This window comes from Roseobacter sp. HKCCD6576-2 (assembly GCF_013179285.1).
Taxonomy (GTDB): domain Bacteria; phylum Pseudomonadota; class Alphaproteobacteria; order Rhodobacterales; family Rhodobacteraceae; genus Rhodophyticola; species Rhodophyticola oceani.
In genome coordinates this window covers 337469-568154 of record NZ_WVNW01000001.1, presented here as the reverse complement: position 1 = coordinate 568154, position 230686 = coordinate 337469, and the positions used below count along the sequence as shown (strand labels likewise).

Below are 230686 nucleotides of genomic sequence, written 5' to 3'. Positions count from 1 at the left end.
GTGTGACCCGGGCGAGCATCGCATCCACATCGACAACACGGTCGGTTTCCGGTGCCACAACCGGTGTCGCCCCGGCAGAGAGAGCAAAAATCCGATAGAGCGAGAAGCCATGTTCAGGATAGAGCACCTCATCACCCGGCCCCGCGAAGGCCATCGCCAAAAGCGTCAACACCTCATCCGAGCCCACACCGATAATGATCCGCTCGGCCTCAAGACCATGCATCTCGGCAATCGCCGCGCGCAGCGGCGCATGATCGGTGGAGGGATAGCGATGCAGCCCGGCCACGACCGCTTGCGTCGCCTCAACCGCCTTGGGCGAGGGGCCAAACGGGTTCTCGTTCGAGCTGAGCTTGAGCGGGTTTTCGATACCCGCAATAGCACTCGCCCCGCCCTGATAGAGCGCGATCTCCATAATGCCGGGTTGCGGGCGGATAGCGGCGGACATGGGCAACTGTCCCTTCTCGTTGGATCGTTCGGGGTTAATAGCGGGGCAAATCAGGCAAGGGAACCGATTTTAATAGAAGCTCTGCGGGTCGATATCGACTGCAAGGCGCAGCCCGCCTTTGAGCTTCAATCCTTGAGTCCACTCCGCAATCGCAGGCTGCAGCGCCACACCCTTGGGCGCTTTGACCAAAAGGCGCACGCGGTGCCGCCCCCGGATACGCGCGATCGCCGCAGGGGCGGGGCCATAAACCGTCGCCCCAAGCGCGCGGAGCGGTGCGTCTGTGCGGGCCAGATGCGTTCCCAGATCAAAGACTTGCGCCGCATCGGGGCCGGACAGGATGATCCCCGCCATCCGGCCATAAGGCGGCATGCCAGCCTGTTGCCGCTCCTCCGCCTCGGCCCGCCAGAACCCCTCTTCATCACCTGACAGGATCGCGCGGATCACCGGATGATCGGGCTGAAAGGTCTGCATCAGGGCGACACCGGGTTTATCCACGCGACCCGCCCGGCCCGACACCTGTCGCATCAACTGAAACGTGCGTTCGGCCGCGCGCAAGTCGGAGCCTTGCAGACCCAGATCAGCGTCGATGACACCGACCAGTGTCAAACGCGGGAAATTATGGCCCTTGGCCACCAGTTGCGTGCCAATGATGATATCGGTCTCACCTTGCGCGATCTCTTCGATTTGCGTTTTCAGCGCTCGGGTAGAGCCGAACAGATCGGAGGACAGAACCGCCAGTTTCGCATCGGGAAAGAGCGTCGCAGCCTCTTCGGCCAGCCGCTCCACGCCCGGACCAACGGCGGCCATCTTGCCCTCGATCTTGCACTCTGGGCAGGCCAGCGGCATCGGCTTCGTCTCCCCGCATTGGTGGCACATCAAACGTTTCTGAAACCGATGCTCGACCATCCGCGCATCGCAATTGTCACAGCCAACCTGATGCCCGCAGGCCCGGCAAATCGTGACTGGCGCATAACCGCGACGGTTCAGAAACAGCAGCGATTGCTCGCCATCGGCCAGCCGCCGTTTCACCGCCGCTTGCAGGCTGGGCGAGACCCAGGCATCGCCCGGCAAATCCTCCGTCCGCATGTCGATCGCCCGCATTTCGGGCAAAACCGCCTCGCCAAACCGCGCGGTCAGATCAAGGCGCGCGTATTTCCCCGCCTCGGCATTGGCCCAGCTTTCCAAGGACGGCGTGGCCGAGGCCAACACCACCTGAGCAGAGTTGATCGAGGCGCGTAACACCGCCATGTCGCGCGCGTTATAAAGAACGCCATCCTCTTGTTTATACGAGGTATCGTGCTCTTCATCGACGACGATCAAACCCAGATCGCGGAACGGCAGAAACAGCGCAGACCGCGCGCCCACCACAAGCTGCGCCGCGCCCTGCCCCAACATCCGCCAACAGCGGCGACGTTCGGTCATCGTCACCCCGGAATGCCATTCCGCCGGTTTCGCGCCAAAGCGCTGCTCGACCCGGGTTAGAAACTCTGAGGTCAGCGCAATCTCCGGCAAAAGCACCAGCGCCTGCCGCCCCGCTTTCAAACAGGCCGCGACGGCCTCCAGATACACCTCGGTCTTGCCCGACCCGGTGACGCCCTTCAAAAGCGTCGTGCCATAGGTGCCGGAGCCGACCGCCTCGCGCAAAACCTTGGCTGCCACCGCCTGATCCTCGGTCAGGTCTTTGCCCGAGCGGTCTGGGTCAAGCGGCAGATAGGGTGCATCACGCGGCGTATCGGCTTCCTCCACCGCGGCCTGCGTCGCCAGACCTTTCACCACCGAGGAGGTCACACCAGCCATCTCGCTGAGTTCCTTCAGCGTGAAGGCCAAGCCGCCATACTCCTCCAACACCGCCAAAACCCGCCGTCGTGCATCGGTCATCCGATCCGGCGCAGACGCACCCAAGCGATAGACCTTCCGCATAGAGGGCGGGTCCGACAGACCCGGCGCGCGGGTTGCTAGGCGCAGCATCGCTGGCATGGAGGTCAGCGTATATGCCCCGGCTTTCTCCAAAAACCCGCGCAACTCGCCGCGCATCGGGGCCACATCCAAGACCCGGTTCACCGCGCGCACCTTGGCAATATCCCAATCGCCCCGCCCCGGCCCCCAGACCACACCCAAAACCTTGCGCGGCCCCAACGGCACCTCGACAAACGCACCCAGCCAGCAGCCACCTTCGGGCGCTTTGTAGTCCAGCACCCGATCCAGCGGCTCGGTGGTCAACACGCCCACCAGCTCTCCTTCTGCGAAATAGTCTTGGCTCATCTCTTTCCGCATCCCGCCCCTTGCGCTAGAAGACCGGCAAATGATCCCGGCTGCCACCCGAAAGGACACCGTACGATGAAATTCTTCGTAGATACCGCAGATATCGATGCCATCGCAGAACTCAATGACCTGGGCATGGTCGATGGCGTGACGACGAACCCCTCGCTGATCCTGAAATCGGGGCGTGACATCCTGGAAGTGACCAAAGAGATCTGTGATCTGGTTGATGGGCCGGTTTCCGCCGAAGTGGTCGCGCTTGAGGCCGAGGCAATGATTGCCGAGGGCCGGAAGCTGGCCAAGATCGCCGAGAACATCACCGTGAAAGTGCCGCTCACCTGGGACGGGCTGAAAGCCTGCAAGGTGCTGTCGGGCGAAGGGAAAATGGTCAACGTGACCCTCTGCTTCTCCGCCAATCAGGCGCTTTTGGCGGCCAAAGCGGGCGCAACCTTTATCTCGCCCTTCATCGGTCGGCTCGACGATCTGAACCTCGACGGGATGGATTTGATCGCCGATATCCGCACGATCTATGACAATTACGGGTTCGAGACGGAAATCCTTGCCGCGTCGATCCGCTCGGCAAACCACATGAAAGACGCCGCTCTGATCGGCGCGGATGTGGCAACCGCGCCTCCGGGCGTGATCAAGGCCATGGCCAATCACGCCCTGACCGACAAGGGCTTGGCCGCGTTTCTGGCGGATTGGGAAAAAACAGGGCAGAAAATCCTGTAAACATCGTGTAAGGTCTGCGCCAACCAATAAAAATACTGAGGCGCAGGCGGAAAATGGGCGAAAGAGCAGACATGTTGGACGATTGGCGGGAACGGGTCTTGAGTGACCCGGAGCTTATTCTCGAAGACCGTGACCTGATGCGGGCGCTGATTGCGGCGAATGACCGGCAGATGGGCGGCAATATCGTCGATATGCGTGGCATCGCCATGGAACGGTTGGAAAATCGGCTGGATCGGTTGGAGGATACCCACCGATCCGTCATCGCCGCGGCCTATGAGAACCTCTCGGGCACCAATCAAATCCATCGCGCAATCATCGCCCTTCTGGACCAACCGGATTTCGAGAGCTTTCTGAAAATCCTCGGCACCGATGTGGCGGGGATTTTGCGGGTCGATCGCGTCCGCCTGGTGCTTGAAAGCGCCGAAGCGACCGAGACCTCTGCGCCGAAAGTGCAAAAGCTTGAGGATGTGCTGACCATCGTCGCGCCCGGCTTTGTCGATCAGTATCTGACCGGCGGTCGCGACGTGCCGCAGCGCTCGGTGACGCTCCGCCAAGTCGGGGACAGCTCCGATGTGATCTATGGCGAGGCGGCCGATTGGATCAAATCCGAAGCGCTGTTGCGGCTTGACCTCGGCGAAGGCCGCCTTCCTGGATTGCTGGTTATGGGCGCCGAAGACCCGCATCAGTTCCGCCCCAGCCAAGGAACGGATCTGTTGAGCTTTTTCAACGGTGCTTTTGAGCGGTTGATGCGCAAATACTTGGCCTGAGTCCATGACGCTCGCGCTCAGCCCGGCGGCCCGCGACCTTCTGCAACACTGGCTTGCCCATATCACCGCATTGGATGGCGCGGCAGATGCCACAGTCGAGGCCTATCGCCGTGATGTGGCCGGGTTTTTGGGCTTCCAAACCGTCTATCATGGCGACAGCCTCGGCCTTGCCCCGCTTCGGGGTCTCACAATCCGCGACATGCGCGCTTGGATGGCCGATGAGCGCGCCCGTGAGGTGAGCGCCCGCTCGCTGGCGCGCAAGCTCTCCGCCGTCAAAGGCTTCTTCCGATGGTGGGCCGAGCGGGACGGGTTCGACGCCACCGCCGTGCTGGCCGCCCGCGCGCCGAAGTTCCAACGGCCCCTGCCCCGCCCTCTGGCCGCCCCGGCGGCCCGCGACCTGCTCGACACGGTCGAGATGCAGCACCAAACCGATTGGGTCAGCGCCCGGGATTTGGCTGTCGTGACACTGCTCTATGGCTGCGGCTTGCGGATATCCGAGGCGCTTGGCCTGACCGCAAGCACCCTCCCCTTGGGCGAGGTGCTGCGCATTCGCGGCAAAGGCGGCAAGGAGCGCGAGGTACCGGTTCTGCCCGCCGCACGGGCGGCCGTGGCGCAGTATGTCGACCTCTGCCCGCATCGGCTTGATCCCAATACGCCGCTGTTCCGCGGCATCCGTGGCGGCGCGCTCAACCCGCGGCAAATCCAAAAGACCGTGGAACAGGCGCGGATGCAGCTTGGCCTACCCGCCACCGCCACGCCGCATGCGATGCGGCACAGCTTCGCGACGCATCTGCTGAGCGCGGGCGGCGATCTCCGCGCGATCCAAGAACTGCTTGGCCATGCCTCGCTCTCGACCACGCAAGCCTATACCGCCGTCGACACCGCGCGCCTCCTTGAAGTCTATCAAAGCGCCCATCCCAAAGCATAGGCCCATAACTTGCCCATTGAAGCCAGGGCCCTCTTCGGTCATGACAGTTTGATGAACGCGCGCCTTTCCGCCTTTTTCGTCCACGGCTTCACCGCAATCGGTGCGGCATTGGCCATGCTCGCCCTTCTGGCTGCGATGGAGCAGCGATGGGATGTCATGGCGCTTTGGCTCGCCCTCGCCTTCGTGGTCGACGGCATCGACGGCCCATTGGCGCGGCATTTTGAGGTCAAGACCCACGCGCCCGAAATCGATGGGGTGCTCTTGGACCTGATCATCGATTTCATGACCTATGTGGTGATCCCGGCCTATGCGCTCTACGCCTCAGGGCTCTTGCCGGGATGGACCGGCTGGCTGACCGTGTTGCTGGTACCCTTTGCCAGCGCGCTCTACTTCGCCGACACCCGGATGAAGACCGCCGATGACAGTTTTTCGGGGTTCCCGGGCTGCTGGAATATGCTGATCCTGGGCTGCCTGGTGATGACGCCGGGGGTTTGGATAACGCTGGCGCTTGTCATCATCCTCAGCGTCGCGATGTTCCTGCCGCTGAAATTCGTCCACCCCGTGCGCACCAAACGCTGGCGATGGATCACGCTGCCGGTGGCCCTGGTCTGGACCGGGGCGATCGGCTGGGCCGCTTGGACGGGGTTCGCCTCCAATCCGGCCCTGACTCTGGTCGTGGCGATAACGTCAATCTATCTGCTCGTCGCCGGGATCGCGCAGCAGGTTTTGAACGGCGATTAAGCGTCGGACCGTTCGCGGATCACCTTGGCAAAAGCCTCGAACATCCCGCCATTGGCTGCGATCAAACTGCCCGCCGTGAGCAAATCTTGCCCCTCGCGCAGCGGCTCCACCATCGCGCCAGCTTCCCGCGCAATGATCACGCCCGCGGCGATATCCCAAGCGTTCAGACCGCGTTCCCAATAGCCTTCGTAACGTCCAGCCGCGACATAGGCGAGGTCAAGCGAGGCCGCGCCCCACCGACGCACGCCCGCACATTGCGGCATCAGGCGTGCCAAGTCTTGCAACGCCGCTGGCAGGTATTTGCGCCCACCAAAGGGGACCCCGGTCGCAAAGATGCTCTCGATCATCCGGGTGCGTCCAGAAACCCTAAGCCGCTGCTTGTCATTCAACCATGCGCCTTGGCCCTTCTCGGCATAGAACATCTCGTCCTTGGCCGGGTCGAACACGACGCCCGCGACGATCTCACCCTTATGTTCCAAGGCAATCGAGACGGCAAAATGCGGCATCCCATGAAGGAAATTCGTGGTGCCGTCCAGCGGATCAACAATCCAGCGACGGGTTGGGTCATTGCCCTCGGTCTCGGTACTCTCTTCGCCGAGAAAGCCGTAGTTTGGGCGCGCCTCCATCAACTCGTCGCGGATGATCTGCTCGGCGGCCATATCGGCCTTGGACACGAAATCACCCGGCCCCTTGGCACTGACCTGCAGGTTTTCGACTTCGCGGAAATCCTTGACCAGCGAGCGCCCCGCCAGACGAGCGGCTTTGATCATGACGTTGAGATTTGCGCTGCCTTGCATGGCCTTGCCCCTTTGACTACCAGGCCGCGCGTATAGACCTGCACGCGCGGCCTGCCAAGGGCTCAATCGGCGCTAGGGGTCAGCCTGCCGCCAATTGATCGGCAAAACGGTGATTGGCATCGCGATGCCCGGCCTCATCGGCCCGGACCGCGATGATCACATCGCGCAGCCGCGCATCGGACGGCAAATGCCAGTAATCAATCGCAATCTGCGGCGCAGGCACATCCTCTTGCCGCCCGGCATCCACCTGCTCAAGATACTGGGTATAGCTGACCACGGCTTCCTCTTCCAAATAGGCCACGACGCGATGCGCGGTGCGTGGCGCAAACAGGTAGAGAAAGAAGTAGAAATTGAAGAACACCGCCTGACCGATCATGATCAAGCCGCGTTCCAGAAGCGTCGGTTGGGCGATTTTGATGAAGGTCATCAAATGCATCCGCTCATTATCCGCCTCTTCCAAAAGCTCACGGATCCAGCCTTGATCGTCTCGGATATGGCGCAGCGCCTTGAGATGCTGCAACAACCCGCCGACCATGCCGGGCACCGCCGCGACGGTTTCCAGCACGACGGCGCGGTGGCCATAGCGCTTGGCGAAAAACGCATCGGCAAAGACGCGCATGAATTTCACCGTCTTCAGAGCGATCCGGTCATGGATGTCCGCAGGCGGCTTGTGAAGGGTCAGGTCAGGGTCGGGGTTGTAAGGGTGATCATACATATCGCGTGCCTCCTGCCCCAGAATCTGAGGGTAAAGCCCGGCGGATCAATGCAACTGCGACACCTTGCGCGCGGCTTACCCTGCGACAAGTCGATGCAGATTTAAGCCATTGGGATGAAACGATTACTTGCGTTGCAATTTCAATGGCTCGGTCCGGGCCAGCTTCAGCACATGGGACATAAACGGCTTGGTGGTCTCATCACTCCGCGTGGCGCCGTAAAGCCGCCGGGTCAGGCCGGTCTTGGTCAAAGGTCGGGTGACATAGCTCGCATTCTGCCGCTGCTCGCGCACAACCCAATCCGGCAGGACCGAGACCCCCCGGTTTGAGGCGACCAGAAGCAAGATCACTGCGGAGAGCTCCACTTGCCGGATGCCGCGCGGCTCCACGCCCGCAGGGGTCAACAACTGGTTGAACACATCGAGCCGCGCCCGCTCCACCGGATAGGTGATCAGCATCTCACCCTCGAAATCCTTGGCTTCGATGAAATCCTTCGCCGCCAGCGGATGCTCGGCGGACGCGACAAACACCGGTTCATAGTCAAAGAGCGGTGTGAAATCGACGCCCGGCAGTTCTTCGGGGTCAGACGAGATCACCAGATCGACCTCTTCCCGCACGAGGGCGGGCAGAGCTTCGAATTGCAGGCCCGGGCGGATATCCACATCCACATCCGGCCAAGCTTGGCGGAACTTCTCCAAGACCGGCAGGAGCCAGTCAAAACAGGCATGGCATTCGATCGCGATGTGCAACCGGCCGGATTTGCCCGCGCGCAGGCCGGTGAATTCCTCTTCCAGCGCCGCAATGCGCGGCAGGATGTCTTCGGCCAACCGCAGAAGCTTCATCCCCGCCGAAGACAGCCGCATCGGCTTCGAACGTCGCACAAACAGCTCCACACCGGCCTGCGCCTCCAGCCCCTTTATCTGATGGCTGAGCGCGCTTTGCGTGATGTGCAGCGTATCCGCCGCCTTGGCCAGTCCGCCCTCTTCGTGGATGGCGCGGATGGTGCGGAGGTGGCGAAATTCGATATGCATGTCCGGCTCATATTGATGATGAGTTTTATGAGTTTGTCTTGAGCTTGCCCTCTATGCGACATCCAGTGGCGTCTTTTCAAGGATCAGAATCGCTATGCCTGTGCCCGCCGTCTCGTTTGAGTTCTTCCCGCCGCAATCATTGGAGGCGTCGTTTCGGCTGTGGGACACGCTTGGTGTTTTGGCGCCTTTGGACCCGAAATTCGTTTCGGTCACCTATGGTGCGGGCGGCACAACCCGAAAGCTGACCCATGACGCGGTGACCGCGATTGACAGCAATTTCGGCGTGCCGGTGGCGGCGCATTTGACCTGCGTTGACGCCACACGTGAAGAGACCCTCGCCATTGCAGAGAGTTACGCCGAAGCAGGTATCTCGCAACTCGTTGCGCTGCGCGGCGACCCGCCAAAAGGTGCGGGCAAATTCACGCCGCACCCGGATGGGTTTGCAAGCTCTGTCGAGTTGATCGAGGCGCTCGCCAAAACCGGTAAGTTTTCGCTGCGGGTCGGCGCATATCCAGACTCGCATCCAGATGCGCCTGATCTGTCGGCCTGCGTGGAGTTCCTAAAGCGCAAGATTGACGCGGGCGCGACCTCCGCCATCACGCAGTTCTTTTTCGAGGCCGACACCTTCTTCCGGTTCCGCGATGCTTGCGTGAAGGCGGGTATCGACGCGCCGATCATCCCCGGCATCCTGCCGATCAACAACTGGACCCGTATCCGCCGCTTTGCCACCGCCTGTGGTGCCGTGATCCCGGCTTGGTTGGACGAGGCCTACACCGCCGCAATCCGCGATGGGCGCGAATCCCTACTCTCGACGGCGGTCTGTAGCGAGCTTTGCTCCGACCTGATTGAGGGCGGGGTCACCGATCTGCATTTCTACACATTGAACACCCCGGAACTGACACGGGAGGTCTGCGCCGCCCTGGGCGTGACCCCGAAACTGGCCCTGGCCGAAGTGGCTTGAGCCCGGAGATAGGTTACAAAATTCCCGTATTTCGCGATTTTTCGTAACCTATCTCCGTTCTTTTTCCGACGCTGCGTCACCTTTTCCACCGCTTGCGGAACCCCCGCGCGCGCGCTTGGGTATCGCTCAGACGGATAGGAGGACGATATGGCAAACCGGGTCTACGCAAAGTCGATGGATGAGCTTCTGGATCAGGAGGCGCTTTTGTCGATGTCGGGCCTGGACTTCATGGAGGGCATAAGGGATGGCCATTTGCCCGCGCCGCCGATCTCCCAAGGGCTGAACTACGCGCTCGACACTGTCGAAGACGGGCGCGTGGTGTTTCGCGGCGCCCCGAGCTTTGACCATACCAACCCGATGGGGACGGTGCATGGCGGCTGGTACGGGACGCTTCTCGACAGTTGCATGGCCTGCGCGGTGATGACGAAAGTGCCCAAGGGTTCGATCTATACCACCTTGGAATACAAGATAAATATCACCCGTTCGATCCCAGTCGGCATGGAGATCACCGCCGAGGGTATCGTCAGTCATGCGGGGCGGTCCACCGGCGTGGCAGAAGGCACTATTCGCGGCGTCCAGGACGGCAAACTTTATGCCACCGGCTCAACCACCTGCATCATCATGAAGATGACTGATGGAGCATAACGGCTGTTGAATTGACTTAATGATACCTTTCGGGCAAGCCCGGGGCTTCTTGCAACACCGATCTCGGAGATGGTTATGATCAGCCCGGTCCTTCCCAGCTATTCCCGCGCGCCGCTGTCCTTTGTCAAAGGCGAAGGCGCTTGGTTGGTGGAAGCCGATGGCCGACGTTTCCTGGATTTCGCCAGCGGTATCGCGGTGATGGCACTTGGGCACGGGCATCCGGCCCTGGTCAACACGCTGAAATCACAGGCGGAAAAGCTCTGGCACACATCCAATCTCTATACCGTGCCTGAACAGCAGGAGCTGGCCGAGAAACTGGTCGAACACACTTTCGCCGACACGATGTTCTTCTGCAACTCCGGCACGGAGGCGGGGGAGCTTGCTGTGAAAATGGCCCGGAAATACTGGCATGAGAAAGGTCAGCCGGACCGCACCACGATCATCACCTTCGAGGGGGCGTTTCATGGCCGGTCCATGGGCATGATCTCCGCCGCCGGGGCCGAAAAGCTGACCGTAGGGTTTGGGCCGCTTCTGCCCGGCTTCATCCACTTGTCGTTTGGCGATCACGACGCACTGCGCGAAGCGGCGGCGCGCACGGATGTGGGCGCGATTATGCTGGAGCCGATCCAGGGCGAAAGCGGCATCCGCCCGGTGCCGGATCAATGCCTAAAGGGCTTGCGTGACTTGTGTTACGAACACGGGCTGTTGCTGATTTTCGATGAAATTCAATGCGGTATGGGCCGGACGGGCAAACTCTTCGCGCATGAATGGGCCGGCATTAGCCCGGATATCATGATGGTGGCCAAAGGCATCGGCGGCGGCTTCCCAATCGGTGCACTGCTGGCCACAGAGGAAGCCGCGATTGGCATGACGCCCGGCACCCATGGCTCCACCTATGGCGGCAACCCCCTTGGCTGCGCAGTGGCCGCGACGGTGATGGATGTGATCACCGAGGATGGCTTTCTTGAGGATGTGAGCCGCAGGGCGGGCCTCTTGCGGCAAAAGGCCGAAGGGTTGGTCGCCTCACACCCGGAGGTGTTTGAAGAGGTGCGCGGCGCGGGCTTCATGCTTGGCCTGGTTTGCAAATTGCCCAATCTCGACGTGATTAACGCCGCGTTTGAGCAAGAGATGCTGACGGTTCCGGCAGGCGACAATGTGGTGCGTCTGTTGCCCTCTCTCACGCTGAGCGAGGCGGAGATTGCCGAGGGGATCGACCGGCTTGATCGGGCGGCAACCGCGCTGAAGGCGCAGACCCATGATGCCGCCGAATAGAGCCTATCGCTTCGTCAAGCTGACCCGGGACCATTACCCGTTGATCGAGAGCTGGCTTGACCAACCTCATATCGGTGGCTGGTGGGGCAATTCCGCTGTGGAAATCGCGCTGATGGAAGAAGATTTTGATCGCGGCCCCACGGATATGCGGATCGTGGAACTCGAGGGCCGCCCCTTTGCCTTTGTGCAGGATTATCCGGCGCATCACTGGCCCGCGCCGCATTTCGCCGACCTGCCAGCGGACACGCGCGCGATGGACACGTTTTTGGGGGATCCCGATTTCCTCGGCAAAGGCCATGCGCAGGCCTATATCCGCCAACGCGCCATTGAGTTGATGGATCAAGGGGCCTCCACCATCGCCATCGATCCAGACCCGGCCAATACCCGCGCTATCGCCACCTACACCGCCGCCGGTTTCGCCCCGCTGGAAGAACGCGAGTGTGGCGATGGCGACCGTGTGCTGGTGATGCTGTTTCAACGGCAGATGGCCGAAACACCCGATATCGCCCAGCCATCTTCTGGCTAGACACTTCCCCGGGAAGCATGGGGTGAAGGACCGCCCGCCACGCCCGACAGATACGATAAGTGACCGACATGACACATTTTCTCGACATCAACAAAACCGCACCGTCCGATCTGAGGCAGATGATTGATACGGCCCGCGCGATGAAAGACGCCCGCGCCGGGCGGCCCAAAGGCATGGCCGATGATGCGCAGCCGCTGGCCGGCCACATGGTGGCACTGATCTTCGAAAAGCCGTCAACCCGAACCCGGGTCAGCTTCGATGTTGGCGTGCGGCAGATGGGCGGGCAGACCATGGTCCTCTCGGGCACCGATCTGCAGCTTGGCCATGGCGAGACCATCGCGGACACCGCCAAAGTGCTCAGCCGTTATGTCGATCTGATCATGATCCGGACCTTTGAGGAGGATGTGCTGCTGGAATTGGCCGATCACGCGACGGTGCCGGTGATCAACGGGCTGACCAACCGGTCGCATCCGTGTCAGATCATGGCCGATGTGATGACCTATGAGGAACATCGCGGGCCGATCAAAGGCAAGAAAGTTGTCTGGACCGGCGACGGCAACAATGTCTGCGCCAGCTTTCTGCATGCGGCGGGTCAGTTTGGCTTCGATATGGTCTTCACCGGGCCGGAGACGCTCGACCCCGAACGGGTGTTTGTCGAAGAGGCCCGCGCCAAGGGGGTCAATGTCGAGATCATCCGCGACCCCGCCCGGGCGGTGGACGGCGCGGATCTGGTGGTCACCGACACATGGGTTTCGATGCATGACAGCCAGTCGACTAAAGAACGCCGTCACAACCAGTTGCGCGGCTATCAAGTCAATGAAGAGTTGATGCGCCACGCCAAGGATGACGCACTGTTCATGCATTGCCTGCCCGCCCATCGGGAGGAGGAGGCGACCAGCGCGGTGATGGACGGGCCGCATTCGGTGATTTTCGATGAGGCCGAAAACCGGTTGCATGCGCAGAAAGCCGTTCTGCGCTGGTGTCTGGGCGTGTGAGCCGCCGCCCGCCGCCCTCCAGCAATATCGCGCAGAACCCTGCGCTGGCGGTCCTGTTCATTTTGGCCGCGACGGTTTTCATCGCCGCCACCACGCTTTTGGCGAAAGCGCTTGGCACCGATGCCCTTGGGCCGGCGCTGCATCCGCTGCAGGTCAGCCACGGGCGGTTTCTGTTTGCTTGGATCGCGATCGTCGCCACAGTCGCGGCGCTCCGCCCGCGCCTAACGCGGCCGGATTGGTCGAACCATATCGCCCGCACGGTCTGCGGTTGGGGCGGGGTGACGTTGATGTTCGGGGCCGCCGCGCTGATCCCGCTGAGCGATGCCACCGCAATCAGCTTTCTGAACCCGGTCTTCGGCATGATCCTGGCGATCCCGCTTTTGGGCGAACGGGTCGGCCCTTGGCGCTGGCTGGCCGCCGCCATTGCCTTTGCGGGCGCGCTTCTGCTGATCCGGCCCGGGGCGGAGGCGATCCAACTGGGCGCGATTCTGGCGCTTGGGGCCGCGATGCTGATGGGGTTGGAACTGATCTTCATCAAGCGGCTGGCCGGGCGTGAGCGCCCGCTTCAGGTGCTGTTTGTCAACAACTCCCTTGGCCTGGTGATCGCAAGTCTGGCGGTGATCGCCGTCTGGCACCCGCCGACGCCTGCGCAATGGGCGGGGCTGGCCGGGCTTGGGGTTGCGATGGCCTGCGCGCAGTTCTGTTTCGTCAATGGCATGGCGCGCGCGGATGCGAGTTTCGTCACGCCCTTCACCTATATGACGCTGGTCCTCGCGGCGCTTTATGACCTCATCATTTTCGACGTGATGCCGGACGCGATCAGCATCGGCGGCGCGGCGATCATCGTCACCGGCGCGGCGCTTCTGGCCTGGCGTGAGGCTGTCCACCGACGATAAAGCCTCAGGCAAATCTCGTGCTCTCTTCGGCAGTGCTCTGCGCCGCATGAAACGCGGCAAGCTGCGTCTCAACCCGCTTTAGGCTGCCCGGCCGGTAAGGTTTGAACCCCGTCGCCTTTGCCTCCTTGGACCACCGTTGATAAACCGCCGGATGCAGCTCCTCCATCCGCTCCGGCCCCTCCCGATCTTCCAACCGCATCCGCATGATCCGCTCCACGAGGCTCTGCCGCCGCTCGGAATGATTATGCAGCGGCCCCATTGGGTTCTCTTTCCGCGCGATCGCGGCAAGAGCCTTCGGATCAAGCGCCAACCCTGCTTCTGCCGCCCCTTCTGCGACCCAACGCAGCGTGATGCTCGACAAGTCAAGAATGTCGCCACCTCCGCCGACCGAGCCGTGATCGCCTGCAAAGAACCGCTCCTGATACGGCGCATCATCGGTCATCGGTCCGCCGTTTAGCCGCTCCAAATTGTCCCATCGGGTTGGGCAGAACGACGGGCGGCGTTCATCCAACGCAATCGCATGGCGGGCCATGCGGACAAGCCGGGTCAGATCCGCGTCATGGAAGCGGAACTTGTCGCGATTGAGTACCGGGGCCAGCGCGAGATGCTTGGGCACCCCCAAAGCGCCGACAGTGTCCCAAACCCCGAGATAGGCCAGCCGCAGAAGCGGTGCCTCGGGCATGCCGGCGTCGCGGCGATGTGCCGCCTCGGCCGCGCTTGTCACCACCCGCAGGGACGCGTTGGACCGAAAATCGAAACTTTCCGGCGTCGAGGGGTGTGTGGTCGGGTCCCCCTTGCGCCGATAGCGTTCAACCGCCTCCGGTATCTTGTGCAGCCGATCGCGATCAACAATTCCGGTACACCGGATAAACCCGGCAAGCGACCGTGCGGTATAGGCACCGCGGGAGAAGCCAAAAATGAAGATTTCATCGCCAGGTTGATAAAGGAACACGAGATGGCGATACGCCTCAACGATATTGGCCATCAGGCCCCAACCAAAGGCCCCGCCAAGCACCTTATCCGCCCACCGAGACAACCGGGTGACGCCCTGTCCCGTCCCGACACCCTGAATATAGATCGGCACCTGAACCACCCCGTCAGGTCCAAGCGGGGCCATTGCCGCGGCCAGCCGCACCACATTGGTTGGGGTCTGACTGTCCGACCGGTTCCAGGTCCCGTCGCAGAACACGGCGATCCGTTTCATGGCTATCCCTCCGTTCGGCGGTGCGCCGTTGAGGATAAGATAGCCTGTTTACACCAGAAAATCGGCAGGAAATCCCGCACCCCTCATGGGAGAGCAAAGGCGGCCTCGCCCGCCTCGGCCAAAAGCGGTCCGATCTCGTCAAGCGGGCCGGAGTTGACCGCAACAAAAACCGCCCGCCCGGTTTCAAAATCAAGACCCATGACAGCGAGCCAGAAGGTGTTGGAGCCATCATGCGCTAGACGCCCCGAGGCCATGCGGCTCCATCCCATGGCATAATCCGTCCCGTCTGGTGGGGTCTGCAAGACGTGCCAACTCTCCGCACTGAGATAGCGGTCCTCCCGCATCAAATGCGCCCGGAGATAGGTCAGCATATCCTCAGCATTCATATGCACCGTGCCCGCCGGGCCGAAAACAGGCGGGTTGTCGGGGCCGGTCACCGGATCGGCGGCCCTTAGACGGCCCCAAAGCCCCGTGCGGTGACCCCAAGGCTGGCTCTCCGAGGTGAGGTAACCCGGTGGGCCAAATCCGGGGCTGTTCAGACCAAGCGGTCGAAACAGTTCCGCCGCGATCAACGCCTCCCAAGATGTCTCCGCAGATACGGCCAGCATCTGACCCGCCAGCATGTACCCCATATTGGAATAGAGGAAATCGCCTGGGTTCTCGGCCAGAGGCCAGCTCAACACATCGTCGGCCAAGGCCTGCCGGTCGGCGTGATGACTCTCCGCCGACCAATCGCGCGGCAGATTTATCATCCGCCACATACCCGGATTGGCCGCGATGCCCGCCCGATGGGTTAGGAGCGCCTCCAATGTGGCGTCAGCGCCGGGCGCGTCGGGCAGGCCCAGAACCACACCGGCGGTATCGTCCCAAGCGATCACGCCGCGTTCGACCAAGCGGGCCGCAACAGTCGCGGTCATGGATTTGGTGAGCGAGCCCAGATGCCAAAGATTATCCCGCTCAATCGGGTCGTCCCGACCGTTGATCCGAACACCGGCCACGGCCCAATCCAACCGGTCGGCCTCCACCAAGCCCACGACCGCGCCCGGGATCAGAGCATCAGCCACCAGCCCGTCGGCCAGGCTTTGCAGATCATCGGCAAGGGTCGCGCTTGTCATCATGCTTCCCATCACCAGACCTGCCAAAGCCGTTTTCATGATTTCAGTCGATATCCCGTCTTGAACCACCGCCAGCCCAACGCAATCACCGCCAGACTCGCGCCCGAGGCCACGGCCAAACCCAGCCAGGGCGAGCTGTCCGAGGTGCCCAGGACCCCATATCGGACGCCGTCGATCAGATAAAACACCGGGTTCCAATGGGTCAGCGTGTTGAGCCAACCGGGCAATGCCTCAATCGAATAAAAGGTGCCGGAGAGGAAACTCAAGGGCACGACGATGAAGTTGGTGATCGCGGCGATCTGGTCGAATTTCTGCGCAATGATGCCCGCGACGATGCCGACCCCGCCGAGGAAGATGCCGCCCAGGACAACGAAGGTGAACGCCCAAAGCGGATGCGCGACGCTCAGCCCGATGATCGGGAACATCACCAGGGTCACGGCCAGCGCCACCAAGACACCGCGCACAACGCCGCCGATGATATAGCCTGCGACCAGTTCCAGAGGGCTGAGCGGTGGCATCAAAGTGTCGACGATATTGCCCTGCACCTTGCCAATGACGATCGAGGATGAGGTGTTGGCAAACGCGTTCTGGATCACCGTCATCATCAAGATACCCGGTGCGATGAAATGCAGGAAGCTGACCCCCATCACGTCGCCGCGCTGCCCACCAATCGCCAGGCTGAAGATCAGGATAAAGAGCCCGGCGGTGACCAGCGGCGCCAGAAGCGTCTGCGTCCAGACCACCACAAACCGCATCACCTCGCGCATCGCCAATGTGTAGAGGCCAAGCCAATTGACCCGGCCGAAACGGCGCACGCCCATGCCGGTTTGCATCGCTTTGGGTGGGCTGTCCATCATTCCGCGTTTCCCCGCCTTGTGTCCGCCCGCAAGGGCACGATAGGATAGGGCTTCCAATTCGCTGGTCCCGGGCCCATATGCAAGGGCCGTGGCGCACCGAGCCATGTGCAAAAACGAGCAGGAGGGGCAAGGATGTCCTGGACCGACGAGCGCGTCGAGATACTCAAGAAGATGTGGGGCGAGGGCCAGTCGGCCTCGCAGATCGCCAAGGAATTGGGCGGCGTGACCCGCAATGCGGTGATCGGCAAGGTGCATCGCTTGGGCCTGTCGAACCGGACCAACAGTGGTGCTGCGAAGCCCGCCCCCGCGAAGGAGGCCGCGAAACCGGCGGCCAAGGCCGAACCGGCCGCGCCGAAGCCTGCGCCCAAACCCGCCGCGACCGCGGCCGAACCGGCCTCGCGCCCCTCGAACGTGACCCCGCTTCGCAAACCGATTGTGCCCGCGGGCCAACCACTGCCGCCGCAGCCTTCGGCCAATGAGATCAGCCCGGAGGCCTTGGCCAAGGTCAATGAAGTTGAAAAACATGCTAAGCGCATCAGCCTGATGGAACTGACCGAGCGGACCTGCAAATGGCCCATCGGCGACCCGGCGACCGATGATTTCTATTTCTGCGGCCTGCCGGTGCAGCAGGGCAAACCCTATTGTGAGGCCCATGTGGGCGTAGCGTTTCAACCGATGTCGTCCCGCCGCGACCGGCGCCGCTAGTTCCGACGCCCAACAAGGCCGGTCAGCACGGCGGCACCAATCGCTGTGATGATCCAGCCCGCCACCTGGAAGACCGATCGCGCATAAAAGGCGACATCGCCAAGCGCACCTCGGCCCCGTGGTCGGGCGCCAAGCTTGGTCCATAACGTCAATCCTCCTGAGTTCTGGCCAATTCTCAAGGATTTCCGTCCAGCGCCCGCGAGGTTTGGGGGCATCCGGACGCCGCAGGCATCAGTCAAGCAGTTGTGATTGGGCGCGCGCCTCTGCCCGCGCTTAGGGTCGCGCAAGCAGAGGCGCGGGGAGAGACCGATGAAAAAGCAACGCAAACGGCCCCAGGGCAAGGCGAAACGGACACCGCAGGCGACGGCGTCGGAGGCCAAACCAATCGACCGGCGCGCTGTGCTTCGGTTGCTGCGCAATGGCGCGATCGCGCTGCCGGTTCTCGGCGTGGCCGGGTATTTCTCCATCGGCTATGTGCAGGCCTCGATCTGCGAGTTGGACCTGAGCAAAATTGGCAATGGCACGCCCGCGATTGTGCAAATCCATGATCAGAGTTGCAGCCTTTGCCGAACGCTCCAGCGGCAATCGCGCCAGGCGCTGCGCGCGTTCGAGGACGAGCGGTTCGAATATCTCGTCGCCAATATCAACACTGCCGAAGGCGCCGCGCTGGCCGCGCAACATGGCGTGCAGCATGTGACGCTGCTGCTGTTCGATGGGGCGGGCGACATGATGCAGATCGTGCGCGGCCCAACCACAGCCGAGGATTTGGGCGCGATCTTTGCAGCGCATCTGGATCGTTTCAGCTAGCGCCGTTTAGCAATCCCGCCTGATCTCACGGTCCAACAGGCCTGTTTCGACCAACATGCAGCGGTTGCGCGCCTCGTAGTAATAGCCGCGCGCATACCAGCCGACCGCCGTGTCGTAATCGCCATCCGAGAGCAGCCAAGCGCCACGCAGGTAGCGCACGGCGTAACGCAGATTGGTTTCCGCATCGAGCAGTTCGGAGGCCGGGCCGCGATGACCCATGGTGCGCGCCGTCTGCGGCAGGATTTGCATCATCCCATAATAGGGGCCGTTCCGCGCCGCAGGGCGATAGTCGCTTTCGCGCTGGATGACGCGGTGAACCAAGGCCGCGGGCACGTCGTTGCGGGCCGCATATTCATTGACCAAGGCGCGGATTTCCGGGGTCTCATTGGGGTAAAGCGGCGGCTCCTGCACAGTGCTGGGGGCCGGGCCACGGCCACAGGCGGCGGCGAGAGACAGAAGCGCGAGAGCGAGGATAACACGGGTCATGCCCCGCGCCTTAGCCGAGTGCCATCGTTCTGGCCAGAAACAATCTTGTGGGGCGGCGGCGGCCCGCCGATCAATCGAAGAGGCGGCGCAATTGCTCCTCGGCTTGCTCCCGCAGCCGTTGCTCCAAGGCGTCCTCAACCTCCTCCTGGCTTTGACCCTCTTGGATGTCGAGGCCCAAAGCATCGCTGGCCTGATCACGGATGCTTTGCTCCAACCGCTCTTGTTCCTCGGCCAGACGCGCCCGGGCCTCTGCCTCCAGGCGTTCGCGCTCTTCGGCCAGTTCCTGTTCGGCGATAAACGCCAGATCGGGGCGGAAGCTGAGATCGGCCCAGGGCCCGGTGATCAGAATCGGCACGGAAATCCCGCCACTGCCATCGGCCCCCTGCATCACCCCGGGGATGACACGATAATTGAGGGTCTGTGCGCCGATATCGGCCTCCCCTGCCCCGGTGACCTGCCCCCAGGGTGCCGCCAGCACCAGGTCGTCGTTCTGGAGCACGCCCGAGGTGATCGCAAAGCTGGCATTGAGACTGTCGAACACCGTCCGCTGCCCCTCGCCCTGGAAGGAGGGGTCGAAATTGCGGATCATACCCGCCAAATCGAAGCCCAGGATTGCACCTTGGCCAAATTGCACCTGGCCGGTGCCCTCAAGGCTTTGCATCAAGCTGGCGACATCATTGCCAACGCCGAGGACATTGATTGCCAAATCGCCACGCCCTTCCAGCCGGTCATATCCCGCCAGTTCTTCCATCAAGGGGCGCAGCGACACATCGCGAAACGCCAGATCGGCGCGCGTCGAGAGGCCACCGCGGCCATTGACCACAACCGTCCCGCTCATCGCGCCATCATAAGCACCAACCCGGCGAAACTCCAAGACCAGTCGGCCTTGGTCGAGCCGGGCGAGAAGATCCACGCCATCCAAATTGGCCAAGCCCAGATCGAGGCGCGCAAGCGCCAGCGTGATCTCGGCATCCAGGGCAAAGAGCCCGCTCACATCAATCGGGTCACGGGGCCAGCCGCCGGTTGTGGAGCCGTCGCTGGACCCGCCCTCTGTTTGCTCACCTTGCGCGCCGCCGGTCAGTGCACTCAGATCCCACTCCTCCCCCTGGACTGCCCCGCGCAAGCTGGGGCGATCCTCACCGGAAAGGAGATCGAGATTGGCGGTCAGCACATGATCATCGAGTGTGAGGCGACCCTGCCGGAGATGCATTGAGCCCTCGCTGGCGAGGGTCACATCACCCGCCACGGCAATTCGATCCCGGCCAAGCCCCTGGGGCAAGTCAGGCGCGGGCTGGCCGATCACCGCCAGAAGTGGCCCGAGATCCTGCGCCTCGAAGCTCAGTTGCCCGTCCATTGCCGGGCTGAGCCCTGCGCGCCCGTCAAACGCGGCGCCGCCGCCGTCCCACTCCAAAGAGAGCGTCAACGGGCGCACTTCACCTTCCAAAAGCGCAGCAATGCCATCGACGCTGGCCTGAAGGGCAATCTCGCTGCCATTCACCACGCTGCTGGCCTCGAGGCTGCCCCGGCCACCGGCCTCGGGCAGGCGCAAAGTCAGGTCCAAGTCTTCTGCGCGCAGGTCTTGGCCGCTGGCTTGGTCGAGATAACGCAGATTGGCGTTCCGGATTTCGGCGGCGTCAAAACCGAGTGTGCTGAGGAGCCCGCCACCGCTTGACGGCTCTTCGGACGCGGAGTCCGTGGAGGCCGGCTCGGCAACGCGACCATCGCCGAAATCCCAGTTCGCCCGGCCATCTGCGGCACGGATAAGAGTGATCTCGGGGGCGTCGAGCATGGCCTCTTCAAGGCGGATTTCCCCGGACAGGAGCGCAGACCAACTGACCCCCACTGTCACCGACTCCGCTGAGAGCAAGTTGCCCTCGTCAAGCCAGTCCGGGTTGCCGATCTCCAAGCCTTCTACCCGCGCACCCAAATACGGGATCAACGTGGGTCGGATGCGCCCGGTGACCACGACGCGTCGGTCGGTGGCCTGCTCCAACCGGTCGGTGACCAGCGCCGCAATCCGCTCCGTCGGGATCGCCAAAAGCGACCCCATGGCGATCAGGCCGAGCACCACAAGCGCGAAAACCGTCCGAATGACCCACCGCATAAAACGCCGCCTCCTGTTTTGCCCGAAGATTAGCCCGATGTGGCGCAGCCGAACAGTCCTTGCCCCAAGTTTGCAGGGGAAAATTCCGGCGGAACCGCCCCGACCGCTCAGTGCGCCGCTTGTCTGTGGCGCACTCGCCCATTGGACGATAGTTTCGGCGGAGACACGGAGGCGCGGATGCTGACATTGGACCATATCGCGATTGCTTGCACCGATTTGACGGTGGGGGCGGCCTGGGCTGAGACGGCATTTGGCGTGCCCCTTGCACCCGGCGGCGTGCATCAGGAGATGGGCACGCATAATCGGCTGCTGTCACTTGGCCCCGAGGAATATCTCGAGGTCATCGCGATCAACCCCGATGCGCCCGGACCGGCGCAGCCCCGATGGTTCGATCTGGACGATTTCGCGGGCCCCACACGCCCGCAGGCCTGGATCGCCCGGGTGCCTGACCTCGACGCTGCACGCGCTGCCGCGCCAGACGGGGTCGGGGTGCCTTGGTCGCTTGCGCGCGCTGATCTGCGCTGGCGGATGGCTGTACCGAAAGACGGCAAACTGCCCTTCGACACCCTGTTCCCCGCCTTGATCGAATGGGAGGGAGAGGCGCATCCGGCCCCGCGCCTGCCCGATCACGGTGTGCGGCTGACCAAACTGATCCTGGCCCATCCAGACGCCGAGGCACTGCGCGCGGCGCTTACCCCGCTCTGTGACGACCCCAGGCTAGAGGTGATCGCCGCCGAAACGCCGTATCTGAGCGTCGTGTTTGATACCCCAAACGGCCCTCTCACCCTATGATCCGCTCGGCCTCGCCCACCGACGCACCCGCGATTGCGGAGATCTGGAACCGCATCATCCGCGACACGGTGATGACCTTCACAACAGCGGAGAAAACTGCCAGCGGCCTTGCGACCGCAATGGAAACGCAGCCGTTCTTCGTTAGCGAGGCCGAGGGCGTCGTCACCGGGTTTGCCACCTATGCGCAGTTCCGCCCGGGGCCGGGCTATGTCTTCACCGTCGAGCACTCGATCCATATCGCCGATCACGCCCGCGGGCAGGGTCTGGGCAGGGCGCTGATGGAGGTTCTGGAGGATCACGCGCGGGTCCAAGGCATGCATTCGATGATCGCCGGGATCTCGGGCGAGAACCCATTCGGCGTGTCGTTTCATACGGCTCTTGGCTATGCCGAAGTCGCGCGCCTGCCGCAGGTTGGGCAGAAATTCGGACGCTGGCACGATCTTGTGCTGATGCAGAAATTTCTCTGACATCTCGGGCGGTTCCGCGCTAAGAGTCCTGCATGTCGATTTGGAGCCGCATATCTGACGCGCTATCGGCGCTGGCCTCCGGCGAGGGTCTGGGCGCGGTGTTCGACAAACTGCGCACGCCGCCGGAACGCTCGGTGGCCTTCACAATCGCGGTCATTGCGCTTTCGGCCAAGATGGCCAAGGCCGACGGGCTGGTCACGCGCGACGAGGTGACCGCGTTTCGGGACGTCTTCCACGTGCCGCCAGAAGAGGAAGCCGCCGCCGCCCGGGTTTTCAACCTCGCGCGCGAAGATGTGGCCGGGTTTGAGGACTACGCCGCCCGGATCGCCCGGATGTTTGCCGACGATCCGGCGGTTCTGTCGGATTTGATGGAGGGGCTGTTCCACATCGCCTGCGCGGACGGGCAGTACCACCCAAACGAAGATCAGTTTTTGGAGCGCGTGGCGGAGATTTTCAACATGGCGCCGCGCGATTTCACCTCGCTGCGCGCCCGCCATGTGCCCGATGCCGCACCTGACCCCTACGTGGTACTGGGCGTGGACACGTCGATGTCGCTCGATGAGATCCGCGCCATCTGGCGGCAACAGGTGCGCGAGACCCATCCCGACCAAATGCTCGGCCGCGGCGTGCCCGAAGAGGCCATTCGCCTGGCGGAACGGCGGATGCAGGCGATCAACGAGGCTTGGGAAGAGATCTCCGCCCATCACGGGAGCTGAGCGCAATGCGGATCGCCACCTATAACGTGGAATGGTTCGCCAATCTCTTCGATGATGAGGGACGCCTGCTGGAGGATGATGGCTGGTCTGGCCGCCAAGATGTGACCCGCAACGCCCAAATCGCCGCCCTGGGCTATGTGTTCCAAGCGCTGGATGCCGATGCCGTGATGGTGGTGGAAGCACCCGATATCTCGCGTCACCGCAATGGCGCCAACGCATTGGAAGGGTTTGCCAAGCGGTTTGGGCTGCGCGCGCGCAAAGCGTTGGCGGGATTTTCCAATGAGACCCAGCAAGAGCTGATCTTACTCCACGACCCCGATGTGATCGGCGCGCGGCATGATCCGCTTGGGCCCGAGACGGGTAAGAAAGGCGGTCGCGATGCGCCGCGTTTCGACAGCACCTTTCGGATCGATTTGGATATCGACGCCACCGAAGACCTTGTCCGGTTTTCAAAACCGCCTTTGGAAGCCGCGCTGGAAACACCGCTTGGACCGATCCGGCTGATCGGCGTCCATATCAAATCGAAAGCGCCGCATGGGGCGCGAGATGATGACGAGTTGATGCGCGTCGCGATTGCCAATCGGCGCAAGCAATTGGCGCAGTGCATCTGGCTCCGTGCCCGGGTGGAACAGCATTTGGCAGCGAACGATCCGTTGATTGTCTTGGGCGATTTCAATGATGGTCCGGGCCTGGACGAATATAAGAAGCTCTTTGGCCGCTCCGGGGTCGAGATCGTCTTGGGCAAAGATTTGCCCGCCGAGGCGCAGCTTTATGATCCCCATGCCGCCGAGGCGCTGCAAAGCCGGATTGCGGCGCAGCCGACCACCGCGCGGTTCTATATCGACGACGAAAACCGCTATCTCTCAGCGCTTTTGGACTATGTCATGGTCAGCCCGGGCCTACGGTCTCAGGCCAAGCGCTGGCGCATTTGGCACCCGTTTGATGACCCGGTTTGCTGGCACGATGACGCGCTTTGCCGGGCGCTGCTGACCGCGTCGGATCACTTCCCGGTTGTGCTGGAGTTGGCCGAGGCCGCCCCGGTTTCCCCTTAAAACAGAGCTGCAAATCGCTTATATTGGCGGCATGAAACAGCTTGCCACAGCCCTGATCGCCCTGTCTTTGCTCAGCGCGCCAGCCGCCGCAGATGACACGCCCACGCCTGAAAGTGAGTTCAGCGAAGGTCTGGATCTGTTCGCCGAAGGCGCGCGTCTGATCATGGAGGGGCTCCGCGAAGAGATGGAGCCGATGTTGGAGGAAATCCAACCGTTCCTAGAGGATGAGATGCTGCCGTTCATGCAAGGCATGGCGGACATGATGGATGACATCACCGCCTATCACCCGCCTGAACGGCTGCCCAATGGCGATATCATCATCCGTCGCCGGGATGACGCGCCGGACCTCCCCGAGATTGGCGAAGGCGGCGAGGTCGAACTCTAGGCTGGCCCCCCGATGCGTCTACCGTTGCGGCATGGGGCGCGGGCTCGGTGCATGCTTTCTACACCATCCGGGGTTGAGACGCCGCACATCGTGGCTCATATCAAGGGAACCGTGAATTTCACCCTTGAGGATGTTTGATGCAACTGCCCTTCCCCGCCCCGACCCGCGATGCCGCAACTGAAACCGGGGGCGCGCCGTTGGGCGATCTGCCGGAATGGGATTTGAGCGATCTTTATGCGGGCGAGGATGCGCCGGAACTGGCGCGCGACCTGAGTTGGCTGGAGGGCGAATGCGCCGATTTCGCGGCGACCTATCAAGGGAAGCTGGCAAGCCTGTCGGCTTCGGACCTGTTGGACTGTGTGCTGCGCTATGAAAAGATCGATGTGATCGGCGGGCGGATCATGTCTTTCGCGGGTTTGCGCTATTACCAGCACACGACCGACCCCGAGCGGGCGAAATTCATGTCCGATTGCCAGGACAAGATCACGGCCATCACCACGCCGCTGGTGTTCTTCTCACTCGAGTTCAACCGGATCGAGGACGCGGCACTCGAGGCGCTTCTGGCGGAAAATGCCGATCTGGCACGCTACAAACCGGTGTTTGACCGGATGCGGGCCATGAAACCGCATCAGCTCTCCGATGAGTTGGAGCAATTTCTGCATGACCAATCCACCGTTGGCGCCGCCGCCTGGAACAAGCTTTTTGACGAGACCATCGCCGGGCTCACATTTGAGATCGATGGCGAGCGTCTGGGTATCGAGGCGACGCTGAACCTTCTGACCGAGCAAGATCGCAGCAAACGCGAGGCAGGTGCGCGGGCCCTAGCCGCGACCTTCCAAGGGCAGCTTGGGCTGTTCTCGCGGGTCCATAATACACTGGCGAAAGAGAAGGAGATCGAAGATCGCTGGCGCAAGCTGCCTACACCGCAAGCGGGCCGGCATTTGGCCAATCATGTGGAACCCGAGGTGGTCGAGGCGCTCCGAAACGCCGTGGTTGCCGCCTATCCCCGCCTGTCGCACCGGTATTATGCGTTGAAAGCCAAATGGTTGGGCTTCGATACGTTAGAGGTTTGGGATCGGAACGCGCCTTTGCCGATGGAAGATACCAAGCTGGTCGGTTGGGAGGAGGCGCGCGCCACAGTGACGGACGCGTATGCCGCCTTTGATCCGCGCATGGCGGAGCTGGCGGAACCATTTTTCACCGATGGCTGGATTGATGCGGGCGTGAAAGAGGGCAAAGCGCCGGGTGCGTTTGCGCATCCGACCGTGGTCGATGTGCACCCCTATGTGATGCTGAACTATCTCGGAAAACCCCGCGATGTCATGACCTTGGCCCATGAATTGGGGCATGGCGTGCATCAACGCCTGGCCGCCGGGCAAGGCGAGTTGCTTTCTTCGACCCCGCTAACTCTGGCCGAAACCGCCTCCGTTTTTGGCGAGATGCTCACCTTCCGCAAATTGCTCGACGCGGCGGAGACGCCGGAGCAGAAGAAAGTACTGCTCGCGGGCAAGGTCGAGGACATGATCAACACGGTCATCCGCCAGATCGCGTTTTACGATTTCGAATGCAAACTGCATGACGCCCGCCGTGAGGGCGAGTTGACCCCCGACGACATCAACGCGCTTTGGATGAGCGTGCAGGCCGAAAGCCTGGGCCCGGTGTTCAATTTCATGGAGGGGTATGAGAGCTTCTGGGCCTATATCCCGCATTTCGTGCATTCGCCATTTTACGTCTATGCTTATGCCTTCGGCGACGGGCTGGTGAACGCGCTTTACGCGGTCTATGCCGAGGGCGAAGAAGGCTTCGAAGAGAAGTATTTCGAGATGCTGAAAGCGGGCGGATCGAAGCACCACAAGGAGCTTCTGGCCCCCTTTGGGTTGGATGCCTCCGACCCGGCGTTCTGGGACAAGGGTCTCAGCATGATCGAAGGCTTCATCGACGAGTTGGAGTCGATGGAGGGGTGACTCATGCCCGATCAGCCCGCAAAACGCACGTTTAAGGGACGTTTGAAGCGCGGGCTGGTTCGGGTCCGAACCCACGTCCCACCGGGCCTGCGCCTGCTGCTCGGCCTTATCCTGATTGTGGGCGGCGTGTTTGGGTTCTTACCTGTGTTGGGCTTCTGGATGATCCCACTTGGCATCGCCGTCGCCGCGCTTGATATCCTCCCAATCTGGCGTTGGCTGCGTGGACAGCACAGGCGATGAGTCAAATCCTCTTTAGAGATCGGGGAGTTACCGGCGCCCTTCGCGCAGCCAAGCCCCCACCATCAGCGCCGCTGCAAGCAGCAGGAATAGCCACGACGCAATGAGCGGTGTAACGGTGACATCTGTCGTCAGATAGGCCGCGCGCGGGGTCAGGCCGATCCACCCCCTGCCCGCCGCATTCCGCCCTTCCGACACGCGGCGCAGGTCGGGCAAGCCATCTTCGAGGCGCAAAATGCCACCTCGCATCGGATTGATCGCAGGCGCTAGGCGATCTCCGCTGGCGATGGTTTCCTCAAACTCGCGTGGCGCGGCAGGGCCTAGCGCGACCACGGCTTCCATATCGCCCTCGCGCAACCGATAAAGCCCCTGTTCGACGCCGTCATATGTCGCCACGAACTGCCCCGGTGCCGTCTCTTCCAACTCCAACACCATCTGGGATCCGTCTGGCGCGGTGACGGTGACGTCACCAACCTCTTCGGCCAAGCTCTGCCGGGTGATCTGGATGCTTTGCCCATCGGCCAAGGCGCGCAGCGCCTCTTCCTCCAGGTCCGGTTCGCCCATCATCCAATGCGCCAGGCGGCGCAGCATCTCCAATTGCGGCCCGCCTCCCTCATAGCCGCGATCCCAGAGCCAGGCATGATCTGAGGCCAAAAGCGCCACACGCCCCTCGCCAACCCGGTCAAGCATCAGCAGGGGCGCATCTTCGGCCCCGGTCATCACGGTTTGCCCCGCCCGCTCGATCAGTTCGATCTGCCGGAACCAACGCCCCCAGGGCACATCGCCCTCGTCCAGCGCACCCGGGGCTTGATCAAGCCCGGTGGTCACCGGATGCCGTGCGCCGAGGTCGGAGATTTGCGGCAGGAACGGCGCCTCGACCACGCGCGCCGTCGGTTGGCCCGGCAGAATCTCCGAAAGGGGGGTGCGATAAAGCGAATCCGCGCTGGCGAAATCAGGACCGGTCGCCATCAAAAGCGCGCCGCCGTCTTCCACATATCGCCGCACATTGTCGAGATAGAGCATCGGCAGAATACCGCGCCGTTGATAGCGGTCGAAAATGATCAGGTCGAACTCGTCAATCGCCTCCATGAACAGTTCCCGCGTGGGGAACGCGATGAGGCTCAGCTCGGTCACCGGCACGCCGTCTTGCCGATCCGGCGGGCGCAGAATGGTGAAATGCACCAGGTCGACGGCCGGGTCGGACTTCAGAAGGTTGCGCCAGGTGCGTTGCCCCGGATGCGGCTGCCCCGAGACCAGCAACACGCGGAGCCGGTCGCGGACGCCGTTGATCTGCACAACGGCGGCGTTGTTCCGGTCTGTTAACTCGCCCGGCGCGGCGGGCACGATGAACTGGATCACATTCATCCCTGCATGCGGCAGGGTCAGCGGCAAGGTGATGTCTTCGCCAACAGGCACCTGGAAACTGCGTGGGGCATCGCCGTCGATGGAAATCAGCAGTTCAGACCGCCCGGCGACCCCTTCGGGCACCGCGCCCTGATCTTCGATTCGCAGGGTCAGCGTTACCTCTTCGTCCAGGATCGCGAAGGCGGGTGCGTTCTGGACCAACAAGCGCCGGTCCCAATCGCCCGCCCGGCCGGTCAAAAGCGCATGGATCGGTGCGGGCATGTCGGGCACCAGGCCCGCATCGTGTAACTGCCCATCGGTCAGCAAAATCGCGCCAGCGACCCGAGCCCGCGGCAGATCGGCCATCAGCCCGGTCAGCGCTTGCATCAACAAAGTGCCGGAATTGTCATCCCCATCGCCAACGCGGGTTTGACGCAGTTCCATGCCCAAGCCCGCGACTTCGGCCTCAAGCCCTGTGATCGCCTCGGCAATCTGTTCGGGGCGGTCAGAGAGATTTTGGCTCGCGCTTTCGTCGATCACCAATAGGACGATATCACTGAGCGGCTCCCGCTCTTCGTTTTGCAGCGACGGGTTGGCCAGCGCCAGGAGCAGGGCCGCCGCCGCCAGAGCCCGGAACGGCCAGCCAGACAATCCGCGCCAAAGCGCCAAGGCGGTGATCAAAAGGGCGACGCCGGTCAGGCCCCAAATCAGGGGCCAAGGCAAAAGCGGATCGAAGAGGAGATCACTGGCCATCGCGCTACTGCCCCAACCGGTCAAGCAGAGCGGGCACATGCACCTGATCGGACTTATAATTCCCGCTCAAGACATGCATCACCAGATTGACCCCAAACCGATGCGCGATCTCGCGTTGCCGTTCGCCCGTGAACCCGCGCCCGACAGGGAAAAGAGGGCGCCCACTCGCGTCCACCGCCCAGGCCGCCGCCCAATCATTGCCACCGATCACAACCGGCGTGACCCCATCATTGAGATTCCGAAACGGCATGCCGTCGATCTGCTCCGCATCCGGAGGTGACGCCTCAACCCAAACATCGCGGTTCAGGTGGCGGCCCGGGAAATCTTGCAGAAGATAGAAGGTACGGGTCAGCACGTGATCCGAGGGGATCGGCTCTAACGGGGGGATGTCGAGCGGGGCCGCCAATTGCCGAAGCCGTCGGCCTGTCGGCGTGGCCGCGCCGAAGCCACCCAAATCCGCATCGCGTGTGTCGAACACGATCATCCCGCCCGAGCGCAGATAGGTGTTGAGCCGGGCATAAGCTTCCGCTGAAGGCAGCGGCTGATCCGGCGAGATCGGCCAATACAGCATCGGGAAGAACGCCAGTTCATCGGTTTCCAGATTCACGCCGATAGGTGGCGCGGGCTCGACGGAGGTCCGCTGCCAAAGCGTGTTGGAAAGGCCCTGAAGGCCGGCGCGGCTGACATCGTCCATCCGCGCGTTGCCGGTTTCTACATAGGCCAAGGTGATCTCGGAAGTGGCGAGGAGCGCCAGCTCATCCTCGACGCTCTGCTGCGCCTCCGCCATCGGCGCGAGACCAAATGCCAAGGCCAGAACAGCCGCACTGCGCGCCAAGCCGGACAAACGGCCCGACAACCAAAGCGCCGCGAGCACATCCAGCATCAACAGCGCCAGCGCCGCCGTCAGAAATGCCGCCATCAAATCGGTTGGCGCAACGACAGAGAGCCCCTCAACCGGCACATCCCGGGGCCAGACCGCTGGCGCCAAGACCGTCTCTGGCCCAATTACGTTCCGCGCGACGCGCCGTTCCGATCCGGCATAGAGACCCGGCAAAATCTCGGCGGAGAGAGGCGCTTCGGCAAGGTCGGCCCCTGACACACCTGGCCGTGCGCCCGCGTCGCGCAACACGCCGAACCCGTCCAAGACTTGTTCCGGCACCCAAGTAACACCCTCCAAATCGGCAGCCGCCGGGTTTACGGGGCGGGTCGAGATCGCCAACCGCTCCAACATCTGCACGAAGAGGCCCGAGAGCGGCAGGCTCGACCATTCCGCATTGGCCGTCACATGGAACAGCACGACACCGCCCTGACCCAGAGTTGTGCGCGTCACGAGCGGTGTGCCATCGGCCAAGGCCGCAATCGTCCGCTCCGACAGCATCGGGTCCGGCTGCGCCAAAACTTGGCTGGTGACATTCACATCCTCGGGGATCGGCAAGCCATAAAACGGCGAGTCTTCGGCGAAGGGCCGGAGCGCTTTCGGCTCGCCCCAGCTCATCGCGCCGCCGACCGTGCGCCCGCCTTCGCGGAGGCGCACGGGCAAAAGTGGGTCCATCTCAGCCCGGGCAATGTCGGAAGCCGCCAAGCGCGGACCGGCGAAACGAACCAGCAAGCCACCGTCCTGCACCCAGGCGGTCACGCCCTCCTGCTCATCTGGGCTCAACTGCGCCACATCGGCCAGGATGATCACGTCGGGGCTGGCGAGAAGCAGATCGGAAAGCGCCCCTTCCAGCAAATCCGCCGTTGGTTCCAGAGCCTCGCGCAGGAAATGCAGCGGCGAGAGCAAGACCTGCCCCTCGCGCTCGGGTGCCCCAGAGATCAAGGCGATCTCACGGCGTTGCAAGCTGTCATCGGTCAATGACACGGCGCCAGCGCTGCGCGCGCCCGTCATTTCAAACCGGGTGATCCTGTTGCGCAACTCCGGCGGCAGGCTCAGCGCCAGTTCCGCCGCCATCTCCCCACCGTCGAAACGCAGTGTGTCGCGCGCCAATTCGCGCGGGGTGCCAGCCGGGTCCAAGCCGAAGGCGGCCACAGGCATGTCGCGCGGTTCTGTCGTGCCCAAGCGCATTGCTGGAATGACGATCAGCCCATCTTCGAACCGGGGCGGTGCCAGAGCCACCACGTCGCGCGCGCCTTGGAACACGCTGAGCGGGCCCAAATCCTGAAACGCATCAATCAGATCGCCGCGCCCCGCGCGATCGACGCCATCGGAGATCCACGCAACCTCAAGCGGGCCTTCCAAACCGTCGACCCAATCGACAGCCGCCGTCATGTCGGGCGCATAGGGGCGCGGCGCCAGGTTCGGCACCCGCTGCGCCCAGGCATTTGCGGCCTGTAGCGGCAACGCGCCGTCAGCGTGCTCCCCCAATCGCACCAACGCGACGGGACGGCCCGCCCGGCCCGCTTCGTCCAAAAGCAAGCCCACCCGATCAAGCCGCGCTTGCCAGTCGCCCGCGCTGGCCCAGGAGGCATCCATCGCGATCAGGAGCGGCCCTTCGCCCGGGCGGTCCTCTTCGGGGTTCAAAACCGGCCCCGCGAAACCAATGATCGCAGCGGCCACCGCCAACATCCGCAACAGCAACAGCCACCACGGCGTTTTGTCCGACTGGCTGTCATCATCCCTTAGCCCCAAAAGCAGGGCGACCCCAGGGAAGCGCCGCCGGATCGGCGCGGGTGGCACAGCGCGGAGCAACCACCACAAGATCGGCAGCACGATCAGCGTGATCAGCAAAAGCGGTGTGGTGAAGGCCAAAGAGGACAGCATTACCGGGCCCGATCCAACATATTGTAGAGCCAAAGCAAAGTCGGTTCGCCGGATTTGTCGGTATGGTGGCAGTGATAGCGCCAGCCGGTGCGCCGGGTGATCTCTTTCAGCCGCGCCTTCCGCTCGGCCAGCCGCTCCAAATAGGCTTCGCGGAGGCTTTTGGCTTTCAACGTCTCAAACCGGATCGTCCCGGACATGCTTTCAAACAGCGTCCGCCCATCAAAAGGAAAAAGCTCTTCCTGCGGATCCAACACCTGCACCAAAGCGCCCTTTACACCCCGATCTGCGGCCTGGCCCAAGACGGTCTCAATCGCCGACGGGTCGCCCAAGAAGTCCGAGAAGAACACCGCCCGACTGCCCACGGGCAAAACGCGCGGCTTCGGCGCGCCATAATCGCCCAGCTCATGACTGTCCATCAAGGCGGAGGCCATGCGGATCAACTGCGCCTCGCCGCCCCGTGGCGGATCGACCAGATGCGTCAGGCCCACCCGTTCGCCACCGCGCACCGCCAGGATGCTCAAGGCCATCGCCAAGGTCTGCGCCCGCCGCAGTTTCGACGGTCGAGATTTGTCGCCCGTGAAAGTCATCGAGGCGGCATCATCCACCCCGATCATCAACGATTGCGCCGCCTGCCACTCGGTTTGCCGCACGAAATGGCCATCCGCTCGGGCCGAGCGGCGCCAATCGATGCTGCGATAGGCATCGCCGGCCTCGGCGGCGCGGTATTGCCAGAATTCGTCGCCCGTTCCGGCCCGTTTGCGACCATGCTCGCCCAATAGGATCGTCGCCGCCAAATGCTGCGCCTCCACCAGAAGCGGCGGCAGGCTGCGCGCAACGGATTCCGATCTGGAGCGAAGCGTCTCGGGCGTATGAAGCGCGGTGTCGCTCAAGCGGCTGCCTCAACCCGGGTGACCCGTGCCGTCACCTCATCAATCACCTGGTCCAGCTCTGCCCCTTCGGCCCGCGCCGCGAAGCTGAGCGCCATCCGGTGGCCAAGCACCGGTTTGGCAAGCGCGGCGACATCCTCCGCCGAGGGCGCCAAGCGGCCATCCAGCAAGGCGCGCGCCCGCACGGTGAGCATCAGCGCCTGCGCCGCCCGTGGGCCCGGCCCCCAAGCCACAGTATCGCGCACAACTTGCGGTGCTTCTTCGGCCTCGGGCCGACACGCGCGGACCAGATCGAGGATCAACTCGACAACCGCCTCTCCCACCGGCATCTGACGAACAACCTGTTGTGCTGCCATCAACGCCTCGGGCGTGAAGACCTGTGTCGCTTTGGCCTCTTCCAGACCGGTCGTGGCCAGAAGGATCCCGCGTTCGGTCTCGCGGTCGGGATAATCCACATCGATCTTCACCAAGAAACGGTCAAGCTGCGCCTCGGGGAGCGGGTAGGTCCCTTCCTGCTCAATCGGGTTCTGCGTGGCGAGAACGTGGAACGGACGTGGCAGGGGATGATGCACCCCGGCAATGGTCACTTCCATCTCTTGCATCGCTTGGAGCAGTGCCGATTGGGTCCGCGGCGACGCGCGGTTGATCTCATCGGCCATCAGCAACTGACAGAACACTGGCCCCTCGATGAAACGAAACGACCGCGCGCCATCGGCGGCGGTTTCCAACACTTCGGAACCCAGGATATCGGCAGGCATCAAATCGGGCGTGAACTGAATTCGGTTCGCAGAGAGCCCCATCACCGTCGAAAGCGTATCCACCAACAGCGTCTTTCCGAGCCCCGGCAACCCCATCAGAAGCGCATGCCCACCTGACAGCATCGCCGCCAAAGACAGGTCCACAACCTCGCGCTGCCCGATGATCTTTGTGGCGATGCTCTCTTTGGCCTCGGCCAGTTGAGCGCCGAGGTTTTCGATCTCCGCCACAAGGTTTTCGGGATCAGACATGGCAATGCTCCACAAGGTGAATATGTTGTGTGTAAGTAAACCGAACTATTGCCCCGACCACAAACGGCAAAAGACATGTCTGGACAAAACATTGTGACCCCTGATGCCGAAAGCCTGATGGCGTCGGCGAAAGCTGCCCAAAAAGACGGCAAACTCCCGCCTGTGCACCTCTGGAACCCGCCATTCTGCGGCGATCTGGATATGGAGATCAAACGCGACGGGACCTGGTTCTACAACGGCACGCCGATTGGTCGCGCGCCGTTGGTCCGGCTTTTCTCGTCGATCTTGAAGCTCGAAGAGGGCAAATACTTCCTGGTCACGCCGGTGGAGAAGGTCGGCATTCGGGTCGAAGACGCACCCTTTGTCGCCCAGGATTTCGAGGCGGCGGGGGATGGACCCGCGCAGGTGATCACCTTCACCACCCATGTGGGCGATACGGTGACCGCCGGGGCCGAGAACCCGATCCGCGTGATCCGTGACGCAAGCGGCGAACCCTCGCCCTATGTTATGGTCCGCGCCGGCATGGAGGCGCTGATCGACCGCAAAAGCTTCTATCGGCTGGTCGATTTGGGCGATGCCTATTGCCATGAGGACGTAAACTGGTTCGGCGTCTGGTCTGGCGGTGTGTTCTTTCCAATTATCCCGGTGTCAGAGCTAAATATCTGACCCGAGGTGACAGGCTCCTGACAGAACGTTGTCAGGAGGGGTATGCGATAGAGGTTGGGTAAATCCCGAAACATGGAGCCCAAACATGCCTGTCCATCCCCAACATACCGTCTGCTGGTTTGAGATCCCGGTCAGCGATCTTGAGAAATCCATCGCTTTCTACGACGCTGTGCTCGATACCAACCTGACCTTCGACAACAATGGTCCGAATCCTATGGCGATGTTCCCCACCTCAGACACCACCAATGGTATCTCTGGCCATCTCTACCCGGGCACACCTTCAGAGCATGGCTCGACGATTCATCTGGTCGCTCCCGATGATCTGGCCGCGACGCGCAAACGGGTTGAAGCGGCGGGCGGGAAGGTGGAAAGCCCTGACATTCCGCTGCCATCAGGGGCATTTTTCTATGCCCGCGACCTTGATGGGAACTCCATCGGCTTCTTCCAGTTCAACAGCTGAGAGGAACGCGCTGGCCCCCACCCCGGGGGCCGCGCTACCCTATTTCTCATGCGACGCGCTGACCGACTGTTTCAAATCGTCCAGCTTCTGCGTTCCGGCAAGCTGACCACCGCCCGGTATCTGGCCGAGGCGCTGGAAGTTTCCGAGCGCACGATCTATCGCGATATCGCCCATTTGATCGGCTCGGGCCTGCCCATAGATGGCGAGGCCGGTTTGGGTTATCTGATGCGGGCGGGGTATGACCTCCCGCCCTTGATGTTCACCACCGAAGAGATCGTGGCTTTGACCGCAGGTGCCCGGATGATCCGGGCCTGGGGTGGCGCCGCCATGGTGCGCGGGGCGGATCAAGCGCTCGACAAGATCACCAGTGTTCTTCCAGATGACGCCCGCGCCCGTGCCGAGGCCGTTGCGATCCACGCCATGCCGCGCGCGAATATGACCGAAGCCCTGCGCGAAACCATCGATCAGCTTGAGGCCGCTGTGACCAAACGCGAGCGGATTGCCATCGCCTATACCGATGAGGCGGGCAACAACACCAACCGGATCGTCCGCCCGGTCGGGCTTTGGTATTGGGGGCCGGTCTGGACCCTTGTCGCCTGGTGTGAGTTGCGCGCAGATTTCCGCATGTTCCGACTGGATCGGATCGGCACGGCCGAAAGCGCCGGGGCCTTCAACCCGGAACCGGGTCAAGGTTTGCAAGACTTCTACGCCCAACAATTGGCGCGCTACGGCTGCGATCCGCACTAGTCGGTTTGTGACTTGCCGCATCAGCGGGGATGTTTATTGTCACCGTCAATTACTATGCCCACCGTGCCGGAGGCCCGAATGATCCCTGCCCGCTTCGCCCATATTCTTTTTGGCCTGCTTTTGTCAGGTATGATGTCGTTTCTCGTCTCCGGTATCGCCACCTTTCGCGCCGCCGGATTGGCAGACGGATTTGTTGGGCTTTGGATGACGTCATGGGTGAATTCCTGGGCCGTGGCCTTCCCGGCGGTCCTGATCGTCGCCCCGATCACCCGCCGTTTGGTGGCGCGTTTGGTGCGCGCAGACACTTAATCTGAGATTTCTTTGAACCGCTTCGACCGGCTGCCCGACACATGAGCGGACGTGGCACCGTTTGGCTGCCTATCGCGCATCTTTGCGCGACAGGATCACAGCCTTGCTACGGTGACACGCTCCGGTTTTGAGCAGCAACGTCCTTTTAGCCACGGCCCCGCTTCGGCGGGGCCGTCTTTTACCAACCGAGACCAAATCCTGGCCTTTCCGCTCAGACCTGATCCAAATCAGCCATCCGCGCCAACATCCGGCGCAAAACAGCGACATCTTCCTCACTGAACGGCGCCGTCAAAGCCTCATCAAACCGCCGCGCCTCCTCATAAAGGGCGCGAAACACCCGGTCTCCACTCGCCGTCAGGTTCAGCAATTCCTGGCGACGGTCCGCATCCATCACGGACCGCGACAGATAGCGTTTTTTCTCTAGCGCGGCGACCGCGCGGCTCACCTTGGTCTTGTGGATATGCGACCGGCGACAGATCTCTTTCGCGGTCATCGCGCCATATCGGCCCAAATGCAAAAGCACCCGCCATTCGGTGCGCAACATGCCATAGCGCTCTTTGTAATGCCGTTGAAACGCCAGGCTCGACCGCTCCGCCGCTTGGGTCAGCAGATAGGGCAGAAAATCGCGCAGATCGAAGTCGTCATTTTTGACCATTTGCACAGACTAGGCCTTGTTAGTTACAAAACCAACTAATATTCCAACCACGTGGGGGAGGGAGGCCCCCGCACCTCGCGCCCCTTGCTCGAAGGGCCGAAGCGCGTCACGATCCCCCTTCCTTGTCCGATCGCCCGAGGGTGCCCCCCGACCGGCCCAAGCGAAAGCCGTTCCATGCCGCTAATGAAAAGCTGGGTGACCTCCGCCAATTCGGCCGAGAGCCCCTTTCCACTGAACAACCTGCCCTATGGTGTGTTTTCAACCGGCGATGAGCCGCCCCGGTGTGGTGTCGCAATTGGCGATATGATCCTCGACATGGCCGCCGCCGAAGACGTCGGGCTGGTCGACATGGGCGAGGCGGATGTCTTCTTCCTGCCGTTTTGGAATGATGTGATGGATCTGGGTCCGGAGGCTTGGGCAGCCCTCCGCGCGCGCCTGATCGCCATCCTCTCCGAGGGTGCGGCAGAGCAGGCCGAGGTGGAGCCGCTTTTGGTGCCGATGGCGGAGGCCACGCTGCACCTGCCGATCGCGGTTTCCGAATATACCGATTTCTATGCAGGTCGGCATCACGCCACGAATGTCGGCACCATGTTCCGGGGGGCCGAGAACGCCCTGCCGCCGAACTGGCTGCACATCCCCATCGGCTATAACGGTCGCGCCAGCACGGTCGTGGTCAGCGGCACGGATATCGTCCGGCCCAATGGCCAGACGAAAGCCCCCGATGCCGATGCGCCGAGTTTCGGCCCCTGCAAACGGCTTGATATTGAGCTGGAAATGGGCGCGATTGTCGGCGGCATGACCGCGATGGGCGACACGCTCAGCGTTGCCGAGGCCGATGAAATGATCTTCGGCTATGTGCTGTTGAATGACTGGTCCGCGCGCGACATCCAAGCCTGGGAATACCAACCGCTTGGGCCGTTCCAGGCCAAAGCCTTCGCCACCTCGATCAGCCCCTGGATCGTGACCACCGCTGCGCTGGACCCGTTCCGCGCGCCCACCCCGCCGCGCGAGGTGCCGCTTCTGCCGCATCTCGAAGAACCCGGCCCGATGCTTTTCGACATCTCGCTTAGCGTGGGGTTGCAGCCGGCCGGCAGCAGCATAGAAACCGTGATCTGCCGCACCAATTACAACGAGATGTATTACTCCGCCGCGCAGCAATTGGCGCATCACGCCTCCTCCGGCTGCGCCATGACCACCGGCGATCTTTTAGGCTCCGGCACGATTTCGGGGCCGGAGCGGGACAATCGCGGCTCGCTGCTTGAGATCAGTTGGGGGGGCAAAGACCCGATCCAATTGCCCGGCGACGTTACGCGCAGCTTCCTGGAGGACGGCGACACCGTCACGCTCTATGGCGCGGCCTTGGGGGACGGTTACAAGATCGGCTTTGGCAGTTGCACCGGCACCATTCTGCCCGCACGGTCGCTTTAGACCTCCACGGATGCGGTCGGCACAGATATATCCCGGCTCAAAGCCCGCTTTGCCAGTCGCGCACCGCCTCGATCGGGGCCAAGAGCATCAGCACGTTCAACGCCAAACCATCGCGGATCAGAAAGATCGTCAGCGCCTCGAAGCCGATGATGATCGCCACGCTGGCCCAAATCGGCAGCTTCCGTGCCAGCCAGAAGCCAATAAGCATCGCGGCCAGATCGGCCATCGAATTGACGACGCTGTCGCCGTAGTAATCCAGCGAGATCGTCACGGCGCGGTAATGCTCGATCACCGCATCCGTATTCTCGGAAATCTCCCAAACCACCTCGATCAGCGTCGCAATCACCAACCGCCAACCGACCGACAGCTTGCGCGCCACGACCCACAGCGCCCCGTAAAACAAGATGCCGTGGATCAAATGGCTAGGCGAATACCAGTCAAACAGATGCTGCGAGCTTTCCGAGCTGAAGGTCTGCCCGTGCCAGATTTTGATGTAGCCGCATTCGCAATACGGCACGCGACCCATTTGCAGCAAGATGATGGCACAAGCCGCGATCACCGCTGCAGTGACCCAATAGGGCACCGTATTTCGACGCAATATCATCCCTCTACCCGATCACACGCCGGATCAGGCGTCTAGCAAGGAAATCCTTACCATGGCTAAAGCTTTTGCCTCCCAAGGCGACATGACGGAAAAGACCATCTCCTTCACCGAAGTTGGTGACGGACTTTGGGCCTTCACCGCCGAGGGGGACCCGAACTCTGGCGTCATCATCGGCGACGACAGCGTCATGATCGTCGAGGCGCAAGCGACCCCGCGCCTGGCTGCAAAAGTGATCGAAAAGGTGCGTGAGGTGACGGACAAACCGATCTCACACCTGGTGCTGACCCATTATCACGCGGTGCGCGTGCTTGGTGCCTCGGCCTATAACGCCGATCAGATCATTATGGGCGAAGCGGCCCGCGCTATGGTCGTCGAACGCGGTCAAGAGGATTGGGATAGCGAGTTTCAACGCTTCCCCCGCTTGTTCGAAGGGCATGAAAGCATCCCTGGCCTCACCTATCCGACGACAACCTTTAGCGAGGATATGAGTGTTTATCTCGGCAACCGCCGGGTCGATCTGATGCATCTGGGCCGGGCGCATACGGCGGGGGATATCGTGATCCATGTGCCGGACCAAAACGTGATGTTCACCGGGGATATCGTGGAAGACCACTCCGCCTGCTATTGCGGTGACGGGCATTTCCGGGAATGGGGTCCAACGCTCGATAATATCGCGAGCTTCGATGTGGACGCGATTGCGCCGGGTCGCGGCGATGCGCTGGTTGGTAAAGACGCCGTTGAGCGCGCCATCGAAAGCACCCGCGATTTCGTGGCCAGCACCTATGCGCCCGCCGCGAAGGTTGCCGCTCGCGGCGGCAGCCTGAAAGAAGCCTGGGATGCGGTCCGCGCCGCCTGTGACCCGAAATTCGCCGATTACGCGATTTATGAGCATTGCCTGCCGTTTAATGTCGCTCGCGCCTATGACGAGGCGCGCGGCATCGACACACCGCGCATCTGGACGGCACAACGCGACATAGAAATGTGGGAGGCGTTACAAGGATGAGCCTGGAGCCATTCATTCGCCAAGCTCAGAACAACGCCTGGGCCAATGCCACGCTCTATGCGGCGGTGACAGCGATGCCAGCGGACGGCTATACCGCCGCGTACCCGAGCTTCTTCGGCTCGATCCCGCGGACGTTGAACCACATCTATGAGGTCGATCTCTTCTATATCGACGCGCTGACGAATGGCGGGGCAGGCCGCGCGGTTTTCGATCGGGACGATATCATGGACCCGGCGGAGCTTGCCGCGGCTCAGGCCAAATCGGACGCGCAGCTCATCCGTCATTGCGCGGGCCTCGACGAGGCGCGCCTGCATGACGACGTAACCGTTGAACGCCTGAACGGACCGACGGTCGAGCGCCGCGATTATCTGCTCCTGCATCTCTTCCAGCACCAGGTTCACCACCGCGGCCAGGTCCATAGCCTGCTCAGCCAGGCCGGGATCGATCCGCCGCAGCTGGATGATTTCTTTCTGGAGTTCGGCCGGGTCGAGACCGCGACGCCTTATTGGGAGGGTCAATGATGAATATGGAACCCCGCTATCGCCTCGCCTTCGAGCTTTATCCTTACGAGAAACACGCTGACCAGGATGCAAGCGTGCCCGTTCGCCACCCGATCATCATCGTCGGCGCGGGTCCAATCGGCGTCGCCACCGCCCTTGATCTTGGCCAACGCGGGCAACACGTTCTGGTGCTCGACGATCATGAGGGCATCGGCGAGGGCTCCCGCGCCATCTGTTTTTCGCAGCGTTGTCTAGAGATTGCCGACCGGCTCGGCTGTGGCGAGGCCATGGTGGAGAAAGGCGTCGTCTGGAACCTCGGCAAGGTGTTCCATGGCGCGGACCGGGTGTTCGAATTCAATCTCCAGCCGGAGGACGGCCACAAGAACCCGGCTTTCATCAACCTGCAACAACCGTATTTCGAGCGCTTCCTGGTCGATCATGTCCGCGCCGAGCAGGCCAAAGGCACGCCGATCGAGATCAGAGGCCGGAACCGGGTGACGGCGTTGGAGGAGAAGGACGACCACATCCTGCTCTCCATCGAAACGCCCGACGGTCCCTACCAAATCGAAACCGATTGGCTGATCGCTTGCGACGGTGCGCGGTCGCCGCTCCGCGATATGATGGGGTTCGGGTTTGAGGGGCGGGTGTTTGAGGATAATTTCCTCATCGCCGATGTGAAAATGACCGCCGATTTTCCGACCGAACGCTGGTTCTGGTTTGAGCCCCCTTTCAAAGACTCCGGCCAATCCGCCCTGCTCCACAAACAGCCCGATGATGTCTGGCGGATCGACTTCCAACTGGGCTGGGATATCGACCGCGAGAAAGAATTGGATGAGGCCAATATCCGCGCCCGGGTCGATGCGATGTTGGGGCCGGATGCAGAGTATGAGTTGGAATGGACCTCAATCTACACCTTCCAATGCCGCCGGATGGAGGCGTTTCGTCATGGCCGGGTGATGTTCGCCGGCGACGCCGCGCATCAGGTCTCGCCCTTCGGGGCGCGTGGGGCCAATTCTGGCATGCAGGACGCCGAAAATCTCGCTTGGAAGCTCGATCTGGTGATCCGTGGCCTGGCCCCCGACAGTCTGCTCGACACCTATTCCGAAGAGCGGGTCCATGGCGCAGATGAAAACATCCTGAACTCCACCCGTGCGACCGATTTCATCACGCCCAAAACCGAGATCAGCGCGCTGTTCCGCAATGCCGTCCTGCATCTCGCCCATGACCATCCCTTCGCACGCCCGTTGGTCAATTCCGGGCGGCTTTCGGTGCCCTGCACCTATGATGGCCTCTCGCTCACCGGCGACGACAACCTGCCGGGTGGCCCCGGGCGCACCCGCCCCGGCGCACCTTGCGTGGACGCGCCTTTGGGCAGTCAATTCCTGCTCAACATGCTTGGGCAAGGGTTCAGCCTTCTCACGATAGATGCTGAGGCCCCGGATGACCTTACCGAGGCGCAGATTCCGATCACCCGCCTCGCCCTCGGTGCAGAAGACGACGCAACTGGCGCCCTCGCAGAACGTTATCTGGGCGACACGCAAAGCGCGGTCTATCTGATCCGCCCCGATCACCACGTCGTCGCGCGTTGGGCCGCGTTCGATGAGGGTGCAACCCGCACCGCCCTTCGCCGCGCGATTGGACAGGAGTGAGCCTATGAGCTTGAACACCGCCGCCAACATCCCGGATCAAGACGGGTTCTATCAGGAGCTTTTGAGCGCCCATGACGGGCTCAGCAAAGCGGAAAGCGATGCGCTGAACGCCCGGCTGATCTTGATCCTCTGCAATCATATCGGGGATCGCGCCGTGATCTCGGCCGCGCTTAAAGCCGCCAAATGAGGGAGACCGTCCTCTACGATTATCCCAATTCTTCGGCCAGCTACCGGGTGCGGATCGCGCTAAACCTCGCGGGCATCCCTTACCGCGCGGTTCAGGTCAATCTTCTAGAAAAAGATCATAAGGCGACTGACCATCTGGCGCGAAACCCGCAAGGCTTGGTTCCCGTGCTTGAGATCGATGGGCAGAGCTTCACCCAGTCCCTCGCCATTATCGACTATCTCGACACGACGCGTGAGCTGGGGTTTCTGCCGAAAGACCCCGCGATACGGGCCAAGGTCCAAGCCCTCGCCTATGTCATCGCGGTCGATTTGCACCCGGTCTGCAACCTCTCCGTCGTGACCCATGCCACGGGCGGCGAAGAGCCTGCGCGCACCAACTGGATGCAGCATTTCATCCGCCCAGGGCTGCGCGCTTTTGAAACTCTCCTGGCGGAGTTTGAGCAAACACCCTTCGCGATTGGCGATCATCCGAGCCTGCCCGATCTCTGCCTGATCCCGCAGCTTTACAACGCCAATCGGTGGGGCGCGGATTACAGCGATTGCACGCGCATCAAAAGCATTGAGGCTGCTTGCGCCACACATCCCGCGTTTGCCGCCGCGACGCCCGAAGCGGTCACAGCCAGCTAACACTCAAGCATCGCTTGCCGCCGATCGCGCGCATGGGTCCGGAACAGGTTGTGCGGATCAACGCAGCCTCGATGCATGTCCTCGGAAACGTTGGCGCGCAGTTTCGCGATGACATTGCGCAACAGGATTGGGGTAAAACCAGGGCCAAGGCGAGATGCTCTGTGCCAGGATTCCTGAGATGCCCGAGGTGTTTGGCCTCGGCGCTGAGGCCTTCAACCCCTGCGGCAAAACCAACACGGCAGCGACCGATAAGAGCCATCAACACAATCTCGAAGGCACCGCTCAACTAAGCACAATGAGCCAGGCGCACAAACATTTGGATATCGCCCAAATGCGCGTTGGTAGCGGGCCTGCGCTGATCAGAATCCCGGGCCGGGGCGGAGCTCTAACCGCCGGGGGCTTTACGCAGCGAAAGCCTGTCTGCATACTCTTTGGGGCCAAACACCGGCAAAGATCGGTTTGGCCCAAAGGGAGGACCCCCGATGCTCCGGGAGACACCATTCGATCAATGGTATGAAGATTTGCACGCGATTTGCGGCGCCTATGACGGTGTCCCGCAACGCGGACAACGGGCCGTCAAAGGCCAGATCGGGGTACATGGATTCGACCATCTGGATGTGGCCGATGTCTGGGGCAATGTCGCCAAGATTGAGCGGGATCGTGCGGGCATTCGGCGCGACGAGAACGAATATATCTTCTTTGTGATCGAGATGACCGGCACGCTGGCCGTCGATCACAATGAGAGCCAATCGCGCCTGACGCCTGGCGATTGCCTGCTGCTCGACAGCACCAAAGAGGGCGTCTTGCACATGGCCGAAGACAGTAGCCGCTTGATGTCCGTCCACTTGCCGCGCCAAAGCTTTCTGAGCGAGCGCCGCCCGGGTGTGCGGATCGGAGAACGGCTGGACGCGGGCAATCCGGTCAACGCGATGCTGACCAAACATTTCTTCCGCTTCTTTAATGAAAACGGCGCGGGCGACCGGCAGGGCAACGCCACATTGCTCTTCGATATGATCCACTTGGCTTTCTCGCGCCCCGAAGATGGGTTGGCGGGGATCGAGTTGAGCAATGCCGCCGATCGCTATGAACTGGCGCTGGATCTGATCGACACCCATCTGACCGCCGATTACCTCTCCCTGCCCTGGCTCGCGGCGCAGCTTGGTCAGTCCGAACGCCAGATCCAACGCCTGTTCCAGGCCCAAGGCACCAGCTTCATCGATTTGGTCCGATCCAAACGTTACCGATTTGTCACCGAGCATCTGAACCATTTGCCCCATGTGCATGGCCGGATCTCCGACATCGCCTATCGCGCCGGGTTTCAGGACCTGTCGAATTTCAACCGTGGCTTTCGCGCCCGCTTTGGCATGAGCCCGCGCGACTACCACCGCCGCCACCATGAGGCGCCGCCGCATATGGCGTAAAATGCCGAGACTCCGGATTTTCCGCGCGGCACGATAGGTGCCCAAGCGGAGGTCTGTCTCGCACATGCTCGCGATCACCAGACCTAAGGGAGGACAGAATGACAGAAGGCATCGCGCCTGCTGAAAAGGCGGCTTTGGGCATCACGCCCCAGGGAGTCGCTCATGTGGCCGGACCCACGGACGAACCGTTGATCGAGTTGACCATCCCGGCGCTTCTGGCCGACACCGTGGCACGCTTTGGCGCGCAAGAAGCGGTTGTGTTTCGTGCCCAGGGCATCCGCTGGACCTGGGCGGAGTTCGCGGCCCGAGTCGACGCGCTGGCCGGCGGGCTAATGCGGTTGGGCCTGGCAAAAGGCGACCGTTGCGGTGTCTGGGCCCCCAACCGCTATGAATGGCTGCTGGCGCAATTCGCCACCGCCCGGATCGGGGTGATCTTGGTGAATATCAACCCGGCCTATCGCCTGCACGAACTGGAGTTCGCGCTGGCGAAAACCGGATGCACCGCGCTGATCCTGCCTGAGCGGTTTAAGTCGTCGGAATACCTCGCCATGCTGCGCGTCGTTGCACCAGAGCTGAACGAAGACGCGCCCGGTGATCTACACTCCGCCAGCTTGCCCGACCTCCGGCACGTCATTGTCATGGGCGACGCGCCGCATCCGGGGTGCTTCAGCTTTCCTGAGATTGAAGCGAAAGGTGTAGATGTCCCGACGGCCGATCTCGACGCCATCACGGCGACGCTCGACCGCCATGACCCGGTGAATATTCAGTTCACCTCTGGCACGACCGGCATGCCGAAAGGCGCGACGCTGACGCATCGCAACATCGTCAACAACGCCCATTTCGTGACCGCGGCAATGAAGTTCTCAGAGGTGGACCGGCTCTGTATTCCGGTCCCGTTCTACCACTGTTTCGGCATGGTGATGGGCACGCTTGGCTGTGTCACCAAAGGCGCGGCCATGATCGTCCCCGGCGAGGGGTTCGACCCGATCGATACGCTCGAAACCGTCGCGGAAGAGCGCTGCACCGCGCTTTATGCCGTCCCGACGATGTTTGTCGGGATGTTGGAGCATGACCGCTTTGGGGAGTTCGACCTCTCAAGCCTGCGCACCGGTATCATGGCCGGCGCGCCCTGCCCCATCGAGGTGATGAAACAGGTCCAACGGGACATGCATATGTCTGAGGTGACTATCGCCTATGGCATGACCGAGACCTCGCCCGTCTCCTTCCAATCCGACACCGATACGCCGCTCGACAAACGGGTCGGCTCAGTCGGGCGGATACAGCCACATCTGGAGGTGAAGATCGCGCGTGAAGATGGCTCCATCGCCGATGTGACGGAGCAAGGCGAGTTGATGACCCGCGGCTATTCCGTGATGCGAGGGTATTGGGATGAGCCGAAACGCACAGCCGAGGCCATTGATCCCGAAGGTTGGATGCATACTGGCGATCTCGCCACAATTGACGCCGAGGGGTATTGCAACATCACCGGACGGGTGAAAGACATGATCGTGCGTGGCGGTGAGAACGTCTATCCGCGCGAGATTGAGGAATTCCTCTACACCCACCCTGATGTCAGCCAAGTTCAGGTTTTTGGCGTTCCCGACCACAAATACGGCGAGATCGTCGCCGCCTGGATCGTGCCGAAACCCGGCGCCACACCGACCGAAGACGCCATCCGACAATTCTGCCGCGATCAGATCGCGCATTTCAAAGTGCCCGCCCTGGTGCGTTTCAAATCCGAACTGCCGATGACCGTGACCGGCAAACCGCAGAAATTCGTCATGCGAGACGCCATGGTCGAGGAACTGGGCATCGATATCGAAAAGACCGCGTGAAGCGGCGACACAGACGAAGGGACTGACGGCACAGAAGATCAAGAAGGACCTAAGGGAGGACCAAGATGAGACATCTGTTAGGGGCGGCCTGCGCTGCCTTGGTGGCGGGGGCCGTCCAGGCACAGACCATCACCCAAGATGAGATCCGCGCGGCGGTCGGCGCAATTGATACAGACGCGATCATTGCCAATGACGCTCATGACCGGAACTGGCTGAACTACGGCCTGAACTACGCCGAAACCCGCTATTCGCAACTCGACGCGATCACCACCGATAACGTTGGTGAGCTCGGCTTGGAATGGTCCTACAACCTCAACTCCGACCGGGGTGTGCAATCGACACCTATCGTCGTGGATGGCGTGATGTATGTCACCGCGTCCTGGTCCATCGTCCACGCGCTCGACGCGGTCACCGGCGAGCAGCTCTGGGTCTATGACCCCGAAGTGCCCGGCGATTTCGGGGAACGCGGTTGTTGCGACGTGGTGAACCGCGGCGTTGCGGTTTATGACGGCATGGTCTTTGTCGGCGCCTTTGACGGCTATCTGCACGCGATTGATGCTGCGACCGGGGAACGGGTCTGGGTCACCGATACAATCGAAAACCGCGAAATGTCGTACACGATCACCGGTGCGCCCCGGGTGATCAACGGCAATGTCTTGATCGGCAATGGTGGGGCGGAGTTTGGCGTGCGCGGCTATATCTCGGCCTTCGATGCGGCGACCGGCGAGATGAGTTGGCGCTGGTACGTCGTCCCTGGCGACCCCACCCTTCCTTACGAAAACGCTGCGATGGAGATGGCCGCGGAGACCTGGGACCCCTCGGCCGAGTATTGGCTTGCGGGCGGCGGCGGCACGATTTGGGATGCGATGGCTTATGACCCGGATCTGAACTTGCTCTATGTCGGCACCGGCAATGGCAGCCCGTGGAACCAGCATCTGCGCAGCCCCGCCGGCGGCGACAACCTGTTCCTGGCTTCCATCGTCGCGCTGAACCCGGATACGGGTGAATATGTCTGGCATTATCAGAACACGCCGGGCGACACGTGGGATTACACCTCGACGCAGCATATCATCTTGGCCGATCTGGAGATCGACGGCGAGATGCGGCAAATCCTCATGCAGGCGCCGAAGAATGGGTTCTTCTATGTGATCGACCGAGCAAATGGAGAGTTCATCTCCGCCGAGCCGTTTGTGGAGACCACTTGGGCCACCGCCTATGATGAGAACGGCCGCCCGATTGAAAACCCGGCCGCACGGTCGCGCGACGAGCCGTTTGAGACCGTCCCGTCGGCCTATGGCGCCCATAACTGGCATCCGATGAGCTACAACCCAGACACCGGGCTGGTCTATATCCCGGCCCAAGGTGTGCCGCTGGTGCAATCGACCGACCCGAATTGGGCGCTCAACAGCCATCAACCGATGTCCACCATGTCGGGTGTCGGCTGGAACCTCGGCTATCTCTTCAATGTCGTGGCGCCGGAGGCGACCCCGTTCGGCCATCTCCTGGCCTGGGATCCGGTTGCACAACACGAGGTCTGGCGCGCGGAATATGTCAGCCCCTGGAATGGCGGCACGCTGACCACGGCGGGCAATCTGGTCTTCCAAGGCACCGCCGATGGCCGCTTCATCGCCTATGATGCCACAACCGGCGAGGCGCTTTGGCAAGTGCCCGTCACCTCCGGCGTGGTCGCGGCCCCCAACACCTGGGAACATGACGGGCAGCAGTATGTCACCATCGCCGTTGGTTGGGGCGGGGTCTATGGCCTGATGCAGCGTGCCACAGATCGGGTCGGCGCGGGGCGCGTCTTCACCTTCCGAGTCGGGGCCAATCAACCGATGCCCGAGGCGGAACTGTCCTCCCGGCTCGAATTGGTCTCTGGCGTGCCCTATGACCCGGATCATGTGGGCGAAGGGTTGGCGATCTATGTCTCCAATTGCCTATTCTGCCACGGCGTGCCCGGCGTCAACAATGGCGGCGCAATTCCCAATCTGGGCTATTCCACGCCGGATGTGCTGATGAATGCTAATGCCTGGATCTTGGATGGGATCGGCGTGGACAACGGCATGCCGAGCTTCGCGGAGCGTCTGAGCGAGGAGGATGTCACCCGCCTGGTCGCCTTTATCCAAGGCACGGCGGACGCGGTCCGCCCGCAGTAAGCTGCAATAGGCCCCTCCCAGCAAACGCGGGTGGGGCCGCACCAAGGCACCGAAACCTGACGGCGAGCCGACCAAACATATCTGCATTCATGGCTCGATCTCGACGCCTACGGCAAACGCCCAAGTGGCCCAAAGGCCACGCCCGCAGCGGCGATGGCTCCCGATAGGGGGCTTGAGCTGATGCGGCCCGCTCTACCGGCTCAAGGTCCGCGCCACCGCGTCTTTCCATCCGGCATAGCGCGCCTCTCGCACCTCCGTCGACATCGCCGGTTCAAACTGACGATCCAGCGCCCAGGTCGCCGCGAACCCCTGTTGATCGGGATAAATCCCGGCCCGCATCCCCGCGACCCAAGCCGCGCCCAACGCGGTTGTCTCCAGCACTTTCGGTCGGTCCACCGGCGCGCCCAAAATGTCGGCCAGAAACTGCATCGTCCAATCCGACGCGCTCATCCCGCCATCAACGCGCAGCACATTCTCGCCGCCAGCGCCCTGCCAATCGGCGCGCATCGCCTCCCACAGGTCCCGCGTCTGAAACCCAACACTCTCCAGGGCCGCGCGGGCAAACTCCGCCGGGCCGGATCCACGCGTCAGGCCGTAAATCGCCCCCCGGCATTCAGGGTCCCAATAGGGCGCGCCCAACCCCACAAAGGCGGGCACAAGATACAGTTCCTGCTCCGCATCGGCGGCTTCCGCCAAGCCCTGGCTCTCCGAAGCGTCGCGGATGATCTTCAGCCCATCGCGCAGCCATTGCACCACAGCCCCAGCAATGAAGATCGAACCTTCCAACGCATAAGTTGGCTTGCCATCAAACTGATAGGCGATCGTGCCCAGCATCCGGTTCTGGCTTTCGACCAACGTCTCACCCGTATTCAGAAGCGCGAAACACCCGGTTCCATAGGTGGATTTCAACATCCCCGGCTGGAAGCAAGCCTGCCCCAACGTCGCGGCCTGTTGATCCCCCGCGACGCCCAAAATCGGCAGCGGCTTTCCAAAAAGATCGGCGCGCGTCATCCCAAATTCTGCGCCGCTATCCTTCACCTCCGGCAACATCGACATCGGGATGCGCAAGAGTTCGCAAATCTCCGCATCCCATGCCCCGTCGCGAATGTTATATAAGAGTGTTCGCGCCGCATTGGTCGCATCGGTGACATGGGCGGCACCACCGGTCAGCTTCCAGATCAGGAAGCTGTCCACCGTCCCAAAGGCCAGTTTTCCAGCCTCGGCCTTCTCCCGGACACCATCGACGTTCTCCAAGAGCCAGGCCAACTTGGTGCCCGAAAAATAGGGGTCCAGCAGCAACCCGGTCTTATGCTGCACCATCGCCTCATGCCCCTCGGCCTTCAGCCGCGCGCACATCTCAGAGGTCCGTCGATCCTGCCAAACAATCGCGTTGTGAACCGGCTGCCCGGTCTCGCGGTCCCAAACCACAACGGTTTCGCGCTGATTTGTGATGCCGATCGCGGCGATATCCTCGGGTCCAAGACCCGCGCGTTCAATCGCTTCGCGACAGGTCCTTGCCGTGGTCACCCAAATGTCCGCCGGATCATGTTCGACCCAACCCGAGGTGGGGAAGTGCTGGGTGAATTCCTCCTGGGCGCTGGCGATCGGCCGCAAAGCCCCGTCGAAAATGATCGCCCGGCTGGATGTGGTCCCCTGATCAATGGCCAGAACATGGGTCATTGCGCCCTCCCTTATCTTTCATGATCGTATCGCGGCCGCCCGGCCCCGCAAGTCATTCGGCCGCCATGAAGGCCTCCAGCGCCCCGATCTCTTCGGCGCTCATCCTGAGGCCCAGTTTCGAGCGGCGCCAGATCACATCCGCCGCCTCTACCGCATATTCGCGGGTCATCAACCAGCGCACTTCCGCTTCGCTCAGATCGGCACCAAACATCTGCCCCAGATCCTCGATCTTGGTGGCATCCCCCAGCATCTCCGCCGCTTCGGTCCCGTAGGCCCGCGCCAGGCGGCGCGCCCATTGCGGCGTCAGAAACGAAAATTGGGTCCGCAAATCTTCTACAAGATCATTAAACCCATCAACCGGGAAATCCCCGCCGGGCAGGGCCACCCCCGCCGTCCAGTTCCCTGTCGCTTTCGGGAAATGCGGTGCCAGTTTCGCCAAAGCCGCCTCGGCCAATTTTCGATAGGTCGTGATCTTGCCGCCAAACACGTTCAGCATCGGTGCGCCCGCGTCATCCAGCGAGAGCACATAATCCCGCGTTGCCGCCGTGGCCGATTTCGCGCCATCATCATAAAGCGGGCGCACGCCGGAATACGTCCAAACCACATCCTCGACCCGCACCGGCTGCCGGAAATACTCCGACGCGGATCGGCAGAGATAGGCGGTTTCTTCCGGAGTGCAGACCGGCGCGGTCGGGTCGCCATCATGCTCCGCATCCGTGGTCCCGATAAGCGTGAAATCCGTCTCATACGGGATCGCGAAAATGATCCGCCCATCGGTTCCCTGAAAGAAATAGCATTTGTCATGATCGAAAAGCCGCCGGGTCACGATATGACTGCCGCGGACCAGCCGCACCCCTTCGGAGCTGTTCACTCGCGCCACATTCTGCACGATATCGGCCACCCAGGGCCCGCCCGCATTCACCAAACCGCGGGCCGTGATCACCTCGGTCTCGTCGCCGCGCTTGACGGTCACCTGCCAGAGGCCGTCCACCCGCTCGGCGCTCACCACCTCGGTGCGAGTCATGATCCGCGCGCCGCGCGCTTCGGCATCGCGGGCGTTCAACACGACAAGGCGCGCGTCTTCGACCCAACAGTCGGAATACTCGAAGGCCTTGTGGAACCGGTCCTGCAGCGGCGCACCTTCCGGGCTGCCGACCAAGTCCAACGTGCTGGTCCCAGGCAAGATCTTCCGCCCCCCCAGATGGTCATAGAGGAACAGCCCCATCCGGATCAGCCAATCGGGTCGCCGCCCTTTCATCCAGGGCATCGTGATCGACAAAAGCCGCGAGGTCGGCGTGTCAGTGTCAAACCGCATGTCTTTTGAGAGCGGCAACACAAAGCGCATCGGCCAAGAGATATGCGGCATCGCGCGGAGCAGGGTTTCCCGCTCGATCAGCGCTTTGCGCACTAACCCAACTTCGAAATACTCCAGATAGCGCAACCCACCGTGAAACAGCTTGGTCGAGGCGCTGGAGGTTGCGCCCGCCAAATCAAACTTCTCGGCCAAGCAAACGCTCAAGCCACGGCCCGCCGCATCCCGCGCAATGCCGCAGCCGTTGATGCCGCCGCCGATGATAAACAGGTCATAGGGCTGGGTCACGACTCGCTCCTGTCTGAGATCATCTCGTGATCTCATCCGATGTTCGTTTTGTCAATTTTCATGTTCGTTTTTATTCGCTATACGGAGAAAAACGAAAGTTCACGCATGCCGCTCAGCCCCCGCCAAGCCGACATTCTCTCTCTCGCCCGCGCGCAGGGGCGCGTGATGGTCGACGGCCTTGCCGATGATTTCGCGGTGACGGTGCAGACGATCCGTCGCGATCTGACCGAGATGTGTGAGGCTGGTGTGCTTGACCGGATCCATGGTGGCGCGGTCCTGCCCTCGGGCGTGACCAATATCGGCTATGAGGATCGCCGTCGCCTGAATGCCGAGGCCAAGGAAGCGATTGGTCAAGCTGCGGCAGCGCTGATCCCGAATGGGGCCTCGCTTTTCCTCAATATCGGCACCACCACAGAGGCGGTCGCCCGCGCCTTACGCGACCATGCGAACCTCATGATTGTCACCAACAATATGAATGTGGCGCAAATCCTTGCTCCGAACCCGACCGCCGAGGTCATCCTGACCGGCGGCACGCTCCGGCGCGCGGATGGCGGCTTGGTCGGCGATCTGGCGGTGCAGACCATCCGGCAGTTCAAGGTCGACTTGGCGGTCATTGGCGGCTCAGCCCTCGATGCCTCAGGCGATTTGCTCGATTTCGACCTGTCGGAAGTTCGTGTCGCGCGCGCGATCCTTGATCAGGCCCGCAGCGCGATGCTGGTGGCCGATCACGGCAAGCTCGCCCGAAAAGCCCCGGTGCGCATCGCCTCGCTCACCGAGTTGGACCATTGGGTGACAGATACGCCGCCGCCTACGGCTCTCACCCGACTCTGCCGCGACGCGGAGACGGAAATCACACTCGCGATGTGAAGAGCCGAAAACGCACGTTTCGCGCCCGGACGTCCATGAATTCCGAAGACTACTCTGCCTCCACGCGGGCGATCAGCCGCTCTACCGCCGGCCCGAGAGCCGCCACGATCAGCGCCACGCCCTCAGCGTTCGGATGGATGCCATCATCTTGCATATACCGGCCCAATGCGCCCGTATCGCCGTCCACAACGGTCGCCTCCAAGCCGCCGAGAAAACTCTCCACATGCAGCGCGCCATAGGTCTCCGCGAGCTCTGGATACATCGCATCGAAGGCCGCTTGATACTCCGGCCCGTAATTCCCCGGCGCCTGGAGACCGACCAACAAAACCTCCAGCGACTGCGCCTCTGCCTCGCGCAAAATCCCATCCAGATTGGCCCGCGACACCGCAGGGTCGATCCCGCGCAGCAGGTCATTTCCGCCCAATGCCACGATCATCGCATCGACTTCGGGCGTCAGCGTCCAGGCCACACGGGCCAACCCACCCGCCGTTGTATCGCCCGACACGCCCGCATTGATCACCCGCACGTCATGCCCCTGCGCGATCAGCCACGCCTCAAGCTGCGGCACAAATCCGTCCGCCTCGACCAGGCCGAAGCCTTGGGTCAGACTGTCGCCCAAAGCCACCAAAGTGACCTCTTCGGCCATCGCGCCCGAGGCCAGGCCTGCTAAAAACCCGGCAAAAACAACCTTGCTCAACCGCATCCGCGCCCCATATGCCAGGGAGCGAATTGAACTAAGGCGTTTAGACATGGCAGAGCCGATCCTCTCCCTCACCGCGACCAAATTGGCGCTGGACGGCAATGCCGGGCGGGTCGAGATCCTGCACGGGATCACGCTCGATATCGCCAGGGGCGAAACCGTGGGGTTGGTGGGGCCGTCAGGCTCAGGCAAATCGTCTCTCCTCATGCTCATGGGCGGACTGGAACAGGCCACCGGCGGATCGGTCACAGCGCTTGGCCATGACCTGACGGTGATGAACGAAGACGCGCTCGCCCGTTTCCGCCGGGAACATATGGGCGTGGTCTTCCAATCCTTCCACCTCATTCCGACCATGACAGCGTTGGAAAATGTGGCAACCCCGCTCGAACTGGCCGGTCACCGCGATGCGTTTGAGCGCGCCGAAGCCGAGCTGGCCGCTGTCGGCCTGGCTGATCGCCTCCATCACTACCCAAGCCAGATGTCTGGAGGCGAGCAGCAACGCGTGGCGCTGGCTCGCGCCGCCGCGCCGCGGCCCGACATCCTTCTGGCCGACGAGCCCACCGGCAATCTCGACGAGACCAATGGGGCCGCGATCATGGATCTGCTCTTTGGCCTGCGTGATCGCCATGGCGCGACATTGATCCTTGTGACCCATGCGCCTGATCTGGCCGCGCGTTGCGATCGGGTGATCCGCCTCCGGGATGGTCGGATCGAGCCCGAAACCGCGCAGGACGCCGCCGAATGAGCGTCGCCATCCGCATTGCCCGGCGTGAGCTCCGGGGCGGGTTGCGGGGCTTCCGTATTTTCCTGGCGTGTTTGGCATTGGGCGTGGCCGCGATTGCCGCCGTCGGCTCTGTCCGGGTCTCGATCCAAGACGGGCTTGCCCGTGAGGGCGCGGTCATCTTGGGCGGCGACGCCGAGATGTCTTTCACCTACCGTTTCGCGACCGAAGCCGAACGGGCTTGGATGGAAGCCAATGCAACCGCCATCTCCGAGACGGTCGATTTCCGCTCCATGGCCGTTGTCGAGGGTGAAACGGGGCCCGAACGTGGCCTGACCCAGGTGCGCGGTGTCGACGATCTCTACCCGCTCTACGGCGCGGTGGAACTGACCCCGGACATCCCGATCACAGAGGCGCTGGCCCTGCACGACGGCTTGCCCGGAGGCGTCATGCAGCAGGTGCTCGCTGACCGCTTGGGTCTTAGCCCAGGCGATACCTTCCGGCTTGGCACGCAAGATTTCCGCCTGACCGCAATCTTGGAAGTCGAACCCGATGGCGCGTCCGGCGGCTTTGGCCTGGGCCCGCGCAGCATTGTCGGCCTTGACGGCTTGGCCAGTTCCGGCCTGCTGCAACCCGGCACGCTCTATGACAGCCAATATCGGCTCCGTCTGCCCGAAGCTGCCAATTTGCAGGCGCTGGAAGACAATGCGCTGGCCGCGTTCCGCGATACCGGCCTGCGCTGGCGTGACAGCCGCAATGGCGCGCCGGGCATTCAGCAGTTCATCGCCCGGATGGGGGCGTTTTTGGTCCTCGTGGGTCTGGCCGGGTTGGCCGTCGGCGGGGTCGGCGTTTCCGCCGCGATCCGCGCCTATCTCGATGGCAAAATCGCCACCATCGCAACGTTGAAGACGCTTGGGGCCGAGGGGCGCACGATCTTTGCCGCGTATTTCCTGCAAATCGGCCTTCTGACCGCGCTCGGTATCGTGCTCGGCCTGGCGCTCGGCGCGCTGGCACCGCTGGCGTTTGCCCCATTGATCGAGGCACAACTCCCGATCCCGGCTGCTTTTGGCATCCATCCCGCCCCGCTGGCCGAGGCTGCGATTTACGGCCTGCTCACCGCGCTGATCTTCACGCTCTGGCCTCTCGCGCGGACCGAACAAGTCCGCGCCGCCGCCCTGTTCCGCGACGTGACCGGCAAATCCCGCACCCTGCCCCGCCCGATCTTTCTGATCCTTACCGGCGGTCTTGTCGCCGCGCTCGTCGGCCTGGCCGCTTGGCTCTCCGGCATCCCTATCCTGGCCTTCTACACCGTTGGCGGTATCCTGGCCGCCCTGCTCCTCCTGGCTCTCGCGGCTCTGGCTGTCCGCGCCCTGTCCCGCCGCCTTGCCCGATCTCGTGGCATGCGCGGCAGGACCGCCCTCCGCCTGGCGCTTGGCTCGGTCGGTGGACCTGGATCGGAGGCGACGTCCGTCGTCCTCTCCCTCGGCCTCGGCCTCACCGTGCTCGCCGCCGTTGGCCAAATCGACAGCAATCTCAGGAACGCCATCGAACGCGATCTACCAGATGTGGCCCCGTCTTACTTCTTCGTCGACATCCAGAACGATCAGTTGCCTGGCTTCCTTGAGCGCGTCGAAAATGACCCCGAGGTCAGCCGTGTTGACACAGCGCCCATGCTGCGCGGCCTCATCACCCGGATCAATGGCGTGCCCGCGCAAGAGGTCGCGGCCGATCACTGGGTCCTACAAGGCGACCGCGGTGTGACCTATCTGACCACCGCGCCGCCCGCCTCCGAGGTCGTGGCGGGGTCCTGGTGGCCCGACGATTACGCGGGCCCGCCACTTGTGGCCTTCGCCGCCGAGGAAGCGCAAGAAATCGGCCTGACAGTTGGCGATGAGATCACCGTCAATATCCTTGGCCGCGATATCACCGCCGAGATCGCCGCCCTCCGAGAAGTGGATTTCTCCAATGCGGGCATCGGCTTCATCCTGACCATGTCCCAAAACGCGCTGGCTGGGGCGCCGCATACCCATATCGCGACCGTCTATGCTGAAGAGAGCGCCGAGGCGCAGATTCTCCGCGATGTGGCCTCCGCTGCACCCAATATCACCGCAATTCGGATGCGTGACGCATTGGAACGGGTGGCCGACGCGCTCTCCGGCCTCGCCGCCGCCACCTCATACGGCGCTGGCGCGACGCTTCTCACCGGTTTCATTGTGTTGATCGGGGCGGCTGCAGCGGGCGAACGGGGCCGGGTCTTCGAGGCCGCCGTTCTCAAAACCGTGGGCGCGTCACGCCGCCGTATCTTAGCCAGTTTCGCGCTCCGCTCCGGCCTCCTTGGGGCCGCGGCCGGGGGCGTTGCGATTATCGCAGGCGCACTTGGCGGATGGGCCATCATGACTTTCGTGATGGAAACCAGCTATGAGTTTGAGCCCGTCTCCGCGCTCGCTATCATCCTCGGCGGTGCCCTCGCCACGCTTCTGGCGGGGCTTGCCTTTGCGCTCCGCCCCTTGGCGGCCCGGCCCGCGCGGGTTCTGCGCGCGCGCGAATAACCGCCACGCCCTCTTGCCAAGCACCCTCGAAAAGCGCACCTCATGGGGCATGAAAGGCCGCCTTTCCTCTTTGCTCGGGCGCTCGACGGACACCCCGGCCGCACCAGAGAGCCGCGATCCGGGCCGCCCGACCCCGGGCCGTCCGGTCTATATCGTTGGCGATCTGCACGGGCGCGCCGATTTGCTTGAGCACATGCTGGAGTTGATCGATGCACATATCGGCGAGACCAAAGCCCAAGACCCGCATCTGGTATTTGTTGGCGATTATGTCGACAACGGCCCAGACAGCGGCACGGTCTTAGAGCGGCTCCATGAGCTGACATCCGAATTGCCCGACAACGTCACCTGTCTGATGGGCAATCATGACCGGATGATGTTGGATTTTCTCGCAGATCCGGTCATTCGCGGGCCGCGCTGGTTCCGGGCCGGAGCGGCGGCGACACTTGCGAGCCTCGGGTTGCCAGTCGAAGATATTCCTCGCCATCCGGGTCCGGAGACCTTGATTGAGCTGGCGGCCCTCCTGAAATCAAACCTCACAGCAGAACGGCATAGCTGGCTCGCGGCGCTGCCGCTGAGTTGGTCGGCGGGCAATCTCTGGGTGGTTCACGCCGCCGCCGATCCGCAACACAGAATGGAAGATCAAAACCCTAGAACCCTGCTCTGGGGCCATCCAGAGTTTGAAAGCCGCCCCCGCACCGATGACATTTGGATCGCCCATGGCCATGCCCAGGTGACGGAACCGCTCTTTGCCCAGGGGCGCATCGCGATGGATACTGGAGCGTGGCATAGCGGGCATCTGACCGCCTGCGCCCTCAGCCCCGACGGCGATCACATCTTCTTACAGACCTAGCGCAACAGGCGCCCCGCCGCGAAGCCGTTTTCCGTACGGAAAACGAACCGGAAAACGCGCGTTTTCCGGGCTCCAGCTAGCGTCGGCGGAGGGCATCCTCCGCACCGTCTTCAATCTTGGTCTTCCACATCGCAACGCCCGAGCGGAAGGCCGCACGGCCAATCATATGCGCCGCCACCGGTGCGGTGATCAGCAGAAACACGATCGTTGCTACGGCCCGGGTCACCGTCGCCAAATCCGCAAAAAGCACCGCGACCGCAACCAGGATCAATCCGCTGCCCAAGGTCCCCGCCTTGGTCGAGGCGTGCATCCGCACCAGCACATCGGGCAACCGCAAGACGCCGAGCCCCGCGATGAAACAGAAAAACCCGCCGATCAGCACCAACGCCACCAAGAACAGTTCCAAAATCATTGCTGCGTCTCCTCATCAGCCGCAGCCTCCGCATCGGTTTCGCCTTCCTGCGCGCCGCGCCGCTCCACAAACCGGGCCAAAGCCACGGTCGCTAGGAACCCAACCAGCGCCATCACAATCGCCACATCCAGGAACGCGGTCTCGCCCGAGGCCAAGGCGAACAACCCGCAGAACGCCACAATCAGCACGGTCATCATATCAAGCGCCACAACTCGGTCGGGCAAGCTCGGCCCTTTGATCAAGCGCACAAAGGCGAACACCACGCCCAGCATCACCAAGACAAAGGCAATATCGACCGCTGTCTGCAAAATCTCCATCGCGCCTACTCCATTGCCTCAATCACCCAGCGCTCCATCCCCTCTTTGAGCTGCCGCCGTATCTCATCAGGATCGTCGGCAAACATCGCATGGATATAAAGCTTGTCGCAGTCTTCATTCACATCAAGGCTCAAGGTACCGGGGGTCAGCGAAATCAGGTTCGTGACCAAAAGCACCTCCATCTCGCCTTTGGCATCAAGCGGCATCGAGATTACACCGGGTCGCGCGTGATGGGTGGGCGTCAGCACGTCCCAGACCACCTGGATCGAACTGACCACGAGTTCATAGAGAAACATCGTGATCAACCGGACCCAGCGCCAGACGCGGAGGAAGTACCGGTTCGATCCGGGATAGAGCGGTCGCGTGACATAGAGCGCCGCCGAGCCGAGCAGGAACCCGATCGCCAGACCAGAGAGCGTGAAGTTCCCGGTGAGCGCCGCCCAGGAGACCGCAAGGACGATATTGAGCGTGAAGATATTCATGGCCCTACCTCCAATTGCGCCAAGCCGGTCGCTTGGGTTGCCTCAAGCCCCAAAACAGTCTGAACATAATCCGTCGGCGACAAAAGCTGATCTGCGGCGCGTTCCGCAAACTGGACAAACGGCTCGGGGAAGAGCCCAATGACACAGGTCAGGATCGCCAAAGATGCGATTGGAAGGATCAGTGCCGTTCGGTCCCGGTTGCTCAAACTGCCAAGCTTTGGCTCAAGCCCTGCCGGGTGCGGCTTCCAAAACGCGCTGCCCCAGATCTTGGTCATCGAATAGATCGTCAAAAGCCCCACCACCAAGGCTACACCGGCGATCAGCCACATCTCTAGATCAAGGCTCGCCTTGACCAAAATGTATTTCGCCCAGAACCCGCTGAGCGGCGGGAAGCCCGCAAGCGAGAAGGCCGGGATCAGGAACAACAGGCCGAGGACCGGCGCGGTCTTATAGAGCCCGCCAATCGCGCTGAGCTCGGTTGATCCGGCGATCCGTCGAGCGACACCGGCGACCAAGAACAGGTTCGCTTTCACGATGATGTGGTGGACCAGATAGAAGACCGAACCGACCAGGGCCAGCGGCGTAAAGAGCGCCAGACCAAGGATCATATATCCAATCTGACTCACGATATGGAAACTCAGAATCCGCCGGAAATCATTCATCGCCGCCGCACCCAAAACGCCCGTAACCATGGTGAAACCCGCAATCCAGAGAAGGATCGTATGGGTGTATTCAACGTCTTCGGTGAAGACCAAGGTGAACATTCGAATGAGCGCATAGACCCCGACCTTGGTCAACAACCCGGCAAAGATCGCCGACACCGCAACAGAAGGCGTGTGATAAGAGGCGGGCAGCCAGAAGAAGAGCGGGAAGACCGCCGCCTTCACCCCAAAGGCCACCATGAACATCACGGCAACCACAGTGAGCAGGCCTTTGTTTTCGACCTCTTGGACCGCAAGATGCAGATCGGCCAGGTTGAGCGTGCCCGTCATCCCATAGAGCAAGCCAATGCCCGCCAAGAACAGGATTGTGGAGACCAGATTGATGGTCACATATTTGATGCCGCCATCAAGCTGCTGCCGCCGCCCGCCCAGGATCAGAAGCCCAAAGGACGCGATCAGCATCACCTCGAACCAGACATAAAGGTTGAAGAGGTCGCCCGTCAGGAACGCGCCGCACACCCCGGCCAGCAGCACTTGGAACAGCGCATGATAGCCGAGCTTCTCAAGCCGGCTCTCGATATCGGCCAGCGCATAGATCGCGACGGCCAACCCCGTCACACCCGTAATGACCACCATAACCGCGCTCAGCAGATCGGCCACCAGCGTGATGCCAAAGGGTGCGGGCCAATTGCCCATCTGCCCGGCAATCACGCCATCGGCCAAAACCGCCTGCATCAACAGACCCGAGGCGATCAGAAGACACGCCGATCCAATAATCGAAATCCACCGGCCCTCGGGGCCATTGCGGAACAAAAACGCCAAAACCGCCGTTGTAAAGGGGATGACGATGGGGGCCGCCAGAAGCCAACTCATTGGCTATCCTCCTTCGGCTCGGCAAGGCGCATCTCATCACTCATCAACGTCCCCATGGATTGATACCCGCGATAGACCAGGGTCAGCGCGAAGGCAAAAAGACCGAAGCCGATAACGATTGCTGTCAGGACCAGCGCCTGTGGCAGCGCATTGGCGACCAGTTCCGGCGGCACATCCGCCCCCTCGGGGATCAAAGGCGGGCTTTGCGCCACCAAGCGTCCGGAGACAAAGATAATCAGATTGGCCGCATTCGAGATCAGGACCAGCCCGAAAATGAACCGCAACACATTGCGCGCCAGCATCAGATAGGTGCCGGTGGCGATCATCACGCCGACCATGATGGAAATCAGGAGTTCCATAGGCTCAGACCTCCTCTTCCAGGGCCAAAACGATGGTCAGGATTGATCCGAACACGACCAAATAGACCCCAATGTCGAAGAACAGCACCGAGGAAATCGGCAAGCCTTTGTCATCCTCCGTCTCTCCAATGAACAGCCATTGCCCGGTGAACAGGGCATCCCCAAAGAAGGCGGCGAAGACGCCAGCGGCCAAAGCAATACCAAGGCCCACCATCGCAATCGATTGCGGGTCCACCCGGAGCGCGGCGCGCGTCGCCGAACAGCCATGGGCGATGGCGTAGAGGACAAAGCCCGTGGCCCCGATCAGCCCGCCAATAAAGCCCCCACCCGGCAAGTTATGTCCCCGCAGCAGCATATAGATCGAGAAGAGCAGCAAGAGCCCCACCAAGAGCCGCGTGGCGGCGTTCAGGATCAGCGAATTCATCATTGGCCGTCCTCCTCGCGGGCGTCTTTCGGTCGCCCATAATACGTTCCACGGAGAAGCGCATAGGCCGCCAGTGCCGCAATCATCACCACCGCGATTTCGCCAAAGGTATCCAAAGCACGGAAATCCACGAGGATCACGTTGACGATGTTCCGGCCATAGGCTTCGGGCCAGCTGGTGACTTCGAAATAGTCGGTCAGGCGCCTGTCGATATCGCCCTGCAATACTGCGATCAGAATCGCCGTTGTCACCAGGCCGACACTCACCGCCACAACCGCATGCCAAGGCCGTTTGTCTCGGTGCCCCGCCATGATCTCGAGGCGCGGCAGTTTCAACATCGCGACCGCCACCAACACCACGACCAGCGTCTCAACCAAAAGCTGCGTAATCGCCACATCGGGCGCGCTGAACATGATGAAGATCAGCGCCACGCCAATGCCAACCACGCCCAAAGAGGCAATCGCGGTCATCCGGCTGGAGGTAAACGCGGTCAAGATCGAGCCCGCGGCGACAAACACCAAAACCGCCCAGTGTTTGAACAACAGCCCGTCCAGTTCAGCCCCCAGATTCAAGTCGAACGCCAACACATCGCGGGACCAGATCGTGATGGCGCTCAGAACCGCCAGGGTTGCGAAAATCACGAAGAGATAGCGCTGCAACACGCCCGATTGCAGGTGCCGGGTCTGCCACGCGGCAAGCGCTTTCAGACCCTCTAACACGCCGTCCCAACCCGGGTCGAATTTGATCGGGTTCGCCTCAAACAGGCGCGCGAGGAACGAGCGGAGCGGTCGGTGAACTGCATAGATCACCGCGCCCGTCGCGAAGGTGATGAGTGACAGGATGAAGGCCGCATTGACCTCCTCAAAGAGGTAGAGATCAACGTCGACATCCGGGCTGCCATAAACGGCCCAAGTACCGGGCGCGACAAGCCAGGCTTCGATCGTGTCCGGGAACAGACCAAAGAACAGGCTCAGACCGGCTAGAACCAACGGCCCGGTCAGCATGAAGACCGGCCCCTCATGCGCCGGTTTCGGCGTCTCGGCCAGCGGGCCGAAGAAGGGCCGCAACGCCACAATCCCGGCGACGGCAAACATGAGGGCCGAGGCCGCGAAAGCCGCGCCGGTGACCCAAATCATCCCTTGATCCAATTCCAAGCCCGCTTTGTAGAGGAACTCTTTGCCGATGAAGCCAACCAAGGGCGGGATACCCGCCATCGATACGGCGGCCATCACCGCCGCCAATGCAGTGATCGGCATTTTGCGGCCCAAGCCGCGCAGCACCTCAGCTTCGCGTGTGCCGGTAGCATGATCGACAATCCCGATCATCAGGAAGAGCGCGGCTTTGTAGAGCGAATGCACGACGAGAAAGAGCATCATTCCCTTGATCGCATCGCTTGTCCCCGCCCCGATGAAGAGCGTCAACGTGCCAAGCGCCATCAGCGTGGTATAGGCCAATACTTGTTTGATGTCGGTCTGCCGCATGGCCAGGATACTGGCAAAGACGGCCGTAAACCCGCCCGCAATCACCAACGTCCAGAACCACAGATCGGTGCTGCCCAGGGCCGGATTCATCCGCGCCATCAGGAACACACCTGCCTTCACCATCGTGGCGGAGTGCAGATAGGCCGATACCGGCGTCGGCGCGGCCATCGCGTTCGGCAGCCAGAAATGGAACGGAAACTGCGCCGATTTCGTGAAGGCGCCCGCGAGGAACAATATCACGATGGGCACATAGAGCGGGTGCGCGCGGATCATGTCGCCCTGGGTCAGGATCACGGAGAGCTCAAATGAGCCCGCCACATTGCCCAGCATGATGATGCCCGCCAGAAGCGCCAGCCCCCCGGTCCCGGTCACAAGCAACGCTTGCAGGGCGGAGCGGCGCGATTTCGCCTCGTCGGAGTTGAAGCCGATAAGCAGGTAGGAGGAGATCGTCGTCACCTCCCAAAACACGAAAAGCGCGATCAGATTGTCGGCCAAAACCAGGCCCAACATCCCGCCCATGAACGCCATGAGATACAGCACGAAACGCGGATATTCCGGATGGTTGCCCAGGTATTTCGACGAATAAAGCGTTACCAATGCGCCGATCCCGCTGATCAGCAGCGCGAAGGTCAGGCTCAGCCCATCCAGGATCACTGAGAGCCGGATATCCAGCGCGGGCACCCACTCATAGGCCCAAAGAATGACCTCGCCCGCCGCGACCTGCGGCACGAATTGTACCAAATAGGCAAAGATCGTCACCGGGATCAGAATCGATATCCATCCCGCTGGCCCGCCTGCTGCGCGCGGCACCTCTATGCCTGCCTCTGCCACGTCTGTCCCACCCTTCTCGTTTCTGGGCCTCGCCAGCCCTGTCTTCTCGGCCCCATAAAGGCCGCGTTATCCCGCTGCTTCCAAAGTGATCGGAGAGACAAACCCCTCCGGCTTCACCGCGATCACCGCGCAATCCACCCGGTGCAAAATCGTCTCGGCCGTATTGCCCATGATGAACCCGCTGATGCCGGTCCGCCCCACTGTGCCCATCACGATCAGATCGGGGCCAAGAGCCTCGGCAAATTCCGCAATCGCGTCGCCGGGCAGACCCTTGATCATATGCAGATTGTCCCGCTCCACTTGCGGGTAGTCGGCCATCAGCGCATCGAAGCGGGCCTTTGCCTCTCCCCGTTCGCGCTCGACCATCTGATCCACTTCACCTTGGTATTTCGACGTATACCGCCCGTGGCGCAACGCATGTTCTTCCTGCAACCGCCAGGCATGCGCCACATGACAGACCGCCTTGTCACGCTCGGCGAGCGAGGTCGCCAGATCCATGACCAAATGGTCGAGTTTGTTGTGCACTGTCTCGCCTTCAGGGTCCGGGTCGACCGTGGCTAGGACTGTGTCGAAATTCCCGTCGCCCGGGCCCTTCAACATCCAGACTGGGCAGGGGCATTTGCGCAGCAGATGCATATCGACGCCCTTCAAGACACCCTTGCCGTGCGGGGCCGCCGTGGCCCCTTTGATCACAATGTCATGCCCCTCGCGCAGCACCATGCGAATGACCTCGACAAAGACACTGCCCTGCAACACCGCTTCGGTGGCCTCGACGCCTTCTGCGCGAGCCCGCTCTGCCATTTTTGCGAGGCGGTCCCGGTGATAAGCAATCACATCCTCTTCGATCTCCGCCCCGCGATGGCCCTGGATCGCGGACAAAAGCCGCGCCAACTCGCCCGGGGCCGCATCAATCACATCGACCAAGGTCAAGGCCGCGCCGTTGACCTTGGCCAAATGCAACGCCCGCTCCAAAGCCACCTCATGTAGGCTGTCTTCGGTCAGGACTGTCAGAATGCTCTTAAAGCGTTTCAACGCAGCTCACCCAAATTCGGTTGACGGACACATAATGCGCGCTTGTCGATTGGGCCAATCGAAACTAAAATCGGTTTTGATAGATAATACCGATCAAAACCATGCCCACGCTTCAACAGCTTCGTTATCTGGTCGCCGTTGCCGACACGCTGCATTTCCGCCGCGCAGCCGAACGCGCCCATGTGACCCAGCCGACCCTTTCGGGCCAATTGAAGGAGTTGGAGGCGAAACTCGGCATCCAGTTGGTCGAACGCTCTCGCGCCCGCGTCGTGCTGACCCCGACCGGGGCGGAGATTGCCGCGCGCGCCCGGGCGATCCTGCGCGATGTCTCGGATATCCAAGAGATCGCGAAACAGGGCCAACACCCGCTTGGCGGCACGATCCGCGTCGGCGTCGTGCAGTCGCTCGGCTCCTATCTCTTGCCGTTGGTGATCCCCGATCTGCATGCCAGCCATCCCGATTTGCGGCTCTATGTCCGTGAGGGACTGGCCACCGACCTGCTGACGCGCATCGATGAAGGCCGTCTGGATCTCTTGTTCTTCCCCCTGCCCGTCACCGGCGCCGATCTGAACACCGCGCGGCTCTTTCGCGAGCCGCTTCTGGCGGTGACCGCGACGGATCATCCGCTTGCCGACCGCCCACAGGTTGCCCGGGAAGACCTGCGCGGCGAGACGATCCTGACGCTGGAGCCGGGGCACAGGTTGCACGAACAGATGAAACAGATTTGTGCCGATACCGGCGCGGAGCTCAGCCTCGACTATGAGGCGACGTCGCTTGATACGATCCGGCAAATGGTGGCGATGGGGCTTGGTATCTCACTTCTGCCCGCGCTTTATGTCCGGTCCGAGGTGACTCAAAACGCACTGGTGACATCGCGCCCTCTGGCCGGTCCGGTGCCGTTTCGCTCAATCGGTATGGTCTGGCGCAAAACCGCGCCCCGCAGCCGGGAATTTGCTGAACTGGCGCAAATCTTGCGCCGCATATTGCGCGAGGCCGCCCCTGAGGTGACGGTTATCGACTGACAGATCCATGACGCAGAAAGGTTAAGGGCGATCCCCACCCGACTGACGGCAGGGGTCAGGTAAGGATCGCCCAATGGTAACGCTGCGAGTCCGTGAATACTGGAAGGGACTAAACAACCAGCATGAGCATCGTCACCGACGGCGGAGATGCGCGTGCCCACATCCCCTCCACATGATCCTTTCTTTCACAACTCTTGCAAAAGGCAAATACAATCGCATATGAACATTCGATAGAAAAAAACTAACGAGCATCCTATGCCTGTCTCCGTGCCACCGCTTACTTTGCGCCAGATGCGCTATCTTGTTGCGCTAGAAGAAACCGCTCATTTCCGCGAAGCCGCTGAATCTTGTGGTATTTCTCAACCGTCGCTCTCCGTGCAGATCAAGACTCTCGAAGATGCGCTTGGCCTCACCCTGGTCGAACGCGGTCGTGGACCGGTGCGACTCACGCTGGCGGGGCGCGAAGTCTCGTCCCGGTCCCGCGATATCCTTGACGCGACTCAAGGGATTCTCGACCTGTCGGTGACCTTGCAATCGGGCCTGGGCGGGACCTTGCGTCTTGGCACCTCCGCCACACTCGGCCCCTATTTGATGCCGCATGTGGTCGGCGATCTGCATCGCAGCCATCCCGACCTTCGGCTTTATATCCGCGAAGCCTCCCCGCGCGAACTCCTGCGTGAGTTGAACGATGGGATGCATGATCTGATCCTGACGCAGTTGCCGGTATCTGGGGCAGCGCTCACCACATCCCGGCTGTTCCGCGAGCCGCTGTCGGTGGCCCTGCCGGTTGATCATCCACTGGCAGAGAAAGAGATGCTCGACGGACCCGATCTGTCGGATCAAACGATTCTCTCCCTCTCGCCCAGCTACACCTTGCATGATCAGATTGCCGCAGTATGCCTGGAAACCGGCGCCACACTGTCACGGGATTACGAAGGCACCTCGCTTGATGCCCTTCGTCAGATGGTTGCGATGGGGATGGGCGTCACCTTCCTGCCGACACTTTATGTCAAATCCGAAATTGAAAACCGCGCCCAAGATGTTGTTGTCCGACCATTCCGTGGCCGCCGGTTCTCGCGCTCCGTCGGGTTGGTCTGGCGCTCCGCCACGGGGGCCGCAAGCGCCTATGAGCGGCTGGCGCAGTTGATCCGCGACACCGCAGGTCGGTTCCCCGATCTGGTGATCGAAGGGTAAGCCACAAGCCGCGCCGCATAAGCCCGCGACACGGTGGGCAAGCAAAGAGGAAATTCCGCCGGGCACTTTTTGGTGCACGGCGGAACTCGGGCGGGCATTGCGAAGGGCGGCGGGGCCCGGCACGATCGTCGGGGTGGACATCCGGCGCCTCATAAGGACACCGGGCAATAGACGCGATGGTTGCTGGCGGCATAAGCTTAATAGGGCCGTGGCCATTTAGGTGTGGTCTGCAACGGTCACAGAGATCACCCCACAGGTTACAAAAGACCCACATCGCGGCCTTTTTCGTAACCTATTCGCATACCCGCGCCTCACCTTTGCGCTTGCCAGTCGCCGGGGTTTCTTGCTCAACTCCGCCAACTTGCAACCAGGATGGCAGGCCGCATGATCCATATCGATGCTGCGCAATATGGGCGCAGACCCGGGGAGCCTCTTCTCCCGATACGCGTCGGGCACCGGACAAACCATTTTGATGCCGACGAAGTCGCGGTCGGTCCCCGCGACGTCCTGCAACGGCCAATCTCTCTCTGGGACATCCGCGATGTTCCATATTGGCGCCAGAGTCTGACCGCTGTCGGATTCGACAAATCCAAAATCACTGGCATCATGGGCGACACCTAGTGGACCAAGTTTTATCGCGCACTCACGAACTCAGATGAATGATTTGACCCATATCCCCCCCAAAACGCTGGTGCTTCGCCCGCCGGATATGGTGATGCGGCTGGCGCGGATGGGGGCAAGTTTTCCAACCCGGCTGAGTTTCCTGCGTGTTTTGATGCGCCGACTACATCAAGACAAAGTCAGCGTGACCAGACGGTTATGGGAAATGACGCCCGAAGGATATGGTCGGGCCGTTTATACATTGACCCTGGGCGGGCATAGTTATGCGCTGGTTGCCTTCTCTCACGCCTTGGATACCGCAGACCGAACCGACCGTGTTATCGCCGAACGATGGGACACGACTTATGCGCTGTTCGATGGGCTGCCGACGCGGGGGGATCTAGATCGGCTGGAAGCCAATGTGCCGCTCCAAGAGGCGGGCCGCGTCTCGCCGCGAGAGTTGGTGTTTAGCCGCGCTAACAAAAGCGTTCGTCTGTTTGATCATGTAGTCGATGCCTTGGCCAACGGCCAGCAGCCGGACACCGAAAAGCTGTTCGCAACCGGGTATCTCATGCGCACGACGGCGGTTTATGGCAATGGCAAATTCGGCTTGGCTGATCGCGCCCAAATTGCCGGGCGCCCGGGGCTTGGCGGCGCCTTTCAAGCCGAGATGCTCACCGTTTGGCTGATCCGGCATTTTACACATGACTTGGTCGACCACATCGCCAAGGCCCGGGCACCAGAACGGGCCGTGTCTTTGTCGAATGAAAACAAGCGGCTTTTGGGTATTGGCAATGCAACCGGCCTTGGCATGGCGCCGTTTCTTGCGACCCATCCCGAGCTAACCCATGCCTGGGTTTTGGCCCGCGAGACGGCCTTGGCTCGGATACGCGCCCTGCCAACGGCAAGCGCATCGGACAAAGCGGCATTCGCACAGGCCCTGGACCAAGCCATCGCCCATGTGGAGACGTGGGATGTCGCGGACCCGACCCAGATGGCGCGCATCCACGGCCTTCGGCGCGATCTGTCTGCGATCCGCGATCTGACGAGAACCGGATGTTTGGACGCGCCCCACCCTTGGGAAAACCTGAGCCTTGAGGCCCTGGCATACGGCCTGGAAGCGCAGGAATGCCTAAATGCCGTGATGATGGAGCCCTATGGCGCTTTGATCGATGATTTGGCGATGGAGATGCAAACCGGCGCTCCCAAACGACTGTCGCCACGGATGCGGTTAGACGAGCTCGCAACGATCATCCGGCAAACCTATGCCTGGGCCCTGAAGATAGATTTCGACGACCCCGATGAGACTCATCAGTTCTGGTATGTCTCTGAAGATAAGGCGGAACCGAGGCTGGGTGTTCGGGCTGAAGAACCGGGCGGGGAATTGGAGACGCCGCTGGACATCGCGCGCCAGGTTCAAGGCCTCGACCGGGCGCTGCGAGAGGCGCACCCCACCGATAGCGTGGCGGCGTTTCTAATGCGCCGCCCGGATCAGCGGCATGTGGTCGACCGTGTGCAGAGCATCGCAACCCATCCTTATGGAGAGATTCGCGACAACCTGATCGGGCAGGCCTGCCTGCCAGTTGATCTGCTGCGCTTCAAACTCGCGTTTTTCGGCGCCACCCGGTTTGATCCAAAATCCGACCGCTGGACCCGGATCACGCTCTGCCAAGGTGCGCCTCTGATCGGCGAGATCGCTGAGGTCGATCCAGATGGCTGGGCGCTCTGGTCACCGCCACGCGCGATCACCGCATGATCACACCATCGCTCAATGAAGTGGCCAAAAAGATGCACGATGCGGCGCGCGGTGCCGGTTGGCCGCAAGGGATCGCCGCCGAGATCGGCGCGGCAGCAGCTTGGTTATCCGCGCAAGGGGCGAATGGCGTCGGCATCGCCCTCGACGCGCTGCAATCGGCACCAAGCCCCGTTGAAGCCTGGCAAAACGGCGACGACATCTGGCGCATCGGCCCCGGCCCCGTCGCCCTTGTCGGACCGTCAGCGCTTGACCTTGCACTCACAGGTGATGGCCCCGTTTGTATGACCCTGGACGATAGCCCAGCTCTCTTTTTGGGGTTTGCCGGGTGGGCCTCCACCCAAACCGAACAGCGGATCACACTGGACGGGGCAATCGCAGCACAAATTGACGCCGGGCATTTGTTGGGGGCACCGCATAACGACCCCGCCCGCCGTGACATTTTGATCACGCTGCAACCCGGTATGGCGCAACACCCACCTGGCTTGGGCCGCCAAACGCCCGGCGCCACGGCCTGGACTGAGGCCGAAAGCTTCGCGGCAAAAACGCGTGTTCCCACCACAGAGACCTCACGCACCCGCGGGGCAGGTGCAGATGGGATTGACGCTGACTGACCCCCTGATGAAAGAATGGCTTATGAATGAAATCCTCGGCCTAGACGATGTGGAGGCGCTTGCGCGCGATGCGTTGAAACGTGCAGGTGCCAGCGATCGGGCGGCGGCCTCCGTCGCGCGCTCGACCCGCGCTGCTGAGCGCGACGGTATCCGCAGTCACGGATTGATGTATGTGCCGATTTATGCGGAACATCTGCGCTGCGGCAAAGTGGAGGGCTTGGCCGAACCAGAGGTCCACCGCCCCAAGCCCAGTGCTGTGAGGGTCGATGCAAAAGATGGCTTTGCACATCCGGCGATCGATGCTGGCTTCGATACCCTGATCGAGGCCGCGACGACCCAAGGCATCGCCGCGATGACGGTTCATAACAGTTACAATTGTGGCGTTCTGGGCCATCACGCAGAGCGGATCGCCGACGCTGGATTGTTGGGCCTCTGTTTCACCAATGCGCCAGCGTCGATTGCGCCCTGGGGCGGCAAAACACCGGTCGTCGGCACCAACCCGTTCGCGCTTGGCGTGCCGGATGGCGCGGGCGGGGCAACGCTTGTCATCGACCAATCAGCCAGCGCAATCGCGAAATCTGAGATCATGCTGCGCGCCCGAGAAGGACGCGCCATCGAAGAGGGTTGGGCGTTTGATGCCACCGGTGCGCCGACGACAGATGCCGAGGCGGCTCTCAAGGGATCGATGGCACCGGCCGGCGGATATAAGGGGTTTGGTGCCGGTTTGATGGTTGAGGTCTTCGCGGCGGCGTTGGCCGGGGCAACTTTGGGCAAAGACGCCTCCCCCTTCTCGGGCCCGTTGGGTGGACCGCCGCGCACCGGGCAATGCTTCATCGCCGTTGAGACAGGCGCGCTGTCTGGCGGCGCTTTTGGTGCACGAATCGAAGACTTGGCAGCCGCGATCGCGGACCAAGACGGCGCGCGGCTTCCCGGCAGCACCCGAGCGGCAGCCCGGGCGCGCACAGAGGCGGATGGGGTGAGCGTGCCGCAAGACCTTTTGGAACGGATCATCAACTCATGACGAGACGAGGATCAGATGCCTGATAGCGCCCTCAAGGGCGTCTCGATCAAAGGGTTGGAAGTGTTCGAGGCGCTCGCCCGTACCGGCTCGGTCGCGGGCGCGGCGGAGCGCTTGGGCATGAGCGCCCCCGCAGTCTCGCAACAGTTGAAGAACCTCGATGCGGCTCTGGGTATTGAGCTCATCGACCATTCGCGCCGCCCGATGACATTGACCGCCGCGGGGCGGCTGTTTTTGCGCCGGGTCGAGGCAGCGTTGTCGGCCCTTCGGATGGGACAACGCGATTTGGTGACACTCGACCTGTCAGGGCTTTCGGCCCTCCGGATGGGGGTGATCGAAGATTTCGAGAACGAAGTGACACCGACCCTGACATCGCGGCTGGCCGAAACCATGCAAAACTGCGCGTTTCGGCTACAGACCGGGGCGAGCCACGCGATGCAGGCCCTGATCGGTGCGCGAGAATTGGACATCGCAATCTGCGCCGCGGGGCGGACGGCCCCGCCCGGAACCGTGACCCATCCGTTGTTGAATGACCCCTACATTCTGGCAGTGCCGCGAGGGACCGATGTCTCCGCCGGGCTCAATGCCCTTACTGACATGGCCTTTCTGCGGCGGGACATGGATCAGATCATGGGCAAACAGATCGAGGAATATCTCGGTCGCCATGGATGGACACCGCCGCAGCGGTTTGAGATGGATTCCAACCAATCCATCAGCGCCCTGGTCGCAGGGGGCAAGGGCTGGACGATCACGACGCCTTTGAGCCTGCTCCGCGCCGGGCGGTTTGCGGGCGGCATTGATGCGCATCCTTTGCCCAATGAAGGCGCGTCACGGCAAATCGTTCTCTATGCCAGCGAAGACTGGACAGGCGACATCCCAGGCCAGATCGCAGCGATTGCACGGGAGTTGATCGCGTTGCATTTCACGACACCTGGACTGGAAGCGATGCCATGGCTGGCAAGCCAGTTCGTGGTTCTGGACTGACAAATCTGCGTTGATGACCAACCAAATGCGGGACATCCGGTGGGCTTCCAGTTCCGCAAATCACCGAGAATGGGATGATGTTGGGCGGCGTGAACAGGCCGAAACTGATGGGTCACGATGCCGTCGCGGAATCAAATGAGCTTCTTGGCTCACCACACGAATGATTCTTTCGCAATCGCCGTCGCTTCGGCGGGACCTGCGACATCGAGTCCAGCCGCGACTTCCGCTTCGCAGGCGACTTCTGCCGCATTGCGGCGGCGTTCGATCGATAGCCTTACAGCATCGATGCAATGAACCCGTTGAAACGCCTCACACTTTTGTGAAATTGCAAAAATATTTACAATTTCTGCGCCGCGACATGAAAACCTGTTACAGGAAAATCATTGAACGTCAGGAAGATGTTCTGGATTTAACGAATTCCTGTAACCTCACGCACATTGGCGCCGTTGCGTAAATGGGGACGTGAGGACCCGGTTCGGAGCCAATCATAGGAGGGTTAAGTCGCGCTCATCCGGGGGAGGAGAACAGACCCGGGCGGCCCGCGATGCAACGCTCCAAGAGACGGTTGGGGGAGGCTAGCCATTGAATTCGGCCCGATGATGCGGGCCCCGGTCAAAGTCAGCGTATTGCTCGCGCGGCTTTCCGGAATCGCAGAACGCGTCGGGCCCAATACGGGCCCATCATGGCTCAACGCGTTTTTGCCGATGGGAACCTGAGCCCACGACTCTTTAAGGGAGAGAGACCTTGCCCAAAGACACCCCCGATCTGCTGCCCGGTGCCCATATTGACGCCGCCCGTTACGAAGAGATGTATGCCGCGTCAGTCAACGACCCGGACGGGTTTTGGGGCGAGCACGGGCTGCGGATCGATTGGATCAAGCCCTTCACCAAGGTCAAAGACACCTCTTTCGAACATGACAATGTCCATGTGAAATGGTTCGAAGACGGCACGCTGAACGTCTCGGCCAACTGCATTGACCGGCATTTGGCGACCCGGGGTGATCAGACCGCGATCATCTTTGAGCCTGATGAGCCCGGTGATGAGGCGCAACACATCACCTATAACATGCTGGCCGAAAAGGTCGGCACCTTTGCCAATGTCTTGAAAGAATGCGGTGTCAAGAAGGGCGATCGGGTCGTTCTCTATCTCCCGATGATCCCCGAAGCTGCCTATGCCATGCTGGCCTGTGCCCGGATCGGTGCGATCCACTCCATCGTCTTCGCCGGGTTCTCCGCCGACGCGCTTGGCGCTCGGATCAACGGCTCTGGCGCAAAGCTGGTGATCACGGCTGATGGCGCTCCGAGGGGCGGGCGCGTCACCGAGTTGAAAGACAACGTCAACAAGGCGCTTCTGCACAATGTGATCGACACCAAATGTCTGGTCGTGAAGCGCACGGGTGATCAAGTCGCCTGGGTCGGTGGCCGGGACATCTGGTATGATGACGTGGCCAGCCGCGTCTCGTCCGACTGCCCGCCAGAAGAGATGAGTGCCGAAGATCCGCTGTTCATCCTCTACACCTCTGGCTCGACGGGGCAGCCCAAAGGCGTGGTGCACACCACGGGTGGCTACATCGTCTATGCCTCGATGACCCATCAATACAGCTTCGACTATCATGACGGCGACATCTTCTGGTGCACGGCGGATGTGGGCTGGGTCACGGGTCACAGCTATATCGTCTACGGCCCGCTAGCCAATGGCGCCACGACGCTGATGTTCGAAGGCGTGCCGACCTATCCGGATGCGGGCCGCTTCTGGCAGGTCTGCGAGAAGCACAAGGTCAATCAGTTCTATACGGCCCCCACTGCCATCCGGGCACTGATGGCCAAGGGCACCAGCTTTGTTGAGAAATACGACCTCAGCAGCCTGAAACTGCTTGGCACCGTGGGGGAGAACATCAACCCCGAGGCCTGGAACTGGTACAACGAGAATGTCGGCAAGGGGAAATGCCCGATCGTCGACACCTGGTGGCAGACCGAAACTGGCGGCCACATGATGACGCCGCTGCCCGGCGCCCACGAGCTGAAGCCCGGCGCGGCGCAGAAACCCTTCTTCGGTGTGCAGCCGCTGGTGTTGGAGCCAACCTCTGGCGAGATCATCGAAGGCAACGATGTAGAGGGCGTTCTGGTACTGAAAGACAGTTGGCCGGGTCAGATGCGCACGGTTTGGGGCGATCATGATCGCTTCGTGAAGACCTATTTCAGCGACTACAAAGGCTACTACTTCTCGGGTGATGGCTGCCGCCGCGACGCGGATGGCGAGTATTGGATCACCGGCCGCGTCGATGACGTGATCAACGTCTCCGGCCACCGTATGGGGACAGCCGAGGTTGAATCCGCGCTTGTGGCGCATGAGACCGTTTCGGAGGCCGCGGTGGTGGGTTACCCGCATCCCGTGAAAGGTCAGGGCATCTATTGCTACGTGACCTTGATGAATGATGAGACGCCATCGGATGAGCTGAAAGTGACGCTCTCGAACTGGGTGCGCCGTGAAATCGGCCCGATTGCCAAACCGGATGTCATTCAATGGGCGCCCGGCCTGCCAAAGACCCGCTCCGGCAAGATCATGCGGCGCATTCTGCGCAAAATTGCTGAGAACGATTTCGGGTCGCTTGGGGATACTTCGACGCTGGCCGATCCTTCGGTGGTCGACGAGTTGATCGAAAACCGGGCCAATAAGTGAGACGGGTCAGATGACAACAGAGACCATGACCCGCCCCGTAAACCTGATTTTGCTCGGCCCCCCGGGGGCCGGCAAAGGCACGCAGGCCCGGATGCTCGAAGAGCGGTTCGGGCTCGTGCAGCTTTCCACCGGTGATTTGCTGCGCGGCGCGGTTGCCGCAGGCACGCCCGCGGGCCTGGCAGCGAAAGCTGTGATGGAAGCTGGCGAGCTGGTCTCTGATGAGATCGTGCTGGCGGTGCTCAAAGAGCGACTGGAGCAGCCGGATGTCACCAAAGGCACGATCCTCGATGGCTTTCCTCGGACAGATGCACAGGCCGAGGCGCTGGACCGGCTTTTGACCGAGAAGGATCAGAAGATCGACGCGGTGATCAGCCTTGAGGTGGATGACGAAGCGATGGTCGCCCGTGTGGCCGGGCGCTACACCTGCGCCGCTTGTGGCGAGGGTTATCACGACGATTTTAAGCAGCCGAAAACCGAAGGGGTTTGCGACAAATGCGGCGGGACGGAGATGAAGCGCCGCGCCGATGACAATGCGGAAACGGTGCGCACGCGGCTTCAGGCCTATCACGCGCAAACTGCCCCGCTGATCGACTATTACGCCGCGCGCGATGCGCTGACCGAGGTGCCCGCCATGGGCAGCATCGACGACATCGCCACGGCACTTGACGCCATCGTCGGGGAACTGACGACGGCGTCCTAACCAGAATTCGCCGCGGCCCGAACCAGACATCGGGTGGCGGCGGGTACCAAGTCCGTCAGGTCAAGGAGGGCCTGCCGGATGTCACTCGAAGGGAGTAAGCAATGGCAGAACAGCCAAATAATAACGCATACTGGTCTGCGAACATCCGCCTGGTCACCATCTGCTTGGTGATCTGGGCGATTGCGTCGTACGGCTTTGCGATCCTATTGCGCCCGCTTCTCAGCGGTATTGCAGTGGGCGGAACCGATCTGGGCTTCTGGTTTGCCCAGCAGGGATCGATCCTCGTCTTCCTGTTCCTGATCTTCTTCTACGCCTGGCGTATGAATAAGCTCGATAAGGAACATGGCGTGGACGAAGAGTAAGGGACGGACCAGACCATGGATCAGACAACACTCAATATTATCGTGGTGGGGCTGTCTTTCTGCCTCTACTTCGGTATCGCGATTTGGGCCCGCGCGGGCTCCACATCGGAGTTTTACGCCGCTGGCCGCGGTGTGAACCCTGTCGTCAACGGGATGGCAACGGCGGCTGACTGGATGTCGGCGGCCTCGTTCATCTCGATGGCGGGCCTTATTGCCTTCGTTGGCTACAACAACTCCACCTTCCTGATGGGTTGGACCGGCGGCTATGTGCTTATGGCGATGCTGCTTGCTCCCTACTTGCGGAAGTTCGGCAAGTTCACGGTGCCGGAATTCATCGGTGATCGGTATTACTCCAACACGGCCCGCGTCGTGGCGGTGGTCTGCCTCATCGTGATCTCGGTGACCTACGTGATCGGTCAGATGACCGGCGCTGGCGTGGCCTTCTCGCGCTTCCTCGAAGTGGACCGGACCCTCGGCCTCTATATCGCATCGGCGACCGTGTTTGTTTACGCGGTTCTGGGCGGTATGAAGGGCATCACCTACACTCAGGTGGCGCAGTACTGCGTTCTGATTATCGCCTACACGATTCCGGCGATCTTCATCTCGCTGCAGCTGACCGGCAACCCGATCCCGGGTCTGGGTCTGTTCTCGGAGCATACCGCGTCGGGTCAGCCTCTGCTTGTCACGCTGGACGGTCTGCTGACCGATCTGGGCTTCAACGAGTACACCACGGGCTCCAGCCCCTGGCTGATGGCACTCTTCACCTTGTCGCTGATGATCGGTACCGCGGGTCTGCCGCACGTGATCATCCGCTTCTTCACGGTGCCGAAAGTGGCCGACGCCCGTTGGTCCGCTGGTTGGGCGCTGGTGTTCATCGCACTGCTGTATCTGACCGCACCTGCGGTTGGGGCGATGGCGCGCCTGAACATCACGACCACGATGTGGCCCGAAGGTGTGCAGGGTGAAGCCGTTGCGGCAGATGAGTTGCCGGATTGGTTCCAGACCTGGTCTGTGACTGGCCTTTTGGCGGTCGAAGACAAAAACGGCGACGGTCGGATCCAGTATTACAACGAGAACTCCGAAGAGATGCAGGCCCTGGCGGCCGAGCGTGGCTGGGAAGGCAATGAGCTTGTCACCTTCAACCGTGACATCCTCGTGCTCGCCAACCCAGAGATTGCGCAGCTTCCGGGCTGGGTCATCGCATTGATCGCCGCTGGCGGTCTGGCGGCCGCGCTGTCTACGGCGGCGGGTCTTCTTCTGGCGATCTCGTCGGCGATCTCGCACGACCTCATCAAGTCGACGATTAATCCGGAGATTTCCGAACGTGGTGAACTTCTTGCCGCCCGGATATCGATGGCCGGTGCGATCGTGTTGGCGACCTATCTGGGTCTGAACCCGCCAGGCTTTGCGGCGCAAACCGTGGCCTTGGCCTTCGGTCTCGCGGCGGCGTCGCTCTTCCCAACGCTCATGATGGGGATCTTCTCCAAACGGATGAACTCTGCCGGGGCGACCTGGGGGATGCTGGCCGGTCTGATCGTGACCTGCTTGTATCTGTTCACCTATCTAGGCTGGTTCTTCATCCCCGGCACCAACATGCTGGACAATACCTCGGCGAACTACCTGTTCGGCATCCCGCCGACCCATTTCGGGCCGATCGGTGCGCTGGCCAACTTCGTGGTCGCGTATTTCGTGTCGCGGGCAACCGCTGCGCCGCCGCAGGAAATCCAGGAGCTCGTGGAATCCGTTCGGATCCCGCGTGGCGCTGGCGCTGCGGTGGATCACTAGGGGATCGCCCTTTAAGGGCCTGCGACACCGTGGGCCCTATCACAACATGGGCGCATCCCGCCTGATCGGGATGCGCCTTTTTTCTTAACTGGATGATCAGACCCATGACCATCGATCTTGAGACATTGCTGACCCAGACGCACCCCTATGACAGCTTGCCGCCCGAAGATCAGGCGTTGCTGGCCGGGGATTTGGCGGAGCTGACCCTCGAGGCCGGTCAGGCAGTGTATAAGGTCGGAGAGCCGCAAGATGCGCTCTATCTGATCCTGAGCGGCCAGGTGCATATTACAGATACGACCGGCGCGCTTGTCTCAATCCTTGGACCCAAGAACTCCTTTGGCGAGCGCGGCTTGATGAAAGATGGCTTTGCCGCCGTGACCGCAACGGCGGCAGAAGCGACAACTCTGGTGGCGATCCCGGCAGAGACCTTCCGTCGGCTTGTCTCGGATCACCCGTCGATCAAGCGTTTCTTTGACCGCTCCAGGCCCGCGCAAACCCGCAAGCAAGACCTTATGACCTTGGTCATCGCCGATGTGATGACCCGCAATCCGATCACATGCGCGCCCTCAACCAGCCTCATGTCCGCGGCCCAGAAGATGCGCGATCGCAAGGTCTCCTGTCTGGTCATCTATGACGACGGTGTCTTATCGGGGATTTTAACCACCAAAGACCTGACCAACCGGGTCCTTGCCGAGGGGCTCTCCTATGACACGCCGCTTGGTGACGTGATGACGGCCAACCCACTGACCCTGCCGCCGACGGCCCTGGTCTCGGACGTGCTGATGGCGATGACCGAGCGGCGGATCAGTCACATGCCGGTGGTGGATGGCGGCAAGCTGGTCGGCATCCTCAGTCAGACGGATCTGACCCGGTTGCAGGCCACCTCCTCGGCCTCCTTGATCGGCGAGATCGCCGTGGCGCCGGACAGTGCGACCATCGCGAAGATCGTCGCCCGCATCCCGGATTTCCTGGTGCAACTCGTCGGCGCGCATAATGCGCATCAGGTGGTCACCCGTCTGATCACCGATATCGGCGACGCGGCAACGCGGAGGCTCCTGAGCCTTGCCGAAGAGACATTTGGGCCGCCGCCGGTGCCCTATCTCTGGCTCGCCTGCGGCAGTCAGGGGCGACAGGAGCAGACCGGTGTCAGCGATCAGGACAACTGCTTGATCCTCGACGACGCCGCGACAGAGGCAGATGACGCCTATTTTGCCGCTCTAGCCAAATTCGTCTCGGATGGGCTGGATGAGGCTGGGTATTTCTATTGCCCGGGCGATATGATGGCGACCAACCCGAAATGGCGGCAGCCGCTCAAGGTCTGGCGGCGGTATTTCAGCGGCTGGATCCACAAGCCCGACCCTGAGGCGCAGATGCTGGCCAGCGTCATGTATGACCTGCGCCCGATTGGCGGCGAAGAGAGCCTGTTCGCGGGTCTTCAGGAAGAGACGCTCGCGCTGTCCTCGAAGAACAGCATCTTCGTGGCGCATATGATCTCCAACTCGCTGAAACACACACCACCGCTTGGCCTGTTCCGCGGCTTTGCCACTGTCCGCTCGGGTGAGCACAAGAACACCATTGATCTCAAACACAATGGTGTGGTCCCCGTCGTCGATTTGGGCCGGATCTATGCCCTGCAAGGAGAACTGACCCAGGCCAATACCCGGGCCCGGCTGGTCGCGGCTGTGGAGGCCGGGATTATCTCAAGCACCGGCGGGCGTGACCTGATCGACGCCTATGATATGATCGCCGATACGCGGCTTGCGCATCAAGCCGAGCAGATCAAACACGGCGAGAAACCAGATAATTTCATGTCCCCCAGTGACCTCAGTGATTTCGAGCGCAGCCATCTGCGCGACGCCTTTGTGGTGATCAAAACCATGCAATCGGCCGCCGGATCGCGCGGCGGGCCGCTGAGCTAACAAGAAAGAGACGCGCATGTTCCTCTCCCTCATGGCCACGCTGTTCGCCGGTTTCGCCGGCGCTGGCATGGTGTTGCTGCTTCGGACGGTGCTGAAAGATCGGATCCCGAAATGGGCCACGCCGGTGGCCGCCGGTGCCGCGATGATCGCGGCCACGATTGGCAGCGAGTACTCCTGGTATGACACCACCCGGCAGGCCCTGCCGGAGGGGATGGAGGTCGTCGCAACCCGAGAAAACACATCCTGGTGGCGGCCTTGGACCTATGCCGCACCTTATGTCGATGGATTCGTAGCCCTGGATCGTGTCTCGGTTCGCACCAATGACGCCGCACCGGGCGTCCATCTGCTGAACCTCTATGTCTTTGGCCGGTGGGCCGCGACAACCGAGATCCCATCGCTGGTGGATTGCCTGGAAAACCGCCGGGCCGATGTGATCGACGGTGTGGAATTTGATCAAGACGGAGCACCGCTCAACGCCGATTGGCGCGATGTGCCCGAGGATGACGCACTGCTCAGTGCCGTTTGCACGGAGGCCACGAGCTAGACGACACGGCCGGGAGGGGCCAATCCGCGCGGGTAGAAGGAGGCCCGCAGCCCATGTTTACCCATCTCAGTCTGCGTTTGCGGATCTTTCTGTTCTTTGCCCTTCTGGCGCTTGGCGGCTCGGCGCTTGTCATTGGGGGCCTGACCATCGGTTACATTCGTCTTGGCGAGGACCATGCGCTGTCGTCCTTTGTTATTTCGGGCTTTGTCGGGGTCCTCGCGATTTTCGGGCTGAGCGCCTGGATCTGGGTGCTGTTTGACGAGCATGTCGCCCGCCCCGTCGAACGGCTGGCCGCCGATATGCGCGCCCGGGCCCATGCTGATGTGGATCACGACATTGATCACGCCCAGGCGCGCTATCTGGGTGATCTTGGCACGGCAGCGGCGGCAGTGGCGGCCAACCTCACCGAAACCCGCAATGCGATGGCGCTGGAGATCGGGCGAGAGACAGCCAAGCTCGGGCTTGAGAAATCGCGGCTTGAAGCGCTGCTGGCCGAGGTCCCCGATGGGGTGCTCTTCTGCACCGCCGAGCATTCGGTGGTGCTATATAATGGGCAAGCCCGTGAGGTTTTGGAGGACAGCCCGGCGCTTGGCCTGAATCGTCCGCTAGCGGATGTGATCCTGCCCGGGCCGGTGCGGCAAGCCTATGACAGGTTGCTCGCGGCAGAGGCGCGCGAGGGCGCGGACATTCTCTGCGCCACAAAGGTGGGCGCCAAACTTTTGGAAGCCCGGATGCGGTTGATGTGGCTGGAAGGCCAAGAAACCAAGCAGCCCGGCTATGTGCTCAGCCTCCGTGATGTCACCGGCGATCTCAGGGTGCAGGCCGAAAGGGCGCGCCTTCTGAATGATCTGCTGGCCGGGGTCGAGGCGGCGCTTCCCACCTTGCCGCAGGAGGACCCGACGGTTGCGGATTTGGCCGCCCTTGCGGCGGACACGGCAGCGCGGAAAGCGCCCACGGATACTGAATGGTGGCCCATGGAGGCGCTGGCCGGGAACAATTTGAGCGGCGCGTTGAAAGCCCGGCTCAAGCGAAAGGGTGTGACCCTCACCTGTGATCTGCCTGCAACCAAGCTGCGCTGCGATGGGTTCGCGGTGACCCGGCTTCTGGAACGTCTGGCGCTTGATTGGGTCGGAGATGGCGCAACCGGCCTGTCGCTGCGCCTGGAGGAAACGGGCCCGGTCACAGCGCGCCTTGTTCTCTCAGCCGATGGCACCTTGCCCGATCCGGAAACACTCACGACCTGGCTCGACACCCCGCTCTCCCCCGGCTTGGCACAATTCGCGGGCCGCGACGTGCTGATCACCCATGCCACGAAGGTGGAGATTGACCAGGTCGCCCCGGGATTGGCCCTGACCCTGCCGCTTGCCTGCCCGCCGCGGATCAGTGGCGCGCGGGTGATCCAGTATGATTTCGAGCTGCTGCATGCAGAAATCCCCGAAGAGATGTCAGGCGCAGCCCTGAAACAGCTCAGCTATGTGGTGTTCGACACAGAGACCACTGGCTTGAACCCTCAAGTGGACGAGATCTGCCAGATTGCTGCGGTTCGGATCGTAAATGGTAAACTGCTGGACGGCGAGCGGTTCGATATGATCGTCGATCCAGGGCGCAAGATTCCGCAAGCCTCGATCGATGTGCATGGAGTGACCAATGCGATGGTCGACGGTGCACCGCCGGTTGCGGAGGCCCTGAAACGCTTCCATGACTATGCCAATGGCGCCGTCCTCGTCGCCCATAACGCGCCGTTCGACATGAGCTTCCTGCAACGTCGCGAGGCCGAGATCGGCGCGCGGTTCGATCAGCCGATCCTCGACACGGTGCTGTGTTCCGCGATCCTGTTTGGGCAATCGGCGGAGCATACGCTCGACGCGGTTTGTGACCGCTTGGGGATCGTGATCCCCGAGGCCGATCGGCACACGGCAATTGGCGACGCGATCGGCACGGCCGAGGCGTTTCGGAAAATGATACCGATGCTAGAAGCAGCAGAGCTGCCCACTTTAGGGGCAACGATCAAAGCTTTCGACAAACATGCCCGCCTGATTGAGCATCTGAATTGACGCCGGGCGGACGGCCCTTGGATATTCTTCTAGAAGAGACTTGAAAGGACAAAAGCATGGCCCGTGTGCCGCTTTACCGCAAAGCCGAAACCGAAATGCTGCGCCGCATCCGCAGTGGCGAATGGGAGGTTGGACGTCGGCTGCCAAATGAGTTTGGTCTGGCCGACGAATTTGGTGTCAGCCAGGGCACCATGCGCCGGGCTTTGATCACGCTGGAGAGCCAGGGATTGCTGGCGCGAAAACCCGGGCGCGGCACGGTCGTGGCCAAACCGGGAACCGCTTCGTCGGCCGCAAAAGGCCCCAAGATCGGGTTCGACCGGCTCTCGCACCTTGATGGAACCGCGCCGGCATTGGAGATATTCCGCAGTCGGAGCAGCACCCGCCGGGCCGACAGCGACGAAGCTGAACTGACGGGCGAGGCGCGCGTGTTGGTGGCAGAACGCATGCTGAAATTGGCGGATGATCGGTTTGCGCTTGACGAGATCGTGTTACCCGAGAGCCTTTTGGCGGAGTTTGATGGAGAAGCCGCCGAAGACCTGCCCGCACTTTTGACCGCCCATGGGTTGGAGGCGGCAGAGATATCCGACCGCCTCACGGCTGAGATGTGTTCGATGTCGGAATCCGTGGCCTTGTCAGTGGATCGCAACACCGCCCTTCTCGTCCTAACCCGGGTCGCCCGCGACAAATCGGGCTGGGTGTTGGCCCGCCAGGTTCTCAAGATGATTTCCGAGAACGTCGGCTATGGGATTGTTTTGCAGGGCTAAATGCCGTCGATACAGACGTATTTTGTATCGAGGTAATCGTCGAGGCCCTGGCTACCGCCCTCCTTGCCCATGCCGGATTCCTTAACCCCGCCAAACGGCGCTTCGACCGTGGTGATCAGGCCGGAATTGATGCCGATCATCCCGTATTGCAGGCCCTCATTCAGCCGGAAGGCGCGCGCGAGGTCGCTGGTATAGGCGTAGGAGGCGAGACCAAACACCGTGTCATTCGCCATGGCAATCGCCTCTTCTTCAGTCTCGAATTTGAAGACCGGCGCGAGGGGGCCGAAAATCTCTTCCTGGGCGAAGGCCATCTCTTGCGTCGCGTGGGTGAGAACCGTGGGTTCAAAGAACTGCCCACCAAGCGCGTGCCGCTTGCCGCCGGTTGCAATCTTGGCCCCCTTGGATGTGGCATCGCTCAGCAAGCTTTCAACCTTTTCCACCGCGTCCATATCCACCATTGGGCCTTGGGCCACGCCATCGTCCAGCCCATCGCCGACCTTGAGCGCCCGGGTCGCCGCGGCCAGTTTCTCAACGAACGCGTCATGGATGCCAGCCTGCACATAAATCCGGTTTGCGCAGACGCAGGTTTGGCCCATATTGCGATATTTCGAGATCATCGCGCCTTCTACAGCGGCATCGAGATCGGCATCGTCAAAGACGATAAACGGCGCGTTGCCGCCCAGTTCCATCGAAACCTTCTTCACTGTCTCGGCGGCCCCGCGCAGCAGTTCTTTTCCGACCTCGGTGGACCCGGTGAAAGTGATCTTACGAACCTCGGGCCGCGCCATCATCGCGCCCGCAATCGCGCGGGCCGAGCCGGTGAGGATGTTGACCGTGCCGGCTGGAAAGCCGACCTCTTCGGCCAAAGCGGCCCAGGCCAGCCCGGAATAAGGTGTCGCCGTCGCCGGTTTGGCAACGACAGTGCAGCCTACGGCCAATGCGGGGGCCAGTTTGCGGGCCAGCATCGAGGAGGGGAAATTCCAGGGTGTGATCATGCCGACAACCCCAACAGGATGCCGCGTGACCAAGATACGCCGCCCGTTGACGCCGGCGGGTACGATCTCCCCCTTGGCGCGGCGCGCCTCTTCGGCGAACCAGCGGACATATTGCGCGCCGATGGCGATCTCGCCTTTGGCCTCAGCGAGTGGTTTGCCCATCTCGACGGTGAGCAGCTCAGCCAAGTCGGCTTGGTTGTCCATCAACGCGTCATGCAGGGTCCAGAGGAGCGACAATCGCTCCATCAACGGCATCTGAGCAAATGCCGGGAAGGCAGCCTCTGCGGCATCAATCGCGCGCATCGTTTCGGCCTCACCCGCGTTCGGGACCGTCCCGATGACGGCGCCATTGACCGGATTGGTGACATCGATGCTGCGCCCATCATCCGCGCCAACCCATTGACCCGCGATGAAATTCGCTTGCCGCAGCCAGGTTTGATATCCGCTCATCTGAACTCTCCCATTTTCACGGCCACATCCAGCATCCGGCAGGAGAAGCCCCATTCATTGTCATACCAGCCAAAGACCCGCAGCATGCCACCCTTGGAGCGCTTGATCTCTGGCCCCGCGACGACGAGCGATTCCGGCCGGGCGCGCAGATCGGATGAGACCAGGGGCTGCTCGGTAAAGCCCAGGATCGCCCCCGCCGCCCCCCGCAACATCTCGCGGGCCTCATCGGCTTGCGGCGCGGTGCGCGTGATCACGGCAAGATCAACCGCCGAGACGCTGGCCGTGGGCACCCGCACAGCCGAGCCGGTGATCCGCCCCGCAAGATGTGGCAAAACCAGATCAACCAGCTTCTCCGCGCTGGTCGTTGTCGGCACCATCGAGAGCGCCGCCGCGCGGGACCGCGCCAGATCGCCGGTTGGCGCATCAACGGTTGGCTGGCTCCCGGTATAGCAATGCACCGTGGTCAGAAGCGCGGTTTCCAGACCGTAGGCATCGTCGAGCACGCGCGCCAAGGGCGCCACGGCATTAGTGGTGCAGGAGGCGTTTGACACGATACGGTGTTCGGCGGTCAGCCGATCCTCATTCGCCCCCAAGACCAAGATCAGATCGGCATTAGGGGACGGACCCGAGATCAAAACCCGCCCTGCCCCCGCGGCCAACCCGGCTTCGGCGACGGCCCGATCCTTGGCGCGGCCTGTGCAATCCATCAGGATATCGACCTCCCGAAGATCCAAAGCCGACAGATCGGCCTCGCAGGTGAACGGGATCGCCTTGCCATCGATGATCAGCGACGTGCCATCCTCGGCGACCGTGCCGGGCCAAGGGCCAAAGACGCTGTCATATTGAAACAGATAGGCGCAGGTCGCCAATGGCGCGATATCATTGATCGCAACGATCTCGACCTCGGGCCAACCGCCTTTGGCCCAAGCCCTCAGAACCGAGCGCCCGATCCGCCCAAACCCGTTGATTGCCACCCGCACGCGCATTGCTGTCCCTCCTGTGCAGGTGCAGTCATGCATGGGCGGGCGGAGAGGTGCAACTCCGACGTGCTGGCGCGATCAATCGCGCAAAACGCGGGCGCCGATTTCGGCGAGATAGCTGTCTTTGTCGATATCGAGCCCCATCATCTCGATCTTACCGTCGATCATCAAGAACGACAGGCCGTGCACGAAGCTCCAGAGGAGGAAGGCGCGTCGAACCGCCTCTGGACCAACCTCATCATGACGCAGAAAATCGGCGACCTCCTGGCAGACCAATCCAAAGGTCCCTTCGCCTTGCGAGACCAGATTGGCATTGTCTGCGTGGTCCTTGGCCAAGCCAAACATCAGGCGGAAAACACCCGGCTCCTCAGTCGCGAAATCGACATAGACACGACCGATCGCACTAATCCGATCGATGCTGCCTTTGGGGAGATCCGCCAAGGCGGTCTGCATCTGCACATATTGACGCGCCATCCCTGCCGATGCGACGGCCTCCAGCATTTCATCCTTATCTTTGAAGTGCTTATACGGCGCGGCCGTTGACACTCCGGCAACCCGGCATGCTTCGGAAACCGAGAAATGGTCGGGGCCCTTTTCCTCAACCAAGGCTCGCGTCGCCTCAACCAATTGCGCCCGCAGATCACCGTGATGATAGCTGCGCCGTTTGGGGGCTTGGGGATGATTTTTCATGATCCGATTTCTTTCAGACATCGTAACCCTTGTCAAAGTTAGAAGTGCTAACTTATGTTAGAAACACTAACATTGCGAGGATGACGCCGTGACACCTTCCGCCCACCAAAGCCCGTTTCGCCGCTCTGTCCGGTGGATCGCCTCAACCGCCCTAACCCTCTCCGTCCTAGCTGGAGCCGCGCTAACCGTCGGGCTGGGTGCCGATGCCTTGGCCGACCGGGCCGAGGCAACCGAGGCGCCCGCAGCGGCGGCGCTTACGCCGGTCGATATTCTGCGCCTGACACCAACGACCGGCTACGCGATCTCGCGACAGTTCACCGGGCAAATCGAAGCGCGGCAATCCGTGGCTCTTTCGTTCGAATTGGGCGGGCGGTTGGAAATCCTTTCGGTCGACGAGGGCGACCACGTCATCGAAGGGCAGGTCTTGGCCCGGCTTGATACCGAGCTTCTCGACGCTGATCGCGCCCGCCTGTCCGCAGCACGCGATGCATTTGAAGCGCAGCGCGGCTTTGCCGAACGTGAACTGGCACGAAATGCCGCGCTTTCCGATCAAGGCTTCGCCAGCCAAGCCCGGGTCGATCAATCACAAGCCACGCGCGACGAGTTGACCGCACGCATTGCCGAAACCGATGCTGCCATCGCGGCAATTGACATCAGATTGGAAAAATCGGTTTTGCTCGCCCCCTTCGCAGGCCGGGTCGGCGCGCAAACGGTTGATGGCGGCGAGACACTGGCGGCGGGTCAATCTCTGATGACGCTGATGGATCAAACCACACCCCGTCTCCGCGTCGGCCTCCCGCTCACTGTAGAGATAGCGCGTTTGGAGTCGGTTGAGATTGAGATTGACCAAGCCCGCTTCCCCGCCCGGCTGGTCCAAATTCGCCCGGACATCGACCCGGTGACGCGCACCCGCACCGCCTTGTTTGAGTTCACCTCTGACAATGTGCCGGCCTTCGGTCAGACCGCGTCGATCGTGATAGACCACCGCATTGAAACACCCGGCGTCTGGGTTCCGCTTGATGCCTTACAAGAAGGGACGGGCAGCCTTTGGACCGTGTTGGTGGTGGATGAACGTAACGTGGTGCGGCATGCGGCGGTGGAAGTTCTGCATGCGGAATCTGACCGGGTGTTTCTGCGGGGATCATTCGAACCGGGCGCGCGGTTGATCCGCGAAGGCGCACATCGGGTGACACCAGGCCAGTCCGTTCGCATCGCAAGCGAGGGCTGAACCAATGGAAACGCTCACCTTCCGGCGACCACGGCTCGTCGCTTTGATTCTGTTGGTGCTGATCTCGGCGGGATTGTCGTCATTCCTATCCCTTGGACGGCAGGAAGACCCGACCATCACCAATCTCTTCGCAACGGTTACAACCAGTTTTCCCGGCGCCGACCCGGCGCGCGTGGAGGCCCTGGTCACCGCCGAAATCGAGGCAGAGTTGCGCGAAATTGCCGAGGTCGACACACTGGAATCGGTGTCGCGCTCGGGTGTGTCGGTGGTGTCGATTGAGCTGTTGGAGACGCTCGACGAGGCGACCATCGAACAGGTCTGGTCCGAAGCCCGCGACGCCGTGGAAGACGCGCGGCGGACCTTCCCCACCGGCGTGCAAGCGCCGGAGTTCAACGCAGAAGGCATCTCGGCCTATTCCGCCGTGATCGCGGTGACGTCCGATCATGACGCGGTGCCATTGAGCCTTGCGTATCGCCATGCGGAGACACTCGCCAGCCGTCTGCGCGCCATTCCATCAACACGCGCGGTTGATCTTTTCGGAACACCCGAAGAAGAAGTTCTGGTCGAGGTCGACCCTTCCAGCGCTGCGGCGCTTGGCTTAAGCATCGACGAGATTTCCACACGAGTTGCGGCGGCTGATGGCAAGGTCCAGGCGGGCCGATTGCAGGGCGGCGGCAGCGATCTGACAATCAATATCTCCGGCGAGATTGAGCAGTTGGCGAGATTGCGCGACGTCGTGCTGCGCGAAAATGCCGAAGGGGCCAGTGTCACCCTGGGGGATGTTGCGCAGATCGCGCGTGCGCCCCGCGATCCGGCAACGGAACTTGCCCTCGCCAATGGCCGCCCTGCCATCTTGGTCGGCGTACTGGCGCAAGACGGCGTCCAAATCGACCGCTGGATGGGGTTTGTCCGAGAGGAACTGGCCGCTGGAAGCGATGCCGTGCCGGTCGGCCTTTCCGAAGTGCTGATGTTCGATCAAAGCACTTATACGGCGGATCGTTTGGCCGAAGTTGGCACCAATATGGCGATCGGCGTGGCGCTGGTCGTGGCGGTGTTGTTTGTGACCCTCGGGGTGCGGGCCGCTGCGGTGGTTGCTCTGGTTCTGCCGGTCGTCTCGTTGGCAACGCTTGCAACGATGAACTTCATCGGATTGCCCATCCATCAGATGTCGGTCACCGGGTTGATCGTCGCACTCGGCCTTTTGGTCGACGCGGCCATTGTGATGTCCGATGAGGTTCGCCAACGCCTGGCCCGTGGCATGGCGCGGATTGATGCGGTCGGCGATGCGGTGAAACGGCTGGCCGCGCCGCTTTTGGCATCAACCGTAACCACGGCGCTGTCATTTACACCCATGATCCTTCTGCCCGGCCCGGCAGGCGATTTCGTGGGATCGATTGCAATTGCAGTGGTCCTGATGCTGCTGTGGTCACTCTTCGTGGCCCTCACCGTGACCCCTGCCCTGGCGGGATGGGTCCTTCCCGCGGCGGGACGGGGCAGTTTTCTCAGCAGAGGGGTCAGTTGGCCCACTCTCGCCAAGGTGTTTGAAGCCTCTGTCTTCTGGGCGGTCCGGAACCCGGTGAAGTCCATTGCGGTTTCATTGATCCTGCCAGTGTTGGGTTTTGCCGCCTTCCCGACTCTCACTGCACAGTTCTTTCCAGGTGTGGATCGGGATCAATTCTATCTGGAGGTCGAAATGCCGCCCGGCACTGCGATCTCAGACACCGCGGCAATCAGCATGGAGATTGATGCCATATTGCAGGGCGAACCTGATATTGCCTCGGTCTATTGGTCCATCGGGCAATCCGGCCCGGCCTTCTACTACAATATCACCGGCGGACGGTCGCAAGAACCGGGTTATGCCCAGGCGATGATCACATCGGCTTCCCCTGCGGCATCGGCCCGGCTGGTGCCTGAGCTTCAAGAACGTTTAGATCTTGGCTTTCCGGATGCGCGGATCACCGTGCGCGGTCTGGTTCAAGGCCCGCCCGTGGCGGCACCGGTCGAGTTGCGTTTGGTGGGCCCCGATTTGGACCTGCTGCGGGCGCAGGGCGATGAATTGCGCGCAATCATGGCGGATCTTGATCTCACGACCCAAGTGCGCGCCGGTGTGACAGGCGGCGCGCCGCAAGTCCGTTTTGAAATCGATGAAGTGGCTGCGCGCCTTCTCGGTCTGGATGTGAGCGATATTGCGCGCCAGTTGGAGGCTGGGTTGGTTGGGGTCACCGGTGGCTCGCTGGTGGAAGGCACCGAGCAATTGCCGGTGCGGGCACGGTTCGATACCGACACGCGGGGCGATCTGGCGGCGATTTCTGACTTGCCGATTCTGCTGCCCGGGGCGGCCACGCTTTCCGCCAGCGGACAGTTTCCGGCTGTACCGCTCTCGGAGTTGGCAACACCCGTTTTGGAACCCGCCGAAAGCGTCATCACCCGGTTCAACGGGGAACGCGCGAATACGGTGCAGGCCTTCATTGTGCCCGGCGTTTTGCCGGAAGAGGCTTTACAATCCGTACTGGCCGCTTTGGACGAGGGCGGATTTCAACTCGCCCCAGGCTATCGGATGGAATTGGGCGGCGATTCCAATGCACGGTCCAGCACGGTGGGCAATCTCTTGGCCTCGATCGGAGTGATCGTCACGCTGACCATTGCGACGATTGCGCTGACCTTCAACTCCTTCCGCCTGACCGCTGTGGCGTTGGTTGTCTGCGGCTTGTCGGCGGGTCTGTCCATGCTGGCATTGGCGGTGATGCAGTATCCGTTTGGGATCAATGCGATCATTGGGGTGATCGGGTCCATCGGCGTCTCGATCAACGCCGCGATCATCATTCTGACCGGGTTGAAAGCCGACCCGGAGGCGGCGGCGGGCGGCAAGGCCGCGATGGCCCGCGTGGTCACCGGGTCGAGCCGGCATATCACCTCGACAACGATCACAACCTTTGGCGGGTTCCTGCCCCTGATCCTGCAGGGCGGCGGGTTCTGGCCGCCTTTCGCGGTAGCGATTGCAGGCGGCGTGTTGTTGTCGACGGTGGTGTCCTTCTACTTCACCCCGCCTATGTTCGCGCTTCTCTATCGTGAGCGTCAGAAAACGGCCATCGTTGCGTCGCGAACAAAAACATCGGAACCGTTGATCCTGCGGCACGCAGCCGAATGAGGCCCTTAGTGAAAATCTCGCGATTTCGGGATGATGCGTACATTGCGCGGGTGCCCGGCGCGGGGCTCCGGTACGGGGCGGCGCACCTCATCGGCATGGGCCAGCGGCACCGGCATCGGGTCATTCGCGAGGCGGCTTAACGCATCGGTGCGGTCCTCCAACCGCTCCGCCACCACATGGATGATATCGGCGTCACGCTGCACCCGGCCATGCACCACGATTAATCGGGATCGCATAATCACCTTGCGATAGGCAGCCATCACCTTGGGCCAGATCACCAGATTGGCGATGCCTTTCTCATCCTCCATCGTGATGAAACAGACGCCCTTGGCGCTGCCTGGGCGTTGGCGGACCAACACAATACCGCCCATTGAGACCTGCTCGCCATTATGGGTGCGCGCCAGGGTCTCTGTTGAGATAAATCCTTGGTTCGCCATGCTTTTCCGCAGAAAGGAGAGCGGATGCGCTTTCAGAGACAAGCGTAGGGTTTGATAATCCGCCACCACATGTTCGCAAACCGGCATGGTCGGAAGCGCCACGCGGGTCTCGGCCCCTTCATCCCGGGTGTCCTGGGCGGTGAAAAGCGGCAGGTTCGGCGCGTCCTTCAAAGCGGCGGCGTCCCAGAGTGCGGCTCGGCGATCGAGCCCCATGGAGCAAAACGCATCCGCAGCGGCGAGGCGGCGCAAGCTGCCCGCATCCAACCGCGCGCGGGTTTTGAGGTCTTCGAGATCGGTGAATGGCCCCTGTCGCGCCGCCACCAACCGCAGCGCCGCGTCTTCTTTCATCCCATCGACCTGGCGCAGACCCAAGCGCACGGCGAATGTCCCGGGTGCGATGGGCTCAAGGGTCGAGTCCCACTCCGAGAAATTCACATCCGGCGGGCGCACCTCCACGCCGTTCTCCTGCGCATCCCGCACGATCTGCGCGGGCGCATAAAAGCCCATCGGTTGCGAGTTCAGAAGGGCGACGCAGAAGACATCCGGGTGATGGCATTTCAGCCAGCTCGACACATAAACCAGATGCGCGAAACTGGCGGCGTGGCTTTCGGGGAAGCCATATTCGCCAAACCCCTCGATCTGACTGAAACAACGCGCGGCAAACTCCGGATCATAGCCGCGTTTGACCATCCGCCCGACCATCTTTTCCTTATGATCGCTGACCATACCTTTGGCGCGGAAGGTCGCCATGGCTTTGCGCAGTTGATTGGCCTCCTCGGGGGAAAACTCCGCCGCAACCATGGCGATTTTCATCGCTTGTTCCTGGAAAATCGGCACACCGAAGGTGCGGCCCAAAATCTGTTTCAGCTCATCCGGCGGGCCGAATTCCGGCGCGGGCGAGGGATAATCTTCTGGTTCCTTCCCCGCGCGCCGCCGAAGATAGGGATGCACCATATCGCCCTGGATCGGCCCGGGGCGGACAATCGCGACCTGGATCACCAGATCATAGAATTTGCGCGGTTTCAGGCGCGGCAACATGTTCATCTGTGCCCGGCTTTCGACCTGAAACACGCCAAGGGACTCGCCCCGGCAGAGCATATCGTACACCGCCTCATCGCCCTCTTTGATCGAGGCAAGCTCCAGCGGTGTGTCATAATGGGCTTTCAGAAGATCAAAGGCTTTACGGATGCAGGTCAGCATGCCCAAGCCCAAAACATCGACCTTGAAGATGCCCAACTCGTCGATATCGTCCTTGTCCCATTCGATGAAAGTGCGATCCGGCATCGCGCCATTGCCAATCGGCACCGTCTCAATCAGCGGATGCTGGGTCAGGATGAACCCACCCACATGCTGGCCCAGATGGCGCGGCATGCCGATCATCTGATCCGCCAGTTTGATCGCCCGCGACAGGTGCGGATCGTTCAGGTCAAGCCCCGCCTCTTCGGCCTCTTTCGCGCCAATCTCCCGCCCGAAACTGCCCCAGATGGTTTTGGCCAGCGCCGAGGTCACATCTTCGGAGAGGCCCATGACCTTGCCCACCTCGCGGATCGCCATACGCGGGCGGTAATGGATCACCGTGGCGCAGAGACCCGCACGGGCGCGGCCGTATTTCTCATAGATATGCTGGATCACCTCTTCGCGGCGTTCATGCTCGAAATCCACATCGATATCGGGCGGTTCGCGGCGCTCTTCGGAGATAAAACGCTCAAACAGCACGTCGTTCAGATCCGGATCGACGGAGGTGATCTCAAGGCAGAAACACACCGCCGAATTGGCCGCCGAGCCACGCCCTTGACATAAGATTCCGATGCTGCGGGCATAATGGACGATGTAGCGGATGGTCAGGAAATAGGGTGAAATATCGAGCTTGGAGATCAGCGCGAGTTCTTTCTGGAGCGTGGCGCGAACCTTCTCCGAGATACCTTTTGGGTAGCGTTTGGCCGCGCCCGCCCAGGTCAGTTCGGCCAGATACGCATCCGCTGTTTGCCCCTGGGGTACGGTCTCTTCGGGGTACTCATAACGCAACTCATTGAGCGAGAAGGCACAGGCATCGGCCACCTCCCGCGTCGCCCGGATCGCATGGGGCCAATCCGCGAAGAGCCGGATCATCTCAGGCGGTGATTTCAAGTGCCGCTCCGCATTCGCGTGCAGCAGGAACCCGGCCCGGTCGATGGTGGTTTTCTCGCGGATACAGGTCATCACATCCTGCAAAGGCCGCCGGTCGGGCGCGTGGTAATGCACATCATTGGTGGCCAGGATCGAGAGCCCAAAGCGCCGCGCCAACCGGTCCAAATGGTTGATCCGCGCCCGATCATCCCCGCGATAGAGATAGCTGGCGGCAATATGGCGGAGCGCCGGCAAGCGGCGGGTCAACTGGCGCAGTTGCGCCGCCAAGTCATGCAAATTCTCTGGCGGCAGAAGGATCAACTGTATCTGATCCGCATGCGCCGCAAGGTCATTCAGCGTGATCTGACAGGCGCCCTTTTCCTGCCATTCACCGTCGGGCGTCGACATCTTCCCCTTAGAAAGCAGCGCGCAGAGTTGCCCATAGCCGATCCGGTTGCGCGGATAGGCCAAGAACGCCTCGCCCGAGATCAATGCAACCCGGCAGCCAATGACCGGGCGGATATGCGCTTTGGTCGCTTCCGCATGGAGCCGGACCACGCCCGCCATCGTGTTCAGATCGGCGATGCCAAGCGCGTCATAGCCCTGTTCCCAAGCCGTTGCGGCCAGATCCACCGCATCGGACGCGCCATAGAGGAAAGAAAAGCAACTGGTCACCCCAAGCTCCACATACGCCGCACGCGGGTTAGGAGTCAGGCCGTCAGTCTCCAGCGTTCGGCGTTTATGTTGATGATCATTTTGCGGCATTAGGCAAACGCCCCATGTAGAAACCAGCGCGGCGCGCCGCCCCGGCCATCGCCATGCAGCCCCTCGCGATAGAGCCAAAATCGCCGCCCGGTTTGATCCTCAACCTTGAAATAATCGCGAAGCCGGGTGCCGGGCCGGTCATTCCACCATTCCGGCGCAATCCGTTCTGGCCCCGCATAGCGGGTGACATGCAAGGTCTGCCGCCGCCAGATGAATTGCGCAGGCGGGCCTTCGGGAACGGCGTAGAGCACGCGGATTTCTTCGGGATGCTCGAAGAGACGTAAGGGTCTGTCCCTGGTCGGTGGGCTCACCGACGCGGTCGGGGCGGCCATGGCTCTTTGCCAGTTCTGGGCTCGTTCCGGCACATGGCTGGCGCGCGGCGTGGGCCGGGTCACTGCGGACGCGCCAAACCGAGCCACCAGCCGGTCGATCAGGCGCGCAAGGTCAACATCGTCTTCCGTCCCGCCCTCCAGGCGATGTTGCGCGATGATAAGCTCTTCGACACCCCCCGCCTCCAGCGTGATCAGATCGAAGCCGAAGCCCGGGTTGATCCGCTCCAACTTGCCCTCAAAGAGACGCTCCAGATGTTGTGCCTCCCGGCTCGGGCGCGACATGGCCGCCGTGATCGTACTGAGCGCACCATCGGTGTGATAGACCGTCAGGCGCAATTTGCGACAGCCCATCCCCTCCCCCGCCAGTTGTGCGCAGAGCGCTTCGCAGAGTTCCGGCAGATAAGGCGTTGGGTCTTGGATCGGTTCCGCCAAGCGCGCGAGGGTGCGAAAAACCGGCGGCGCATCGGGGCTGGAAACCGGCTCGGACGCGCGGCCCATGGCCTGATCTAGCCGCATCAGCGGATTGCCGTCCAACTCAGCCCGGGCAAAGCGGCAGGTCAACGACAGGCGCGGGATCGCGGCCAGATCACCGATGGTTTTCAGCCCCAAACGATGCAGGAGCAGCCCGGTTTTCTCCTCCAACCGCAAGGCGCGCGCGGGCAAGGGGGCCAGCATCTCGGCCTCCTGTCCCCCGGGGCAAATCGCACGGACCGGGCCAAACCGGGCGAGCGCCCAGGCCGCGCCCCAGGTGGGGGCTATCGCGATCTGACTGCCGAGGCCCAGCCCGGCCAGCCGCTCTTCCATCTCGCGCAACAAAGCCGCCTCACCACCGAAGAGATGCGCCGAGCCCGTGGTGTCCAGGATCAGCCCATCCGCCCCATCCGTCACCGTCCAGGGGCACCAGCGTCGAGTCCAGAGCATCAGTCGCTCTAGCGCCCGCCAGTCGCCATCCAAATCCGCCTGTTCAACCTGTAAATCCGGGCAAAGCGCGCGCATATCGACAACCCGTTCGCCCACCCGCATCCCCGCCAGGCGCGCGGCCCGGTTGGTGGCATGGATCACCGGGCCATGAGCGCCTTCAGTCGCCAGGGCCAGGGGCAGGTCATCCGGCGGCGCGCTCCCCTGCTGCGCGGCCCATTTCTGCCAGCGCTCCATCGCCAGATGTGGCAGAAAAATCGAGACAATGCGCCGCCCGGTCATACGACACCATCCAATCGCCCGGCTTGGCCTGTCGCGAACGGAACAGGCCCACATGCCAGCGGGGCGCCCCCGGGGCTTTGGCATCGTCTGGATGCGCCGCGGACGGGGCGGAGGTGACCCGCCAGCGATTGCGCGCGGCGCTCAAATTCGGCGCACCCGCCCGGCGGACCAACCAGCAGGGCAAGGCGTTGCTGTCGGCCCGAAGCGCCAGACGCTTGGTGGCCGTGAAGCTGAGCGCAGGCGGGTCGCCCCAGATCTCGCCCACCACGGCGGCCAAGGCCCCGCAGCCCAGACCATCTTCCATTGCTTGCAACACATCCGCCGCGCGCCCGACCTGCACCCGGAGCAGCGGCACGCCGCTTTGCATCTCGGTCAGATAAGGCACACCCGCCTCGCGGGCCGAGACCCGATCTTGCACCCAAAGCACCGGCCCCTGCCCGCGCGGCAAGGTCGCCAGAAGGAACCCGACCGCGCCCGCATCGCAGACCGTTTCCGGGAACAGGTCGGAGAGCCCGTTGCGCCGGCACAGATCGGCCATCCGCGTCCGGGCCGGTCGGGATTGTGCTTTGAGTGTGGAAACAAGTGACGCCATACACGCGAGTCGCCCAAGGTTTGTTCTTCTTTTGTTCTAATGATTCTGCCGCCAGAGTCAAATCGCATCAGCATCCAGTGAAGAGGGCCGCATTGGCACATTGCTCAACGCAGCGACAACATCCGTGTCTCGGGAACTCGGCTCCGCCCGAGCGACCCTATTTCTCGTTAGATGCCGGAAACTCAACGGGGCCGCCTTGCGCTTCCCAAGTGGAGAACCCCTCGCGCAAATGCGCCGCGTCAAAGCCCATGTCTTGCAATGTCGCCGTACTGAGCGCTGAGCGCCAGCCAGAGGCACAGTGGAAGACGAAGGTTTTGTCTTCGCCGAATATCTCTTTGAAATATGGGCTTTGCGGATCAATCCAAAACTCGAGCATGCCGCGCGGGGCATGAAAGCTACCGGGGATATAGCCGCTGCGTTGCCGCTCGCGAACGTCGCGAATATCGACAATCACCAGGTTGGGGTCTTCCATCTGCGCGATCAAATCCCGCGTCTCGATCTCTTTGACCCGCGCCCGCGCCGCGGCCACCATTTCGGCCGCGCTGGTTTTCAAATTCGGCATCCGCTTCCTGTTCCGCCATATGGCATAAGTTTCTTGAACACTGACCCAAGCGCCTCATCTCAACAACATATCGGCCAGATATCAAGGCGCACCCCAAGCCCATGATTTGATCCCTTATTGATGTGTAACGGGGGCCAAACCGGTCTCTTCGGGCGCGCCTCTATCAGACAACATTCACCGCCAGACAACTGGCGAAAAACAATCGAGGACGGTAACACTCGATCAGCCGTCATCCCAACGGATGCCGATCCAATAGACCGCAACCCTGCGGCCCCAAGACGAAACGGAGAGCCAGATGAGTGATCAACCTATTGCCCTTGTGACCGGTGGTGCCCAAGGCATCGGATATGCCTGTGCCGAAGCATTGGCCGCAGATGGGGCCAAGCTGATCCTTGCCGATGTCAATGCAGAGGGCGTGGCAGCCGCAGCGGAGGCGTTGGGCGGCGGCACGGTCGGCCTTACCTGCGATATGAGCGACCCGGTGCAGATCAACGCGATGTTTGACACGATTGAAGCCGAGCATGGGCCCGTCTCGATCCTGGTAAACAACGCGGGCATCGCCATGCCGGCAGAGTTCCTCGACCTGTCCCTGGAGAGTTTTCAGAAGGTTATCGATGTCAACCTGACCGGCACTTTCGTGGCCTTGCAACGCGCGGCAAAGACCATGGTCTCCAAGGGTATTGAGGGGTCGATTGTGAACATGTCGTCGGTCAACGCGGTGGTGTCGATTCCCGCAATTGCGGCTTATTCAGCCTCCAAAGGTGGCGTGATGCAGCTTACCAAAGCCGCAGCTCTGGCTTTGGCGCCCCATAACATTCGGGTCAATGCGGTTGGACCCGGCTCTATCGACACCGCAATGATGGCGGGTGTGAATGCGAACCCCGAAGCGTTGGAGCGCGTTCTGTCGCGCACACCGTTGAAACGGGTCGGCAGCCCGCGGGAGGTGGGCGATGTAGTTGCATTTTTGGCGAGCTCCAAGGCCAGCTATGTGACCGGCGAGACGATCTATGTCGATGGCGGACGGCTTGGTCTGAACTACACCTGCTAAGCCTCATCGAAATCGGGATTGGCGCGACCGGTCTAAGGCGCGCCAATCTCCATCTCCGCCAGGATGTTGGCAAAAGACGCCCCATGCATGTCGCGGTCTAAGGCCGTGCCCTGAATGTGCGGTCGTGGCAGGCTGAATTTCACCACGTTCAGATCGGCGATCTCGAACCGTTTCAGATCGCTCAGATCCGCGCCCATGGCATTGGCGACGATCTCGGAGGACACACCGTCACACACCCGCCGAAACACGTCCGACGAACCGCAAAATATGTCGATCGTCAGCCAGAACGGCCCGGCGTTTTTCGACCGAACCTTGGTGACGATATCGGCCAATTTGGTCATGGACCAACCTCCACTGTGGTCAGATCGAAAGCGTCCATCGGATTGTCCAACTCCAATACATGGTTGAGGCAGAACTCGTAGATCGCCCCGCGCGACATCTCCGTGGGAGAGAAGGGGAAGGCGAAGGTCGGCATCTCCTCTTGTTCGGTAAGCGCGTGGTGGAGCAAATAGGGGTTCAGGATTTTGGCAACCTCTTGCGCAATTGCTTGGGTCTCGGCCGTGACAATGCCCATCACGCCAACCTCGCTGCCCGTTTGCGCGTCGCTATCGAGCGCGCCCAAGGTGGCATCCAAACCGATCACCCGAAGCTCCAGATCGAACTGCCCGGCCACACTTGCGCGGGCCTTGGCCATACATTTCTGGTGAACATCGCTGCACCAAGCCCGGATATTGGCAACGTAGCGGGGCTCCCGCACCAGCACGAGGGAGACGGTCTGATACCCCGCCAGCCGCGCGCCCTCCAATTTCACTGTGTAGCGATCGGATGGTACCCATTGGCTGCCCGTGACACGAACCCGCCGCGGATCAAGCGCCTCGTACCGCGCGGCGGTGACATCCAGATGCCCCCCCGGTTCATAGAGCAGAAACGGGTCGCTGTTTTCATAAAGCATATGGGCCGAAACCGTGTATGGCGTGGCCCTTGCATCAGAGCCCATCGGGGTGATGACAAACCCCTCGTCATCAAACTCGATCAAAATGGTGCCAGACCCAGGGTTTGTCGTGGCCAACGCCCCACATTCGCCGATCTTTGCGCCATGCCACGCGCCGCCAGGGTGGCAGCCTTGAGCAAGTGGAAGGGCCGAGATGATCGCCGTGTCGGTTGTGCGCCCGGCAATCACGATGTCGGCGCCGGTTTCCAGCGCCGCTTGGATCTGCTCTGCGCCGGCCAGGGCAACGATATTGGTGCAGCTAGTCAGCAACGCCGCAGAGACCTCCAGCACGGGGCTCAAGGACGCGATACGGCCGGCGGCCAAGGCCGCCACCATCTTCCCGCTATCCTGGCCGCTCTTCAGAGCCGCGATCTTCATCCACTCACCGGTTTCCGCCGCGATCTCGCGCGTGATGTCGAGCAGCCAATCCACCGCATCATCCGCGCCGCTGGTGCCCGCCGTACCAATCACCAAGGGCACCCCGGCTTCTGCCCGGGCGGCCATGATGTCGGCCCATTCGGCTTTCACCGACCCCCGCGCATATTTCGACGTTCCCGTGCCCAAATAATGCGGCCCGCTATCGGTGGAGCCGCCATCAATCGCGATCAGATCGGGCTTGGCCGCCACACCATTGGCCAATGCCGCGCGATCAAACCCCAGACCCAACGCGCCGGAGGGGATCAACACCTTGGTCATCAATCACCTCCCAAGTAGGGACGCCCCGCTCAATCCCCGTCGGCGACACCCTTGGCCCTGGCCCGGGCGCGGCGCGCGCGATAGCTTGGCAAGATCACCAACAAAAGCGCAATGACCAACAAGCCCATTGTCATCGGACGTTCCCAGATGAAATCAAGGCCACGATAGAGCTGCATCGAACGGGAGAAGTTATCTTCCAGCATCGTGCCAAGGATGAACCCGATCAACAGGGGTGCAAGTGGGTAATCCGCGAAGCGCAGTATTGTCGCCAACACACCAAGCCCGACCAAAATCAGAAGCTCGGTTGCGTTGTTTTGCCCGATATAGGCCCCCATCAGCGTGAAGAAGAGGATGAACGGGATCAGATAGTTGCGCGGTATCGACAGGATCTTCGCGATATACGGAATCAGCGGCAGGTTCAGGATTAAAAGGACCAGATTGCCGATAAACATCGAGATGATGACGGCCCAGAAAATCTCTGGCGTGTCCACCATGAGGCGCGGACCTGGGGTAACGTTCAAAGCGATGAGCGCGCCAAGCAAGATGGCCGTTGTGCCCGACCCCGGGATCCCAAGGGTCAGGAGTGGCACAAACGAGCCCGTACAGGCCGCATTATTGGCGGCCTCTGGCGCCGCCAGCCCTTTGACGGAGCCTTTTCCGAACTCCTTCTGCTCCTCCCCCTTGGCGAGGTTCCGCTCCACCGCGTAGCCCAGGAAAGAGGCGATGGTCGCCCCTGCACCCGGCAGAACGCCAATGAAGAACCCCTGTACCGATTGCCGACCGATGACCGGGGCCATCGCTTTGCCTTCGTTCCGCGAAAAGCGCAGGCCAGTGATCTTGCCACCGCCGCCTTCACCTTCGGTCGCACTCCGCGCCGGGTTGAGAACCAGGAACATGGCCTCGGGCAGCGCGAACATCGCCATGGCCAGCGTAATGAAGCTCAGCCCCGATTGCAGATCCATAAGCCCCAAGGTGAAGCGCGGCATGTTGAACAGAGCACCTTCGCCCACGGTGGCAAGGATCAAGCCCAGAAGCGTCATCATCAGAGCCTTGGCAACCTGCCCCGTGCCCGCGAAGGCCGCGATGGCGGAAAGCCCTACGACCATCAGAGCGAAGTACTCCGCCGAATGGAACAAGAGCGCCACCGAACTAAGCGCCGGAGCGAAAATCATCAGGAGAACCGCAGAAATCGTGCCACCCGCGAAGCTGGCGACGGCGGCGATGGTCAGCGCCTTGCCCGCCATGCCTTTTTGCGCCATTGGATAGCCGTCAAAGGCGGTGGCCACGGTGCCCGCGACCCCCGGCGCGTTCAACAAAATCGACGAGGTCGAGCCGCCGAAAATCGCGCCGTAATAGACACCGGCCAGCAAGATCAGGGCGGCGGTTGGATCACCAATCGAAATCGCCACTGGGATCATAATCGCAATAATCGACATCGGCCCAAGGCCCGGCAACATCCCGATGAATGTCCCGATCAAACAGCCGCCGATAACCATCAGGATATTGGTGAGGGAGAAGGCCGTGCTGAGGCCAATCATGATACCTTCAAGCATGTCTCAGACTCCCATGAAGAACGGCAAGGGGCGCAGGAAGATGCCAAGCACCTCTTGCACCAAATACCAGACGACGCCTGAGGCGATTGCGCCCGACAGGATCATCACGATCCAGCGACGTTCGCCCAGAATGAAACTGCCCACGAAAATGAAGCTGGTGGTTGCCAGCAGAAACCCAATCGGGCGCAGCAAAAGCGCATAGGCCACCATCAGGCCCAACAGCATCAGCGCCTGACCCAAATTGTAATCGGTGAGGCGACGATAGTTGATCGCCGTGGCGCTTGGCTCTTCGGTATCGTCGGATTTCTCCAAGCCCAAAAGCACGATCAACCCAACCAGGGCGCCAGACACCGCGAGGACTTTCGGGAAGGTAGACGGCCAGACCGGATTGCGCTGCATAAACGGCGGCAAAAGCTGGTCCATGGTGAAAAACGCCGCGTAGCCATAGACGCAGCAAAAGGCCACGAAGATCAATGCGATCCATCGGTCAAGCGCCATTGGCTGTCCCCCTCGATTGTCTTGGAATTGGGCGCGCCAGGTGCGCCGGGGAGACAAGGCCATGCATCACAGCTGGCCTTGCCAATATCATATCCGCTTACGCTTTAGAGGAAGCCAAGCGTCCGCATCAGGTCGCCGATTTCCTGCTCCTGTGCTTCAAGGAATGCACGGAACTCGTCGCCGGAGTTATGGATGTTGACCCAGCCATTACGGGCCCGCACATCTTCCCAAGCGTCAGTTTCGTACATGGCCTCGATCGCGGCCTGGTACGCTTGCAGCTGCTCATCCGGCAGGCCGGGCGCGCCGAAGAACCCACGCCAATTGACGAAGGTTGTGTCGATACCCTGCTCCATGAAGGTCGGGGCATCTTCGAAGGCGCCCACGCGTTCCTCCGAGGTGACGCCGAGGATGCGCACTTCGCCCTGACCGGCCAATGCAACCGCTTCGGAGAAGCCGGTTGATAGCGCCTGGATTTCACCTGACAGCAAGCCGGCCATCGCAGTGCCGCCCGCATCATAGGGGATGTAGTTGAAGGCCGTTGGGTCTTCACCCGCCGACTGCATCACCATCGCCGCAACCAGATGATCCATGCCGCCCGGAACCGAGCCGCCGCCGATGGCAAAGGCCGTCGGATCTTCGCGGTATGTGCCGAGCAGATCGTCCATCGAGGTCAGTTCACTATCAGCAGGCACAACCAATGCCGCATAGTCGCCGATGGTGCCCGCCACAAGCGTTAGGTCCCGGAAGCTCTGCGGGAACACGCCGGTCAGCGACCGGATCACGATCGGGGTCGAGTTGACCATGAGCGTGCCGTGATTGCTTTCGGCATTTTCGATCATATAGGCAATCGCCACACCGCCGCCGCCACCGGACATATTCTCATAAGAGGCGGTCCCAACCAGGCCGGCCTCGGTCAGAGCTTCGCCTGTGCCGCGAGCCGTGCCGTCCCAACCGCCACCGGCGCCGCCGGGGATCAGGAAATGGATGCTATCGACCATCTGATGGCCATCCGCGAATACCGGTGAGCCAAAGCTCATCGCGGCCGCCGTTGCGGCCATCATGACCCGGCGGGTCAAATTCAGTTTCGTCATGTCGTCCTCCCTATGACGTCATATCGGTGGGTCATTCCGCCGCCTCGCGCGGTCACGCTTGGCGGGCATCGCGCCCCACTCTGTGCTTGCCACAACAGTCGACTACTCGCGCAGAGTGATCTGGGTCTTTGCCCAAGCAACACTCTCCTGACACGCCGAATGCTTGGCATCTCTTCTGCGTCGACGACGCTAGACAAAACCAGGGTCTGCGCACAATATGCGATTGCGTTTGTTTCACCTGGGAGAACTTTATGGGCGCGATGCGGACGGAATCTGTCGAGCGCGCCATGTCGATCTTGAGCGCATTTTCCGCGCAGCAGCCCGAGCTCCGGCTGACGGATTTGGCGCGAGAGACGGGCCTGCACAAAAGCACGGTGCTGCGGATCGCGAATTCCATGTCGATCTATGGCTTCATGCAGCGCACACCGCGCGGGCGCTATCGCTTGGGGCCAAGCGTCTGGCGGCTTGGCCAAATCTTCGCTCAAGACTATCCAAGCCGCGAAGCGGTGGCCCCGACCTTGCAGAAACTGGTCAAAGCCACCGGTGAAACCGCGTCTTTCTATGTCCGCGCTGGCGAAGATCGGGTGTGTCTCTATCGCGAGACGGCCGCCGATCTTCGACCGTTCGGCGCCGAGGAAGGCATGCGCTTGAACATGTCAACCGGGGTCTCCGGCTTGGTCCTGCGACGGTTCTCCGGCGAGGAGGTCCCGGATCTCAGCGTCTTCAATGACAATGGCACCGTCTCTTCCGACGCCCCAACAATCCCGGAGATTTCCGCGGTTGCAACGCCTGTTTTCTCAGCTTCGGGGACACTAATTGGCGCCCTGACCATATCGGGCTTGAGCAGCCGGTTCGATGCGGCGACGCGCCAGAAAGCCACCCCTTTGTTGGAAGACCTCGCCCGCTCGATGGGAAAATAGCGAGCCTATCCGCATTACCGCGTCTCGGCTCTCCCATCCCCGTTCATCCCAGACAACAGACTCACAAAAAGATTTCGGGTCAGCCTGACCCGGATTTTCCGATTGATGGCCTCTTGGGGCTTGATTGCTTCATAAAATGAACTATTCACATTTCAAAGCGGAGAATCACCATGCCACCATCGGACTGCCTCACCATTCCCAGCTTCTTGGAGGGTTTGACCCCCGAGATGGGGGCGCTTTTGTCGATCTATCTGATGTATTGGCGGGTCGAAGAACGGATCGAGACGATCGAACTGACCCCCGCGCTTGCCAAAGGGGAACGGCATTTGATCATCAGCCTATTCCGCCCGCGCCGCATGGGAGAGTTGGCGAAAGAGATGCAAGCCCTTCCCTCAACTGTGACCGCCTTGGCAGACAGCTTAGAGGACAAGGGTCTGCTGGAACGGCGACACGATCCAGATGACCGGCGCGCCTGGCTGTTGTGCTTGACCGACGCAGGTATGGCACTGCGACAATCGCTTTCAGAGCAAGCGTCACAGATTTTTCGCGATATCGTTGGCCTAGATGACGCGGACCGTGCCAAGCTGACCGCATTATTGGGAGAGGTCGGCGAGACAATTTTTCGGACAGGATTACCAAAAGGACTAAAACCATGAGATTTTTGATTGCGTTGGCAGCAACGGCTCTGCTGACCGCTCCCCTCTCGGCTCAAACCCCAGAGGTCGACGCACCGATCCGACCGGTACAATTGATCACCGTGGCCCCCGATACGAACGGCGTGATCCGACAGTTCTTTGGTCAGATCGTGGCACGCCAGACCGTGGATTTGGCCTTTCAGGTTGCAGGACAGATCGTGGAGTTCCCAGCAATTGAAGGCGAAGAGATCGCCAATGGCGCCTTGATCGCCGAACTTGATATGGAGCCCTTTGAACTGCAACTGGACCAAGCGCGCCTGCAACTTGACCAGGCGGAGCGGACCTTGGAGCGGCTGAACCAATTGTCCGGCACTGCCGCCTCGCAAGTGTCCATCGATGACGCCCAAACCGCTGTTAGCCTGGCCGAGATCGCCGTTCGAAATGCTGAGTATTCACTGGAGCATGCCACGCTTTCGGCCCCGTTTGACGGCCTGATCGCGGCGCGAAACGTCGCGAATTTCACCACGGTGGCCGCGGGAACGGCTGTTGTGCGGGTGCATGACATGTCGGAATTGCGGATCGAGATCGATGTCCCAGAGATTTTGTTCCAACGCGGCGGGACCGATCCCAATGTGACGCTGAGTGCCCGGTTCCCGACCAGCGACATACTCTACCCGCTTGAGATCCGCGAGTTTGATGCGCAAGCATCGGCGGTCGGCCAAACCTTTCGCCTGACCCTGGGCCTACCCCGTCCGGAAGGGCCGACCGTCTTACCCGGGTCGTCGGTCACCGTTTTGGCCGAGCTGAACCTTGAAGACACCGCCCTGATCATCCCAACCTCGGCCATTCATATTGCCAATGACGGATCCCTCCACACGATGGTCTTTGTGCCTGGCGACGGCGATATTGGCACGATTGAACAGCGCGCCGTCGAACTGGCGGCGACGCGCGAGGGGGCTTTCCGTGTTCTCTCAGGGCTGGAAGCGGGCGAAGAGATCGTTTTGACCGGGGTGAATGCCCTCGAAGACGGATTGACCGTGCGCCGGTTCACCGGCTTCGCGAATTGAGGTTGGTCAGATGAACATCGCACGCGGCTCGATCAACAGACCGATCATCATCTGGATTCTGATCCTCACCTGTCTCTTTGGCGGCACCTGGGGCTTCCTATCGCTTGGCCGATTGGAAGACCCGGCCTTTACAATCAAAACGGCTGTTGTGATCACCCAATATCCCGGCGCTTCGGCCGAGCAGGTCATGACAGAGGTCTCCGAACCGCTGGAATCCGCCATTCAGCGCATGGGCGAGGTTGACCGGATCACCTCGATCAACCAACCGGGCCTGTCGCGGATTGAGGTGGAGATTCAATCGACCTTTGACGGCACCGAGTTGCCCGCGATCTGGACCGATCTGCGCAATAACGTGGCCGATGCAGCCCGACATTTGCCCGATGGCGTCAGCCAACCGCAGGTCAATGACGGGTTTGGCGATGTGTTTGGGATCTTCTTCGCGGTCTCCGCCGAGGGGTACACCGACGCGGAGCGCCATGAGCTTGCACAATTTCTCAGACGCGAGTTGTTATCCGTCGAGGGTGTCGCCGATGTGGACGTGCAGGGCCTGCCGGATGAAGCGATTTTCGTTGAACCGGAGATGGCGCTGGCCGCCCATCAGAACATTTCGCCACAGACCTTCATCAATGCACTCGCCTCAGCCAATTCCGTGGCCTCGGCCGGGTCGATCGACCAAGCCACCACGCACACTCTGATCCAAGCGCCTGAGGGCTCGGACAGTGTGAGCGATATTGCCGGCCTGACCGTGGGTGTAGGTGGCGAAGTGTTGAACCTGATCGACATCGCCCAGGTCAGCCGTGGGCGGCAAGATGAGCCCTCTATCCTGATCCGCTATAATGGCGTCGAGGCGTTCACCTTGGGGGTCGCTGGTCTGGCGGATGAAAACATCGTCGATGTCGGCCATGCGGTGGACGCTCGACTGGCCGAGTTACAGACCGAAATCCCTTACGGCGTCATCCTGCACCCGATCTATCAGCAACATGTGGTGGTCGATGAGGCCTCCTCGGATTTCTTGCTCAATCTCGCCATGTCGGTGGGCATTGTGGTGTTGGTTTTGGGGCTTTTCATGGGGCCGCGAGCCGCCATTGTTGTTGGCTCAACCCTGTTGCTCACGGTTGTTGGTACGCTTCTCTTCATGGCGATCTTCTCCATCGAAATGGAGCGGATTTCCCTTGGCGCGCTGATCATCGCCATGGGGATGCTGGTGGATAACGCCATTGTGGTCGCCGAGGGGATGCAGATCGCGATGCGGCGGGGCAAATCCTCGCGTGACGCGGCGGATGAAGCGGCGGGCAAAACGCAAATCCCTCTCCTGGGTGCAACGGTCATCGGCATCATGGCCTTTGCCGGGATCGGGCTCAGTCCCGATGCGACGGGGGAGTTCCTCTTCTCCCTGTTCGCCGTGATTGGCATTTCGCTGATGTTGTCTTGGGTCCTGGCGCTGACCGTTACGCCGCTTCTGGGCCATTATTTCTTCAAGCAGGGCGAAGTCGGTGGCGACGACGCCTATTCCGGCCCGTTGTTCCGGGCTTATGGGGCTGTCTTGGGCCTTGCGTTGCGGGCCCGATGGCTGGTTGTCATGCTGCTTTTGGTGGTGACCGTTGCCTGTTATTGGGGGTTTGGTCAGGTCAAACAGCAGTTCTTCCCGAACTCGAACACGCCGATCTTCTTTGTGCATTACAAACTGCCCCAGGGCACGCCGATCACAACGACCGCCGAGCATATGGCCGTTTTCGAAGACTGGTTGGCCGAGCGCGAGGAGGTCACTTCGGTGGCCACATTCGTCGGCCAAGGTGCCACGCGCTTCATGCTGACCTATCAGGCTGAAAGCCAGAATCCGAGCTATGGCCACCTGATCATTCGCGCGGCAAGTCTGGATCTGATTCCAGCGCTCCAGGCAGATATAGAAGCCTATGCGGCCGAGGTTCTACCGCAGGGGGAGTTCCGCACTGCCCGCTTGGTATTTGGCCCCGGTGGCGGCGATCCGATCCAGGTTCGGTTCTCGGGCAGCGATCCCGAAGTGTTGCGCGATCTGGCCGATGAAGCGATGGCGACCTTGCAGGAGACATCGCCCAATATCCTGGCGCCCCGGACCAATTGGCGCGAACAGGAGCTGGTGCTCAGGCCGAACTACGCCACCGAGCGGGCGCAGACCGCCGGGATCACGCGCGACAATATCGCCCAGATCTTCGCTTTTGCCACCGACGGGATCACCGCAGGCACCTATCGCGAAAATGATCGGCTGATCCCGATCATCGTCCGGGTCCCGGAGAGCGCGCAGCTCAGCGTCATGGATCAGGTGGTGGAAACCGCTGGCGGCACGCTGATGCCGGTCGAACAGGTGATCGATGGGATGGCGTTTGAGCCACAAAACACCTTGATCCATCGGCGCAACCGGGTGCCGACGATCACTGTTGGCGCCAGCATCCCAACCGACCTGACAGCGGCGCAGGTGCATGCGGAGATCCGCGAGGCGATCGAGGCGATCGAGTTGCCACTAGGATACCGGATGGAGTGGGGTGGCGAGTTCGAGAACTCGGCCGACGCCAATGCAAGCCTGGCGCAGCAACTGCCGCTGTCGCTACTGATCATGGTGCTGATCTCGGTTCTGCTGTTCAACGCGCTGCGTCAGCCGCTGATCATCTGGCTCCTGGTGCCGATGTCGGTGAATGGGGTTACGCTTGGCCTTCTGGGCACGGGTCTCCCCTTCACCTTCACCGCGCTTCTCGGGCTCTTGAGCTTGTCGGGCATGTTGATCAAGAACGGGATCGTCTTGGTTGAAGAGATCGACCTGGTGCGGGCCGACGGCCTACCGCTTCGTGAGGCTATCGTGACAGCCAGCACATCGCGTCTGCGCCCGGTCGTTTTGGCCGCCGCGACGACGATTCTCGGGATGGCGCCGCTTTTGTCGGATGCGTTCTTTGTCTCGATGGCCGTCACCATCATGGGCGGTCTGGCTTTTGCCTCGATCCTGACATTGGTTGCCGCGCCGGTGTTCTATGACCTCCTCTTCGCGCGATCTGAACGGCGCGCGAAGGCCTCGGAGCCTGGGAACACGGCGGCGGCTGAACCGGTCTAGTTCACCTCTTCGCACCATAACGGGCGCGGCCTCCCGCGCCCGTTATGTCCACCAGTCCTTCGGGACGTCGTAAAGAATCCGGTCGATGCTGAGGATCGGCTGATGCACATCCTGAATAACCGCAAACAAGACCAGCGACTGCACCAGTTCGGCTGAGCGTGTGGGCATCGCCGCTTTGGCATGCCAAATCTCGATATCCGCCGCGATTGCGTCCGCGATCACCTTGATCGGATCCTCTTCCTCGCCCACCTCCGCCAGATCGATCTCAACCCCATCGGTCAGCAGAACCGAGGCCCGGCTTTTGACCGATGACGTGCTGGCGCGGGGGTCGCTGATCAAGCTGTACTCATAACGCGTCTCGATCTTGGCGGCGCGCTTATTCTTCAAAACAGAGGCAACACCGAGAACCACATTCAAGGTTTTTAGAAGGGTCGTCGCCAGATCGGGCGCGTCCTCGTCATTCTTGAATTCGTCAATGCGCAAGCGCGGGATCACGGGGTTTGCATAGGTGCTGGCCGGGGTGGCGTAGATCAAGTTGGGATTGACCGTCAAATCGCCGCCCTCGCTCAGATTGGAGTTTCGCTTGAGCCATGTCGTTAGTCGCGCGGTTTGCTGTCCAAGGGCGCTGAAATCCCACCAACGCAGCGCCAAATTGTCGGTCTCTCCGTCATACCGGTAAATCCGCGTTTGCTCATCCGCACCGGGTTTGCCGTCCTGATCGTTGATCCGTGGCCAGATCTCTGTCTGATCGCTGGTAACGATCAACTCTTTCTTCGCGTTGAAGGCGTTCTCGAAATCGATCGCATAATTGATGGTCACCTCGGCGGGTTTATCCAGCATCCGCCGACTGCGCACGCCCATGGTTTGCCAATGCGCCGGGATCGGCACGCCGCGGAACCCGGCCCAACAAATCGCCACCTCTTTCACGAGGCCAAACACGATATCGATCAACTGGTCGGCGATTGGCAGGTCGCCATGCTTGGCCACCAACTCCTCGACCAGATGTTCCAGCTCGGGCCAGGCAACGGTATAGCGCGCCAGAGCCTCGAACAGCGGCACGACATCGCCCTTTTCGCCCGGCCCCCGCGCGAAGACCGTCGGCAGGCGGTCGATCAAGATCGGCTCATTCAACCGCAACTCCGCAAAGAGCGTATCCTTGGCGTCTTTCTCGCTCTTGCGGATGACGGATTCGTAAGACCAGAGGAAGAAATCATCGACTGTCTCTGCTGTGCCCGTAAACTGCTGGATCGCGGTTTGCGCCTCCATCACCGGCACTGCCGGATAGCTGATCGACGGGATCGGCACACTGACCTCGCCGAGATCAAAGGCCAGTTCCGAGGCCAGATCGGAATCGACAACCCTGAGCCAGCTTGAGGGCACATAGCCGCCGGAGGCATGTGAGGAGGCAATCTGATGCTCCACGAAACCGACATTCCAGGTGAGATTCATATCAAGCTTGGCCTGTCGACTGGGATTGACCGCCGAGACCAGGAAATTGGCATAGCGCGGGCCGGCGTCGGCCGGCGGTTCGATTGGAATGCGGGTGTTGGAGACCGAGAATGTGTCGGATGCGTCGCCTGCCGTCCCTTTGGCTTCGACCCCGCCGAAGATGCGCGGCGCATCACCCTGACCTGGCGCTTGCGAATTGGTCACATCGGCGGCCATCTGCATGACCACCAAGCTGTCATAAGCGGCCGCCAGCCGGGTCAGCACATGCTGTTCAAACCGATCCTGCGCGCTGCCAAGATCGCCCTCGACAACTTCGCGCCCGCCAAAGGACGACAGGCTTTCCGTCCTGACGTTCGGCACCAAGATCGGCTCCACCCCGGCTTTCAGGCACTCCGCCAAGAGCCGCTTGGCCGTTGCGAATTCCGAGAACCGGTCTTGCCCCTTCTGGACAATGATGTTCGACACGGCTGGCCCCATGATCCGATCCATCGTCGACAGGAATTGCCGCGCCCAAGCATCGACATCGATCTCGGAAAAGGCGCGGGTTTCCTCGACGGGGTTCAGATCTTTGTCCCAGATCGTGACGGGCACGCCGTCATGGCCTTCCAGTTTCGTGCTAATCGGAACAAGGGTGAAATAGGCGACCGATCCAGCCTCGAACGTCACGTCGAGCCCGGCGGTCGCGCTCCATTTCAGGCCCCATAGGACCGGCCCTGTCTCAGGCGCGGAGAAATCTGAAACCCCGTTGCGGACCATCAATTTCAGCAGCCCATCGGCACCGTCATACCCTTTGAACGCATCCTCGAGATGGTTGGCAAAGCTGCGCAGGTCCACCTCGGCGGGCTCTGGGCCGTCTTTTGCAACGGGGTTCTGATCGGTCACCGACAGATCTAGCGGCACGGTCCACCGGGTCTGGGCAGCAGACGGGAGTTTTTCGGCGGCTAGCGGATCGACGAATTGCGTCCGCCGCAGCTGCGCCTCAACCGTAATCGCGAAGATCGTGTCGGGCTGTTTGGTCAGGTCCTGCGGATTGAACGGCACCGGAATGGCGGTCTTGTGCGGTTGAAGCGGCGTCCCATCGGAGAGGAACTTATCCAGATCGGTCAAGATCGTCTCAGCCGCCGCCTTAAGGGCCGTTTTCAACGCATCGCTTGAGCCAAGCGGCGCGAGCGGCCCAAAGAACGTGCTGAGCAGGTCAACCTCTACATTCGGATCACTCAATTGCGCATGGATCAGGGCAAAGCGGAACCGGGCGATCTCGGCCTGTTGACGCGCTTTGTCATCACCAAATCCGTTGCGATCGATAGCCATGAAGCGATGGACATCACTGCGGACAATCTCATCGGGTTGGAAATCGAGGGTCAGGAAGACGCATGGCTGATCTGCTTCGTTCCGGGCCACGCGATAGGTGGCCTGCGTTCCGGGCCATTCCCCGAGCGGCACCAGCGGGTCGTGATAAAGCGCGTCGAACTGCACAGTATGGGCCGCCTCGGCCAGCGCGTTGCCATAGGTATCGATCAGCCGGAACTGCAAATCAGGTGTCCGCCCCACAGCGCCATAGATGTCGTCATGCGCGCCGGTGGCAAACTTATAGGCGGGCACGATTTGCCGATAGCGACCGGGTCCATCGTCATTTTGCTCAATGTCCTTGGTATCTTGTGCCCGCGACAAGGGAAGGCTCCAGAGAGACGGGTCAAACCCGGTCGGCTGCTCATCACCGTGAACGCGGTATTGGATCAGATCGTAGAGCGAGGCGATTGTGTCAGGGCCAAAGGGCGGCGGCTGATCCGTCTCCCCAATACTAAGGGCCGCGGCGGTGGTCCAATCGATCTGGAACGCGACGCAGCCAGCCTGATAAGCGGGCTGATGCAATTCGATGGCGATCCCCCCCGCATCATCGGCGGCGATGAAGGCGGTATCCTTCACGTCGCCCGGCAAGATCAGCGCGTTGTCATAAGCGTGCAGCGGACGCGGCTCAGACGCGGCGGCCATCACCGTCAGCGTCGCCGACCCTGTATCGTCGAACATGTCATCGGGCAGCGGGTTCTGCTCGGCATCGCCATAATGCAAATAGAAGCCCGTGGCATTAACGACGCTCGCCTGCCAGATCAGCCGCAAGAAGGCCGCCACATCGCCGATCGCGGCATCATCGGGATCTGTGTCATCGCGCGTCATCCCAAGCGCCAAGGGCCGGAACAGGTTTTCGGGCTGGGTCAGTGTCGAAAGGTTCGTTTTGAACAGGTAAACCGCGTTCTCTGGCGCGGCACTGGACAAGGTCCGATAGCCACGGTCGTCATTTCCATCCCCATCGATGCGCACCAAATCAAGCTTGGTTTGCCCAATATCGGCACTGTCGAGCAGCATCCGGATTTGCGCCCGCGTCTCATCACTCGTGGTCGAGATTTCGTAGACGCCTTTCAACTCGGTCGGCAGTGGGCCGCCCTCGTCGGTGAACTGTCCGGTCGAGGGCAGCGCCACCTTGCGAATCCGGAATTGGATCATCAGCGCCGGGTGAATCTCGAAATCGGGGGTCGGCGGGGCGGTCGGATCGGGCTCCACTTTCTGGCCAAAGAGAGTCAGCGGCCCGCTCTCCGTCAGACCCAGCAACTCTGGCGGCGGCAGAAGTAACCGGCGTTCAGCCTGCAAATCGCTCCAAGCCTCGTGGTCGCGGCTGGCAAACCACCGCCGGACACTGTTGATCGAGGGCATTTGCGAGATCGTGATATCGGCCACACCAGCCCGCAGCGCGGCGTCCCGCCAAATTGGGTTTGGTGCGGGGGGTGCCTCTGCCACGGGGATGGTCGTGGCGGCACTTTCCCCCTCGGCAAAGGAAATCGCGGCCGATAGGGGGGCGTCGGGGTTTGCGACGCTGAATGTGACCGCATTGGTTGGGATGCTGGTATCGGCCGGGAACTGCTGCGCGCTCAGTTCAAAGAGGCCCAGAAGGTCGACGCCCAATGGGTCAATCCCGAACTGCTCCATCTCTGTAGGCATTGGCAAGACAACCCCGCCCAAAAGCGTACGCGCCGCCATACCTGCCAATTGGGTCGCGATGGCCGAAATGTCTTGCGCCACGTCCCCGATGGGCAGATCAGAGCCGTCAACCGGCGGATCGGCCAAGCGGCGCGCCATATCGCGCGACAACATCAGGAAGAAATCGACAAACATCATCTGCGCGAACGAGGTCTCCACCACTTCCATCGTGCCAACGCGGCTGGTGCCCTCAGGGTTGGAACTCAGGCCGCTCAGGCTGAGATCGGCGAAATACTCTCGCACAAAGGCCTCATAGCCATCCGGCACGATCTTGTCGGCGAAAATGATCGGATCGTCCTGCCCCGGGACCGCCATTTGTAAAGGTGGCAACATCGGCAGCGGCAGAAGGTCCAGATCATCCGACCGCTCAACAGTCAGGTCGATACCGGACAGAACAAAGGAAACCTCCTCGACCAGGAATTGGTCAAGCGCGTCCGAGAACCCATCGGGCGGCGCATCTCTGCCCTGCCCAAGCGTCTGCAACACCTCTGGCCAGCTATGGGTCTCCGGCGCGAAATCCCGCAGAAGCCAGGTGCCCAACCGGATCAGCAAATCGTCATAAGGCGTCGCGCCAGGCTGCCCTTTCGGCGGCGCGATCATCGGCACGCCAACCAGATTGGATTGCCCAGCCCCACCACGATAGAGCGCGGCGGGCAGCAACAGCATCGTCACTGGCAACGACAATGGCTCGGCATCTTGGATCAGCGCGCGGCGGTCATAGACCGCCGTCAGAGCTTTGCCGCGCGCCGTCAGCGTGCCGGGCACGATGCCCTGGAAATTCGGGTTTTGCGGGCCTTCGATGCTGGCCACGCCTTTGGGCCCCTCGCTGAGCGTGAAGGTCTCGGTCAGGGTCAGGGAGAAGCTAGCGCTGATCTTCACGAACAGAATCTTGACGGTGGCCTTGGCCTTGACCTGCGCCGTCACCCGCGCGACCGAGCCATACTCCGTTTCGAATGCCAAACCGGTGGTGATCGACAGGCGAATGCTGACCGAGACCTTGATGATCTTCAGATCAACCTCGCCCTGCAACAACCCGACGATGCCGACGGTTGCGGAGAACCAGAAATAATCCGGCGGTCCCGAGATCGCGTTGGACGCCTTTACCGCCGCGCGGGCATTGCGGACCACATCCGCATCCGGCGAATTCAGCAGTTTGGGATTGACCCCTTCCCAGGCCAGAATGCCCTGAAACACGCCTTGCAGCGTCAGGCTCAACTCCGCCCGGAAGACACCAGCATTGATTGACCGGCCCAGCCCGATCTTGATCGCCAGGCCAAAGGCGATAATCGGATCATAGTAGATCGTTGGCTCTGGCGCGCGCGGGTTGAAGCCAGACCGCAGTTTGGCAAAGTAAAACGCGCAACCGCCGATGAAGATATAGATCTCAAACCCGATGGAGTTTGGCCCGAGCGGCCAGCCGACCGAGACCTTGAAATCACCATTGGTGCAAATCCAAATCTCGAAGCTGGGCAGCTTGAGCGCCACAGCCCCCAAATTGATCTGTCGGTACTTCTCGGGGATCGAAATCGCGCCATAATAGACGCCCAGATCGGGGCCGAGTTTCTGATACAAGATCTCGAACTTAAACCCCTCAAACGCGCCCTGATCCGCCGTGATGCGAATGCCGTAAATTGCCGGGTCGTTGAACAGCGCCTGCACCCGCCAGCCCTTGAGATAAATATCCGCGCCGAAGAACCAGTTCCTGTCCGGGTGGTAGTAATCTTTCACCAGCGCGTTCAACACGGTCTTCGGATCATTGCTGCGCAGGTTTTTCAGCTCTTCGAAGATCTTAGCGATCGGGTCGGACTCGAGCCCGACCGTCGGCGGCCCAAAGCGCTGCCCCAAACCGAGGTAATTGACCCGGAATGTCTGCCCCCCCTGGCTGGGGTTGGGAAACGGGTATTTGACGATCTCGGTTTTGCCGTTCGGCTCCTCGGTCAGCGACATCAAGACTGTGCCATCGGTCAGCATATTCTCGCTTTCCTGCGGCCAAATCTTGACGCGCGCTTTGAGGTCGAGGCCGTCCTTCTGCCAATAGCCAATCACCAGGTCGTACAGCGTGATATCGGGTTCTATGGTGATAAAAGGTGGCAGCTTATCTGCGAACCGAATGCCATAATCAGCCGGGTTCCTCGTTGGCGCGGTGTAAAGCATCAACCGCGCTTGGATCGAGCTTGCCTCGGGCGCGACCACAACCGTCAACTCCGGCAGGATGCTGACCTGAAAGAACCTGTACCAGAAGCTGTTCTTATCCTTGTCGCCAAGGTCCGCGACAGTCTGCAACGCAGGCAGATCCAAAAGCGTACTCAAAGCCCCCAAAACTTGTGCCAAGCTAAAGGCTTTTTCGGTCGGACCCGGTGAAATGGTCAGCGCGGTTGGCCCCATCCCCGCGCCCAAACGCAGTTGGAGATTGAAGGTCTTTTCGGCCTCCAGCAAAAGCTGAAGGTCAACGCCGAAATTGATCCGGGGCATGAGCGCGCCTTCCCGTTAAGCCACGACCACCTATTCGACGGCAGGTGCGATATTCGTCACACCGAAGACGCCACCCTGAATGCCCAGGAAGTCGAAACCGGGGATCGGTGTCAGAGGCTCACCCACAAAGGTGCCCGCGATTTCCAGGGCATAGCGCACCTGATCATTGGGCCGCTTCTTGCCCGGCACATCCAGTTTGAAGACCAGCACCGAGAACTCCATGTTGATGATTGCGGTTACGATGTCGTTCAGCCAGTCGGGCAGATCGGCAGTATCGGGAAACTTCACCCCAAAGGTCGTGTCGAGCCATTCGATCAGATTGGCGAACGAGCCCAGAACCACCGGCTTCGGCAATTCGAACTGCACGCCCTCTTCCTTGATCTTCGCGATATCGGCGGTGGAGATCGGAACCGCGGTGCCGTTGATGTCGAACACCATGCCGAAGGAAAACGTCGCCTTCGCTTCCTCCTCCGGCGCCAAGACGGCTGTATTCTTAGGTTTTTTGACCATGTCAGTTCTCCTTCAATAAATCGTCTATATTTTCGGGGGTTATGGGATCGTCACCCAACATATTGGGCAGGTAGAAATTGCCTGTGCGGGTGAGAACCGCGCTCACTCGGCCTTCAAACTTGGCGTCACCCGTGCCCAGATTCGGGTATTTGATCTTGGCTGTGGCGGTGTAGCTGCCGCGCTCGGCGTCCTCCGCGACGGTGATCTCCAGCGCCCAGATATCGGCGGCGACCGTATCGGGCGGCCAGCTTTCGGGCAGGTAGAGATCGAAATCTCGGTTTGCCGTCGCGACGAACTCCGCGATGGTTTTGGCGTCGGTGATAGGGCCAAGCTTGACCGCGGTGGGGACAGGCTTCCGGGTCATGACGCCTCCACCTGCGTCGCGGCCAAGGACCAGGCGATGTCGCTTCCGCCGGGGGCGGTGGGGTCGCTGAACAGGATGAAATCCGTGACGACCTTAGGCGGCAGCGCGATCCCGAAGATCGAAATCGCCACATTGTTGAACAGCAGAACGTAAACCCCGCGTTCTGGGTCTGTCGGCTTGGGCTGATAGATCACGCGGGCCAGATTCGCGTCGCCAAATGTCGTCTTGAGATAGCCTTGCAGATCGAAGCCCGCCAAGCCGCCAACCAAGGCTGGCAATTGCACATAGACCGCCACGCCATCAGCTTCCGGCATGGCCGCACTGGGCCCCCAACCGAGGATCAGATTGGCCGTCAGCCCAACCCCGGTCTCCGCCAAGTCCCCTAGCGAGCCGAGCGGCAATTCAAAGGCCAACGCGAAGCTCGGGGTGGGTGTCGTGGCGTCGAGCACCGGGATTTGGTTCAAATCGGCGCTGTCATCCCCCTCGCCCACGCTCTGATCGGGGATTAGATCGGGGATGTTCACGATCTTGCCCGTGCGCTTGATCGTATCAAGCGCCGCCTGCCCCGACAAAAACCCCGTCAGCCGCATGGGCAAGCCCGACACAAGGCCCTCGGGTCGTCGCAGATCGGGATTGTCGACCGCGATGATGTTGGCAAAATTCGGCTTGAGCCGCAGATCGGTGCGCCCGGTTGGGCCTAGGTCGAACTCAAGATCAATCGACAGACCGCTGATCGGCAAACCGCGTTTCTGCTCCTCAATCGTGACGCCATAGGAAAACAGGTCGAGCGGCGCCTGACCCGGATTGCTGGGGAATGGCGCTTTGTCGAAGGCCAATTCGCCATCCATCGAGAAGCGCGCGGCGATGGTGACTTCCTCCGCATCGCGCAACTCATTCGAGGCCGCTGAGATCGGGCTGAGCCCCGCGCCGCGCAACATGAACCGCCGCAGCACGCGGATATCGGACTCGGCGATCTGAAAGATGAAAGACCGGCTGAGCGCGGCCTGAAAGATGACCCGTCCGACCCCTTCGACAACCTGATAATCCCCCTCCATCCGGATCGTGTTCGGTTCGGAAGGGTTGCCGCCCTGCCCGCTCACAGGCCGCTCAAAAAGCTCATTCAGCGTGACCGCAACCTCGGACGCGAATTGCTGAATTGTGGCATTGCGGATCTCGATGATCAGCTTGGTTGTCCGATAGCCATAGGCCTCTTCGGGTTCCGGTCGACCCGATGGTTCCAGATAGAAGAAGACGCCCGCAAAGGCCGTGCCTTGAATAACCGGCCGCCCGTCGTCATCCAGGGTCAGACGGTTGGTCTCCACACCAAAGTGATGCGCCATCAACTGCCCATCGATGCCGCCCAGGATCATCTGGTAATCGGGCGGCATTTGACGGCCATCAATTGGTGCGTTGAAGGTCAGAAACCCGGTCCACTCCTTGCTGACCAGGATCGTCTCCAGGAAATACCTGAAGGGCTGACCGGGCGTGTCTTTCTGGGCCTTGGCCTCCGCAATCGCGCCCAAGAGCAGCTCCCGCGCATGGGTGACCGCCCCTGCATCACCCACAAAATACTCCGGGCGATCCCAGGCATCGACCCGCGCAACAAGGTCTTCGAGTGTCTCGGTATCGGCATATTTGAACACCAGGATCGTCTGCCGCGGATCGGCCTGCCCCTCGGCAGGCGAGAGGTTCACATCGATCCCCTGCACGCTGATCGCACTGTCAAAATCTGAGAACCTGTCCCAATCGTTCATCACGATGAAAGCCTGCGGGTTGAGCAAGGCCTGCGCGAGCGTCGGGTCGACCACGCCCGCTCCGGTCTGCTTGAACGCCAGTTCGCCTTTGTCGCTCTCGCCCAAAACCAAACGGGCCCAACCGCCTTGCGGCGGGGCGGGTTCATCCCTTGCCGCAGCAATGCCTGAGCCGATCTCCAAAAGAACCCCACGTTGGGTCGAGCTGCGCCCACCAACCAGAGGCGTCCCGTCAGCATTGCAGACAATCGGACCGGTCGCGGGCCCCGCCAAGCTAAGCGATCCGAACCGGAATGGGGCCAAGGCGCCGCCTTCTAACGTTTGGAAATCCTCGCCCGGTACATCCTTGTTGGGCCAGCCCTCAATATCGCTGTCGGGCGGGAAGACCCCGCCAAAGGGGGCGACGGGAAAAGAAATCGCACCGCCACCCACGCCCGCCACGGCCGCCGCGCCCAAATGGGTGATCCGCGATGCTGTCGCCCCGGCATAGGTGGTGCCAGCCAGCGCGTTTTTGTCGAAATTCGTGCCCTGCTGCGACTGGGAGAAGTAGTAGGGCTCGACCGCGTCCGCTTGGCGCGTCGGCCTGGGACGGATCGAGAGCCAGGAGGTTGTGAATGCGGGTTCCAGAAGCGGAGCGTCGCCCTGGTCGGCCAAGGCCACAAGCCCCCGTTCCTTGTCCCCCAAATCGGCAAGGGCCGCCTGATTGGGGGTCAGATCGACGAGATCGCCATCGGCCACGGTGACGTATTCCTGCGCCGAGAGCCCGCACATCAACTGCGCATCTGCCTTGCCCAACAGATCGAGCAAGAACGGCCCCTTCGTCGCCAGATAGCTATTGGCCCCGCCGCTTGAGGTCGGGCCAGGCCGCCGCCCCAGATAGAATCCAACGCCCGGCTGCGGCGTCAACTGGACCTCATCGCCGCCGGTCGTGCGCAAGAACCGCGAGGTCAGCAAGGCGAGCGCGCCGCCTTCGTCGCGCAGATCAAAGACCGTGCGATTCGCATCATTGGGGGCCAGTGGATCCATGCGGACATCCAATGGATATGAGACCCCCTGCTCTGGGGCGGTGAACAGCGGAAAGACCAATTGCTGCGGCGTCTTCCGCCCCGTCGTTTTCAGAAAGAACCGAATCTCCCCGCCCCAAGCCGGGTCGGTGTTAAACTCGTTGTCTTCGAACAGCCGGAAGAACGCGCGCGCCTGCCAATCGGCGCGGTACCGGATCAGACCCAAGCCGGCGTCATCCGGCGCGAGCGGCATTTGCACAGTCTCCTCGGTGGGTTCCGGCCCAATTGTCTTGGCCCGGTTGAGAAAGATCCGTGCGGTGCCTGATTGCCCGACTTTCAGATCGGCCTTCGGTGCCTCCCCGAAATCAAACACGACCTCGACACCCTGCTGCATGGTCAAGGCAACGTTCAGGAACGCGATCTCGGTTGTTTCCGCGACGCGCCCGGTCTCCTCACCGGTCCAGGTCATCGGCATCAGGACCGCTTGCGGCGTGCCGCCCGGGTCATCCACCCAGGCAAATCCTCTGTTCTTGTTCTGACCTTTCAAAGGCACGGCATCTTTCAGCGCCGTAAGGTTCTGGACCTCAAACGGATCGCTCAAAAGATAAACGCCGCGAGCTTTCCAGGACGCGGCGTATTCCAACTCATCGGGCGGCGCGGACCAACCTCCCCGGTCCGCGCCGAGATAGAGCAAGTGAAGCGCACGTGGTCCCGCCGTCAGCCCTCGTGCCGTCTCGTCAGAGACCTCGGCCCGATAGAGCGCAAGCGTGTCGTCTTGCAAAACGACCCTTCTGAATACCGGTGCCACGGCCCTCGGCCTCAGCTGCCTTCGTCAGCCATAAGCGTGGGCGCGAATGTTACCTCGCTGATCACCTCGCCATTGGTCCGCATCAGCAGCGCACTGCTGCGGGTGACATAGCAGATCAGATCGTCGGAAAGGGAAATCGCCGGATCAATGGTGAGGATAAAGGCGCCATTGAAGGTCGGCCGACTGAAGCTGACCGAGTTGTCGCCCTGCGCAAAACTGCAGCTATCCGTCGGAAATTTCTCACGTGGGACGGCGAGCGCATTCGGGGAATACTTGTCATCCTTCTCCTCGCTCCAGCCATCGATCGTGTCATCCGCAGGCCAGTTCCGCACTTGGACGCGGCTCATCTCTTCGGCGTTCACGTTAAACAAATACACATTGCCAGCCATGGTTTACTCCTTCTGGGTGGTGGAAAATGGGTTGTTCGTCGCGACGGGAGGCACGAGCGGCCAATTGTATCGCTCGATCTGCTGGCCGGAGGTCCGCATCAACAGCGCGCCATTGCCGAACAGATAGAGGATGAAGTCGGACAGAACCGCATCGGGAATGTTTGGGCTGAACTCCGCGCCGGATGGCATTGGCGGCAGGAAATCCCGATAGTCCAGCGCCACAGTATTCTCCCCGATTCCGAACACCTGAGGTTCAGGGCGCCTCTGCAAACCGATTGTTTTTGGGAACGCCTTGAAGCCGGTGCTTGGCACGATTTTATCCGGTGCCTGGACTTGTCCACGATTCACGTAAAGACGCATCGCTGACGACGTCATATTAAAAACGATGATCATGGGAAGGAAACCCAAAAGAAATGCGCAAGGGGAGGGATTCGTAAGACGTCAAAATCAGATGCCGCAAGCAAACGCATTCCCCAAGCCATACCAATTGATCCCGAAGAAATTCCTCGAGACAGATCGGAGCAGAAGGCCCTCCAACCAATATTCTATATATTTGGGTCAACAAAAGAATATATGCGCAAGCGCACTGCATTCAAATCCTTGAACACGCATTACTTTCTGTTTTCCCGCTTATGTACCGCGTTAAGTAACACACAGATTCTAAATCCATTCAATAAAAATGTTCCTTACGTCACTCAAAGAACGATAAGGATTTATTAACTATTTTTGGTAAGCAGATATGAATGAAAGAGAGGTGGATATCTAAGCGCCGGAAAACCCTAACAGATTCTGAACCGTCGACATGGGCTATCGCGCATTCAGACGGTCAAATGCCATCCGAGACACGCAATTCATGCGCTGATTTATGCCGATGGTGCATATCCGCCGGATATATATTGCAAGTTTGGAAAACCAAATCTTGGCCGGGTCAGCATCCACCAACCCGACCCAGACACGCTACGTTAGACATCGAAGATCACTGGGAAGTGGTCACTCAAGACCAACGTATCGATCACAAATCCCTCAATCACCGCGCCGCTGCGAACCATATAGTCGAGCTTTTTATCCGATTTCCAACGTGTTGCCTTGTCTGGCGGGCAAAGATTGCCCGCTGGCACGCCGCCCGCGCCCCATTCATCGGGCTGTCGGTTATAATCTCCTGCGGCGTCCCATGAATTTCCCGCAGCGGTGGCGGCATTAACATTTGTGACCAAGGTTGGTGCATCCGCCCCGCCCCCACTTTGTGCATGGAGTGTAAAGGTCTCTTCCGTCCCGAACCGCACCCCGATTGCAGGTCGGCCTCCGGCATTCGCGACATAGCGGAATTCATCTGGCAGATCCTTTGTCACAACAGCTAGATTGACCCTATTTCCCGCCGGATCCGTTTGCACCCAAAGGACGTAATACAGTGGAACGCCCGGTTGCCATGTCAGAAAAGACCAAGCCACAGCAGGTGCAATACCGCCCGCCCAAGTCGGTGCCGGCGGGGGCGGCGCATAGGCAGCGGACGATGGCGGAGCCGCCCCGGCCTCTTGCAAGCAGAGTATGTCGGCCTCTGCCTTCGTTAACAATTGCTGCACACCATCGACCCATTTGCTATTTGAGCTATGGGTCGCGCCTTCCATATTCCAAGTAATAACACGTGTCATAAAGCTCTCCCTAGAATCGATACACAGCAATGATAGTCGAACCCATAAGAATACCGGCTAATTATTTTATGGATTTGATTTTTAAAATACTTCAGAAATAAGGCGCAAAGAACATATTTTGCGCCCTCAACAGTTTTCACGCACACGGAATTTATATGGAGCCGACCACAAACACGGCAGGCGACCACAAGAAGTGAATTGCACAGGCGCGTATGACGGCCTCGGCAAATGCGTTCCCAAAAACCTTATGAGGCTGGCTGCCGAGATTTGCGCATGATGACGCGGATCAAGCCCCGCCCAATCATCCTATGCAACGCGCGTCTCAGATCTTGGGACCTACTGTCGCGAAACGGCGACCTTGCGGCACATCATAACGCCCGCGCGGCCAACACGGCCGCAAAAGCCGGCAACGTGAGGGCATCCGTGATCTCGCCAACTCGCTCAGGCGTGAAATAGCCCTCATCGTCCAACAGGTTTACGGTTGCACGAAGTTCGCCGCCGCTGACCACGGGCAGATTGAGCACCGACGCGCAGCCAAGTGCGCCGATCAACTCATAATCCGGAAATACCTTGGCGATGTCATCCAGCGTATTGGCGATAAAACTCTCATGCCGATCATGCACGATCTCGAACCAGTCATTGCGCTCGATCGGTTTCGTTCCGGACGTTGGGTATGCTTCGGGCATGTTGGAATAAGCGCGCCGCGCAAGACCAGCCTCCATATCCACTGTCATGACCGTCCAAAGCCGCACGGGAACGCGCGCCGTGCTGAGGCGGTAAAGCGCCTCGAACACCTGATCCTCGGTGCGGGCGGCGGCCATATCGGCAACGAAGCAGCGTTGCACAGCTTGCGGCGTGGGGCGATCAGATTGCATTACTGGTTGGTCCTTTTTCGTAAGATCACGCCCCGCCGCTGGCGGCATAGAGCGCCTGCGCATACGGGTCTGTAAACGCGCCGTCATGCAGCGCCGTCGCTGGCGCAATTTCGACAATCCCGCCCTTATTCATCACCGCCATGCGTTCGCAGAGGAAACTGACAACCGGCAAGTTGTGTGTGACCATCAGATAGGTCAGCCCACGCTCCGACCGGAGGCGCTTCAAGAGATTCAATATCTCCGCCTGCACGCTCACATCCAGGGCACTGGTGGGCTCATCGAGCAACATCACCTCGGGCTCCAGCATCAGCGCGCGCGCGATTGCCACACGCTGCCGCTGACCACCCGAGAGCTGGTGCGGATAGCGAAACCGGAACCGACGGTCGAGGCCGACATCGGCCAGCGCCTGCTCAACCTTCGCGTCCTGCCCGCCGATCCCATGGATCGCCAGCGGCTCGGACAAGACGGCATCGACGGTCTTGCGTGGGTGAAGCGAGCCATAAGGGTCTTGGAACACCATCTGGCAGTGCTTGGCCAATGTCCGGTCAGGTCGGTGACTGCCCGGGCGGCCGAGGATTTGCATCTCGCCTGTCCATTCTGGCGCCAACCCGGCAATCGCCTTGAGCACCGTGGATTTACCCGATCCGCTTTCGCCGACCAGCGCAAAGCTTTCGCCCTCGGCCACGTCGAAACTGACCCCATGCACGACACGTTGCCCGTCATAGGCGATATCGAGGTTCTTTAGCGAGATCGCTGTCATGTACCGGCCCATGCATTGCGGTCCATCACCGGAAGCTCAGCACGCGTTTCACGCATCTGAGGCACGGCGGCGAGCAGGCCCTTGGTGTAGGGGTGGCTGGCGGCATGCAACGCGCTGGCGTCGCAGGTCTCAACCACGCGGCCCGCATTCATGACCAGAATCCGATCGCAATAGCGGGCCACCAACGGCAGGTCGTGACTGATCAGGATCAGACCCATCCCGTGATCTTTTACAAGATCATCGATCAGGCGCAGCACGTCGCCCTGAACGCTCACATCCAACGCGCTGGTCGGCTCATCGGCGATCAACAAGCTTGGGCGCGGGATCAGCATCATCGCGATCATCACGCGCTGCCCCATTCCACCCGACACTTCATGAGGGTACAGGCCCGCGACACGGTCCGGGTCGTCGATTCGGACGGCTTCCAACATCTCATGCACCCGGGCGCGCATCTCGCTGCGTGGCAAGCGTTCGTGAACGCGCAACGCTTCCTCAATTTGGGTGCCGACCGTCATCACTGGGTTCAGCGAATATCGCGGGTCTTGCATGATCATCGAAATCCGCGCGCCACGAAGCGCCCGCATCTGACGCTCGGACAGGTTCATCAGGTCCCGGCCTTCGAAGCTGATCTGTCCAGCGACGCGCCCCGGAGACCGGATCAAACGAAGAATCGCACGCCCCGTCATCGACTTGCCGGACCCGCTTTCGCCGACAATGCCAAGGCGTTCGCGGCCCAGATCGAAGGATATCCCGTCGACGACCTTCACCCGGCCATGCGACGTGGGGAAGCTGACCTCCAGGTTCTCAACGGACAGCAGGGTCACGATTTGCCCTCCGATTTCGGGTCAAGCACATCGCGGAGGCCATCGCCCAGAAAACAGAAGCCAAGCGAGACGACGATGATGGCGAAACCGGGCATCGTGGCGACCCACCATTGATCAAGAATGAAACTCCGCCCCCGCGAGATCATCGCGCCCCATTCGGGCAGCGGCGGCTGCGCGCCCAGGCCAAGGAAGCCAAGACCCGCTGCGGTCAGGATAATGCCCGCCATATCCAGCGTAACCCGGATGATCATCGACGAGGTGCAAAGCGGAAGAATGTGCCGGGTGATCAACCGTGTGTGGGAGGCGCCAAGCAGGCGGGTGGCGGCGACGAATTCCGAGTTGCGGATGGTCAGCGTTTCCGCCCGTGCAATCCGCGCATAGGCGGGCCATGTTGTGATCGCGATGGCGATGATCGCGTTTTCGATCCCTGGCCCAAGGGCGGCGGCAAAGGCCAACGCCAGAATCAGTTTCGGCATCGATAGGAACACATCGGTCAGCCCCATCAGCACCCGATCGGTCCAACCACCGAAATAACCCGAGATCGCCCCGATCAGCAGACCTAGAGGTGCAGAAATCACCGCCACCAGACCAACGATCAAGAGCGTGATCCGCGCGCCATAGACCACGCGGGAAAAGATATCGCGGCCCAGTTCATCAGTCCCCATCCAATGCTCGGCCGAGGGTGGCATGAGCCGGTTTGACAGGTCCTGTCCAACCGGACTTTCCGATGCGATCCAGGGTGCGAAGATCGCGGTCAGGATCAGCGCAAGAATGATCAGACTGCCCACCACGGCCAGCGGGTTGCGCATCAGATCACCGGCGACGCGATAGGCCCGCCCGGCGGCGGCCTGACCGCGTGAGGCGGGGCTATCATCGATTAACCAGGCGCGCATCTATCGGCTCCTCGGGTCGAGCAAGCGGTAGAGCACATCCGACACTTTGTTGATGAGAATAAAGACGGACCCGATGACCAGCGTCGCACCCAGAACCGCATTCATATCGGCGTTGAAAAGCGCCGTGGTCAGGTAGTTACCAATCCCAGGCCAAGAAAACACCGTTTCGATCATGACCGAGCCTTCCAGAAGTCCGGCATAGGAGAGCCCGATCACGGTGATCAGGGGCACCCGGATCGCACCGAAGGCATGGACCCAGATCACCCGCCATTCTGGCACGCCTTTGACCCGCGCGGTGGTGATGTATTCCTGGCTCAACTGGTCGAGCATGAAGGAGCGGGTCATCCGCGCGATATAGGCGAGGCTGAAAACGCCCAGGATCGTGGCGGGCAAAATGATGTGCGATAACGCGCTTTGGAACACGTCCCAATCGCCATCAAGCAGACTGTCCACGGTCAGCAGGCCCGTCACGGTCGGCGTGATCCCGTCATAAAAGATGTCGACGCGCCCGGGGCCAGAGACCCAGCCCAGTGCCGCATAAAAGATCGCCAGGCCGACCAGGCCGAGCCAGAAGGCCGGCACGGAATAGCCCAGAAGGGCGAAAACCCGGATGATCTGATCGATCCAACGACCCTGATGTGCCGCGGCCAAGACACCTGCGGGGATACCGAGACCCACGCCGATGATGATCCCGAGCGTGGCCATCTCTAGCGTTGCGGGAAAAACCCGGGCTAGGTCTTCGGCAACGGGGCGGTTGGTCGAGACGGACATGCCGAGGTTGAAATTCAACACATCCCAAACATAGCTGCCAAATTGCGCGATCAGCGGGCGATCCAGGCCCATGGCGACACGCGCAGCCTCATATTGCTCCGTCGTTGCCCGATCCCCGACCACGGCAAGAACCGGGTCAATCGGCACCACGCGACCGATAAAAAAGGTCAGCGCTAAAAGGCCCAAAAAGGTCAACGCGACAACCAACACAAAGCGCAGGAGCGCGACCACCGGGCCGGCCAACGCGATCTGTCTTTTCGGCTGCGCGATCATCGGGTTCTCGCCTCTCTCGCCCGCGGCATGGTCCAATCCTTTCAGCGGGGGTGCCACATTTTTCTTGGTTTTGGCAAATAGTTTTGCTTAGATCAAAAAAATTATGATGAACCGAGGGAGTCTGATGGCGCGGCCAAAGCCTAAAAGTGACCCGAATTTAGGTGCGCTGATCCGCAAGCGGCGGAAGCAGCTTGACCTGACGTTGCAGGCGCTCTGCGATGATGCGGGCCTCTCGGTCGGCTATCTCAGCCAGGTGGAGCGGGGTCATGCGACGCCGTCGCTCGGCACATTGGCGCAGATCGCTCAAGGTCTCGATGTGGGGTTAGAATACTTCATCGCGACCCCGAAACCGGCCGATAGCCTTTCGCGCGCGGGAGCGCGCCCGCAGTTTTCGCTTGATGGGTCGTCGATCATCTACGAGTCGCTTGGCGCAGAGTTTCCCGGGGCGGAACTGTCTTCCTACATTCTGCATGTCCCGCCCGGCTATGCCTCGGAGACCGTCAGTCACGAAGGTGAGGAAATCATCTTCCTTCTCGACGGCGAAATCACCCAGATGCTCGACGGTCAGAGCTTCATTCTCCAACGCGGGGACAGTCTGCATTATAGCGGCTCAACCCCGCATTCCTGGTCGAACCAGACCAAGACACCCGCGCGTATCCTGTGGACTGGCACCTTGTCGGTTCTGCAGCGCAAAGGCGCGGTCAAACTGCCTGAAATGACACCGGCCAATACCAATGGCTAAAGACCGAAACGGAGGTTTATCCCAATGAAACTGCTAAAACCCGCCCTATTGGCGGCGGTGCTGGCGCTGCCGCTGGCCGCACCTGCCACGTATGCCGACACGCCCCCTGAATTGCTGGTCGTGGCCCAGAACATCGACGACATCGTCGCGATCGATCCGGCCCAGGCCTATGAATTCACCTCCGGCGAGTTGGTCACCAACACTTATGACCGTCTGGTCCAATATGACGCCGAGGACACGACGGTGCTGGCCCCCGGTCTCGCGGCCGCTTGGGAGATCGACGCCGAGAACAAGACAATCACCTTCACACTGCGCGACGGCGCTGTTTTCCATTCCGGCAATCCGGTGCGTGCGGAAGATGTGGTGTTTTCTTTCTCGCGTGTGGTTCAACTAAACCTCACTCCGGCGTTCATTCTGACACAGCTTGGCTGGACCCCCGAGAATGTCGGCGAGATGGTCACGGCAGACGGCAACACAGTCACCGTGCGCTATGATGGCGACTTCTCGCCCGCCTTCGTGATGAATGTGCTGGCCGCGCGACCTGCCTCCATCGTCGATGAAGTGACTGTCATGGCCAATGAGGTGGACGGCGACATGGGCAATGCCTGGTTGAACGCCAACACCGCGGGCACCGGCCCCTTCGCGCTTACTGCCTTCCGCCCGGCGGAGCTGATCCGGATGGAAGCCAATCCCGACTATTTCAACGGTGGCCCGGCCATCGAAGGCGTGATCATTCGGCATGTGGCGGAATCGGCCACGCAACAACTCCTGCTAGAATCCGGTGATGTGGATTTGGCGCGGAATTTGACGCCGGACCAAGTGGCCTCGCTGGATGGCGAAGGCCTGCGGGTCGACACCTTCCCGCAGGCGGCGGTCCATTTCCTGTCCTTCAACCAAGCTGTTGATAGCCTGACGCCCCCGGCGTTTTGGGAAGCGGCCCGTTATTTGGTCGATTATGAGGGGATGACCAACTCGATCATCGCCGGTCAAATGGAAGTTCATCAGGCGTTCTGGCCCGAAGGCTTCCCAGGTGCGCTGACCGATACGCCCTACAGCTATGACCCCGACCGCGCTCGCGCGATTTTGGAAGAGGCTGGTGTGGACCTGCCGATTACCGTGTCGCTTGACGTGATCAACGCCGCGCCCTTCACCGATATGGCGCAGTCGATCCAGGCGAGCTTTGCCGAAGCTGGGATCAACTTCGACATTTTGCCCGGCACCGGCAGCCAGGTGATCACCCGCTATCGCGAGCGGAGCCACGAGGCGATGCTGCTCTATTGGGGCCCGGACTTCATGGACCCGCATTCGAACGCGAAAGCCTTCGCCTACAACTCGAACAACGATCAGGACGCCTATGCCGCGACCACAACCTGGCGGAATTCCTGGGCGGTGCCTGCGGAGATGAACGAGATGACGACGGCAGCGCTCACCGAAACCGATCCGGCGGCGCGCGAAGAGATGTACCTGGAGCTGCAGCGCCAGGTGCAGGAAAGCTCGCCCATCGTGATCATGTTCCAGGCGTCTTATCAGGTGGCCATGGCGGAGAACGTGTCGGGCTACGTGAACGGCGCAACATCTGACTTCGTGTTCTACCGTCTCGTCGACAAAAACTGATCTCTCCCTGCCGCTGGCCCCTTCGGGGGCCGGCGGTTCTTTGTTCCAAGGACAGCGTCATGGCCCTCTATCACGACCGTATTGCCCGGCTGCGCGCCCGGATGACCGAGACCGGCACCGATCTGGTGGCGCTTGGCCCCACAAGCCATATGCGCTGGCTTTCGGGTGCCGATCCGCATGGGGATGAACGGCCCGTGATGCTGTTGGTCAGCCAGGCCCATGCCGGGTTTTTGATGCCCGCGCTTAACGCAAACTCGGTGCGACAGGTGACGGACCTGCCCTTCGAAACCTGGGCCGATGACCAGGGGCCGGGCGCGGCCTTGGACCGGTTGCTGGCAAGCTGCGAAGTTACTGGCGCAGATCAAACCGTCGCTTTGGATGAGGCGATGCGCGCCGATTTTGCACTGTTGTTGCTCGACGCGCTGGACGCGCCCAAACGCAGGTTCTCAGACGACACACTCGGGCATCTGCGTGGCATGAAAGACTCCGCCGAAATATCCACTTTGCGGGACTGCGCCCATCTGAACGACGTGGCCTGCCAGGCCGGGTTTGCCGCGCTCCGCGAGGGCATGACGGAACATGACGTGGCACAGGTGATTCACGATCATTACAAGGCAAATGGCGCGACGCCCGAATTCACCATTGTGGCCTTCGGCGCAAACGGCGCCTTCCCGCATCACCACACTGGCGATACACGCCTCGCCGAGGGCATGGCCGTGCTGATCGATACCGGGTGTCGAATCAATGGATACCCGAGTGATATGACCCGCTGCGGATGGTACGGATCGGCACCCGACCCAGAGTTCCTACGGGTAGCCGCCGTGGTCGAGGAGGCGGTCCAAGCGGCGCTTGCTGTCGTTCGACCGGGCATCCTGGCCAAAGAGGTGGATGCCGCTGCGCGCGATGTGATTACCGCGGCCGGATATGGCGACTATTTCGTGCATCGGACAGGCCATGGGCTGGGCATCGATGTGCACGAACCGCCCTATATCACCGCCACATCCGAAACCGTTTTGCGGGAAGGAAACGTCTTCTCGATCGAGCCTGGAATCTACCTGCCAGGGCGCTTCGGCATTCGATTAGAAGACATTGTGACAGTAGCCCCGGCCGGCGCAGAAATCCTCTCGTCTCTTCCGCGCGATATCTGGGTACCCAGCCGTTAGAAGCTGAAGCAACATTCGCATGCGATGAAACCCGACGGTTTGGCGGAGGTTGAAACTGTTCTTTCAATGTGGAGACAATCCCGGACGCGGCCACACGTGTTCTCCCGCATCGCATGCCCAGCCAGAACAGCGGCTTCGGCCAGCGATCAGCATCTTTGAAGCTTGGCGAACGTCAAAGCATTTCTGAATATGCGCTAGTCGCGCAATCCGAGAAATAAGCGCCGTCCCCGAATCTAACCACTTTCGTAACCTCCTACGTCAGAATCATTGGTTAGAACGATCAGGTCTCTGCTGGTCGATAGGAAAAAACACCTGAAGAGATAGTTGCAATCGAAATTAATGGGTATGACGTTTGGGGTAAGTCACGAACGAACTCCGAGGGACAAAATGAATACGCCGAATGGATGCCCGCAATGCAGCGGCTTTGGTTGGGTTGTATGTCTCTGTGACGGAGATAGGTGCACTTGCGAGAACTATGGCGAAGCATTTTGTCCAACATGCGGTGGCAACGGGAAAATGCTGTCAGCACACATCGCGGAAAATGACGCCAGCGCCCTCGACCCAGCATCGGCCGTCGAGACCGAAACTCCAAAGTTGGATGAAACGGAGGGCACGACCGAACTGCCAAATGAGATCAGGCTTGATCACCCGCTGGTTGGCGCGATCCTGTCTGACGATGACGAAGAGATTCCGATCGACCTGACGGAAGCCGACATCGATGAAGAATATGCGTTCGGAACATAGGTCCCGGACCGTTCTTTGACACTGACGAAACAGGCACATGAAGCCAGAGAGTATGCCTGGTCAAAGAATCGAAATGCCGCGCGAACCATCTAACGGCAGCGTCCTGGAAGCGGCAGCGCAGTTTTCCAACGCGCGCATCTTCTCAGCACCTCCACAGCAGACATTAACGTTAGACACCGTACCAAAGTGAGCGGTCAGGATCATTCAACGTTCGGAGTACAAACGGCGATGATTCTGGTGGCCAATTTGGGGCAAAGAACGGGCTGGCAATACATGGCTGGCACTCCTAAAACCACCCCCGCGAAAGGCAAAGATATGAAAGTGATCCGCCGGTTTTTGGGGCGTAGAGCGAGCGCCGAGGTGGTAACCTCGCACAGCACGAGCACGGAGCCCCCCGCGCCCGAGCGTGACGTCTATGTTGTGGGCGATATCCATGGGCGGCTTGATCTTCTCGAGCGCCTGCTAGAGGCGATCGATGCAGACCTCACAAAGAGGGCGATTGAAGACCCGCAGTTGGTCTTTGTAGGAGACTACATTGATCGGGGGGACCAAAGCGCCGAGGTCCTTCGACGTTTGAGGGAACTTGAGATGGCGCATTGCGACAATGTCGTTTGCTTGATGGGAAACCATGAGCGGATGATGCTGGACTTTATCGACAATCCGCCACGCTATGGACCGCGATGGTTGCGGAATGGAGGCTTGCAGACATTGGCTAGCTTTTCCGTCTCCGCCGCAGGCGTTGGCGAAACTGTTGCCCCAGAAGTCTTCATCAACCTATCCGATGAGTTGCGAGACCGAATTGGCAAAAATCTAGAGGCCTGGGTAAGACACCAGCCATTGGTTTGGAATAGCGGAACCCTATGGGTCGTCCACGCCGGCGTTGATCCTGCAACTCCAATGCCGGACCAGAACGCGAAGGCCTTGCTTTGGGGGCATGGCGACTTTTTCAAATCCGGACGAGCGGATGGGCAATGGGTCGCTCATGGCCATACGATCATGGACCATCCGCTAGCCGATAATCATAGGATTTCGGTTGACACCGGGGCCGTCTATACCAGCCGCTTAACCGCCGCCCTAATCCGACAGAATGGATCGGTCAGCTTTATAAGCACCTAAGATGACGCCGAACCGATCGTCTTCGACTTCGGCGAGATTTGGCCTATCAGCGCCAGAAACCCATCATTTGCCATCTCGGATCAAGACCGTCCGCAAAGTCTTCACAAAGATGCACCAATCGAGAGCGAAGCCCGCATCACGTATATATTGCAGATCCAACTCCGCTTTCCTTTGCGTCGCGGCAACCCCCTCGGCATAGCCGTGTTCGACCTGTGCGAGGCCACTGATACCTGGCCGGATCATGTGGCGCTCACGGTATCCAGGGATCTGACGCACATACGTGCGGGCATGCGCAAAATAATCCGGACGCGGTCCGATCAGGCTCATATCTCCCTTCAACACATTGATTATCTGAGGCAATTCATCAATACGCGTCTTCCTGAGACATCTGCCCAACGGTGTGATCCGGTGACAATCGATTGGGTCATCTGCGCCGCGCCGAGCGCTCTCCTTTGTGGTAGTCCTGGAAACCATGGTCCGAAACTTAAGAACGTGAAACGCGCGACACCCCCGACCCATTCGGATCTGGACGAAAAACAGCGGCCCGGGATTGAAAAACGGATTGAGCAAGAGCAGCGCCGCGGCGATCAGCAACATGGGGCCAAGCAGGAAAAGTGACCAAATTATGTCAAAGAACCGCTTGAACGCCCAGAATACCCGCCGCCCTCCGATCGACTCATTCGTGGGTCTGCCTTGCGATAAGGCGCGGCGTACCAACAAAGTCTCATAGCGGGATAGAAAGACAGCTTTTCTAGTGTGGTATCTGTACCTAAGAGCCCGAACCGGGCTGTCTTCAGGACTGGGAGCAGACATCGTCAACCTATCAATGAGAAATAGACGCAGATTTACGCCCGAAAAGCTTACCTAAAAGTTAGGCACGCCATCGACTATTGCTCCAGTTTGGTTTTTTTCGGAGAATCGCACTCCTTAATCTTTGATAAACGAAATGCCCCCCCCAATAAAGAGGGAGCTCCGGGACCGTGACAATAAGTCGACCAACCGCCGACGCCGGGTAGCTAGAGAGCCGTGCGGCGGAATTGAACAGACCTTGACTGGAAGCGGTGGATCGGTCACGGCAATGATGGAATGTGAAACGACGTTGCTGACGCGATGAGGCCTCGATGAGATTTCTTTTTTCTGCAGTATTTGTTTTCCTTACCCTGTCTGGCTGCGGCGCGGCATACTTCTCCTCGGACGTGCAAGAGAGCGCGGATGCCAATGTTCGTGTGATCCCAGTGACGCCGGAAACGGTGCTTGCAGCGAACCGATCAAACTACAATCCGCAAAGCCTTCCCGCCGCGTTTTCGGTTATTGCGGACGGTCCGAACCAACCACGCGGAGTTGGGGCTCTGCCGGACCCCGTGTTTTACCCGGAAACACGGCCCGCGGTGCTAGAGACAAGGCTTCCGGCACCTGCGCAACCCGAACCCTACACCATCGGCGTGGGGGATGTTGTTCTCCTCTCGACATCTCAGACCGCGACCAGCGTCGAAGAGCTTTCAGGTCTTCTGGCCGCACAAACCGGACGACAAGGATACACAGTTCAAGACGACGGTGCGATTTCCATTCCAGATGTTGGGCGCATTTCAATCGGCGGCATGACGCTTGAAGAGGCCGAAGATGCCGTGTTCCAGGGTCTAGTTGAAAACCGGGTCGACCCGACCTTCAGCCTTGAACTGGCGGAGTTCAACTCGCGCCGCGTGTCGGTTGGTGGGGCGGTCGCATCACCCGGTATCGTGCCTATCACGCTGCAACCGCTTTATCTGGAAGAAGCCCTGGCCAGGGCCGGTGGGGTGGAGGTCCGCGCCCGCGATGGGGCGACGGTGCGACTCTATCGCGACGGATCACTGTTCCAGATACCTGCCAGCGAACTCTACTCTGGAAGCGGTTTGCGAAGAGTCCTCTTACGCGATGGAGACAGTGTCTTTGTCGACACATCCTTTGATCTCGATGCGGCCGAAGCCTATTTCGAAGAGCAGATCACGTTGATCCAAGTGCGCCAGCAAGCGCGGACACAGGCTTTGCAAGAGTTGCAGTTCGAGATGTCTCTCCGACGCGACGCCCTTGAAGAACAAAGAAGCAATTTCCGCGACAGGTTAGAATTCGGGGCAGAAGATCGCGATTATGTCTATGTGATCGGAGAGGTGGGCACCCAGTCGAGATTTGCCTTACCTTACAACAACACGGCTGTTCTGGCCGATGCGTTGCTCGAAAATGGCGGCGTGACACCAGCCACAGGCAATCCGGGCCAGATTTACGTCCTGCGTGGACCACAAGACCCCAGAGATTTCGCATCGATCACTGCCTTGCATCTGGACGCAACGAATGCGGTGAACTTCTTGTTGGCAACCCGGTTGGAACTACGGCGCGGAGACGTGATTTTCGTGGCAGAGCAACCTATCACACGCTGGAACCGCGCGCTTCAGCAGGTCATTCCAACGCTGAATGTATCAAACAACCTGGCCAACTGACCACGGCTCCTATTGGTCGTAGTATTTTGATCCGTTGGTATCGTAGCCATATTGACCACCGTAGCCGTAGGTTTTCATCTTACGTTGATCGACCTGCGACAACACCAAGCCGGTGATGGTCAGCCCCACACTGTCCAGCATGTCCAGCCCTTGGCGCACCTGCGTTTTCGTTGTCCTGTCCCAAGCCACGCCGTAGATAATTGCATCGGCATGGGCGCCGATCACCCGTGCATCGGGAACTGCCAGAACCGGCGGCGTGTCGATGATGATGTAGTCGTACGTGGTTCGGAGGCCTTTCATCAAAGACGCGAATTTCTCTGAGGTGAACAGATCAGTGGCATTCACATCAGATTTACTCCCGGTCAGAACATCGAAACCGACTTCTGGGACAAACGGATCGACATCCTCGGCTTTTACGGTACCAAGCAAAAGATCAAGCAGCGCCACGCTCGCATCCGTGTCAAAATACTCCTTGAAGGTTCGACGACGAATATCCGCCTCAATAAGCAACACCTTTTTGCCCATACCCGTCATGATCCGGCTAAGTGCCAGGGCCAGCGTCGTCTTGCCCTCCCCTGGAACAGAAGAGGTGATCATGATGACACGCGGCGGCTTGTCGACGTTCGACATCAACACCGATGTGCGTAGATTGCGGATCGCTTCGGCAACGATCGAGTTGGGTTTGTCCGATAGGTAGCGCAAGGTTGCTTGGCGATCCTTGGCAGGGATGACCGGTACCGAGGCCAAAACCGTCTTTTGGGTCTGCAGACGCAAATCATCGGATGTCCGGAATCCGGCAAAACGCATCTCCCGTAGCAAGACCAAGCCGCTTCCCAGCAAAGCGCCAAGGACGACTGACAGCACAACAACAAAAGGTTTGTTGGGGCTTGAGGCCGGTCGCGGAACAGCTTCGGAAATGATCCGACTGTCGGCCACTTCCAATCCTTGCTGCACGTTGGTTTCCTGCAGACGCGTGAAGAAGTTTTCATAAAGCAGCCGAGCGGCCTCAGCCTCACGCTCCAATTGCTGAAGCGCGATCAGCTCTTCGGACTGCCGCTGGATTCGTGCCGATAGCTCTTGCTCTGCGTTCTCCAGCGCCGCGACCTGCTGTTCGTTGCGCACAGCGTCAGAGGCTAGCTGGTCAAGATAATCATCCAACTGTGCATTGAGTTCGGCCTCGGAGATACGGCCATTGCGAAATTGAGTCAGGGACCGCGTGAGGCGAAACTCATCAGCCGCGAGAATGAAGCCTTCCACATCCTGTTGAGACTGCAACATTTGCAATGTCTCTAGGCGGGCCCGCATATCGGTCGCGCGGACCTCTTGCTCTCTTATGCGCGTCCGTAATTCACGCAACTGGATACCTTGCGCCACCAGGACCTCCGGGCTGATCATCTCTGCCTGCTCGGAAAAAGCCGCCAGTTGCCCCTCCACATCTTCCAAGTTCTCGCGAAGTTCCACCGTTCGGGTGGACAAGAACGCGGTCGCACGCGTAAGGGCCTCGAGCTTCACCAATATCTGGTTCTCGATGTAAATCTCGGCCAAGGCGTTGGCGATGCGCACTGATTTCGCCGGTTCTGTCGTAGTTACCGAGATCGTCAGCGCGAGCGACGAGCGCACACTGCTTGCAGAGATCTGCTGCAGCAGCGTGTCGATGACTTCATCCCTGACCGACGATGTCACCTCCTCGGCGGGTCCGCCCTGAAGCGGAGCCAACACTGCAGCACGCAAGTTATCGAACCTCGACCGAACTCGTAAGGCCGCGTTGAACTCTGGGTCCGATGTCAAATCCAGCCGGTCGACCAATTGTCCAACCAGCTCGCGCGATCGGAGCACCTCAAGCTCTGTATTAATCGCGACGTTGTCCCAAGCTCCGCCACCGAGAATACTCTCAATATCTGTTATGACCTGTTGCTGCTGAGCATTCAGCGCGACCGTGACAGTCGCCGGATAGAGCGGCACGGCCAATCTGAACGCATACACGCCGCCAAGCACCATGCTGAGAACCGCGGCCATCAGCACAATCCATTTGCCGCGCCATAGCGTTCCTAGCAAAGCCAAGAGGTCTATCTCGTCGTCGGGCTCGGCGTCAGGCGCCGGGACAAACTGCTGATTCATAACTACCGATACATCCTGGAAAGAAGTACCCCTAACTAGCGAATACGATCGGCGGGAAAAAGGCGGCATTTGCAGTGCTGGTTATTTTCTAATTGCGATGCTGGTTAACGTTTTATTTACGTCTTTCTGCTGGCTATTCGGAAGGCGGTTGCCGCTCGCTCTGTGATGTGATGTGGTGGCACCGTAACAAACACCTATGAGAATGCACTGCCGCCACATTGCGTTTTTGGCAGCGGCGGCACGCCCTCTCTGACTCGGCGAGTGGATTAGACATCACCGTGCAGTTCCCCCGAATGAACAAGGTGCCGGGTATGATCCTGGCCTGTCTGGTGGGCCTGCTCGGCGGGAACCCGCTTGGATCGGCCGCCTTGGCACAGGAAGCGCCGGCTCGGACGACACTGAACAGCTATGGCTTGCCTGGGTTGCTCGACATACCCAGTGCATTCCGCATGCCCGATGGCGACCTTGCGGGGACGGTCTCGACATTCGCCGGCCAGACTCGTGGCACGCTCAGCTTCCAGATTACGCCGCGTCTGACGGGCAGCTTCCGCTACTCTGGTCTGCGCGGATTCTCGCCCGGGACAACCACGCCGGCATCCGACTTTGTCTTCTATGACCGCAGTTTTGACCTGCATTTCAGCCTGTTGGAGGAAGATGGCATCTGGCCTGCTGTCGCCGTTGGTCTGCGGGATTTTGGCGGGACAGGCGTCTATGGTTCGGAATATCTCGTGGCCAGTCGGCATTTTGGCCCTGAGGATCAAGTCGCGGTCACGCTCGGTCTGGGGTGGGGGCGGCTTGGAACCCGAAATGGATTTTCAAACCCGCTCGGATCGATTGACGATCGGTTTGATACCCGCCCCGGGTTCGATGGCCTTGGCGGAACGTTCAACACCGGGCAATGGTTCAGGGGGGATGCGGCCGTGTTTGGCGGCATCGAATGGCAGGTTAATGACCGGCTGGCTTTTCAGTTAGAGTACTCCTCTGACACCTATAGCGCCGAGCAGGCCGACGGAGTTTTCACCGAGGAAAGTCCCGTCAATCTTGGCCTGACCTATCGTTTCGATAACGGTGCAGTTTTGGGCGCACGGTACATGCATGGCGCAGAGCTCGGCCTATCGCTGACCTTTGCGTTAAACCCGGTCCGCCCGCCAGTCATCGGTGGGCGCGACCCAATGGCCAGACCCGTTGAAGTGCGGGATCCGACGACGCTCCCTTACGCGACGGCTTGGGCCTCCGACGTCAATGCGGCGGCGACGCTGCGCACAACCCTTTCGCGGGCGCTCGTCAATGAGGGCATCGCTGTCGAGAGCCTGTCTGTGAACGCCAGCACCGCACGCATCTCGGTTGTGAACGAACGCTATGACGCTGAGGCACAGGCGCTCGGCCGAATCGCACGCGCGATGAGCGCGACGCTTCCCCCCTCTGTCGAGACCTTCGAGATTGTGTTCTTGGCCGAAGGCATCCCTCTCTCTCTGACCATCTTGAACAGGTCCGATCTCGAAGAGCTACAATACCACCCAGACGGAACCTTTCTCTCATACGGTCGGGCAACGATAACCGACGCGGCAGGGCTTAGCGACGCGGGCATGCAAACCAACACAGTCGCCTATCCACGGCTTGACTGGTCACTTGGCCCCTATATCGAAACCTCGCTTTTCGACCCCGATGACCCACTTCGCTACAATGTCGGCGTGGAACTGGGCGCCAGTTACGACATCCGGCCCGGTCTCACCCTATCCGGCGCGCTCCGTGGGGCAGCGTTCGGAACACTGGACGAATCGACACGAGCCTCGAACTCCGTCTTGCCGCGCGTTAGGTCAGACTCAAATCTCTATGACCGAGAGGCCGATGTTGCGATCCGGCACCTGACCCTCGAACACTTTGGCCGTCCCGCACCCGACTTCTATTCTCGTGTCACCTTCGGCTATCTCGAAGAGATGTATGGCGGCCTCTCCGCTGAACTGCTCTGGATGCCCGTCAACAGCCAGTTTGGCCTCGGGATCGAGGTGAACCATGTTCAGCAGCGCGACTTCGACCAACGCTTCGGCTTTCAAGACTATTCCGTCACCACAGGCCATGCCTCAGCCTATTTCTCGCTGGCAGATGACTATGACATACAGATTGATGTCGGTCGCTACCTCGCAGGCGATTGGGGGGCGACGCTGAGCGTGGACCGGACCTTCGATAATGGCTGGCGCATTGGTGCCTTCGCCACGCTAACGGATGTGAGTTCCGAAGAATTCGGCGAGGGGTCTTTCGACAAAGGCATCCGCCTGACTGTTCCGTTGTCGTGGTTCACTGGCCAGTCGACCCGTACCGAGCAAGCCTTTACCATCCGACCGGTCTTGCGGGATGGCGGCGCACGCCTGAGTGTGCGTAACCGCTTGCATGACGTGGTCCGCGATTACCATGCGCCCAGCCTTAATGATCAGTGGGGACGGTTCTGGCGATGAAGCTCCTGTCGAAACTCGTCTTGGTCCTGTCCTTTGGCCTTCTTGCGGCCTGCGGCACAGACAACAATCAACAGCCCTTGCAAATTGCACGCGGATTGCTGGCAGGCGCTGTCGGCGGCAACGCTACCCCCCAAGATCCGCGCGTCGTTCTGAACCGTGAGATCATCGATCGCGCGGCGACCCCCGTTATCCTTGTTGATACACTGCAACTGTCTGGCTCAGGCACGATGATCTCCACCGGTCGAGCTGGGCGCTATTCTTCCTGGGCCGGTCTTGATCAGGCTGGAGTTGTCCTTCTGGATGACGGGATCCTAACGGCGACCCGTGGCTATGGCGACGATCTCATCAGCTCCGATGTTGAAGACGTCGTTGAAGCATTACGAATAGGCGAGGGAGCCATCGCAGTGCGGGTCATGCGGTTTCTCGATGGCGAGGATGACGACTACACTCGGTCAATGGTCTGTAGTTTCTCGGATACCGGGCCCGAGGTCATCACGATCTTTGACCGGGACATTTCGACGACGGCGGTTATCGAGGAGTGTCGGTCAAGCGATGAAGAGATTCGCAATAGCTATTGGATAGGGTCCGACGGGTTTATTTGGCGATCTATTCAATATGTGAGCCCATCGCTCGGGTATTTCCAGATCGAACGGCTGTTTCGATAGACTTTACCAAGACCAGAGAAAGACTGGTTGCGCCATTGATGTGATCTTGTGGTCGTGATACAAAATAATCTCTATTCCCAAACAAATGGTGGTGCCGTGAAACACAGTATCAATCTCCTTGCAGCTGCGTCCCTTGCGCTCATGTCGACCGTACCTGCAATGGCCCAGGTTACAGCCGACGCTTGCGTTACCGAACTTGGTGGAACAGTTGGTCAGAATGCCGCAGGTCAAGCTGTTTGCCTTGTCGAAGAGTTGCCGGCCGGCACTCCAGGCAGCGAAGTCCTTGCGGGAGCAACCGGAGGGGCAACCGCCGGCGCAATCATCGGTGGCTTGCTCTTGCTGGCGGTTGTCGTTGCCGCAGGAGATGATGATACGTCCGGTACATCCGGAACAGTAGTAGTGAATTGACATATTCAACCAGCAGCAACTGAGTTGTAATGTTTCGGCTCATCGAGACGAATGGCACATAATGGTGTCGGGAGGCGGTGGTTTTTCGCCTCCCGACACCAATTTTACGAGATTTATATCGGTTTGTAGGGCTACTTAGCGATATCCCGGCTCTCAACCGATTGACTTACAACCAGAACAGAACATTGGCTGTGAGAGCGATGGCCGAGAGGAAGACCTTCGGGCATCGCTTTGGTGGCAATAGTCATATATTGGCTGTGTGTTCTGAAGCCTAAGTCATTGATGGAATTGAATCACTTTACTCGAACTGAGCGCTTCTATTCTGGTCACCACAAACCAAATTCGGATAAATAATCCAAAGACATCAAGGAGGTTTGGTAGCGGAGGAGGGACTTGAACCCCCGACACGCGGATTATGATTCCGCTGCTCTAACCAACTGAGCTACTCCGCCGGACCGTGCGCGGTGCTAAGACAGCAACGCGCCTCCGTCAACCTCAAAATCGCGGGGCAATGGCATCCGAAGCAGCGGTGCTTCAAGGAGGCGTGTCACCAGGTTGCGCAGCAGGCAGGATACGATAGCTTGAACGCCGACCAAAGATCGCGGATCTGAAACTCCATCCACCCAAATCGGCGAAACACCAGAGACCTTTTCAAGATGCGCGTGTCCAATACGCCTACAGAATGCCCGCACGAAGACGGCACGGCTCACCGGCCAGAACGGTGCGCGCTCCCCTTATCAGAGGTGCCAATATGATCCCGATACTCGACTGGCAGCGGTTTGCTTCCGGCCAAGACCGCAATGGTTTCGTCGCTGATCTGGGCATCGCAGCCCGACAGACCGGTTTCTTCCTGCTCAAAGGGCATGGGGTCGATCTCGCCCTACAAAGAGAGGTCTTTGACAAAGCGGATCAGTTCTTCGCCTTGCCGCCTGCGGAGAAGGAGAGCATCTCAATCCTCAAGACGCCGCACTATCGGGGCTGGGCCTATGACGGGTTGGAGTCGCTCGATGAGGCAAGCGGCATGGCGGATCGCAAGGAGAGCTTTAATATGGGGCTCGACCTTCCTGCCGATGATCCCAGAGTGCTGGCGGGTGATCCCTTTCGTGGGGTCAATCAATGGCCCGATCTGCCCGGCTTTCGCAAAACAATGCTCCGCTACTACGATGCCGCGCTGGCGCTTGGGGTCAAACTGCATCGCGCCATCGCGCTCGATCTCGGACTGCCCGAACACCATTTTGACTCGGCCTTTATCGACCCGCTGGCCGCGCTGCGCGTGTTGCATTACCCGCCAGGCAGAGATGCCAAAAACGAGATCGGTGCTGGGGCCCACACCGATTATGGCGCGATCACGCTGCTGATGACGAATGGGGAGCCGGGGTTGCAGGTCAAACCGCGCGGCGGAGATTGGATCGATGTGCCGCATGTTGCCAGCGCCTATGTGGTCAATATCGGCGATTGCCTAATGCGATGGACCAACGACATTTATGTCTCGACCCCGCATCGGGTGTTGCGCCCCAAAAACCAACGCCGCTCGGTAGCATTTTTTGTTGAGGCAAACCCGGATGTTATTGTCGAGGCCTTGCCGGGCACCGGAGCCCCGAAATATCCGGCCATTCGGGCAGCCGACTATCTGCAATCGCGTCTGGATGTGACCTATAACGCTCCGGTGCCCAAGAGCTAGCGGCGCAACACACCCGCTTGCGGGATAATCTCGCCCCCGAATGTCACGGGCTCATGCCCGTGGTTGAAGACATACTGCGTCGTCCCTGATTGGCGCAGGCGGATATCTTGCGGCAAGTCGAGGACCGGCACATCAGCGCGCTCTGCTAACCGGGTCAACACGCGCGCCAGATAGTCCGGGTCAGGCCACCCGCCGAGATAATGCACCGCGCCCGACCGCACCAAAACCGGTCGGCCATTCGCATCGCGGTCAAGAACCTCGGCACCGCCCAGCAAGTCCTCCCGCCACAAGGTGATCGCTCCACCGCCATCAACAGGCACCGGCATATCCGGGCGCAGCGTTTCGACCCGCGCCACCTGGATATCCAGATCGGGGATCGCGGGCGGCAACGGCACGAGGATCGCAAAGCCTTGGGTTTTCGTGCCAAAGCGCGGCCCAAGCAGCACCTGCGCCTCGGAGGCCCGCAGCGCCGCAATCAGGCCGTCCGGCGGCATCTCCAACCCGGGGGCCAGGATCATTGCATAGCCCTCGAAATCCCGCGTCTCCGGCGGCAGGATGTCGATCGACAGGCCCAGCTTTCGCAACCCGCGATAGATCTCAAACACCAATCGGAAGTAATCGCATCCCCGTCCTTGCGGCTGCACATCCCAAGACCACGCGGCCTGGTAGTCAAAGATCAGCGCCACAGGGGCTTGAGCGGTTTCGACCTCTGGGGCATCAGCCAATTCTGCCGCAACCGCTGCGGCCTCGGCATAGCCAGCCGCCTCGGCGCTATCGGGGCGCAAAAGCCCGGCATGCATCTGTTCCTGCGCAAAGGGAGCCTGCCGCCACCGGAAATAGCATACCGCCTCGGCACCATGGGCAAAGGCCTCCCAGGTCCAGAACCGGACCATGCCGGGCAGAGGCGCGGGATTATGCGGCGCCCAATTCACCGGCCCCGGCTGCTGCTCCATGATCCACCAGCGGCCCTGGCCGACGCTACGATAAAGGTCATGGTGAAACGCCTGGAAATCCGGGTCGCCTTGATGCGCATAGTGGCGCTTGTGTTCGGCAGAGTCCTCCAACCGGTCTTCCAAGAAACCCAGTGGATAACTGTCCCAGGTCGCGATCTCCATCTGATCGCCGGTGGCGAAATGATCGAACTCTGTGGTCCGACCCATGTAATTATGACTGATCGGCGCATCAGACCGCGCCCGGATCGCGGCCACCTGCGCACCATTGAACCGCACCACCTGATCCGAGGAGAACCGCCGGAAATCCATCGCGTGGGACGGGTTCGGCTCGGTCACCGTCAGGTTCGGCAGGTCGATCTCGTCGAAGTCCCGATATTCCATCGACCAGAACACATTGCCCCAAGCGCGGTTCAACGCCTCGGGCGATTGGTATTTCTGCGCCAACCAATCACGGAACGCATGACGCGCCGCATCGGAATAGGAGATCACCGTATCGTGGCAGCCATACTCATTATCCGTCTGCCACGCCCCAAGCGCCGGATGCCGCCCATAGCGCTCCGCCAGAAGCGTCGTGATCCGCACCGCCTCCGCGCGATAGCCTTCATGCGAAAAGCAGTAATGCCGCCGTGATCCGAAGCCGCGCGCGCGGCCCTCTGCATCCACGGCCAGCATGTCCGGGTGTCTGTCGAGCATCCATCGGGGCGGTGTCGCCGTCGGTGTGCCCAGAACGATGCGCAACCCCGCCTGCCCCAGCACCTCAAACGCCCGGTCCAGCCAGTCAAACTGTAACTCGCCAGGGGTTGGTTCCAAACGTGACCAGGCAAATTCGCCAATCCGCACCCAAGTCAGGCCAAGATCGGCCATGCGGGCCGCGTCCTCGGCCCAGATCTCCTCGGGCCAATGTTCAGGGTAATAGCACGTGCCGAGTGTACGTTTCACAGGATGACCTGATGCTCATCTTGCCCAATCAGATGGGTGTCGGTGACGAAGGTCATACCGGCCTGCGGCTGCGCTGCAAGCTGTTCTTCAGTGAAGCCTTGCTGCGCGGTGGTGACATAGAGCTTTCCCGGGCCAAGCGCGGGGCACGAGGCCTGTTCGGCCGGCAATTTGATCTCTTCGAGAAAGACCCCGGCTGCATCATAAACAGCGACCCGCCATGACCCCCATTCAGCACAGACAAACAGACCATCTTGGGTTACGATCGCACCATCCGGCCCACGCCCCGTCTCGCGGTGATCAATGAACATCTCGGGATCGCCATTTGGCCAGCCCTGCCCGTCCAGCCTCTGCCGCCAGATGAGCCGCTGCTTTGTGTCGGCGAAATAGGCATGCGCGCCGTCAGGCGCAAAGCAGATCGCATTGGGGATGCTGATCTTCTCGAAGAGCTGCCGCAGCTCGCCCCGATAATAACGGTAAATCGCGCCCGCGTCGGTTTGCGCCTGCTTGCCCATCGTCCCGATCCAGAACCCGCCGAAGGGGTCTGCGCGACCATCATTTGACCGCGTCAGCGGGTTGTCGGCCTCGAGCGCAATCACATGCTCTAACGCCCCGCTTGTGACATCGAACCGGATCAGGTCGGTCTCGGTCGCAACCAAAAGCGCCGTGTCATCCACCCAACCGGCCGCCGAGACATGGCGGTCGAATACCCAGTCCTGCCGGGTCTCGTCGGGCTTGGTAAACAGCCGATTTCCCAAGATGTCGAACCAAAAGAGCTGCCCCAAGCGCGGATGCCAAAGCGGCCCCTCGCCAAGCAGATTCCGATGGTCGTCAAAGACCTCTGCCGTCATGCCACCGCCTCGTCATAAGCCGCCACGATCTCTGCGGCCCGCGCGGTCACATCCGCGACGCTCAGGCCGGGCGTATAGATGCCGGTGCCCAGGCCGAACCCATCGGCGCTGGCCGCGATCCAGTCGGCGAAGTTCTTCGGGCCGACGCCGCCCACCATATAGACCTGCGTACCAATCGGCAGCACAGCCCGGAGCGCTTTCAGACCTTCGATCCCCATCAAATGGCTCGGGAAAATCTTCAGCCCGTCGGCGCCTGCTTTCAACGCGGCAAAACACTCCGAAGGCGTCAGCACGCCGGGAAAGCTCTGCATCCGCGCCGCTTTCGTCGCTGCAATCACCTCGGCATCAAAATTCGGCGACACGATCAGGCGTCCGCCAACCCCGGCAACATGGGCCACATCCTGGCGGGTCAAAACCGTCCCCGCGCCGATCAACGCGTCCTGGCCGAAGCTCTGCACCATCACCGCGATACTATCCAGCGGGTCGGGTGAATTCAGCGGCACCTCGATCCGGTCGATCCCCGCCTCGATCAGCGCGCCCGCGACCGGCGCGGCCTCCGAAGGGGTAATGCCCCGCAAAATGGCGATCAGAGGTCGGCTCATGCAGTTGTCTCCGAAATGGTGGTATAGGCCCGGCCAAGGCCGATCCGTGTGAGGGGCCCCGCATCTAAGACCCGCGCGGATACGCCTTGCGCCTGCAGCGCATCGCCGTAGAGCGCGGCCAGCGCCGGCGCACCGGCGACAACCACTTCCTGCCCCAACCAATAGGGCCGCGCGGCGGCCAGCTCCGCGCCAATAAGCTCACCGGAGAGCTGCGACCGGGCCGCCTCAGGGGTCAGCCCCTGCAACACGCCCTCGGCCCGAATGGCAAACAGCCGCTGCGCCAGACGTTCAGGTCGTGACAGGGCGTCCGCAACAGCGCTTTCAAAACGCGCTTGATCAAATCCCTCGTTGGCAATCCCATGCCGCAGCACACTTTCCTCCGAGATCAAGCGGAACAGCTCACCGGTCATAAAGGTCTGGAAACTGACAATTTCGCCGGCGCTGATATGGACCCATTTGGTGTGGGTCCCGGGCAGGCAGAGCACGCCATCAAACCCTGGTTCTTCTACAAGAAATCCCGCGATCTGGGTTTCTTCGCCGCGCATTACATCAGCTGGTTTCGCCTGGCTCACCCCCGGCATAATGAACAATCGGATACGCCCATCCTGCGTCGCCACTGGCACAGGCTGCAAAGCGCCCGGGGCACAAGGCACGGCGCGATAGGGAACCTCGGCCCAGCCTTGGCGGGACCCAACCATACCGCAGGCCACCACCGGCACCGGCACCGGCACCGACCCCAGCCAGGGCGCCACCAGTTTCAACAGCGCCGGTTCAAACCCATCGCGGGCCAGCCCGCCCATCCCGTCGTCCGAGGCCGCCTCGGCGCGGATCGTTCCATCCGCCGCCATCGCCCAGACGCGCAGGCGCGACGTGCCCCAATCGACCGCGATCCAATCGGCATATGCAGCTCCGGCGCTCATCCAGAAAACACCACGCCGCCATCAATGACCATCACTTGGCCCGTCATCATCCGGCTCGCATCGGAGGCCAAAAACAACGTCCCACCGACAATATCGCGGGGCGCCAGATGCTCTTTCAAACACTGCTTGTCCATATGCGCGGCGAGGTCCTCGGGGCTTGCCCACAACTCGAGCTGCTTATCGGTCAAAACCCAGCCCGGCAGCAACGCGTTGGCGCGGATTTTGTCGGGCCCAAACTCGCGCGCCAAGCTGCGTGTCATCGCCGTAATTCCGCCATTGGCGCTGGTGTAAGACGGGTAGCCCGCATTGCCCATCATATAGGACACCGAGGAGAAATTTACGATCGCGCCGCCGCCCGCGTTGCGCATGCCTTGCACCACGGCTTGGCAGGCGAAGAAATAGACTTTGAGGTTAATCGCCTGCGACCAGTCCCAAAACTCTTCTGTGACCTCTTCGGTCTTGTGGCGCTTGTCATTGGCGGCATTGTTGACCAACGCGGTCACCGGCCCATGCGCCTCCGACGCCTCGGCGATACAGGACTTGAGCCGCGCGATATCGGTGATGTCACAGGGTAAAAACAGCGGACGATTGCCGGTTTCCGCCTCCATCCTCATCACGAAATCAGACGCATCCGAACGCTGCACGAAGGCGACCTTCGCCCCCTGACGCAAGAAGCCTTCGGTCAGCGATGCCCCAATCCCCGACCCGCCGCCGGTGATAAAAACCGACGCGCCATTCAGGTCGGGATAAATCGGGTCACTCATGCGGCTCTCCGATCGCGGCACCAGTCGGGCAGCATCGCGCCATGGGCGGCGATCAGGTCATCGACCAAGCTCCGGATTTGTCGCAAATCCAACTCGGCCGCCGTGTGCGGATCCATATAGGCCGCGTGATAGATGTGTTCGCGGTTCTCTTCGGTGAGCGCCTTTACGACAAGTTCCTGCACGTTGATCTGGGTCCGCATCAACGCGGTGAGCTGCGGTGGGATATCATCAATCAGCGTCGGCTGAAGCCCGTTGCCATCGACCAGCGTTGGGGTCTCTACCGCCGCGCCGTTCGGAAGCTGCGGCACCTGCCCGCGGTTCGGCAGGTTCGCCGTGATCGTGATGAGGCTGTCCGTGACCATGGCATTCATGATCTCGGCGGCGAATTCATGGCTCTTGCTGACCTGAACCGTCTCTGCCGCGCGATAGCTCTCGGCCTGCGCTGACCAATCGGCCATCTGCTCTTCGCAGCGCTTGGGATATTCATCCAGCGGGATACCAAATTCTTCGATCAGATCACCCCGGCCATCCTTGATGAACCAAGGCACATATTCCGCAAAATGCTCGGAGCTCTCGGTGCAGAAATAGCCCAGATGCTCCATCACCTCATAGCGCACCTTGTTGGGGCAGCGCAGGTTCATCAATGGCGCTTTCGGCAAGCGCCCAGCGCGATACCCGTCCTGCAAGGCGGGATAGAGGTCACGGCCCTGATGTTCGAGTTTCAGGAAAAAGGCCACATGGTTGATGCCAGCCACCCGGTGTCGGATTTCCTCAACCGGCAGGTCGAGATCATGCGCCATCTCTTCAACTGTGTTTTGCACCGAATGACACAAGCCCGCTTGGTTGACATGCGGATAGCGCTCCGCCAGGGCCCATGTGTTGATCGCCATCGGATTGACGTATTGCATGAGCAGCGCGTTGGGGCAGAGCCGCGCCATATCCTCGGCCACGGCCCAAAGATGCGGCACGGTGCGCAGCCCCCGCATGATCCCGCCGACGCCCAATGTGTCGGCAATCGTCTGCCGCAGCCCGTATTTGCGCGGGATGTCAAAATCGATGACGGTCGAGGGGCGATAACCGCCGATTTGAAACGCGGTTACCACAAAATCAGCGCCGTCCAATGCGCGGGCGCGGTCTGTGGTTGCCTCCACCGTGGCACTGGCACCCATGGTCTGGATCATCTTCCGCGCGACCAAGGCGGATTCCTCCAACCGCACCGGATCAATATCCATAAGCGAGATCTGCGCATCCGCCAGGCTTGGAAAATGCAACATGTCTCCCACGATATTCTTCATAAAAATCGTGGACCCTGCGCCAATAAAGGCAAGCTTCGTCATCGTTGGTATCCGTATGTGTTGCTCGTTATTTCACCGCACCGAGGGTCAAACCCGCAATGAAGTGTCTCTGCATCAGGAAGAAGATCGCCACCGGCGGGATCGCCGCCACGATGCTTCCTGCACTCATCAGATGGTACTGTGCCACGAACTGGCTGTTGAATTGCGTTATCCCAGCGGTCACCGGCTGCGCATCGGGGCCTTGGGTCAACACGATCGCCCAGAAATAGTCGTTCCAGATGAAGGTGAAGATCAAGACGGCCAAGGCTGCGATGGCGGGCCGCATCAAGGGCAAGACAACGTACCAGAAAATCCGCCATTCCGCGACGCCTTCGACCCGCGCGGCCTCGATCAACTCATAGGGCAGCGCACGGATGAAGTTCCGCATGAAAAGCGTACAGAACCCGGTCTGGAACGCGATATGGAAGAGGACTAGGCCGAGCTTCGTGTCATAAAGCCCCATATCCACCGTCAGATCCCGCACCGGCACCATCAAAATCTGGAACGGCACGAAATTCCCCGCGATGAACATGAAGAAGATCAAGAGGTTGCCGCGGAACCGGTAAATCCCGAGCGCAAAACCCGTCATGCAGCTCAACGCCACGGCGCCGATCACAGTCGGCACAGTGATCAGGATCGAGTTCACCAGGTATTGCGGCATGTCGGATTCGAAGAACACCCGCCCATAATTCGCAACAAGGTCGAAGGAGGACGGCACCCCCCAATAGTTGCCATTGGTGAAATCGGCAAAGGGCCGGATCGAGAAGATCATCACCGCGATCAGTGGCGCGAGCCACATGATAAGCGCCAGCGGCAAGAGCGATTGATAGGTCAGTTGCGCCGCGCGGGAGCGTTTTTCGATCGGTGTCGGAAACATATCTGAGGCCCTCCCTTAGCGCCGCGCTTCGCGTTCTTCTTGGTACATCGACCAGAGGAAGTACCCGATGAAGACCAGCATGATCATGAACAGCACCACCGCGATGGCCGAGCCATAGCCCATGCGGAACCCAAACTCGCTCAGCGCGCGTTCGAACATGTAGAAGCTGAGCACGCGGGTTGACCCAAACGGCCCGCCATTGGTCATGATCGAGATCAGGTCGAAAGACCGCAGCGCGCCGATGATCGTCACCACAAAGGCGATAAAGGTCGCTGGTTTCAACTGCGGCAGGATCACGTGCCAGAGCATTTTCCAGCCCTTTGCGCCATCAAGCCGCCCGGCCTCCACCTGCTCCGGGTCCACCGCGTTCAGACCGGTCAGATAGAGGATCATGCAATAGGCCGTCTGCGGCCAGAGGCCGGCGGCGATGATCCCATAGGTCGCAAGGGTTGGGTCGCCGAGGATGTTGACCGATTCAAACCCGAAAAAGGTGATGACGTTGTTCAGCAATCCTTCGCGCGGCAGGTAGAACCAGCTGAAGACCAACCCTACAACGACCTGCGACAGGACAAAGGGGAAGAAGAACAGCGACTTATAAAGCCGGATGCCAACAACTGTCTGGTTCAGAAACAACGCGATGAACAAACCCGCCGGGATCGCCAACAGATAGAGCGCCAGCCATTTCAGGTTGTTCCAAAGCGAGATCTCGAAATTACGGTCGGTCAGCAGTTCCTGATAGTTCCGGGCGCCGACAAATGTCGCCTCTCCCAACCCATCCCACTCGTAGAGCGAAATCTGAAACGACTGAAAGATCGGGATGATGACGTAGACCGCGAAGAACAAGAACCCAGGCAGCAGGAACAGGATCGGCGTCACCACCATCTTGTTGCGCTGCATCCAGGTCTGGGCGTCACGCCCATCGCCCATCGGAACGGCTGCTTCTGTGCTCATATCCAGCTCTCCTCAATCGGGACGGGGCAGCGGGAGCCCATACGAAAACTGCGGGGTGGTGCGGCTTGCGAATGACCTGCCTTGGGAAGGGATCATGCCCCGCCGAGAAGAGGCGGGGCATGCGATATTCTATAAGATCAGTAGATCCGCTGGCGCGCCGCCTCCAGGCGCTCCAGGATGTCATCCAGGTTGTCTGGGAACACCATGAACTCCTGCAGACCTTCCATACCGACCGAGGCCATCTCGGCCGGGAAATCGCGGTCGAAGAACTGCGCGATACCGCCCGTGGCGTTCTGGCTCAACATCTCGAAGCCCTGCTGGATGAACTCATCATCCGCGACTTCTGCATTGGCATTCACCGGCAGCTGACCCAAGCCATCAGGCCCGTTGATCCGGCCCTGCACGTCAGGCGACGTCACGAATTGCAGGAAGGCGCGCGCGGCCTCGACGTTCTGCGCGCCTGACGGCACATGGAACGTGTCGGTTGGGGCGTCTTCGCCCATTTCGAGACCCTCATTGATCATCGGGAACTGATAGAAGTCCAACTGATCATCGGTCAGGCCCGCCAAGCGCAGCTGATCGACGACGAAGTTACCCATCAGGTAAGCGGTGGCTTGGCCGTTTACGACAAAGGGCAGCGCCTCCTGCCAGGAGTAGTTTTGGTGATCTTCCAGGAACGCGCCCATATCGATCAACGTGCGCCAGTTGTCGAAGGTTGCGCGAACACGGTCATCGGTCCAAGGCACTTCACCCAGCGCGAGCTGCATGTGGAAGTCAAACCCGTTGGTGCGCATGTTCAGGTAGTCAAACCAGCCACCGGCGGTCCACAGGAACTTCGAACCGATCGCATAGCAAACCCGGCCGGAATCGACGATCACCTGACAGTTGGCCACCTCTTCTTCCCAGGTCGTCGGCTCGCTCAGGCCAAGTTCGTTGAAGATGTCTTCACGGTAGTAAATGCCCCACTGATAGTAGGTGTAAGGCACGCCCCATTGCGCATCATTCATCGTCATCGCGCCGCGCACGGATTCGAGACCTTCGTAGTCGCCAGCGTCCCACCATTCGGAGATGTCCATAAACAGGCCCGCATCCACGTAAGGCCCCATCCGGTTGGCGGCATACCAGTTGATCACATCAGGCGGATCGGCGGAGAGTGCGTTGCGGATCTGGGTCTTCCAGGCCTCGCGATCAACGACGGTCAACTCGACCTCAAGGTTTGGGTGCATCTCGCCGAACTCGGCGGCCAGCCCTTCGATCACAGCCCGCGGGCCGGGGTTCGACATATCGGCGGTGATGCGCAGCGTGCCTTCGAGATTGGTATGGCCTTCGGCCAAAGCCGCGCCTGACAACATCGTCGCCGCCGCCAGCGCCGCAGCGCCGGTTTTAAAGATGGATCGCATGGTGTCCTCCCTAGTGATCCGGATCGGATTTTGTTTCACTATTTGAAACTTGGTTTCTTATGTTGAAATCATAACGCAACTCGGCTTAGTCTTGTCAACAGTTTCCTCCGCACCGTCAGAGTGCAGATCGAAAACGGAGGGGGCCATTGGGAGGAACAGTTTTGGCAACACCCGCGGATCATTCGGGCGACAAACCGGGCGACGGAACCGTCGGCAAAGCGCTTGGCGTTCTTGATGAGGTGGCCGGGTTTGGCCGCCCCGTGCGCTTTGGTGAATTGCTGGCTCACAGCCCTTATCCCAAAGCCACCCTCTACCGTTTCCTGCAAACACTCACCAACCAAGGCATGCTGGCCTATGATCCAGAACGGCAGACCTATGCGCTTGGCATCCGTCTGGTGCGGCTGGCCCATGCCGCGTGGCAGACCTCGTCTCTCGCGCCAATCGCGCGGCCGCATATCGACGCGTTGAGCGAACAGATCGGTGAGACCGTGCATCTGGCGCAGCTTGACGCGGCGCAGGTTCTTTATGTCGACAAGCGCAACGCGCGGGAGCCGCTGCCGATGTATTCGCAGGCCGGCAAGGTCGGCCCCGCCTATTGCACCGGCGTTGGCAAGGCGATGATCGCCTTTCTTCCTGAGGACGAGCTAGCTCCGATCCTCGCGCAGCAATCCTATCATCGGTTCACGGAACACACGCTTGGTTCCGAAGCCGCCTTGCGGACCGAGCTCGCGCGCATTCGTTTGCATGGCTACGCCTTCGACCGGGAAGAACATGAACCAGGCATCATCTGTGTCGCGCTGCCGATTCTGACTGCGACCGGTCGGATGCTAGGCGCGCTCTCGGTCACATCGTCGACCGAGCGCACATCATTGGACGCGTTGGAAGACCGCGTGCCTTTGATCAAACGCACCGCACAATCCATCGCGGAGGAGGCGCAAAGTTGGCGCTTTCCAGATGCGGGCAACACACAAAAAATCGGGAGGGGCTAGACCATGTCAGGCGTCACGCTCAGCAATGTGGTGAAGAAATACGGTGATGTGCAGGTGATCCATGGGGTCGACCTTCAGATAGATCACGGGGATTTCTGCGTGTTTGTTGGCCCCTCCGGCTGCGGCAAGTCCACGCTGCTCAGGATGGTCGCAGGCCTGGAAGAAACCACCGCTGGCAAAATCGAGATCGGCCCCCGCGACGTGACCCATATGGACCCGGCCGAACGTGGTGTAGCGATGGTGTTTCAAACCTATGCGCTTTATCCGCATATGTCGGTTGCCGAGAATATGGGCTTCGGTCTGAAGATGAACGGCCATCCGAAAGCCGAGATTCAAGAGAAGGTCGCCGAGGCCTCGCGCGTTCTGAAACTCGACGATTATCTGGACCGCAAACCCAAAGCCCTCTCCGGCGGGCAACGTCAGCGCGTCGCCATTGGCCGGGCGATCGTCCGTGGGCCAGAGGTGTTCCTCTTTGATGAACCACTCTCCAATCTCGATGCCGAATTGCGGGTCGAAATGCGGGTTGAGATTGCGCGCCTGCACCAAGAGATCGGCGCAACAATGATCTATGTGACCCATGATCAGGTCGAGGCGATGACGCTGGCCGACAAAATCGTCGTGCTCCGTGCCGGGATCATCGAACAGGCGGGCCGCCCGCTCGATCTCTACAATGACCCTGACAATCAGTTCGTCGCCGGGTTCATCGGCTCGCCAGCAATGAATTTCTTCCCCGGCGCCGCCAAAGGTGGGCAAGTAACCATTCCCGGCCTCGGCAACACAGTGCTGTCACCCGGCCTTGGCAGCGTGACCGACGGCGCGGTCACCATGGGCCTGCGCCCGCAGCATCTGAAAATCGGCGAGGGGAACACGCATCAGGTGGTGTTGAGTGAGCAACTGGGCGGCGTCGCCTATCATTATCTGACCGGCCAAGATGGGACGCGGATCATCGTCGAGGCACATGAGCAATCCGCGCCTGCCCCGGGCAGCATGGTTGGGCTCAGCTTCGATGCCAACGCGCCGCTCTATTTCGATGCAACCTCTGGTCAGCGGTTGAGATAACCAACCGCCCAGAAAGCGCCTTCAACCAATCGTGACCGACGCCATGCGGGATGTTGGCCCGCGCCCCTTCTGCGCCTAGATGATCAGGACAGATAGACGTCAGTCAAAGGGCTTACGATGCCGACCCTTCTCTCCCGTCGCGCCGTTTTGGGCGCCATGCCCGCCGCTCTGGCGGCGCCGGCCCTTTTGGCCCAAGGCCTGCCTGCAACACACGATCTGACGCATTGGGCTCGCAGCCTTGGTCAGCTTCACACACTCGTTGTGACGCGCAATGGACAGACCGAACTGGCCGAAACCTATCGCGGGCCGGGCGTGGATCGGTCCGCCAATATCAAATCCGTTTCGAAAACAATCCATGCCCTTCTGACCGGCATCGCCATCGACAAGGGCCTGCTTGATGGCCCCGAACAGCTGGTCCTCCCGCTTCTGAACCGCGCGGCCTTCGGTGACGCGAGAGATCGGCTGACCATCGGCCATCTTCTGTCGATGCAAGCCGGGCTTGAAAGCACCTCCGGCCCGAATTACGGCGCTTGGATCGCCAGCCCGGATTGGGTCGATTACGCGCTCACCCGCGACTTGATCGATCAACCGGGTGGCCGGTTCATCTACTCCACCGGGTCCTGGCACATTCTCGGCGCGGCTCTGTCGGCGGCCAGTGGGATAAGCTTGCTTGAAATGGCGCGCGACTGGCTCGGCGACCCCCTGGGGATCGATATCCCGCCCTGGGTCCGCGACGGTCAGGGCCGCTATCTCGGCGGCAATGAAATGGCGATGAGCCCGCTGGCCTTGGCGCGTTTGGGCGAGATGATCCTGAATGGCGGCCAGATCGAGGGGCAGCAGGTGGTCAGTCCCGGTTGGATCGACGCTTCTTGGCGTGCGCAGGCGCGGTCCCCCTGGTCCGGTGACGCCTATGGCTATGGCTGGTTTCTGACCCGGTTTGCCGGGCAGGAGGCCGCTTATGGCCGTGGATATGGTGGGCAAATGCTGGTGGTCGTGCCAGACATGGACCTGTCGATCGCGATCACCTCTGATCCGACGCGACCCGCCCGCTCTGGCGGATATTTCAGCGACCTACGCGATCTGGTCGACCGAACCGTCCTGACCTTCGCCCGCGCCTAAGTGGCCCCATCTTCCGCCAGATCCGCCAGGATCGGACAGTCGGGCCGATGATCGCCCGCACATTTCTCCACCAGATCGGCCAGCGTGTCGCGCATCGCGGCCAGTTCCGCCATTTTGCTCTCGATATCCACCAAATGCGCCCGGGCGATGCGTTTCACATCGGCGCTCGCCCGGCCCCGGTCTTCATAAAGCGCCAAAAGCGCCCGACATTCCTCAATCGAAAACCCCAATCCTCGCGCCCGACCCAAAAACGCCAGCTTATGCACATGAGCGCCCGAAAAGTCCCGATAGCCATTGGCCGTGCGATCCGGCGCGATCAGCCCGATCTCTTCGTAATACCGGATCGTTTTGGCGGGCAGGCCGGTCCGCTCGGCCACATCTCCGATGTTCATCTCATCTCCATCCGTCGCAGTCTAAGCGCATTCATCACGACCAGAACCGAACTGGCCGCCATCGCGCCTGCGGCCAGCATTGGCGACAGAACCGGCCCGCCAAAAATCGCCAGAAGCCCCGCCGCGACGGGGATCAAAGCCACATTATAGCCAAAGGCCCAAACGAGGTTCTGCGCGATGTTGCGCATCGTCCGGCGGCTGACCTCCATCGCGGTGCTGACGCCCGATGGCGCGCCAGAGATCAAAACAACATCCGCCGCCTCCATCGCCACATCCGTGCCCGAACCCAGCGCCACGCCCACATCCGCCGCGGCCAAAACCGGCGCGTCATTGATCCCGTCGCCCACGAAGGCCACTTTGCGCTTCTCCTTGCGCCAATCGGCCACTTTCGCACGTTTCTGCGCCGGGTCCAGCCGCGACAACGCGATCTCGATGCCAAGCGCCTCTGCCACCGCCGCGACAGGCCCCTCCGCATCACCAGACAGCATCGCAACCGCAATGCCACGGTCTTTCAGGGCTTGAACGGCCCGCGCTGCATCGGGCTTGACGGGATCGGCCAGCGCAATCGCCCCCAGATAATCCGCGTCCCGCGCCACATGGATCAAGGTTTCGGACCCATCCGCCAAGTCACCTGGCGCAACGCCCGCCTCCGCCATCAGCGCCTCTGTCCCAATCCGGAGCTGCGCATCGCCCACAAACGCCTCAACACCCGCACCGGTTCGGCTCTGAAAGCCATGCACAGGCGGCAGATCCAACCCTCGCGCCGCCGCTTCGGCCACAATCGCTTGCCCCAGCGGGTGTTCCGAGGCCTGCTCCACCGCAGCGGCGAGCGCCAGAAGCTCCGCCTCCGGCAAGCCCGGTTCTGGCGCCACACGCACCACTTTCGGCGCGCCTTCGGTCAGCGTTCCGGTCTTGTCGAACGCCACCAGATCGACGCGCCCCAATTCTTGCAACGCATCGCCCTTACGGAACAGCACGCCCAGTTCCGCTGCCCGGCCCGTGCCTGCCATGATTGAAACCGGTGTCGCCAACCCCATCGCACACGGGCAGGCGATGATCAGCACCGACACACCAATCACCAAGGCCGTGATTGGATCGGGGCCGAAGAAAAACCAACCGCCCGCCGCAAGAACCGCAATCGCCAAAACCACGGGCACGAACACACCCGTTACCTTGTTGATCAAGCTTTGGATCGGCAGCCGCGTCGCCTGCGCGTCCTCAACCATGCGGACGATCTGCGCCAAGACGGTATCGGCCCCCACATGGGTTGCCTGGTAGATCAGCCCCCCGGTGCCGTTCAGCGTTCCGCCGGTCACCGTATCGCCAGGGCCTTTCGGCGCGGGCACCGGCTCGCCGGTGATCATCGCCTCTTCAATATAGGTCTCACCCTCGATCACCACGCCATCGACGGCCACCCGTTCGCCCGGGAAAAGCCGCAGCTTATCGCCCGGCTGAATATCGGCCAACGCCACGCGTTGCCCATCCGCCGTGGTAGCCGTATCAGGCCTCAGCCCCATCAGTTCGCGAATGGCCGAGCCCGCCTGCCCCCGCACGCGGGCCTCCAGATAGCGGCCGAGCAGGATCAGCGTCACGATCACCGCCGCTGCCTCGAAATAGACAAAGCGCGATCCGGCCGGCAGAAGCTCTGGCGCGAAGGTCACGACGGTTGAGAAGGCCCAGGCCGCAGATGTGCCCAACACCACAAGGCTGTTCATCTCTGGCGCCAGACGCAGAAGCGCGGGCACCCCATGGCGGAAAAACACCCGGCCCGGCCCGGCCAAAACTGCCGTGGTCAGCACGAACTGGATCAGATGGGACGGAAACGTCCCGATCGTGGCCATCACCCAATGGTGAAACGGCGGGTAGAGATGCCCGCCCATTTCCAGAACAAAAACCGGTAGGGTCAGAACCGCCGCGATCAGAAAGCTGCGCCAGAGCGGGGCGGCCTCGTCCTCCTCTGGTTCCGCAATCTCCGGTTGGGCTTCGGGCGCGACGGGATAGCCCGCCTGATCCATCACCGCTTGGATCGCGCTCAGATCCAAGGGCCCGGCGCTGACCACATCCGCCCGTTTCGTGGCCAAATTCACCCGGGCCTCGAGTATCCCCGGCGCGCCGCCCAGCGCGGTTTCCGCCCGCGCGACACAGCCGCCGCAGGACAGGTTGCCGACGGTCAGGCGGGTGGCGATTTCACTGTGATCCTTGGGCATCGGGCAAGCCTCTCCTATCCGGTCCCACCAGATATAAGGCTTCCAGTCACGGGAAGGTCAAGAGACCCTAATCGGTGATCCAGTCAAAAAATCCGGGGCCGGCTTGGCCGCGCAAGCGCGCCGCCATCTCGGCGCCAAGCGCCGCGCCATCTTCAATTGGCGCATTGGCGTCGTCCTGCAGGGTCTCCGACCCGTCAGGCCGCAAAATCTCACCCCTAAGCCGGAGCATCATGCCGTCCAACTCCGCCAATCCGGCGATTGGCGTTTGGCAAGACCCGTCCAGCCCTGCCAAAAATGCCCGTTCGGCGGCCAAGCGTTGCCCCGTCGGCCCGTCATGGATTGCTTCCAAAAGCGCCGCCGCGCGACTGTCGGCTGCGCGCCGCTCGATACCAATCGCGCCTTGGGCCACGGCGGGCAACACGTCCTCCACGGCAATCGCGGATTTCACCACCTCTTCCATCCCCAACCGGCGCAACCCGGCCATGGCCAGAAAGGTCGCATCGGCCACCCCATCGCCAAGCTTTTTCATCCGCGTCTGCACATTGCCGCGAAACTCCACAACTTCCAGATCGGGCCGCCGCGCCCGAAGCTGCGCCGCCCGTCTCAGGCTTGAGGTGCCAACCCGTGCCCCTGCGGGCAAAGCGGCCAGGCTGTCGAAACCCAAAGACACAAACGCGTCGCGCACATCCTCGCGCGGTAGATAGGTATCGAGCAGCAACCCGCCCGGCTGCGCCACAGGCATATCCTTCATCGAATGCACCGCGATATCGATCGCGCCGGACAGCAGATCCTCTTCGATCTCCTTGGTGAAGAGCCCCTTGCCGCCGATCTCCTTCAGCGGCCGGTCCTGCACCTTATCTCCCGTGGTCTTGATCACCACGATCTCAAACGCGGCCTGCGGCAAATCGAACGCAGCGGCCAGCCGGTCGCGCGTCTCATGCGCCTGCGCTAGCGCCAGCGGTGAGCCTCTGGTGCCAATCTTCAAAGGCTCTGCGGGGGTGGGCAAATCAACGGTCATGCCTCTCTCTATCCAAGCCCGCCGGTGGTGACAACGGAGCCCGTCTTGACACTTCGCCGCCCACACCAGACGGTGCGCGCCAGACAAAGGATCCGTTGATGAGCACTGAGAAAAAACTCCTTCGCAGCTTGGCTGGCGAAACCCTTCCCATCCCGCCGGTTTGGATGATGCGCCAGGCCGGGCGCTACTTGCCGGAATACCGCGCCACCCGGGCCGAGGCGGGGGATTTCCTGTCGCTCTGCTATAACTCCGAGCTCGCAGCCGAGGTGACGCTTCAACCGATCCGCCGCTATGGGTTCGATGCGGCGATCATGTTTGCCGATATCCTTCTGGTGCCTGACGCGCTTGGCGCGGATGTCTGGTTCGTCACCGGCGAAGGCCCGCGCCTGTCGACCATCACCGGCCCGGACGGGCTCGCGCCGCTCAAAGGCAAAGACGACATCCATGACCACCTTGCCCCGATCTACGAAACTCTGCGAATCCTGCGCCGTGAGTTGCCTTCCGAGACCGCGCTGATCGGCTTTGCGGGCGCGCCATGGACCGTCGCCACCTATATGATCGCCGGGCGCGGCACCCCGGATCAAGGCCCGGCCCATAAGCTGAAAGCCGAGGATCGCGCGACGTTTGAGGCACTCCTGGATCTGTTGACCGAAGCGACGATTGAGTATCTCTCGAAACAGGTCGACGCCGGGGCGGAGGTTGTGAAACTCTTCGACAGTTGGGCCGGGTCGCTGAACGGCGAGGATTTCACCAAATACGCACTCGCACCCGCCACGCGGATCATCGCAGAGCTGAAATCCCGCCACCCAGGCCTGCCCATCATCGCTTTCCCCCGCCAGGCAGGCGAGGCCTATATCGGCTTCGCCAAGGCCGTTGGCGCAGATGGGCTGGCCATCGACACCAATGTCGATCCCGCTTGGGCGGCAGAGCATTTGCAGCCCGATAGCTGTATTCAGGGCAATCTGGACCCGAAACATATGGTCACCGGCGGGCAGCCCCTGGTCGATGAAACCCGCGCCATTATCGAGGCGCTCAAAGGCGGGCCGCATATCTTCAATCTGGGTCACGGGATCACACCCGATGCGGACCCAGAGAATGTGCACCGGATGCTGGAGGCGATCCGGGGCTAGCGCAGGAAGGGGCATCGGATGAGCAAAACCGTCGATTTCGCGGTGATCGGGCGCGGCATGATGGGCAACGCCTGCGCCCGATACTTGGCGGAGAGTGGCGCATCGGTCGCGCTAATCGGCCCGGACGAACCCGCAGACCGCATAACGCATTCCGGCCCCTTCGGCAGCCATCACGATCAAGGCCGGATCACCCGTCGCCTGGCTCATGACGCGGATTGGGCGCGGCTCTCAAGCCGGTCGATTGACCGCTATGCCGATCTTGAAACGCGAAGCGGATTGGAGATTTTCACCGCGTCAGGTGGCATGATGGCCGGCCCGCGCGCGGGCCCCGGCAGTGACTTTACCGAAAGCTTCCTGAGAGTCGCCGACGCGCTCGACATCCCACATGAGCACCACAACGACGCGACGCTTCCCCGGCGGTTCCCCGAGTTCACCTTCCCGCCTGGCACAGAGGCCGCTTGGGAGGCCAGCGGCGGTACGATCAACCCCCGCGCCTTGCGGGATGCGGAAAGCCTCTTGGCCGCGAAAGCCGGGGCAGAGATCATCCGACACGCCGTCACGGCCCTGAGCCAAAACGGGCTGCATTTGGCGGATGGCACGACACTTGCCGCTGGCCATATCGTGATGGCAACTGGCGCTTATGCGCATACGGATGATCTGCTCCCGGCCCGTCCGGAGATGAGAGTCTATGCCCGCACCATCGCCTTTGCTGAAGTTGATGAGACCGAAGCCGCCCGCCTGGCACAGATGCCGAGCCTGATCTTCATCCCCGAAGGGCTCGGCTACGATCTCTATCTTCTGCCGCCGATCCGCTATCCTGATGGCAAGCTTTACCTGAAGATCGGCGGCGAGGATGAAAGCCCACTTTTGACCAACCGATCCGACATCACCGCATGGTTTCAAAGCGACGGCGATGCAGAAATCGCCGAGACACTTCTCACCCATCTCCGCACCCTCATGCCCGATCTCGCCATCCAAAGCACCCATACGGGCAGTTGCGCCGTCAGCTTCACGACCACCGGATATCCCTATATCGACCGGCTGTCCGATGATCTGACGCTCTTGACCGGCGGCAATGGCGCGGGCGCGAAATGCTGTGATGAGTTGGGGCGGCTTGGTGCGATGGTGGCGCGTGGCGAAGGCATCCAGGCCGAAGGCTATGAGACGGATTTCCGCGCAGTCCTTGCTTGAACCGCCCAAGGCCGCTAAGCGCCCATCATGACGAGCTATCTCGACCCCGCGCAAATCGATGTGATCGCGCCGAATTTCAAACGCCGCCTTTCTGGCGTCACGGCAACGGTTGTGCGGCTGGTGCCGCTGCAAGCGCAAGAGATTGCGATTGCCGCCGTCGCCCCGGCATTGCCGACCCATGTGCCCCAAATCCGGCGCAGTGATCTGCTGACCATGCCCGCCAAAGGCCCGTCAGGTCACAGGGTGTGGCACGCGCGGCGGAACTCGGAAATGTTGGCCGGGCTGGTGCTGAAACATCTCCTTCGGAAACGGTTGAAACTGCTCTTCACCTCTGCGTCACAGCGCCACCACACGGGCTATTCCAAATGGCTGATCCGACAGATGGATGCAGTGATTTCCACATCGCAAAAGACCGCAGACTATCTTGATCGGCCATCGACGGTGATCTTGCATGGCATAAATACGGAAAGCTTCTCGCCGCCGACCGACCGCGCCGCCGTCAAAGCATCGTTTGGCCTTCCGCCCGGGCCGCTGGTCGGGTGTTTCGGGCGCATTCGGGCGCAAAAGGGCACGGATGTCTTTGTTGATGCGATGATCGAGGTGCTGCGAGATCGCCCGGATGCGGCGGCCATCGTCATGGGGCGCGCGACCGAGAAACATCTCGGCTTTGAGCGTGATTTGAAAGCAAAGGTCGCGGCGGCGGGCCTGGCCGATCGGCTGCTCTTCCCGCCCGAGGTCCCGGTTCATGACATCGCCAAATGGTATCAGGCGCTGGATCTCTTCATCGCCCCGCAGCGATGGGAGGGCTTCGGCCTCACCCCGCTGGAAGCCATGGCCTGCGCTGTGCCGGTTGTGGCCACGACGGTCGGGGCCTTTGAAGAACTGGTGGTGCCCGGAGAAACCGGCGCGCTGATCCCGCCCGGCGATGTTCCGGCGATGATCGAGGCCACCGCGCAGTTGCTGGACAATCCAGAAGACCGCGCCCGGCAAGCCGCCGCCGCCCGTGCCCATGTCGTTCAGAATTTCCGGATTGAGGGCGAGGCGCAGAAGATCATCGCGATTTATCGCGACCTTCTCGGAGTCACCCAATAGGTTACGAAAAACTCCGGATCGACGACTTTTCGTAACCTATTTTCAGGTCCATTTCGCGATCGGCGGCAGACTCATCAAGACCGCATTCGCGTCATGCCCGGTCTCGAGCCCGAATTTCGTGCCTCGGTCATAGACCAGATTATACTCCGCATAGAGGCCGCGATGCACAAGTTGCGCCTCGCGGTCTTCCCCGGTGAATGCTTCATGCCGCCGGGTCTCAACCACGCCCAAAAACGCCGGAAGAAACGCCCGGCCCACATCTTGCGTAAAGGCGAAATCGGCGTCCCAATCCTCGGTATTCAGGTCGTCATAGAATATCCCGCCCACGCCACGCGCCCGGCCACGATGGGGGATATAGAAATACTCATCGGCCCAAGCCTTAAATTTGGGATAGTATTCTGGATTGTGACGGTCGCAATGATCCTTCAACACGGCATGAAAGGCGGCGGTATCGGCCTCGTATTCAATGGCCGGGTTGAGATCCGCGCCGCCGCCAAACCACCAGCCATGCGGCGTCCAAAACATCCTTGTGTTCATATGCACCGCCGGGACGCGCGGGTTTTGCATATGCGCCACCAAGGAAATGCCCGAGGCCCAGAAACGTGGGTCATCTTTCAGCCCGCTCAGGTCCTTGCGGGCCGCCATCGCCTGCACCGCGCGGGGGCCGAGCGTGCCATAGACGGTGGAGACATTGACCCCAACCTTTTCAAAGACTTTGCCGCCCCGCATCACGCTCATCAACCCGCCGCCGGCATCCGAGCCATCCTCGGAGGCGCGCTTGGTCTCTTTGATCTCGAATCGGCCCGGGGCCCCCTCCCCGCCTTGCGTGTCTTCCAAGGCTTCAAAAGCCGCCACGATCTCGTCCCGTAACCGGCGGAACCAGGTCGATGCGCGGGCTTTGCGGGTATCAAACAGGTCACTCATCGGCGCAGTCCTTCTCATCTGCGCTCTGTTAGCAAGCCCGGCCGGGGAGGTCACGCGACCGATTGTCATGGGGCGGCGAAGATGTAGCGGCTGAAGGCGGCAAGGCCGCCAAATGTGCTAACCCGCTGCAACTGCCCCAAAAATGCCACGGTCTCTTTCGTCTTTGTCATGGATTTCTTTGAAAAAATCGCCTAGGATTCCCTCAATCGCCGCAAAGACGGCACCAGAGGCAGATAGAGCAGGTCTCGTGATACATCGAAGGTTTCTCACGTCCCTTTTGGGGGCACTCGCGCTATTTTGCGCCGTATTCAGCTTGTCGCAACAAGCCGGGGCGGCCCCCTACGCCGCCATGGTTATGGATGCGCGCACGGGTGAGGTATTGCATTCTCGCAACGCCGACACCCGATTGCACCCGGCATCGCTGACCAAAATGATGACGCTCTACATCGCGTTCGAAGCGGTGCGCTTGGGCGAGATCACCATGGACACGCAGGTGACGATTTCCTCCAACGCCGCAGCGGAACCCCCCTCGGAACTCGGCCTCCGGTCCGGGTCACGGATTGCGCTCCGCTATCTGGTGCGCGCCGCAGCGGTGCGTTCGGCCAATGACGCGGCGACGGCGATTGGCGAAGCAATTGAAGGCTCCGAAGCGGCCTTTGCCCGGCGGATGAACCGCACGGCGCGCGCGTTGGGTATGACGCGCACAACCTTTCGCAATGCTCATGGCTTGACCGAAGAGGGGCATCTCTCCACCGCGCGCGACATGACGACGATGGGGCGGCGGATCTTTTTCGACTATCCGCAGTATTACAACATCTTCTCGCGCCGCTCGACCGATGCGGGCATTGCCACAGTGCGCAATACCAATCGTAGGGTCTTGGACGCTTATCGCGGGGCGGATGGGATCAAGACCGGCTACACCCGGGCGGCGGGGTTCAACCTGGTGGCTTCAGCCGAACGGGGGCAAGAGCGGATCATTGCGACGGTCTTCGGCGGCCGCTCCACCGCAACGCGCAACCAGCGGATTATGGAACTGCTCGATATGGGCTTTGCCCGAGCACCCAGCCGCGCGACAATCAGGCGGCCTAGCCTGCCGACATATGATAATGACCCGCACCAACCCAGCCGTCCGCAAAGCTTGGCGGTCGCGCAGAGCGTCGTACCCGTGCGGCGGCCCGTCCGAGAGGCCTCGCCCGCCCTTCTGGCCGCGATAGATGCAGCCGTCGAAGGGGTGCTTGAAGAGGTGCCAGAAGACGTGGCCGAGGATTCTGTTGCAGAGGCCGTGGCCGAAGACGTGCTTGTCGCAGACGCCGCCGAAACCGAAAGCACGGCTGAGGATGCCGCGATCGAGGTTGCTGCTTTGACGCCGCCCGATACCCCGCCTGCGCCCCGGCCAGTGAATGTAACCGAAGTTGTGGCACGGGCGGCACCGATCGAGCCGGAAATCGTGACGCGAGCGTCATCGACCGGAAGTCGGCTTTATGGGGTCTCGCTTGGGCGCTATCCGACGCAAAATTCCGCAGAGCGGCTGTTGTTGACGACGGCCTTGGCGGAGTTGGGCACGTTCGACGAGGCGCTCCGCCGCGTGGTGAATCGCGCCGGTGGGTTTGAAGCCCGGTTTGACGGCATGACCGAGGAACAAGCCGCGCGCGCCTGTGCCCGGTTGATGGCGCGGGCGGTGACCTGCACGACCTACGGGCCGTAAAGAAGGGGTGCGGCGGTCTGCGTCACGCCCCCTTTCGGGAGCCCTCCTTAGACCGCATTGCCATGGAGAGATGGCAAGGGCGTCTCTTTTCTCTTGAGATGGTTAGACGCGGCTAGTCTTTCGGCGCGTCATCATAGTCGTCGCGCAGGATGCGATGCGCATCACCGTCCGGGTCTTCGAATTGGCCCCGCTTGAGCATCCAGAAGAACGCCGCAAGTCCAACACCACCCAAGAAGAGCGAAACGGGGATAAGGATGCCGAGAACGTCCATAGAGCGGCCTATTTCAAGCGCAATGCATTGAGCGACACCGTAAGCGACGATGAGGACATGGCAAGGGCCGCGATGAGCGGTGTGGCAAGCCCGGCGATGGCGAAAGGTACGGCGAGAACGTTGTAGATCGTCGCCAGCGTGAAGTTTTCGTGGATCCGTTTGCGGGCTTGGGTCGCGGTGGTCAGCGCATCGGCAATGGGTGAGAGATCACGACCCAGGAGGACCATATCGGAGGCCGAACGCGCCGCATCAAGCGCGGATGCGGGTGAGATCGAGACATAGGCGGCCGCGAGCGCTGCAGTGTCGTTAAGGCCGTCGCCCACCATGAGCACTTTGGCGTCTTGCCCGGCCAGATCCGCGACGAAGGCGGCTTTTTCTTCGGGCAGGGCCTCGGCGATCACCTCATCGATGCCAATTTCGGCAGCAAAACGGGTGACCGCGCCCTTTGTGTCGCCCGATATCAAGATCAGGCGTTTGCCTTGGGCTTTGAGGGCGGCCACGGCCTCGGCGGCACCCGGGCGGATGCTGTCTGTGAAGGTGATCGCCAAGGGCGTGGCCTCGCCGATCTGGAGGAAGGTTGCGGTGACATCAGGAGCCTCCGCGCCGAGCCATGCGGCGCGGCCCAGGCGGACGGGCTGCCCTTTCCAAGTGGCTTCGATGCCATAACCCGGTACTTCGGTGAGCCCGTCGAGGCGGGCGGGCCGAATGGTCTGCTTGCGGAGCGCCGATGTGAGCGCCTCTGCCAGAGGGTGGGCGGAGGCTTGGGCCAGCGCCAAGGCAACGCGCATCGCCTCTTTCGGATGTTCCTCCAGGCCGACGGGCTGCGGCGCGCCAAGGGTCAGGGTGCCGGTTTTGTCGAAGACCACGGTGTCCGTCTCGGCCAGACGTTCCATCGCGGTGCCGTCTTTGATCAACATACCCTTGCGGAAGAGACGACCCGAGGCGGCGGTGGTCACCGCTGGCACGGCGAGGCCCAAGGCGCAGGGGCAAGTGATGATCAGAACCGCAGCGGCGATGTTGAGCGAGATGCGCAAATCTTGGGTGTAGAGCCACCAGCCGATGGCGGCGAGAAGCGAGAGGATATGCACGCCCGGGGCGTAGAGCTTCGCCGCTTGATCCGCGAGCGAGGTGTAATTGTTCCGGCCTGCTTCGGCCACGGCGACCAGATCGGCGATCCGATGCAGCGCGGTGTCTTCGCCCGCGGCGGTAACTTCGATCGTCAGCGGACCGGTGAGATTGACTTCGCCCGCGCTCACCGCAGACCCCGGCCCGGCATAGGCAGGCAAGCTCTCGCCCGTCATAAGCGCCCGATCGATCTCGGAACTGCCCTCCGTCACGCGACCATCAACGGGGATCCGTCCGCCCGGTTTCACCAGGACCAACTCGCCTATGGCAAGTTCGGTGACTGAGACGGTTTCTTCGCCGTTTTCCGTCAGGCGCAGCGCCCGAGGCACTTCCAGCGCGGCCAGCTCCTGCGCGGCGGATCGGGCGGAGGCGCGGGTGCGATGGTCGAGATAGCGACCCGCCAGAAGGAAGAAGCAGAGCGCGATGGCGGCATCGAAATAGGCGTGGTGACCAGAATTCGCGGTCTCATAAAGCGAGGTGCCAACAGCGAGCACAATCGCCAGAGTGATCGGTACATCCATGTTCAAGCGCCGGACCCGGAGCGCAGACCAGGCGGAGACATAAAAGGGCCTACCGCAGAAAATCACCGCCGGGATGGCGATGGCCGCCGAAATCCAATGCATCATATCACGGGTGGCGTCTTCGGCCCCGGACCAGACGGCGACCGACAGCAACATCACGTTCATCATCGCGAAAAACGCAACGGCAAGCCGCATCAGGAGATCCCGGCCCCGGCGGTCGTTTTCGGTGGTGGCCAGAACGCCCGGGTCCAGTTCATGGGCCTCATACCCAGCGCGGTCGAGAACCTGTGTCAGGTGCTCGGCAGTGACCCCCGCCTCAGCTTCAACCAAGGCGCGTTTCAGGGTCAGGTTCACGCGCGCGTCCTGCACCCCCGGGGTTGCCATCAAGGCGCGCTCGACGCCAGAGATACAGGCCGCACAGTGGATCGTCGGCAAAGACAACATAAGCCGTGCCTCCTGCGGCGCCTCGGCCAGAGCTTCCGCCGCCGGTGCCCCGGCACATGCCGGGCAAGCCGCCGGGCTGGTATGGTCATAGGTGGCCGACATGCGCGCGCTTACTCTCTCAGCGTGAACGTGATGTTGTGGCGATAGTCGGTCCCATCGCGGGCCGTGCCCGTCAGGCGCAGGCGCCAGCGCCCCTCGGACACCTGAACCGGGGCGGTAAAGGCACCATTGACCCGGCTCAGCTCAAGAATCTGGTCTTCTCGTTGGTTCGTTGGCCGAGTCAGGAGCGCGTTGAGCTCCGCCGGGGCGACCGGCTGACCCGCATCATCGACCATGGTCAGGGTCAAGATATCCCCGTCCACCGCCACCGATGCGTTCCAACCGAGCGCCTCTTGGGCTTCACGGCGCAGGTCGTAATCCTGACTATCCGCGTAGCTGGAGGAGACCTCCAGCCCGGGGAATGTCGAGACCGCGTTATAGGCCATGAAGAGATTGACCCCGATGATCAGGCCGAAGCCGCCAACGAAGATCGCCAGCACATGACGACCGGTCAGTTCGCGGGCCGGTTTGGTTTCGCTGCTCATTCCATATCTCTCCCGTTGAAGACGGTATCGCGTGACGTGCGGGCGGTGCTTTGCAGATCTTCCACCCAGAAGCGGAAATCCGTGCGCTCACGATTGGCCGGGTCAGATCCAGGCGCCGCAGTGACATAGACCCGTTGCAGATGAGTCGTGTCGGCAGGCACATCAACGGTTAGCAGATCCGTGCCTTCCAACCCGACATCCAACGCCGCCTCGGAGGTCAGCGTGATCTGGAACGTGCTGTCATCATGGCTCATGTTGCGGATCCGGATGTCATAGGTGTTGCGGATCGAGCCATCGCTCATGGTGACAAATTGCGGGTTGCGGATCGGCGCGACGGTCATGTCGATCTCGGACCGGATGAAGAGCATCACCACAAGCGCAATGCCGATGCCGGACCAAAGCGCTGTATAGAGGATCGTCCGAGGCCGGAAAATGTGCTTCCAGATCGAAATTTTCTGATTGCCGGCGCGCTCGTTTTCCTCATCGGTCAGCGCCATATAGTCGATCAGACCGCGCGGCTTGCCAATCTTCTCCATGATGTCATCGCAAGCGTCGATGCAGAGCGCGCAGGTGATGCATTCCAACTGCTGGCCGTCGCGAATATCAATCCCGACAGGGCAGACATTGACGCAGGCATTGCAATCAATGCAGTCGCCAAGCGCCGCCTCGCCTTCACCCTCGTGGCGATCCTTGCCACGCCCGCGCGGCTCACCGCGCCAATCGCGATAGGCAACCGTGATCGAGTGCTCATCCATCATTGCGGCCTGAATGCGCGGCCAGGGGCACATATAGATGCAGACCTGTTCGCGCATGAACCCGCCAAAGACAAAGGTGGTCGCGGTCAGAATGCCGATGGTGGTGTAGGCCACGGGGTGCGCCTGAAGCGTGATGAGATTGACCAGAAGCGTCGGGGCGTCTGCAAAGTAGAACACCCAGGCCCCGCCAGTGGCCACCGCAATGGCGAGCCAGGCGATATATTTGGTGATCCTGAGCCGGACTTTCTTGGCATCCCAACTCGCTTTCCAGAGCCGAAGCCGGGCGTTTCGGTCGCCCTCGATCCAGCGCTCAACCGCAAAAAAGAGATCCGTCCAAACGGTTTGCGGGCAGGTATAACCGCACCAGACCCGCCCAAGCGCGGACGTGAAGAGGAACAGGCCGAGACCGGCCATGATCAAAAGGCCCGCAACAAAATAGAACTCGTGCGGCCAGATCTCGATCCAGAAGAAGAAGAAGCGCCGGTTCGCCATGTCGATCAGCACGGCCTGGTCGGGAAGTGCTGGCCCACGATCCCACCGGATCCAGGGGGTGATGTAGTAGATCCCCAGGGTCACGATCATGATGATCCATTTGAGATTGCGGAATTGACCGGAGACCCGTTTCGGAAAAACAGGTTCGCGGGCGGCGTAGAGCTTTTGTGGCTCTTCCGTGGCACTCATGACGAGACTCGCTCCTAGGTTGTTCTGATCCTGCGCAATTCTGTTCTAGGGTTTGGCGCGCGCAGGCTCCTTGACGTGGATCAAACCCTGCCCGTCATTTAGTTGTGAAGGCCAACTACAACGATGAGACAAAGCGGCCTGCGGCGATACGCGCGGGGGGCCGTAGCGTCACTTTCACGTGGTCTTTTTCGGCTTCAAGGTTTCCACGTAGGCGACAGATTGCGCGAACAGCGCTGCGACCTGATCCGGATCGGCGGCAAGTGCTTCGGGCACCGCCACATATTCCTTCATGATCGCGCCATATTGCTCCACCGGGGCCGTCTTGTGGTGCGCCATGAACTGGTCGCGAATCGACCCTTGGGTCAGTGCCTTTTAGAGCGTGGGGGGAGTGGGCACCGGTCTTGTAGGAAACGCGCGAACAGGACCAAGACCGGTGCCATGACCAAAGACCGGGAGGGGCCTTCGGTGTTTTGAGGCGGTCACTGGGAGGCCGCCAATCAGAAACACATCCTCGTGGAGACATGTCTTGAACTTGGAGTATCGACTCCGATGGCGCGCAGCTTTGACATGAATCAAGAAGTCACGAATTATTTGGATCGCTCAGTTCTTTTTCGCTCCAACAGAATGCGGAAGCCCTTGCCCCGGCCGGAGGCGCTTGTTCGGTCGAAACGAGAAAGGCCCGGCGGGGTATCCCACCGGGCCTTTGTTATGTTTATCAGCGCCTTAGGCTGCCTATTCGCCGCCACCCAGAGAGTGAACATAGACCGCGACCGAGCGGATCTCAGCCTCGGACAGACGTTCGGTCCAAGGGGGCATCACGCCGAAGCGGGAAAAGCGCACGGTGTGCTCAATCGCCTCTTCGGAGCCGCCATAGAGCCAGATCGCATCGGTCAGGTTCGGCGCGCCGAGGAACCGGTCGCCCGAGCCGTCATCCAGGTGACAAGCGGCGCAATTGTCGAGATAGACACTCTCGCCAGCCGCCGCCAAGGTCGCGTCGGCCTCCTGGTTCGAGATGTTGCGGACATATTGCACGACGCTGGCGATTTCCTCGTCGGTGAGGATCTCGTCAAAAGCGGTCATCTCAGAGTAGCGCGCGTCGAGATCATCCTCATTCCGAATCCCGTGGGACACGGTGTAGTGAATGTCTTCGATCGTGCCGCCCCAGAGCCAGTCATCGTCCAGCAGGTTCGGATAGCCCGAGGCTTGCACGCCAGCCGCACCCGAGCCGTGACACTGCGAACACCAGGTCGCAAAAGTCGCGGCCCCGCCTTGGATCGCATAGCTGTAGAGATCTGGGTTATCGGTGGCATTGATGGCCGCCAATTCGACCTCTTCGATCTGCGCCCGGATCGGAGCGTTCATACTGTCGAACTCGGCAATATCCTCGGCCACATTGGCGCGAGTCGAGTAACCCAACAGGCCCGGCGTTGCACTGTTGATCAGTGGCCAAGCCGGATAGAGGATCGTGTAAAGCAATCCCCAGGCGATGGTGCCGTAGAAGGTCCAAAGCCACCAGCGTGGAAGCGGGTTGTTGAACTCCTTGATGCCGTCCCAGACATGGCCGGTGGTATCGGGGTCGCCCTCTTGCAGAATCTGCTCGTCGGGATGTTTGTACTTGTCGTCGGTCATTGCCGCGCCTCCTTCAACTGGGCGGGAGCAGCGGTGTCATCCGCCGCCGGCTTGTCGTCATGCCGAAACGGGATATTGGCCGTGTCGCGATGCACTTTGCGGCTGCCGGGTCTGAGGGTGAATACGATCACCGCCAGGAACGCGATAAGCAGGAACATCAGGCCCCAGCTTCCGGCAAAGATCCGCATGATGGTGTAGGTGTCTTCCATCTTCTTGCTCCTTTACCGGCTTTCCGCAGCTTCTTCGGGCGTGAAGGTCGAGAAATCGACCAGCGTGCCCAGCATCTGCAGATACGCGATGATCGCATCCATCTCGGTCACTTCCGGCTGCCCATCAAAGTCACGCTGTTGCGCGCCAGGGTAGCGTTCCACGACACCGCTATCGCCGAAATCTGTCGCCTGTTCGATGAAATCGAGCTGAGCGTTTTCGATCATTTCGTCGGTGTAAGGCACCCCGACAAAGCGATGGGTTTCCATCAGATCGGCGATATAGGTCGGCTGCAGCACGTTATCGGAGAGGAAGCCATAAGGCGGCATCACCGATTCCGGCACAACCGATTGCGGATCGGTCATGTGGTCCACATGCCATTCATCCGAATAGCGCCCACCGACCCGGGCCAGATCGGGCCCGGTCCGTTTCGAGCCCCACTGGAACGGATGGTCATATTGCGATTCCGCCGCCAGGCTGTAGTGGCCATAGCGCTCCACCTCGTCCCGCATCGGCCGGATCATCTGGGAGTGGCAGACATAGCAGCCCTCCCGGATGTAGACTTCCCGGCCTGCCAACTCGAGCGGGGAGTAGGGGCGCATGCCCTCTACATCCTCAATCGTGTTTTCCAGGTAGAAAAGGGGCGCGATTTCCACGATCCCACCGATGGTCACGACCAGAAAGCTGAGTGTCAGCAGAAGGGTCGCGTTGGTCTCGATCTTCTTATGTCCGTCGAGAGTTGCCATGTTTTCGACCCTCCTTATTCAGCAGGCGCTGCGGCAGGGGCGTCCGATTTCACGGTACCCTTCTTCACAGTCATCCAGAGGTTGTAGACCATGATCAGCGCACCGGAGAGGAACATCACCCCACCCAAGCCGCGGACCACATACATCGGGAACTTGGCAGCCACCGTGTCGGCGAAGGAGTTCACCAGGAAGCCCTGAGCATCCACTTCACGCCACATCAGGCCTTCCATGATCCCGGTCACCCACATCGACGACGCGTAGAGCACGATGCCGATCGTGGCGAGCCAGTAGTGCCAGCTGACCAGGCGCAGGCTGTAGAGGGCCTGGCGGTTCCAGAGTTTCGGGAAGAGATAGTAGAGCATCCCGAAGGTGATCATGCCGTTCCAACCGAGCGCACCGGAGTGCACGTGACCGATCGTCCAGTCGGTGTAGTGGCTGAGCGAGTTGACCGCACGGATCGACATCATCGGACCTTCGAAGGTCGACATGCCGTAGAAGGCCACCGAGGTCACCATCATCCGCAGGATCGGGTCGGTCCTGAGCTTATCCCAGGCGCCTGAGAGCGTCATCAGACCGTTGATCATACCACCCCAGGAGGGCATCCACAGGATCACCGAGAACACCATGCCGAGGGTCGACGCCCAATCCGGCAGTGCGGTGTAATGCAGGTGGTGCGGACCGGCCCAGATATACAAGAAGATCAGGGCCCAGAAGTGGATGATCGAAAGCTTATAGGAGTAGACGGGACGCTCGGCCTGCTTCGGGATGAAGTAGTACATCATCCCCAGGAAGCCGGCGGTCAGGAAGAAGCCCACCGCGTTATGGCCGTACCACCACTGTGTCATCGCGCTCTGTACGCCCGACATCACATGCACCGAGCGCGAGCCGAAGATGGAGACCGGCACAACCAGGTTGTTGACCACATGCAACATCGCCACCGTGACGATGAAGCTGAGCAAGAACCAGTTAGCGACGTAGATATGCGGCTCTTTCCGCTTCAACAGGGTGCCGACGAAGACCAGGAGGAAGGCCACCCAGACGATCGTGAGCCAGAGATCCACATACCATTCGGGTTCGGCGTATTCCATGCTTTGGGTCGAGCCCAAGACATAGCCGGAGGCGGCCAGAACGATGAAGAACTGGTAACCCCAGAAGACGAACCAGGTCAGACCACCGCCCCACATCCGGGCCGCCGAAGTCCGCTGCACGATGTAGAAGGACGCGGCCAGAAGCGCGTTACCGCCAAAGGCGAAGATCACCGCAGATGTATGCAGAGGACGGAGCCGACCGAAGTTCAGATACCCGTCCGCCCAATCGAAGTTGAGCTGCGGATAAGCCAGCTGGAACGCGATGACCACGCCCACGAGAAAGCCCACAACCCCCCAAAAGGCGGTGGCAATCGCGGCGGCGCGCACGGGCCCGTCCATATATTCATGTGTCGGAACCGGTACCGCCGGTTCACCAGTGCGACGGAGTTGCCAGATAAACAGGCCACCCGCCGTGATCATCACCAGGATCATATGGATCATATAAACCATATCCCGGGCGTAATTGGCTGCGATGGCTGCACAAAGCACCACCAAGCCAAGGATCAGCAGCTTTACATAATCAAGCATAGATCGTCCCTTCGTCATTCCCCGGTTCCGACTCGAGTCGAGCCGTCCGGAGCTGTTCCATCTGACCCCACATCGCGCAGGACAGGGGGTTATGGCCTTGATCCATGTCAAACCCCGGCCCCAATTGTCTTGACGCAGGTCAAGGTGCGACGTCCCGCCCCGGTCTAATCCTGAGAAAAGCTTGCAACCGAGGAGGTTTGATATGGCCTATAAGAGCATTCTGACAATTCTCACCGATCCGGCAGAGGTCGGCCCCGTGCTAGAGGCTGCTCTGCCCTTCGCCCGTGCCGAAGGCGCGCATCTTGATGTGCTTTGCCTCGGGATCGACCGCACACAGACCGGGTATTATTTTGCTGGCGCGACGGCGCTGATGCATGAGGAGACCCTGGCCCAAGCACAAGCTCTGGCCAGCGAGATCGAGGCTGCCGCCCGCGCCCGCTTGGAGAAGACGGAAATCTCATGGGGGATCGAAGCTCTGGTCACGCAGACGGCCAGCGTGGCCGGAATCGTCGCCCGCCGGGCGCGGTTCGCTGACATGGTTATGTTGCCGAAGCCTTACGGCGAGGGGCAGACCTCTGACGCGCCGGTTGTGGTCGAAGCGGCGATGTTCCAAGGCCAAGCGACCGCCGTGGTTCTGCCCGGCGGCGACAAGCCGGTCACGGCGACGCCGGAACGGGTTGTCATCGCCTGGAATGAATCGGCTGAGGCGCTCTCGGCGGTTCGAGCGGCATTGCCGATCCTGAAAACCGCGAAACTGGTCAATATCCTGATCATCGACCCACAACGCCACGCTGCGGAGGTTGCCGATCCGGGTGCTGAGCTCTGTCAGATGCTCAACCGGCATGGATGCCAGGTGGAAGTCTCAATCGTGGCGCAAACGCTGCCGCGGGTCTCGGATGTGATCAACCGACATGTTCAGGATCAAAACGCCGATTTCCTGGTGATGGGCGCCTATGGCCATTCCCGCTTCCGCGAAGCGATTTTGGGCGGGGCGACACGGAACCTGCTGGAGAATGCCATCGTGCCGGTCTTGATGGCGCACTAAGCGGCTTCGGCTCAATAGCCTGAACGCCCCTCTTTCTCGGCAGGGGCGTTCGAACATTTCATTCTCGTGTCGCTGAGGGCCTGCGTGGAGCCCTCATGTCCCATGTCTCATGGGTGCCTAAAAGGATGTCATAACCTTCGAGAGAAGGAGTTGGGCTTGTCCCGGGGTGGCCAAGCGGTTTCGTCGCATTAGCCGTTGAGGCGTTTGGAGGTGTCTTCGCCTCGGTCGCCCGCTGCCATCTTGGTAAAGGCGCTCCGCCAGCCCCCTGCCAATTCCGGCATATGCGCCAGGACCTCTGCATCCTGTGACGAGATACGCCGCGTCAGGCGACCCAGTGTGACCCGTTTGACCGACCACTCTGGGTGCGGTCGTTCCAAAAGGCGCACCTCATCGCCCACCCCGGCGGTGCCGTTTTCCAGAACGCGATAGTACCAGCCCGTTCGCCCGCTTTTCGTGAAGAGCGCCGCCATGCGGGGATTAGTCGTGTGTTCCGCGACCTTCCAGCACGGCTGCCGCCCTTGGCTGATTTGGACGGTGGCCGTACCCAATTGCAGGATATCTCCGATGCACACCGTTTCTTCGGTCATACCGCATGTCGAGATATTCTCGCCAAACGCAGCAGGCCGTGTTCCCTCGGGGATCGCCCCTTCCGCGATCCAATCTGGATAGTGATCCGCAGCGTAGTGATGGATGGCTTTGTCCCGCCCGCCGTGATGCACAAGATCGGCTTGGGCATCCTCCACAAATCCGTTTTCCTCGATGACACGCCGACCGGTTACCGCTGTTTTGCCAATGGCAGAAGGGTCGCGCCCCTCCCAACGCTTCTCGACTCTGCCGAAGAAGAGACCGTCTATTCGCGTGGTGAGATCATGTACCATTGCGCCAACGCTCCTGAATGAGATTGAGCCGTTCCGCCGTCATTCGTGCGCCGCACAGCGCACTCAATCATGAAACCGATTGGGTCTGAAGGTTCGACCTGCCCGAAATGCGGCCACCTGATGAATCCAAGCTTGTTTGGAGAGGCAAAAGCCGTCAGGCCAGCATCCCGCCATCAGCATCGTCGCCGGTTTCGTCCAGGAGAAGATCGAAATCCGGGATCGTGATATGACGTTTGCCTTCCAGGCGGATCACCTCGTCGCGCTTCAGCGCTGACATCTGGCGACTCACGGTTTCCAGCGTCAGGCCCAAGTAGTCGGCCATCGCTTCGCGGGTCAGCGGCAGATCGAACGACACTTCGCCGGTCGATGGCAAATCCTTCAGGCTCGCATCGCGCCGCGCGATGATGCTCAAAAGGCTGGCGATCTTCTCCCGCGCCGTCTTCCTGCCCAGAAGCAGCATCCATTCCCGCGCCGCATCCAGTTCGTCCAGCGTCATCTCAAGAAGCCGCTGGCTGATATGCGGCGTATCAGCGATCAACTGCTGAAATGGCGTCCGGCGGAAGCAACACATCAGCACATCGGTCGAGGCCACGACGTCATAAGGGGCCGTGTCGCGATTCGGGCGACCGAGGAAATCACTGGGCAACAAAAGCCCGACCATCTGGCGACGCCCGTCTTCCATCGTTTGGGTCAGAGAGGCCACGCCTTCGACCACCGACGCCACGAAATCCATCTTGTCACCCGCCCAGACAATCGTCTGCCCGGCTTCGTACTTCCGATAGTATTTTATGGACTCCAGATGATCCAACTCATCGGTTTCGCAGCGCGCGCAAACGGCCCGATGACGGATCGGGCAATCGGCGCAATCTTGTTGTGGCAGGGCGAGCTGGCGATTGGTCATTTCTATCACCGGAATAGGAGTGGCTTGACCCCGCTTTGATCTCGATCAATTACAGGGGTGCTTACAACTCTTAGGTGTATAGCAATGGAGCATATGACGCAACTTCGCCGCCTGGGTCTGTTTGACTCAAAAGTGCCACGTTATACGAGTTACCCTCCGGCCACGAAGTTCTCGAACGACGTGTCTGCAAGGGATTTCGTAGACTGGATTGGTGCAATTCCGCCGGGATCGAAGATTTCGGCCTATGTGCATGTGCCGTTCTGCCGCAGGTTGTGTTGGTTCTGTGCGTGCCGGACTCAAGGGGTCCGGTCCGACGAACCGGTGATCGCCTATCTCGAATCGGTCAAATCGGAGATTGCGCTGCTGCGCGAGGTTCTGCCCGAAGGGGTGGAACTGGCGCGATTGCACTACGGCGGGGGCACCCCAACGCTGATGTCGCCGGCCATGCTGACAGACTTGACCGACGCGTTGACAGCTGTCCTGCCGCTCGCCGATGGCGCGGAGTTCTCGGTTGAGATCGACCCCAATGAAATCGACGCCACCCGGCTTGATGCGCTTGCTGCTGCGGGGATGAATCGCGCCTCCATCGGGGTGCAGGATTTCAACAACGACATCCAACAGATTATCGGTCGCATTCAGAGCTATGATGTGACCCGAGACGCAGTTGAAATGCTGCGCGCGCGTGGCATCACCTCACTCAATGCCGACATTCTTTTTGGCCTGCCCGACCAGAGTCAGGCCCGAATTTCCGAGACAGTTCAAATGCTTCTGTCTTTGGCGCCCGATCGGGTCGCGCTTTACGGCTATGCCCATGTGCCTTGGATGGCGAAACGCCAGGCGATGATCCCGACGGACACCCTGCCCTCGCCCGAGGAACGCCTTTCGCTCTTCGATACGGCGCGGCGACTCTTTATGTGGGACGGCTATGCCGAGATCGGGATCGACCATTTCGCGCGGCCCGGCGACGGGCTGGAAGTGGCCGCGCGTCAAGGGCGCTTGCGGCGGAATTTCCAGGGCTACACCGATGACACATGTGACGTGCTCTTGGGCATTGGCGCGTCGTCGATCTCGCGGTTTCCGCAAGGGTTTGCGCAGAACGATGCCGGCACCGCCGCCTATCAAAAGGCCGTGCGGGCGGGCGACATGGCCACCGGGCGCGGACACGCGTTTAAGGGCGATGACATCCTGCGCGCGCGGATGATCGAGATGTTGATGTGCGACTTCCGCATCGACAGCGCGGAGATCAAAAACAACTTTGGGTTGAGCGATGCGGAGCTTGATACGATCTATGCCGGAGCGGTGAAAGCCTTCCCGGGCGTGGTCCGCCAAGACGCGACGGGCTTCTCGATTTTGCCCGAAGCCCGCCCCCTGACGCGGATGATCGCGCGGGCATTTGACGCATACGAAATGCGCGCTGACGGGCACTCTTCGGCGATCTGATTTCAGGCCGCGCTGCCCTCAGCATGCAGGTCGAATGCGGCCGCCAAAAGCGCGCGGGTATAGTCGGATTTCGGCGCGTTGAAAATCTCGTCTCTCAGACCTGTTTCGACGATGTCGCCCTGCTTCATCACAATCACCTTATGTGCCAGGGCGCGGACGACTTTCAGGTCGTGGGAGATGAAAAGATACGCCAGGCCATGACGCCGCTGTAGCTCGCGCAGCAATTCAACGATCTGCACCTGCACGGTCATGTCGAGCGCCGAGGTCGGCTCGTCGAGCACCACCAGTTTCGGATTCAGGATCATCGCCCGGGCGATTGCGATCCGCTGCCGCTGCCCGCCGGAGAATTCATGCGGGTAGCGATGCATCATCGCGGGATCGAGCCCAACCTCTTTCAGGATATCGGCGACCATCTGGCGTTTGTCCTGCCCTGGGATGGTCCCATGCACGCCCAGACCTTCGGCCACGATCTGCTCCACTGTCATCCGCGGCGAGAGCGAGCCAAACGGGTCTTGGAACACGATCTGCATATCGCGGCGCAGCGGCCGGAGCGCGGCGGATTTCCAGCCCTGCACGTCCTGCCCCATGAAGACAACGGGCCCCTCCGACGAGATGAGCCGCATGATCGCCAGCGCCAGCGTGGTCTTGCCCGAGCCGCTCTCGCCCACCACGCCCAGGGTTTCCCCGGCACGCACCGAGATCGACGCGGCATTGACCGCCTTCACATGGCCCACGGTGCGGCGCAGCAAACCGCGCTGGATCGGGAACCAAACTTTCAGATCATGGGTGTTGACGATCTCGGGCGCGTCCTCTGGCACCGGATCTGGCTCGCCCGTGGCCTCGGCGGCCAGGAGTTTGCGGGTATAGGGATGCCTTGGGTTGTCGAAAATCTCGCCTGTGCGGCCGGCCTCGACAATCTCACCGCCCTGCATGACGCAGACCCGATCCGCGAAGCGGCGGACGATACCCAGGTCATGGGTGATGAACAGCAAGCTCATGCCCTCGGCCTGTTTCAGATCAGCCAGAAGTTCGAGAATCTGCGCTTGGATCGTCACATCGAGCGCCGTGGTCGGTTCATCGGCAATCAACAGGTCCGGCCCGTTGGCGAGCGCCATCGCGATCATCACCCGTTGACGCTGCCCGCCGGAGAGCTGATGCGGATACGCGCCAAGCCGGGTTTCAGGGTCGCGGATGCCGACCTTGGTGAGCAATTCGATGACCCGACGCCGCGCGGCCTCCCCACGCAGGCCCTGATGCAGGCCGAGGCTTTCGGAGAGCTGCTTTTCCAGCGTGTGGAGCGGGTTGAGCGACGTCATCGGCTCTTGGAAGATAAAACTGATATCATTGCCGCGCACGTGGCGCAGCTCGCTTTCAGGCGCGCCGATCATCTCAGCCCCGCGATAATTTACCGAGCCCTCGATCTTAGCGCTATCGGGCAAGAGCGCGACAGTCGATAGCGCGGTGACGGATTTGCCGGAGCCGGATTCGCCGACCAGCGCGACGGTTTCGCCCTTCTCAATCGAGAAGCTGACCCCTTTCACCGCTTCGGTTGTGGCCCCGTCCTGGGTGAAGCTGACCTTGAGATTTTTGACATCGAGCACCCTCATTTGAACGTCTTTCTGGGGTCAAACGCATCGCGCACCCCCTCAAAGATGAAGACCAAAAGCGACAGCATGATCGCGAAGGAGAAGAAGGCGGTGAAGGCGAGCCAGGGCGCTTGCAGGTTGTTCTTTGCCTGTAGGGTCAGTTCACCCAGGGACGGCGCTGAGGACGGCAGGCCGAAGCCGAGGAAATCGAGCGAGGCCAGCCCGCCGATCGTGCCGGTCACGATGAAGGGCAGCATGGTCAGCGTCGCCACCATCGCATTCGGCAGCACATGGCGGAACATGATCACGCGGTTCGACACGCCAAGCGCGCGGGCGGCGCGGATATATTCGAAGTTCCGGGCGCGCAAGAACTCGGCGCGGACAACCCCCACCAGCGCGGTCCAGCCGAAGAGCACCATGAGAAAGACCAAGAGCCAGAAATTCATCGTGAAGATCGCGGCCACGATGATGATCACGAAGAGGCTGGGCGTGTAGCCCCAAATCTCGATGATCCGCTGGAAGATCAGATCGATCCAACCACCGAAATAGCCCTGCACCGCACCTGCGGCGATGCCGATAAGCGAGGTCAGCGCCGTCACTATCAGCGCGAACATCACGCTCAACCGGAACGCATAGATGACCCGGGCCAGCACATCGCGCGCGGTGTCATCGGTGCCCAGCCAGTGATTGGCATCCGGTGCGGCGGGGGCGGGTGTGCTGATCACATTGCTGATCGTGTTGTAAGAAAAGGGCACGAGTGGCCAGAGCATCCAGCCTCGGTCGATCTCTTCACCATTCACGACCCCGTCTTCCTGCGCGTCGATAATCACCCCGTCGGGGTCGTCCCAACAGGCGTCCAACCCGCCAGAAATGATCAGGCATTGTACTTCGGGGTCCCGATAGACCGGCTCGGTTCGGAAATCGCCGCCAAACTGGGTTTCGGGATAGAAGGTGAAAATGGGCGTGTAGAGCTCCCCTTGGAAGCTGACGAGGATCGGTTTGTCATTGGCAATCAACTCGGCGAAGAACGACAGGCCGAAGAGCACGGTGAAGATCAGGAGCGACCAGAAGGCCCGGCCATTCGCCCGAAAGTTCCGCCAGCGGCGTTGATTGAGCGGCGATAGGCTGAGGAACCCTCTTTTAGGTTCGGGCAGCGCCGCATCCGCGGCGGGCGGGGTGATATCGTCTTCGCGGAGCGCCATCTCTCAGGTCTCCCGCGTTTCGAAGTCGATGCGCGGGTCGATCCAGACATACATCAGATCAGAGAGCAGCCCGACCACGAGGCCGATGAGACCAAAGACAAAGAGCGTGCCGAAGATCACCGGGTAGTTCCGGCTGACCGCCGCCTCAAAACCCAGACGCCCCAACCCGTCGAGCGAGAAGATTGTCTCGATAATCACCGAGCCGCCGAAGAACACACTCACGAACACCGCCGGGAAACCCGCAATCACGATCAGCATCGCGTTGCGGAAGACGTGGCCATAGAGCACTCGGTTTTCCGCCAGCCCCTTGGCTTTGGCGGTCATCACATAGTGTTTCTTGATCTCATCCAGAAAGCTGTTCTTGGTCAGCAGCGTGAGCGTCGCGAAAGCCGAAATGGTCGAGGCCACGACCGGAAGGGCGATGTGCCAGAAATAGTCGAGAATGCGTTCCCACCAGGTAAGTGTGGCCCAAACATCGGAAGGGGATGTGAGGCCCCGAAGCGGGAAGATTTGCCAGTAGGACCCACCCGCGAAGAGCACCAAAAGCAGGATCGCGAAGAGGAAGCCCGGGATCGCATAGGCCACGATGATGATGCCGCTGGTCCAGGTGTCGAACCGGGAGCCATCACTGACCGCTTTGCGGATGCCAAGCGGGATCGAGACGATATAGGCGATGAGCGTCGACCAGAGACCAAGCGTGATTGAGACGGGCAGTTTGTCGACCACAAGCTCCATCACGCTTTCGGAATGGAAAAAGCTGTCGCCGAAATCGAAGCGCATGTAATCCCAGAGCATCAGGAAGAAACGTTCGACAGCCGGGATACGTTCGGAACTGCATTCCTCGGCATCCAGGTCGGGGATGCCGGTGAAGCCATCAGCGCAGACGATGCGGGCGAAGTTGAAGGAAATCTCCAACTCTTCGAGGAAACGCGGCGGCACGCCCCGCGCGCCCTGATAGGCACCTTCGATCTCAATCGGGCCCGCCTCGGACCCACCGCCGGAGATGGTGGCGAAAACATCGCCCTCCCCCTCAAGCTGCGCCAGTACCTGATCCACCGGGCCGCCGGGGACGAATTGCGTCAGCGCGAAGTTGATCACCATGATCCCAAAGAGTGTCGGGATCATCAGCAAAAGCCGTCTGAGGATATAAGGGCCCATCTTGGTTTAGAACGCGCCTGCTTCGCGCAAGGCCGCTTCCGCCTCGGCATCGACCCACCAGAAATCGAGGAACCCGAGCGCAAAAGGCGGCAGCGGTTCGGGATACCGATAGATGTCGTAATAGGCGACCCAATGGGCATTGTTGAACCATTGCGGCACGCGGAAGCGCTCCCACCGCAACACGCGGTCCAGAGCAGCAACGGATACGCTCAACTCTTCCCGTGTTTCTGCGTCGATCACATGCTCAACCAGCGCATCGATGGCCGGGTCAGCCAAACCGGCCGGGTTAAAAACCGATGTATTGGCCGTTTGCGACCCGAAATACTGCCGCAGACCTGCGCCTGGCTCATACGCCATCGGGATATGGTCGGTGATGATGTCGAAATCATACTCCCGCTCGCGCTGTGTCATCTGGGCGCTGTCCACACGGGTCAGGCGCGCGTTGATGCCGATGGTGCGGAGGTTCTCCACATAAGGGTTGATGAGCCGGTCAAACATCGGGCCGGAGTTCAAGAACTCCACATCCAGCGTCTGCCCAGCCCCATTGCGCACCATGCCGTCATCGCCAACGACCCAACCGGCCTCCTCTAGCAGGCCGATGGCGCGGCGCGCCTGACGACGATCGAGCGCGCGGTCAGGATTAGAGGCCGGCAAGCTAAACGGCTCCTCGGTGAAGACCTCGGGCCGTAGCTGGTCGCGAAGCGGTTCCAAAAGCACCAGTTCCGCCTCGCTTGGCAGGCCCTCGGCGACCAGATCGGTGTTTTGCCAGAAGGAGTCATTCCACTCATAGAGACCGTAGAACAGAGTCTCATTAGTCCATGCGAAGTTGAACATCAGCGCGATGGCTTCGCGCACACGGGCATCTTGGAATTTCTCGCGGCGCAGATTGATAACGAAGCTCTGACCCGTCGAAATCGTGCCATCCGGCAGTTCCGCTTTCACCACATGGCCGCGGTCCAGTGCTGGGAAATCATAAGACGTGGCCCAGTTGACCGAGCTGCTCTCCTGCCGGAACAGGTAGTTTCCGGCGGTAAACCCTTCGAAGGCCGCAACAGCATCGCCGTAATACTCGATCCGGATACGGTCGAAATTGTATCGCCCCTGATTGATCGGCAGGTCATTGCCCCAGTAATCGGGGTTGCGGCGGAACACGGTCCGTTGCCCAGATTCCACTTCATGCAGCACATAGGGGGCCGAGCCCATCAACGGCTCCAGCCGCGCCTCGCTAAACCCGTATCCCGATGCGTCATGGCTGGCGCGCGAAAAGACCGGCAGGCCGCCGGCCGATTGGATCCGCCCGCGAAGCGGCGCCTCTGGATTGAAATCAAACCGGATGCGGCGATCGTCGAGCACTTCGGCGCCAGCAATCGTTCGCCCGATGGACGCCCGGAAACTGGGCAGGCCCTCGTCACGCAGGATTTCATAGGAAAAGAGCGCGTCATCCGCCGTTACGGGGGTGCCATCCGAAAATGCAGCACCCTCGCGAATCGTGAAGATCACGAAGGATCGATCTTCAGGATACGCGAGGGTTTCGCAGAGCAAGCAATAGGCCGATCCGATCTCATCCGCTGTACCTTCGAGCATCGATTCAAAAAAGATCGAGGAGAGTACCGCCGGGCGGCCTTCCCGTGTGAACGGATGCAGAGAGTCGAACGATCCACCGGCGGACGACCAAGAAAACGACATTTCGCCGCCTTTGGGCGCGTCGGGATTGACGTAGTCCAGATGTTCGAAATCCGGCCCATAGCGCAGATCGCCGAAAGTCGAGATGCCATGGGTAACGATGAGGTCATCGTCCTGCGCGCGCGCCATGCCTGCCGCAAGCATGAGCAAGATCATTGGCAGCAAAAGCCAATACCTCGCGCTTGCGCTGCACGGTCGCAATACCGCCTGAGCCTCGGATTCGCGGTTGCGCATGACACCCTCCACTGCTGTTTTTCGGACTCTCTGGCCAATTATCTGGGCTGCCTCACGTTACGGGCCATCCCCCGGACTCATCAAGTTGAGAAATCGTGAACAGATGTGGTTTTGGCCCGGATCTGCTGCTTCTGCATAAAAAAGACCGCCCGAAGGCGGCCTCTCTTTAAGTCTTATACGCAGGATCAGTCGACCAGCGTCGCCAGATAGGCAATCAGATTGGCCCGATCTTCCACGTCGCGCATGCCGTTATAGGCCATGGCGGTGCCCGGCGCATATTCGCGCGGGTTGGCGATGAAGTCCGAGATATTCTCAGGCGTCCAATCTCCGGTTGTGGCCAGGAGTCCGTCGGAATAGCCAAAGCCTTCCGCTGTGTGCTTCGCACGGTTCACCACCCCATGCAGCGACGGGCCAACCCCATTGCGACCAGCCTCATCGGAATGGCACGCCGAGCATTGGCGCCAGAGACGCTCGCCCGCGCCGGCATCGGCCGTGGCATACACATCGGCAAAAGCGACCTCGACCACCTCTTCGGCGGGTTCGTCGCTTTCTGCACCTGTATCGATCACATAGCCCGCGCGATGCTCATCATCGTGGGACCCGCCCACGGAATAGAGCCCGTCGGCGGCCCAGCCCCCAAGCAGGAAGATCAAGAGCGCGGCGCAAAGAGAGCCGCCTACCTTGGTGATGGTCATTGTGTCAAACATAGTTGTCCCGTTCTCTCACCTGAGCTTGCGCGCTATCTATCGGCTTTCCCAGGGGGCTTTCAAGGTGTAGGGAGCGCGACAAAACACCATCGGGAAAGAAATTCGCCCATGACATCGCGTATCGCCTTCCAGGGAGAACCCGGCGCCTATTCGCATCAGGCCTGTCACGAGGCCCGCCCAGCGATGGAGGCTTTGCCCTGTCCGACCTTTGAAGATGCCATCGAAGCGGTCCGGGATGGGCGCGCCGATATGGCGATGCTGCCGGTGGAAAACTCCACTTATGGACGGGTCGCGGATATTCATCATCTGCTGCCCGATAGCGGGTTGCATATTGTCGATGAAGCCTTTGTGCGGGTGCATATCAACCTGTTGGCGGTACCCGGCGCGACGCTTTCGGATGTGAAAAGCGCACAGAGTCATACGGTGCTTCTGGGTCAGTGCCGGGATTTTCTGCGCGAATATGGGATTCGCGGCCAGGTTGGCGCAGACACCGCGGGATCTGCGAAGATCATCGCCGAACGCGGCGACAAAGCGCAGGCGGCGCTGGCCTCGGAACTCGCCGGGGAGATTTATGGGCTAGATGTGCTCGCCCGTCATATCGAAGACCATGATCGCAACACCACGCGCTTTCTTCTGATGTCGCGAGAGGCGGATATGACCCGCCGCGCCGATCACATGATGACAAGTTTCGTATTCCGGGTCCGCAACATCCCTGCGGCCCTCTATAAGGCGATGGGTGGGTTCGCGACCAATGGCGTGAACATGACCAAGCTGGAAAGCTACATGGTCGGCGGCTCCTTCACCGCCACGCAGTTTTATGCCGATGTCGAAGGCCACCCCGAGGATCGCAATGTGCAGTTGGCGTTGGAAGAGTTGGGGTATTTCACGACCAATTTGCACATCCTCGGCACCTATCCCGCCGACCGCGCGCGGGACTAACTGCCGTCGATCAAAACTTCTGAGGTGAAATCTAACTCCAAGCCCGGATGCGCATTGGCATCCCGGCACAGGTCGGTTACGAGTGCCTGTGTGGATCTATCCGCGCAGTTTCCAACCTAGTCGGATTTGGCAGAGATGGCGATGCGTGCCTTTTTGAACTCTTTGATTACTATAGGCTTTCTGTGCATCGCGACAGTCTTCGCGAGTATGGCGGCCGCACAAATGGACATTCTCAGGGGACCGCTCTCAGACGAGATCGGCGATCGCGAGGTGGCCTTTCTCGCCCGCGATCTGGAGACAGGTATCGAGTATGTGCTGACCGGTAGCGACCTGAACACTCGCCATGCGCCTTGGTCCACATTCAAAATCCCCAATCTGCTGATCGCTTTGGAAACAGGCGTCGCTGCGTCGCTTGATCACGCGTACCCATGGGATCAAGATCGCCGCCCTGCCGCCGGATACTGGCCGCGAGACTGGCGCCAGGATCAAACCTTGCGCAGCGCGTTTCGGGACTCAGCTGTTTGGGTCTTTCAGGACATTGCCCTGGATGTCGGAGTTCGCGAATACCGCCAACGGCTTGGCGAATGGGGATATGGCAACGCCAGTGTTCCAGATGGCTCCGACGGCTTTTGGCTTGGCGGGCCGCTCATGGTGTCCGTGAGGGAACAGGTGGACTTTCTCGACCGGTTCTTCATGGGCACGCTGGCGCTATCGGGCGCAAGTGCCAACGCGCTGATCGAGGCCAGCCATTTCGCCCAGTTCGGCACCGCGACTTTGCATGGAAAGACAGGAGCGGGCGCGACCTCCAGCAATGGATTTAGTGGAGAATTTGAAGGCTGGTACACCGGTTTCGTCCTTCGGGAGAATGCCGAACCGGTGGTGTTTTCGCTCTACACCCGCGCGCGCAGCTTTTCTGCCCTACAGCATTTCCGGCAAGATTTTGCGATCCGCCTGCTACAGGAAGCTGAACTTCTGCCCGGATCATGACGCCGTTTCGCGGCATTGCGCTCAAGATCGCGTCGGTCTGCGTCTTCATGACGATGGCGAGCCTGATCAAATCGGTATCTGACACGGTGCCCGCGGGGCAAGCCGTGTTTTTCCGCTCAATCTGCGCTCTGCCGGTGATTGTCGTTTGGCTGCTCTATCGCCAAGAATTGCATATTGGGCTCAAAACGCAGAATCCTATCGGCCATGTCTGGCGCGGGCTGGTCGGCACGATGGCGATGGGGCTTGGTTTTGCGGGCTTGGGTCTCTTGCCGCTGCCCGAGGTGACCGCGATCGGCTATGCCGCGCCGCTTCTGGTGGTGATTTTCGCCGCGATGTTCTTGGGGGAGGAGGTCCGCGCCTTTCGGCTCAGTGTCGTGGCGCTTGGGTTGGTCGGGGTTCTGATCGTGCTCTCCCCACGGCTGCAAGTCGGGGTGAGCGGTGCCGATACGCGGGAGACATTGGGGGCAGTCGTCGTTCTGATGGGCGCGATTTGCGCCGCGCTGGCGCAAGTCTTTGTGCGCAAACTGGTGCAGACCGAGGGCACCGCCGCGATTGTGTTTTGGTTTTCGGTCACGGCCAGCACTTTGTCGCTTCTGACGATCCCCGGGGGTTGGGTCATGCCAAGCCCGGTGCAGATCGTCATGTTGGTTCTTGCCGGGCTTTTGGGCGGGTTTGGACAGATCTTGCTCACGTCGAGCTATCGGCATGCAGATGCGTCTCTGATTGCGCCGTTTGAATACACATCCATGCTGTTGGCGCTTGGTGTGGGGTATCTGATCTTTGATGAGATCCCGACATTGACCATGCTCGGCGGGGCCGTGATCATCATTCTGGCAGGTGTTTTGATTATCTGGCGCGAGCGGCAATTGGGCATGGCAAGGGCCAGACAGCGTAAAGCGATGACACCGCAAGGTTGAGCCGCGCACGCGATCTAGCCAGCCAAGATTCGCCCAGTCGCCACATTTGACGAACCTGCGAAGCCTCAGCCGCGCGCCGCTTGTCGCCATGCCGCGGCCGTCTGATTGCCCTGCCGCATCAAGTTTCTGGTCATGCGCCGCACGACGCGCCCGCGGGCCAATTTCAAGGTTTGGATGATCAGCCGTGCCGTCAACGTGCGCGGCTTCAAATCCAGCTCCGTCGCTACCCGCGTTACTTCAGGCGAAAGGGCGATGAAGGCCATTTGATAGACCGCCTCCATCCCGCCAACCGTGATGTCGACCTTCGCACTCTCATCCGGGACCAGCTCGGTCAATTCGGCTTCGATCTTGCGCTTCTTACCGCGCACTTGAACGGCCCCACGCCATTGCACGCCCTCAGCGATCTGGGTCCAATTGCCGACACGCCGCAGGTCAGCCCCCCGGCGCTTAACATCCGCCTCGAATTGCGAGAAATCGGTCATCCGTTCAAACACGAACCCGATGGGGGCGTCGACATCTTCGGCCACTTTGAACTTCATGTCTCGACTGTCCTCATCAATACCCCGGTCTTGCGGCGCAATTTCGGTTCAATCCAACCGATCCGCAAGCCAGTTTTCCAATAGGAAATGCGCGATCGCGCCCTTCCGGGCTGGCAAGATTTTCGTGTGTCGGCCTGCAAAAACCTCGGTCAGCTCTTCCCGGCTGAGCCATAAAGCGTCTTCGATCTCAACCGGGTCGACTGTGATCGCGCGGGTGCGCGCCTCGCCGCGACATCCGAACATAAGCGATGCGGGATAGGGCCAGGGTTGGCTGGCCAGGTAGGTGACCGGCCCAACATCGACCTGCGTTTCCTCAAAGACCTCCCGGCGCACCGCCGCCTCCAAGGTCTCGCCAGGCTCCACGAACCCGGCAAGCAAAGAGTACATGCCTTCGGGCCAGCCCGGCGACCGGCCCAACAAGACGTCATTGCCATGCGTAATCAGCATAATCACGACTGGGTCGGTGCGTGGGAAGTGGCGCCCGCCACAGGTAGCGCAGACCCGCTGCCACCCACCTTGATCGGCCACACTCTCAGCACCGCAGCGCGAGCAGAACCGATGGGTGCGGTGCCAATCAAGCACAGCTTTGGCCGTTGCCGACAGCTCAGCATCGCGCGCACTCAGCCAGGTCATCGCACCGCGTAACTCACGAAAGAGCGCTTCGTTCGGCGCGGCCGGGTGGGCCTGAAGCGTCGGGTCCAGAAACGCGCCGATTTGCGCTTCATCGACGTCAACCGGCGTCCAGGCCGAGATATCCGCCGCGAAGCGCAATTGCCCGTCATTGCGCCCTAAAAACACCCGAACAGGCGCAGCCTCGGCAAGAACCGGGTGGTCATTTGGCAGCCAGACCAAGGTGGCCCGCCCCGCCTCGCCCCGCATAAGTGGCTTGCCGCGCCAGAGCGGCAAGACCAGACCGGCCTGGCTTTCCAACGCCTCATCAAGCATCGCCGCATCTCCACGCAGTTCCGCCGCGCGATCAAGACCCGAGCCGCCAAAAGTCACGGTTTCCGCGAGTTTCATTACTTTACGCCTTCCTGCCGGTTTGGTCCCACCGCTCGGTATGGCAGGAATGTCGCAGACCGAAAAGGAGGCGGCGCAAAGACGCAGATTTATCCACAGAAGCTCTGGCTCCGTCCAAAAGCGCGCGATATAATTGATGTCTCGTCTCACGTTAAGACTATGCTCGGCGCTCGGGGAAAGGGTCGTTCTATGGGTGCTGATGCCAGTTTGGAGTCAGGGGTGCTTAGCAGCCTCAGCTTGCGCATTTTAGCGACAAGCGATCTCCATGCGAACCTGCATCCTTATAACTACTACACCGATCAACCACAGAATCGGGGCGGCTTGGTGCGTGCCGGTGGCGTAATCGCAAGCCTGCGCCGCGCCGCTGAAAACTGCCTTTTGGTTGATAACGGCGATACGTTACAAGGCACGCCGCTTGGCGATTTCGCCGCGCAATCTCAATGCGCGAACGGACGACCGCACCCAATGGTTGCCGCAATGAACGCGCTTAACTATGACGCGATGGCATTGGGCAATCACGACTTCAACTATGGGTTGGAGTTCCTGCAAGCCGCCCTCGCAGGTGCGTCTTTTCCAGCTGTTTTGGCCAATATCAAACGGGTCGATGGCGAAAGCTTTGTGCCGCCTTGGGTCATTCTCGATCGTGATATGCAGGATATGTCCGGCAGATCGCGCCGATTGCGCATCGGTGTCATTGGCTTTGCGCCGCCGCAAACCCTGATGTGGGACAGATATCTGTTAGAAGGCAAGCTGGAGGCGGAAGACATTCTCACAGCCGCGCGCCGGGAAGTACGCGCGGTGCGCGAGGCCGGAGCGGATCTCGTCATCCTCTTGAGCCACAGCGGGTTGGGGCCAACGGAGGAGCATCCGCAGATGGAAAATGCGGTTGTACCTCTGGCCCGACTCGATGGCGTTGACGCCGTGATTGCAGGGCACACGCATGAACTCTTCCCAGCGCCGAACAACGCAGCGCCAGATTGGCTGGACCCGAATGCGGGGACGATCCACGGCACGCCGGTCGTGCAACCAGGTGCCGAAGGATCACATCTTGGGGTGATCGACCTGACGTTGTCAGAGATTGACCGAGATTGCTGGCGGGTCAGCAACGCCAGAGGCCAGTTGATCCGTATCGCCCCGCCAACAGCTGCTGCGGCCTCAACTTGCAAGGTGCCAGAGATCGAGAGTTGCCCTGATGTCATACGGGCCACCGCCGAAGACCATATCGCCACACTGGGATTTATCCGTCGCCGGGTTGGCGAAACCCTGGTGCCGTTGGAGACGTATTTTGCGCTCCTGGCAAACTCCGCCGCCGTCCAGGTGATTGCCGACGCGCAGCGCGATTTTGCGGGGCAGATCCTCCGCGGGCATAAGCTTGCCCACCTACCGCTCTTGTCCGCCGCCGCTCCCTTCAAAGCGGGCGGTCGCGGCGGCCCAGTGAATTATACCGATATTCCCAAAGGTCCTCTGGCGATCAAGAACGCCGCTGACCTCTATGTTTATCCGAACATGGTCGCGATCCTAAAAGCAACAGGCGCCCAGGTGCGCGATTGGCTAGAACGGGCGGCCTGCGCATTTCATCAGATACGGCCCGACGAGCCGCAACAACCTCTGATCGACCATCGCTTTGCGGGTTACAATTTCGATGTGCTCGACGGGTTGACCTATGCGATCGATGTGACCGTCCCTGCGCGCTACAGCGCTGATGGTGAAGAGGAATATGAAACCCCGGGGCGAATCCGCGATTTGCGCCATAACGGGCAGCTTGTGACCGAAGATCAGGAGTTTTTGGTCGTCACAAACAGTTATCGGGCCAGTGGCGGCGGGCATTTCAAAGCCCCTGCAGATGCGGAGCAAATCTGGCTAGAGCGCCTCTCGGTCCGCGATGTTCTGGTTCGGTATTTCACCACCTATGATCGACTCTCCGCTGTCACAAACCCGACGTGGCGCTTTGCCGATGCAGGCGGCATCCGCGCAATTGCCGAGATCGGGCCCGGCGCTTTGGCCTATCCAGACCGGATCAAGGAGTTTGGATTGGATTATCTGGGAGTGGCCGAAACCGGCTTTGCCCGGTTTGCCATGACGCTGTAATCTCGGCAGATCACCCGTTGGCTGCCAAATAATCCGTCGACATGCTTGTTTTTTGGGCAAAGCTTAGGGCAACCTATGCTGCGGGGCGCGTGCAGATTGACCCTCGCCGTTGTCCTGCCTGAGTTAACGGGGTCAATGATCGCTGCCACCAAGAGGAGAGACCGCCCGTGAAAACCCGAATGATTGCCACCTGCGCCGCCGCCATTGTCGCGGCGACCCCGCTGGCTGCTGAAACCGATATCGCCTTCGCGCTGGATTGGCGCTTTGAAGGCCCGTCTGCCCCCTATTTCCTTGCCATTGATAACGGCCATTTCGCCGCGCAAGATTTGTCGGTTGAGATCACTGCCGGCCAAGGCTCACTCGATGCGATCCCGAAAGTGGCGTCTGGTTCCTTCCCACTGGGCTTTGCCGATATCAACTCATTGGTGCGGTTTCTCGACACCAACCCGGGCGCGCCGGTCACCGCCGTGATGATGACCTATGACAGCCCGCCATTTTCCATCGTCGGCCGGGTCAGCCAAGGTATTTCCGGCATCGAAGACCTGGAAGGCTCGACCCTTGGCGCACCGCCGCCCGACGGCGCTTGGGCGCAGTTCCCGATCTTGGCCGAGGTGAACGGGATCGACGTCTCGACAATCACTGTGGAGCCCGTGGGCTTCCCGACGCGTGAGCCGATGCTGGCCGAAGGCAATGTGGATTCGGTGACCGGGTTCAACTTCTCGTCGTATTTGTCGCTTGCGCGTCTTGGCATCCCCGAGGATGACATCACCACCATCCTTTTCGCCGATCACGGCGTTGAGCTTTATGGCAATGCGATCATCGTCAATACCGATTTCGCCGAAGCCAACCCGGATGTCGTGACCAGCTTCCTGACCGCGGTCGCGCAGGGTTGGTCGGACGCCATTGCCGACCCCGCCGCGGGTGCTGCGGCGGTCATCGCGCGGAACCCAGCGGGCGATGTGGAGCTGGAAACCCGGCGTCTGCAATTGGCCATCGACAGCAACGTGTTGACCGACACGGTTGTCGAAAACGGCATGGGTTATGTGGATCAAGACCGTCTGGCGCGCGCCTTGGAGCAGATGACCCTGGTTTATGAGTTCCAGAACGCACCCGATGCGGCGCTCTATTTCACCGACGCATATCTACCCGAGAGCGATGTGTTGATGGTTGCGCCAGAGTAATCGGCCAAACGCCCTATCCCATGCGGGCCGGATCCACCCGGCCCGCATTTCTGACGAAAGCCCCCAATGACATCTTCTTCCCAAATCGAGCTGCGTGAGGTGACCCACGCGTATCGTACCGCCGCCGGCCCGCTACCAGTTTTAGACCGGCTTTCGCTGCAAATGCCGAAAGACAGCTTCACGGCTGTTGTGGGGCCCTCTGGCTGCGGGAAGTCGACGCTGACCCGATTGGTCTCGGGCCTGATGCGGCCCAATGAGGGGGAAGTCTGGCTCGCCAATCAGAAAGTGACCTCACCCCGGCCCACGGTTGGCATGGCCTTTCAAAACCCGGTTTTGCTGGAATGGCGCACGATTTTGCAGAATGTAATGCTGCCGCTGGAGATCATCAAAAGCAAGATGACCAAGGCCGAGGGGCTGGAACGTGCCCGGCATCTACTTGAACTGGTCGGGCTGACGGGATTCGAGGGAAAACGCCCCTCGGAACTTTCGGGCGGGATGCGCCAGCGGGCGTCGCTCTGCCGCTCACTGATCCATCGGCCCGAAGTATTGATTTTGGATGAGCCTTTCGGCGCGCTCGATGCATTCACCCGCGAAGACCTGTGGTGCACGATGCATGATCTGCGGGAAGAGGAGCCGTTCACCTGCCTGTTGATCACCCATGATCTGCGGGAAAGTGTGTTCCTCGCCGATCAAGTGGTCGTTCTCTCCGGTCGTCCGGCGCATGCGCAATTTGTGCTGGATGTGGATATCGAGGGTAAGCGCACATTGGACGATCTTTACACGCCGAAAGCGGTCGAGATGCTGGCCGTCTTGCGCCACCAAATTCAGGTTGCGCAAGGCCGCGCCAGTAGCCCGGATGAGCCCTTGGCCGAACACGCGCCCGCCGCATCGGCCAAAGAGGGGATCGTGCAATGAGCCGCGAAACCGTCCGCAAAATCGCCTCGCCAGTTCTGTTCATCGTCGCGGTCCTAGCCATCTGGGAATGGCTGGTCTGGGTCTATCAACTGCCCGATTTCCGCATGGCCTCCCCCTCGGATCTCTTGCCGAAATTCTGGCAGTTCCGCGATCTGTTCCTGGTGAAAAGCTGGGAAACGCTTTGGCGCACTGTCGCGGGCCTCGGCATCGCCGTGGTGTTCGGCACACTGGTCGGGATGATCATGGGCTTCTCGCGCGTCGCACGCGAGGGTCTTTATCCGCTTTTGGTCGGTTTCAATGCGATCCCGAAAGCGACTGTTGTGCCAATTGTCGCACTGATCTTTGTCGGCCAGCACGATTTCAACACGATCCTGATTGCCTTCATGATCTCGTTCTTTCCGATCGCCGTTTCGGTTTCGATTGGACTGTCAACGCTGGAGCCGGAATATCGCGACATCCTGCGCTCGCTTGGGGCCTCGAATTTTACGATCTTCTGGAAGATCGCGCTGCCAAAAACGCTGCCGGAGTTCTTCGGGGCGCTCAAAGTCGCAGTTACACTGGCCTTTATCGGCACCAATCTGATGGAAATCGTCTCGCCACACGGGCGCGGCCTGGGGGATCTCTTCGATAGCGGGCGGATTAACGCAGACTATCCGCTGATGTTTGCGGTGCTCTTCGCCTTGGCCGCACTTGGGATTTTCCTCTTCTATATCGTGGTATTCCTGGAGCGCATCTTCGCCGGTTGGGCCGAACGCGCTCCAGGATAAGATGGCCGCAGCGCCCGTTCACGCGCCCCAACGTCGTCATTGGGGCGCCCAACTCTATTCACAATTACCAGGCATCTCTTCAATTGTCGGTTTAACTATTTGGCCCTGTATCCATGCGCATCACCTATTTCGCTGTCCTCGCTCTCCTTGGGGCAGCCTTTCTTGCCGCAATCGCCGTTCTGGTGACCCCCAATCTGATCCAGGATGATCGCAGCTATATGACCTTGTCGGCCCCCGACGCTGCTAATGGGACGTTTGTCGAGACAGATCGGCCAGATTTACGCCCGTCTATTCCGGATCATTTCGACTATAACCCAGAAACCCGAAACACGGTCCGCCATCGGCTTCTGAATGGCGCAGTCCCGCGCAGCTTTGTTGTTTATGCGCCCGTGATCGACCAAGGCCCTCGGCCAACCGTCTTATTGTTCCACGGCGCTGGGCGAGATGCCGCGTCGATGATCGACATGTGGGATGACGTGGCCGATGCCGAGGGGTTGATGCTTATTGCTATCCAAGCGCCGTTCAGCGGGTGGCCCGTCGAGGCACCGAATGGCGCCTTTATTCATAACGTCCTGACTCAAGCAGAAACAACCTATCCCATTGATCGTGAACGGTTGTTCCTCTTTGGCCATTCCAACGGGGCAAAGATGGCACAGGTTGTCGCCAACCGTGTGCAAGGCCCCTGGCGCGGCGTGGCCAGCCATGGCGGTTACCCTGATCCGGCTTGGATGCATCGAATTGAAGAGGCGCCGCCGATCCGTTCGTATCTAGGGACGTCAGATCATATTTTTGTTCCGGCCCAAGCACGCCTGTCGGGCTCCGTCGTCGCCACCGCCGGGCATGACTTCGAGCTGATCTTCATCCCGAGCCATACCCATTGGTTTTATGAGGGTGGTCCCGCCTTTGCCGCCGATGCGTGGAGTTGGTTTGAGAGCCTCTAGACGGAACCCGGGAGACACAAGTCGTCCGGGCGTCTGTCACGTCCGCGCAAGTACCCGAAGCCGGGCGTCGAACTCACTGCGATCCACGTAACAGCCTTGCAGATGCCGGAACCCAGTCGAGGGGTCGAATGCCTGCCGGCCATGCAGGACTCGGCGATTGTCAAACACGACCATTTCGCCTGCTTGCAGTTTGAGCGTCACCTGGAATGCGGGATCCCGCGTGCGCTGCATAAACGCCCGGTAGGCGCTATAGTAAGGCACCATCAAGCCCGGCTCCATATCGAAGACACCGGCCAGATGGGCATTCCAGCGCAACTCGATCACCGCGCCAGACGGATCCAACGTGATCACCGGACGGTGGATGCGCAGATCGGTCTCTCCATCATGGAACCGGAATGGGATGGCGATGGTCGAGAGCAGGTCGAACGCATCCGGATCGTTTTGTCGGAGGTCTTCGGCCATCGCATAGCCATCGGCGAAAAGCGATCCACCACCTTCCGCCTCATTGGCGATGCAGTGGAGGAACTGATAGCCGGGCGGCACTTCCTGGTTCGGCAGATCGGTGTGGAGCGGCAGCGCCACCGCCGTATAGGCCAGATTGTTCGGGTCCGGCTTGTTCACCACCTCGAAATCGACACCGAAATTGGTGCGCCGCAGGAAGCCGATCCGCTCGGCCAGCGCGCGACCCGCACCGGATGCCGCTGCGACGCCTTCGACGATGCTGATCCCATACCGCCCGGTATCGCGCATCCAAGCTGCGAGCGCTTCATCGGATCCGGCAATCGCGTCGGCTTGATGCCGAGGAATGCCGTCAGCCCCAAGATCGCTTTGCCAAACAACCGGTGGTGCGGCAGCCGGGTCTTCCGGCGGTTGGCCGGGGCGGAAGGCCTGCAACCACGTCAGGGGGAATCGGCTCTGATGCACCTCGCTGCCCCAAACAAGGTTCAAATCCGGCCCGGCCAGCTCCGCCTTGGTCACAACGGGGGCCTCCGGCATCTGAGTCAAATCTGCCATCCGTTCTTGCGTGTCCGGATGCAGGCCCGAGGGGCAATTGTCTCGCAGCCAGATATAGGGGTAGTCCGCTGTGCCGCCATCGGGCCAGCTCAGGCTTAGCGCATCCGCGCCAAGCGTTACGTTTACGTCTGTCATGTCTGTCTTTCCTTGATCGGTGTTTCAAAAATCCGGTCAGGAAAAGGCTGGGGGCGGCCACCATTCTTGCGGTTTGCCATAGGGCACACCCGGCAACCGATTGGAACTCCAGCAATTGGCGAGAAGCACCATCATAGACGCGCCACTCCGAAGGTGTCGGGTAGCGCGAGATCGGCCGTGGTTGACGCAGTGATCGGATCAACATCACCGATACCGGCCGCTCCGCCACCCCGGCGCAATCGCCGGTCAACGACATTTCGACTGCGGCGCGCATCTCTGAGGCGCATGGTTCGCTCCCTTCGCATTACGTCCAATCCTAACACCGGAACGCATAGGCGGCGCAATGGGTTGCGACTCTCCAACAAAAACCCTATCTGAAGCGTTGAGAGGTTGGCGCGGGCAAGCACCTCGCCAACCTGGTCAGGTCCGGAAGGAAGCAGCCACAACGAGACCCGCTTGGGTCGCTGTCCAGCCTCTCACCAATATCGGGACCCGCAACACGGGTGTCCGATGCGCCCCGGTCGCTCCTTGCGACCAAAGATCGAAAACACCGGACAGGAGGCCTCATGGAGAGTGTCACCCTCATCCGGGCCAGCGCCGCCTAATCAGGCAGCCCTCAAGCCCGGCGATCAAATCCGCAGAGTCCAACCCGGCCTCTGCCCGTTTTGACGTGTTTTCGGGACTTCAAACCATTGACCCATTCTTCTCTCTCCGACCTCGGATGGTCGGCCCGTTTTCTGGCGCAACTGTCGCTGGAAGAAGCGGAAACTCTCCCCGTCGCTCGTATCACCACGGTGGCACGAGACCGTCTTTCGGCGCTGACGCCGGAGGGCGCCTTGACTCTGACCCTGCCACCCGGATCAAGCAGCGGCGCCTTCGCCACCGGCGACTGGGTGGTGATCGACCCGGCGATCAACCGTGTGGTTCGACGTCTCAGCCCCACGACGGAGCTGAGCCGGCGCGCCGCGGGCACCGGCGCCGACCGGCAATTGATTGCCGCCAATGTCGACACGCTTGGGATCGTCACCTCCTGCAATGCCGATTTCAACCTGCCCCGGCTGGAGCGCTATCTGGCACTGGCCGCGACGGCGGGTGCACTCCCGTTGGTGATTCTGACCAAGGCCGATCTGACGGACGATCCTGAGAGCTATCGCAGGCAAGCCGAACGGCTCTCTCCCATGGTGACTGCCATCGCACTGGACGCCACTGACGAAACGGAAACGGCGGAAGCGCTGGCACCGTGGTGCCGTGCCGGGCAAACCCTGGCGCTTCTCGGCTCCTCTGGCGTTGGCAAATCAACCATCGCCAACGCGCTGACCGGTGGCACCATCGCCACGCAAGGCATCCGCGAAGATGATGCAAAGGGTCGCCACACGACGACCGCGCGCGGCTTGGCGCAAACCAAGCTTGGCGGCTGGCTGATCGACACGCCCGGGATGCGGGCCTTGCGTCTGACCGATGCCAGCGAGGGGATTGAGGCTGTCTTCTCCGATCTCGCCGCGCTGGCGGCAGACTGCCGGTTCTCCGATTGCAAGCATGAGACCGAACCGGGATGTGCGGTGCAGGCCGCCATCGCCAGCGGAGAGATCGACCCCGCCAGGCTCACCCGTTGGCGCAAGCTGGAACGCGAAGATGCGCGTAACAGCGCCACGCTCAGCGAAGCCCGGGCGCGCGACAAGGCGTTTGGCAAGATGGTCCGCAGCATCGCGAAAGACAAACGCGGGCGCATGCGGCGATGAGGCAGGCCCTGTCTCCGGTCCCACGACCCCGGGGGCAGGGTCACACGCCTGGTCTCGCCGCCAAAACCGTTTCCCAAACCGCCCGGTTCTGACGCCGGAAAAACCCGATATGGCCGATCTTGCCGAGTCCGTGCTCGGCGGCGCGAACCGTGACTTGTCGTTTTGGTGCTTGGGCATAGTAGGGCATCAACCGCCACACGGCTTGCGGCGGGACCAACTGATCATCATCCATTGCCACGAAGGTTACCGGCGCCGTGACGGCGTTGAAGTCGGGCATCGGCAGCGCCCGACCGAAATCGCTGGCCGTAAAACCACGCGTTGTGCACCAGCGCCGCCATTGCCAATAGACCCCGGCAGGCAAGTTTGCGCCCAGGCCCATCGCTTGGCCCGGCAAGTAGCCCAAGACCGTGGTCAAGACCGGACCATAGAGAAACCAGAATACCCGCGCGAGCGCCTGATAAGGCCAGGGATGATCGCTTGTATGCACTGGGCCGCTCGCCACCGCGATCACGCGTGCAATCTGTTCCGGTTCAGGCTGAAACGGCAGCATGAACCCGCCAAGCGAATGGCCAACCACCCAGATCGGTACGTCCGGCAGCATCCGCGCGGCAGCCTGCCGGGCGGCATATTGGTCATGGACCCCCCAATCCGCCATCGTCGCTTTGGAGGCGCGCGCCGACCCACGGGCAGAAGCGCCAAAGTCGCGGTAGTCATAGGTCAGGCAGGCGATGCCTTTCTCCCGTGCCAACCAATCCGCGAAATGCCGGTAATAGCCATGCGGCACGCCGGTGGCCCCATGGAGCACCACAACAGCTTTCGGCGGGCGGGCGGTATGGTGCAGCGTGCCGGACAGTTTGGCGGTGCCGGACCGGAAGGTGACCGGGGTTGGCACAGCTTCTCCGGCGGAGACGGGGCGAATGTCGATGGTCATCTGCGCGGATCCTTTGACGGATTAGACCGATTGGTCCACCTCCCCTCTAGACCAATCGGTCTATGCCTGTCAAAAGAAGAATTATGACACCCCCTGCCCCTTCGACGCGTGACCGCCTGGTCCTGAACGCCGCGCTCCTGTTTCGGCAGAAGGGGTATCATGGCGTGGGCGTCGCCGAGATTCTGGCGCAAGCAGGCGCGCCAAAGGGCTCGCTTTATCACCATTTCCCCAATGGTAAGTCCGATCTGGCGCTGGCTGCCGCCGATTGGGCCTCGGCCGAGATGATGCGGATCATTGGCGATGCGTTTGATGCCGCACCGGATTTCGCAACCGGCGCGACGACGCTGTGTTACAAGCTGGCAAAGCTCTTCGATCTCTCAGGCCACTCGGATGGCTGCCCGATCTCGGCCACGCTGTTCGAAGGCCCGCAAAACGATGCGTTTCGCGCCAAATCCGCCGCGCTGTTCGACAGTTGGATTGCCGAGGTCGCGCGACATGGCCAGCGGTTTGGCCTTGGTGCCGCAGCCGCCAAAGACGCCGCGGAGATGCTGTTGATGGGGTTGGAAGGCGCTTGGATTCTGGCGCGGGTCCGCAAGACCTCAGACCCGCTGCGGCGGCTGCCCGGGCTCTTGAGGCATCAAAGCTAACTCCAGCCGATTAAAAACCCATACGCAAACAGCGCCACGATCACGGCAAGCAGACCCAAGGACCACCAGCCGGGGATGCGCCCTAAGCGCCGGAGCATGTCCCCGCTCTCCAAATCCCGCACTCCGAGCCACAGGATCAGTGCCGTGACCGCGGCGGCCATTTGCCAGCTCAAAAACCCGGTGAGCCGGTTCATCCCCCGCGTGAACCCACTGCCCTCGGCCGGTTCCAAAAGCGAGAGATCCGAGAGACCGATCGCCAAGACCCAGATCGCCAACAGGATCCATATCGTTCTGCGGCTCAGTTGCATGCCTGCCCCCAAAACATCGTTCTGAGGGCAGGCTAACACAGCACAACCCCGTCAGGCGACGCCGTGTTCAACGACCTGGCCCGGGTAGCGCTCGGCCCAATCCGTCAGGAACTCCGCCACATCCGGCTCGCCCGCCAACTCGATCGCGCGTTTCGGGAGGGCCACCCCCTCGTCCAGTGCCAATCGCAAGCATCCCAGATAATCACGGCTCTCCCGTTCCGGACAGTTTTCAGACCCATGGATGATGGTGCTCAGCAAAGTCCCGCCATAGCCGTTCACATGGCTCAGATCGGGTTTGAGGCCGATAAAATAGCCCATCATCTCCGGCAACCCCTCCCAGCCGGCAAGCTGGACCGGGGTCAGACCTTCGGTATCCGGGCGATCATATTCGACACCCAAGGCCACCAACCGTTGCACATGCGGAAGCTTGCCCGGCAGGTGCTGGATCATCCGGATGATGTTGCGATAGGCGTCCGGCAGCTTGTCTGGGTCGACATAGACACCGGCAGGAATATCCCCCTCCGCCGCCATGGCCAGAAGTCGTTCCTCTAGCGTCAAATCAGGCACCGCGCCGCGCGCACGAATGGCGGAGGCCAGATCGGCGTTGCCGAACACCTTTGCGTAGCCATAGGCGCTGCCCCCCTCATAAACCCGCGCCGGATCGGCCCCGGCGTCGAGCAATATGTCGATCATCCGCCGATCCGACATTCGCCGCGCCGCCTGGTGCAAGGCGGGCACGACCCAGGGCGCTTCGCCGCCCACATGGGTGCCATCGAAATCATCAGCGCGCGCGCCATGCGCCAGAAGCATCTCAACCGCGCCATGGTCGTGGAAATCCATCGCGCGCAGCAGCGCATTGGTGCCTTTCGGATCGGCCCCGTGCTCCAGCAGCATCCGCAGCCCATCATGATGCCCAAGCTCCGTCGCATGATAAAGCGACTCGTTGTCATTGGGGTCCGCGCCATGTTCCAGCAACCACCGACCAAGCGGCATGTTGTTGGCGTGCCCAATCGCGAAATAGAGCGCCGACAACATGTGGTCGGTGCCCTCATAGGACGGCATGCCCGCATTCACATCGGCACCGCGCTGAAAGAGCATATCGGCAATCGCCAACATATCCGCCTCCCGCTCAGGCCAGAGATGGATCATCCGAGATTGCGCCAGTTGCACAATCGGCGGCGCCATCCCAACCTTGGCCGTCGCTTGCCTTGGGTCGGACCAAAGCGCAGCCTCCACCGCATCGCGATGATAAAGCGCAATCTCCAGGCCGAAATCGCCATCCACCAAATCCGGCGTATCGCCCAGGAGCTTTTCGATCACATGCGCCTGCCCGTGATGCACCGCGACTTTCAACCGTTGCCGTTTGGCGGCCTTATCCATCCCCAAGGTCTCGACGGCGAGTTTCAACGCGGGCCAGCTTGCAAAACTGTTCTCGCGCGCCACCACATGCAGGTAATCGGCGAGTTTGAGCTCGGTTCCCTCGGGCCGGGGACGGTAATTGTTCACGCGGACCCAGGCCTCACGGTCGCCTGCATCATGGGCTTTCTTCAACGCCTTGGCATCGCGGCGCAACTGTTCGATGGATTTTGTCATCGGCTTCCTCATCCATTGGCCCGCCGATCCGCTGCTTCGGGCATGAGAAAGACCGAGAAGGTCTGTCATATGGTCGTATCAGGGGGGGCCGATGACAGCTTTCCGCGGATCTGGATGCCGCCCCTAGCGGCAAGGCTGATCCTAGCGGAACCCCTCGACAGCGGCAAGCTCGCTTCTATTATCCAGATATGAGTGAACCCGAAGACATGGCCAAAAGGCGGACGGATTGGGCGGAGGATCGGACGATTCTCGCAAATGAGCGCACGTTTTCCGCCTGGATGGGCACCGGTATGGGCGCGATCGGTGTGGCTATTGGTCTGAAGGCTGTCTTTGGCGCCTTTGAGCCGACATGGGCAGCAAAGGCGGTCGCAACGATCTTTCTGATTGCTGCAATTCTGATTTTTTGGGCGGCCCGACGGCAAGCGTTGAAAACCTATCAACGCCTGAACCAGACTGATGCTGAAGCGCAACCCACGCGCTCCTTCACCGTGCTGGCCAGCATCCTCACCACTGCCACCGTTCTGACGGGTGCGATCCTCTGGAGCCTCTAATCCAGTGGACGCCAGGCGCATGCCCGCATAGGTTCAGATCGGTTGCTGCATGAGGAAGCCATGACCGACACCCAAGACACCGGTTACCAGGTTCTGGCGCGAAAATACCGCCCGGCAAGCTTTGCCGATCTGATCGGGCAGGACGCCATGGTGCGAACGCTCAAAAACGCCTTCGCCGCCGACCGGATCGCGCAGGCGTTTATCCTGACCGGCATTCGCGGAACGGGCAAAACCACCACCGCCCGGATTATCGCCAAAGGCCTAAACTGCGTTGGCCCCGATGGCGAGGGCGGCCCCACCACCGAGCCATGCGGCCAATGCGAACCCTGTCAGGCGATCGCCGAAGGGCGGCATGTGGATGTGTTGGAGATGGACGCAGCCTCGCGCACAGGCGTGGGCGACATCCGCGAAATCATCGATTCGGTGCATTATCGGGCCGCCTCGGCGCGCTACAAAATCTACATCATCGATGAAGTGCACATGCTCTCGACCAGCGCCTTCAACGCGCTGTTGAAGACGTTGGAAGAGCCACCTGCGCATGTGAAGTTCATTTTCGCGACAACTGAAATTCGCAAGGTGCCCGTGACCGTCCTATCGCGGTGCCAGCGCTTCGATCTGCGGCGGATTGAGCCCGAGGTGATGATCGCCCATCTGAGCTCAATTGCGGGTAAAGAGAATGCGGAGATTTCCGAAGACGCGCTGGCGCTGATCACCCGCGCGGCAGAGGGCTCCGTCCGCGATGCGATGAGTTTGATGGATCAGGCGATTTCCCATGGTGCGGGAGAAACCACCGTTGATCAGGTGCGCGCGATGTTGGGCCTCGCGGATCGTGGCCGGGTTTTGGACCTGTTCGAGATGATCATGTCGGGCGATGCGGCGGGGGCGCTGAACGAGCTTGGCGCGCAATATGCCGATGGCGCCGACCCGATGGCGGTGCTGCGCGATCTGGCCGAGATCACCCATTGGCTGTCGGTGATCAAGATCACACCCGAAGCGGTCAATGACCCGACGATCAGCCCCGACGAGCGCAGCCGGGGGCAAGGCCTGGCCGAGAAACTGCCGATGCGGGTTCTCTCACGCATGTGGCAGATGCTTTTGAAAGCGTTGGAAGAGGTGGCGCTCGCCCCCAATCCGATGATGGCCGCCGAAATGGCGGTGATCCGGCTGACCCATGTCGCCGATCTGCCGAGCCCGGAAGATTTGCTGCGAAAACTGTCCAATACACCCGCGCCGGCCCCCAGTGCGGCAACACAATCCACGCCTGCCCCATCGGGCGCGCCGACGGGGCCGCAGGCTCAAAGCCGCTCTGGCCCCACAGCGCGTGGCGGGGCGCAGCCGGCTGTGGCCGAAATGTCGGAAACGGCGCTTGCGCATTACCCGACCTTCCAAAGCGTGGTGGCGTTGATCGAGGCCAACCGCGACATCAAGCTGCTCGTTGAGGTGAAGACCACGTTGCGTCTGGTCTCCTATCAGCCCGGCCGGATCGAGTTTGAGCCGACCGAACGCGCCCCTGCCGATCTGGCACAGCGGCTTGGCCAGAGCCTGAAAGGCTGGACCGGGGTCCGGTGGGCCGTGTCGGTGGTCGCCGAGGGCGGTGGCGAGACGATAGAGGAACAGCAAAACGCGGACCTCGCGGCGCTCAAGGCCGAAGCCGAGGCGCATCCCATGATGCAAGCCGTCATTGCCGCGTTCCCAAGCGCGAAAATCACCGAGATTCGCACCCGCGAAGAGATCGCCGCTGAGGCCGCCATCGAGGCGTTGCCGGAGGTGGATGACGAATGGGACCCGTTCGAAGACGACTAGGCCCCATCCACCTTAGCTTTATCTGCCCGGCCAGCGATCAGGGATGATATGGCCCAGCATCTGCAAACCGCCCTGCCCGTCATGGCGGAGGACATAGGTGACGCCCATCGGCTCAGGATAGACGCCCGTCGCAGCTTCAAACGGGTCGTCATGGCCAACCAGGATGCGGTTTTCGCCGGGTGCCAGCTCCGGCAGCATCACGCCAAGCATCCCCTCCCGCATCTCCGCGATCTGTGCGTCGGTATACTCCTCAGCCGGGGCGAAATTGAGCCCGGGGTTCATCTCATACGCGCCGAAGGCCAGCCAAGCCGTCTGCCAGGCGCGGCAGTATTGGCTTGAGATCACCTCGCCGACGGGAATGTCGAAATAGGCGAAGCTTTCGCCAATCTGGACCGCCTCGTGCCAACCATCTTCGCTGAGCGTGCGTTGCGTTGAGCAATCCAACGGATCGGCGGTGACCTGATCGGCATAGTCGGTTTCGGTGGTCGCATGGCGAATGAAGATCACCACGCCGCCATCTTGCATGGTTCGCACCAGTTCCTGAGGCGTGAAGTTCTCGGTCGCGTTCCCTGCGAACGGGATGAGAGTAAAGATCAGAGCAGGGGTAAGCATTGCGCGCATTGGCACATCCTCTTCTAACAAACGCCGTCAGGGTTTCGATCGTCAGCTGAGGTGCCAAAGCGGGTGCCTTTGCTGTTGAAAGGGTCGCGGAGCAGGCCGATTCTGTCAACAGGTCCGACCTTGTTTGGCGCAGTCGCGCGGCGTATGTCGGTGCCAACACTTGATGGATGAGAAGGAGCGCGGTGGATGCTGAAAGGTTTGGGCGGGCTTGGCGATATGGCCAAGTTGATGAAACAGGCGCAGGAAATGCAGGGCAAGATGGCCGAGATGCAGGAGAGCCTGAACGCCATCACCGTGATTGGCGAAAGCGGCGCCGGGCTGGTCAAGGCGACGGCGACCGCCAAAGGCGAGTTGATCGGGCTGGAGATTGACCCGTCGATCTTCAACCCCGAGGAGAAAGAAGTGGTTGAGGACCTCATCTTGGCGGCGATCAAAGACGCGCAAGCCAAGGCGCAAGAGCGCAGCCAAGAGGAAATGGCCAAGCTGACCGAAGGCCTCGGCCTGCCGCCAGGCATGCAGATGCCGGGTATGTAAGCCGTGTCTGACAGCACCCGCGAGATCGAAGCGCTGATCGATATGATGGCCCGGCTGCCCGGCCTCGGGCCTCGTTCGGCGCGGCGCGCGGTGCTGCATCTGATCAAGAAGCGCGGCGCGCTGATGCGGCCCTTGGCGCAAGCGATGGCCGATGTTGCCGCCTCGGCACGGGAATGCCTGAACTGCGGGAATATTGGCACCTCGGATCTGTGCGAGATTTGCAGCAACCCGAAACGGGCCAATGGGCAGCTTTGCGTGGTCGAGGATGTGGCCGATCTTTGGGCGATGGAGCGCGGTCAAGCCTTTGCGGGGCGGTATCATGTTTTGGGCGGGACGCTCTCCGCTCTGGATGCGATTGGCCCGGAGGAGTTGCGTATTCCGAAGCTGCGGGACCGGGTGGCGGACGAGCAGATCACCGAGGTGATCCTGGCGCTGAACGCCACCGTCGACGGGCAAACAACTGCGCATTACATCGCCGGCGAGTTGGAGGCAGCGGGTGTCACGATGACCTCACTGGCCCAAGGCGTGCCAATCGGTGGTGAGTTGGATTACCTGGATGACGGGACGATCTCCGCCGCGCTGAAAGCCCGGAAAAGCTTCTAAATCAATCGCTTGATGTCGACCTGTGCGGACGCATCACCGCATTGGGCTGAAGACCGCATCGGCAAGTGTGCAATCGCGCACGACATCATCGCCACAAAGCCGAGGCTCCAAATCTCGCGTGAAGCAAAGACGAACCTCTTGGATGCGACGGTCCCGACAGGTCACGGTCAGCATATCGGGCGCGAGTGCGGGATTGGCCTCCAAAAACGCCTCTTCGATCACCGCGGCGGGCAACCGCACTTCGCGATCAAGCTGCCGCAACAGATCGGGCCGGGTGACCCGCTCATAGGCCTCCCGCGACAGGGCGTAGTAGTCGGTCGCCGACAGCCCGGAACAGACTCCATGCTTGCGCCACTGATGCCAAGCAAGCCCAGAAGACCCCATGATATCAATCATATCCGCCGTCATCGCGCGGGAGGGCGCCCGCTCGGAGGTTGGGCAATAGCTCGGCCAGCCGCGTTCATATTGCGGCCAGAGACCGTGCAGCGTGAACCCATACCCTTGCCCGGGATCACATTGTTCGGACTCGCGCGCATCACCCTCGATCGCGCACCAGGAGGGCGTCCAACTGAGGCTCAGCACGTAGTAGTCAAACTCCCCAGCGGCCTCGCCCTCGGCCCGCGCGATCCCTGCCACCAACAGCAGCGCTAATAGTATCCGCATCATTTGCCTCTTCCCTCCAACCGCCTCGGCGCTTATATAGCGGCCAACTTCCCCGAAATCGAGGAACCGCGAGGCCCAGCCCCGCAGCCGTTTTCCCGGCACGTCCGAAGTGCATCTATGAGGAGCCCTGAGATGAACAAACCGATCATGGCCAAAGCCACCGCCGTCTGGCTGGTGGACAACACGACGCTCAGCTTCCGCCAGATCGGCGAGTTTTGCGGACTGCATGAATTGGAAGTCCAAGGCATTGCCGATGGCGATGTGGCGGTCGGTGTTAAGGGGTTTGACCCGATTGCGAATAATCAGCTGACGCAGGAAGAGATCGCCAAGGCCGAAGCCGACCCGATCTATAACCTGAAGCTGAAGTTCAACGCCGCCGCTGTGGGCGAGGAAAAGCGCCGTGGGCCGCGCTACACGCCGCTATCGAAGCGGCAGGATCGGCCTGCCTCGATCCTGTGGTTGGTGAAGTTCCACCCCGAGCTGAGCGATGGGCAAATCTCCAAACTTGTCGGCACCACGAAACCAACCATCCAGTCGATTCGCGAGCGGACCCATTGGAACATCTCCAACATCCAGCCGATTGACCCGGTTGCCCTTGGCCTCTGCAAACAGTCCGAACTGGACGCCGCCGTGCAGAAAGCCAATGCCAAGAAAGCCAAAGATGGCGAGGTGATGAGCGATGAGGAGCGGCGCAAGCTGGTCTCCACCGAGCAATCGCTTGGTATGGATCCGGAACCGAAAATGCCGAGTGCCATTTCAGGGCTGGAAACCTTCTCGCTCACCGGCACCGAAGACGAGGAAGAGAAGCCCGAGGAGACCTTGGTCGATGCGGACAGTCTCTTTAACCTGCCCAATGCAAGCGATGACGAGGACGAGGAAGACGATCAGCCCTAACGTCGGATCGTCTCTCCCGACGTTTTAGTAAGATCATTGTGACGGCACCGAGCGCCGTCAGCCTTTCAGGATATCCGCTGTCACCGCGTTCAATCGGTCAAGCCCGTCGCGCAGATGCGCCTCGGGCAGAGCGGAGCTGAACCGGAAATAACCCTCGCGCCCAAACCGGGCACCGGGGATGACAAGAACGTCCTGGTCTTTCAGGAGCCGTCCGGCAAAGGCCTCGGAGCCAAGCGGCAAGTCGAAGCGCACGAAGGACATGGCCGAGGCTTGCGGCGGGATCACGGAAAACACGCCGGGATGCTCCGCCAGCGCTTCGGTCAACGTATCGAACCCGCGCCGGATTAGGCCCCGCGCCCGCTCGGTCAGCTTGGCCCGCGTCACCGGTGCCAGCGCGTATTCGGCCAGTTTCATCGACATCATGCTGGCCGAGATCGTTGCATATTCATGCCGCCGCCAAAACGCGGGAATCAAATCTGCGGGCGCCGCAAGCCAGCCGAGACGCAAGCCCGGCAACCCATAGGCTTTGCTCATAGAGTTGATCGCGATGACCCGTTCAGATTGCCCCCAGAAGCTGGGTGTGGCCGTATCCGTGGCCCGCTCGGTCCCTGAATAGACCTCATCGGCGACGATCCAGGCACCGACGCGCTCCGCCGCCGCGATGATCGCCGCGCGATCCGTATCTGACAGGACACACCCTGTCGGATTGTTCGGGTTCACCACATGGATGATTTTCGTGCGGCCATCGACCACGGTCGCCAGCGCATCCTGGTCAATGGACCAGCCTTCCGCCTCAATCAGGTCGACGGTGCGAACCTCCACGCCGAGATTGCGCGCGTTGCCTGCCATCTGCTCATAGGTGGGCCGAAACACCACCATGTTGTCACCGGGTTCCAGCAAGGTGGTTGCAACCAAGGTGTTGGCCTCACTCGCACCGACCGTGACGAGGATATTCTCAGGCGTCGCCCCATCATAAACGGCCGCGATCCGCGCGCGGAGCAGGTCGAAGCCGTTCACCTGCGGGTAATCGACGAGGGTCTCGAAGAGGGCCTCCGTATCGATCTGCGCCATCGCGAAGAGCGCGGCATAGCTCATCGGGTGCACACCGCTTTCGGAGAAATTGAACCGCACCCCGTGTTCCATTTCGGACAGGAACTGCTCAACCGCGAAGGGGTGGAATGGCATCTCGGGGCCTCTAATGCGCAGCTTTGGTGACGCTGTCGAGCAAGGTCCGCCCGCCATCGACCGTCAAAATCTCGCCCGTCACGAACCCGGCCCCTTCCGAAGCAAGGAACTGCACCGCGCCGGCCACTTCTTTGGCCGAACCGATCCGGCCCAACGGCGTGCATTCCTTGATCTCTTTGCGGAGACCATCGGTCTCGCTCAGGCTGTCTTTCAAGCTCGCCGACATCAGCGAGCCAAAGGCCACGGCGTTGACGCGAATGCGGTGCGGCGCAAAAGCCACGGCGAGGCTCCGTGTGGCCTGATCCAGCGCCGCGGCGCTGATCGAATAGCCAAGAAGATCGGGATGCGTGCGGCGCGAGGCGATGGAGGAGATATTGATGATCGAGCCAATCACCCCTTCTTCGACATCATCGTCTTCGGCCTGTTGGATCATCCGTTTGGCCACCGATTGGCTCAAGCGCAGCGCGGTGAACATGTTCTGATCCAACAGCGTCTCGACCGAGCCTTCTTGCGGGTCCAGTGGGTCGGTCGTCATCATCTGACGGCTGGCATTGACCAGAATGTCGACCCGGTCAAAAGCATCAATAGTAGCCGAGAGCAGATTGGCCACCGTCAGTTTTTCGCGCAGATCGCCCGCGAAGTATTTCGCATTCTCGGATTGCTCTTCGGGATTGCCGCATTCATCGACCAGCCGCGCCTCGTCCCGGTCGGCCAGCATCACATTGGCACCGCGTTCGAGAAAATGGCGGGCGATCGCCAGGCCGACGCCATTGGCGGCACCGGTGATAATCGCAGTCTTGCCTTGGATCGAAAGAGTCATGTCTGACGTCTCCTGCTCAGGGCTTGGCCCGTTTGGGCTTGGCCGCCTGATAGAGTTTGTAGCCTTGGATTTCGGCCAGCATCTTGCCGGTTCCGAAATGGTCTTTCAGCGCGGCCTCATAGGGCAAATGGCGGTTGGCCACCATGAAAAACTGCCCCGATGGTTTCAAGATGTGCGCCACATTTGCGATAAAGGCGCGGCCCAGTCCTGGGTCGGTCTCGCGCCCGGAGTGGAAGGGCGGGTTTGACACCACGGCGTCATAGAGTGTTTCGGGGCGGTAGCTGGTGGCGTCGCCCCAGATGAAATTGGCACGCGGGTCGTCGATATTCGCCTTGGCGGCTTCCAGAGCCGCGTGTTCCGCCTCGATCAGATCAATCTCGACTATACTCTCTTGTTCGGCCAAAAGCTCCGCCGCGATATAGCCCCACCCCGCGCCGAGATCGGCGACCCGGCCCTTCAACTGTGGCACAAGCGCGATCAACAACTCTGACCCCGGGTCTGGCCCATCGGCCGAAAACACGCCCGGCGCAGTGATATAGCCGCCCTCAACCTCTTGCGGCTCCGCCACCCAGTCTAAGACCGCTTCAGGCAGGGCCTCTGGCCGGGCCAGCCAGAACAGTTTGCCGTGCGATTTCGAAAGCACGTCATCGACGGGCAGTGCCCCTCGCACGTTTTTCAAGATGCTTTCGATCCCTTCGGCTTTCTGCCCATCGACGAGGACCAGCCCGCCGGGCCGCACATGTGCCAAAGCTTCGGCCACCAGCGACAAGCTTTCCGGTTTCGATTTCACGATCTGCACCAAAGCGGCGTCAAACTGGCCCTCTGGCGCGATCTCAACCGGGATGCCCCGCGCGCCCAACCTCTGGTGATCTGGATAGAAACCCTGGATCGCCGTTACCTCACCCAAAGCCGCGAAGTCCGCATCGGCCCGCGCGCGCAGCACCAAGACCCGCCCCTCCTCGGGCAGGCTCAACGCGCCGCTCTCCAGCGCCAGGGTCCATCTGTCAGGGGTCATGAGCCAGAACAGGCGCGGCCTATTCCTCTTTCTCCATCGTGCATTGCAGTGGGTGCTGGTTACGCCGGGCGAAATCCATTACCTGGGCCACCTTGGTCTCAGCGATCTCGTAAGAGAACACGCCAACCACAGCCACACCTTTCTTATGAACGGTCAGCATGATCTCCACCGCTTGCGAATGGGTGATGCCGAAAAACCGCTCAAGAACGTGCACGACGAATTCCATCGGCGTGTAGTCATCATTCAGAAGCAGCACCTTATACAAAGGTGGCCGCTCGGTCTTGGGCTTGGTCTTCGTGATGACGCTGGTCTCGTCCCCTTCATCAGGGGTGTCGGCCATCATCGTCCAGGCTAGGCTTTGCATCAGGTCTCCCGCGGGGCTTATGCCACGTGTCAGGCCGCAGTATATAGGGCCTCTGCCGATTCATAAAAGAGGCTCAAGCTAGGAACCATGCCCAAAGGATTACAAACCATCGGATTCGACGCCGATGACACACTTTGGCAGAACGAAAGCTTCTATCGGCTGACGCAGGAGCGTTTTGCCGAGTTGCTCGCCGATTACACGGACCGCGATCATATTTATGATCGGCTGTTGGAGGCTGAGAAGCGGAACCTGGGTCATTATGGCTTTGGGATCAAAGGCTTCATGCTGTCGATGATCGAAACGGCGATTGAGGTGACGGATCAAGCCGTGCCAGCCTCAGTCATCGCCGAACTGCTCGCCGCGGGGCAAGATATGTTGGCCCATCCGGTTCATCTTCTGCCGCATGCGGAGGACGCCGTGCGCTCGCTGGCGGAGACTCATACGATTGTCCTGATCACCAAGGGCGATCTCTTGGATCAGGAGCGTAAACTGGCGCAATCGGGCTTGGGCGATTTCTTCGACGGCGTCGAGATTGTCTCGAACAAAACCCAAGCGACCTATCAGACCACCTTCGCAAGATACGGGGACGGCCCCGACCGCGCGATGATGATTGGCAATTCGCTCAAATCCGATGTGATCCCAGCTTTGGAGGCAGGTGCTTGGGGCGTCTACATCCCCCATGGGCTCACCTGGGAGCTGGAACATGCGGAACCGCCGGAAGGCTTTGATCGCTATCGCGAGATGACGGATTTGGGCGAGGTTGTGGCCTTGCTGCGCGCCGTCGAAAGCTGATCTTACTTGACGCATTCTAATTAACCTATATGTTAATTAACTATGAATGGAACTAACAACCCCCTAGCGGCGCGATTCGCGGCCCTTGGCGACCCAACCCGCCTGGCGATTATGAACCGGCTGATCGAGGTCGGCCCGCAAAGCGCCGGTGATCTCGGGGCGCTGGCCGATATCTCCGCCCCCGCGATGTCACGACATCTGAAAGTGCTGCACAGCGCCGAATTGGTCCATCGCGAGATCGACAAGCAGCGGCGAATCTATTCCGCGAATCCCGAGGCGCTCCAAACCATCGCCACATGGAGCATTGGCCGCCGCGAGTTTTGGACGGCGAGCCTCGACCGTCTCACTCACCATCTCAGCCCCCCGGACGAGGACTAAACCTCATGCCAGATCTCGAAATCACCCGCCAGTTGCCGGCCCCACCGGCCCGCGTATTTGAAGCCCTGACACAGCCCGCAGAATTGTTGAAATGGTGGGGACCGGAGGGGTTTACCGTGTCCGAGGGTCCGCTTGACCTCCGCACAACCGGCCCATGGTCCTCGGTAATGGTGTCGCCGGACGGCCAACCCTACAAGGTCTCCGGTCATGTCACGCATGTGACGGCAGGCACGTCCGTGGGCTTCACCTGGGCCTGGCATGACGAGGCGGATCAACGCGGCCCGGAAAGTCATGTGGTGATCGCGCTCGCCCCGACGCCCGATGGCGGCACAACGCTCACCCTCTCGCATCGCGATTTGCCGAATGAGGAGGCCGCCGCGCGGCATATGGGTGGCTGGCAATCCACGCTCAACAAACTCGAAGCCCTTGTTGCGGGCTAACCAACCTGGAGGACGGAGTATGTCGAAGTTCATTTATGTGTATCACGGCGGGTCGAAACCCGAATCCGAAGCAGAGCAGCAGCGCGTGATGGCGGCCTGGGGGGCCTGGATGGAAGGTCTCGGGGCCAAGTTGGTCGATGGCGGCGCGCCCGTCGGACTGTCCAAAACCGTCTCCGCGAGTGGCACGGCGGATGATGGTGGCGCCAATCCGATCTCGGGCTATTCCATGGTCGACGCCGCCAACCATGCCGAGGCTGCGAAGATGGCCGAAGGGTGCCCGATCATCGAAGATGGCGGCTCGGTCGAGGTCGCGGAAGTCTTGTCGATGTAAGACAAGGCCCACCGCTCACGAACGGCGCGCGAGATCGTGTCTTGCGCGCCGATGGCAAGGTCGTCAGGTTGCGGCGGATCAATAGCCGCCATCTGCGCGGCGCCGCATCCGGACCTTCGATGATCGACGCCGCCCTTCTCCCCCTGCAACGCCGATTGCTGACACCACCGGCGCAACTCTTGCGACGGGCTGGCATTTCGCCGGACCATATTACTGTGACCGGCTTCGCCATTGGGGCATTGGCGCTGCCGGCAATTGCCTTTGGCTGGTACGGTCTTGCGCTGGCTTTGATCCTTTTGAACCGCCTGGCCGATGGGCTGGACGGGGCGGTGGCGCGATTGACCCAGCCAACCGATCGGGGCGCATTTCTGGACATCGCCTTGGACTTTGTGTTTTACGCGCTTGTCCCGCTTGGATTTGCGCTCGCCGATCCCGACACGAACGCCTTACCGGCCGCCGTCTTGGTCACCGCCTTCGTCGGCTCAGGCACCAGCTTTCTCGCCTTCTCGATCATTGCGGCCAAACGCCAGTTGAAGGCCGAGGATTACCCGACCAAGGGGATCTACTATCTCGGCGGCCTGACAGAAGGCTTCGAGACAATCCTGCTGTTCGTCGTGATCTGCCTTTGGCCACAGCTCTTCCCCGCCTTGGCCTACATCTTCGCCGCCGCCTGCCTGTTGACGACGGTGACCCGCTGGATTCAGGGGTGGCAAGCATTCGGAGACCGCTGAGAGCGCGGCGATTAACGCACTTTCAACACGATCTTCCCGATATGCTGACTGCTCTCCATCCGCGCATGAGCTGCCGTCGCATTCTCCAGGGCGAATTCGCTGTCCATCACTGGCGCGATCCGGCCAGCATCCAGAAGCGGCCAGACATGCGTGGCCAGGTCCGCGGCGATATCCGCCTTGGCCGCGTCGCTCTGTGGACGCAAAGTCGAGCCGGTCATGGTCAACCGCCGGACCATCAGCGGGGCAAAATTCATCTCAACCTTCGGCGATTGCAGGAAGGCGATCTGCACCAAGCGGCCATCATCGGCCAGCGCCTTGATATTCCGCGGGATATAGTCACCGCCGACCATATCGAGGATCAGGTTCGCCCCGCCCTCGGCCCGCAAAACATCGACAAAATCTTCCTCGCGATAATTAATTGCACGTTCAGCCCCCAACGCGGTACACGCGGCGCATTTCTCTGCCGAGCCTGCGGTGGCGAAGACCCGGGCACCAAAGTGATTGGCCAGTTGGATCGCGGTCGTCCCGATCCCGCTGGACCCGCCATGAACCAAGAACCGCTCGCCACCCTTGAGCCCGCCGCGCATGAAGACATTGGACCAGACCGTGAAGAACGTCTCGCAAAGCGCTGCCGCTTGGTCCATCGCCATGCCGCTTGGCACGGGCAGGGCATGATCCTGATGTGTGGTGACAAATTCTGCATAGCCACCGCCCGGCAACAGCGCACAGACTTGGTCGCCCACAGCCCATTTTGTGACCCCCGGCCCAACAGCCGCCACGGTCCCCGCCGCCTCAAGCCCGGGCAAATCCGAGGCCCCCGGCGGCGGCGCGTAGTTGCCCGCGCGTTGCAGAGCGTCGGGGCGGTTCACCCCGGCATAATCCACCGCGATCAGGATTTGCTCCGCCATCGGCGCAGGCACCGGGCGTTCGACCAAGTGCAACACCTCCGGCCCTCCGGGGCTGCTGATCTCAACGGCGCGCATCACGGAGGGCAAGGGCATTTGGTCTTCCTTCTTAGGTGTCGGTATTCCCCCGTCCGGTCCAACTGCCCGGCAGGTCCACACGGGGCATCTTGGCAGGGGCTTTCACCTGGCTCAACAGCCAGTTGGGACCAGCCAGAAATGGTTTCAAAACCGGGTTGTCATTCACCTGTTTCTTTAGCTTCTCGAACTGCATGACATTCTCAATCCGCCGATCCAGAAAGGCCCATGTCGCCGCATGGCCTTCAGAGTGATCGCCGAGCCAATAAAGTACCGTCGAACTGTAGACGCCGGAGAGCGTCGCGCGTTTCGTGTACCAGTTGATGTCGTCCGACGGGTCGCCCAACCCGTCCCAGATCGTATCGCAGGTGCTCCATACCGCCGCCGCACCGTCGGCAGCGTAAATCGGCAAGGCAAACAGGGTCGAACCGCGGCGCACCGCCTCTTTATGCGCTTCGGCCAACTCGAGCCGGGTCCGAACGGCAAAGGTGATCCGCTCGCGAATCCGCATCTCGGACAAGTCCGCCGCCCGCAGCGCTTCGCGCAGTGCGTTGTCGCCCCGTTTGTGAAACCCAAGCGCCAAGTCAACGGCACCCCGCGGGAACAACGCCCGGGCGCTGACCTCATCAACCCCGGTATCCGCAATCGCGGCCTGAAACGTGACCTCGGACCAGCCGTCAAAAGGCACATGATCCAAGGCGGCGTCGATCAATCGATCCTTCACATCTTCCATCGCTCACTCCACGAAAAGGGGCCCGCGCACTTACTGGACAAGTTCTGGGGCCTTTGCTATAGGGCCACTTCCTGCAATCTCTTGCAACTCAAACTTAGGAAGGTGGTGACACCACATGCAGGTTAGTGTTCGCGACAACAATGTCGATCAGGCGCTTCGGGCCCTGAAGAAAAAGCTGCAGCGCGAAGGCGTTTTTCGGGAAATGAAGCTCAAGCAACATTACGAAAAGCCGTCTGAGAAAAAAGCACGCGAGAAGGCGGAAGCGATCCGTCGGGCACGCAAGCTGGCTCGGAAAAAGGCGCAGCGCGAAGGGATGCTCTAAGCATTTCCTGACATTGCGAACCGGCAGTTTCGATTGCCACATGAGATACCCCCGCGCCGCCTGGCCCGGGGGTTTATCTTTGTTCAGCCGCCGAACTCTTCGGGCAGATAAAGCTGAGCCCGGCCTTGGGCCTGTAGCAGCTCGAGATTGTCGTCCGAATCATCATCAAAGACTTGGCTGGTCCGAACGCCGGGCAACTCTTCAAACCGATTCATCATCCGGTTTGGAAACCAGCCCGTTCCGACGCTCTCAAATCCCGGTGTCGCGCTCAGGATACGCGAGATCGACAGCGCGCATTGGGCCTGCGACACGGCCCCATATTCTTGCACCGCGCGAGACAGTTGCGCGGCAACCTCTGGCGAAACTTCGACCTCTTGCACGACCATGTGATAGGTCTCGCGCGCATGGTAATCCATATAGAAACCAAAGAGTTGCGGCGACATTCCATAAAGCACGTCGTTGCGCTCAGGCACATTCGGATGGTGCCAGCTTCCCGCCGGATCAAACAGCAGCCGTTGGGCGCCATCGATCAAGAGCGCGGAATGCCCACCCGATCCGGAGCGGTTGTTGATCGCGGTGAGCAAGGTCACCGTCGCAGGACCTTCGGGCACGTAGGCGGCGCGCGCGACAGCTTCCTCAGGTGCCCAAACGGACTCAGCCCCGCAAGCCGAAAGAGCCATCAGCGCGGCGAGAAGCGCACCCGCTTTGCGCAGGGTCATCGTGCAAATAGTGCCAGGAAAACAATAACACCGAGACTAAACAGACCAACAATCACCGACCAGCGGATGAAACCTTCGAAGGTCTTCTCCTGATCGGTGATGTCCATCTCACCATGTTTGTGCTGTTGCTCGGCCATCAGTCGTCTCCATCGTACCGGTCCAAATCGCTGTTCTCGCGATAGCCGATTTCCTTTGGTCTGTCACGAGGTGCAAAGCGCCGCAGGATCAGGTTTCATCCGTCAGATCGGCGGCCAGCCGAAATCCGATCCGTTGGGCCGGCGCGTCGGGGGCGGCTTTTGGCAAGGCGCGGATGGTCACGCTAAGCTGGCTGACATGCTGGATCAGTTGGGTTTTCAGCCCCGCCCCATCGGTTCCATAGAAGGTGACAATATCGGGGGCGAAAAACCCCATACCTTCGATCCGAAGCACGCCTGCATCACTGCCGGCAAAACCCATGGCGGCCTCATGCTCGGCATCAAGCTGCTCCTCGAAATTCTTGATATAGAGGATGATCCGCTCATAAGCCCATTCGGCAGGGGACTTCTGATCCACCGGCTTTTGCGCCACCGGGCCAGGCAAGGGGATTTGTTCTGCCGATCTTGGCGCATTTGGGTCGCAGTGCACCGCGCCTGCTTCGGGGAGCGCCGCGCCCTCCATCGCTTCAGCCGAAGTCATGATCTCATTCGCCATTATCAGTTCTCCCGCTGCCAAACCCATGCCCCGTCCGCCCGTTTCTCGCGCGTGACCTCTCCCAGAGCAAGAAGATGGTTTAGATGTGCCAGCGATTCGACCAGAGCCAATCCATAGGTGCCCTCTTCAATTTTCCGTTTGAAGAGCGGCGCGAAACACTCCGCGGCGGTGCGCGGCGTGCCGAGATGCTCCCGCAGCCGATCCAGTGCACCATGGTGGTTATCGATCAACTGACGCAACCGATCAGGCAGGCCCGTGTAGGGCAGTTTATGACCCGGCAGAACGAAATGATCCTCGGCGGCAAAGGGCTGGAAAGCTTCGCAGCTTTCCAGCCAATCGTGCACCGGGTCGGCGGCGGGTTCAGTTGCATAGACCCCTAGATTGGGAGAGATCGACGGCAAAAGCTGATCGCCACCGAGCACCAGATTGTCCTCGACCGACCAAAGCGTGGCATGTTCCGGCGCATGGCCGTGCCCGATGCGGATATGCCAGTGCCGTCCGCCGATCTGGATCACGTCACCCTCCGCAATCCGGGTGTAGCCAAGCGGCAAAGGGTGGACCATATCAGCGAAGTTGAAGGGCCGCTCCGCCGCACGTTTGGCCAGAATATCGGGTGCCATCCCGGCGGCGCGCCAGAAGTCGAGCGTTTCTTCCGTGGGCCGCGCCTGTTCATCCAAGATCAACATCCGCGCCATCAACCAGGCCGTGCGCGTTGTGATCAACTCGGCCCCCTGCCCCATGAACCATCCGGCCAAGCCGATATGGTCGGGGTGGTGATGTGTGGCGATGACTTTGGTGATCGGGTCGCCCCCGAGCGGCGCGGCGAGGATTTCGGCCCAAATCGCCCGGCTGCGGCGGCTATCAAATCCTGTATCGACCAATGCCCATCCGGCGCCGTCGCGAAGGGCAAAGACATTCACATGATCCAGCGCCATCGGTAGCGGCAAACGAATCCAAAGCACGCCATCGGCGAGTTCAATCGCCGCGCCAGGCTCAGGCGCGGTGTCATAAGGGTAGTGGATCACGCGACGAGATCGTCGTCGCTGAGCGCATAGAGATCTGCCGCGCCAAGCCGAACTTGCGCCAGAAGCCCATAGAGTTCGGGCAATTGCCGGTTCAGGAAACTCGCCGCCAGCCGCGCGCGTGGTCCATCAGGGTCGGCCATCGCGGCTTTCAGATGGTAGTGCCCACCAAGCGCCAAGGCGAAGGCGCGCAGATACGGCACCGATCCGGCAAAGCGGTCGTTCATCTCCATCTCGACCAGGCTCTCAGTCGCGGCGCGCAACGCAACGACGGCCTCAGTCAGCGCGCCGCCCATCTCGCTGGCCGCCGCCGTCTCCGCGATTTCATCCAAGATCAGCCGCGCCTCGGCCCCGCCATCCATCATTTTCCGACCCACCAAATCCATCGACTGGATACCGTTGGTGCCTTCGTAAATCGCCGTCACCCGTACATCGCGCAGATATTGCGCCGCGCCCGTTTCTTCAATGAAACCCATGCCGCCATGGACCTGAACGCCCGCATCGGCAACCGCGATCCCGGTATCGGTGCCATAGGCCTTGCAAATCGGCGTCAGGAAGGCCGCGCGCGCCGCCATCTCGGCATCGCCTGTCGCATGGGCCAGATCGATCGCCACCGCCAGGTCAAGGGTCAATGCCCGGGCGGCGAAGGTCTCGGCCTTCATCGCGGTCAACATGCGGCGCACATCGGCGTGGCCCAGGATCGTCTCGGTGCCCGCCTCGGGGCTGCGGCCTTGCTTACGCTCCATCGCATAAGACAGCGCGTGTTGATAGGCGGCCTCGGCAACCCCTACGCCTTGTACGCCCACACCGAGACGCGCGTTGTTCATCATTGTGAACATCGCCGCCATGCCCTGATGCGCCTCCCCGACCAACCAGCCGGTGGCGCCATCATATTGCATTACCGCCGTGGGGGAGCCGTGCAAGCCAAGCTTATGCTCAAGGCTCACCACTTTGAGACTGTTCCGCACGCCAGCCCCGCCACCTTCAGTCGGCAGGTCGCGCGGCACCAAGAATAGGCTGATCCCCTTTGTCCCCGGCCCACCATCGGGAAGACGCGCGAGGACCAGGTGACACACATTCTCGGTGAAATCATTGTCCCCCCAAGAGATGTAAATCTTCTGCCCTGTCACCGCATAGGTGCCATCGCCATTCGGCTCCGCCTTGCTGCGCAGTGCGCCCACATCCGATCCGGCTTGCGGTTCGGTCAGGTTCATCGTGCCGGTCCATTCTCCCGAAACGAGCTTCGGCAGGTACAGCGCCTTGATCTCATCACTGGCGTGGTTCTCCAGCGCCTCGATCTGGCCTTGCGTCATCAGCGGGTTCAACTGCAACGACAAACAGGCCGAAGCAATCATCTCGTTGATCGCGGTCGTCACCGACATCGGCAGGCCCAAACCGCCATATTCCGGGTCGGCCGAGATCGCGACATAGCCGCCCTCGGCAATCGCGCGATAGCCGTCGGCAAACCCGGGCGAGGTGCGCACGACGCCGTTTTCCAGCCGCGCGGGCGTCAGGTCTCCGGCGCGGTTCAGCGGTGCCAGGACTTCCTCGGCCATTTTGCCAGCCTCCCTCAAAACCGCGTGGACCGTGTCGGGCGTGGCCTCGGCAAAGCGGTCGGTGGCGGCGACGCGATCCATGCCGACGACATGGCTCATCAGAAACTCAAACTCAGAGACTGGGGCACGATAGGACATAGGCATATTCTCCTGGTCGAGAGGCTGCGTTGCGCCGACGGGCAGGGCACGATATGTCCCGACGGCCTTGTCTTTCGCGGTAGCTAGGAAACCAGCACCGCTCCCTTCAACCGATACGTTACGTCACAGATGCCGCAAAGCCAGCCCGAAATTCTTCTAGAAGATAGCGAGGGAATCGCCCGCGCCGCTGCTTTGCTGACGCAAGGGGCACTCGTCGCGATCCCGACGGAGACGGTCTATGGGCTGGCCGGTGATGCGCGCAATGATACGGCTTGCGCCCGGATTTTTGAGGCAAAGGGGCGGCCACGCTTCAACCCGTTGATCGTGCATCTGCCCGGATTGGACGCGGTGGCAGAAATCGCCGAACTGTCGAACAGCGCGCGGGATCTGGCGCAGGCGTTCTGGCCCGGCCCGATGACGCTTGTGCTGCCGCTCAAACCGGATCATGGACTCTCGCCCCTGGTGACAGCGGCGCTCGACACCGTGGCGATCCGCTTGCCGGCCCACCCGACCGCACGCGCCGTTTTGACGGCGTTTGACGGCCCGATTGCGGCGCCTTCCGCCAATCCCTCGGGTCAGATCAGCCCGACGACAGCAACGCATGTGATTGACGGGTTGGGCGATCGTGTCGCGGCCGTTTTGGATGCGGGACCCTGCGCGGTCGGCCTCGAATCCACGATCTTAGCTCCAAGCGATGCCGGCACCCGCCTCTTACGCGAGGGCGGCTTGCCTCGGGAAGCGATCGAACCTCTGACCGGGCCGCTCATCACCGACACGACCCCAGGGCGGATCGAAGCACCGGGACAGTTGAGCCGCCACTACGCGCCATCCGTTCCGATGCAGTTGAACGCACCGCTTGATGACATGTCTGCCGTCCGGGTTGGCTTCACTGAAGCGGAGGGCGGCGATCTTGCCCTGTCGGAGTCCGGTGATCTGGTCGAGGCGGCCGCCGCGCTGTTCCGCGTCTTACATGAGGCCGACGCCTTGGCCCGAACTCAAGGCAAAACCGTAATCCATGTCGCCCCCGTGCCGGAAACCGGCCTCGGCCGCGCCATCAACGACCGGCTGCGCAGGGCTGCCGCGCCTTAGGCGTGCCCGGCCTCAGATGACAACATCAAGGGGTCGACGCCAAGGCTCGCCAAGGCCGCCTCCCATTTCCCATCCATCCGTTGGCCGAAAACCAGTGTCGGCGATGCGTCACAGGTCAGCCACCCGTTGCGCTGGATCTCACTTTCCAATTGCCCAGGGCCCCAGCCCGCATAACCAAGCGCCAACAAGGCCTGTTTCGGCCCTTTATCCTCGGCCATGTCGCGCAACACATCCAGCGTGGCCGTCATCGAAAACCGTGTATCGACCCGGAGCGTTCCATCCTCTGCCGCATCGCGGGTGCGCGGTGCATATTCCGCCGAGTGCAGGACAAATCCGCGCCCGGTTTCGACGGGGCCGCCAAAGCAAATCGGGAAATCCGGCGGCGCGGCACTGGGGATTTCCAACTGCGCCAGCATCTCGGCGAAACTCAACTCGGTGATCTGCTTGTTGACGATCAGCCCCATCGTGCCGCTCTCGGAATGGGCGCAGAGAAACACAACGCTGCCATGAAATCGGGGGTCGCCCATCCCCGGCATGGCGATCAACAACTGGCCGGTCAGGTCACTGGGCACGGTTTCAATGGTCATGGGGTCAGCATGTGGCCGAAGGACGCCCGGTTCAAGCCCGGTTTTGCCGCAGGGCAGCGATCATTCGCTTAAACGTGATTTTGCATTTCAGGCGCAACTGCATAGGTCAGACCGTATGACGAATCGATCTTTCTTCTCCGCCTTGGCCGGAGCGGCCCTGGCCGCCGTTCCGTTGGCCGTCTCAACGCCCGCGTCAGCGCAGTTTGAGGGGCGGAGCGCTGATGATGTGGTGCAGGTGCGTCTGCTGGAAGGGTGGCGAACCGACGATGGGCGTCATATGGCTGCGATTCAGATCACCATGGCGCCCGGTTGGAAGACCTATTGGCGCGCGCCCGGCGAAGGTGGCATCCCACCTCGGCTCAGGCTCGATCCATCGAGCAGTGTCGAGGGTTTACAAATTCACTGGCCTAGACCGGAAGTGTTTTTCACCAATGGCATGCGCAGCATCGGCTATCGCGACGACGTGATCCTGCCTGTTGAATTGTCCCTCTCCGACGATGGCGCGGTCGAGGTTGATGGGCGGCTTGATCTGGGCGTGTGTCTGGATGTGTGTATGCCCGTGACATTGGATTTAGACGGGCTCCTGCCACCGGAAGGTAACCGTGATCCATCGATTGCCGCGGCTCTGGCGGATCGGCCCTTGACCCGTGCGGAGGCAGGTGCGGGCAGCGCGACATGCCAGATCACCCCGATCTCGGACGGGCTGAGGGTCGAGGCGCAGATGCGGGTGCCGTCCGTTGGCAATGATGAGACGGTTGTCTTCGAACTCTCCGATCCCGGGATTTGGATTTCCGAAACCTCGTCGCATCGTGACGGCGATCTGGTCACAGCCGTCGCCGATGTGGTGCCGCCCGATGCTGGACCGTTTGCAATGGACCGGTCCGATCTTCGGATCACCGTGTTGGGCACCCGTATGGCCGTTGAGCTGCAGGGCTGTACCGGCTGATCAGGCTTGCCGTCGGCTGGCCATGATATGGACCAGGACGGCCGCCAGCCAGGCGACAAGGCACAAAAGCGCTGTCCCCAAGACGAAAACGATCAAAGCGCCCATCGCCATGTTGGCGCCAAGTGGCACCATAGCCGCCAATGGTGCAGCCACTTCGCCAGTGATGATGAGCGCCCCCAACGTGCCCGCAAAGAGCAACGCGACCGCCACAGTGAGTCCAACAAGCGACGCGCTCGCCACCGGGATGCGGCCAGAGCCGCGCACCACACGCCGGAACGCCCGCATCCGTTTGCCCACGTCTTGCTGCATCGCCAGGATCGCCGGGACCACCAGCAAGACCACGATCAGGCCAAAACCAAGGCCATAAACCAGCGTGATCACCGTGGGCTTCAGGAACTGTGCCTGTTGCGAGCCCTCGAAGAGAAGCGGCGCCAAGCCCAAAACCGTCGTGAGCGTCGTGAGAAGCACTGGCCGGAGCCGGTCCGTCGCGCCATCGATGATTGCCGGGATCAGGCCGCGTTCTTCGGCATATTCATCCACTGTGGTCACCAAAACGATGGAATCGTTGATGATGATCCCGGTCATCCCGATCAGGCCCACAACCGTGAACATACTCATCGGAATATCCCAAACGTTATGTCCGTAAATCGTCCCGATCAGGCCAAAGGGAATGATCGCCATCACAACGACGGGCCGGGCCCAACTCGCAAAGATCCAGGCCAGAACCAGGTAAATCCCGATCAGGCAGAGCGCGAACCCAAGCAACGCATCGTTCAGGAAATCTCGCTCTTGTTCGGCGAGACCGGACAGAAGCCAGCCAACGCCGAAATCCGCCTCGATTTGCGGCAGGATCACCTCGCGCAGCTCGGTCATGATCGCCTCGGCCTGGGCCGGGTCATCTTCGGACAGATCGCCGGTGACCGATACAATCCGCAGCCCATTCTCGCGATTAATGGTGGAAAACCCGGTTCGTGCACTGACACTGACGATATCGGCCAGCGGCACATATTCGCCGCTTGAGGCGCGGAGCAACGTTCGATCGAGGAAATCCGCTGTCAGTTCACCCTCAGGCAGTTCCACCCGGATCGCACCGGTGCGAATGCCGGAAGGATAAGTGGCCGCCTCAATCCCCCCTAATCGATTGCGCAACACGCGGCCCAACTCGCCAATCTCGAAGCCAAGCGCCTGGCCTTGCGGTGTTAATTCAAGGCTGAGCTCTTCGCGGTCATACGCCAAGCTGTCTTCCAGGGCCGAGACTTCGGGGAAGCCGATCAGCGCCGTTTTCACCGCTTCGGCGGCAGCTTTCAGCACATCGGTTTCGGCCCCGAAAAGCTGCACATCCAGCGCATCCCCGCCTGGCCCGCCTCGCCAGCCACGAAACGAAACCGCCTCGGTCAGCGGCAATTGCCGCACTTCGTCCTGCAAATCGGCAACAAACTGGAAGGAGGAATAGGGCCGAAGATCGGCATCGATCAGTTCAATCGCAATGGAGCCCAGAAGATCAGCGTCTTTGTTATCCGCCGCCGCCAAGCCACGCCCGGTTGTGCCGCCAACCTCGGACAACACGTAAAGCAGCGGGTTCGCGCCGTATTCTTCCTCATAACGCGCCGCTACAGTGTCGGCGGCGCGCTGCATCTCGCGCATCATCGCGAAACTGTCGTCGCGGCTGGCCCCATCCAACATCGCAAAATTGCCTGAGACGCTGGACAGTTCTGGCGCGTTGAAGAAACGCCAGTTGACATCGCCGCGTATGAACACGGCGATCTGGCTTGCCAGCACCAGGATCACTGCCGCGACCACCGGATAACGCGCCTTGATCACCCATCCCATCGCCGGGCGGAACAGCCGGTCGCGGACCCACTCAAACCCCTTGTTCACCTGTCGTGAGGGCCAATCATACCAATGCTCTTTCGCGGAATGTGCAAGCGCATGGGCCATGTGATTGGGCAGGATCAAGAAGCATTCAACGAGGCTGGCGGCGAGCACCACAATCACCGTGAAGGGAATATCGGCAATCAACTCGCCAAACCGCCCGCCGATGGCCACCAATCCGGCAAAGGCGAGGATCGTTGTTAGGGTCGCGGAGAAAACCGGCGCCGCCATCCGTCGGGCCGCGTTTTCGGCGGCAACAGCGGGTGGCTCTCCCAGGGTTCGGGCCCGAAAATCCGCATGCTCGCCCACCACAATGGCGTCATCCACCACGATCCCGAGCGTGATGATCAGCGCAAAGAGCGATATCATGTTGAGCGTTAGACCCGACACATACATCAGCGCAATCGCGGCCAACATCGCCACGGGGATACCGGCGGCGACCCAGAAGGCCGTGCGCGCATTGAGGAATAAGAAGAGGAGCAGGACGACTAGGCCAAGGCCGAGCAGACCATTATCGAGCAGGATGTTTAGACGCGCCGAGATCGACTCCGCCCGGGTGCGGATCAACTCAATCGCCACGCCTTCGGGCAAGGTCAACTGCATCTCCTCGGCCACCGCTTGCACGGTTTCCTGAATGCCAATCGCGTCGCCCTGATCGGTCCGGTCCACGCGCACCGAAATCGCCGGGTCTTCTCCAACGAAATAGGCGCGTTCCCGGTCCACGCCTTCGGTCCTGACTTGCGCCAACTCGCCGATTGTCAGCGTCGACCCATCAGCGTTGGTCCTGAGCACGATCCCCGCAATCTCTTCGGCGCTGCGCCGGGCGGTCCCGGTGCGGACGCGGGCATTGGCGCTATCCACATCGCCAGCCGGGGCCGTATCAGCCTCGGCGGCAATCGCGGCCGCAATCTCGGACATCGAGATATCGTGACGGATCAGCGACGCAGACGGCACTTCGACAATTGTCTCGGGCGCGGCCACGCCGCGAATAGTGGAGCGGGTCACGCCTTCGGCAAAGAGGCGCGCGACAAATTCGTCGGCGAAGCGCCCGATCTGCTCGACACCCACCGGCCCGGTGATCACCACATCGGTCACCCGGTCGCGCCAGGCCCCACGGCGGACCGACGGGTCATCGGCATCCTCTGGCAAATCGGAGATCGTATCGACAGCCGCCTGCACATCATCCGCCGCGCGGCCCATATCCCAACTGGGTTCAAACTCCAGCCGGATCGTCGCGCTGCCCTCCCGCGCGGTGGAGCTCGATTCGGTGACGCCTTCGACGACCAACAAACGCGGCTCCATCACCGCGACGATTGCTTCGTCCACATCTTCGGCGCCTGCGCCGTCCCAGGTGACCGTGACCGTCACATTGTCGACCACGACATCAGGAAAGAATTGCGCCCGCATGTTTGGGAAGGCGGAGAGCCCCAACACAATCAGGGTGACAAGCAGCAGGTTTGCCGCCGTCCGGTGCCGGGTGAAGTATGACAGGACACCGCCCGTGCTGGCCGGAAGCTGCCGCATGCGCTAGCTCCCCATCCGCGCTTCGATACGCGCCACCATGCGGGCCGGCACCTCGTCTTGGTTCAACTGCCGCAGCATCCGCTCTTTCACATCCGCAGGGATGAAGGCGTTGCTTTCGACATAGGCAATCAATCGGGCGCGGCGATCCGGATCAAGCGCGACGGTCTCCGGCGCTGTTTCGGCCTCACCACCTTCGGTCGGCCGCAGCGGGTTGATCCGAATGCCCGCGCCCAGAACTGGCGTCCGGGCCAAAACGACCTCTCGACCATGGAGCGGCGGCGCGCGGATGATCACATCGTCGCCCTGCCGCCGGAGCAAGGTCACCTGCGCCTCTTCCAGCCGGTCCTCCGCACCCAGGACCAAGACGCGATTGTCGCCATCCACCGCAGTCGCGGGCAGAAGGGCGACATTGTCCAACGGCGCTTCCTCAAGCTGCACGGTCACGAAATCGCCGGTGCGAAACCCACGGACTTCCTGCAGCTGTGCAAAGAGCAGACGGCCCGATTGCCCCTCTTCAACCGCGCCGCTCTCGCGGGTCAGGACAGCCGGTGCGGTGACATCAAGGCCAAACACATCAAGCACAACCGTCACGGGCAGCCTGGGCAGCTGCCCGTCATCATCCAACAGGCGGGAATATTGCGTCGTCGAAACCCGGAACGCGACTTCGAGTCTTTCGGGATCAATCAACCGCGCGATTTGTTCGTTGCGATTGACCAAACGGCCCGCGACCACATTGACCTCTGCCAGAACGCCGGAGAACCCGGCGCGCAATTCGGTTTCGGCCAAAACCCGGTCCGCTTCGGTCAGGCTGATCCGCCGCCGGTCAATCGCGGTGCCGGCTTGATCCACCCGTGCCTCGGCCTGCGCAAGGGCCTGACGGCGGGACAAAACGGCTTGATCCGCGGTGGCGGCGGCCAGTTCCGCCGTCTCGACCGCGGCGGCGCTGCCCACCCCGCGTTCTGCGAGGTCTTGCTGCCGGACCAAAGCGCGCGCGCGCAGCTCTGCCTGGGTTTGCGCGGCGGTCACATCCTCCTGAGCTAAATCCAATGCTCGGATGGCATCGCGCAGCTCTGCTTCGGCTTCGCGCATATCGGCGGCGGCGGTGTCGCGGGCCGATTGCGCCTCGGCAGGGTCGATGCGGAGCAAGAGCTGCCCGGCCTCCACCGCGCCGCCATCCTCAAACCCGTCAGCCAGTTCAACCACCAGACCCTGGGCCGGGGCGCGCAACTCCAAGGCCCGGCGGCTGCGCACCTCGCCAAAAGCCGTGAGAATAGGCGTGGCCGTCTGCGGCTCCAAGCTGCGGACTTCTGCCGTGAACACGCGCTCGCGCGCTGCCCCCGGGCGTCCCTCCTCCGCCCACCGCGATTGAAGCGCGGAATAGACCGTGTTTCCGGCCCAGGCGAGCAGGCCCACGGTCAGAGAAATCAGGAACAGGCCCACAACGGAGCGTCGGAAAAATCGCATTCAGGTGCCTATCACGGTGCCAAGAGCCTCAAAGGTAGTATCTGAGGCGATCACGTCCAAGTCACGGGTCTTTGCAGGCTTGCACGCAGCCGCCGCTTACTTCCGTCGCTTATGTTCATCTAAACGTGGAAAAATTTCGACGAAATTGCAGGGGCGGTGCCGATAATCGAGCTGCCAGCGCAAAATCTCGTCCCACGCGTCTTTGCAGGCCCCGCTGCTTCCGGGCAAAGCAAACAGATAGGTTCCATCGGCAACACCACCCGTCGCGCGAGATTGCACGGCGGAGGTGCCGATTTTCTGCATCGAGACCATGGTGAACACGGTGCCGAAGGCTTCGATCTCTTTCTCATAGACATCGCGATGGGCCTCCACGGTCACATCGCGCCCCGTGAGGCCGGTTCCACCAGTGGAGATAATCACATCAATCTCTGGGTCCGCGCACCAGGCGCGCAGTTGATCCGCGATCTGGTGTCGCTCATCACGCACGATTTGACGCGCCGCGAGCTTGTGGCCCGCATCGGTCAGTCGCTGAACCAAAAGATCGCCGGATTTGTCTTCTGCCAAACCGCGCGTGTCAGATACCGTCAGAACCGCGATGCGGACCGGCAGAAATTCTTTGCTTTCGTCAATTCGGGACATGGGTGACCTCAAAACGGGGGTTATTTCTGGAAGATTGGGGCGCCTATGTCTCGGCGTGCCCACTTAGAACAATGAGCAGGTGTATCATCCTCCGCCGCCCAGCCGCGCCTGGAGGCTCAGCAAATCCGCCCAGGTCTCGCGCTTCATGATCGGGTTTCGCAGCAGATAGGCCGGGTGGAACATCGGCAGAACCGGCTTGCCCAACCCTTCGGTCCAGTGCCCGCGCATCCGTGTGATACCTTTGCGACCCAGAATGCCGAGGCAGGAGATATTGCCCATCAGCACCAAAACCTCTGGTGCGGCGAGTTCCACATGCCGTTTCACGAAGGGCAGCATCATCGCCATTTCTTCTGCACTAGGGTCGCGGTTCTGCGGCGGACGCCAGGGCAGGATATTGGTGATGTAAAGCGCGTTGTCTCCGTCTCGGTCGCGCCCCATCCCAATGGCATCGAACATCTTGTCGAGAAGTTGCCCCGCGCGGCCAACAAAGGGCTTGCCTTGTATGTCTTCATCGCGCCCGGGGGCTTCACCGATGATCATGACCCGCGCACCGGGCACGCCATCTGAGAAAACCAAGTTCCGCGCGCCGCGTTGCAACTCGCAATGTGGATAGGCCGCCATCGCTGCTTTCAACGCATCCAAATCGTCTGCGGCACCCGCCATCTGGCGTGCCTCAGCCACAACATCGGCCTCCGCCGCGATAGGTTTCGGAGCAGCGGCTGGCGTCGGCACCGGTTTGGCAGATGGCTTCGGCGCGGCTTCGGCCAACTCAAAGCGGTTGAGCGGTAGATCTCCGATCGCTTCATCCGCGCCCAGCTCCACCTGCCACTCCAAGAGCGCCTTTGCCGAATGAAAATCCAGAGCCTGATCCATGGTGCCAAGCTAGGCCTGCTGGCGACCGAGGTAAATGGCTATTGGGTGGTCCGAAATGCCGTCATTCGACGCATGGCCAGTGATCCGACAAATGCGACGGCCCAGACGCTTGCCCGGGGCCGCGCGCCTGCCTATAAGCGGCGCAGTCAGAGCGAGGGTTCGATGACGTTCCGCCAAAACCATCTGCTTGGGATCGAACCTCTGCATCCGGAGGAGATCACCACGATCCTCGATCTGGCCGACCGCTATGCCGAAATGGAGCGCGGCACGCAGAAGCATGGCGACGCGCTGACCGGGCTGACCCAGATCAACATGTTCTTCGAGGCCTCGACCCGCACCCAGGCGAGTTTTGAGATCGCGGGCAAACGGCTTGGCGCCGATGTGATGAACATGGCGATGGCTGCAAGTTCGCTGAAAAAGGGCGAAACGCTAATCGACACGGCGCTCACGCTGAACGCGATGCATCCCGATTTGTTGGTCGTGCGTCATCCACATTCCGGCGCGGTGAACCTGCTCGCCGATAAGGTGAATTGCGCGGTTCTGAACGCCGGGGACGGGCGGCATGAGCACCCGACCCAAGCGCTGCTCGATGCCCTGACCATCCGCCGGGCCAAAGGACGGCTGCACCGCCTCAACATCGCGATCTGCGGTGACATCGCGCATTCCCGCGTCGCCCGCTCCAATATCCTGCTGCTTGGCAAGTTGGAGAACCGCATCCGGTTGATCGGTCCGCCGACTCTGATGCCCTCAGGCGTCGCCGATTGGGGTGTTGAGGTCTATGACGATATGGATGCGGGGCTTGAAGGTTGCGACGTCGTGATGATGCTCCGGCTGCAAAAAGAGCGGATGGATGGCGCGTTTATCCCGTCGGAGCGCGAATACTATCATCGCTTTGGGCTCGACGCGGAGAAACTCTCTGCGGCGAAAGACGATGCGATTGTCATGCATCCGGGTCCGATGAACCGCGGTGTGGAAATCGACGGCACCCTGGCCGATGACATCAACCGCTCGGTCATTCAGGAACAGGTAGAGATGGGCGTGGCCGTGCGCATGGCGGCCATGGATTTGCTGGCGCAAAACCTCCGCGCCGCCCGTGAACCCCAAGGGGTGATGGTGTGACCGTGGTGCTGCATGTTCTGGCACTGAACCTGCCGCTTGAGATGCGCCACACGCATCTGACGCGGCAACAGGGCGAGACGCCAGACCTTCCGGATTTGGCGGCATGGCTGGGTGTGGGCACCCTCCAAACCGATCAGGTAGAACTGTTCCCCGTGGCGGACTTGGCCGGGCTGTCGCTGAGCGCCTATGTGATGGCCGCCTTTGATGTGGACGAGGCCGCCCTAGAAGAGGCCATCAAGCGCCTCGACGTTCTGGAAGGCTCCGTTTTGCTGGTGCCCTCTTCTGCTGTCGATGCAGAGCCATCACCCGGCGCAGAGGCGACTTTGATCGCATCCCTCTCGATGGCAGAGCCAGATCATTCCGCGGATTTGCCACATGCCGATGTGGCGCCGACACGCTCAGCTGAGCCGACACCCGCGCCCAATGGAGCCGGTTTTCGCATCCCACCGGTCGGGATCGGCCTAATCCTCGTGTTTGTTCTGGTGCTTTTGATCTGGTGGTTGAGATGAGCAACGCGATGCAAACACATACACCGATGGCACCAACCTCCGAACTGAACCCTGGCGAGGAGGTCATCACCAGCTTCACCGGAGATAAAACCACCTACTGGCGTGCTCATGCCTGGATGGCGGCGGCTGCCATGGCGCTTGGCATGGGCGTTCTGGCCGCCCTCGGGAATGCGCATATCTGGACAGGTGCCGTCGGTGGTCTGGCCGCGATTGCTGTGCGGGCTTTCTATCTGGCCAGCGACGAGGTGGCCGCCCGATGGGATTTGACCAATCACCGCCTGCTCGGCCCCGGCACCCGGTCGATTCCGCTTGATCAAATCACCCTGGCGCGCAGCCTGTTTAGCGCGGTGCAGATCGTCACCAGCGGCGGCGACAAACATTTGCTCAAGTACCAAGCCGATACCGCCGCCGTGATTGCCCAGATCGACGCCGCGCGCGGCGCAGAGCCGGAGACGACGCCATGACCAACGCGCTCTTGCACAACGCGCGATTGATCGATCCGGAGAGTGGATCGGACACACTTGGCTGGCTGCGGATCGAAGATGGCGCGATCGCCGAGATCGGCGAGGGCGACCGTTCCGGCGGCACCGATTGCGGCGGGCTTTGCTTGGCACCCGGGATCATCGATCTGGGTGTGAAGGTGGGCGAACCCGGGGAGCGGCACAAGGAGAGCTTCCGAACCGCAGGCGCGGCGGCCGCAGCCGGCGGGGTGACAACAATCGTAACCCGCCCCGACACCACAACGCCAATCGACACGCCCGAAGTGCTCGATTTCGTCCGCAGGCGTGGGCAAGAGGCGGCACCGGTGCGCTTCCGCCCGATGGCGGCGCTGACCAAGGCCCGCGACGGTCGCGAGATGACGGAGCTTGGCTTTCTGCTCGATGCGGGCGCTGTTGCCTTTACCGATGGCGACCGGGTCACGACCGACATCAAAGTTCTGAGCCGGTGCATGACCTATGCCCGGTCTCTTGGGGCGCTGATCGTGGCGCATCCGCAGGACCCGGGCCTGAGCGCGGGCGCGGCCGTGACTTCCGGCAAATTCGCCTCACTCCGCGGTCTGCCCGCCGTCTCGCCCATGGCTGAGCGGATCGGGTTGGAGCGGGACCTCGCCTTGGTCGAGATGACCGGCCCACGCTATCACGCCGATCAGATCAGCACGACCGCCGCGCTGCCCGCGCTCATCCGAGCGAAAGCCGCTGGCCTTGATGTCACCGCAGGCGTTTCGATCCACCATCTGACCTTGAACGAGCTGGACGTGGCCGATTATCGAACCTTCTTTAAGGTCAAACCGCCGCTTCGATCAGAGGAAGATCGGATGGCGATGGTTGAGGCCGTGCGCGACGGCATCATTGATGTGATTTGCTCCATGCACACACCTCAGGATGAAGAAAGCAAACGCCTGCCTTACGAAGCCGCCGCCTCGGGGGCCGTGGGCTTGGAGACGCTCCTGCCCGCCGCGCTTCGCCTCTATCATGCGGAACAACTGACCCTTCCAGAACTGTTCCGCGCCATGTCCTTGAACCCAGCTCGCCGGTTGGGGCTGCCGGGTGGCCGTTTGGCCAAAGGCGCGCCCGCCGATTTGGTCTTGTTTGACCCCGATGCGCCTTTTGTCTTGGACCGCTTCACGCTCAGGTCGAAATCCAAGAACACCCCCTTTGATGGGCAGCGCATGCAAGGCAAGGTCGAGCAAACCTTTGTCGGCGGTGAAATGGTTTATGACCGAGGCGCAGCATGATCCCGGCGATTGAAACCGCTGGCGCGACGCTCGCTCTGGTCGCGATTGCGGCCTATCTGCTTGGCTCGGTGCCGTTCGGCCTGGTGATCGCCCGGCTTTTCGGCCTCGGTGATATCCGGCAAATCGGCTCGGGCAATATCGGTGCCACCAATGTGCTGCGAACCGGCAACAAGCTGGCGGCCTTTCTGACGCTGATCTTAGACGCTGGCAAAGGTGGCATTGCCGTTCTGCTTGCCCGCGCGCTCTTCGCAGATGACGCGGCGCAGATCGCCGGGTTCATGGCCTTTCTCGGCCATTGCTTCCCGGTCTTCCTGGGTTTCAAGGGCGGCAAGGGCGTGGCCACATTCCTCGGCACGCTCCTGGCCCTCTTCTGGCCCGCAGGCATCGCCGCCTGCCTGACTTGGCTCGTAACCGCCGCGATTAGCCGGATTTCCTCTCTCTCAGCTCTGGTGGCCGCCGTTTTGACTCCGGTCTGGATGACGCTTCTTGGGATGCCTGAGGCCAGCATCGTAACAGTCGCATTGGCAGCGCTGATCCTCGTTCGGCATCAAAAAAACATCGAACGTATTCGCGATGGCAGCGAGCCAAGAATAGGCAAGTAATTTCGGCGCAGTTGGTTTATCCTATCGGACATCACAAATTAGACGTGAGGTCATCATGAATTTTCAAACGGCCGTTCGTACGGTTCTTCTCGAAAAATATGCCACCTTCTCTGGCCGGGCCCGCCGGGCCGAGCTTTGGTGGTTCGTTCTCTTCAATATCGTGGTCAGTATCATTTTAAGCATCATCGATCGGGCGATATTCGGTGTCTCGATGGAAACCGGCATGACGAACAGCGTGCTCGGGGTGATCTACTCCCTCGCCGTTCTGCTGCCCAGCATCACGGTCGGTGCGCGGCGGTTGCATGACATTGGCCGGTCCGGCTGGTGGCTGCTGATTGCCTTTATCCCGCTGATCGGCGCTTTGATCCTGATCTACTGGTATATCCAGCCCAGCCAAGACGGCAGTAACGAACACGGCCCGAACCCGATCACCGGGGATTAATAGCTGTATTCACCGTAAATCCGGGTCAGGTCTCCGCCCCAATCACCATGATAATGCGCCAGAAGCTCATCGGCGGGGACCTGACCCAATTCAACACTCTCTTTCAGCGCATTCAGGAAATGGGTCTCGTCCGGGATCAATCCGCCCGCGCCGGGGCAGCCCCGCGCCGCCAGCCCAGACTCTGCAATGCTCAGCACCTCGCGCGCCAGATCATGCATTTTGATCGCGCCAACCTCGGCTTGTAGCCCATCGACCGAGGCCGCGACGCGAAGCGCCTCGCGTGTCTCCGCATCCCAGCCCTTGACCAGATCCCAAGCCGCATCCAGCGCCCCTTGATCATAGGTCAGCCCGACCCAGAACGCCGGAAGCGCGCAAAGCCGCCGCCAAGGCCCGCCATCAGCCCCGCGCATCTCGATGAATTTCTTCAGCCGCGCCTCGGGGAAAATCGTGGTCAGATGGTCGGCCCAATCGCTGAGTGTCGGCACTTCGCCGGGCAGCGCAGGCAGCTCACCCTTCAAGAAATCGCGGAAGGACATGCCGAGCGCATCGACATATTTTCCGTCGCGATAGACAAAATACATCGGCACATCGAGCGCGTAATCCGCCCAGGCCTCGAACCCGAACCCATCTTCGAACACGAAAGGCAACATGCCGGTCCGGTCGGCATCCAAATCGCGCCAAACGCGCGACCGCCAGCTTTTATGGCCATTCACCTTGCCTTCGAAAAACGGTGAATTGGCAAAAAGCGCGGTCGCGACGGGCTGTAACGCGAGGGCAACGCGCAGCTTTTGCACCATATCGGCCTCGGACCCGAAATCGAGATTGACCTGAACCGTGCAGGTCCGGCGCATCATCGCCGTGCCCATCGTGCCGACCTTCTGCATATAGGCATCCATCAGCTTATAGCGCCCCTTGGGCATCAGCGGCATCTGCTCATGGGTCCAGATCGGCGCGGCTCCCAACCCGATGAAACCAACCCCGATTTGGTCGGCGACGGCCTTCACTTCACGCAGGTGATCGTTCACCTCGTCACAGGTCTGATGGATCGTCTCCAGCGGAGCGCCAGAAAGCTCCAACGCCCCACCTGGCTCCAAACTCACATTCGCGCCGTCTTTCTCCAGCCCGATGATATGGCCGCCTTCCAAAACCGGCGACCACCCAAACCGGTCGCGCAGCCCTTCCAACACCGCCTGGATCGAGCGCGTGCCCTCATAAGGCAATGGCTTCAACGTGTCTTTGCAATAGCCGAATTTCTCGTGTTCGGTACCAATCCGCCAATCTTCTTTGGGTTTGCAGCCATCGGCCAAGTATTCGGCCAGTTGCTCATGCCGCTCGATCGGGCCGCCGCCAGATTGGGGAATAGACATGGGGGTTCGCTCCGGGGTTCAGGGCATATGTGAAGGCAAGGACTGACGCGCGG

General features: G+C 61.1%; 215 protein-coding genes, 1 tRNA gene and 1 other RNA gene (1 of these 217 only partly in view). 106 read left to right on the top strand and 111 right to left on the bottom strand.

Annotated elements, in window-relative coordinates:
* Together hisC and GTF44_RS02755 are read right to left on the bottom strand one after the other, a co-directional pair.
* Positions 1-445 carry the start of a histidinol-phosphate transaminase gene (hisC, locus tag GTF44_RS02760; RefSeq protein WP_171557348.1) on the bottom strand. Its footprint begins 641 nt before the window's first position, so only the first 445 of its 1086 coding nucleotides appear in the window; the start codon lies at positions 443-445; its stop codon lies beyond the left edge, outside the window.
* Positions 446-514: 69 nt separating this feature from the next.
* A complete protein-coding gene (locus GTF44_RS02755; RefSeq protein WP_171557347.1) occupies positions 515-2707 on the bottom strand; it encodes a primosomal protein N' in 2193 nt (730 codons plus the stop codon).
* 75 nt (positions 2708-2782) lie between these two features.
* Here GTF44_RS02755 and fsa point away from each other — a divergent pair, with 75 nt between their 5' ends.
* The 4 genes from fsa to GTF44_RS02735 are packed head-to-tail and all read left to right on the top strand — an operon-like array spanning position 2783 to position 5872.
* Entirely contained in the window at positions 2783-3436 is a 654-nt protein-coding gene (gene fsa, locus GTF44_RS02750) for a fructose-6-phosphate aldolase (RefSeq protein ID WP_171557346.1), read from the top strand.
* A 53-nt stretch (positions 3437-3489) separates the two neighbouring features.
* A complete protein-coding gene (locus GTF44_RS02745) occupies positions 3490-4203 on the top strand; it encodes a DUF484 family protein (RefSeq protein WP_253261139.1) in 714 nt (237 codons plus the stop codon).
* Positions 4204-4207: 4 nt separating this feature from the next.
* Entirely contained in the window at positions 4208-5131 is a 924-nt protein-coding gene (locus GTF44_RS02740; RefSeq protein ID WP_171557345.1) for a tyrosine recombinase XerC, read from the top strand.
* Between the two features lie 51 nt (positions 5132-5182).
* Positions 5183-5872, top strand: a complete 690-nt coding sequence (locus tag GTF44_RS02735) for a phosphatidylcholine/phosphatidylserine synthase (protein WP_171557344.1) — start codon at positions 5183-5185, stop codon at positions 5870-5872.
* Here GTF44_RS02735 and GTF44_RS02730 read toward each other — a convergent pair.
* The 3 genes from GTF44_RS02730 to GTF44_RS02720 form a co-directional block, all read right to left on the bottom strand.
* Positions 5869-6669, bottom strand: a complete 801-nt coding sequence (locus GTF44_RS02730) for an inositol monophosphatase family protein (protein WP_171557342.1) — start codon at positions 6667-6669, stop codon at positions 5869-5871. The two genes, GTF44_RS02735 and GTF44_RS02730, sit on opposite strands and share 4 nt — an antisense overlap.
* Positions 6670-6748: 79 nt before the next feature.
* Positions 6749-7384 carry an alternative oxidase gene (locus GTF44_RS02725; RefSeq protein ID WP_171557341.1) on the bottom strand — a complete coding sequence of 212 codons (636 nt, stop codon included), beginning with the start codon at positions 7382-7384 and terminating at the stop codon, positions 6749-6751.
* Between the two features lie 123 nt (positions 7385-7507).
* Positions 7508-8413: a LysR family transcriptional regulator gene (locus GTF44_RS02720; RefSeq protein ID WP_171557339.1), complete on the bottom strand. Its 906-nt coding sequence runs from the start codon at positions 8411-8413 to the stop codon at positions 7508-7510.
* A 94-nt stretch (positions 8414-8507) separates the two neighbouring features.
* Between GTF44_RS02720 and metF the strand changes: the two genes are divergently transcribed.
* The 6 genes from metF to GTF44_RS02690 all read left to right on the top strand — a co-directional run bounded on the left by metF (position 8508) and on the right by GTF44_RS02690 (position 13708).
* A complete protein-coding gene (gene metF, locus GTF44_RS02715; protein ID WP_171557338.1) occupies positions 8508-9374 on the top strand; it encodes a methylenetetrahydrofolate reductase [NAD(P)H] in 867 nt (288 codons plus the stop codon).
* 147 nt (positions 9375-9521) lie between these two features.
* Positions 9522-10019, top strand: coding sequence for a PaaI family thioesterase (locus tag GTF44_RS02710; protein WP_171557336.1), 498 nt, complete (start codon positions 9522-9524; stop codon positions 10017-10019).
* 75 nt (positions 10020-10094) lie between these two features.
* On the top strand, positions 10095-11291 hold the full coding sequence (locus GTF44_RS02705) for an aspartate aminotransferase family protein (protein WP_171557335.1): 1197 nt from the start codon (positions 10095-10097) through the stop codon (positions 11289-11291).
* The gene (locus GTF44_RS02700; protein ID WP_171557333.1) at positions 11275-11817 is read left to right on the top strand and encodes a GNAT family N-acetyltransferase; all 543 of its coding nucleotides are present in this window, start codon (positions 11275-11277) and stop codon (positions 11815-11817) included. Before GTF44_RS02705 ends, GTF44_RS02700 begins: the two co-directional genes overlap by 17 nt.
* Before the next feature lie 68 nt (positions 11818-11885).
* On the top strand, positions 11886-12812 hold the full coding sequence (argF, locus tag GTF44_RS02695; protein ID WP_171557331.1) for an ornithine carbamoyltransferase: 927 nt from the start codon (positions 11886-11888) through the stop codon (positions 12810-12812).
* On the top strand, positions 12809-13708 hold the full coding sequence (locus tag GTF44_RS02690) for a DMT family transporter (protein WP_367383356.1): 900 nt from the start codon (positions 12809-12811) through the stop codon (positions 13706-13708). Before argF ends, GTF44_RS02690 begins: the two co-directional genes overlap by 4 nt.
* 4 nt (positions 13709-13712) lie before the next feature.
* Here GTF44_RS02690 and GTF44_RS02685 read toward each other — a convergent pair whose 3' ends face one another.
* The 3 genes from GTF44_RS02685 to GTF44_RS02675 all read right to left on the bottom strand — a co-directional run bounded on the left by GTF44_RS02685 (position 13713) and on the right by GTF44_RS02675 (position 16884).
* Positions 13713-14912: a DUF2235 domain-containing protein gene (locus GTF44_RS02685; protein WP_171557329.1), complete on the bottom strand. Its 1200-nt coding sequence runs from the start codon at positions 14910-14912 to the stop codon at positions 13713-13715.
* An 83-nt stretch (positions 14913-14995) separates the two neighbouring features.
* Entirely contained in the window at positions 14996-16066 is a 1071-nt protein-coding gene (locus GTF44_RS02680) for a serine hydrolase (RefSeq protein ID WP_171557328.1), read from the bottom strand.
* Complete coding sequence (locus GTF44_RS02675) at positions 16063-16884, bottom strand: ABC transporter permease (RefSeq protein ID WP_253261138.1); 822 nt, start codon at positions 16882-16884, stop codon at positions 16063-16065. Before GTF44_RS02675 ends, GTF44_RS02680 begins: the two co-directional genes overlap by 4 nt.
* 132 nt (positions 16885-17016) lie before the next feature.
* Here GTF44_RS02675 and GTF44_RS02670 point away from each other — a divergent pair, with 132 nt between their 5' ends.
* Positions 17017-17589, top strand: coding sequence for a GcrA family cell cycle regulator (locus GTF44_RS02670; protein WP_171557326.1), 573 nt, complete (start codon positions 17017-17019; stop codon positions 17587-17589).
* On the opposite strand, the gene GTF44_RS02665 is transcribed toward GTF44_RS02670, so the two are convergent.
* Positions 17586-17741, bottom strand: coding sequence for a hypothetical protein (locus GTF44_RS02665; RefSeq protein ID WP_171557325.1), 156 nt, complete (start codon positions 17739-17741; stop codon positions 17586-17588). The genes GTF44_RS02670 and GTF44_RS02665 overlap by 4 nt on opposite strands.
* A gap of 157 nt (positions 17742-17898) precedes the next feature.
* Between GTF44_RS02665 and GTF44_RS02660 the strand changes: the two genes are divergently transcribed.
* Positions 17899-18396, top strand: coding sequence for a hypothetical protein (locus GTF44_RS02660; protein WP_171557323.1), 498 nt, complete (start codon positions 17899-17901; stop codon positions 18394-18396).
* 6 nt (positions 18397-18402) lie between these two features.
* On the opposite strand, the gene GTF44_RS02655 is transcribed toward GTF44_RS02660, so the two are convergent.
* Both GTF44_RS02655 and GTF44_RS02650 read right to left on the bottom strand, forming a co-directional pair.
* Complete coding sequence (locus tag GTF44_RS02655) at positions 18403-18882, bottom strand: lytic transglycosylase domain-containing protein (RefSeq protein WP_171557321.1); 480 nt, start codon at positions 18880-18882, stop codon at positions 18403-18405.
* A gap of 70 nt (positions 18883-18952) precedes the next feature.
* Positions 18953-20986 carry an AsmA family protein gene (locus tag GTF44_RS02650; protein WP_171557319.1) on the bottom strand — a complete coding sequence of 678 codons (2034 nt, stop codon included), beginning with the start codon at positions 20984-20986 and terminating at the stop codon, positions 18953-18955.
* A gap of 177 nt (positions 20987-21163) precedes the next feature.
* Here GTF44_RS02650 and GTF44_RS02645 point away from each other — a divergent pair, with 177 nt between their 5' ends.
* The 7 genes from GTF44_RS02645 to GTF44_RS02615 all read left to right on the top strand — a co-directional run bounded on the left by GTF44_RS02645 (position 21164) and on the right by GTF44_RS02615 (position 26602).
* Positions 21164-21778 carry a VOC family protein gene (locus tag GTF44_RS02645; protein WP_171557317.1) on the top strand — a complete coding sequence of 205 codons (615 nt, stop codon included), beginning with the start codon at positions 21164-21166 and terminating at the stop codon, positions 21776-21778.
* Positions 21775-22245: a GNAT family N-acetyltransferase gene (locus tag GTF44_RS02640; protein ID WP_171557315.1), complete on the top strand. Its 471-nt coding sequence runs from the start codon at positions 21775-21777 to the stop codon at positions 22243-22245. Before GTF44_RS02645 ends, GTF44_RS02640 begins: the two co-directional genes overlap by 4 nt.
* Positions 22246-22277: 32 nt before the next feature.
* Entirely contained in the window at positions 22278-22961 is a 684-nt protein-coding gene (locus GTF44_RS02635) for a molecular chaperone DjiA (protein ID WP_171557314.1), read from the top strand.
* Between the two features lie 5 nt (positions 22962-22966).
* On the top strand, positions 22967-24013 hold the full coding sequence (locus GTF44_RS02630) for an endonuclease/exonuclease/phosphatase family protein (RefSeq protein WP_171557312.1): 1047 nt from the start codon (positions 22967-22969) through the stop codon (positions 24011-24013).
* 31 nt (positions 24014-24044) lie between these two features.
* Positions 24045-24398 carry a hypothetical protein gene (locus GTF44_RS02625; RefSeq protein ID WP_171557311.1) on the top strand — a complete coding sequence of 118 codons (354 nt, stop codon included), beginning with the start codon at positions 24045-24047 and terminating at the stop codon, positions 24396-24398.
* Between the two features lie 137 nt (positions 24399-24535).
* Positions 24536-26362, top strand: a complete 1827-nt coding sequence (locus GTF44_RS02620) for a M3 family oligoendopeptidase (protein ID WP_171557309.1) — start codon at positions 24536-24538, stop codon at positions 26360-26362.
* Positions 26363-26365: 3 nt separating this feature from the next.
* The gene (locus GTF44_RS02615; protein ID WP_171557307.1) at positions 26366-26602 is read left to right on the top strand and encodes a hypothetical protein; all 237 of its coding nucleotides are present in this window, start codon (positions 26366-26368) and stop codon (positions 26600-26602) included.
* A 27-nt stretch (positions 26603-26629) separates the two neighbouring features.
* Here GTF44_RS02615 and GTF44_RS02610 read toward each other — a convergent pair whose 3' ends face one another.
* The 4 genes from GTF44_RS02610 to GTF44_RS02595 are packed head-to-tail and all read right to left on the bottom strand — an operon-like array spanning position 26630 to position 33351.
* Positions 26630-28696, bottom strand: coding sequence for a hypothetical protein (locus tag GTF44_RS02610; RefSeq protein WP_171557305.1), 2067 nt, complete (start codon positions 28694-28696; stop codon positions 26630-26632).
* A gap of 4 nt (positions 28697-28700) precedes the next feature.
* Positions 28701-31457 (bottom strand): DUF4159 domain-containing protein, encoded by a 2757-nt coding sequence (locus GTF44_RS02605; protein ID WP_171557304.1) that lies wholly within the window; start codon positions 31455-31457, stop codon positions 28701-28703.
* Positions 31457-32347 (bottom strand): DUF58 domain-containing protein, encoded by an 891-nt coding sequence (locus GTF44_RS02600; protein WP_171557302.1) that lies wholly within the window; start codon positions 32345-32347, stop codon positions 31457-31459. Before GTF44_RS02600 ends, GTF44_RS02605 begins: the two co-directional genes overlap by 1 nt.
* The gene (locus GTF44_RS02595; protein WP_171557300.1) at positions 32344-33351 is read right to left on the bottom strand and encodes a MoxR family ATPase; all 1008 of its coding nucleotides are present in this window, start codon (positions 33349-33351) and stop codon (positions 32344-32346) included. Before GTF44_RS02595 ends, GTF44_RS02600 begins: the two co-directional genes overlap by 4 nt.
* 75 nt (positions 33352-33426) lie before the next feature.
* Here GTF44_RS02595 and GTF44_RS02590 point away from each other — a divergent pair, with 75 nt between their 5' ends.
* The 4 genes from GTF44_RS02590 to GTF44_RS02575 all read left to right on the top strand — a co-directional run bounded on the left by GTF44_RS02590 (position 33427) and on the right by GTF44_RS02575 (position 35533).
* Entirely contained in the window at positions 33427-34017 is a 591-nt protein-coding gene (locus GTF44_RS02590) for a DUF1285 domain-containing protein (protein WP_171557298.1), read from the top strand.
* Positions 34018-34102: 85 nt separating this feature from the next.
* Positions 34103-34477, top strand: a complete 375-nt coding sequence (locus GTF44_RS02585) for a VOC family protein (protein ID WP_171557297.1) — start codon at positions 34103-34105, stop codon at positions 34475-34477.
* 48 nt (positions 34478-34525) lie between these two features.
* Positions 34526-35224: a YafY family protein gene (locus GTF44_RS02580; RefSeq protein ID WP_171557295.1), complete on the top strand. Its 699-nt coding sequence runs from the start codon at positions 34526-34528 to the stop codon at positions 35222-35224.
* A 78-nt stretch (positions 35225-35302) separates the two neighbouring features.
* Positions 35303-35533: a DUF2798 domain-containing protein gene (locus GTF44_RS02575; protein ID WP_171557293.1), complete on the top strand. Its 231-nt coding sequence runs from the start codon at positions 35303-35305 to the stop codon at positions 35531-35533.
* A gap of 211 nt (positions 35534-35744) precedes the next feature.
* On the opposite strand, the gene GTF44_RS02570 is transcribed toward GTF44_RS02575, so the two are convergent.
* Entirely contained in the window at positions 35745-36188 is a 444-nt protein-coding gene (locus GTF44_RS02570) for a MarR family winged helix-turn-helix transcriptional regulator (RefSeq protein ID WP_171558565.1), read from the bottom strand.
* Between the two features lie 174 nt (positions 36189-36362).
* Between GTF44_RS02570 and fahA the strand changes: the two genes are divergently transcribed.
* On the top strand, positions 36363-37616 hold the full coding sequence (gene fahA, locus GTF44_RS02565) for a fumarylacetoacetase (protein WP_171557292.1): 1254 nt from the start codon (positions 36363-36365) through the stop codon (positions 37614-37616).
* A 37-nt stretch (positions 37617-37653) separates the two neighbouring features.
* Here fahA and GTF44_RS02560 read toward each other — a convergent pair whose 3' ends face one another.
* Positions 37654-38220 carry a DUF2585 family protein gene (locus GTF44_RS02560; protein ID WP_171557290.1) on the bottom strand — a complete coding sequence of 189 codons (567 nt, stop codon included), beginning with the start codon at positions 38218-38220 and terminating at the stop codon, positions 37654-37656.
* Positions 38221-38272: 52 nt separating this feature from the next.
* Here GTF44_RS02560 and GTF44_RS02555 point away from each other — a divergent pair, with 52 nt between their 5' ends.
* The 9 genes from GTF44_RS02555 (at position 38273) to GTF44_RS02515 (ending at position 47597) form a co-directional block, all read left to right on the top strand.
* Positions 38273-39223, top strand: a complete 951-nt coding sequence (locus tag GTF44_RS02555) for an MBL fold metallo-hydrolase (protein ID WP_171557289.1) — start codon at positions 38273-38275, stop codon at positions 39221-39223.
* Positions 39220-39744: a DinB family protein gene (locus tag GTF44_RS02550; RefSeq protein WP_171557287.1), complete on the top strand. Its 525-nt coding sequence runs from the start codon at positions 39220-39222 to the stop codon at positions 39742-39744. The genes GTF44_RS02555 and GTF44_RS02550 overlap by 4 nt, the downstream gene beginning before the upstream one ends.
* The gene (locus tag GTF44_RS02545; protein ID WP_171558563.1) at positions 39744-41372 is read left to right on the top strand and encodes an FAD-dependent oxidoreductase; all 1629 of its coding nucleotides are present in this window, start codon (positions 39744-39746) and stop codon (positions 41370-41372) included. The genes GTF44_RS02550 and GTF44_RS02545 overlap by 1 nt, the downstream gene beginning before the upstream one ends.
* 4 nt (positions 41373-41376) lie before the next feature.
* Positions 41377-41559, top strand: a complete 183-nt coding sequence (locus GTF44_RS02540; protein ID WP_171557285.1) for a DUF2783 domain-containing protein — start codon at positions 41377-41379, stop codon at positions 41557-41559.
* Positions 41556-42185, top strand: a complete 630-nt coding sequence (gene maiA / locus GTF44_RS02535; RefSeq protein ID WP_171557283.1) for a maleylacetoacetate isomerase — start codon at positions 41556-41558, stop codon at positions 42183-42185. Before GTF44_RS02540 ends, maiA begins: the two co-directional genes overlap by 4 nt.
* A complete protein-coding gene (locus GTF44_RS02530; protein ID WP_171564038.1) occupies positions 42128-42475 on the top strand; it encodes a trimethylamine methyltransferase family protein in 348 nt (115 codons plus the stop codon). Before maiA ends, GTF44_RS02530 begins: the two co-directional genes overlap by 58 nt.
* A gap of 192 nt (positions 42476-42667) precedes the next feature.
* On the top strand, positions 42668-43606 hold the full coding sequence (locus GTF44_RS02525; RefSeq protein WP_145212483.1) for a helix-turn-helix domain-containing protein: 939 nt from the start codon (positions 42668-42670) through the stop codon (positions 43604-43606).
* Between the two features lie 98 nt (positions 43607-43704).
* Entirely contained in the window at positions 43705-45441 is a 1737-nt protein-coding gene (locus GTF44_RS02520) for an AMP-binding protein (protein WP_171557280.1), read from the top strand.
* Between the two features lie 65 nt (positions 45442-45506).
* Positions 45507-47597 carry a PQQ-dependent dehydrogenase, methanol/ethanol family gene (locus GTF44_RS02515; RefSeq protein ID WP_171557278.1) on the top strand — a complete coding sequence of 697 codons (2091 nt, stop codon included), beginning with the start codon at positions 45507-45509 and terminating at the stop codon, positions 47595-47597.
* Positions 47598-47789: 192 nt separating this feature from the next.
* Here GTF44_RS02515 and glpK read toward each other — a convergent pair whose 3' ends face one another.
* Both glpK and glpD read right to left on the bottom strand, forming a co-directional pair.
* A complete protein-coding gene (gene glpK / locus GTF44_RS02510) occupies positions 47790-49277 on the bottom strand; it encodes a glycerol kinase GlpK (protein ID WP_171557276.1) in 1488 nt (495 codons plus the stop codon).
* A gap of 52 nt (positions 49278-49329) precedes the next feature.
* Positions 49330-50913: a glycerol-3-phosphate dehydrogenase gene (gene glpD, locus GTF44_RS02505; protein ID WP_171557274.1), complete on the bottom strand. Its 1584-nt coding sequence runs from the start codon at positions 50911-50913 to the stop codon at positions 49330-49332.
* 69 nt (positions 50914-50982) lie between these two features.
* On the opposite strand from glpD, the gene GTF44_RS02500 reads away from it, so the two are divergent.
* Positions 50983-51744, top strand: coding sequence for a DeoR/GlpR family DNA-binding transcription regulator (locus GTF44_RS02500; protein WP_171557273.1), 762 nt, complete (start codon positions 50983-50985; stop codon positions 51742-51744).
* Between the two features lie 49 nt (positions 51745-51793).
* Here GTF44_RS02500 and GTF44_RS02495 read toward each other — a convergent pair whose 3' ends face one another.
* Positions 51794-52495 carry an arylesterase gene (locus GTF44_RS02495; RefSeq protein WP_253261136.1) on the bottom strand — a complete coding sequence of 234 codons (702 nt, stop codon included), beginning with the start codon at positions 52493-52495 and terminating at the stop codon, positions 51794-51796.
* Here GTF44_RS02495 and GTF44_RS02490 point away from each other — a divergent pair.
* Genes GTF44_RS02490 through GTF44_RS02480 form a run of 3 tightly spaced genes read left to right on the top strand, consistent with a single transcriptional unit; the run spans position 52494 to position 56564 of the window.
* On the top strand, positions 52494-53189 hold the full coding sequence (locus tag GTF44_RS02490; RefSeq protein WP_171557271.1) for an ABC transporter ATP-binding protein: 696 nt from the start codon (positions 52494-52496) through the stop codon (positions 53187-53189). The two genes, GTF44_RS02495 and GTF44_RS02490, sit on opposite strands and share 2 nt — an antisense overlap.
* On the top strand, positions 53186-55714 hold the full coding sequence (locus GTF44_RS02485) for an ABC transporter permease (protein WP_171557269.1): 2529 nt from the start codon (positions 53186-53188) through the stop codon (positions 55712-55714). The genes GTF44_RS02490 and GTF44_RS02485 overlap by 4 nt, the downstream gene beginning before the upstream one ends.
* A gap of 49 nt (positions 55715-55763) precedes the next feature.
* The gene (locus GTF44_RS02480; protein WP_171557267.1) at positions 55764-56564 is read left to right on the top strand and encodes a metallophosphoesterase; all 801 of its coding nucleotides are present in this window, start codon (positions 55764-55766) and stop codon (positions 56562-56564) included.
* 76 nt (positions 56565-56640) lie between these two features.
* Here the strand turns inward: GTF44_RS02480 and mnhG are convergent, their stop codons facing one another.
* From mnhG to GTF44_RS02440, 8 genes are all read right to left on the bottom strand, one after another.
* Entirely contained in the window at positions 56641-56976 is a 336-nt protein-coding gene (mnhG, locus tag GTF44_RS02475) for a monovalent cation/H(+) antiporter subunit G (RefSeq protein WP_145212513.1), read from the bottom strand.
* Positions 56973-57293 carry a cation:proton antiporter gene (locus tag GTF44_RS02470; protein ID WP_171557266.1) on the bottom strand — a complete coding sequence of 107 codons (321 nt, stop codon included), beginning with the start codon at positions 57291-57293 and terminating at the stop codon, positions 56973-56975. Before GTF44_RS02470 ends, mnhG begins: the two co-directional genes overlap by 4 nt.
* Positions 57294-57298: 5 nt before the next feature.
* Positions 57299-57775 (bottom strand): Na+/H+ antiporter subunit E, encoded by a 477-nt coding sequence (locus tag GTF44_RS02465; protein ID WP_171557264.1) that lies wholly within the window; start codon positions 57773-57775, stop codon positions 57299-57301.
* Positions 57772-59310 (bottom strand): Na+/H+ antiporter subunit D, encoded by a 1539-nt coding sequence (locus GTF44_RS02460; protein WP_171557262.1) that lies wholly within the window; start codon positions 59308-59310, stop codon positions 57772-57774. The genes GTF44_RS02465 and GTF44_RS02460 overlap by 4 nt, the downstream gene beginning before the upstream one ends.
* Positions 59307-59669, bottom strand: coding sequence for a Na+/H+ antiporter subunit C (locus GTF44_RS02455; RefSeq protein WP_171557260.1), 363 nt, complete (start codon positions 59667-59669; stop codon positions 59307-59309). Before GTF44_RS02455 ends, GTF44_RS02460 begins: the two co-directional genes overlap by 4 nt.
* Before the next feature lie 4 nt (positions 59670-59673).
* The gene (locus tag GTF44_RS02450; RefSeq protein ID WP_253261135.1) at positions 59674-60096 is read right to left on the bottom strand and encodes a Na+/H+ antiporter subunit B; all 423 of its coding nucleotides are present in this window, start codon (positions 60094-60096) and stop codon (positions 59674-59676) included.
* Entirely contained in the window at positions 60093-62405 is a 2313-nt protein-coding gene (locus GTF44_RS02445) for a putative monovalent cation/H+ antiporter subunit A (RefSeq protein WP_171557259.1), read from the bottom strand. Before GTF44_RS02445 ends, GTF44_RS02450 begins: the two co-directional genes overlap by 4 nt.
* Before the next feature lie 66 nt (positions 62406-62471).
* Entirely contained in the window at positions 62472-63437 is a 966-nt protein-coding gene (locus GTF44_RS02440; RefSeq protein WP_171557257.1) for a universal stress protein, read from the bottom strand.
* Positions 63438-63538: 101 nt separating this feature from the next.
* On the opposite strand from GTF44_RS02440, the gene GTF44_RS02435 reads away from it, so the two are divergent.
* The 14 genes from GTF44_RS02435 to GTF44_RS02370 all read left to right on the top strand — a co-directional run bounded on the left by GTF44_RS02435 (position 63539) and on the right by GTF44_RS02370 (position 81429).
* Positions 63539-64459: a hydrogen peroxide-inducible genes activator gene (locus GTF44_RS02435; protein WP_171557255.1), complete on the top strand. Its 921-nt coding sequence runs from the start codon at positions 63539-63541 to the stop codon at positions 64457-64459.
* 255 nt (positions 64460-64714) lie between these two features.
* Positions 64715-65653 carry a hydrogen peroxide-inducible genes activator gene (locus GTF44_RS02430; protein WP_145212537.1) on the top strand — a complete coding sequence of 313 codons (939 nt, stop codon included), beginning with the start codon at positions 64715-64717 and terminating at the stop codon, positions 65651-65653.
* Positions 65654-66308: 655 nt separating this feature from the next.
* Positions 66309-68009, top strand: a complete 1701-nt coding sequence (locus GTF44_RS02425) for a hypothetical protein (protein WP_171557254.1) — start codon at positions 66309-66311, stop codon at positions 68007-68009.
* Positions 68006-68620, top strand: coding sequence for a DUF3726 domain-containing protein (locus tag GTF44_RS02420; protein WP_171557252.1), 615 nt, complete (start codon positions 68006-68008; stop codon positions 68618-68620). Before GTF44_RS02425 ends, GTF44_RS02420 begins: the two co-directional genes overlap by 4 nt.
* Before the next feature lie 7 nt (positions 68621-68627).
* Entirely contained in the window at positions 68628-69641 is a 1014-nt protein-coding gene (locus tag GTF44_RS02415) for an Ldh family oxidoreductase (RefSeq protein ID WP_253261134.1), read from the top strand.
* Positions 69642-69656: 15 nt separating this feature from the next.
* A complete protein-coding gene (locus GTF44_RS02410) occupies positions 69657-70622 on the top strand; it encodes a LysR family transcriptional regulator (RefSeq protein WP_145212549.1) in 966 nt (321 codons plus the stop codon).
* Between the two features lie 744 nt (positions 70623-71366).
* Positions 71367-73301 carry an acetate--CoA ligase gene (acs, locus tag GTF44_RS02405; protein ID WP_145212552.1) on the top strand — a complete coding sequence of 645 codons (1935 nt, stop codon included), beginning with the start codon at positions 71367-71369 and terminating at the stop codon, positions 73299-73301.
* A 10-nt stretch (positions 73302-73311) separates the two neighbouring features.
* Positions 73312-74001: an adenylate kinase gene (locus GTF44_RS02400; protein ID WP_171557250.1), complete on the top strand. Its 690-nt coding sequence runs from the start codon at positions 73312-73314 to the stop codon at positions 73999-74001.
* Between the two features lie 101 nt (positions 74002-74102).
* Positions 74103-74363, top strand: a complete 261-nt coding sequence (locus GTF44_RS02395) for a DUF4212 domain-containing protein (protein ID WP_145212558.1) — start codon at positions 74103-74105, stop codon at positions 74361-74363.
* A 15-nt stretch (positions 74364-74378) separates the two neighbouring features.
* Complete coding sequence (locus GTF44_RS02390; protein ID WP_171557248.1) at positions 74379-76148, top strand: sodium:solute symporter family protein; 1770 nt, start codon at positions 74379-74381, stop codon at positions 76146-76148.
* Positions 76149-76252: 104 nt separating this feature from the next.
* Complete coding sequence (locus GTF44_RS02385; protein WP_253261133.1) at positions 76253-78067, top strand: DUF294 nucleotidyltransferase-like domain-containing protein; 1815 nt, start codon at positions 76253-76255, stop codon at positions 78065-78067.
* A gap of 16 nt (positions 78068-78083) precedes the next feature.
* Positions 78084-78611, top strand: coding sequence for a hypothetical protein (locus GTF44_RS02380; protein ID WP_171557245.1), 528 nt, complete (start codon positions 78084-78086; stop codon positions 78609-78611).
* A 53-nt stretch (positions 78612-78664) separates the two neighbouring features.
* On the top strand, positions 78665-80665 hold the full coding sequence (locus GTF44_RS02375; protein WP_171557243.1) for an exonuclease domain-containing protein: 2001 nt from the start codon (positions 78665-78667) through the stop codon (positions 80663-80665).
* Positions 80666-80721: 56 nt separating this feature from the next.
* The gene (locus GTF44_RS02370) at positions 80722-81429 is read left to right on the top strand and encodes a GntR family transcriptional regulator (RefSeq protein ID WP_171557241.1); all 708 of its coding nucleotides are present in this window, start codon (positions 80722-80724) and stop codon (positions 81427-81429) included.
* Here the strand turns inward: GTF44_RS02370 and GTF44_RS02365 are convergent.
* From GTF44_RS02365 to GTF44_RS02355, 3 genes are all read right to left on the bottom strand, one after another.
* A complete protein-coding gene (locus tag GTF44_RS02365) occupies positions 81426-82874 on the bottom strand; it encodes an NAD-dependent succinate-semialdehyde dehydrogenase (RefSeq protein WP_171557239.1) in 1449 nt (482 codons plus the stop codon). The two genes, GTF44_RS02370 and GTF44_RS02365, sit on opposite strands and share 4 nt — an antisense overlap.
* Positions 82871-83860, bottom strand: coding sequence for a type I glyceraldehyde-3-phosphate dehydrogenase (locus tag GTF44_RS02360; RefSeq protein ID WP_171557237.1), 990 nt, complete (start codon positions 83858-83860; stop codon positions 82871-82873). The genes GTF44_RS02365 and GTF44_RS02360 overlap by 4 nt, the downstream gene beginning before the upstream one ends.
* A 72-nt stretch (positions 83861-83932) precedes the next feature.
* A complete protein-coding gene (locus GTF44_RS02355; RefSeq protein ID WP_145212580.1) occupies positions 83933-84544 on the bottom strand; it encodes a TetR/AcrR family transcriptional regulator in 612 nt (203 codons plus the stop codon).
* 88 nt (positions 84545-84632) lie between these two features.
* Here GTF44_RS02355 and GTF44_RS02350 point away from each other — a divergent pair, with 88 nt between their 5' ends.
* Together GTF44_RS02350 and GTF44_RS02345 are read left to right on the top strand one after the other, a co-directional pair.
* Positions 84633-85772 (top strand): efflux RND transporter periplasmic adaptor subunit, encoded by a 1140-nt coding sequence (locus GTF44_RS02350; RefSeq protein ID WP_171557235.1) that lies wholly within the window; start codon positions 84633-84635, stop codon positions 85770-85772.
* A gap of 4 nt (positions 85773-85776) precedes the next feature.
* A complete protein-coding gene (locus GTF44_RS02345; protein ID WP_171557234.1) occupies positions 85777-88920 on the top strand; it encodes an efflux RND transporter permease subunit in 3144 nt (1047 codons plus the stop codon).
* Positions 88921-88925: 5 nt separating this feature from the next.
* On the opposite strand, the gene GTF44_RS02340 is transcribed toward GTF44_RS02345, so the two are convergent.
* The 4 genes from GTF44_RS02340 to GTF44_RS02325 form a co-directional block, all read right to left on the bottom strand.
* Positions 88926-92228, bottom strand: coding sequence for an error-prone DNA polymerase (locus tag GTF44_RS02340; RefSeq protein ID WP_171557232.1), 3303 nt, complete (start codon positions 92226-92228; stop codon positions 88926-88928).
* On the bottom strand, positions 92228-93760 hold the full coding sequence (locus tag GTF44_RS02335; RefSeq protein WP_171557231.1) for a DNA polymerase Y family protein: 1533 nt from the start codon (positions 93758-93760) through the stop codon (positions 92228-92230). Before GTF44_RS02335 ends, GTF44_RS02340 begins: the two co-directional genes overlap by 1 nt.
* Positions 93663-94352: an ImuA family protein gene (locus tag GTF44_RS02330; protein WP_171557229.1), complete on the bottom strand. Its 690-nt coding sequence runs from the start codon at positions 94350-94352 to the stop codon at positions 93663-93665. The genes GTF44_RS02335 and GTF44_RS02330 overlap by 98 nt, the downstream gene beginning before the upstream one ends.
* A 157-nt stretch (positions 94353-94509) precedes the next feature.
* A complete protein-coding gene (locus tag GTF44_RS02325) occupies positions 94510-94914 on the bottom strand; it encodes a rhodanese-like domain-containing protein (RefSeq protein WP_171557227.1) in 405 nt (134 codons plus the stop codon).
* A gap of 295 nt (positions 94915-95209) precedes the next feature.
* On the opposite strand from GTF44_RS02325, the gene GTF44_RS02320 reads away from it, so the two are divergent.
* Positions 95210-95962 carry an SDR family NAD(P)-dependent oxidoreductase gene (locus GTF44_RS02320; RefSeq protein WP_171557226.1) on the top strand — a complete coding sequence of 251 codons (753 nt, stop codon included), beginning with the start codon at positions 95210-95212 and terminating at the stop codon, positions 95960-95962.
* A gap of 32 nt (positions 95963-95994) precedes the next feature.
* Here GTF44_RS02320 and GTF44_RS02315 read toward each other — a convergent pair whose 3' ends face one another.
* From GTF44_RS02315 to GTF44_RS02295, 5 genes are all read right to left on the bottom strand, one after another.
* Positions 95995-96303 (bottom strand): DUF4387 family protein, encoded by a 309-nt coding sequence (locus GTF44_RS02315; protein ID WP_171557224.1) that lies wholly within the window; start codon positions 96301-96303, stop codon positions 95995-95997.
* Complete coding sequence (locus GTF44_RS02310) at positions 96300-97649, bottom strand: acyclic terpene utilization AtuA family protein (RefSeq protein ID WP_216364845.1); 1350 nt, start codon at positions 97647-97649, stop codon at positions 96300-96302. Before GTF44_RS02310 ends, GTF44_RS02315 begins: the two co-directional genes overlap by 4 nt.
* 29 nt (positions 97650-97678) lie before the next feature.
* The gene (locus tag GTF44_RS02305) at positions 97679-99202 is read right to left on the bottom strand and encodes a tripartite tricarboxylate transporter permease (RefSeq protein WP_171557221.1); all 1524 of its coding nucleotides are present in this window, start codon (positions 99200-99202) and stop codon (positions 97679-97681) included.
* Positions 99203-99205: 3 nt separating this feature from the next.
* Positions 99206-99700 carry a tripartite tricarboxylate transporter TctB family protein gene (locus GTF44_RS02300; RefSeq protein WP_171557219.1) on the bottom strand — a complete coding sequence of 165 codons (495 nt, stop codon included), beginning with the start codon at positions 99698-99700 and terminating at the stop codon, positions 99206-99208.
* A 104-nt stretch (positions 99701-99804) separates the two neighbouring features.
* Positions 99805-100791, bottom strand: a complete 987-nt coding sequence (locus GTF44_RS02295) for a tripartite tricarboxylate transporter substrate binding protein (protein ID WP_145212616.1) — start codon at positions 100789-100791, stop codon at positions 99805-99807.
* A 251-nt stretch (positions 100792-101042) separates the two neighbouring features.
* Between GTF44_RS02295 and GTF44_RS02290 the strand changes: the two genes are divergently transcribed.
* The 4 genes from GTF44_RS02290 (at position 101043) to GTF44_RS02275 (ending at position 106492) form a co-directional block, all read left to right on the top strand.
* The gene (locus tag GTF44_RS02290) at positions 101043-101711 is read left to right on the top strand and encodes an IclR family transcriptional regulator (RefSeq protein WP_171557218.1); all 669 of its coding nucleotides are present in this window, start codon (positions 101043-101045) and stop codon (positions 101709-101711) included.
* Between the two features lie 170 nt (positions 101712-101881).
* Positions 101882-102367: a MarR family winged helix-turn-helix transcriptional regulator gene (locus GTF44_RS02285; RefSeq protein ID WP_171557216.1), complete on the top strand. Its 486-nt coding sequence runs from the start codon at positions 101882-101884 to the stop codon at positions 102365-102367.
* Positions 102364-103413: an efflux RND transporter periplasmic adaptor subunit gene (locus tag GTF44_RS02280; RefSeq protein ID WP_171557214.1), complete on the top strand. Its 1050-nt coding sequence runs from the start codon at positions 102364-102366 to the stop codon at positions 103411-103413. The genes GTF44_RS02285 and GTF44_RS02280 overlap by 4 nt, the downstream gene beginning before the upstream one ends.
* A gap of 10 nt (positions 103414-103423) precedes the next feature.
* Entirely contained in the window at positions 103424-106492 is a 3069-nt protein-coding gene (locus GTF44_RS02275) for an efflux RND transporter permease subunit (protein ID WP_171557213.1), read from the top strand.
* Positions 106493-106534: 42 nt separating this feature from the next.
* Here the strand turns inward: GTF44_RS02275 and GTF44_RS02270 are convergent, their stop codons facing one another.
* From GTF44_RS02270 to GTF44_RS02215, 12 genes are all read right to left on the bottom strand, one after another.
* Complete coding sequence (locus tag GTF44_RS02270) at positions 106535-113446, bottom strand: hypothetical protein (RefSeq protein ID WP_171557211.1); 6912 nt, start codon at positions 113444-113446, stop codon at positions 106535-106537.
* Positions 113447-113476: 30 nt separating this feature from the next.
* A complete protein-coding gene (locus GTF44_RS02265; protein WP_171557209.1) occupies positions 113477-113956 on the bottom strand; it encodes a hypothetical protein in 480 nt (159 codons plus the stop codon).
* 1 nt (position 113957) lies between these two features.
* Positions 113958-114320, bottom strand: a complete 363-nt coding sequence (locus tag GTF44_RS02260; protein WP_171557207.1) for a hypothetical protein — start codon at positions 114318-114320, stop codon at positions 113958-113960.
* The gene (locus GTF44_RS02255; RefSeq protein WP_171557205.1) at positions 114317-117883 is read right to left on the bottom strand and encodes a hypothetical protein; all 3567 of its coding nucleotides are present in this window, start codon (positions 117881-117883) and stop codon (positions 114317-114319) included. The genes GTF44_RS02260 and GTF44_RS02255 overlap by 4 nt, the downstream gene beginning before the upstream one ends.
* Before the next feature lie 11 nt (positions 117884-117894).
* Positions 117895-118272, bottom strand: coding sequence for a hypothetical protein (locus GTF44_RS02250; protein WP_171557204.1), 378 nt, complete (start codon positions 118270-118272; stop codon positions 117895-117897).
* A gap of 3 nt (positions 118273-118275) precedes the next feature.
* Positions 118276-118665: a hypothetical protein gene (locus tag GTF44_RS02245; protein WP_171563839.1), complete on the bottom strand. Its 390-nt coding sequence runs from the start codon at positions 118663-118665 to the stop codon at positions 118276-118278.
* Between the two features lie 569 nt (positions 118666-119234).
* Entirely contained in the window at positions 119235-119921 is a 687-nt protein-coding gene (locus tag GTF44_RS02240; RefSeq protein ID WP_171557200.1) for an endonuclease/exonuclease/phosphatase family protein, read from the bottom strand.
* Between the two features lie 368 nt (positions 119922-120289).
* Positions 120290-120796: a GAF domain-containing protein gene (locus GTF44_RS02235; RefSeq protein WP_171557199.1), complete on the bottom strand. Its 507-nt coding sequence runs from the start codon at positions 120794-120796 to the stop codon at positions 120290-120292.
* A gap of 25 nt (positions 120797-120821) precedes the next feature.
* Complete coding sequence (locus tag GTF44_RS02230; RefSeq protein WP_171557197.1) at positions 120822-121556, bottom strand: ABC transporter ATP-binding protein; 735 nt, start codon at positions 121554-121556, stop codon at positions 120822-120824.
* Complete coding sequence (locus tag GTF44_RS02225; protein ID WP_367383365.1) at positions 121553-122383, bottom strand: ABC transporter ATP-binding protein; 831 nt, start codon at positions 122381-122383, stop codon at positions 121553-121555. Before GTF44_RS02225 ends, GTF44_RS02230 begins: the two co-directional genes overlap by 4 nt.
* Complete coding sequence (locus GTF44_RS02220; protein ID WP_171557194.1) at positions 122377-123273, bottom strand: ABC transporter permease; 897 nt, start codon at positions 123271-123273, stop codon at positions 122377-122379. Before GTF44_RS02220 ends, GTF44_RS02225 begins: the two co-directional genes overlap by 7 nt.
* Positions 123274-124317 carry an ABC transporter permease gene (locus tag GTF44_RS02215; RefSeq protein ID WP_145212661.1) on the bottom strand — a complete coding sequence of 348 codons (1044 nt, stop codon included), beginning with the start codon at positions 124315-124317 and terminating at the stop codon, positions 123274-123276.
* 124 nt (positions 124318-124441) lie between these two features.
* Between GTF44_RS02215 and GTF44_RS02210 the strand changes: the two genes are divergently transcribed.
* The 5 genes from GTF44_RS02210 to GTF44_RS02190 all read left to right on the top strand — a co-directional run bounded on the left by GTF44_RS02210 (position 124442) and on the right by GTF44_RS02190 (position 129696).
* Positions 124442-125059, top strand: coding sequence for a helix-turn-helix domain-containing protein (locus GTF44_RS02210; RefSeq protein ID WP_145212664.1), 618 nt, complete (start codon positions 124442-124444; stop codon positions 125057-125059).
* Between the two features lie 24 nt (positions 125060-125083).
* Complete coding sequence (locus GTF44_RS02205; RefSeq protein ID WP_171557192.1) at positions 125084-126673, top strand: ABC transporter substrate-binding protein; 1590 nt, start codon at positions 125084-125086, stop codon at positions 126671-126673.
* A gap of 59 nt (positions 126674-126732) precedes the next feature.
* A complete protein-coding gene (locus GTF44_RS02200; RefSeq protein WP_171557190.1) occupies positions 126733-127836 on the top strand; it encodes a Xaa-Pro peptidase family protein in 1104 nt (367 codons plus the stop codon).
* Positions 127837-128352: 516 nt separating this feature from the next.
* Positions 128353-128580 (top strand): hypothetical protein, encoded by a 228-nt coding sequence (locus tag GTF44_RS02195; RefSeq protein WP_171557189.1) that lies wholly within the window; start codon positions 128353-128355, stop codon positions 128578-128580.
* Positions 128581-128853: 273 nt separating this feature from the next.
* A complete protein-coding gene (locus GTF44_RS02190) occupies positions 128854-129696 on the top strand; it encodes a metallophosphoesterase (RefSeq protein ID WP_253261132.1) in 843 nt (280 codons plus the stop codon).
* Between the two features lie 63 nt (positions 129697-129759).
* On the opposite strand, the gene GTF44_RS02185 is transcribed toward GTF44_RS02190, so the two are convergent.
* Positions 129760-130509, bottom strand: coding sequence for a sugar transferase (locus GTF44_RS02185; protein WP_171557187.1), 750 nt, complete (start codon positions 130507-130509; stop codon positions 129760-129762).
* A 308-nt stretch (positions 130510-130817) separates the two neighbouring features.
* On the opposite strand from GTF44_RS02185, the gene GTF44_RS02180 reads away from it, so the two are divergent.
* Positions 130818-132167 carry a polysaccharide biosynthesis/export family protein gene (locus GTF44_RS02180; RefSeq protein ID WP_171557185.1) on the top strand — a complete coding sequence of 450 codons (1350 nt, stop codon included), beginning with the start codon at positions 130818-130820 and terminating at the stop codon, positions 132165-132167.
* A 9-nt stretch (positions 132168-132176) separates the two neighbouring features.
* On the opposite strand, the gene GTF44_RS02175 is transcribed toward GTF44_RS02180, so the two are convergent.
* Positions 132177-134285, bottom strand: coding sequence for a polysaccharide biosynthesis tyrosine autokinase (locus tag GTF44_RS02175; RefSeq protein WP_171563838.1), 2109 nt, complete (start codon positions 134283-134285; stop codon positions 132177-132179).
* 293 nt (positions 134286-134578) lie between these two features.
* On the opposite strand from GTF44_RS02175, the gene GTF44_RS02170 reads away from it, so the two are divergent.
* Positions 134579-136738, top strand: coding sequence for a YjbH domain-containing protein (locus tag GTF44_RS02170; protein WP_253261130.1), 2160 nt, complete (start codon positions 134579-134581; stop codon positions 136736-136738).
* Entirely contained in the window at positions 136735-137403 is a 669-nt protein-coding gene (locus tag GTF44_RS02165; RefSeq protein ID WP_171557182.1) for a YjbF family lipoprotein, read from the top strand. The genes GTF44_RS02170 and GTF44_RS02165 overlap by 4 nt, the downstream gene beginning before the upstream one ends.
* 3 nt (positions 137404-137406) lie before the next feature.
* Here GTF44_RS02165 and GTF44_RS02160 read toward each other — a convergent pair whose 3' ends face one another.
* Together GTF44_RS02160 and GTF44_RS02155 are read right to left on the bottom strand one after the other, a co-directional pair.
* Positions 137407-137814 (bottom strand): hypothetical protein, encoded by a 408-nt coding sequence (locus tag GTF44_RS02160; RefSeq protein WP_171557180.1) that lies wholly within the window; start codon positions 137812-137814, stop codon positions 137407-137409.
* Positions 137815-138186: 372 nt separating this feature from the next.
* Positions 138187-138263: transfer RNA gene (locus GTF44_RS02155), tRNA-Met, on the bottom strand.
* Between the two features lie 299 nt (positions 138264-138562).
* Here GTF44_RS02155 and GTF44_RS02150 point away from each other — a divergent pair.
* Positions 138563-139492, top strand: a complete 930-nt coding sequence (locus GTF44_RS02150; RefSeq protein ID WP_171557179.1) for an isopenicillin N synthase family oxygenase — start codon at positions 138563-138565, stop codon at positions 139490-139492.
* Here GTF44_RS02150 and GTF44_RS02145 read toward each other — a convergent pair.
* The 9 genes from GTF44_RS02145 to GTF44_RS02105 form a co-directional block, all read right to left on the bottom strand.
* Positions 139489-141384 carry a beta-galactosidase gene (locus tag GTF44_RS02145; protein WP_171557177.1) on the bottom strand — a complete coding sequence of 632 codons (1896 nt, stop codon included), beginning with the start codon at positions 141382-141384 and terminating at the stop codon, positions 139489-139491. The two genes, GTF44_RS02150 and GTF44_RS02145, sit on opposite strands and share 4 nt — an antisense overlap.
* Positions 141381-142232: an SMP-30/gluconolactonase/LRE family protein gene (locus tag GTF44_RS02140; protein ID WP_171557175.1), complete on the bottom strand. Its 852-nt coding sequence runs from the start codon at positions 142230-142232 to the stop codon at positions 141381-141383. The genes GTF44_RS02145 and GTF44_RS02140 overlap by 4 nt, the downstream gene beginning before the upstream one ends.
* Entirely contained in the window at positions 142229-142834 is a 606-nt protein-coding gene (locus tag GTF44_RS02135; RefSeq protein WP_171557173.1) for a 2-dehydro-3-deoxy-6-phosphogalactonate aldolase, read from the bottom strand. The genes GTF44_RS02140 and GTF44_RS02135 overlap by 4 nt, the downstream gene beginning before the upstream one ends.
* A complete protein-coding gene (locus GTF44_RS02130) occupies positions 142831-143754 on the bottom strand; it encodes a 2-dehydro-3-deoxygalactonokinase (RefSeq protein ID WP_171557172.1) in 924 nt (307 codons plus the stop codon). The genes GTF44_RS02135 and GTF44_RS02130 overlap by 4 nt, the downstream gene beginning before the upstream one ends.
* Positions 143751-144518, bottom strand: coding sequence for an SDR family NAD(P)-dependent oxidoreductase (locus GTF44_RS02125; RefSeq protein ID WP_171557170.1), 768 nt, complete (start codon positions 144516-144518; stop codon positions 143751-143753). Before GTF44_RS02125 ends, GTF44_RS02130 begins: the two co-directional genes overlap by 4 nt.
* Positions 144515-145855 (bottom strand): alpha-glucosidase/alpha-galactosidase, encoded by a 1341-nt coding sequence (locus GTF44_RS02120; RefSeq protein WP_216364844.1) that lies wholly within the window; start codon positions 145853-145855, stop codon positions 144515-144517. The genes GTF44_RS02125 and GTF44_RS02120 overlap by 4 nt, the downstream gene beginning before the upstream one ends.
* A 25-nt stretch (positions 145856-145880) precedes the next feature.
* On the bottom strand, positions 145881-146729 hold the full coding sequence (locus GTF44_RS02115; RefSeq protein ID WP_145212737.1) for a carbohydrate ABC transporter permease: 849 nt from the start codon (positions 146727-146729) through the stop codon (positions 145881-145883).
* A gap of 15 nt (positions 146730-146744) precedes the next feature.
* The gene (locus GTF44_RS02110; RefSeq protein WP_253261129.1) at positions 146745-147680 is read right to left on the bottom strand and encodes a carbohydrate ABC transporter permease; all 936 of its coding nucleotides are present in this window, start codon (positions 147678-147680) and stop codon (positions 146745-146747) included.
* A 137-nt stretch (positions 147681-147817) separates the two neighbouring features.
* On the bottom strand, positions 147818-149080 hold the full coding sequence (locus GTF44_RS02105; protein WP_171557168.1) for an ABC transporter substrate-binding protein: 1263 nt from the start codon (positions 149078-149080) through the stop codon (positions 147818-147820).
* A 161-nt stretch (positions 149081-149241) separates the two neighbouring features.
* Between GTF44_RS02105 and GTF44_RS02100 the strand changes: the two genes are divergently transcribed.
* The 3 genes from GTF44_RS02100 (at position 149242) to GTF44_RS02090 (ending at position 152247) form a co-directional block, all read left to right on the top strand.
* The gene (locus GTF44_RS02100) at positions 149242-150069 is read left to right on the top strand and encodes an IclR family transcriptional regulator (RefSeq protein WP_171557167.1); all 828 of its coding nucleotides are present in this window, start codon (positions 149242-149244) and stop codon (positions 150067-150069) included.
* A 3-nt stretch (positions 150070-150072) separates the two neighbouring features.
* A complete protein-coding gene (locus GTF44_RS02095; RefSeq protein WP_171557165.1) occupies positions 150073-151128 on the top strand; it encodes an ABC transporter ATP-binding protein in 1056 nt (351 codons plus the stop codon).
* A 117-nt stretch (positions 151129-151245) separates the two neighbouring features.
* Entirely contained in the window at positions 151246-152247 is a 1002-nt protein-coding gene (locus tag GTF44_RS02090; RefSeq protein WP_171557163.1) for a serine hydrolase, read from the top strand.
* Here GTF44_RS02090 and cueR read toward each other — a convergent pair.
* From cueR to hemC, 3 genes are all read right to left on the bottom strand, one after another.
* Positions 152244-152639 (bottom strand): Cu(I)-responsive transcriptional regulator, encoded by a 396-nt coding sequence (gene cueR, locus GTF44_RS02085; protein ID WP_171557162.1) that lies wholly within the window; start codon positions 152637-152639, stop codon positions 152244-152246. The two genes, GTF44_RS02090 and cueR, sit on opposite strands and share 4 nt — an antisense overlap.
* On the bottom strand, positions 152636-154846 hold the full coding sequence (locus tag GTF44_RS02080) for a heavy metal translocating P-type ATPase (RefSeq protein WP_171557160.1): 2211 nt from the start codon (positions 154844-154846) through the stop codon (positions 152636-152638). Before GTF44_RS02080 ends, cueR begins: the two co-directional genes overlap by 4 nt.
* 67 nt (positions 154847-154913) lie before the next feature.
* Complete coding sequence (gene hemC / locus GTF44_RS02075) at positions 154914-155864, bottom strand: hydroxymethylbilane synthase (protein WP_171557158.1); 951 nt, start codon at positions 155862-155864, stop codon at positions 154914-154916.
* A gap of 98 nt (positions 155865-155962) precedes the next feature.
* On the opposite strand from hemC, the gene hemE reads away from it, so the two are divergent.
* The 3 genes from hemE to GTF44_RS02060 are packed head-to-tail and all read left to right on the top strand — an operon-like array spanning position 155963 to position 159277.
* On the top strand, positions 155963-156994 hold the full coding sequence (hemE, locus tag GTF44_RS02070) for a uroporphyrinogen decarboxylase (protein ID WP_171557157.1): 1032 nt from the start codon (positions 155963-155965) through the stop codon (positions 156992-156994).
* 18 nt (positions 156995-157012) lie between these two features.
* Positions 157013-158185: an FAD-binding oxidoreductase gene (locus GTF44_RS02065; protein WP_171557155.1), complete on the top strand. Its 1173-nt coding sequence runs from the start codon at positions 157013-157015 to the stop codon at positions 158183-158185.
* Positions 158186-158212: 27 nt separating this feature from the next.
* Positions 158213-159277, top strand: a complete 1065-nt coding sequence (locus GTF44_RS02060; RefSeq protein WP_171557153.1) for a glycosyltransferase family 4 protein — start codon at positions 158213-158215, stop codon at positions 159275-159277.
* Positions 159278-159319: 42 nt separating this feature from the next.
* Here GTF44_RS02060 and hemF read toward each other — a convergent pair whose 3' ends face one another.
* Complete coding sequence (hemF, locus tag GTF44_RS02055; RefSeq protein WP_171557152.1) at positions 159320-160201, bottom strand: oxygen-dependent coproporphyrinogen oxidase; 882 nt, start codon at positions 160199-160201, stop codon at positions 159320-159322.
* Between the two features lie 313 nt (positions 160202-160514).
* Between hemF and GTF44_RS02050 the strand changes: the two genes are divergently transcribed.
* On the top strand, positions 160515-161906 hold the full coding sequence (locus GTF44_RS02050) for a serine hydrolase (protein ID WP_367383355.1): 1392 nt from the start codon (positions 160515-160517) through the stop codon (positions 161904-161906).
* Positions 161907-162018: 112 nt separating this feature from the next.
* Here the strand turns inward: GTF44_RS02050 and ccoS are convergent, their stop codons facing one another.
* The 9 genes from ccoS to ccoN form a co-directional block, all read right to left on the bottom strand.
* Complete coding sequence (gene ccoS / locus GTF44_RS02045) at positions 162019-162177, bottom strand: cbb3-type cytochrome oxidase assembly protein CcoS (RefSeq protein WP_145212777.1); 159 nt, start codon at positions 162175-162177, stop codon at positions 162019-162021.
* Between the two features lie 8 nt (positions 162178-162185).
* Positions 162186-164369, bottom strand: a complete 2184-nt coding sequence (locus GTF44_RS02040) for a heavy metal translocating P-type ATPase (protein WP_171557149.1) — start codon at positions 164367-164369, stop codon at positions 162186-162188.
* Positions 164370-164377: 8 nt separating this feature from the next.
* The gene (locus GTF44_RS02035) at positions 164378-164851 is read right to left on the bottom strand and encodes a FixH family protein (RefSeq protein ID WP_171557147.1); all 474 of its coding nucleotides are present in this window, start codon (positions 164849-164851) and stop codon (positions 164378-164380) included.
* Complete coding sequence (gene ccoG, locus GTF44_RS02030) at positions 164848-166287, bottom strand: cytochrome c oxidase accessory protein CcoG (protein ID WP_171557145.1); 1440 nt, start codon at positions 166285-166287, stop codon at positions 164848-164850. The genes GTF44_RS02035 and ccoG overlap by 4 nt, the downstream gene beginning before the upstream one ends.
* Before the next feature lie 174 nt (positions 166288-166461).
* On the bottom strand, positions 166462-166623 hold the full coding sequence (locus GTF44_RS02025; protein WP_171557143.1) for a hypothetical protein: 162 nt from the start codon (positions 166621-166623) through the stop codon (positions 166462-166464).
* A 396-nt stretch (positions 166624-167019) separates the two neighbouring features.
* Complete coding sequence (gene ccoP / locus GTF44_RS02020) at positions 167020-167916, bottom strand: cytochrome-c oxidase, cbb3-type subunit III (RefSeq protein WP_171557142.1); 897 nt, start codon at positions 167914-167916, stop codon at positions 167020-167022.
* Positions 167913-168125 (bottom strand): cbb3-type cytochrome c oxidase subunit 3, encoded by a 213-nt coding sequence (locus tag GTF44_RS02015; RefSeq protein WP_145212794.1) that lies wholly within the window; start codon positions 168123-168125, stop codon positions 167913-167915. Before GTF44_RS02015 ends, ccoP begins: the two co-directional genes overlap by 4 nt.
* 12 nt (positions 168126-168137) lie before the next feature.
* A complete protein-coding gene (gene ccoO / locus GTF44_RS02010; protein WP_145212796.1) occupies positions 168138-168869 on the bottom strand; it encodes a cytochrome-c oxidase, cbb3-type subunit II in 732 nt (243 codons plus the stop codon).
* 14 nt (positions 168870-168883) lie between these two features.
* Positions 168884-170485 (bottom strand): cytochrome-c oxidase, cbb3-type subunit I, encoded by a 1602-nt coding sequence (gene ccoN / locus GTF44_RS02005; RefSeq protein WP_145212799.1) that lies wholly within the window; start codon positions 170483-170485, stop codon positions 168884-168886.
* A gap of 202 nt (positions 170486-170687) precedes the next feature.
* Between ccoN and GTF44_RS02000 the strand changes: the two genes are divergently transcribed.
* On the top strand, positions 170688-171530 hold the full coding sequence (locus GTF44_RS02000) for a universal stress protein (RefSeq protein WP_171557140.1): 843 nt from the start codon (positions 170688-170690) through the stop codon (positions 171528-171530).
* 188 nt (positions 171531-171718) lie between these two features.
* Here the strand turns inward: GTF44_RS02000 and GTF44_RS01995 are convergent, their stop codons facing one another.
* Both GTF44_RS01995 and fnrL read right to left on the bottom strand, forming a co-directional pair.
* Positions 171719-172408 (bottom strand): MOSC domain-containing protein, encoded by a 690-nt coding sequence (locus GTF44_RS01995; RefSeq protein ID WP_171557138.1) that lies wholly within the window; start codon positions 172406-172408, stop codon positions 171719-171721.
* 154 nt (positions 172409-172562) lie between these two features.
* Positions 172563-173309: a transcriptional regulator FnrL gene (gene fnrL, locus GTF44_RS01990; RefSeq protein WP_171557137.1), complete on the bottom strand. Its 747-nt coding sequence runs from the start codon at positions 173307-173309 to the stop codon at positions 172563-172565.
* 84 nt (positions 173310-173393) lie between these two features.
* Here fnrL and hemN point away from each other — a divergent pair, with 84 nt between their 5' ends.
* A complete protein-coding gene (gene hemN, locus GTF44_RS01985; RefSeq protein ID WP_171557135.1) occupies positions 173394-174749 on the top strand; it encodes an oxygen-independent coproporphyrinogen III oxidase in 1356 nt (451 codons plus the stop codon).
* 2 nt (positions 174750-174751) lie between these two features.
* Here hemN and GTF44_RS01980 read toward each other — a convergent pair whose 3' ends face one another.
* The 5 genes from GTF44_RS01980 to GTF44_RS01960 form a co-directional block, all read right to left on the bottom strand.
* Complete coding sequence (locus GTF44_RS01980; protein ID WP_171557133.1) at positions 174752-176356, bottom strand: ABC transporter ATP-binding protein; 1605 nt, start codon at positions 176354-176356, stop codon at positions 174752-174754.
* Positions 176353-177537: an ABC transporter permease gene (locus tag GTF44_RS01975; protein ID WP_171557132.1), complete on the bottom strand. Its 1185-nt coding sequence runs from the start codon at positions 177535-177537 to the stop codon at positions 176353-176355. The genes GTF44_RS01980 and GTF44_RS01975 overlap by 4 nt, the downstream gene beginning before the upstream one ends.
* 3 nt (positions 177538-177540) lie before the next feature.
* Complete coding sequence (locus tag GTF44_RS01970) at positions 177541-178695, bottom strand: microcin C ABC transporter permease YejB (RefSeq protein WP_171557130.1); 1155 nt, start codon at positions 178693-178695, stop codon at positions 177541-177543.
* A 6-nt stretch (positions 178696-178701) separates the two neighbouring features.
* Positions 178702-180612, bottom strand: coding sequence for an extracellular solute-binding protein (locus GTF44_RS01965; RefSeq protein WP_171557129.1), 1911 nt, complete (start codon positions 180610-180612; stop codon positions 178702-178704).
* A 185-nt stretch (positions 180613-180797) separates the two neighbouring features.
* A complete protein-coding gene (locus GTF44_RS01960) occupies positions 180798-181319 on the bottom strand; it encodes a cytochrome c family protein (RefSeq protein ID WP_171557127.1) in 522 nt (173 codons plus the stop codon).
* Between the two features lie 108 nt (positions 181320-181427).
* Between GTF44_RS01960 and GTF44_RS01955 the strand changes: the two genes are divergently transcribed.
* The 3 genes from GTF44_RS01955 (at position 181428) to GTF44_RS01945 (ending at position 184162) form a co-directional block, all read left to right on the top strand.
* A complete protein-coding gene (locus tag GTF44_RS01955) occupies positions 181428-182258 on the top strand; it encodes a prephenate dehydratase (protein ID WP_171557126.1) in 831 nt (276 codons plus the stop codon).
* Positions 182259-182480: 222 nt separating this feature from the next.
* Positions 182481-183245 carry a class D beta-lactamase gene (locus tag GTF44_RS01950; protein WP_171557124.1) on the top strand — a complete coding sequence of 255 codons (765 nt, stop codon included), beginning with the start codon at positions 182481-182483 and terminating at the stop codon, positions 183243-183245.
* Entirely contained in the window at positions 183242-184162 is a 921-nt protein-coding gene (locus tag GTF44_RS01945) for a DMT family transporter (protein WP_171557123.1), read from the top strand. Before GTF44_RS01950 ends, GTF44_RS01945 begins: the two co-directional genes overlap by 4 nt.
* A 65-nt stretch (positions 184163-184227) precedes the next feature.
* Here the strand turns inward: GTF44_RS01945 and GTF44_RS01940 are convergent, their stop codons facing one another.
* Together GTF44_RS01940 and nudC are read right to left on the bottom strand one after the other, a co-directional pair.
* Positions 184228-184701 carry an SRPBCC family protein gene (locus GTF44_RS01940; protein WP_171557121.1) on the bottom strand — a complete coding sequence of 158 codons (474 nt, stop codon included), beginning with the start codon at positions 184699-184701 and terminating at the stop codon, positions 184228-184230.
* Between the two features lie 48 nt (positions 184702-184749).
* A complete protein-coding gene (gene nudC, locus GTF44_RS01935; protein WP_171557120.1) occupies positions 184750-185721 on the bottom strand; it encodes an NAD(+) diphosphatase in 972 nt (323 codons plus the stop codon).
* A gap of 219 nt (positions 185722-185940) precedes the next feature.
* On the opposite strand from nudC, the gene GTF44_RS01930 reads away from it, so the two are divergent.
* From GTF44_RS01930 to GTF44_RS01910, 5 genes are all read left to right on the top strand, one after another.
* Positions 185941-187809, top strand: coding sequence for a bifunctional 2',3'-cyclic-nucleotide 2'-phosphodiesterase/3'-nucleotidase (locus GTF44_RS01930; RefSeq protein ID WP_171557118.1), 1869 nt, complete (start codon positions 185941-185943; stop codon positions 187807-187809).
* Positions 187810-187988: 179 nt separating this feature from the next.
* Entirely contained in the window at positions 187989-188990 is a 1002-nt protein-coding gene (locus GTF44_RS01925; protein WP_171558551.1) for an ABC transporter substrate-binding protein, read from the top strand.
* 66 nt (positions 188991-189056) lie between these two features.
* On the top strand, positions 189057-189905 hold the full coding sequence (locus tag GTF44_RS01920) for an ABC transporter ATP-binding protein (protein WP_171557116.1): 849 nt from the start codon (positions 189057-189059) through the stop codon (positions 189903-189905).
* Positions 189902-190672 (top strand): ABC transporter permease, encoded by a 771-nt coding sequence (locus GTF44_RS01915; protein WP_145212850.1) that lies wholly within the window; start codon positions 189902-189904, stop codon positions 190670-190672. Before GTF44_RS01920 ends, GTF44_RS01915 begins: the two co-directional genes overlap by 4 nt.
* 113 nt (positions 190673-190785) lie before the next feature.
* Positions 190786-191613, top strand: coding sequence for a hypothetical protein (locus GTF44_RS01910; protein WP_171557115.1), 828 nt, complete (start codon positions 190786-190788; stop codon positions 191611-191613).
* Between the two features lie 36 nt (positions 191614-191649).
* Here GTF44_RS01910 and GTF44_RS01905 read toward each other — a convergent pair whose 3' ends face one another.
* Complete coding sequence (locus GTF44_RS01905; protein ID WP_171557113.1) at positions 191650-192762, bottom strand: TauD/TfdA family dioxygenase; 1113 nt, start codon at positions 192760-192762, stop codon at positions 191650-191652.
* A gap of 131 nt (positions 192763-192893) precedes the next feature.
* The gene (locus tag GTF44_RS01900; protein WP_171557112.1) at positions 192894-193049 is read right to left on the bottom strand and encodes a hypothetical protein; all 156 of its coding nucleotides are present in this window, start codon (positions 193047-193049) and stop codon (positions 192894-192896) included.
* Positions 193050-193145: 96 nt separating this feature from the next.
* On the opposite strand from GTF44_RS01900, the gene ffs reads away from it, so the two are divergent.
* Both ffs and rsgA read left to right on the top strand, forming a co-directional pair.
* An RNA gene (gene ffs, locus GTF44_RS01895) (signal recognition particle sRNA small type) lies at positions 193146-193244 on the top strand.
* A 210-nt stretch (positions 193245-193454) separates the two neighbouring features.
* Positions 193455-194501, top strand: coding sequence for a ribosome small subunit-dependent GTPase A (gene rsgA, locus GTF44_RS01890; protein WP_171557110.1), 1047 nt, complete (start codon positions 193455-193457; stop codon positions 194499-194501).
* Between the two features lie 40 nt (positions 194502-194541).
* Here the strand turns inward: rsgA and GTF44_RS01885 are convergent, their stop codons facing one another.
* Positions 194542-195432 carry an alpha/beta fold hydrolase gene (locus tag GTF44_RS01885; protein ID WP_171557109.1) on the bottom strand — a complete coding sequence of 297 codons (891 nt, stop codon included), beginning with the start codon at positions 195430-195432 and terminating at the stop codon, positions 194542-194544.
* Between the two features lie 83 nt (positions 195433-195515).
* Between GTF44_RS01885 and GTF44_RS01880 the strand changes: the two genes are divergently transcribed.
* A complete protein-coding gene (locus tag GTF44_RS01880; protein WP_171557107.1) occupies positions 195516-196079 on the top strand; it encodes a TetR/AcrR family transcriptional regulator in 564 nt (187 codons plus the stop codon).
* On the opposite strand, the gene GTF44_RS01875 is transcribed toward GTF44_RS01880, so the two are convergent.
* Positions 196076-196387, bottom strand: coding sequence for a hypothetical protein (locus GTF44_RS01875; RefSeq protein ID WP_171557106.1), 312 nt, complete (start codon positions 196385-196387; stop codon positions 196076-196078). The genes GTF44_RS01880 and GTF44_RS01875 overlap by 4 nt on opposite strands.
* A gap of 51 nt (positions 196388-196438) precedes the next feature.
* Positions 196439-197980: an ankyrin repeat domain-containing protein gene (locus GTF44_RS01870; protein ID WP_171557104.1), complete on the bottom strand. Its 1542-nt coding sequence runs from the start codon at positions 197978-197980 to the stop codon at positions 196439-196441.
* Positions 197981-198186: 206 nt separating this feature from the next.
* Between GTF44_RS01870 and GTF44_RS01865 the strand changes: the two genes are divergently transcribed.
* Both GTF44_RS01865 and GTF44_RS01860 read left to right on the top strand, forming a co-directional pair.
* Positions 198187-198531 carry a YidH family protein gene (locus tag GTF44_RS01865; protein ID WP_253261128.1) on the top strand — a complete coding sequence of 115 codons (345 nt, stop codon included), beginning with the start codon at positions 198187-198189 and terminating at the stop codon, positions 198529-198531.
* A 60-nt stretch (positions 198532-198591) separates the two neighbouring features.
* A complete protein-coding gene (locus tag GTF44_RS01860) occupies positions 198592-200334 on the top strand; it encodes a DNA polymerase III subunit gamma/tau (protein ID WP_171557100.1) in 1743 nt (580 codons plus the stop codon).
* Positions 200335-200352: 18 nt separating this feature from the next.
* Here the strand turns inward: GTF44_RS01860 and GTF44_RS01855 are convergent, their stop codons facing one another.
* A complete protein-coding gene (locus GTF44_RS01855) occupies positions 200353-200955 on the bottom strand; it encodes a histidine phosphatase family protein (protein ID WP_216364842.1) in 603 nt (200 codons plus the stop codon).
* Between the two features lie 186 nt (positions 200956-201141).
* Here GTF44_RS01855 and GTF44_RS01850 point away from each other — a divergent pair, with 186 nt between their 5' ends.
* Both GTF44_RS01850 and recR read left to right on the top strand, forming a co-directional pair.
* Positions 201142-201489 (top strand): YbaB/EbfC family nucleoid-associated protein, encoded by a 348-nt coding sequence (locus tag GTF44_RS01850; protein WP_171557099.1) that lies wholly within the window; start codon positions 201142-201144, stop codon positions 201487-201489.
* A 3-nt stretch (positions 201490-201492) separates the two neighbouring features.
* Positions 201493-202092, top strand: a complete 600-nt coding sequence (recR, locus tag GTF44_RS01845) for a recombination mediator RecR (protein WP_171557097.1) — start codon at positions 201493-201495, stop codon at positions 202090-202092.
* Between the two features lie 33 nt (positions 202093-202125).
* Here the strand turns inward: recR and GTF44_RS01840 are convergent, their stop codons facing one another.
* Positions 202126-202758 carry a ribonuclease T2 gene (locus GTF44_RS01840; RefSeq protein WP_253261127.1) on the bottom strand — a complete coding sequence of 211 codons (633 nt, stop codon included), beginning with the start codon at positions 202756-202758 and terminating at the stop codon, positions 202126-202128.
* A 129-nt stretch (positions 202759-202887) separates the two neighbouring features.
* Between GTF44_RS01840 and GTF44_RS01835 the strand changes: the two genes are divergently transcribed.
* Positions 202888-203649 carry a DUF1013 domain-containing protein gene (locus GTF44_RS01835; protein ID WP_171557096.1) on the top strand — a complete coding sequence of 254 codons (762 nt, stop codon included), beginning with the start codon at positions 202888-202890 and terminating at the stop codon, positions 203647-203649.
* Positions 203650-203706: 57 nt separating this feature from the next.
* On the opposite strand, the gene GTF44_RS01830 is transcribed toward GTF44_RS01835, so the two are convergent.
* From GTF44_RS01830 to clpS, 4 genes are read right to left on the bottom strand one after another with little or no spacing between them, the layout of a single operon-like run.
* Complete coding sequence (locus tag GTF44_RS01830) at positions 203707-204834, bottom strand: aminotransferase class I/II-fold pyridoxal phosphate-dependent enzyme (protein ID WP_171557094.1); 1128 nt, start codon at positions 204832-204834, stop codon at positions 203707-203709.
* A gap of 10 nt (positions 204835-204844) precedes the next feature.
* Entirely contained in the window at positions 204845-205654 is an 810-nt protein-coding gene (locus tag GTF44_RS01825; RefSeq protein WP_171557092.1) for an SDR family NAD(P)-dependent oxidoreductase, read from the bottom strand.
* A gap of 16 nt (positions 205655-205670) precedes the next feature.
* On the bottom strand, positions 205671-206669 hold the full coding sequence (locus GTF44_RS01820) for a class I SAM-dependent methyltransferase (RefSeq protein ID WP_171557090.1): 999 nt from the start codon (positions 206667-206669) through the stop codon (positions 205671-205673).
* 19 nt (positions 206670-206688) lie between these two features.
* A complete protein-coding gene (clpS, locus tag GTF44_RS01815) occupies positions 206689-207033 on the bottom strand; it encodes an ATP-dependent Clp protease adapter ClpS (protein WP_145212891.1) in 345 nt (114 codons plus the stop codon).
* A gap of 87 nt (positions 207034-207120) precedes the next feature.
* Between clpS and GTF44_RS01810 the strand changes: the two genes are divergently transcribed.
* The 5 genes from GTF44_RS01810 (at position 207121) to GTF44_RS01790 (ending at position 209705) form a co-directional block, all read left to right on the top strand.
* Entirely contained in the window at positions 207121-207825 is a 705-nt protein-coding gene (locus tag GTF44_RS01810) for an HAD family hydrolase (RefSeq protein ID WP_171557088.1), read from the top strand.
* 42 nt (positions 207826-207867) lie between these two features.
* Complete coding sequence (locus tag GTF44_RS01805) at positions 207868-208203, top strand: helix-turn-helix transcriptional regulator (RefSeq protein ID WP_171557087.1); 336 nt, start codon at positions 207868-207870, stop codon at positions 208201-208203.
* Between the two features lie 5 nt (positions 208204-208208).
* Positions 208209-208643 carry an SRPBCC domain-containing protein gene (locus tag GTF44_RS01800; RefSeq protein ID WP_171557085.1) on the top strand — a complete coding sequence of 145 codons (435 nt, stop codon included), beginning with the start codon at positions 208209-208211 and terminating at the stop codon, positions 208641-208643.
* 19 nt (positions 208644-208662) lie between these two features.
* Positions 208663-208974, top strand: coding sequence for a YciI family protein (locus GTF44_RS01795; RefSeq protein WP_171557083.1), 312 nt, complete (start codon positions 208663-208665; stop codon positions 208972-208974).
* Between the two features lie 119 nt (positions 208975-209093).
* A complete protein-coding gene (locus GTF44_RS01790) occupies positions 209094-209705 on the top strand; it encodes a CDP-alcohol phosphatidyltransferase family protein (protein ID WP_171557082.1) in 612 nt (203 codons plus the stop codon).
* 11 nt (positions 209706-209716) lie between these two features.
* On the opposite strand, the gene GTF44_RS01785 is transcribed toward GTF44_RS01790, so the two are convergent.
* Together GTF44_RS01785 and GTF44_RS01780 are read right to left on the bottom strand one after the other, a co-directional pair.
* Positions 209717-210700, bottom strand: a complete 984-nt coding sequence (locus GTF44_RS01785) for an NAD(P)H-quinone oxidoreductase (RefSeq protein WP_171558546.1) — start codon at positions 210698-210700, stop codon at positions 209717-209719.
* A 19-nt stretch (positions 210701-210719) separates the two neighbouring features.
* The gene (locus tag GTF44_RS01780; RefSeq protein WP_171557080.1) at positions 210720-211418 is read right to left on the bottom strand and encodes a COQ9 family protein; all 699 of its coding nucleotides are present in this window, start codon (positions 211416-211418) and stop codon (positions 210720-210722) included.
* Positions 211419-211533: 115 nt separating this feature from the next.
* Here GTF44_RS01780 and rpsU point away from each other — a divergent pair, with 115 nt between their 5' ends.
* On the top strand, positions 211534-211740 hold the full coding sequence (gene rpsU / locus GTF44_RS01775) for a 30S ribosomal protein S21 (protein WP_071673777.1): 207 nt from the start codon (positions 211534-211536) through the stop codon (positions 211738-211740).
* 83 nt (positions 211741-211823) lie between these two features.
* Here rpsU and GTF44_RS01770 read toward each other — a convergent pair whose 3' ends face one another.
* From GTF44_RS01770 to GTF44_RS01750, 5 genes are all read right to left on the bottom strand, one after another.
* Positions 211824-212459, bottom strand: a complete 636-nt coding sequence (locus GTF44_RS01770) for a hypothetical protein (protein WP_171557078.1) — start codon at positions 212457-212459, stop codon at positions 211824-211826.
* Positions 212456-212596, bottom strand: coding sequence for an aa3-type cytochrome c oxidase subunit IV (locus GTF44_RS01765; protein ID WP_145212918.1), 141 nt, complete (start codon positions 212594-212596; stop codon positions 212456-212458). Before GTF44_RS01765 ends, GTF44_RS01770 begins: the two co-directional genes overlap by 4 nt.
* An 88-nt stretch (positions 212597-212684) precedes the next feature.
* Positions 212685-213149 (bottom strand): DUF6173 family protein, encoded by a 465-nt coding sequence (locus tag GTF44_RS01760; protein WP_145212921.1) that lies wholly within the window; start codon positions 213147-213149, stop codon positions 212685-212687.
* Positions 213150-213151: 2 nt separating this feature from the next.
* Positions 213152-214174 carry an MBL fold metallo-hydrolase gene (locus GTF44_RS01755; RefSeq protein WP_367383353.1) on the bottom strand — a complete coding sequence of 341 codons (1023 nt, stop codon included), beginning with the start codon at positions 214172-214174 and terminating at the stop codon, positions 213152-213154.
* Positions 214171-215865, bottom strand: a complete 1695-nt coding sequence (locus GTF44_RS01750) for an acyl-CoA dehydrogenase (protein ID WP_171557077.1) — start codon at positions 215863-215865, stop codon at positions 214171-214173. Before GTF44_RS01750 ends, GTF44_RS01755 begins: the two co-directional genes overlap by 4 nt.
* A 129-nt stretch (positions 215866-215994) precedes the next feature.
* Here GTF44_RS01750 and GTF44_RS01745 point away from each other — a divergent pair, with 129 nt between their 5' ends.
* On the top strand, positions 215995-216954 hold the full coding sequence (locus GTF44_RS01745; protein WP_171557075.1) for an L-threonylcarbamoyladenylate synthase: 960 nt from the start codon (positions 215995-215997) through the stop codon (positions 216952-216954).
* On the opposite strand, the gene GTF44_RS01740 is transcribed toward GTF44_RS01745, so the two are convergent.
* Positions 216951-217541, bottom strand: a complete 591-nt coding sequence (locus GTF44_RS01740) for a YqgE/AlgH family protein (protein ID WP_171557073.1) — start codon at positions 217539-217541, stop codon at positions 216951-216953. The genes GTF44_RS01745 and GTF44_RS01740 overlap by 4 nt on opposite strands.
* A gap of 115 nt (positions 217542-217656) precedes the next feature.
* On the opposite strand from GTF44_RS01740, the gene GTF44_RS01735 reads away from it, so the two are divergent.
* Complete coding sequence (locus GTF44_RS01735; protein ID WP_171557071.1) at positions 217657-218487, top strand: protein-disulfide reductase DsbD domain-containing protein; 831 nt, start codon at positions 217657-217659, stop codon at positions 218485-218487.
* Here the strand turns inward: GTF44_RS01735 and GTF44_RS01730 are convergent, their stop codons facing one another.
* The 4 genes from GTF44_RS01730 to GTF44_RS01715 all read right to left on the bottom strand — a co-directional run bounded on the left by GTF44_RS01730 (position 218488) and on the right by GTF44_RS01715 (position 224859).
* Positions 218488-221883, bottom strand: coding sequence for an efflux RND transporter permease subunit (locus tag GTF44_RS01730; protein ID WP_171557069.1), 3396 nt, complete (start codon positions 221881-221883; stop codon positions 218488-218490).
* Between the two features lie 3 nt (positions 221884-221886).
* Positions 221887-223347 carry an efflux RND transporter periplasmic adaptor subunit gene (locus GTF44_RS01725; RefSeq protein ID WP_171557068.1) on the bottom strand — a complete coding sequence of 487 codons (1461 nt, stop codon included), beginning with the start codon at positions 223345-223347 and terminating at the stop codon, positions 221887-221889.
* A 96-nt stretch (positions 223348-223443) separates the two neighbouring features.
* On the bottom strand, positions 223444-223986 hold the full coding sequence (gene moaB / locus GTF44_RS01720; protein WP_171557066.1) for a molybdenum cofactor biosynthesis protein B: 543 nt from the start codon (positions 223984-223986) through the stop codon (positions 223444-223446).
* A gap of 84 nt (positions 223987-224070) precedes the next feature.
* Positions 224071-224859: a uracil-DNA glycosylase family protein gene (locus GTF44_RS01715; RefSeq protein ID WP_171557064.1), complete on the bottom strand. Its 789-nt coding sequence runs from the start codon at positions 224857-224859 to the stop codon at positions 224071-224073.
* Positions 224860-225021: 162 nt separating this feature from the next.
* Between GTF44_RS01715 and GTF44_RS01710 the strand changes: the two genes are divergently transcribed.
* Genes GTF44_RS01710 through GTF44_RS01685 form a run of 6 tightly spaced genes read left to right on the top strand, consistent with a single transcriptional unit; the run spans position 225022 to position 229266 of the window.
* Positions 225022-225978, top strand: coding sequence for an aspartate carbamoyltransferase catalytic subunit (locus GTF44_RS01710; protein WP_171558543.1), 957 nt, complete (start codon positions 225022-225024; stop codon positions 225976-225978).
* Positions 225975-226487 carry a hypothetical protein gene (locus tag GTF44_RS01705; protein ID WP_171557063.1) on the top strand — a complete coding sequence of 171 codons (513 nt, stop codon included), beginning with the start codon at positions 225975-225977 and terminating at the stop codon, positions 226485-226487. The genes GTF44_RS01710 and GTF44_RS01705 overlap by 4 nt, the downstream gene beginning before the upstream one ends.
* Before the next feature lie 8 nt (positions 226488-226495).
* On the top strand, positions 226496-226951 hold the full coding sequence (locus GTF44_RS01700) for a hypothetical protein (RefSeq protein ID WP_253261126.1): 456 nt from the start codon (positions 226496-226498) through the stop codon (positions 226949-226951).
* Positions 226948-228222: a dihydroorotase gene (gene pyrC / locus GTF44_RS01695; RefSeq protein WP_171557061.1), complete on the top strand. Its 1275-nt coding sequence runs from the start codon at positions 226948-226950 to the stop codon at positions 228220-228222. The genes GTF44_RS01700 and pyrC overlap by 4 nt, the downstream gene beginning before the upstream one ends.
* A complete protein-coding gene (gene plsY, locus GTF44_RS01690) occupies positions 228219-228824 on the top strand; it encodes a glycerol-3-phosphate 1-O-acyltransferase PlsY (protein WP_171557059.1) in 606 nt (201 codons plus the stop codon). The genes pyrC and plsY overlap by 4 nt, the downstream gene beginning before the upstream one ends.
* Positions 228825-228879: 55 nt before the next feature.
* Complete coding sequence (locus GTF44_RS01685) at positions 228880-229266, top strand: DUF805 domain-containing protein (RefSeq protein ID WP_171557057.1); 387 nt, start codon at positions 228880-228882, stop codon at positions 229264-229266.
* Here GTF44_RS01685 and GTF44_RS01680 read toward each other — a convergent pair.
* Entirely contained in the window at positions 229263-230633 is a 1371-nt protein-coding gene (locus GTF44_RS01680; protein ID WP_171557055.1) for a glutamate--cysteine ligase, read from the bottom strand. The genes GTF44_RS01685 and GTF44_RS01680 overlap by 4 nt on opposite strands.
* Positions 230634-230686: the final 53 nt, after the last annotated feature.

Bases quoted from the DNA above. Each gene is read 5' to 3' on its own strand.
- GTF44_RS01960 (WP_171557127.1), bottom strand. From the start codon at position 181,319: ATGTTTGACACAATGACCATCACCAAGGTAGGCGGCTCTCTTTGCGCC.
- GTF44_RS02180 (WP_171557185.1), top strand. From the start codon at position 130,818: ATGAGATTTCTTTTTTCTGCAGTATTTGTTTTCCTTACCCTGTCTGGC.
- GTF44_RS02710 (WP_171557336.1), top strand. From the start codon at position 9,522: ATGGCAAACCGGGTCTACGCAAAGTCGATGGATGAGCTTCTGGATCAG.
- GTF44_RS01725 (WP_171557068.1), bottom strand. From the start codon at position 223,347: ATGCGATTTTTCCGACGCTCCGTTGTGGGCCTGTTCCTGATTTCTCTG.
- GTF44_RS01885 (WP_171557109.1), bottom strand. From the start codon at position 195,432: ATGACCATCGACATTCGCCCCGTCTCCGCCGGAGAAGCTGTGCCAACC.
- GTF44_RS01770 (WP_171557078.1), bottom strand. From the start codon at position 212,459: ATGACCCTGCGCAAAGCGGGTGCGCTTCTCGCCGCGCTGATGGCTCTT.
- GTF44_RS02105 (WP_171557168.1), bottom strand. From the start codon at position 149,080: ATGCGATCCATCTTTAAAACCGGCGCTGCGGCGCTGGCGGCGGCGACG.
- glpD (WP_171557274.1), bottom strand. From the start codon at position 50,913: ATGAGATCACGAGATGATCTCAGACAGGAGCGAGTCGTGACCCAGCCC.
- GTF44_RS02135 (WP_171557173.1), bottom strand. From the start codon at position 142,834: ATGAGCCGACCTCTGATCGCCATTTTGCGGGGCATTACCCCTTCGGAG.
- GTF44_RS02630 (WP_171557312.1), top strand. From the start codon at position 22,967: ATGCGGATCGCCACCTATAACGTGGAATGGTTCGCCAATCTCTTCGAT.
- glpK (WP_171557276.1), bottom strand. From the start codon at position 49,277: ATGACCCATGTTCTGGCCATTGATCAGGGGACCACATCCAGCCGGGCG.
- GTF44_RS01855 (WP_216364842.1), bottom strand. From the start codon at position 200,955: ATGCGCGCAATGCTTACCCCTGCTCTGATCTTTACTCTCATCCCGTTC.
- GTF44_RS02330 (WP_171557229.1), bottom strand. From the start codon at position 94,352: ATGGCGTCACTTGTTTCCACACTCAAAGCACAATCCCGACCGGCCCGG.
- GTF44_RS01980 (WP_171557133.1), bottom strand. From the start codon at position 176,356: ATGAGGGTGCTCGATGTCAAAAATCTCAAGGTCAGCTTCACCCAGGAC.
- GTF44_RS02670 (WP_171557326.1), top strand. From the start codon at position 17,017: ATGTCCTGGACCGACGAGCGCGTCGAGATACTCAAGAAGATGTGGGGC.
- GTF44_RS02620 (WP_171557309.1), top strand. From the start codon at position 24,536: ATGCAACTGCCCTTCCCCGCCCCGACCCGCGATGCCGCAACTGAAACC.
- GTF44_RS02195 (WP_171557189.1), top strand. From the start codon at position 128,353: ATGCTGTCAGCACACATCGCGGAAAATGACGCCAGCGCCCTCGACCCA.
- GTF44_RS01810 (WP_171557088.1), top strand. From the start codon at position 207,121: ATGCCCAAAGGATTACAAACCATCGGATTCGACGCCGATGACACACTT.
- GTF44_RS02260 (WP_171557207.1), bottom strand. From the start codon at position 114,320: ATGACCCGGAAGCCTGTCCCCACCGCGGTCAAGCTTGGCCCTATCACC.
- GTF44_RS02115 (WP_145212737.1), bottom strand. From the start codon at position 146,729: ATGTTTCCGACACCGATCGAAAAACGCTCCCGCGCGGCGCAACTGACC.
- GTF44_RS02755 (WP_171557347.1), bottom strand. From the start codon at position 2,707: ATGAGCCAAGACTATTTCGCAGAAGGAGAGCTGGTGGGCGTGTTGACC.
- GTF44_RS02420 (WP_171557252.1), top strand. From the start codon at position 68,006: ATGATCACACCATCGCTCAATGAAGTGGCCAAAAAGATGCACGATGCG.
- GTF44_RS01790 (WP_171557082.1), top strand. From the start codon at position 209,094: ATGATCGACGCCGCCCTTCTCCCCCTGCAACGCCGATTGCTGACACCA.
- hemC (WP_171557158.1), bottom strand. From the start codon at position 155,864: ATGACCGTTGATTTGCCCACCCCCGCAGAGCCTTTGAAGATTGGCACC.
- GTF44_RS02000 (WP_171557140.1), top strand. From the start codon at position 170,688: ATGGCCTATAAGAGCATTCTGACAATTCTCACCGATCCGGCAGAGGTC.
- ccoS (WP_145212777.1), bottom strand. From the start codon at position 162,177: ATGGACGTTCTCGGCATCCTTATCCCCGTTTCGCTCTTCTTGGGTGGT.
- GTF44_RS02470 (WP_171557266.1), bottom strand. From the start codon at position 57,293: ATGGAGATTTTGCAGACAGCGGTCGATATTGCCTTTGTCTTGGTGATG.
- GTF44_RS02585 (WP_171557297.1), top strand. From the start codon at position 34,103: ATGCCTGTCCATCCCCAACATACCGTCTGCTGGTTTGAGATCCCGGTC.
- GTF44_RS02310 (WP_216364845.1), bottom strand. From the start codon at position 97,649: ATGACCAAGGTGTTGATCCCCTCCGGCGCGTTGGGTCTGGGGTTTGAT.
- GTF44_RS02305 (WP_171557221.1), bottom strand. From the start codon at position 99,202: ATGCTTGAAGGTATCATGATTGGCCTCAGCACGGCCTTCTCCCTCACC.
- GTF44_RS02550 (WP_171557287.1), top strand. From the start codon at position 39,220: ATGAGCCTGGAGCCATTCATTCGCCAAGCTCAGAACAACGCCTGGGCC.
- GTF44_RS02040 (WP_171557149.1), bottom strand. From the start codon at position 164,369: ATGTCGGCCACCTATGACCATACCAGCCCGGCGGCTTGCCCGGCATGT.
- GTF44_RS02450 (WP_253261135.1), bottom strand. From the start codon at position 60,096: ATGATGAATTCGCTGATCCTGAACGCCGCCACGCGGCTCTTGGTGGGG.
- fsa (WP_171557346.1), top strand. From the start codon at position 2,783: ATGAAATTCTTCGTAGATACCGCAGATATCGATGCCATCGCAGAACTC.
- GTF44_RS01680 (WP_171557055.1), bottom strand. From the start codon at position 230,633: ATGTCTATTCCCCAATCTGGCGGCGGCCCGATCGAGCGGCATGAGCAA.
- GTF44_RS02745 (WP_253261139.1), top strand. From the start codon at position 3,490: ATGGGCGAAAGAGCAGACATGTTGGACGATTGGCGGGAACGGGTCTTG.
- GTF44_RS01765 (WP_145212918.1), bottom strand. From the start codon at position 212,596: ATGGCCGAGCAACAGCACAAACATGGTGAGATGGACATCACCGATCAG.
- GTF44_RS01760 (WP_145212921.1), bottom strand. From the start codon at position 213,149: ATGGCGAATGAGATCATGACTTCGGCTGAAGCGATGGAGGGCGCGGCG.
- GTF44_RS01835 (WP_171557096.1), top strand. From the start codon at position 202,888: ATGAACAAACCGATCATGGCCAAAGCCACCGCCGTCTGGCTGGTGGAC.
- GTF44_RS02200 (WP_171557190.1), top strand. From the start codon at position 126,733: ATGGCCCTCTATCACGACCGTATTGCCCGGCTGCGCGCCCGGATGACC.
- GTF44_RS02425 (WP_171557254.1), top strand. From the start codon at position 66,309: ATGAATGATTTGACCCATATCCCCCCCAAAACGCTGGTGCTTCGCCCG.
- GTF44_RS01940 (WP_171557121.1), bottom strand. From the start codon at position 184,701: ATGAAGTTCAAAGTGGCCGAAGATGTCGACGCCCCCATCGGGTTCGTG.
- GTF44_RS01910 (WP_171557115.1), top strand. From the start codon at position 190,786: ATGCGCATCACCTATTTCGCTGTCCTCGCTCTCCTTGGGGCAGCCTTT.
- GTF44_RS02460 (WP_171557262.1), bottom strand. From the start codon at position 59,310: ATGAGTTGGCTTCTGGCGGCCCCCATCGTCATCCCCTTTACAACGGCG.
- GTF44_RS02125 (WP_171557170.1), bottom strand. From the start codon at position 144,518: ATGAGTGACCCGATTTATCCCGACCTGAATGGCGCGTCGGTTTTTATC.
- GTF44_RS02385 (WP_253261133.1), top strand. From the start codon at position 76,253: ATGACCATCGATCTTGAGACATTGCTGACCCAGACGCACCCCTATGAC.
- GTF44_RS01970 (WP_171557130.1), bottom strand. From the start codon at position 178,695: ATGGGCCCTTATATCCTCAGACGGCTTTTGCTGATGATCCCGACACTC.
- nudC (WP_171557120.1), bottom strand. From the start codon at position 185,721: ATGAAACTCGCGGAAACCGTGACTTTTGGCGGCTCGGGTCTTGATCGC.
- GTF44_RS02325 (WP_171557227.1), bottom strand. From the start codon at position 94,914: ATGCCGAATTTGAAAACCAGCGCGGCCGAAATGGTGGCCGCGGCGCGG.
- GTF44_RS01840 (WP_253261127.1), bottom strand. From the start codon at position 202,758: ATGATGCGGATACTATTAGCGCTGCTGTTGGTGGCAGGGATCGCGCGG.
- GTF44_RS02130 (WP_171557172.1), bottom strand. From the start codon at position 143,754: ATGAGCGCCGGAGCTGCATATGCCGATTGGATCGCGGTCGATTGGGGC.
- GTF44_RS01870 (WP_171557104.1), bottom strand. From the start codon at position 197,980: ATGACAAAATCCATCGAACAGTTGCGCCGCGATGCCAAGGCGTTGAAG.
- GTF44_RS02640 (WP_171557315.1), top strand. From the start codon at position 21,775: ATGATCCGCTCGGCCTCGCCCACCGACGCACCCGCGATTGCGGAGATC.
- GTF44_RS01700 (WP_253261126.1), top strand. From the start codon at position 226,496: ATGCAAACACATACACCGATGGCACCAACCTCCGAACTGAACCCTGGC.
- hemF (WP_171557152.1), bottom strand. From the start codon at position 160,201: ATGAGTGACCTGTTTGATACCCGCAAAGCCCGCGCATCGACCTGGTTC.
- clpS (WP_145212891.1), bottom strand. From the start codon at position 207,033: ATGCAAAGCCTAGCCTGGACGATGATGGCCGACACCCCTGATGAAGGG.
- GTF44_RS02390 (WP_171557248.1), top strand. From the start codon at position 74,379: ATGGATCAGACAACACTCAATATTATCGTGGTGGGGCTGTCTTTCTGC.
- GTF44_RS01830 (WP_171557094.1), bottom strand. From the start codon at position 204,834: ATGCCATTCCACCCCTTCGCGGTTGAGCAGTTCCTGTCCGAAATGGAA.
- GTF44_RS02185 (WP_171557187.1), bottom strand. From the start codon at position 130,509: ATGTCTGCTCCCAGTCCTGAAGACAGCCCGGTTCGGGCTCTTAGGTAC.
- GTF44_RS02395 (WP_145212558.1), top strand. From the start codon at position 74,103: ATGGCAGAACAGCCAAATAATAACGCATACTGGTCTGCGAACATCCGC.
- GTF44_RS02060 (WP_171557153.1), top strand. From the start codon at position 158,213: ATGACGAGCTATCTCGACCCCGCGCAAATCGATGTGATCGCGCCGAAT.
- ccoP (WP_171557142.1), bottom strand. From the start codon at position 167,916: ATGACCGACGACAAGTACAAACATCCCGACGAGCAGATTCTGCAAGAG.
- GTF44_RS01920 (WP_171557116.1), top strand. From the start codon at position 189,057: ATGACATCTTCTTCCCAAATCGAGCTGCGTGAGGTGACCCACGCGTAT.
- argF (WP_171557331.1), top strand. From the start codon at position 11,886: ATGACACATTTTCTCGACATCAACAAAACCGCACCGTCCGATCTGAGG.
- ccoN (WP_145212799.1), bottom strand. From the start codon at position 170,485: ATGCTTGATTATGTAAAGCTGCTGATCCTTGGCTTGGTGGTGCTTTGT.
- GTF44_RS02720 (WP_171557339.1), bottom strand. From the start codon at position 8,413: ATGCATATCGAATTTCGCCACCTCCGCACCATCCGCGCCATCCACGAA.
- rpsU (WP_071673777.1), top strand. From the start codon at position 211,534: ATGCAGGTTAGTGTTCGCGACAACAATGTCGATCAGGCGCTTCGGGCC.
- GTF44_RS01950 (WP_171557124.1), top strand. From the start codon at position 182,481: ATGGACATTCTCAGGGGACCGCTCTCAGACGAGATCGGCGATCGCGAG.
- GTF44_RS01715 (WP_171557064.1), bottom strand. From the start codon at position 224,859: ATGGATCAGGCTCTGGATTTTCATTCGGCAAAGGCGCTCTTGGAGTGG.
- GTF44_RS02340 (WP_171557232.1), bottom strand. From the start codon at position 92,228: ATGCCGCAAAATGATCATCAACATAAACGCCGAACGCTGGAGACTGAC.
- GTF44_RS02090 (WP_171557163.1), top strand. From the start codon at position 151,246: ATGCCGACCCTTCTCTCCCGTCGCGCCGTTTTGGGCGCCATGCCCGCC.
- GTF44_RS01710 (WP_171558543.1), top strand. From the start codon at position 225,022: ATGACGTTCCGCCAAAACCATCTGCTTGGGATCGAACCTCTGCATCCG.
- GTF44_RS02140 (WP_171557175.1), bottom strand. From the start codon at position 142,232: ATGACGGCAGAGGTCTTTGACGACCATCGGAATCTGCTTGGCGAGGGG.
- GTF44_RS02435 (WP_171557255.1), top strand. From the start codon at position 63,539: ATGCCCACGCTTCAACAGCTTCGTTATCTGGTCGCCGTTGCCGACACG.
- GTF44_RS02120 (WP_216364844.1), bottom strand. From the start codon at position 145,855: ATGACGAAGCTTGCCTTTATTGGCGCAGGGTCCACGATTTTTATGAAG.
- GTF44_RS02430 (WP_145212537.1), top strand. From the start codon at position 64,715: ATGCCTGTCTCCGTGCCACCGCTTACTTTGCGCCAGATGCGCTATCTT.
- GTF44_RS01780 (WP_171557080.1), bottom strand. From the start codon at position 211,418: ATGGAAGATGTGAAGGATCGATTGATCGACGCCGCCTTGGATCATGTG.
- GTF44_RS02490 (WP_171557271.1), top strand. From the start codon at position 52,494: ATGGCAGAGCCGATCCTCTCCCTCACCGCGACCAAATTGGCGCTGGAC.
- maiA (WP_171557283.1), top strand. From the start codon at position 41,556: ATGAGGGAGACCGTCCTCTACGATTATCCCAATTCTTCGGCCAGCTAC.
- GTF44_RS01955 (WP_171557126.1), top strand. From the start codon at position 181,428: ATGACATCGCGTATCGCCTTCCAGGGAGAACCCGGCGCCTATTCGCAT.
- GTF44_RS02660 (WP_171557323.1), top strand. From the start codon at position 17,899: ATGAAAAAGCAACGCAAACGGCCCCAGGGCAAGGCGAAACGGACACCG.
- GTF44_RS01875 (WP_171557106.1), bottom strand. From the start codon at position 196,387: ATGCAACTGAGCCGCAGAACGATATGGATCCTGTTGGCGATCTGGGTC.
- GTF44_RS02300 (WP_171557219.1), bottom strand. From the start codon at position 99,700: ATGGCGCTTGACCGATGGATCGCATTGATCTTCGTGGCCTTTTGCTGC.
- GTF44_RS01925 (WP_171558551.1), top strand. From the start codon at position 187,989: ATGATTGCCACCTGCGCCGCCGCCATTGTCGCGGCGACCCCGCTGGCT.
- GTF44_RS02315 (WP_171557224.1), bottom strand. From the start codon at position 96,303: ATGACCAAATTGGCCGATATCGTCACCAAGGTTCGGTCGAAAAACGCC.
- GTF44_RS01915 (WP_145212850.1), top strand. From the start codon at position 189,902: ATGAGCCGCGAAACCGTCCGCAAAATCGCCTCGCCAGTTCTGTTCATC.
- GTF44_RS02410 (WP_145212549.1), top strand. From the start codon at position 69,657: ATGCCTGATAGCGCCCTCAAGGGCGTCTCGATCAAAGGGTTGGAAGTG.
- GTF44_RS02605 (WP_171557304.1), bottom strand. From the start codon at position 31,457: ATGCTGTCCTCTTTGGCCTTCACCACACCGCTTTTGCTGATCACGCTG.
- GTF44_RS02610 (WP_171557305.1), bottom strand. From the start codon at position 28,696: ATGGCCAGTGATCTCCTCTTCGATCCGCTTTTGCCTTGGCCCCTGATT.
- GTF44_RS01730 (WP_171557069.1), bottom strand. From the start codon at position 221,883: ATGCGGCAGCTTCCGGCCAGCACGGGCGGTGTCCTGTCATACTTCACC.
- GTF44_RS02540 (WP_171557285.1), top strand. From the start codon at position 41,377: ATGAGCTTGAACACCGCCGCCAACATCCCGGATCAAGACGGGTTCTAT.
- plsY (WP_171557059.1), top strand. From the start codon at position 228,219: ATGATCCCGGCGATTGAAACCGCTGGCGCGACGCTCGCTCTGGTCGCG.
- GTF44_RS02545 (WP_171558563.1), top strand. From the start codon at position 39,744: ATGAATATGGAACCCCGCTATCGCCTCGCCTTCGAGCTTTATCCTTAC.
- GTF44_RS02240 (WP_171557200.1), bottom strand. From the start codon at position 119,921: ATGACACGTGTTATTACTTGGAATATGGAAGGCGCGACCCATAGCTCA.
- GTF44_RS02190 (WP_253261132.1), top strand. From the start codon at position 128,854: ATGGCTGGCACTCCTAAAACCACCCCCGCGAAAGGCAAAGATATGAAA.
- GTF44_RS02560 (WP_171557290.1), bottom strand. From the start codon at position 38,220: ATGATATTGCGTCGAAATACGGTGCCCTATTGGGTCACTGCAGCGGTG.
- GTF44_RS02570 (WP_171558565.1), bottom strand. From the start codon at position 36,188: ATGGTCAAAAATGACGACTTCGATCTGCGCGATTTTCTGCCCTATCTG.
- GTF44_RS01825 (WP_171557092.1), bottom strand. From the start codon at position 205,654: ATGACTCTTTCGATCCAAGGCAAGACTGCGATTATCACCGGTGCCGCC.
- GTF44_RS01795 (WP_171557083.1), top strand. From the start codon at position 208,663: ATGTCGAAGTTCATTTATGTGTATCACGGCGGGTCGAAACCCGAATCC.
- GTF44_RS01820 (WP_171557090.1), bottom strand. From the start codon at position 206,669: ATGACCCCTGACAGATGGACCCTGGCGCTGGAGAGCGGCGCGTTGAGC.
- GTF44_RS02280 (WP_171557214.1), top strand. From the start codon at position 102,364: ATGAGATTTTTGATTGCGTTGGCAGCAACGGCTCTGCTGACCGCTCCC.
- GTF44_RS02555 (WP_171557289.1), top strand. From the start codon at position 38,273: ATGGCTAAAGCTTTTGCCTCCCAAGGCGACATGACGGAAAAGACCATC.
- GTF44_RS02245 (WP_171563839.1), bottom strand. From the start codon at position 118,665: ATGATCATCGTTTTTAATATGACGTCGTCAGCGATGCGTCTTTACGTG.
- GTF44_RS02365 (WP_171557239.1), bottom strand. From the start codon at position 82,874: ATGAGCGGATATCAAACCTGGCTGCGGCAAGCGAATTTCATCGCGGGT.
- hemE (WP_171557157.1), top strand. From the start codon at position 155,963: ATGAGCACTGAGAAAAAACTCCTTCGCAGCTTGGCTGGCGAAACCCTT.
- GTF44_RS02740 (WP_171557345.1), top strand. From the start codon at position 4,208: ATGACGCTCGCGCTCAGCCCGGCGGCCCGCGACCTTCTGCAACACTGG.
- GTF44_RS02285 (WP_171557216.1), top strand. From the start codon at position 101,882: ATGCCACCATCGGACTGCCTCACCATTCCCAGCTTCTTGGAGGGTTTG.
- GTF44_RS01750 (WP_171557077.1), bottom strand. From the start codon at position 215,865: ATGTCCTATCGTGCCCCAGTCTCTGAGTTTGAGTTTCTGATGAGCCAT.
- GTF44_RS02730 (WP_171557342.1), bottom strand. From the start codon at position 6,669: ATGCAAGGCAGCGCAAATCTCAACGTCATGATCAAAGCCGCTCGTCTG.
- GTF44_RS02735 (WP_171557344.1), top strand. From the start codon at position 5,183: ATGAACGCGCGCCTTTCCGCCTTTTTCGTCCACGGCTTCACCGCAATC.
- GTF44_RS02220 (WP_171557194.1), bottom strand. From the start codon at position 123,273: ATGCGCGCCTGGTTAATCGATGATAGCCCCGCCTCACGCGGTCAGGCC.
- GTF44_RS02370 (WP_171557241.1), top strand. From the start codon at position 80,722: ATGGCCCGTGTGCCGCTTTACCGCAAAGCCGAAACCGAAATGCTGCGC.
- GTF44_RS02580 (WP_171557295.1), top strand. From the start codon at position 34,526: ATGCGACGCGCTGACCGACTGTTTCAAATCGTCCAGCTTCTGCGTTCC.
- GTF44_RS01800 (WP_171557085.1), top strand. From the start codon at position 208,209: ATGCCAGATCTCGAAATCACCCGCCAGTTGCCGGCCCCACCGGCCCGC.
- GTF44_RS02270 (WP_171557211.1), bottom strand. From the start codon at position 113,446: ATGCCCCGGATCAATTTCGGCGTTGACCTTCAGCTTTTGCTGGAGGCC.
- GTF44_RS01995 (WP_171557138.1), bottom strand. From the start codon at position 172,408: ATGGTACATGATCTCACCACGCGAATAGACGGTCTCTTCTTCGGCAGA.
- GTF44_RS02335 (WP_171557231.1), bottom strand. From the start codon at position 93,760: ATGACCGGGCGGCGCATTGTCTCGATTTTTCTGCCACATCTGGCGATG.
- GTF44_RS02455 (WP_171557260.1), bottom strand. From the start codon at position 59,669: ATGGAACTCCTGATTTCCATCATGGTCGGCGTGATGATCGCCACCGGC.
- GTF44_RS02380 (WP_171557245.1), top strand. From the start codon at position 78,084: ATGTTCCTCTCCCTCATGGCCACGCTGTTCGCCGGTTTCGCCGGCGCT.
- GTF44_RS02400 (WP_171557250.1), top strand. From the start codon at position 73,312: ATGACAACAGAGACCATGACCCGCCCCGTAAACCTGATTTTGCTCGGC.
- GTF44_RS02345 (WP_171557234.1), top strand. From the start codon at position 85,777: ATGGAAACGCTCACCTTCCGGCGACCACGGCTCGTCGCTTTGATTCTG.
- GTF44_RS01745 (WP_171557075.1), top strand. From the start codon at position 215,995: ATGCCGCAAAGCCAGCCCGAAATTCTTCTAGAAGATAGCGAGGGAATC.
- GTF44_RS02160 (WP_171557180.1), bottom strand. From the start codon at position 137,814: ATGTCAATTCACTACTACTGTTCCGGATGTACCGGACGTATCATCATC.
- GTF44_RS02165 (WP_171557182.1), top strand. From the start codon at position 136,735: ATGAAGCTCCTGTCGAAACTCGTCTTGGTCCTGTCCTTTGGCCTTCTT.
- GTF44_RS02680 (WP_171557328.1), bottom strand. From the start codon at position 16,066: ATGAAAACGGCTTTGGCAGGTCTGGTGATGGGAAGCATGATGACAAGC.
- GTF44_RS02355 (WP_145212580.1), bottom strand. From the start codon at position 84,544: ATGAAAAATCATCCCCAAGCCCCCAAACGGCGCAGCTATCATCACGGT.
- GTF44_RS01865 (WP_253261128.1), top strand. From the start codon at position 198,187: ATGGCCAAAAGGCGGACGGATTGGGCGGAGGATCGGACGATTCTCGCA.
- GTF44_RS01860 (WP_171557100.1), top strand. From the start codon at position 198,592: ATGACCGACACCCAAGACACCGGTTACCAGGTTCTGGCGCGAAAATAC.
- GTF44_RS02080 (WP_171557160.1), bottom strand. From the start codon at position 154,846: ATGCCCAAGGATCACAGTGAAATCGCCACCCGCCTGACCGTCGGCAAC.
- cueR (WP_171557162.1), bottom strand. From the start codon at position 152,639: ATGAACATCGGAGATGTGGCCGAGCGGACCGGCCTGCCCGCCAAAACG.
- hemN (WP_171557135.1), top strand. From the start codon at position 173,394: ATGGAGCATATGACGCAACTTCGCCGCCTGGGTCTGTTTGACTCAAAA.
- GTF44_RS02685 (WP_171557329.1), bottom strand. From the start codon at position 14,912: ATGAAACGGATCGCCGTGTTCTGCGACGGGACCTGGAACCGGTCGGAC.
- GTF44_RS02295 (WP_145212616.1), bottom strand. From the start codon at position 100,791: ATGACGAAACTGAATTTGACCCGCCGGGTCATGATGGCCGCAACGGCG.
- GTF44_RS02485 (WP_171557269.1), top strand. From the start codon at position 53,186: ATGAGCGTCGCCATCCGCATTGCCCGGCGTGAGCTCCGGGGCGGGTTG.
- GTF44_RS02290 (WP_171557218.1), top strand. From the start codon at position 101,043: ATGGGCGCGATGCGGACGGAATCTGTCGAGCGCGCCATGTCGATCTTG.
- GTF44_RS02320 (WP_171557226.1), top strand. From the start codon at position 95,210: ATGAGTGATCAACCTATTGCCCTTGTGACCGGTGGTGCCCAAGGCATC.
- GTF44_RS01850 (WP_171557099.1), top strand. From the start codon at position 201,142: ATGCTGAAAGGTTTGGGCGGGCTTGGCGATATGGCCAAGTTGATGAAA.
- fahA (WP_171557292.1), top strand. From the start codon at position 36,363: ATGCCGCTAATGAAAAGCTGGGTGACCTCCGCCAATTCGGCCGAGAGC.
- GTF44_RS02015 (WP_145212794.1), bottom strand. From the start codon at position 168,125: ATGGAAGACACCTACACCATCATGCGGATCTTTGCCGGAAGCTGGGGC.
- GTF44_RS02095 (WP_171557165.1), top strand. From the start codon at position 150,073: ATGTCAGGCGTCACGCTCAGCAATGTGGTGAAGAAATACGGTGATGTG.
- GTF44_RS02495 (WP_253261136.1), bottom strand. From the start codon at position 52,495: ATGTCTAAACGCCTTAGTTCAATTCGCTCCCTGGCATATGGGGCGCGG.
- GTF44_RS02415 (WP_253261134.1), top strand. From the start codon at position 68,628: ATGAAAGAATGGCTTATGAATGAAATCCTCGGCCTAGACGATGTGGAG.
- GTF44_RS02035 (WP_171557147.1), bottom strand. From the start codon at position 164,851: ATGAGCAGCGAAACCAAACCGGCCCGCGAACTGACCGGTCGTCATGTG.
- GTF44_RS02525 (WP_145212483.1), top strand. From the start codon at position 42,668: ATGCTCCGGGAGACACCATTCGATCAATGGTATGAAGATTTGCACGCG.
- GTF44_RS01685 (WP_171557057.1), top strand. From the start codon at position 228,880: ATGAATTTTCAAACGGCCGTTCGTACGGTTCTTCTCGAAAAATATGCC.
- GTF44_RS02465 (WP_171557264.1), bottom strand. From the start codon at position 57,775: ATGAATATCTTCACGCTCAATATCGTCCTTGCGGTCTCCTGGGCGGCG.
- moaB (WP_171557066.1), bottom strand. From the start codon at position 223,986: ATGTCCCGAATTGACGAAAGCAAAGAATTTCTGCCGGTCCGCATCGCG.
- GTF44_RS01735 (WP_171557071.1), top strand. From the start codon at position 217,657: ATGACGAATCGATCTTTCTTCTCCGCCTTGGCCGGAGCGGCCCTGGCC.
- GTF44_RS02250 (WP_171557204.1), bottom strand. From the start codon at position 118,272: ATGGCTGGCAATGTGTATTTGTTTAACGTGAACGCCGAAGAGATGAGC.
- GTF44_RS02645 (WP_171557317.1), top strand. From the start codon at position 21,164: ATGCTGACATTGGACCATATCGCGATTGCTTGCACCGATTTGACGGTG.
- GTF44_RS02650 (WP_171557319.1), bottom strand. From the start codon at position 20,986: ATGCGGTGGGTCATTCGGACGGTTTTCGCGCTTGTGGTGCTCGGCCTG.
- GTF44_RS02235 (WP_171557199.1), bottom strand. From the start codon at position 120,796: ATGCAATCTGATCGCCCCACGCCGCAAGCTGTGCAACGCTGCTTCGTT.
- GTF44_RS01805 (WP_171557087.1), top strand. From the start codon at position 207,868: ATGAATGGAACTAACAACCCCCTAGCGGCGCGATTCGCGGCCCTTGGC.
- GTF44_RS01945 (WP_171557123.1), top strand. From the start codon at position 183,242: ATGACGCCGTTTCGCGGCATTGCGCTCAAGATCGCGTCGGTCTGCGTC.
- GTF44_RS02360 (WP_171557237.1), bottom strand. From the start codon at position 83,860: ATGCGCGTGCGGGTGGCAATCAACGGGTTTGGGCGGATCGGGCGCTCG.
- GTF44_RS02625 (WP_171557311.1), top strand. From the start codon at position 24,045: ATGAAACAGCTTGCCACAGCCCTGATCGCCCTGTCTTTGCTCAGCGCG.
- GTF44_RS02210 (WP_145212664.1), top strand. From the start codon at position 124,442: ATGGCGCGGCCAAAGCCTAAAAGTGACCCGAATTTAGGTGCGCTGATC.
- GTF44_RS02205 (WP_171557192.1), top strand. From the start codon at position 125,084: ATGAAACTGCTAAAACCCGCCCTATTGGCGGCGGTGCTGGCGCTGCCG.
- pyrC (WP_171557061.1), top strand. From the start codon at position 226,948: ATGACCAACGCGCTCTTGCACAACGCGCGATTGATCGATCCGGAGAGT.
- GTF44_RS02275 (WP_171557213.1), top strand. From the start codon at position 103,424: ATGAACATCGCACGCGGCTCGATCAACAGACCGATCATCATCTGGATT.
- GTF44_RS02655 (WP_171557321.1), bottom strand. From the start codon at position 18,882: ATGACCCGTGTTATCCTCGCTCTCGCGCTTCTGTCTCTCGCCGCCGCC.
- GTF44_RS02265 (WP_171557209.1), bottom strand. From the start codon at position 113,956: ATGGTCAAAAAACCTAAGAATACAGCCGTCTTGGCGCCGGAGGAGGAA.
- GTF44_RS02520 (WP_171557280.1), top strand. From the start codon at position 43,705: ATGACAGAAGGCATCGCGCCTGCTGAAAAGGCGGCTTTGGGCATCACG.
- GTF44_RS02215 (WP_145212661.1), bottom strand. From the start codon at position 124,317: ATGATCGCGCAGCCGAAAAGACAGATCGCGTTGGCCGGCCCGGTGGTC.
- GTF44_RS02725 (WP_171557341.1), bottom strand. From the start codon at position 7,384: ATGTATGATCACCCTTACAACCCCGACCCTGACCTGACCCTTCACAAG.
- GTF44_RS02590 (WP_171557298.1), top strand. From the start codon at position 33,427: ATGTCTGGACAAAACATTGTGACCCCTGATGCCGAAAGCCTGATGGCG.
- fnrL (WP_171557137.1), bottom strand. From the start codon at position 173,309: ATGACCAATCGCCAGCTCGCCCTGCCACAACAAGATTGCGCCGATTGC.
- GTF44_RS02705 (WP_171557335.1), top strand. From the start codon at position 10,095: ATGATCAGCCCGGTCCTTCCCAGCTATTCCCGCGCGCCGCTGTCCTTT.
- ccoG (WP_171557145.1), bottom strand. From the start codon at position 166,287: ATGAGTGCCACGGAAGAGCCACAAAAGCTCTACGCCGCCCGCGAACCT.
- mnhG (WP_145212513.1), bottom strand. From the start codon at position 56,976: ATGATTTTGGAACTGTTCTTGGTGGCGTTGGTGCTGATCGGCGGGTTT.
- GTF44_RS02150 (WP_171557179.1), top strand. From the start codon at position 138,563: ATGATCCCGATACTCGACTGGCAGCGGTTTGCTTCCGGCCAAGACCGC.
- GTF44_RS02110 (WP_253261129.1), bottom strand. From the start codon at position 147,680: ATGAGCACAGAAGCAGCCGTTCCGATGGGCGATGGGCGTGACGCCCAG.
- GTF44_RS01880 (WP_171557107.1), top strand. From the start codon at position 195,516: ATGACACCCCCTGCCCCTTCGACGCGTGACCGCCTGGTCCTGAACGCC.
- GTF44_RS01740 (WP_171557073.1), bottom strand. From the start codon at position 217,541: ATGACCATTGAAACCGTGCCCAGTGACCTGACCGGCCAGTTGTTGATC.
- GTF44_RS02065 (WP_171557155.1), top strand. From the start codon at position 157,013: ATGAGCAAAACCGTCGATTTCGCGGTGATCGGGCGCGGCATGATGGGC.
- GTF44_RS01965 (WP_171557129.1), bottom strand. From the start codon at position 180,612: ATGCGCAACCGCGAATCCGAGGCTCAGGCGGTATTGCGACCGTGCAGC.
- GTF44_RS02500 (WP_171557273.1), top strand. From the start codon at position 50,983: ATGCCGCTCAGCCCCCGCCAAGCCGACATTCTCTCTCTCGCCCGCGCG.
- ccoO (WP_145212796.1), bottom strand. From the start codon at position 168,869: ATGGCAACTCTCGACGGACATAAGAAGATCGAGACCAACGCGACCCTT.
- GTF44_RS02375 (WP_171557243.1), top strand. From the start codon at position 78,665: ATGTTTACCCATCTCAGTCTGCGTTTGCGGATCTTTCTGTTCTTTGCC.
- GTF44_RS01900 (WP_171557112.1), bottom strand. From the start codon at position 193,049: ATGCGCCTCAGAGATGCGCGCCGCAGTCGAAATGTCGTTGACCGGCGA.
- GTF44_RS02675 (WP_253261138.1), bottom strand. From the start codon at position 16,884: ATGATGGACAGCCCACCCAAAGCGATGCAAACCGGCATGGGCGTGCGC.
- GTF44_RS02635 (WP_171557314.1), top strand. From the start codon at position 22,278: ATGTCGATTTGGAGCCGCATATCTGACGCGCTATCGGCGCTGGCCTCC.
- GTF44_RS01905 (WP_171557113.1), bottom strand. From the start codon at position 192,762: ATGACAGACGTAAACGTAACGCTTGGCGCGGATGCGCTAAGCCTGAGC.
- GTF44_RS02595 (WP_171557300.1), bottom strand. From the start codon at position 33,351: ATGTCTGATCCCGAAAACCTTGTGGCGGAGATCGAAAACCTCGGCGCT.
- GTF44_RS02170 (WP_253261130.1), top strand. From the start codon at position 134,579: ATGAACAAGGTGCCGGGTATGATCCTGGCCTGTCTGGTGGGCCTGCTC.
- GTF44_RS02175 (WP_171563838.1), bottom strand. From the start codon at position 134,285: ATGAATCAGCAGTTTGTCCCGGCGCCTGACGCCGAGCCCGACGACGAG.
- GTF44_RS02615 (WP_171557307.1), top strand. From the start codon at position 26,366: ATGCCCGATCAGCCCGCAAAACGCACGTTTAAGGGACGTTTGAAGCGC.
- GTF44_RS02230 (WP_171557197.1), bottom strand. From the start codon at position 121,556: ATGACAGCGATCTCGCTAAAGAACCTCGATATCGCCTATGACGGGCAA.
- metF (WP_171557338.1), top strand. From the start codon at position 8,508: ATGCCTGTGCCCGCCGTCTCGTTTGAGTTCTTCCCGCCGCAATCATTG.
- GTF44_RS01975 (WP_171557132.1), bottom strand. From the start codon at position 177,537: ATGGCGCTCCGCGAAGACGATATCACCCCGCCCGCCGCGGATGCGGCG.
- GTF44_RS02700 (WP_171557333.1), top strand. From the start codon at position 11,275: ATGATGCCGCCGAATAGAGCCTATCGCTTCGTCAAGCTGACCCGGGAC.
- GTF44_RS02025 (WP_171557143.1), bottom strand. From the start codon at position 166,623: ATGGCGCACCACAAGACGGCCCCGGTGGAGCAATATGGCGCGATCATG.
- GTF44_RS02515 (WP_171557278.1), top strand. From the start codon at position 45,507: ATGAGACATCTGTTAGGGGCGGCCTGCGCTGCCTTGGTGGCGGGGGCC.
- GTF44_RS02480 (WP_171557267.1), top strand. From the start codon at position 55,764: ATGAAAGGCCGCCTTTCCTCTTTGCTCGGGCGCTCGACGGACACCCCG.
- GTF44_RS02575 (WP_171557293.1), top strand. From the start codon at position 35,303: ATGATCCCTGCCCGCTTCGCCCATATTCTTTTTGGCCTGCTTTTGTCA.